The sequence below is a fragment of the Streptomyces phaeolivaceus genome (assembly GCF_009184865.1).
GTDB lineage: Bacteria > Actinomycetota > Actinomycetes > Streptomycetales > Streptomycetaceae > Streptomyces > Streptomyces phaeolivaceus.
This window is the reverse complement of sequence record NZ_CP045096.1, coordinates 4,870,659-5,096,604: the sequence shown is the minus strand read 5'-3', so window position 1 is coordinate 5,096,604 and position 225,946 is coordinate 4,870,659. Positions and strand designations below refer to the sequence as shown.

The 225,946-nt window shown below is 70.2% G+C and carries 220 protein-coding genes, 5 tRNA genes and 4 pseudogenes (2 of these 229 only partly in view); 122 read left to right on the top strand and 107 right to left on the bottom strand.

From position 1 onward, the window contains the following. Both F9278_RS24080 and F9278_RS24075 read left to right on the top strand, forming a co-directional pair. On the top strand, positions 1–536 hold the final stretch of the coding sequence (locus F9278_RS24080) for a molybdopterin molybdotransferase MoeA (protein ID WP_152170185.1). 820 nt of this gene lie to the left of the window's left edge; the window shows 536 of its 1,356 coding nt (coding positions 821–1,356); its start codon lies off the left edge, out of view; the stop codon is at positions 534–536. 64 nt (positions 537–600) lie between these two features. Beyond that, the gene (locus F9278_RS24075) at positions 601–1,692 is read left to right on the top strand and encodes a potassium channel family protein (protein WP_152170184.1); all 1,092 of its coding nucleotides are present in this window, start codon (positions 601–603) and stop codon (positions 1,690–1,692) included. A 59-nt stretch (positions 1,693–1,751) separates the two neighbouring features. Here F9278_RS24075 and F9278_RS24070 read toward each other — a convergent pair whose 3' ends face one another. Continuing rightward, positions 1,752–2,600: an ABC transporter permease gene (locus F9278_RS24070; RefSeq protein WP_152170183.1), complete on the bottom strand. Its 849-nt coding sequence runs from the start codon at positions 2,598–2,600 to the stop codon at positions 1,752–1,754. Beyond that, complete coding sequence (locus F9278_RS24065; RefSeq protein ID WP_152170182.1) at positions 2,597–3,631, bottom strand: ATP-binding cassette domain-containing protein; 1,035 nt, start codon at positions 3,629–3,631, stop codon at positions 2,597–2,599. The genes F9278_RS24070 and F9278_RS24065 overlap by 4 nt, the downstream gene beginning before the upstream one ends. Positions 3,632–3,931: 300 nt before the next feature. Here F9278_RS24065 and F9278_RS24060 point away from each other — a divergent pair, with 300 nt between their 5' ends. Next, entirely contained in the window at positions 3,932–4,912 is a 981-nt protein-coding gene (locus F9278_RS24060; protein WP_152170181.1) for an NAD(P)H-quinone oxidoreductase, read from the top strand. A 66-nt stretch (positions 4,913–4,978) separates the two neighbouring features. On the opposite strand, the gene F9278_RS24055 is transcribed toward F9278_RS24060, so the two are convergent. Next, complete coding sequence (locus F9278_RS24055) at positions 4,979–5,368, bottom strand: hypothetical protein (RefSeq protein ID WP_226966900.1); 390 nt, start codon at positions 5,366–5,368, stop codon at positions 4,979–4,981. 488 nt (positions 5,369–5,856) lie between these two features. Between F9278_RS24055 and F9278_RS24050 the strand changes: the two genes are divergently transcribed. Then, a complete protein-coding gene (locus F9278_RS24050) occupies positions 5,857–6,399 on the top strand; it encodes a bacterial proteasome activator family protein (RefSeq protein WP_152170179.1) in 543 nt (180 codons plus the stop codon). A 92-nt stretch (positions 6,400–6,491) separates the two neighbouring features. Here the strand turns inward: F9278_RS24050 and F9278_RS24045 are convergent, their stop codons facing one another. Continuing rightward, entirely contained in the window at positions 6,492–8,147 is a 1,656-nt protein-coding gene (locus F9278_RS24045) for a protein kinase domain-containing protein (RefSeq protein ID WP_152170178.1), read from the bottom strand. A gap of 390 nt (positions 8,148–8,537) precedes the next feature. Between F9278_RS24045 and F9278_RS24040 the strand changes: the two genes are divergently transcribed. Then, the gene (locus F9278_RS24040) at positions 8,538–10,106 is read left to right on the top strand and encodes a protein kinase domain-containing protein (RefSeq protein WP_152170177.1); all 1,569 of its coding nucleotides are present in this window, start codon (positions 8,538–8,540) and stop codon (positions 10,104–10,106) included. Positions 10,107–10,215: 109 nt separating this feature from the next. On the opposite strand, the gene F9278_RS24035 is transcribed toward F9278_RS24040, so the two are convergent. Further along, positions 10,216–11,319, bottom strand: a complete 1,104-nt coding sequence (locus F9278_RS24035; RefSeq protein WP_193241610.1) for a phosphotransferase — start codon at positions 11,317–11,319, stop codon at positions 10,216–10,218. A gap of 554 nt (positions 11,320–11,873) precedes the next feature. Here F9278_RS24035 and pdhA point away from each other — a divergent pair. The 3 genes from pdhA to F9278_RS24020 are packed head-to-tail and all read left to right on the top strand — an operon-like array spanning position 11,874 to position 15,588. Beyond that, on the top strand, positions 11,874–13,091 hold the full coding sequence (pdhA, locus tag F9278_RS24030) for a pyruvate dehydrogenase (acetyl-transferring) E1 component subunit alpha (RefSeq protein WP_152170175.1): 1,218 nt from the start codon (positions 11,874–11,876) through the stop codon (positions 13,089–13,091). A gap of 2 nt (positions 13,092–13,093) precedes the next feature. Further along, positions 13,094–14,110 carry an alpha-ketoacid dehydrogenase subunit beta gene (locus tag F9278_RS24025; protein WP_152170174.1) on the top strand — a complete coding sequence of 339 codons (1,017 nt, stop codon included), beginning with the start codon at positions 13,094–13,096 and terminating at the stop codon, positions 14,108–14,110. Between the two features lie 11 nt (positions 14,111–14,121). Next, on the top strand, positions 14,122–15,588 hold the full coding sequence (locus F9278_RS24020) for a dihydrolipoamide acetyltransferase family protein (RefSeq protein ID WP_152170173.1): 1,467 nt from the start codon (positions 14,122–14,124) through the stop codon (positions 15,586–15,588). 203 nt (positions 15,589–15,791) lie between these two features. Here F9278_RS24020 and F9278_RS24015 read toward each other — a convergent pair whose 3' ends face one another. The 6 genes from F9278_RS24015 to F9278_RS23990 all read right to left on the bottom strand — a co-directional run bounded on the left by F9278_RS24015 (position 15,792) and on the right by F9278_RS23990 (position 21,628). After that, positions 15,792–17,204 (bottom strand): zeta toxin family protein, encoded by a 1,413-nt coding sequence (locus F9278_RS24015; protein WP_152170172.1) that lies wholly within the window; start codon positions 17,202–17,204, stop codon positions 15,792–15,794. After that, positions 17,197–17,475: a hypothetical protein gene (locus tag F9278_RS24010; protein WP_152170171.1), complete on the bottom strand. Its 279-nt coding sequence runs from the start codon at positions 17,473–17,475 to the stop codon at positions 17,197–17,199. Before F9278_RS24010 ends, F9278_RS24015 begins: the two co-directional genes overlap by 8 nt. Before the next feature lie 98 nt (positions 17,476–17,573). Continuing rightward, positions 17,574–18,083 (bottom strand): hypothetical protein, encoded by a 510-nt coding sequence (locus F9278_RS24005; RefSeq protein WP_226966899.1) that lies wholly within the window; start codon positions 18,081–18,083, stop codon positions 17,574–17,576. After that, positions 18,076–19,806 carry a type IV secretory system conjugative DNA transfer family protein gene (locus F9278_RS24000; RefSeq protein ID WP_404818938.1) on the bottom strand — a complete coding sequence of 577 codons (1,731 nt, stop codon included), beginning with the start codon at positions 19,804–19,806 and terminating at the stop codon, positions 18,076–18,078. Before F9278_RS24000 ends, F9278_RS24005 begins: the two co-directional genes overlap by 8 nt. Positions 19,807–19,808: 2 nt before the next feature. Then, positions 19,809–21,356, bottom strand: coding sequence for a type VI secretion protein (locus tag F9278_RS23995; RefSeq protein ID WP_152170169.1), 1,548 nt, complete (start codon positions 21,354–21,356; stop codon positions 19,809–19,811). Beyond that, a complete protein-coding gene (locus tag F9278_RS23990; protein WP_226967403.1) occupies positions 21,356–21,628 on the bottom strand; it encodes an SCO6880 family protein in 273 nt (90 codons plus the stop codon). The genes F9278_RS23995 and F9278_RS23990 overlap by 1 nt, the downstream gene beginning before the upstream one ends. 52 nt (positions 21,629–21,680) lie before the next feature. Here F9278_RS23990 and F9278_RS23985 point away from each other — a divergent pair, with 52 nt between their 5' ends. Together F9278_RS23985 and F9278_RS23980 are read left to right on the top strand one after the other, a co-directional pair. Then, complete coding sequence (locus tag F9278_RS23985; RefSeq protein WP_193241609.1) at positions 21,681–21,929, top strand: Scr1 family TA system antitoxin-like transcriptional regulator; 249 nt, start codon at positions 21,681–21,683, stop codon at positions 21,927–21,929. Between the two features lie 6 nt (positions 21,930–21,935). Further along, positions 21,936–22,127 (top strand): DUF397 domain-containing protein, encoded by a 192-nt coding sequence (locus tag F9278_RS23980; RefSeq protein WP_152170168.1) that lies wholly within the window; start codon positions 21,936–21,938, stop codon positions 22,125–22,127. A 56-nt stretch (positions 22,128–22,183) separates the two neighbouring features. Here the strand turns inward: F9278_RS23980 and F9278_RS23975 are convergent, their stop codons facing one another. Continuing rightward, entirely contained in the window at positions 22,184–23,032 is an 849-nt protein-coding gene (locus F9278_RS23975; protein WP_152170167.1) for a D-alanyl-D-alanine carboxypeptidase family protein, read from the bottom strand. A 287-nt stretch (positions 23,033–23,319) separates the two neighbouring features. Between F9278_RS23975 and F9278_RS23970 the strand changes: the two genes are divergently transcribed. From F9278_RS23970 to F9278_RS23960, 3 genes are all read left to right on the top strand, one after another. After that, positions 23,320–23,991, top strand: coding sequence for a GntR family transcriptional regulator (locus F9278_RS23970; protein WP_152170166.1), 672 nt, complete (start codon positions 23,320–23,322; stop codon positions 23,989–23,991). Further along, positions 23,988–25,316, top strand: a complete 1,329-nt coding sequence (locus tag F9278_RS23965; RefSeq protein ID WP_152170165.1) for an MFS transporter — start codon at positions 23,988–23,990, stop codon at positions 25,314–25,316. Before F9278_RS23970 ends, F9278_RS23965 begins: the two co-directional genes overlap by 4 nt. 122 nt (positions 25,317–25,438) lie before the next feature. Beyond that, entirely contained in the window at positions 25,439–26,206 is a 768-nt protein-coding gene (locus F9278_RS23960) for a sulfite exporter TauE/SafE family protein (protein WP_152170164.1), read from the top strand. Between the two features lie 35 nt (positions 26,207–26,241). On the opposite strand, the gene F9278_RS23955 is transcribed toward F9278_RS23960, so the two are convergent. Beyond that, positions 26,242–27,066, bottom strand: coding sequence for a maleylpyruvate isomerase family mycothiol-dependent enzyme (locus F9278_RS23955; RefSeq protein ID WP_152170163.1), 825 nt, complete (start codon positions 27,064–27,066; stop codon positions 26,242–26,244). Positions 27,067–27,298: 232 nt separating this feature from the next. On the opposite strand from F9278_RS23955, the gene F9278_RS23950 reads away from it, so the two are divergent. Then, on the top strand, positions 27,299–28,093 hold the full coding sequence (locus tag F9278_RS23950; protein ID WP_152170162.1) for a carbon-nitrogen family hydrolase: 795 nt from the start codon (positions 27,299–27,301) through the stop codon (positions 28,091–28,093). Between the two features lie 32 nt (positions 28,094–28,125). Here the strand turns inward: F9278_RS23950 and F9278_RS23945 are convergent, their stop codons facing one another. Then, entirely contained in the window at positions 28,126–28,620 is a 495-nt protein-coding gene (locus F9278_RS23945) for an LURP-one-related/scramblase family protein (RefSeq protein ID WP_152170161.1), read from the bottom strand. Further along, positions 28,617–29,666, bottom strand: coding sequence for a GlxA family transcriptional regulator (locus tag F9278_RS23940; RefSeq protein ID WP_152170160.1), 1,050 nt, complete (start codon positions 29,664–29,666; stop codon positions 28,617–28,619). Before F9278_RS23940 ends, F9278_RS23945 begins: the two co-directional genes overlap by 4 nt. Before the next feature lie 51 nt (positions 29,667–29,717). Here F9278_RS23940 and F9278_RS23935 point away from each other — a divergent pair, with 51 nt between their 5' ends. The 7 genes from F9278_RS23935 to F9278_RS23905 all read left to right on the top strand — a co-directional run bounded on the left by F9278_RS23935 (position 29,718) and on the right by F9278_RS23905 (position 37,450). Then, positions 29,718–30,113, top strand: a complete 396-nt coding sequence (locus F9278_RS23935; protein ID WP_152170159.1) for a cupin domain-containing protein — start codon at positions 29,718–29,720, stop codon at positions 30,111–30,113. A gap of 199 nt (positions 30,114–30,312) precedes the next feature. Further along, complete coding sequence (locus tag F9278_RS23930; RefSeq protein WP_152170158.1) at positions 30,313–32,160, top strand: NHL domain-containing thioredoxin family protein; 1,848 nt, start codon at positions 30,313–30,315, stop codon at positions 32,158–32,160. Between the two features lie 131 nt (positions 32,161–32,291). Next, positions 32,292–33,956: an IS1182 family transposase gene (locus F9278_RS23925; RefSeq protein WP_193241490.1), complete on the top strand. Its 1,665-nt coding sequence runs from the start codon at positions 32,292–32,294 to the stop codon at positions 33,954–33,956. Next, positions 33,953–34,915, top strand: coding sequence for a hypothetical protein (locus tag F9278_RS23920; RefSeq protein ID WP_152170157.1), 963 nt, complete (start codon positions 33,953–33,955; stop codon positions 34,913–34,915). Before F9278_RS23925 ends, F9278_RS23920 begins: the two co-directional genes overlap by 4 nt. Before the next feature lie 84 nt (positions 34,916–34,999). After that, complete coding sequence (locus F9278_RS23915; RefSeq protein ID WP_152170156.1) at positions 35,000–36,295, top strand: ISAs1 family transposase; 1,296 nt, start codon at positions 35,000–35,002, stop codon at positions 36,293–36,295. A 64-nt stretch (positions 36,296–36,359) separates the two neighbouring features. Further along, complete coding sequence (locus tag F9278_RS23910) at positions 36,360–37,139, top strand: LysR family transcriptional regulator (RefSeq protein ID WP_193241607.1); 780 nt, start codon at positions 36,360–36,362, stop codon at positions 37,137–37,139. An 8-nt stretch (positions 37,140–37,147) separates the two neighbouring features. Further along, positions 37,148–37,450, top strand: coding sequence for a hypothetical protein (locus tag F9278_RS23905; protein WP_152174086.1), 303 nt, complete (start codon positions 37,148–37,150; stop codon positions 37,448–37,450). A gap of 50 nt (positions 37,451–37,500) precedes the next feature. Here F9278_RS23905 and F9278_RS23900 read toward each other — a convergent pair whose 3' ends face one another. Beyond that, the gene (locus F9278_RS23900; RefSeq protein WP_152170154.1) at positions 37,501–38,751 is read right to left on the bottom strand and encodes a hypothetical protein; all 1,251 of its coding nucleotides are present in this window, start codon (positions 38,749–38,751) and stop codon (positions 37,501–37,503) included. A gap of 110 nt (positions 38,752–38,861) precedes the next feature. On the opposite strand from F9278_RS23900, the gene F9278_RS23895 reads away from it, so the two are divergent. The 4 genes from F9278_RS23895 to F9278_RS23880 all read left to right on the top strand — a co-directional run bounded on the left by F9278_RS23895 (position 38,862) and on the right by F9278_RS23880 (position 41,706). Continuing rightward, positions 38,862–39,287, top strand: a complete 426-nt coding sequence (locus F9278_RS23895; protein WP_319023114.1) for a hypothetical protein — start codon at positions 38,862–38,864, stop codon at positions 39,285–39,287. Further along, positions 39,284–39,640, top strand: coding sequence for a hypothetical protein (locus tag F9278_RS23890; RefSeq protein ID WP_152170153.1), 357 nt, complete (start codon positions 39,284–39,286; stop codon positions 39,638–39,640). Before F9278_RS23895 ends, F9278_RS23890 begins: the two co-directional genes overlap by 4 nt. A gap of 104 nt (positions 39,641–39,744) precedes the next feature. Further along, entirely contained in the window at positions 39,745–40,140 is a 396-nt protein-coding gene (locus tag F9278_RS23885; RefSeq protein ID WP_152170152.1) for a hypothetical protein, read from the top strand. Positions 40,141–40,320: 180 nt separating this feature from the next. Beyond that, entirely contained in the window at positions 40,321–41,706 is a 1,386-nt protein-coding gene (locus F9278_RS23880) for a serine hydrolase domain-containing protein (protein ID WP_152170151.1), read from the top strand. 82 nt (positions 41,707–41,788) lie between these two features. On the opposite strand, the gene F9278_RS23875 is transcribed toward F9278_RS23880, so the two are convergent. Beyond that, positions 41,789–42,241 carry a GNAT family N-acetyltransferase gene (locus tag F9278_RS23875; RefSeq protein WP_152170150.1) on the bottom strand — a complete coding sequence of 151 codons (453 nt, stop codon included), beginning with the start codon at positions 42,239–42,241 and terminating at the stop codon, positions 41,789–41,791. A 9-nt stretch (positions 42,242–42,250) separates the two neighbouring features. Next, a complete protein-coding gene (locus F9278_RS23870; RefSeq protein WP_152170149.1) occupies positions 42,251–42,709 on the bottom strand; it encodes a MarR family winged helix-turn-helix transcriptional regulator in 459 nt (152 codons plus the stop codon). A 140-nt stretch (positions 42,710–42,849) separates the two neighbouring features. On the opposite strand from F9278_RS23870, the pseudogene F9278_RS23865 reads away from it, so the two are divergent. After that, a pseudogene (locus F9278_RS23865) lies at positions 42,850–44,006 on the top strand (MFS transporter). Positions 44,007–44,040: 34 nt separating this feature from the next. Here F9278_RS23865 and F9278_RS23860 read toward each other — a convergent pair. Next, the gene (locus tag F9278_RS23860; protein WP_152170148.1) at positions 44,041–44,907 is read right to left on the bottom strand and encodes a GNAT family N-acetyltransferase; all 867 of its coding nucleotides are present in this window, start codon (positions 44,905–44,907) and stop codon (positions 44,041–44,043) included. Between the two features lie 691 nt (positions 44,908–45,598). Between F9278_RS23860 and F9278_RS23855 the strand changes: the two genes are divergently transcribed. Then, positions 45,599–47,098: a globin domain-containing protein gene (locus F9278_RS23855; RefSeq protein ID WP_152170147.1), complete on the top strand. Its 1,500-nt coding sequence runs from the start codon at positions 45,599–45,601 to the stop codon at positions 47,096–47,098. 37 nt (positions 47,099–47,135) lie between these two features. Here the strand turns inward: F9278_RS23855 and F9278_RS23850 are convergent, their stop codons facing one another. From F9278_RS23850 to F9278_RS23830, 5 genes are all read right to left on the bottom strand, one after another. Then, a complete protein-coding gene (locus tag F9278_RS23850; RefSeq protein WP_033530680.1) occupies positions 47,136–47,618 on the bottom strand; it encodes an NUDIX domain-containing protein in 483 nt (160 codons plus the stop codon). Between the two features lie 123 nt (positions 47,619–47,741). Then, positions 47,742–48,647, bottom strand: a complete 906-nt coding sequence (locus tag F9278_RS23845; protein ID WP_152170146.1) for a LysR family transcriptional regulator — start codon at positions 48,645–48,647, stop codon at positions 47,742–47,744. 190 nt (positions 48,648–48,837) lie between these two features. Continuing rightward, positions 48,838–49,983, bottom strand: a complete 1,146-nt coding sequence (locus F9278_RS23840) for a cystathionine gamma-lyase (protein ID WP_152170145.1) — start codon at positions 49,981–49,983, stop codon at positions 48,838–48,840. Further along, entirely contained in the window at positions 49,980–50,471 is a 492-nt protein-coding gene (locus F9278_RS23835; RefSeq protein WP_152170144.1) for a low molecular weight protein-tyrosine-phosphatase, read from the bottom strand. Before F9278_RS23835 ends, F9278_RS23840 begins: the two co-directional genes overlap by 4 nt. A 9-nt stretch (positions 50,472–50,480) precedes the next feature. Then, positions 50,481–50,858: a phage holin family protein gene (locus F9278_RS23830; protein WP_152170143.1), complete on the bottom strand. Its 378-nt coding sequence runs from the start codon at positions 50,856–50,858 to the stop codon at positions 50,481–50,483. Positions 50,859–50,915: 57 nt separating this feature from the next. On the opposite strand from F9278_RS23830, the gene F9278_RS23825 reads away from it, so the two are divergent. From F9278_RS23825 to F9278_RS23810, 4 genes are all read left to right on the top strand, one after another. After that, positions 50,916–51,233, top strand: coding sequence for a cupin domain-containing protein (locus tag F9278_RS23825; protein ID WP_086752577.1), 318 nt, complete (start codon positions 50,916–50,918; stop codon positions 51,231–51,233). Positions 51,234–51,397: 164 nt separating this feature from the next. Beyond that, positions 51,398–51,610, top strand: a complete 213-nt coding sequence (locus F9278_RS23820) for a DUF5326 family protein (protein WP_152170142.1) — start codon at positions 51,398–51,400, stop codon at positions 51,608–51,610. Between the two features lie 708 nt (positions 51,611–52,318). Continuing rightward, entirely contained in the window at positions 52,319–53,056 is a 738-nt protein-coding gene (locus F9278_RS23815; RefSeq protein ID WP_404819022.1) for an IclR family transcriptional regulator, read from the top strand. A gap of 98 nt (positions 53,057–53,154) precedes the next feature. After that, on the top strand, positions 53,155–53,592 hold the full coding sequence (locus tag F9278_RS23810; protein WP_152170141.1) for an SsgA family sporulation/cell division regulator: 438 nt from the start codon (positions 53,155–53,157) through the stop codon (positions 53,590–53,592). 29 nt (positions 53,593–53,621) lie between these two features. Here F9278_RS23810 and F9278_RS23805 read toward each other — a convergent pair whose 3' ends face one another. After that, a complete protein-coding gene (locus F9278_RS23805) occupies positions 53,622–55,100 on the bottom strand; it encodes a YibE/F family protein (RefSeq protein ID WP_152170140.1) in 1,479 nt (492 codons plus the stop codon). Between the two features lie 220 nt (positions 55,101–55,320). On the opposite strand from F9278_RS23805, the gene thiC reads away from it, so the two are divergent. Then, on the top strand, positions 55,321–57,147 hold the full coding sequence (gene thiC, locus F9278_RS23800; RefSeq protein WP_152170139.1) for a phosphomethylpyrimidine synthase ThiC: 1,827 nt from the start codon (positions 55,321–55,323) through the stop codon (positions 57,145–57,147). A gap of 257 nt (positions 57,148–57,404) precedes the next feature. Here the strand turns inward: thiC and F9278_RS23795 are convergent, their stop codons facing one another. The 3 genes from F9278_RS23795 to F9278_RS23785 all read right to left on the bottom strand — a co-directional run bounded on the left by F9278_RS23795 (position 57,405) and on the right by F9278_RS23785 (position 60,873). Further along, positions 57,405–58,283: a hypothetical protein gene (locus tag F9278_RS23795; RefSeq protein ID WP_152170138.1), complete on the bottom strand. Its 879-nt coding sequence runs from the start codon at positions 58,281–58,283 to the stop codon at positions 57,405–57,407. Positions 58,284–58,466: 183 nt separating this feature from the next. Beyond that, the gene (locus F9278_RS23790; protein WP_152170137.1) at positions 58,467–59,546 is read right to left on the bottom strand and encodes a metallophosphoesterase family protein; all 1,080 of its coding nucleotides are present in this window, start codon (positions 59,544–59,546) and stop codon (positions 58,467–58,469) included. Between the two features lie 214 nt (positions 59,547–59,760). Next, a complete protein-coding gene (locus F9278_RS23785; protein ID WP_152170136.1) occupies positions 59,761–60,873 on the bottom strand; it encodes a LacI family DNA-binding transcriptional regulator in 1,113 nt (370 codons plus the stop codon). A 435-nt stretch (positions 60,874–61,308) separates the two neighbouring features. Between F9278_RS23785 and hisC the strand changes: the two genes are divergently transcribed. The 5 genes from hisC to F9278_RS23760 all read left to right on the top strand — a co-directional run bounded on the left by hisC (position 61,309) and on the right by F9278_RS23760 (position 70,053). After that, positions 61,309–62,388 (top strand): histidinol-phosphate transaminase, encoded by a 1,080-nt coding sequence (gene hisC, locus F9278_RS23780; RefSeq protein ID WP_152170135.1) that lies wholly within the window; start codon positions 61,309–61,311, stop codon positions 62,386–62,388. Positions 62,389–62,583: 195 nt separating this feature from the next. Continuing rightward, on the top strand, positions 62,584–64,092 hold the full coding sequence (locus F9278_RS23775) for a cytochrome ubiquinol oxidase subunit I (protein WP_152170134.1): 1,509 nt from the start codon (positions 62,584–62,586) through the stop codon (positions 64,090–64,092). Positions 64,093–64,119: 27 nt separating this feature from the next. After that, the gene (gene cydB / locus F9278_RS23770) at positions 64,120–65,124 is read left to right on the top strand and encodes a cytochrome d ubiquinol oxidase subunit II (protein ID WP_152170133.1); all 1,005 of its coding nucleotides are present in this window, start codon (positions 64,120–64,122) and stop codon (positions 65,122–65,124) included. A gap of 99 nt (positions 65,125–65,223) precedes the next feature. Further along, positions 65,224–68,727, top strand: a complete 3,504-nt coding sequence (cydD, locus tag F9278_RS23765; protein ID WP_152170132.1) for a thiol reductant ABC exporter subunit CydD — start codon at positions 65,224–65,226, stop codon at positions 68,725–68,727. A gap of 261 nt (positions 68,728–68,988) precedes the next feature. After that, positions 68,989–70,053: a M23 family metallopeptidase gene (locus tag F9278_RS23760; protein ID WP_152170131.1), complete on the top strand. Its 1,065-nt coding sequence runs from the start codon at positions 68,989–68,991 to the stop codon at positions 70,051–70,053. Positions 70,054–70,138: 85 nt separating this feature from the next. Here F9278_RS23760 and F9278_RS23755 read toward each other — a convergent pair whose 3' ends face one another. Together F9278_RS23755 and F9278_RS23750 are read right to left on the bottom strand one after the other, a co-directional pair. Further along, complete coding sequence (locus tag F9278_RS23755) at positions 70,139–71,008, bottom strand: HAD family hydrolase (protein WP_152170130.1); 870 nt, start codon at positions 71,006–71,008, stop codon at positions 70,139–70,141. A gap of 160 nt (positions 71,009–71,168) precedes the next feature. Beyond that, a pseudogene (locus F9278_RS23750) lies at positions 71,169–71,855 on the bottom strand (LLM class flavin-dependent oxidoreductase); the annotation flags it as partial. 23 nt (positions 71,856–71,878) lie between these two features. On the opposite strand from F9278_RS23750, the gene F9278_RS23745 reads away from it, so the two are divergent. The 7 genes from F9278_RS23745 (at position 71,879) to F9278_RS23715 (ending at position 80,167) form a co-directional block, all read left to right on the top strand. Next, the gene (locus F9278_RS23745; protein WP_152170129.1) at positions 71,879–73,312 is read left to right on the top strand and encodes a recombinase family protein; all 1,434 of its coding nucleotides are present in this window, start codon (positions 71,879–71,881) and stop codon (positions 73,310–73,312) included. Positions 73,313–73,567: 255 nt separating this feature from the next. After that, entirely contained in the window at positions 73,568–73,759 is a 192-nt protein-coding gene (locus tag F9278_RS23740) for a hypothetical protein (protein ID WP_152170128.1), read from the top strand. Positions 73,760–73,900: 141 nt separating this feature from the next. Further along, positions 73,901–75,427: a DnaB-like helicase N-terminal domain-containing protein gene (locus F9278_RS23735; RefSeq protein WP_226966896.1), complete on the top strand. Its 1,527-nt coding sequence runs from the start codon at positions 73,901–73,903 to the stop codon at positions 75,425–75,427. A gap of 266 nt (positions 75,428–75,693) precedes the next feature. Continuing rightward, positions 75,694–76,512, top strand: a complete 819-nt coding sequence (locus tag F9278_RS23730) for a DUF2637 domain-containing protein (protein WP_226966895.1) — start codon at positions 75,694–75,696, stop codon at positions 76,510–76,512. Between the two features lie 345 nt (positions 76,513–76,857). Continuing rightward, positions 76,858–77,316 (top strand): plasmid mobilization protein, encoded by a 459-nt coding sequence (locus F9278_RS23725; RefSeq protein ID WP_152170126.1) that lies wholly within the window; start codon positions 76,858–76,860, stop codon positions 77,314–77,316. Positions 77,317–77,320: 4 nt separating this feature from the next. Continuing rightward, positions 77,321–79,015 (top strand): relaxase/mobilization nuclease domain-containing protein, encoded by a 1,695-nt coding sequence (locus F9278_RS23720; RefSeq protein ID WP_152170125.1) that lies wholly within the window; start codon positions 77,321–77,323, stop codon positions 79,013–79,015. A gap of 138 nt (positions 79,016–79,153) precedes the next feature. Then, the gene (locus tag F9278_RS23715) at positions 79,154–80,167 is read left to right on the top strand and encodes an NAD-dependent epimerase/dehydratase family protein (RefSeq protein ID WP_152170124.1); all 1,014 of its coding nucleotides are present in this window, start codon (positions 79,154–79,156) and stop codon (positions 80,165–80,167) included. Positions 80,168–80,173: 6 nt separating this feature from the next. Here the strand turns inward: F9278_RS23715 and F9278_RS23710 are convergent, their stop codons facing one another. Further along, a complete protein-coding gene (locus F9278_RS23710; RefSeq protein ID WP_152170123.1) occupies positions 80,174–81,499 on the bottom strand; it encodes a tetratricopeptide repeat protein in 1,326 nt (441 codons plus the stop codon). A gap of 518 nt (positions 81,500–82,017) precedes the next feature. Here F9278_RS23710 and F9278_RS23705 point away from each other — a divergent pair. The 7 genes from F9278_RS23705 to F9278_RS23675 all read left to right on the top strand — a co-directional run bounded on the left by F9278_RS23705 (position 82,018) and on the right by F9278_RS23675 (position 90,088). Then, complete coding sequence (locus F9278_RS23705; RefSeq protein ID WP_152170122.1) at positions 82,018–82,488, top strand: ATP-binding protein; 471 nt, start codon at positions 82,018–82,020, stop codon at positions 82,486–82,488. 30 nt (positions 82,489–82,518) lie between these two features. Next, complete coding sequence (fxlM, locus tag F9278_RS23700; RefSeq protein WP_152170121.1) at positions 82,519–83,766, top strand: methyltransferase, FxLD system; 1,248 nt, start codon at positions 82,519–82,521, stop codon at positions 83,764–83,766. 67 nt (positions 83,767–83,833) lie between these two features. Beyond that, positions 83,834–84,025, top strand: a complete 192-nt coding sequence (locus F9278_RS23695) for an FxLD family lanthipeptide (RefSeq protein ID WP_152170120.1) — start codon at positions 83,834–83,836, stop codon at positions 84,023–84,025. Positions 84,026–84,108: 83 nt separating this feature from the next. Further along, on the top strand, positions 84,109–87,171 hold the full coding sequence (locus F9278_RS23690; RefSeq protein ID WP_226966893.1) for a lantibiotic dehydratase: 3,063 nt from the start codon (positions 84,109–84,111) through the stop codon (positions 87,169–87,171). After that, entirely contained in the window at positions 87,168–88,319 is a 1,152-nt protein-coding gene (locus F9278_RS23685; protein WP_226966892.1) for a lanthionine synthetase C family protein, read from the top strand. The genes F9278_RS23690 and F9278_RS23685 overlap by 4 nt, the downstream gene beginning before the upstream one ends. Positions 88,320–88,348: 29 nt before the next feature. Next, positions 88,349–89,326, top strand: coding sequence for a thiopeptide-type bacteriocin biosynthesis protein (locus F9278_RS23680; protein WP_152170118.1), 978 nt, complete (start codon positions 88,349–88,351; stop codon positions 89,324–89,326). A gap of 33 nt (positions 89,327–89,359) precedes the next feature. After that, positions 89,360–90,088, top strand: coding sequence for a hypothetical protein (locus F9278_RS23675; protein WP_152170117.1), 729 nt, complete (start codon positions 89,360–89,362; stop codon positions 90,086–90,088). Between the two features lie 3 nt (positions 90,089–90,091). Here F9278_RS23675 and F9278_RS23670 read toward each other — a convergent pair whose 3' ends face one another. The 3 genes from F9278_RS23670 to F9278_RS23660 form a co-directional block, all read right to left on the bottom strand. Next, entirely contained in the window at positions 90,092–90,562 is a 471-nt protein-coding gene (locus F9278_RS23670; protein ID WP_152170116.1) for a GNAT family N-acetyltransferase, read from the bottom strand. 342 nt (positions 90,563–90,904) lie between these two features. Further along, entirely contained in the window at positions 90,905–91,285 is a 381-nt protein-coding gene (locus F9278_RS23665) for an STAS domain-containing protein (RefSeq protein ID WP_152170115.1), read from the bottom strand. Between the two features lie 560 nt (positions 91,286–91,845). Next, positions 91,846–92,043: a hypothetical protein gene (locus F9278_RS23660; RefSeq protein ID WP_152170114.1), complete on the bottom strand. Its 198-nt coding sequence runs from the start codon at positions 92,041–92,043 to the stop codon at positions 91,846–91,848. A gap of 396 nt (positions 92,044–92,439) precedes the next feature. Here F9278_RS23660 and F9278_RS23650 point away from each other — a divergent pair, with 396 nt between their 5' ends. From F9278_RS23650 to F9278_RS23625, 7 genes are all read left to right on the top strand, one after another. After that, positions 92,440–92,751: an STAS domain-containing protein gene (locus F9278_RS23650; protein ID WP_152170112.1), complete on the top strand. Its 312-nt coding sequence runs from the start codon at positions 92,440–92,442 to the stop codon at positions 92,749–92,751. Beyond that, positions 92,748–93,110, top strand: coding sequence for an ArsR/SmtB family transcription factor (locus F9278_RS23645; RefSeq protein ID WP_152170111.1), 363 nt, complete (start codon positions 92,748–92,750; stop codon positions 93,108–93,110). The genes F9278_RS23650 and F9278_RS23645 overlap by 4 nt, the downstream gene beginning before the upstream one ends. Before the next feature lie 31 nt (positions 93,111–93,141). Then, complete coding sequence (locus F9278_RS23640; protein WP_152170110.1) at positions 93,142–93,561, top strand: CBS domain-containing protein; 420 nt, start codon at positions 93,142–93,144, stop codon at positions 93,559–93,561. A 138-nt stretch (positions 93,562–93,699) separates the two neighbouring features. After that, positions 93,700–94,224 carry a universal stress protein gene (locus F9278_RS23635; RefSeq protein WP_152170109.1) on the top strand — a complete coding sequence of 175 codons (525 nt, stop codon included), beginning with the start codon at positions 93,700–93,702 and terminating at the stop codon, positions 94,222–94,224. Between the two features lie 377 nt (positions 94,225–94,601). Next, positions 94,602–95,027 (top strand): ATP-binding protein, encoded by a 426-nt coding sequence (locus tag F9278_RS23630; protein WP_226966891.1) that lies wholly within the window; start codon positions 94,602–94,604, stop codon positions 95,025–95,027. A gap of 56 nt (positions 95,028–95,083) precedes the next feature. Next, complete coding sequence (locus F9278_RS46285; protein ID WP_193241605.1) at positions 95,084–95,248, top strand: DUF6126 family protein; 165 nt, start codon at positions 95,084–95,086, stop codon at positions 95,246–95,248. A 199-nt stretch (positions 95,249–95,447) separates the two neighbouring features. After that, the gene (locus F9278_RS23625) at positions 95,448–95,843 is read left to right on the top strand and encodes a pyridoxamine 5'-phosphate oxidase family protein (RefSeq protein ID WP_226966890.1); all 396 of its coding nucleotides are present in this window, start codon (positions 95,448–95,450) and stop codon (positions 95,841–95,843) included. Positions 95,844–95,855: 12 nt separating this feature from the next. On the opposite strand, the gene F9278_RS23620 is transcribed toward F9278_RS23625, so the two are convergent. The 7 genes from F9278_RS23620 to F9278_RS23590 form a co-directional block, all read right to left on the bottom strand. Further along, positions 95,856–97,334: a hydrogenase large subunit gene (locus F9278_RS23620; RefSeq protein WP_152170107.1), complete on the bottom strand. Its 1,479-nt coding sequence runs from the start codon at positions 97,332–97,334 to the stop codon at positions 95,856–95,858. A gap of 3 nt (positions 97,335–97,337) precedes the next feature. Then, a complete protein-coding gene (locus F9278_RS23615) occupies positions 97,338–98,993 on the bottom strand; it encodes a proton-conducting transporter transmembrane domain-containing protein (protein ID WP_226966889.1) in 1,656 nt (551 codons plus the stop codon). Next, positions 98,993–99,694 carry a hypothetical protein gene (locus F9278_RS23610; protein ID WP_152170106.1) on the bottom strand — a complete coding sequence of 234 codons (702 nt, stop codon included), beginning with the start codon at positions 99,692–99,694 and terminating at the stop codon, positions 98,993–98,995. The genes F9278_RS23615 and F9278_RS23610 overlap by 1 nt, the downstream gene beginning before the upstream one ends. Then, entirely contained in the window at positions 99,694–100,656 is a 963-nt protein-coding gene (locus F9278_RS23605; protein WP_152170105.1) for a respiratory chain complex I subunit 1 family protein, read from the bottom strand. The genes F9278_RS23610 and F9278_RS23605 overlap by 1 nt, the downstream gene beginning before the upstream one ends. Further along, the gene (locus tag F9278_RS23600; protein WP_152170104.1) at positions 100,653–102,689 is read right to left on the bottom strand and encodes a proton-conducting transporter transmembrane domain-containing protein; all 2,037 of its coding nucleotides are present in this window, start codon (positions 102,687–102,689) and stop codon (positions 100,653–100,655) included. Before F9278_RS23600 ends, F9278_RS23605 begins: the two co-directional genes overlap by 4 nt. Further along, positions 102,686–103,168 (bottom strand): NADH-quinone oxidoreductase subunit B family protein, encoded by a 483-nt coding sequence (locus F9278_RS23595; protein ID WP_152170103.1) that lies wholly within the window; start codon positions 103,166–103,168, stop codon positions 102,686–102,688. The genes F9278_RS23600 and F9278_RS23595 overlap by 4 nt, the downstream gene beginning before the upstream one ends. Positions 103,169–103,384: 216 nt before the next feature. Further along, the gene (locus F9278_RS23590) at positions 103,385–103,735 is read right to left on the bottom strand and encodes an ArsR/SmtB family transcription factor (RefSeq protein WP_152174079.1); all 351 of its coding nucleotides are present in this window, start codon (positions 103,733–103,735) and stop codon (positions 103,385–103,387) included. 215 nt (positions 103,736–103,950) lie between these two features. On the opposite strand from F9278_RS23590, the gene F9278_RS23585 reads away from it, so the two are divergent. Together F9278_RS23585 and F9278_RS23580 are read left to right on the top strand one after the other, a co-directional pair. Then, the gene (locus F9278_RS23585; protein ID WP_152170102.1) at positions 103,951–104,136 is read left to right on the top strand and encodes a hypothetical protein; all 186 of its coding nucleotides are present in this window, start codon (positions 103,951–103,953) and stop codon (positions 104,134–104,136) included. A 38-nt stretch (positions 104,137–104,174) separates the two neighbouring features. Continuing rightward, the gene (locus tag F9278_RS23580) at positions 104,175–104,969 is read left to right on the top strand and encodes a 2-phosphosulfolactate phosphatase (RefSeq protein WP_152170101.1); all 795 of its coding nucleotides are present in this window, start codon (positions 104,175–104,177) and stop codon (positions 104,967–104,969) included. Positions 104,970–104,980: 11 nt separating this feature from the next. On the opposite strand, the gene F9278_RS23575 is transcribed toward F9278_RS23580, so the two are convergent. From F9278_RS23575 to F9278_RS23545, 7 genes are all read right to left on the bottom strand, one after another. Then, a complete protein-coding gene (locus F9278_RS23575) occupies positions 104,981–105,394 on the bottom strand; it encodes an anti-sigma factor antagonist (protein ID WP_152170100.1) in 414 nt (137 codons plus the stop codon). Between the two features lie 36 nt (positions 105,395–105,430). Beyond that, positions 105,431–105,859 carry an ATP-binding protein gene (locus F9278_RS23570; RefSeq protein ID WP_152170099.1) on the bottom strand — a complete coding sequence of 143 codons (429 nt, stop codon included), beginning with the start codon at positions 105,857–105,859 and terminating at the stop codon, positions 105,431–105,433. Further along, on the bottom strand, positions 105,856–106,266 hold the full coding sequence (locus F9278_RS23565) for a pyridoxamine 5'-phosphate oxidase family protein (protein WP_152170098.1): 411 nt from the start codon (positions 106,264–106,266) through the stop codon (positions 105,856–105,858). The genes F9278_RS23570 and F9278_RS23565 overlap by 4 nt, the downstream gene beginning before the upstream one ends. Beyond that, positions 106,263–107,996, bottom strand: a complete 1,734-nt coding sequence (locus F9278_RS23560) for a SulP family inorganic anion transporter (protein WP_152170097.1) — start codon at positions 107,994–107,996, stop codon at positions 106,263–106,265. The genes F9278_RS23565 and F9278_RS23560 overlap by 4 nt, the downstream gene beginning before the upstream one ends. After that, on the bottom strand, positions 107,993–108,334 hold the full coding sequence (locus F9278_RS23555; RefSeq protein ID WP_152170096.1) for an ArsR/SmtB family transcription factor: 342 nt from the start codon (positions 108,332–108,334) through the stop codon (positions 107,993–107,995). The genes F9278_RS23560 and F9278_RS23555 overlap by 4 nt, the downstream gene beginning before the upstream one ends. 227 nt (positions 108,335–108,561) lie before the next feature. Then, on the bottom strand, positions 108,562–108,921 hold the full coding sequence (locus F9278_RS23550; protein ID WP_152170095.1) for a zinc ribbon domain-containing protein YjdM: 360 nt from the start codon (positions 108,919–108,921) through the stop codon (positions 108,562–108,564). 143 nt (positions 108,922–109,064) lie between these two features. Continuing rightward, complete coding sequence (locus tag F9278_RS23545) at positions 109,065–110,186, bottom strand: lipid II:glycine glycyltransferase FemX (protein WP_152170094.1); 1,122 nt, start codon at positions 110,184–110,186, stop codon at positions 109,065–109,067. Positions 110,187–110,353: 167 nt separating this feature from the next. Between F9278_RS23545 and F9278_RS23540 the strand changes: the two genes are divergently transcribed. Further along, positions 110,354–111,256, top strand: a complete 903-nt coding sequence (locus F9278_RS23540) for an LLM class flavin-dependent oxidoreductase (RefSeq protein WP_152170093.1) — start codon at positions 110,354–110,356, stop codon at positions 111,254–111,256. Positions 111,257–111,384: 128 nt separating this feature from the next. Here F9278_RS23540 and F9278_RS23535 read toward each other — a convergent pair. The 6 genes and pseudogenes from F9278_RS23535 to F9278_RS23510 form a co-directional block, all read right to left on the bottom strand. After that, positions 111,385–111,609: pseudogene (locus tag F9278_RS23535) on the bottom strand (LLM class flavin-dependent oxidoreductase); the annotation flags it as partial. Between the two features lie 36 nt (positions 111,610–111,645). After that, positions 111,646–112,194 carry an RNA 2'-phosphotransferase gene (locus tag F9278_RS23530; protein WP_152170092.1) on the bottom strand — a complete coding sequence of 183 codons (549 nt, stop codon included), beginning with the start codon at positions 112,192–112,194 and terminating at the stop codon, positions 111,646–111,648. Between the two features lie 123 nt (positions 112,195–112,317). After that, on the bottom strand, positions 112,318–113,265 hold the full coding sequence (locus F9278_RS23525) for a MerR family transcriptional regulator (RefSeq protein ID WP_152170091.1): 948 nt from the start codon (positions 113,263–113,265) through the stop codon (positions 112,318–112,320). 68 nt (positions 113,266–113,333) lie between these two features. Further along, entirely contained in the window at positions 113,334–114,254 is a 921-nt protein-coding gene (locus tag F9278_RS23520; protein ID WP_152170090.1) for a metal-dependent hydrolase, read from the bottom strand. Next, the gene (locus F9278_RS23515) at positions 114,251–116,035 is read right to left on the bottom strand and encodes an SDR family oxidoreductase (protein WP_152170089.1); all 1,785 of its coding nucleotides are present in this window, start codon (positions 116,033–116,035) and stop codon (positions 114,251–114,253) included. Before F9278_RS23515 ends, F9278_RS23520 begins: the two co-directional genes overlap by 4 nt. Further along, positions 116,032–116,880: a M24 family metallopeptidase gene (locus F9278_RS23510; protein WP_152170088.1), complete on the bottom strand. Its 849-nt coding sequence runs from the start codon at positions 116,878–116,880 to the stop codon at positions 116,032–116,034. Before F9278_RS23510 ends, F9278_RS23515 begins: the two co-directional genes overlap by 4 nt. 351 nt (positions 116,881–117,231) lie before the next feature. On the opposite strand from F9278_RS23510, the gene F9278_RS23505 reads away from it, so the two are divergent. The 6 genes from F9278_RS23505 (at position 117,232) to F9278_RS23480 (ending at position 121,584) form a co-directional block, all read left to right on the top strand. Continuing rightward, positions 117,232–118,221: an ABC transporter ATP-binding protein gene (locus tag F9278_RS23505; RefSeq protein WP_152174078.1), complete on the top strand. Its 990-nt coding sequence runs from the start codon at positions 117,232–117,234 to the stop codon at positions 118,219–118,221. Then, the gene (locus F9278_RS23500; RefSeq protein ID WP_152170087.1) at positions 118,211–119,146 is read left to right on the top strand and encodes an ABC transporter permease subunit; all 936 of its coding nucleotides are present in this window, start codon (positions 118,211–118,213) and stop codon (positions 119,144–119,146) included. Before F9278_RS23505 ends, F9278_RS23500 begins: the two co-directional genes overlap by 11 nt. Further along, positions 119,143–120,054 (top strand): ABC transporter ATP-binding protein, encoded by a 912-nt coding sequence (locus F9278_RS23495; RefSeq protein WP_086752611.1) that lies wholly within the window; start codon positions 119,143–119,145, stop codon positions 120,052–120,054. Before F9278_RS23500 ends, F9278_RS23495 begins: the two co-directional genes overlap by 4 nt. A gap of 10 nt (positions 120,055–120,064) precedes the next feature. Then, on the top strand, positions 120,065–120,784 hold the full coding sequence (locus F9278_RS23490; RefSeq protein WP_033530701.1) for an ABC transporter permease: 720 nt from the start codon (positions 120,065–120,067) through the stop codon (positions 120,782–120,784). Between the two features lie 178 nt (positions 120,785–120,962). Then, entirely contained in the window at positions 120,963–121,217 is a 255-nt protein-coding gene (locus F9278_RS23485) for an SGM_3592 family protein (protein ID WP_193241604.1), read from the top strand. Between the two features lie 283 nt (positions 121,218–121,500). Beyond that, positions 121,501–121,584: transfer RNA gene (locus F9278_RS23480), tRNA-Ser, on the top strand. 274 nt (positions 121,585–121,858) lie between these two features. Here the strand turns inward: F9278_RS23480 and F9278_RS23475 are convergent. The 9 genes from F9278_RS23475 to F9278_RS23435 form a co-directional block, all read right to left on the bottom strand. Then, positions 121,859–122,689, bottom strand: coding sequence for an HAD family hydrolase (locus F9278_RS23475; protein ID WP_152174076.1), 831 nt, complete (start codon positions 122,687–122,689; stop codon positions 121,859–121,861). A gap of 62 nt (positions 122,690–122,751) precedes the next feature. Continuing rightward, a complete protein-coding gene (serS, locus tag F9278_RS23470; protein ID WP_152170086.1) occupies positions 122,752–124,029 on the bottom strand; it encodes a serine--tRNA ligase in 1,278 nt (425 codons plus the stop codon). Between the two features lie 685 nt (positions 124,030–124,714). Next, a complete protein-coding gene (gene pheA, locus F9278_RS23465) occupies positions 124,715–125,650 on the bottom strand; it encodes a prephenate dehydratase (RefSeq protein ID WP_152170085.1) in 936 nt (311 codons plus the stop codon). 119 nt (positions 125,651–125,769) lie between these two features. Beyond that, a complete protein-coding gene (efeB, locus tag F9278_RS23460; RefSeq protein WP_152170084.1) occupies positions 125,770–127,197 on the bottom strand; it encodes an iron uptake transporter deferrochelatase/peroxidase subunit in 1,428 nt (475 codons plus the stop codon). Between the two features lie 8 nt (positions 127,198–127,205). After that, positions 127,206–129,326: a copper resistance CopC/CopD family protein gene (locus F9278_RS23455; protein ID WP_226966888.1), complete on the bottom strand. Its 2,121-nt coding sequence runs from the start codon at positions 129,324–129,326 to the stop codon at positions 127,206–127,208. A 68-nt stretch (positions 129,327–129,394) separates the two neighbouring features. Beyond that, a complete protein-coding gene (locus tag F9278_RS23450) occupies positions 129,395–129,877 on the bottom strand; it encodes a copper chaperone PCu(A)C (RefSeq protein ID WP_152170083.1) in 483 nt (160 codons plus the stop codon). Next, complete coding sequence (locus F9278_RS23445; RefSeq protein ID WP_193241603.1) at positions 129,874–130,569, bottom strand: SCO family protein; 696 nt, start codon at positions 130,567–130,569, stop codon at positions 129,874–129,876. Before F9278_RS23445 ends, F9278_RS23450 begins: the two co-directional genes overlap by 4 nt. 81 nt (positions 130,570–130,650) lie before the next feature. Then, positions 130,651–131,406, bottom strand: coding sequence for a YcnI family copper-binding membrane protein (locus F9278_RS23440; RefSeq protein WP_152170082.1), 756 nt, complete (start codon positions 131,404–131,406; stop codon positions 130,651–130,653). Between the two features lie 213 nt (positions 131,407–131,619). Then, on the bottom strand, positions 131,620–132,432 hold the full coding sequence (locus F9278_RS23435) for a hypothetical protein (protein WP_193241602.1): 813 nt from the start codon (positions 132,430–132,432) through the stop codon (positions 131,620–131,622). A 437-nt stretch (positions 132,433–132,869) separates the two neighbouring features. Between F9278_RS23435 and F9278_RS23430 the strand changes: the two genes are divergently transcribed. Together F9278_RS23430 and F9278_RS23425 are read left to right on the top strand one after the other, a co-directional pair. Further along, positions 132,870–133,316 carry an ATP-binding protein gene (locus F9278_RS23430; protein ID WP_152170081.1) on the top strand — a complete coding sequence of 149 codons (447 nt, stop codon included), beginning with the start codon at positions 132,870–132,872 and terminating at the stop codon, positions 133,314–133,316. Between the two features lie 552 nt (positions 133,317–133,868). Next, positions 133,869–134,732 (top strand): alpha/beta fold hydrolase, encoded by an 864-nt coding sequence (locus F9278_RS23425; protein WP_152170080.1) that lies wholly within the window; start codon positions 133,869–133,871, stop codon positions 134,730–134,732. Positions 134,733–134,770: 38 nt separating this feature from the next. Here F9278_RS23425 and fxsT read toward each other — a convergent pair whose 3' ends face one another. The 4 genes from fxsT to fxsA form a co-directional block, all read right to left on the bottom strand. Further along, on the bottom strand, positions 134,771–138,751 hold the full coding sequence (gene fxsT / locus F9278_RS23420; RefSeq protein ID WP_152170079.1) for an FxSxx-COOH system tetratricopeptide repeat protein: 3,981 nt from the start codon (positions 138,749–138,751) through the stop codon (positions 134,771–134,773). 101 nt (positions 138,752–138,852) lie between these two features. Next, a complete protein-coding gene (locus tag F9278_RS23415; protein WP_152170078.1) occupies positions 138,853–140,100 on the bottom strand; it encodes a TIR-like protein FxsC in 1,248 nt (415 codons plus the stop codon). A 122-nt stretch (positions 140,101–140,222) separates the two neighbouring features. Continuing rightward, entirely contained in the window at positions 140,223–142,625 is a 2,403-nt protein-coding gene (locus F9278_RS23410) for an FxsB family cyclophane-forming radical SAM/SPASM peptide maturase (protein ID WP_152170077.1), read from the bottom strand. A gap of 23 nt (positions 142,626–142,648) precedes the next feature. Continuing rightward, positions 142,649–142,846: an FxSxx-COOH cyclophane-containing RiPP peptide gene (gene fxsA, locus F9278_RS23405; RefSeq protein WP_152170076.1), complete on the bottom strand. Its 198-nt coding sequence runs from the start codon at positions 142,844–142,846 to the stop codon at positions 142,649–142,651. Between the two features lie 706 nt (positions 142,847–143,552). Here fxsA and F9278_RS23400 point away from each other — a divergent pair. Both F9278_RS23400 and F9278_RS23395 read left to right on the top strand, forming a co-directional pair. Then, the gene (locus F9278_RS23400) at positions 143,553–144,383 is read left to right on the top strand and encodes an intradiol ring-cleavage dioxygenase (protein ID WP_152170075.1); all 831 of its coding nucleotides are present in this window, start codon (positions 143,553–143,555) and stop codon (positions 144,381–144,383) included. 9 nt (positions 144,384–144,392) lie between these two features. Next, positions 144,393–145,226, top strand: a complete 834-nt coding sequence (locus F9278_RS23395) for a triphosphoribosyl-dephospho-CoA synthase (RefSeq protein ID WP_152170074.1) — start codon at positions 144,393–144,395, stop codon at positions 145,224–145,226. A gap of 202 nt (positions 145,227–145,428) precedes the next feature. Here the strand turns inward: F9278_RS23395 and F9278_RS23390 are convergent, their stop codons facing one another. Together F9278_RS23390 and F9278_RS23385 are read right to left on the bottom strand one after the other, a co-directional pair. Then, positions 145,429–146,916: an aminopeptidase P family protein gene (locus F9278_RS23390; RefSeq protein WP_404818937.1), complete on the bottom strand. Its 1,488-nt coding sequence runs from the start codon at positions 146,914–146,916 to the stop codon at positions 145,429–145,431. A gap of 143 nt (positions 146,917–147,059) precedes the next feature. Next, a complete protein-coding gene (locus F9278_RS23385; protein WP_152174072.1) occupies positions 147,060–148,583 on the bottom strand; it encodes a PP2C family protein-serine/threonine phosphatase in 1,524 nt (507 codons plus the stop codon). A 512-nt stretch (positions 148,584–149,095) separates the two neighbouring features. Between F9278_RS23385 and F9278_RS23380 the strand changes: the two genes are divergently transcribed. Then, the gene (locus F9278_RS23380) at positions 149,096–149,761 is read left to right on the top strand and encodes a bifunctional DNA primase/polymerase (RefSeq protein ID WP_152170072.1); all 666 of its coding nucleotides are present in this window, start codon (positions 149,096–149,098) and stop codon (positions 149,759–149,761) included. 55 nt (positions 149,762–149,816) lie between these two features. After that, positions 149,817–150,683: a hypothetical protein gene (locus F9278_RS23375; protein WP_404818936.1), complete on the top strand. Its 867-nt coding sequence runs from the start codon at positions 149,817–149,819 to the stop codon at positions 150,681–150,683. 274 nt (positions 150,684–150,957) lie between these two features. Here F9278_RS23375 and F9278_RS23370 read toward each other — a convergent pair whose 3' ends face one another. The 3 genes from F9278_RS23370 to F9278_RS23360 all read right to left on the bottom strand — a co-directional run bounded on the left by F9278_RS23370 (position 150,958) and on the right by F9278_RS23360 (position 153,870). Further along, entirely contained in the window at positions 150,958–151,947 is a 990-nt protein-coding gene (locus F9278_RS23370) for a DUF5926 family protein (protein WP_152170071.1), read from the bottom strand. A gap of 151 nt (positions 151,948–152,098) precedes the next feature. Then, positions 152,099–152,641 (bottom strand): ATP-binding protein, encoded by a 543-nt coding sequence (locus tag F9278_RS23365; RefSeq protein WP_226966887.1) that lies wholly within the window; start codon positions 152,639–152,641, stop codon positions 152,099–152,101. Positions 152,642–153,060: 419 nt separating this feature from the next. Next, a complete protein-coding gene (locus F9278_RS23360) occupies positions 153,061–153,870 on the bottom strand; it encodes a glycerophosphodiester phosphodiesterase (RefSeq protein ID WP_152170069.1) in 810 nt (269 codons plus the stop codon). Positions 153,871–154,124: 254 nt separating this feature from the next. Between F9278_RS23360 and F9278_RS23355 the strand changes: the two genes are divergently transcribed. From F9278_RS23355 to F9278_RS23340, 4 genes are all read left to right on the top strand, one after another. Continuing rightward, positions 154,125–155,858 (top strand): S1C family serine protease, encoded by a 1,734-nt coding sequence (locus F9278_RS23355; RefSeq protein WP_152170068.1) that lies wholly within the window; start codon positions 154,125–154,127, stop codon positions 155,856–155,858. Between the two features lie 82 nt (positions 155,859–155,940). Further along, positions 155,941–156,027 (top strand) — tRNA-Ser (locus F9278_RS23350). Between the two features lie 333 nt (positions 156,028–156,360). Next, on the top strand, positions 156,361–157,026 hold the full coding sequence (locus F9278_RS23345) for a hypothetical protein (RefSeq protein WP_152170067.1): 666 nt from the start codon (positions 156,361–156,363) through the stop codon (positions 157,024–157,026). 24 nt (positions 157,027–157,050) lie between these two features. Then, a complete protein-coding gene (locus tag F9278_RS23340) occupies positions 157,051–158,139 on the top strand; it encodes an XRE family transcriptional regulator (protein WP_152170066.1) in 1,089 nt (362 codons plus the stop codon). A gap of 434 nt (positions 158,140–158,573) precedes the next feature. Here F9278_RS23340 and F9278_RS23335 read toward each other — a convergent pair whose 3' ends face one another. From F9278_RS23335 to F9278_RS23325, 3 genes are read right to left on the bottom strand one after another with little or no spacing between them, the layout of a single operon-like run. Continuing rightward, the gene (locus F9278_RS23335; protein WP_152170065.1) at positions 158,574–158,966 is read right to left on the bottom strand and encodes a hypothetical protein; all 393 of its coding nucleotides are present in this window, start codon (positions 158,964–158,966) and stop codon (positions 158,574–158,576) included. Next, positions 158,960–159,388 (bottom strand): ATP-binding protein, encoded by a 429-nt coding sequence (locus tag F9278_RS23330; protein WP_152170064.1) that lies wholly within the window; start codon positions 159,386–159,388, stop codon positions 158,960–158,962. Before F9278_RS23330 ends, F9278_RS23335 begins: the two co-directional genes overlap by 7 nt. A 46-nt stretch (positions 159,389–159,434) precedes the next feature. Next, a complete protein-coding gene (locus F9278_RS23325) occupies positions 159,435–159,842 on the bottom strand; it encodes an NUDIX hydrolase (protein ID WP_152174070.1) in 408 nt (135 codons plus the stop codon). A gap of 107 nt (positions 159,843–159,949) precedes the next feature. On the opposite strand from F9278_RS23325, the gene F9278_RS23320 reads away from it, so the two are divergent. The 10 genes from F9278_RS23320 (at position 159,950) to F9278_RS23275 (ending at position 166,891) form a co-directional block, all read left to right on the top strand. After that, complete coding sequence (locus tag F9278_RS23320; protein ID WP_055536745.1) at positions 159,950–160,738, top strand: GntR family transcriptional regulator; 789 nt, start codon at positions 159,950–159,952, stop codon at positions 160,736–160,738. Positions 160,739–160,906: 168 nt separating this feature from the next. After that, a complete protein-coding gene (locus F9278_RS23315) occupies positions 160,907–161,263 on the top strand; it encodes an SCO3933 family regulatory protein (RefSeq protein ID WP_152170063.1) in 357 nt (118 codons plus the stop codon). Further along, entirely contained in the window at positions 161,263–162,639 is a 1,377-nt protein-coding gene (locus F9278_RS23310; RefSeq protein WP_152170062.1) for an FtsK/SpoIIIE domain-containing protein, read from the top strand. Before F9278_RS23315 ends, F9278_RS23310 begins: the two co-directional genes overlap by 1 nt. Before the next feature lie 87 nt (positions 162,640–162,726). After that, complete coding sequence (locus F9278_RS23305) at positions 162,727–163,377, top strand: DUF2637 domain-containing protein (protein WP_152170061.1); 651 nt, start codon at positions 162,727–162,729, stop codon at positions 163,375–163,377. An 11-nt stretch (positions 163,378–163,388) separates the two neighbouring features. Further along, entirely contained in the window at positions 163,389–163,580 is a 192-nt protein-coding gene (locus F9278_RS23300; protein WP_152170060.1) for a mobile element transfer protein, read from the top strand. A 23-nt stretch (positions 163,581–163,603) separates the two neighbouring features. Next, on the top strand, positions 163,604–163,798 hold the full coding sequence (locus tag F9278_RS23295) for a hypothetical protein (RefSeq protein ID WP_033531893.1): 195 nt from the start codon (positions 163,604–163,606) through the stop codon (positions 163,796–163,798). 25 nt (positions 163,799–163,823) lie between these two features. Continuing rightward, a complete protein-coding gene (locus F9278_RS23290) occupies positions 163,824–164,069 on the top strand; it encodes a SpdD protein (protein ID WP_152170059.1) in 246 nt (81 codons plus the stop codon). A 154-nt stretch (positions 164,070–164,223) separates the two neighbouring features. Beyond that, positions 164,224–165,504 (top strand): replication initiator, encoded by a 1,281-nt coding sequence (locus F9278_RS23285; RefSeq protein WP_152170058.1) that lies wholly within the window; start codon positions 164,224–164,226, stop codon positions 165,502–165,504. Then, on the top strand, positions 165,501–165,713 hold the full coding sequence (locus tag F9278_RS23280) for an excisionase family DNA-binding protein (protein ID WP_152170057.1): 213 nt from the start codon (positions 165,501–165,503) through the stop codon (positions 165,711–165,713). Before F9278_RS23285 ends, F9278_RS23280 begins: the two co-directional genes overlap by 4 nt. After that, on the top strand, positions 165,713–166,891 hold the full coding sequence (locus F9278_RS23275) for a tyrosine-type recombinase/integrase (protein WP_152170056.1): 1,179 nt from the start codon (positions 165,713–165,715) through the stop codon (positions 166,889–166,891). Before F9278_RS23280 ends, F9278_RS23275 begins: the two co-directional genes overlap by 1 nt. A gap of 440 nt (positions 166,892–167,331) precedes the next feature. Here F9278_RS23275 and F9278_RS23270 read toward each other — a convergent pair whose 3' ends face one another. Then, entirely contained in the window at positions 167,332–167,544 is a 213-nt protein-coding gene (locus F9278_RS23270; protein ID WP_152170055.1) for a hypothetical protein, read from the bottom strand. A 190-nt stretch (positions 167,545–167,734) separates the two neighbouring features. Between F9278_RS23270 and F9278_RS23265 the strand changes: the two genes are divergently transcribed. Further along, complete coding sequence (locus F9278_RS23265) at positions 167,735–167,944, top strand: antitoxin (protein WP_152170054.1); 210 nt, start codon at positions 167,735–167,737, stop codon at positions 167,942–167,944. Positions 167,945–168,089: 145 nt separating this feature from the next. On the opposite strand, the gene F9278_RS23260 is transcribed toward F9278_RS23265, so the two are convergent. Continuing rightward, positions 168,090–168,458 (bottom strand): hypothetical protein, encoded by a 369-nt coding sequence (locus F9278_RS23260; protein WP_152170053.1) that lies wholly within the window; start codon positions 168,456–168,458, stop codon positions 168,090–168,092. 263 nt (positions 168,459–168,721) lie between these two features. Next, entirely contained in the window at positions 168,722–169,636 is a 915-nt protein-coding gene (locus F9278_RS23255; RefSeq protein ID WP_152170052.1) for a bifunctional DNA primase/polymerase, read from the bottom strand. Between the two features lie 353 nt (positions 169,637–169,989). Between F9278_RS23255 and F9278_RS23250 the strand changes: the two genes are divergently transcribed. The 6 genes from F9278_RS23250 (at position 169,990) to F9278_RS23220 (ending at position 175,979) form a co-directional block, all read left to right on the top strand. Next, positions 169,990–170,295: a hypothetical protein gene (locus F9278_RS23250; RefSeq protein ID WP_152170051.1), complete on the top strand. Its 306-nt coding sequence runs from the start codon at positions 169,990–169,992 to the stop codon at positions 170,293–170,295. Positions 170,296–170,523: 228 nt separating this feature from the next. Next, positions 170,524–171,684, top strand: coding sequence for a bifunctional MaoC family dehydratase N-terminal/OB-fold nucleic acid binding domain-containing protein (locus F9278_RS23245; RefSeq protein ID WP_152170050.1), 1,161 nt, complete (start codon positions 170,524–170,526; stop codon positions 171,682–171,684). Further along, positions 171,681–172,112, top strand: a complete 432-nt coding sequence (locus F9278_RS23240) for a MaoC/PaaZ C-terminal domain-containing protein (protein ID WP_152170049.1) — start codon at positions 171,681–171,683, stop codon at positions 172,110–172,112. The genes F9278_RS23245 and F9278_RS23240 overlap by 4 nt, the downstream gene beginning before the upstream one ends. Further along, entirely contained in the window at positions 172,109–173,275 is a 1,167-nt protein-coding gene (locus tag F9278_RS23235) for a lipid-transfer protein (protein ID WP_152170048.1), read from the top strand. The genes F9278_RS23240 and F9278_RS23235 overlap by 4 nt, the downstream gene beginning before the upstream one ends. Positions 173,276–173,512: 237 nt before the next feature. Continuing rightward, the gene (locus tag F9278_RS23225) at positions 173,513–174,163 is read left to right on the top strand and encodes a SigE family RNA polymerase sigma factor (protein WP_193241601.1); all 651 of its coding nucleotides are present in this window, start codon (positions 173,513–173,515) and stop codon (positions 174,161–174,163) included. A gap of 157 nt (positions 174,164–174,320) precedes the next feature. Further along, positions 174,321–175,979, top strand: a complete 1,659-nt coding sequence (locus tag F9278_RS23220; RefSeq protein ID WP_193241600.1) for a long-chain fatty acid--CoA ligase — start codon at positions 174,321–174,323, stop codon at positions 175,977–175,979. Between the two features lie 118 nt (positions 175,980–176,097). Here F9278_RS23220 and F9278_RS23215 read toward each other — a convergent pair whose 3' ends face one another. Together F9278_RS23215 and F9278_RS23210 are read right to left on the bottom strand one after the other, a co-directional pair. Next, positions 176,098–181,161: a PAS domain-containing protein gene (locus F9278_RS23215; RefSeq protein ID WP_193241599.1), complete on the bottom strand. Its 5,064-nt coding sequence runs from the start codon at positions 181,159–181,161 to the stop codon at positions 176,098–176,100. A gap of 346 nt (positions 181,162–181,507) precedes the next feature. Then, a complete protein-coding gene (locus F9278_RS23210; protein WP_152170045.1) occupies positions 181,508–182,035 on the bottom strand; it encodes an SSI family serine proteinase inhibitor in 528 nt (175 codons plus the stop codon). 253 nt (positions 182,036–182,288) lie between these two features. Between F9278_RS23210 and F9278_RS23205 the strand changes: the two genes are divergently transcribed. Together F9278_RS23205 and F9278_RS23200 are read left to right on the top strand one after the other, a co-directional pair. Further along, positions 182,289–182,379: transfer RNA gene (locus tag F9278_RS23205), tRNA-Ser, on the top strand. A gap of 199 nt (positions 182,380–182,578) precedes the next feature. Then, positions 182,579–182,654 (top strand) — tRNA-Arg (locus F9278_RS23200). A gap of 90 nt (positions 182,655–182,744) precedes the next feature. Here the strand turns inward: F9278_RS23200 and F9278_RS23195 are convergent. Together F9278_RS23195 and F9278_RS23190 are read right to left on the bottom strand one after the other, a co-directional pair. Beyond that, positions 182,745–183,917 (bottom strand): tyrosine-type recombinase/integrase, encoded by a 1,173-nt coding sequence (locus tag F9278_RS23195; protein WP_152170044.1) that lies wholly within the window; start codon positions 183,915–183,917, stop codon positions 182,745–182,747. Beyond that, positions 183,907–184,434: a helix-turn-helix domain-containing protein gene (locus F9278_RS23190; protein WP_152170043.1), complete on the bottom strand. Its 528-nt coding sequence runs from the start codon at positions 184,432–184,434 to the stop codon at positions 183,907–183,909. The genes F9278_RS23195 and F9278_RS23190 overlap by 11 nt, the downstream gene beginning before the upstream one ends. A gap of 121 nt (positions 184,435–184,555) precedes the next feature. Here F9278_RS23190 and F9278_RS23185 point away from each other — a divergent pair, with 121 nt between their 5' ends. From F9278_RS23185 to F9278_RS23145, 9 genes are all read left to right on the top strand, one after another. Continuing rightward, positions 184,556–184,780 (top strand): helix-turn-helix domain-containing protein, encoded by a 225-nt coding sequence (locus F9278_RS23185; RefSeq protein ID WP_152170042.1) that lies wholly within the window; start codon positions 184,556–184,558, stop codon positions 184,778–184,780. Positions 184,781–184,920: 140 nt separating this feature from the next. Beyond that, on the top strand, positions 184,921–185,355 hold the full coding sequence (locus F9278_RS23180; RefSeq protein WP_264300176.1) for a DUF2742 domain-containing protein: 435 nt from the start codon (positions 184,921–184,923) through the stop codon (positions 185,353–185,355). Then, positions 185,345–186,484, top strand: a complete 1,140-nt coding sequence (locus F9278_RS23175) for an AAA family ATPase (RefSeq protein WP_193241598.1) — start codon at positions 185,345–185,347, stop codon at positions 186,482–186,484. Before F9278_RS23180 ends, F9278_RS23175 begins: the two co-directional genes overlap by 11 nt. 86 nt (positions 186,485–186,570) lie before the next feature. Then, a complete protein-coding gene (locus F9278_RS23170) occupies positions 186,571–186,789 on the top strand; it encodes a hypothetical protein (protein WP_152170040.1) in 219 nt (72 codons plus the stop codon). Positions 186,790–186,806: 17 nt separating this feature from the next. After that, positions 186,807–187,082 carry a hypothetical protein gene (locus F9278_RS23165; RefSeq protein WP_152170039.1) on the top strand — a complete coding sequence of 92 codons (276 nt, stop codon included), beginning with the start codon at positions 186,807–186,809 and terminating at the stop codon, positions 187,080–187,082. A gap of 3 nt (positions 187,083–187,085) precedes the next feature. Further along, positions 187,086–187,745, top strand: a complete 660-nt coding sequence (locus F9278_RS23160) for a hypothetical protein (protein ID WP_152170038.1) — start codon at positions 187,086–187,088, stop codon at positions 187,743–187,745. Positions 187,746–187,803: 58 nt separating this feature from the next. Continuing rightward, the gene (locus F9278_RS23155; RefSeq protein ID WP_152170037.1) at positions 187,804–187,995 is read left to right on the top strand and encodes a hypothetical protein; all 192 of its coding nucleotides are present in this window, start codon (positions 187,804–187,806) and stop codon (positions 187,993–187,995) included. Positions 187,996–188,127: 132 nt separating this feature from the next. After that, positions 188,128–188,526, top strand: a complete 399-nt coding sequence (locus tag F9278_RS23150; protein WP_226966885.1) for a phage terminase small subunit — start codon at positions 188,128–188,130, stop codon at positions 188,524–188,526. Then, complete coding sequence (locus tag F9278_RS23145) at positions 188,523–188,744, top strand: hypothetical protein (protein WP_152170036.1); 222 nt, start codon at positions 188,523–188,525, stop codon at positions 188,742–188,744. The genes F9278_RS23150 and F9278_RS23145 overlap by 4 nt, the downstream gene beginning before the upstream one ends. 95 nt (positions 188,745–188,839) lie before the next feature. On the opposite strand, the gene F9278_RS23140 is transcribed toward F9278_RS23145, so the two are convergent. Next, a complete protein-coding gene (locus F9278_RS23140; protein ID WP_152170035.1) occupies positions 188,840–189,607 on the bottom strand; it encodes a helix-turn-helix domain-containing protein in 768 nt (255 codons plus the stop codon). 187 nt (positions 189,608–189,794) lie between these two features. Here F9278_RS23140 and F9278_RS23135 point away from each other — a divergent pair, with 187 nt between their 5' ends. Continuing rightward, the gene (locus F9278_RS23135) at positions 189,795–190,388 is read left to right on the top strand and encodes a hypothetical protein (protein WP_152170034.1); all 594 of its coding nucleotides are present in this window, start codon (positions 189,795–189,797) and stop codon (positions 190,386–190,388) included. A gap of 192 nt (positions 190,389–190,580) precedes the next feature. Here F9278_RS23135 and F9278_RS23130 read toward each other — a convergent pair whose 3' ends face one another. Genes F9278_RS23130 through F9278_RS23115 form a run of 5 tightly spaced genes read right to left on the bottom strand, consistent with a single transcriptional unit; the run spans position 190,581 to position 191,902 of the window. Further along, entirely contained in the window at positions 190,581–190,832 is a 252-nt protein-coding gene (locus F9278_RS23130) for a hypothetical protein (protein WP_152170033.1), read from the bottom strand. After that, a complete protein-coding gene (locus F9278_RS23125; RefSeq protein WP_152170032.1) occupies positions 190,829–191,116 on the bottom strand; it encodes a hypothetical protein in 288 nt (95 codons plus the stop codon). Before F9278_RS23125 ends, F9278_RS23130 begins: the two co-directional genes overlap by 4 nt. Continuing rightward, a complete protein-coding gene (locus tag F9278_RS46280; RefSeq protein ID WP_193241597.1) occupies positions 191,113–191,286 on the bottom strand; it encodes a hypothetical protein in 174 nt (57 codons plus the stop codon). Before F9278_RS46280 ends, F9278_RS23125 begins: the two co-directional genes overlap by 4 nt. Continuing rightward, complete coding sequence (locus F9278_RS23120) at positions 191,283–191,537, bottom strand: hypothetical protein (RefSeq protein WP_152170031.1); 255 nt, start codon at positions 191,535–191,537, stop codon at positions 191,283–191,285. Before F9278_RS23120 ends, F9278_RS46280 begins: the two co-directional genes overlap by 4 nt. After that, positions 191,534–191,902 carry a hypothetical protein gene (locus F9278_RS23115; RefSeq protein WP_152170030.1) on the bottom strand — a complete coding sequence of 123 codons (369 nt, stop codon included), beginning with the start codon at positions 191,900–191,902 and terminating at the stop codon, positions 191,534–191,536. The genes F9278_RS23120 and F9278_RS23115 overlap by 4 nt, the downstream gene beginning before the upstream one ends. 417 nt (positions 191,903–192,319) lie before the next feature. Between F9278_RS23115 and F9278_RS23110 the strand changes: the two genes are divergently transcribed. The 9 genes from F9278_RS23110 to F9278_RS23070 all read left to right on the top strand — a co-directional run bounded on the left by F9278_RS23110 (position 192,320) and on the right by F9278_RS23070 (position 203,686). Further along, on the top strand, positions 192,320–193,012 hold the full coding sequence (locus F9278_RS23110; protein ID WP_152170029.1) for a hypothetical protein: 693 nt from the start codon (positions 192,320–192,322) through the stop codon (positions 193,010–193,012). A gap of 181 nt (positions 193,013–193,193) precedes the next feature. Further along, positions 193,194–193,415, top strand: a complete 222-nt coding sequence (locus tag F9278_RS23105) for a hypothetical protein (protein ID WP_086757517.1) — start codon at positions 193,194–193,196, stop codon at positions 193,413–193,415. Between the two features lie 139 nt (positions 193,416–193,554). Further along, complete coding sequence (locus F9278_RS23100; RefSeq protein ID WP_226966883.1) at positions 193,555–194,523, top strand: DUF2797 domain-containing protein; 969 nt, start codon at positions 193,555–193,557, stop codon at positions 194,521–194,523. Positions 194,524–194,791: 268 nt separating this feature from the next. Next, positions 194,792–195,532 carry a response regulator transcription factor gene (locus tag F9278_RS23095; RefSeq protein ID WP_193241596.1) on the top strand — a complete coding sequence of 247 codons (741 nt, stop codon included), beginning with the start codon at positions 194,792–194,794 and terminating at the stop codon, positions 195,530–195,532. Then, complete coding sequence (locus F9278_RS23090; protein ID WP_152170027.1) at positions 195,529–197,253, top strand: sensor histidine kinase; 1,725 nt, start codon at positions 195,529–195,531, stop codon at positions 197,251–197,253. Before F9278_RS23095 ends, F9278_RS23090 begins: the two co-directional genes overlap by 4 nt. 26 nt (positions 197,254–197,279) lie before the next feature. Continuing rightward, positions 197,280–198,887 (top strand): bifunctional glycosyltransferase family 2/GtrA family protein, encoded by a 1,608-nt coding sequence (locus tag F9278_RS23085; protein ID WP_152170026.1) that lies wholly within the window; start codon positions 197,280–197,282, stop codon positions 198,885–198,887. Next, positions 198,884–201,124: an ArnT family glycosyltransferase gene (locus F9278_RS23080; RefSeq protein ID WP_152170025.1), complete on the top strand. Its 2,241-nt coding sequence runs from the start codon at positions 198,884–198,886 to the stop codon at positions 201,122–201,124. Before F9278_RS23085 ends, F9278_RS23080 begins: the two co-directional genes overlap by 4 nt. Positions 201,125–201,259: 135 nt before the next feature. Continuing rightward, a complete protein-coding gene (locus tag F9278_RS23075; protein ID WP_152170024.1) occupies positions 201,260–202,744 on the top strand; it encodes an MFS transporter in 1,485 nt (494 codons plus the stop codon). 180 nt (positions 202,745–202,924) lie between these two features. Then, positions 202,925–203,686 (top strand): TetR/AcrR family transcriptional regulator, encoded by a 762-nt coding sequence (locus tag F9278_RS23070; protein ID WP_152170023.1) that lies wholly within the window; start codon positions 202,925–202,927, stop codon positions 203,684–203,686. An 18-nt stretch (positions 203,687–203,704) separates the two neighbouring features. Here F9278_RS23070 and F9278_RS23065 read toward each other — a convergent pair whose 3' ends face one another. The 4 genes from F9278_RS23065 to F9278_RS23050 all read right to left on the bottom strand — a co-directional run bounded on the left by F9278_RS23065 (position 203,705) and on the right by F9278_RS23050 (position 208,363). Beyond that, positions 203,705–204,175, bottom strand: coding sequence for a PPOX class F420-dependent oxidoreductase (locus F9278_RS23065; RefSeq protein ID WP_152170022.1), 471 nt, complete (start codon positions 204,173–204,175; stop codon positions 203,705–203,707). Positions 204,176–204,311: 136 nt separating this feature from the next. Next, positions 204,312–205,193 carry a YceI family protein gene (locus F9278_RS23060; protein ID WP_226966882.1) on the bottom strand — a complete coding sequence of 294 codons (882 nt, stop codon included), beginning with the start codon at positions 205,191–205,193 and terminating at the stop codon, positions 204,312–204,314. A 91-nt stretch (positions 205,194–205,284) separates the two neighbouring features. Next, a complete protein-coding gene (locus F9278_RS23055; protein WP_152170021.1) occupies positions 205,285–207,774 on the bottom strand; it encodes an MFS transporter in 2,490 nt (829 codons plus the stop codon). Positions 207,775–207,829: 55 nt separating this feature from the next. Continuing rightward, complete coding sequence (locus tag F9278_RS23050; RefSeq protein WP_226966880.1) at positions 207,830–208,363, bottom strand: MarR family winged helix-turn-helix transcriptional regulator; 534 nt, start codon at positions 208,361–208,363, stop codon at positions 207,830–207,832. 174 nt (positions 208,364–208,537) lie between these two features. Between F9278_RS23050 and F9278_RS23045 the strand changes: the two genes are divergently transcribed. Then, positions 208,538–208,741, top strand: a complete 204-nt coding sequence (locus F9278_RS23045; protein ID WP_152170020.1) for a hypothetical protein — start codon at positions 208,538–208,540, stop codon at positions 208,739–208,741. Positions 208,742–209,244: 503 nt separating this feature from the next. Here F9278_RS23045 and F9278_RS23040 read toward each other — a convergent pair. From F9278_RS23040 to F9278_RS23010, 8 genes are all read right to left on the bottom strand, one after another. Beyond that, positions 209,245–210,165 (bottom strand): RNA polymerase sigma factor SigF, encoded by a 921-nt coding sequence (locus F9278_RS23040; RefSeq protein WP_152170019.1) that lies wholly within the window; start codon positions 210,163–210,165, stop codon positions 209,245–209,247. Between the two features lie 518 nt (positions 210,166–210,683). Further along, on the bottom strand, positions 210,684–211,571 hold the full coding sequence (locus F9278_RS23035; RefSeq protein ID WP_152170018.1) for an RNA polymerase sigma factor SigF: 888 nt from the start codon (positions 211,569–211,571) through the stop codon (positions 210,684–210,686). A 138-nt stretch (positions 211,572–211,709) separates the two neighbouring features. Then, positions 211,710–212,003: a Dabb family protein gene (locus F9278_RS23030; protein WP_152170017.1), complete on the bottom strand. Its 294-nt coding sequence runs from the start codon at positions 212,001–212,003 to the stop codon at positions 211,710–211,712. Positions 212,004–212,044: 41 nt separating this feature from the next. Beyond that, entirely contained in the window at positions 212,045–212,221 is a 177-nt protein-coding gene (locus F9278_RS46275; RefSeq protein WP_193241595.1) for a hypothetical protein, read from the bottom strand. Positions 212,222–212,381: 160 nt separating this feature from the next. Then, positions 212,382–212,466: transfer RNA gene (locus F9278_RS23025), tRNA-Ser, on the bottom strand. Positions 212,467–212,521: 55 nt separating this feature from the next. Then, on the bottom strand, positions 212,522–212,953 hold the full coding sequence (tadA, locus tag F9278_RS23020; RefSeq protein ID WP_226967320.1) for a tRNA adenosine(34) deaminase TadA: 432 nt from the start codon (positions 212,951–212,953) through the stop codon (positions 212,522–212,524). Positions 212,954–213,206: 253 nt separating this feature from the next. Then, on the bottom strand, positions 213,207–213,734 hold the full coding sequence (locus F9278_RS23015; protein ID WP_152174064.1) for a tRNA adenosine deaminase-associated protein: 528 nt from the start codon (positions 213,732–213,734) through the stop codon (positions 213,207–213,209). Positions 213,735–214,133: 399 nt separating this feature from the next. Continuing rightward, positions 214,134–214,319, bottom strand: coding sequence for a hypothetical protein (locus F9278_RS23010; protein WP_152174063.1), 186 nt, complete (start codon positions 214,317–214,319; stop codon positions 214,134–214,136). 335 nt (positions 214,320–214,654) lie between these two features. Here F9278_RS23010 and upp point away from each other — a divergent pair, with 335 nt between their 5' ends. Beyond that, positions 214,655–215,290: a uracil phosphoribosyltransferase gene (gene upp, locus F9278_RS23005; protein ID WP_152170016.1), complete on the top strand. Its 636-nt coding sequence runs from the start codon at positions 214,655–214,657 to the stop codon at positions 215,288–215,290. A 24-nt stretch (positions 215,291–215,314) separates the two neighbouring features. On the opposite strand, the gene F9278_RS23000 is transcribed toward upp, so the two are convergent. Together F9278_RS23000 and F9278_RS22995 are read right to left on the bottom strand one after the other, a co-directional pair. After that, positions 215,315–215,947: a LytR C-terminal domain-containing protein gene (locus tag F9278_RS23000; RefSeq protein ID WP_152174062.1), complete on the bottom strand. Its 633-nt coding sequence runs from the start codon at positions 215,945–215,947 to the stop codon at positions 215,315–215,317. 171 nt (positions 215,948–216,118) lie between these two features. Then, entirely contained in the window at positions 216,119–216,415 is a 297-nt protein-coding gene (locus tag F9278_RS22995; protein WP_003999914.1) for a type II toxin-antitoxin system VapB family antitoxin, read from the bottom strand. A gap of 376 nt (positions 216,416–216,791) precedes the next feature. Between F9278_RS22995 and F9278_RS22990 the strand changes: the two are divergent. Then, positions 216,792–216,884: pseudogene (locus tag F9278_RS22990) on the top strand (helicase HerA-like domain-containing protein); the annotation flags it as partial. 153 nt (positions 216,885–217,037) lie between these two features. On the opposite strand, the gene F9278_RS46270 reads toward F9278_RS22990, so the two are convergent. The 4 genes from F9278_RS46270 to F9278_RS47290 form a co-directional block, all read right to left on the bottom strand. After that, positions 217,038–217,193 (bottom strand): hypothetical protein, encoded by a 156-nt coding sequence (locus F9278_RS46270; protein ID WP_193241594.1) that lies wholly within the window; start codon positions 217,191–217,193, stop codon positions 217,038–217,040. 83 nt (positions 217,194–217,276) lie between these two features. Beyond that, complete coding sequence (locus F9278_RS22985) at positions 217,277–217,684, bottom strand: hypothetical protein (protein ID WP_226966878.1); 408 nt, start codon at positions 217,682–217,684, stop codon at positions 217,277–217,279. Positions 217,685–217,796: 112 nt separating this feature from the next. Continuing rightward, complete coding sequence (locus tag F9278_RS22980) at positions 217,797–218,390, bottom strand: HhH-GPD-type base excision DNA repair protein (protein ID WP_152170015.1); 594 nt, start codon at positions 218,388–218,390, stop codon at positions 217,797–217,799. Positions 218,391–218,484: 94 nt separating this feature from the next. After that, on the bottom strand, positions 218,485–219,336 hold the full coding sequence (locus F9278_RS47290) for a siderophore-interacting protein (protein ID WP_226966877.1): 852 nt from the start codon (positions 219,334–219,336) through the stop codon (positions 218,485–218,487). 79 nt (positions 219,337–219,415) lie between these two features. On the opposite strand from F9278_RS47290, the gene F9278_RS22965 reads away from it, so the two are divergent. The 4 genes from F9278_RS22965 (at position 219,416) to F9278_RS22950 (ending at position 225,444) form a co-directional block, all read left to right on the top strand. Further along, positions 219,416–221,779 (top strand): penicillin acylase family protein, encoded by a 2,364-nt coding sequence (locus F9278_RS22965; protein ID WP_152170014.1) that lies wholly within the window; start codon positions 219,416–219,418, stop codon positions 221,777–221,779. Beyond that, positions 221,769–222,398 (top strand): GNAT family N-acetyltransferase, encoded by a 630-nt coding sequence (locus tag F9278_RS22960; protein WP_152170013.1) that lies wholly within the window; start codon positions 221,769–221,771, stop codon positions 222,396–222,398. Before F9278_RS22965 ends, F9278_RS22960 begins: the two co-directional genes overlap by 11 nt. A 64-nt stretch (positions 222,399–222,462) precedes the next feature. Then, a complete protein-coding gene (locus F9278_RS22955; protein WP_152170012.1) occupies positions 222,463–223,077 on the top strand; it encodes a cupin domain-containing protein in 615 nt (204 codons plus the stop codon). A gap of 381 nt (positions 223,078–223,458) precedes the next feature. Next, positions 223,459–225,444, top strand: coding sequence for a copper resistance CopC/CopD family protein (locus tag F9278_RS22950; protein ID WP_152174060.1), 1,986 nt, complete (start codon positions 223,459–223,461; stop codon positions 225,442–225,444). A 68-nt stretch (positions 225,445–225,512) separates the two neighbouring features. On the opposite strand, the gene F9278_RS22945 is transcribed toward F9278_RS22950, so the two are convergent. Then, a protein-coding gene (locus F9278_RS22945) for a TauD/TfdA dioxygenase family protein (RefSeq protein WP_226966876.1) crosses the window boundary here: on the bottom strand, positions 225,513–225,946 show its 3' portion. The gene runs 613 nt beyond the window's last position; 434 of the gene's 1,047 nt are visible here — the last part of the coding sequence; the start codon falls outside the window, past its right edge; its stop codon occupies positions 225,513–225,515.

The following is a 225,946-nucleotide window of genomic DNA, read 5'->3' as shown; positions in this document are numbered from 1 at the left end:
ACGCCGACGCCCTGTACCGGGCCGTGAAGAAGTCCACCGCCGACCTCATCGTGACCACGGGCGGTACGGCCGCCGGGCCCGTCGATCACGTCCACCCCATCTTGCGCCGCGTCGGGGCCGAACTCCTCGTCGACGGCGTCAAGGTGCGTCCGGGGCACCCCATGCTGCTGGCCCGCATCAGACAGGACCAACACCTCGTCGGGCTGCCCGGCAACCCGTTGGCCGCCGTGTCCGGGCTGTTCACGCTCGCAGAGCCCCTGCTGCGGATCCTCGCCGGACGGGCCGCGCCGGAGCCGTACACGATGCCTCTGCGGGAGGCGGTGCACGGGCACCCGTACGACACCCGGCTCGTTCCTGTCGGTCTGCGGGGTGATGACGCCGTGCCGTTGCACTACAACGGTCCCGCTATGCTCCGCGGCATCGCCACCGCCGATGCTCTGGCCGTCGTACCGCCCGGTGGTGCGCGCTCTGGGCAGGAGCTGGAACTGCTCGACCTTCCCTGGGCGACTGCGGGGATCCAGGTGTGTTTCACGTGAAACAGCGGGCGGCGGGGGGCGGAGTGCAGTCAGGGGATGTACGCGGAAACGGGGAGTGTTTCACGTGAAACTGCCGGGCCAGGACGCGATCGCCCGTAACGCGGACGAGCGTCACGTGACCCATCAGGTGAGACTGCCGAAGCGTGAGGTCGAGCGGCCGATCCGTCAGGTCGGCCAACGGCTGGCGATGGCGTTGTTCGTGCTGGTCGCGACGGCGTTCATCGTCTACGCCGACAGTGAGGGATACAACGACAACTCCGACGGTTCCGTGGACCTGCTCGACGCGTTCTACTACGCGACCGTCACCCTCTCGACCACCGGCTACGGCGACATCACTCCGGTCAGTGATGCTGCCCGATTCACCAATATCTTTGTGATCACGCCCTTGCGTGTGCTGTTCCTGATCATTCTGGTCGGGACCACGCTGGAAGTGCTCACGGAGCGCACGCGTGAGGAATGGCGACAGAACCGCTGGAGGGCGGCCTTGAGGGAGCACACCGTTGTGGTCGGCTGGGGGACGAAGGGACGGTCGGCGGTCCAGACCGTCTGCGCGACGGGCCTGAAGAAGGAACAGGTCGTCGTCGTGGACCCCAGCTCGAAGGCCATCGAGGCGGCGACGTCCGAGGGGTACACAGGGGTCATCGGGGACGCGACCCGCAGTGATGTGCTGCTGCGGGCCGAGCTTCAGAAGGCGCGGCAGATCATCATCTCGACCGCGCGGGACGACACGGCCGTACTGGTCACCCTGACCGCCCGCCAGCTCAATCGTGGGGCGAAGATCGTGGCCGCCGTGCGGGAAGAGGAGAACGCGCCGCTGCTGAAGCAGTCCGGGGCGGATGTCGTCATCACCAGTGCCAGCGCGGCCGGACGGCTCCTCGGGCTCTCCGTGCTCAGCCCGGCGGCCGGCATGGTGATGGAGGACCTCATCCAGCAGGGCAGTGGACTCGACATCGCCGAACGGCCGGTCATAAAGGCCGAGGTGGGGCGCGGGGTGCGGGAGACGGATGACCTGGTGGTCAGCGTGCTGCGCGGGCACCGTGTGCTCGGCTACGACGACCCGTCCATCGGGGAGCTCCAGTTGACGGACCGGCTCATCACCATCGTCCGCGCCACCCCGAGCACGAAGATCACCCCCGAGACCAAGCACCTGCCGTAGCGGGAACGGGAGAGGCCCCGGGGTTCCGTACCCCGGGGCCTCTCTCTTGGCGTGATCGGCTACTTGCGGTTGTACAGCCGCATCGTGATCGGTCCGAAGACCAGCACGAACAGGGCGGACCAGCCCAGCGACCAGGCGATCTCCGCCGTCGGCCACTCGCCCGCCATCAACTCGCGGACCGCCGAGGCCAGATGCGTGACCGGGCTGTTGTTGACGAAGGCCTGGAGCCAGCCCGGCATGGTGCTCGGGTCGACGAAGACGTTGGACAGGAAGGTCAGCGGGAAGATCACCATCATGCTGACGCCCATCACGGACTTCTCGGTGCGCAGCATCAGACCGAACATCGTCCAGATCCACGAGAACGCGAACGAGAAGACGATGAGCAGCGCGACTCCGGCGACCACGCCCACCACCCCGCCGTCCGGGCGGTAGCCGAGGATCATGCCGACGGTGAGCATCACCACGGACGCGATCGCGTAGCGCAGGGCGTCGCCCAGCAGATAGCCGACCATCGTCGACGGCCGCCAGATAGGCAGCGAGCGGAACCGGTCGAAGACACCCTTCTCGATGTCCGTGTTGACCGAGACTCCCGTGTACATCGTGATCATCACGACCGACATCACCAGGATGCCCGGCAGCAGGAACTGGATGTACTCCTCAGGGGAGCCGGCCAGCGCACCGCCGAAGAGGTACGTGTACATCAGCACCATCATGATCGGGAAGGCGGTGACGTCGAAGAGCTGTTCCGGCACATGCTTGATCTTGAGCATGGCCCGCCAGCCGAAGGTCAGGGACGCCGACAGGGCGCTGGGCCGCGGCGGTCGTTCCTTGGCGATGAGCAGCGCGGCGAGCGACTCGGCGCTGACGGGGGCGAGTTCCTTGTTCTCCGTGGTGGTCGCGGTGCTCATGCCGCCGCCTCGTCCTTCGTCTCGGTGGTCTCCTCGGCCTGCGCGGCGGCCGATGCCTTGGTGTCGTGTCCGGTGAGGGCGAGGAAGACCTCGTCCAGGCTGGGCTGCCCCAGCGAGAAGTTGTCGACGGTGATGCCGGTGCGGGCCAGCTCGGCGAGTGCTCGTGCGGCGGCCTCGGCAGCCCCCTGCCCGTTGGCGGAACCCGCGCCCACGCGGGCCGTCAGCGCCACCGGGTCCGGCTCGCGCTGCACATCGGCGTCGAGGGCGAGCCGCAGCACCTCCTCGGCCTGCGGGCGCTGGGCCGCGTCGCGCAGCCGCAGATGGACGGAACCGGCGCCGACGGACGCCTTCAGCTCGCCCTTCGTGCCCTCCGCGATCACCTTGCCCTGGTCGATGACCGCGATCCGGGACGCCAGCTGGTCGGCCTCGTCCAGATACTGCGTGGTCAGCAGCACGGTCGTGCCCTGGGCGACCACCGCGCGCACGATGTCCCACACCTGATTGCGGCTGCGGGGATCGAGGCCGGTCGTCGGCTCGTCCAGGAACAGCAGGTCGGGCGTGTTCAGGATGGAGGCGGCGATGTCGATACGGCGCCGCATGCCGCCCGAGTAGTGCTTGACCTGTTTTCCGGCGGCGTCGGTCAGTCCGAAGGCCTCCAGCAGTTGTCCGGCGCGCTGCCGTGCCGTCCGTTTGTCGTGGCCGAGGAGCCGGGCCAGCAGCACCAGGTTCTCGGTGCCGGTCAGGTCCTCGTCCACGGAGGCGTACTGCCCGGTCAGGCTGACCCGGCCGCGTACCTCGTCGGCCTCCCGGACGACGTCGTGGCCGAAGACGTGCGCCTGGCCGCCGTCGGGGCGCAGAAGGGTGGCGAGCATCTTCACCGTGGTCGTCTTGCCGGCGCCGTTCGGGCCGAGGACGCCGTAGACCGTGCCGGCCGGCACGGCCAGGTCGACGCCGTCGACGGCCCGGGTCTCGCCGAAGGTCTTCACCAGACCCGCGGTCTCGATCGCGAGGCCGGACGTCTGTGCGCTCATGTCTGGGATCCTTCCGCGTACGGGGCCCTGTCCGGGGCTACGCAAGGGGAGACCACCGGGGCCGCCGAAACTCATCGGTCGCCGCGCGGGGAGTCGGGACCGCTTCGACATCGGGGCGAGCGGGTCGTGAGGAGTCCGTGTGGCCATAGCGTCTCCACGGTCTCTCCGATGGGGACCGATTGCACCTCAATCAGGACCAAGGGCGCAAGAGATTAGTTACCGAGGCCGCAGGAGGGGGACCGGAGACGCAGGCCCGTCCTGCACCGGGCCCCTGCCCCGGCCGAGGAGTAGCGTCCCCTCATGCATGCGATCACGATTCCCGAGCCCGGCGGACCCGAGGCCCTGGTGTGGGACGAGGTCCCCGACCCGGTGCCCGGCGAGGGCGAAGTGCTCATCGAGGTGGCGGCGAGCGCCGTGAACCGCGCCGACCTGCTGCAGCGGCAGGGCTTCTACGACCCACCGCCCGGCGCCTCCCCCTACCCTGGCCTGGAGTGCTCCGGGCGGATCGCGGAGATCGGGCCCGGCGTGGCCGGCTGGAACGTCGGCGACGAGGTGTGCGCGCTGCTCTCGGGCGGCGGTTACGCGGAGAAGGTCGTCGCCCCGGCCGGACAGCTGCTGCCGGTGCCCTCCGGCCTCGACGTCAACCGGGCCGCCGCGCTGCCCGAGGTGGCCTGCACGGTCTGGTCGAACGTCTTCATGATCTCCCATCTGCGCCCCGGCGAGACGTTCCTCGTGCACGGCGGCTCCAGCGGCATCGGCACGATGGCCATCCAGCTCGCCAAGGCCGTCGGCGCGCGGGTCGCCGTCACGGCGGGAACCAAGAAGAAGCTCGAACAGTGCGCCGCCCTGGGCGCGGACATCCTGGTCGACTACCGCGAGCAGGACTTCGTGGAGGAGGTCCGGCGGGCCACGGACGGCAAGGGGGCCGATGTCGTCCTCGACAACATGGGCGCCAAGTATCTCGACCGCAACGTCCGGGTTCTCGCCGTCAACGGCCGCCTCGCGATCATCGGGATGCAGGGCGGGATCAAGGGCGAGCTGAACATCGGCGCCCTGCTCGCCAAGCGTGCCGCGATCAGCGCGACCTCGCTGCGCGCCCGCCCGCCGCAGGAGAAGGCGGCGATCGTCGCCGCCGTACGTGAGCATGTGTGGCCGCTGATCGACGGCGGTCATGTACGCCCGGTCGTCGACCGCGAGATCCCGATGAACGACGCGGCCACGGCCCACCGGGTGCTGGAGGAGAGCGGTCACGTCGGGAAGGTGCTCCTGGTGGTGCCGTAGGGCGCCGGAGCACCGTACGAGTTCTCCGCCGGGCGCCCGCTCGGCCGCCCCGGTGCGGGTGGGCGCTCAGTACCGTCGGATCCGCAGCCCCACGAAGGCGAGGCCGAGGCCCAGGCCCGTCAGCACGAGGCCGCTGCCGAGGGTCAGGAACTGCAGCACGGGTTCCTCGGCGGTCGCGGTGCCGGTGCCGGGCGGGGCCGCGGGGACGGGCCGGGACGGCTCGGGGGCGATGCCGGCGTCCGGGCCGTCGGGTCGTCCGAGGGTGGGCTCTCCCGGCGGCGGATACCCGTCGTCCTCCGGTTCCAGGGGCCCGGCGTCCTGTCGTCCCGGCCGTTCCCGCCCCTCGCCCGCGCGGCTGCCGGCCCAGGAGGTCGCGGGGTCGGGCTCGGCCGCGTACCCGGCCGGCACGGCCCCCAGGACCACGAGCATCCCCGCGACGAGAGCGAGTCCCGTCACGCGCACCGAACGAAGCCGAGATGCCACGCCCTCAGATTCACACGCCACCACCGCGCCGGCATCTCGACCCTCGCGAGCCGAAACCCAGCGGGGTCGGGGCCGGGAGACGACGGTGACGGGCCGCCTGGGTCTGTTCGAAGCCCCTCGAAGGCCGACCGGAGTGCCGCCGGGACCGGAACCGAGCACCGCCGGAGGCTGTCCAGGGCGAGCAGAGGGGCGTCCGTCCGCCCCGCCGACAGCACCCAGCCCTTGCCGTGGCCCCGACCGGCCACCTCCCGCGCGGCGAGCCCCCTCCCCGCCCGTCCCCCCTCCCGCCCCGACCGGGGTCGTCCCGCGGTCATGAGCCCGAGCCCGTCGGTGTCCGCCGGAGGCCCCAGGTCGCTCACCCCCCCCGGTCAGGACGCGAACGGGGGGGTACGTAAACGGTGGATCACCCTCCGTGGGGGGCACCAGGGTGGTGAGGTGTACGTGTGCGAGAGAATGGCGGCATGGAGATGCCGAGGAACGAACGGTCGCCCGAACAGCCCCAGATCCTGGTCGTGGGCCAGGACGGAATGGCGGTGGGCGGCGGAGGAGACGAGGACTCCCGCGAGGTCCCGGTGACGGAGATGGTGGAGCAGCCGGCCAAGGTCATGCGCATCGGCAGCATGATCAAACAGCTTCTCGAAGAGGTACGGGTCGCCCCCCTCGACGAGGCCAGCAGAGCCCGGCTGAAGGAGATCCACGCCAGCTCGGTCAAGGAACTCGAGGACGGCCTGGCGCCCGAACTGGTCGAGGAGTTGGAGCGGCTCTCCCTGCCCTTCACCGACGAGGTGATCCCGAGCGACGCGGAACTGCGGATCGCGCAGGCCCAGTTGGTCGGCTGGCTCGAAGGACTCTTCCACGGGATCCAGACGACGTTGTTCGCCCAGCAGATGGCTGCTCGGGCCCAGCTGGAGCAGATGCGCCGCGCGCTGCCGCCGGGCGTCGGCGGCCACGAGGGCGACGACGACCCGCGCACGGTCGGCCGCTCGGGGGGCCCGTACCTCTGAGCCCCGGGTCACACCCCCACCCCCGCCCCCGGATACGCAAAGGGCCCGGCACGTGAGTGCCGGGCCCTTCCTATGACAAGGGGAGCGACGCGTCAGGCCGGGTTGCCCGTCGAGACCTTGAGGATGATCGACGGCATGTCCTTCGGGTCGACGTCGTCGTCGGCCGCCGGGTACTGCTCCATGACCGTGCCCTCGCCGTACGTGTTCTCGTCGACCTTCTGGACGTCGTACTCCCAGCCGGCCGCCTGGAAGCACTTCTTCACCGAGTCGATGTTCTTGAAGGTGAAGTCCGGCAGCAGGATCTTGTCGGGGTCGTTGTAGGACTCCGTGGGCTCCGTGCACTCGGTCGAGTCGATGACCTTCGACGTGTCCGGGCCCTTGTGCCCCTCGACCACGGTCGGCGAGGCGGACACGTCCGTGCCGGTGTCGCCGCTCGCCTCGTCGCTGCCGGAGTTCAGGCTGATCGCCGTGATCAGACCGCCGATCGCGAGGACGGACACGACGATGGCGCCCACGATCACGCCCTTGTTGCTCTTCCCGCCCCCGGAGCCGCCCGCCGAGAGCGAGGACTGCTGCGGCGCGATGTTGTACGGCGGCGGGGTGGCCGCCCCCTGCTGCGGCGCGTATGCGGCGGTCTGCGGCGGCGTCCGGTAGCCGCCCTGCTGCGGGTAGCCGTAGGACGGGGCGGGCGTCGGCGCGGGTGCGGGCGTCGGCGGACCGTATCCGCCCGTGTTGTGCGGCTGGTACGGCGTCTGGACGCTGCCCGCCTGCGGTGTGCCGGTCTGGTCGATCGGCGGGAAGACGGCGGAGGAGACCCCGGCGCCGCTGGACGTCTGCGCGCCCGGCACGATGCTCGGCGCGACGGGCTGGAGCGACGCGGCCACCCGCAGGCACTCGTCCCGCATGGCCTCCGCGCTCGGGAACCGCTCGTTCGGGTTCTTCTTCAGCGCGCGGGCGATGATCGCGTCCACGGCCGGCGGCAGCGAACGGTTGATGGAGGAGGGAGCGACCGGCTCCTCCTGGACGTGCGCGTAGGCGATGGCCAGCGGCGAGTCCGCCTCGAAGGGCAGCCGCCCGGTGGTCAGTTGGAACAGCATGATGCCGACCGAGTACAGGTCGGAGCGTGCGTCGACGCCGCGGCCGAGGGCCTGCTCGGGCGAGAGGTACTGCGGGGTGCCGACGACCATGCCGGTCTGCGTCATCGAGGTGACGCCCGACTGCATGGCGCGGGCGATGCCGAAGTCCATCACCTTGACGACGTCGCGCTTGGTCATCATCACGTTGCCCGGCTTGATGTCCCGGTGGACCAGGCCCATCTCGTGGCTGATCTCCAGCGCCGCCAGCACATCCGCGGTGATCTTCAGCGCCTTGTCGGAGGGCATCGCGCCGAGCTGGGCGATGTCCGTGTCGAGCACCGAGCCGAGCGGGTTGCCCTCGATGTACTCCATGACGATGTACGGCGTCGTCATGCCGTCCATCTCGTCCTCGCCGGTGTCGAAGACCGAGACGATGTTCGTGTGGGTGAGCTTCGCCACGGCCTGTGCCTCGCGGCGGAAGCGCTCGCGAAATGCCTGTTCGCGGCCCAGCTCGGTGTGGAGTGTCTTGATCGCGACCTGCCGGTCGAGCACCGCGTCGTAGGCGAGGTGGACGGAGGCCATGCCGCCCTCGCCGAGCAGGTCCCGCAGTTGGTACCGGCCACCGGCTAGCGACCGCCCCGCGTACCGGCCCTGTGCGGCGTCCTGGCTCATCTTCCTGCGTCCCCCATCGGCGCGCGCGAAAGCAGCTGACGTGGCTCCCGCGATCGGTGATCCCTGATGATGCTGGTGATCCTTTGTGCTATTCCCGGCCAAGTCTGCCCCAGGGCACTGACACGTCAAGCGCGGTGCCCGATCCGTGACCGTACGCGAAAGAAGCGTCGCGGAAGCGTTACAGGGGGCGTACGCCCGGTACACAGAACTTGCACGAGTGAGCGCGCTGCGGGTTTCATGGCCGATCAACCTTTGAATCCACCTTGAATCCGTCGTGAACCCGTCGCGCATCCAACCCGGACCGGCCACTTGCGTGAAGGCTGTAGCGTGGCCGACGGAGACCGTAACAAGTACCGCGCGGACCGCGGGCAGAAACGACGGCGAGGACTGATGGCACAGCAGCAGCGCTCTCAGGGCCCGTCCGACCCCGAGGCGACTGGCGGCGGCATGTCGGACGCGCCGGAGTTGTGGGGCAACGGCGGGCTTGTCGGTGACGGTCGGTACCGGATGACCCACAGACTGGGCCGGGGCGGCATGGCCGAGGTGTTCGCGGCCGAGGACGTACGTCTCGGCCGGACGGTCGCGGTCAAACTGCTCCGTTCCGACCTGGCCGAGGACCCCATCTCCAAGGCCCGCTTCACACGTGAGGCCCAGGCCGTGGCCGGGCTCAACCACCACTCGATCGTGGCGGTCTACGACTCCGGCGAGGACGTGGTGAACGGCACCCCCGTGCCGTACATCGTCATGGAGCTGGTCGAGGGCCGCACCATCCGCGATCTGCTGATCAACGCGGAGGCACCCGGCCCCGAGCAGGCCCTGATCATCGTGTCCGGTGTGCTGGAGGCGCTCGCCTACTCCCACCAGCACGGCATCGTGCACCGCGACATCAAGCCGGCGAACGTCATCATCACCCACAACGGCGCCGTGAAGGTCATGGACTTCGGCATCGCGCGCGCCCTGCACGGGGCGTCGACGACGATGACGCAGACCGGCATGGTCATGGGCACGCCCCAGTACCTCTCTCCGGAGCAGGCGCTCGGCAAGGCCGTCGACCACCGCTCCGACCTGTACGCCACCGGCTGTCTGCTCTACGAACTCCTCGCGCTGAGGCCGCCGTTCATCGGCGAGACCCCGCTGTCGGTGGTCTACCAGCACGTCCAGGACATCCCGGTGCCGCCGTCCCAGGTCTCGGAGGGGGCGGCGCCGCCGGAGCTGGACGGCCTCGTCGTGCGCTCCCTCGCCAAGGAGCCGGACGACCGTTTCCAGACGGCCGAGGAGATGCGCGGCCTCGTCCAGTACGGCCTGCAGATGCTGTACGACCAGGGCGGCCACACCGGCACCTGGAACACCGGGCCCGTCACCGTGCACGAGGGCCGGCACACCCCGCCGGGCGGTATGTCCGGTACGACCGTCATGCCGCACCCCGGGGAGTCGGGCACCTCGCAGATCCCGCAGCCGATCCTGCCCGGTTACGGCGGCGGTGGCCGGGACGACGGCGGTTTCGAGGGGAACGGCAACCGGGGCAGTGGCCGCGGCAAGCTGTGGATCCTCGCCGTCCTCGCGGTGGTCGCCATCGCGGCGGGCGTCGCGCTGGCGCTGAACAGCAACGGTGGTGGCACCGGCGGCGACACCGGGACCACCAAGTCCCCGTCGGCCTCGACGTCCAGCAAGGACAAGGACACCAGCGAGTCGCCCAGCGACGAGCCGACCGAGGAGCAGACGGAGGAGAGCACCGGCTCGGGCAGCGACCCCGACTACACGCCGTCGTACACGCAGAGCCCGTCGTTCAGCCAGTCACCGACGGACGAGCCGACGGACGAGCCGACGACCGAGGAGCCGACGACGGAGGAGCCGACTCCCTCGGAGCCGGTGGAGAGTTCGCCGGTCGAGTCCCCTGACGACAGCGGCGGCGGGGACACCGCGGGCCTGCCCGGCGGTATCGGCGACGACGAGGAGTGACTCCTCGAACGTCGGGTGAGTGATGACGTAAGTGTCAGGCGGGCGGTCCGGTAAGGACCGCCCTCCTGGTCGTTCACCCCTTACACCCAGTCACTCCGTTCACACCCGGTCACTCCGTGAAGGCCTCGCACACCGCGTCGTACTCCCGCGTCCACCACACCACCAGCGCCGAGGCCGCCGGGAACTGCGGGTCGGCGCGGGTGTCGCCGCGCTCGTAGTGCCAGCGCAGCATCCAGAAGTCGTTGAGCCGCTCCCACCACACACGGTGCACGGCCGCCGCGAGTTCGGCCGGGTCGGCGCCCGCGGAACGGCGGTACGCGCGCGCGTAGGAGCGCACACGTGCCAGGTCCAGGGCGCCGACCGGACGCACGAAGAAGATCACCGCGGCCCGGACCGCCTCCTCCGCGCGCGGCTGCACACCGAGCCGGTCCCAGTCGAGGATCGCGGCGGGCACATCGGGGACGTCGTCCCGGTAGAGCACGTTGAACGGGTGGAAGTCCCCGTGCACCCACCCCACCGAGCCGCCCTGGGGCGGTCGCCGCCCCGCGTGCCGCTCCAGTAGTTCCCGTCGCTCCAGCAGCCGGTGCCGGGCGAGCGCGTCGAAGGCGTCGGCCGGCCGGTGTCGCCGTACGCGGTCGAGCAGTTCGTCGATGAGGGCGAAGGTGGCGGCCGGATCCGCGCTCTCGGTCCGGGCGTCCGCCACGGCCTCCGGGGTGTCCGTACGGCAAGAGGGCCGTGGCGGGGCAGCGGCCCTGCCCTGGGCCTGCCGTTGGGCGGGAATCAGCCGCCCGCGTACCGGCACGGCCGGCATCACCCGCTCCAGGGACGCGTGGACGACCCCCAGGAGCGCCCCCAGGCGGGCGCACTGCGCATCGGTCAGTTGACCGCCGTGTCGATGCCGTCCGTCGATCCACGGGTGCAGGGCGTAGGCGTGGCCGCCGACGACCGCGACCGTGCGCCCGTCGCGCGCGGCGAGCGGCGGGGCCACGGGAACGCCCAGGTCGGCGAGGCGCTGGGTGGCCCGGTGCTGGCGCGCGATCGCGGCCGGATCGGCGGTCTCGGGGTCGAAGTGGTGCTTGAGGAAGTACCGGCCTCGGGTGGTGGAGAGCCGGTAGCCGCGGTTGAGGAGCCCCTCGTCGACGGGGTCGCAGGTCAGTGCCGATCCGGCGGCGTACCGCTCCAGCAGGGGGCCCAGAGGGGGCGTGTGAAGCACAGGGGGTAGTACAGATGAGCGCGGCACGCGCCAGATGTTAGGGCACGCGCCACGCCGTTGACCTCACGTTTGTCACACACAGTCGTTACCGATCACGGAGTGCGCAGATCCGAACTGCGGCTCGTCGCGCAGGTATGCGAACCGGAATATGGCGGTTCCGTCGTCTTCACGGATGGAGCAACTTCCTCCACCGATCTCACGGCCGGCCTCCGGCGAACTCTTCCCGTGGCCGGGGTGGCCGGGATAACGTGCCGGTGTTCCGGCCCCCTGCCAGGCTGTAGCCAGTGCTGTGACCAGCAGCTGTTCCCGACGGACGCGACTTACTTGGACCCCCTAGTACCGAATTACTTGGAAATCCAAGGAAAATCGCAGGTCAGTAGGGGTTTCACAGGAATGTGGAGCACTGGGTAACGTGCCTCGTGCAGGGCGCTCGCCGGGGCACCTGTCACGTCTGTTCCCGGCCAAGGGCACCCACCCCGTGCACGGGCACCGGGATCAGGCGAGCCGCACTGGTCCTCGGCAATCCCGGGGGCCGGACCGACGGAGGAGCACACGTGACCGTGGAGAGCACTGCCGCGCGCAAGCCGCGACGCAGCGCCGCAGGCAAGACCGGCACCACCGGCAGCAAGGCGGCCGGCACCACCGGCACCAGGCGCGCCACTGCGAAGAAGCCGACCGACGCATCGCCCGAACTCGTTCAGCTGCTGACGCCCGAGGGCAAGCGCGTCAAGAACGCCGAGTACGACCCGTTCGTCGCCGACATCACCGTCGACGAGCTGCGGGGCCTGTACCGCGACATGGTGCTGACCCGTCGCTTCGACGCCGAGGCCACCTCCCTGCAGCGCCAGGGCGAGCTGGGCCTGTGGGCCTCGCTGCTCGGCCAGGAGGCGGCCCAGATCGGTTCCGGGCGGGCCACCCGCCCGGACGACTACGTCTTCCCGACCTACCGTGAACACGGCGTCGCCTGGTGCCGCGGCGTCGACCCGACCAATCTGCTCGGCATGTTCCGCGGCGTGAACAACGGCGGCTGGGACCCGAGCGGCAACAACTTCCACCTCTACACGATCGTCATCGGCTCCCAGACGCTGCACGCCACCGGCTACGCCATGGGCATCGCCAAGGACGGCGCCGACTCGGCGGTCATCGCCTACTTCGGCGACGGCGCCTCCAGCCAGGGCGACGTCGCGGAGGCCTTCACCTTCTCCGCGGTCTACAACGCGCCGGTCGTGTTCTTCTGCCAGAACAACCAGTGGGCGATCTCGGAGCCCACCGAGAAGCAGACCCGCGTCCCGCTGTACCAGCGCGCCCAGGGATTCGGCTTCCCGGGCGTCCGCGTCGACGGCAACGACGTACTGGCCTGCCTCGCGGTCACCAAGTGGGCGCTGGAGCGGGCCCGCCGGGGCGAGGGCCCCACCCTGGTCGAGGCGTACACCTACCGCATGGGCGCCCACACCACCTCCGACGACCCCACCCGGTACCGCCACGACGACGAGCGGGTGGCCTGGGAGGCCAAGGACCCGATCGCGCGCCTGCGCGGCCACCTGGAATCCGAAACGGACACGAACGAGGGATTCTTCGCGGAACTCGAAGCGGAGAGCGAGGCGTTGGGAAGGCGAGTGCGCGAAGCGGTGCGTGCCATGCCCGACCCGGACCACTTCGCCATCTTCGAGAACGCGTACGCGGACGGACACGCGCTCGTGGACGAGGAGCGCGCCCAGTTCGCCGCGTACCAGGCGTCGTTCGCCGATGTGGACGAAGAGGAGGGCAAGTAGCGATGACCACGCAGACAGCCACGCAGACGGCCGGGCAGCCGGGCGTGAAGAGCATGGCGATCGCCAAGGCGATCAACGAATCGCTGCGCAGGGCCCTCGAAGCCGACCCCAAGGTCCTCGTCATGGGCGAGGACGTAGGCAAGCTCGGCGGTGTGTTCCGGGTGACGGACGGCCTGCAGAAGGACTTCGGCGAGGACCGGGTGATCGACACCCCGCTCGCCGAGTCGGGCATCGTCGGCACCGCCATCGGCCTGGCCCTGCGGGGCTACCGGCCGGTGGTCGAGATCCAGTTCGACGGCTTCGTCTTCCCCGCGTACGACCAGATCGTCACCCAGCTCGCCAAGATGCACGCGCGCTCGCTGGGCAAGGTCAAGCTCCCCGTCGTCGTCCGGATCCCCTACGGCGGCGGCATCGGCGCGGTCGAGCACCACTCCGAGTCCCCGGAGGCGCTCTTCGCGCATGTGGCGGGCCTGAAGGTGGTCTCGCCGTCGAACGCGTCGGACGCCTACTGGATGATGCAGCAGGCCATCCAGAGCGACGACCCGGTGATCTTCTTCGAGCCCAAGCGGCGCTACTGGGACAAGGCCGAGGTCAACCCCGAGGCCATCCCCGGCCCGCTGCACAAGGCCCGTGTCGTCCGTGCGGGCACCGACCTCACGCTCGCCGCGTACGGCCCGATGGTGAAGCTCTGCCAGGAGGTCGCCGACGCGGCGGCCGAGGAGGGCCGGGCCCTGGAGGTCCTGGACCTGCGGTCGGTGTCCCCGCTGGACTTCGACTCGATCCAGGCGTCCGTGGAGCGGACGCGCCGGCTGATCGTGGTCCACGAGGCCCCGGTGTTCTTCGGTTCGGGCGCGGAGATCGCCGCCCGTATCACCGAGCGGTGCTTCTACCACCTGGAGGCCCCGATCCTCCGCGTCGGTGGATACCACGCCCCGTATCCGCCGGCCCGTCTGGAGGAGGAGTACCTGCCGAATCTGGACCGGGTGCTCGACGCCGTCGACCGCTCGCTGGCGTTCTGAGGGAGAGGTCCGTGACGACGATGACAGACACGTCTCCGCGCGAGTTCAAGATGCCCGACGTGGGCGAGGGACTCACCGAGGCCGAGATCCTCAAGTGGTACGTCCAGCCCGGTGACACCGTCACCGACGGCCAGGTCGTCTGCGAGGTCGAGACGGCCAAGGCCGCCGTCGAACTGCCCATCCCGTACGACGGCGTCGTACGCGCACTGCACTTCCCCGAGGGCACCACGGTCGACGTCGGTACGTCGATCATCGCGGTGGACGTCACGGGCGGGGCGGCGCCGGACACGGCCCCGGCGGCGGAGACCGCGTCCTCCGCGGCGCCCGCCGCGCCCGCGGCGAAGCCCGCGCCCGCCGCCGCGCCGACGGCCAAGAAGCCCGAGGGCCGCAAGCCGGTCCTCGTGGGCTACGGGGTCGCCGAGTCCTCCACCAAGCGCCGCCCCCGCAAGGGGGTCCCGGCGGCCTCGGCGCCCGCAGGGGACACGCTGTACGCGGCCACCGCGATCCAGGGTGTCCAGGGCGAGCTGAACGGACACGGTCACGGTCACGCCGTGGGCGGGCAGCGTCCGCTGGCGAAGCCGCCGGTCCGCAAGCTGGCCAAGGACCTCGGGGTGGACCTGGCGACGATCACCCCGTCCGGCCCGGACGGGGTCATCACCCGCGACGACATCCACGCGGCGGTGGCCCCGCAGGCCGCCCCCGAGTCCGTCGTGGCGGCGCCCGTACCCTCCGCCGCGCCCGTCGTCGCCCCGGCGCCGGTGGCGTCGTACGACGGCGCGCGCGAGACCCGTGTCCCGGTCAAGGGGGTCCGGAAGGCGACGGCGGCGGCGATGGTCGGCTCGGCGTTCACCGCGCCGCACGTCACCGAGTTCGTGACGGTCGACGTGACCCGCACGATGAAGCTGGTCGAGGAGCTGAAGCAGGACAAGGAGCTGGCGGGCCTGCGGGTCAATCCGCTCCTGCTGATCGCCAAGGCCCTGCTGGTCGCGATCCGGCGCAACCCGGACATCAACGCCTCCTGGGACGAGGCGGCCCAGGAGATCGTGGTCAAGCACTATGTGAACCTGGGGATCGCGGCGGCCACCCCGCGCGGCCTGATCGTCCCGAACATCAAGGACGCCCACGCCAAGACGCTGCCCCAACTGGCGCAGTCGCTGGGCGAGCTGGTCTCGACCGCCAAGGACGGCCGGACCTCCCCCACCGCCATGCAGGGCGGCACGGTCACCATCACCAACGTCGGTGTCTTCGGCATCGACACCGGCACGCCCATCCTGAACCCGGGCGAGTCCGCGATCCTCGCGGTCGGGGCGATCCGCCTCCAGCCATGGGTCCACAAGGGCAAGGTGAAGCCCCGCCAGGTCACCACCCTGGCACTCTCCTTCGACCACCGGCTGGTGGACGGGGAACTGGGCTCCAAGGTGCTGGCGGACGTGGCGGCGATCCTGGAACAGCCGAAGCGGTTGATCACCTGGGCGTGAGGTATTTCGCCGGGTAGGGAGAGCGTGAAGGGGCTGGTCGCAAGTGTCTTGCGACCAGCCCCTTCTTTTTCAGTACTTCGGGGGTGCGACTCATCGCTCGGCACCAGCACTGACCTGCGGGAACACTGAGACCGTAAGCTCCGGTTACGGTCTTGGGAATCTCTTGCCGAGACCGTGTTTTCCAGTCACCGGCTTCTGGTGCTTTACAGCGATTCGCTCTTACGCCGAACCGATTGGTGTCGTTTTTCTATCCGTTGCTGGACCGCAGCGGGCGCCTCCGGAAATTGCTTTGCGCGCACGGTCTCCAGCGCGGTGTTCAGACGGGTCCGCAGGGCGTCCTCCGCCTGACGTTCTACAGGGGAGAGATGGCTGCGGCGCTGTAGTTCCGAAGCCACCGCGGCACGCGACTCGCCCAACCTTTCTGCCTGATCTCGGACGCGGGCTGTTTGCAGATGGGCATACTGTTGATCTTCGCGAGCTGAGTTCCGTGCTCGCTCCACCACCTCTGGCGTGGCACCCAGCGCTTCCAGTCTCGCAGCGAGTTCCTCACCGCTTTCGATGGACGGCGGCGCGCTGTTACGGACCGAGGCTTCGGCCTGGCCAAGATGACGGGCGTACTCGTGGAGGCTCTGCTCAGTTTGCAGTCTCAGAGGAACAGGTGAGTTCGCCTGGAACGGCTCGTCTACCAAGGTCTGCAGCAGCGGCTTCATGGCCGAATGGGAACGGCGGGTATCTGGGTCCGCCATGGCGGCGATCAGCTCCGAATCGGGCCCGGTGACTTGCCGGAGCAGGTCCCGGGAGACATCGGTGACCTCTCCTGCCGCTGCGAACGCGATCAGGGTGTCGGCTTGTCGGGAGAGCCAGCCGCGGGCCTCCTGCGGGGTGAATGGCCGATTGCGTTCCGAGTCAACTGCCTGGGAGCCTTGAGCTGAAGCGACGAGATGCCCGTTCGTATCCCGACTGTTCACGTATAGGTCGGCGCCCGAGCGGTTCGTGACAGTCACACGCTGGACGTGAGGGCTGGCCTCGGCCGCCTCTACTGTGGCCGAAACCATGCGGTAGGACTGGTCATGGCGGTCGGCGAAGACCCATCGGCCTGGCTGGGCGTCGGCAGCGGGTAGGTAGCGGTACAACGCGTCGAGGCGGCTGCGCTCCTGCCGCACCGCGAGCGCTACCAGTTCGACGGAGAAGTCGGCCTTCGCGAATTTCTCCGCATCCAGGAGAGTTGCCGCCGGGTCTCGGAACGTGCCTTCCATCATGATGCTGTACTGATGCTCGGGGGCACGCGCGTACTCGAAGGCCATCTGCATCCATACTGATGTGGCCTGCGTGGTGGCATCCACCATCAGCAGCGGATCATCCTGCATCAGGTCGTCGTAGCGGGGGTGCAGGGGCCGCAAGTCATCTGCTGTCAGGGCGATGATGTCACCGGCGGCGTGCCGCTCCTGGGCGGCCTGCATGGCCATGGTTTTCCCGGCGCCGGGTTGGCCTCCAACCATGACCAGCACGGGCTGCTCGCTAGTACTGTGCCCACCGAAAATGAATTCCCGTACATGTTCCTCGAACCAGTCCCTGATCTGTGGCCTTGTGAGGTGGTAGGAACTGATGTCAGCCACGTCCCGCAGACCCCAACTCCTCAAGCTCCTTGGTCCACTTCTTGATATATGAGATGAGCTGCTCTCGGTCGTGGGCGGGAACACTGCGCCGGATGTTTCTCAGCCGCATAACCAAGGCCCACCAATGGTCACGTTCGACTTCTGTGTCGGCATGGTTGGAAAGGTGGACCAGTCGACCGGTCAGACGGTTCGCGGCCTCGGCAAAGAGGTCGAACACCGCGGCGGTCGGCACGTCCCGGTAAGGGTCCTCGGGAGGAGGGAAAATACTCAAGAGATCACCTTCGTTTTTTCCTTGATGCGTTGGGATTTCCCCGATTGTCGGTGGGCTTCTCCGGAAGGTGAAGTCCGAAAATCGATGTATAAATACACTCACGCTATCGGGTGGATCTTCGTGGTAATTCGCCGTGTCGCAGCCTCGGCCGGATGCCGAGCCGGATCAGTGGTGTCCGGCGAGGTCGCCAGATATAGCTCGAACGCGTCGTCGGCGCCTGGGTTCGAAAGAGGCGGCAGTGGCGGCTCCTGGTGGCCGCTGAGGCACGCGGGCAGCTTCAGGTACGGCTTGAACGCGTTCACCGTGCTGATCCAGTCGGCTTCGGTGAATGCGCGCCCAGCGGGCTTCTCGGCCTCGTACGCGCGTAGCCAGCCAAGGTACAGGGCGGTGAGCATCTCGCGGAGCCACCGGTGCTGGTACCAGCAAGGCGGGACCTCGTTATGCAGTTCGGCGGTGTGGCACAGCCACTCCACCCATGTGCGCAACTCGCTTAGCCGGGCCCGGCGTTCGGGCGGGGACATGGCTGCCCACACCCAGCGGCTTGACTCCGGAACAGCAGTCTGCGCGGCCGGCCACAGGGCGTCCGATGGTTCGAGTGAATCAGCCATGGCCGGTCTTCTCAGCAGCGGGCGCAGCGGTCTTGTCCGGACGCATGGGCCGGCCCGAGTCGGTCGCCCGCGGGCCTGCCAACAGTCGTTTGAGGTCGCGGTCGCGGAATGTCAGTCGCATCTTCACCTTGATCGGCGGTTGGTTGGAGTACTGGGCGATGGCGGTGAACTCTTTGAGCTGCTGCAGGGAGTGCACGGGGGCGAGGTCGGTCTCGGTGAGAGAGGTGTTGGTGGAAACCTCGCCGCGGGAGCGGCCATGTGAGGTGCGCAGGGTCTCGGTGCGGCCGTACAGGCCGGAGAAGTATCGGAGTGTCTCCAGGTCGCCGCACCCCGGCAATAGCATGCGCAGACCGGAGGCAGACAGTACGGTGTTGGCCTTCTGTGTACCGAGGCGATCGCGCAGTTGGGACAGGTCGTGCCACACGGTCAGCAATGTGATGCCCATGCCGCGGCCGGTTGTGAGGATGTTGGGCAGTCGGGGGTAACGCAGCATGTTGCCCGCTTCGTCGACCAGGACCCCGAGACCTGGATCGAGGGGCTTGCCCGTGGCGTTGTACGCGACTTCGGCGCCGTGGATGATCGAGGCGATGATCGAGGTCAGCAGAGGGGCGAAGCGTTCGGCGTCGGCCTCGGATGCGATCAGGCACACGGTACCGTTCTTGGCCAGTAGGTCCTCGACGGTGAAGTCGGTGCCCGCGCAGGTCTCCCGGACCTCTTCGTCGGCGTAGACGCGGGCAAGGACGTTGAGGCTGAACTGGATGGAGCCGATGCCGTCTTCGTGCAGCCGCAGCCAGGGGGAGGCGTAGTCGTCGGCGACTTCGGTGTAGCCATGCTGCTGGAGCACGGAACGGACGTGGTCCACGGCGTCTTTGCCCAAGGCGAGCCAGCGGCGCATGGCGCTGATGCCGCCGCCGGAGAGGTTCGCGGCCAGCAGCACGCCCTTGAGTACGCTCTTGGCCTGGTCGATCCAGGGGGCGGCGCGCTTGTCGTCGCTGGAGGAGGACGCCTCGGCCATCCACGACGCCATGCGGTCGGCGGCCTTGGCGTCGGTGCAGTACTCCACCGGCGACCACTTGTCGGTCTCCCGGCCCGGGACACCCGCCGGAGCGATCACCCAGACCGGACCGAGGGCGCGGCGCCGGGCATAGACGATGTCGAGGTCGGCCGCTTTGGTCGTGGTCACCACCAGGGGGCCCTGCCACTCTGCCGCGTTGGGCAGTACCAGCCCGGTGGTCTTGGAAGAGCCGGGTACGCCGAATACCGTGGCGCTGATGTTCGGCTGGGCGGCAACGATCTTGTTCGTGTGCATGCCGCGGCCGGCGGTGATGCGGTTGGCCCGTCGGGTGGGCTCCTGCGGGGCCTTGAGTCTGCGCTCGACCGGCGCGCCACCCCACTGCGCACCACCTGTGCGGGCACCGAAGTTCAACAGGCTGACGGCCTTGAGCATGACCAGGAAGAACCCGAGCAACAACACCACCACGAGCAGGTAGAACAACCAGCTGGGCGGGGCCGGGGCGAAGACGGAGCCGGGGCCGCTGACCATCGCGCGCAGCACTGTTTCGGGTATGCCGACGCTGGAATGCGCCCAGCCGTGCCCGGTGAGCAATGCGGCCAGTGGTCCGGCCAGAAGCACCGCACCGCCCAGGGCGACGGCGAGGCCCGCACAGTACGCGGCGAGCAGTGTGTTGTCGTCGAGGCCGCTGCCTGAGGACTTGTCGGCCACGGTCACACCACCATCCGCTCGTCCGTCTCGAACAGGGTCTTCTCGGTGTGGGACAGCATCAGCTGAACGGCGTGTGAGCCGCCGCTGCGGCCCACCTTCCACAGTGCGCGGCCACGTTGGCCGGCACCCCAGCTTCCGATCAGTTCGCACTCGGCGTCGGTCAGTCCGATCGCCTCGCGCGTGATCTGGAGCGGTTTGGTGTCCTGGGCCAACTGGATGCGGGTCTCGCAGCTCGCGATGAGATCCTTAGCGATGGCCACGGCCTCCGACCCTGCGGCGCCGACACTCTCGAAGTCGGACAGGCGGTGCGTGGCCAGGAGTTGGATCGTGCCGGTCGCGCGGGACAGTCGGAGATCGGCGTCGATCTTTCTCACCATCGCGGCGCCACCGCTTCGCATCTGCCGCCACAACTCGTCCCGGACCACGATCCACGGGCGTTCGCCCGGCCGGTCGATCGCGGACTGAGCCCAGGACGACACACACGTCAGCACCATCGCCACGGTCTCGTCCCCGTATTGCTCCAAGGCCGAAATGTCCACGCTCTGGATCGGGGCGTCCCAGTCGAGGCCGATCGAGGTCTTCTCGTCGAAGAGACCGCCGAGGTGACCGGTGATCATCCCGCCGAGCGCACTGCGCAGGGACGCCATGTGTTCACGGGCGAGTTGGATGTCGTCGTCCCGCACCCGCAGCTCGCGCGCCATGGCCTCGCTCGGGTCACGCAGCTTCGCATAGACCAGGGGGAGCGTCGGCACATCCAAGTGGCTCTGCCCGTAGAGTTCGCCGGTGACCTCGCGGACCGCGACGTCGAGGCATTCCTCTTCCTCCGGTCGAAGGTTCCGCTTGAGCTGAAGCTCCAGCAGGGCTTTCAGCAAGGTCAACCGCCTGCGGTGGATCTCCTTGACCCGGGCCTGGAAGACCGCTTTGTCCTTGATGTTTTCAAGTTCATGGCCCAGCGGCCCCGCGTCCAAGGGGTTCAGCCGCCCCTGAAGCCCGGGACCGAGACGGACCGGCTTGACACCCAGGTGCTCACACAACGCTTTGTACTCGCCCTTGACGTCACCAGCGATCAAGGTCCGGTGCCCCAGGGCCATCAGGCGGAAGCAGAGCGCCTTGATGTGCGCACTCTTACCGCTGCCTGGGATGCCGGTCACCATCACGTTGGGGTTCGTACACAGCCCCTCGCGGACCCAGGCGGCCGGATGGGCCGAGAACGCCTGCATGGTCAGGGTGTTCCACCCGATGTACACGCCGATCGGCGGGAGGCTCGCCGCATGCAGGAAGGGGTAGATTCCGCTGGCGCGCACGGTGTCGGCCCGGAAGACCTCTGCCTTCGCGATGGAGGCGATCCGTCCGGCGAACGGCTGGGGCCAGCCCTTGCGCGGTGCGATCCGCATGGCCGCTTCGGGACTCTCCAGGAGTCGGGAACGACGTCGCTCCTTCGCAGAGAGCTGCTTGGGGACTGGCCTGTCTTCCACCTCGTCGAGGAAATCTCCCAGTCGGGATGCCGTGAGTTTCGTGTCGTCGATGTCACCGCGGCGGAAGAACGGCATCAGAGACCCACCCGCCGGTCGGGCAGGCCCAGGCCGAGAGGCAGAGCCGCGACGGAGAACGCGTCGTCCTGGGCTCCCCACACACGGCGGATCTCCAGGCCCGCTGACGAGGCGTCCGCCTGGAGCTCGGCGCACGCGGTTTCCAACTGCTCCAGGTCGGTGACCGTGACCGCGATCAGCGCGGTGAGCCGCAGGACACCCTGGCCGCTTGCACGAGCGACGTCCTGGGCCCGCGCGGTCATGGCCTCGCGGCGCTCGTCCTCGCAGGTCACGTGCCATATCTGGGCTCTAGGCATAGCGAATTACGCGGAACGCAGGCCCAACGTGAGGGTGCAGGTCGTCCCGTTCTTCGCGGGTGCCCACCCGGGGTTGACCAGTGCCTTCACCGTGGTTTCCTTCGCCGAGCCGGGTGCCCTGGACCTCGTACAAGCGGACACGGTCTCGACGAAGGTCTGGTTGGAGAGCGAGGCTGATGCCGCGCGTCACAACGCGATCTTCGATCGCCTCACCCGGCTGGGGATGGCGCGGCACGAATCCCTCAGCTTCATCGACAACATCCGCAAGGAGATGTAAGCCGACATGTCCGGATTCGAGTTCAGGAGGTCTACGTACAGCAGCGGCGATGCGCACGGCGAGTGCGTCGAAGTCGCTCGCAACACACCTGGCACCGTCGCCGTCCGGGACTCCAAGGACCCGGACGGGCGGATACTCCGGCTCACGCCACGGGCGTGGGCATCGTTCGCGGAGCATGTGGGGCGGACTCGGGGCTGAACCGCGAAGGGGGCCGTCGCTGTCGAGCGGCGGCCCCCTTCCTCGCGCTGGTGTGGTTACAGCGTGGCGAAGCCGTAGTTCATCAGCTTCTTCACGTCCGCCGTGCGGTTGGCCGCGGAGGAGGAGGTGAGGACGGTGCCCACGATCGTCTTGCCGTTGCGGGTGGCGGCGAAGATGAGGCAGTACTTGGCCTCGGTGCCGGAACCGGTCTTGACGCCGATGGTGCCCTTCCAGCCCAGCAGGTCGTTGGTGTTGTTCCACGCCGCCATGGTGCGGGTGCTGCCGGTCTTGGTGATGGTCTTCGCCGTGTACGACTTCGTCGCCACGATCTTCTTGAACGTCGCGTTCTTCATGACGTTCTGCGCGAGCTTGCTCAGGTCGCGCGGGGTCGAGGCGTTCGCGCCCTTGCTGATGCCGTCGAACGAGTCGAACTTCGTGTTCGTCATGCCGAGGCTCTTGGCGGTGGAGTTCATCTTGGCGATGAAGTTCTTGGTGCGGGCCGCGATCGTCGAGCCGGAACCGAACTTGTCGGCCAGCGCCATGGCGGCCTCGCAGCCCGACTTCAGCATCATCCCGTAGAGCAGCTGACGGACAGTGACCTTGTCACCGACGATCAGGTTGGCCGACGAGGCACCGTTCTTGACGATGTAGTCGCTGTACTCCTTCTTGATCGTCACCTTCGCGTCGAGGTTCAGGTTCGACTGCGACAGCACGACCTTGGCGGTCATGGCCTTCGTGGTGGAGGCGGTGAGCCTCTTGGTGTCAGCGGCCTTGGTGAAGAGGACCTTGCCATTGGCGCTGTTCATCACGAACGCGCCCTTGGCGGTGATCGTGGGCTTCGCGACGGCGGCCTGCGCGGGAGCGGAGCCGACGACTCCGGTCGCGATCATCGCACCGGTGGTCACGACGACTGCAGCGGCTCTGCGGACACGCGCGCCCTTTATGGCGGTAATCAAGTCAAGTACCCCGATTGCGTCAAATGTCTGTGGAGCGCGGCCACTTGGGCTCCGGTTGCGGGCAAGCAGGGCCGCTTCTCGTGTGACAAGTGAGTAGCACAAAAGGTTGTGCGCTGGGTGAGCCGGGGGTCAATTCAAGTCCATCTCACAGTCTTCTGACGGGTTCAGGGTGGGGTCCCCGTCCCGGATCGTGGACGGGAGCGGCGATGCGTACGTGTTGTATCTATGCTGTGGCCATGCCCTCCGCCCCGGCCCCCGCCCCCGCCGTCGTGAAGCAGCCCCCCGCCGCCGACCGTGTCTACGCCCACGTCAAACAGGGCGTCCTGGAGCGCCGTTACGAGGGCGGCACGCTGCTCACCGAGGGCGAACTGGCCGAGGCGGTCGGCGTGTCCCGGACGCCGGTGCGGGAGGCCCTGCTGCGGCTGGAGGTCGAGGGGCTGATCAAGCTCTACCCGAAGAAGGGCGCCCTGGTGCTGCCCGTCTCCGCGCAGGAGATCGCGGACGTCGTCGAGACCCGTCAGCTGGTCGAGGAGCACGCGGTCCGCAAGACGGTCCCGGCCTCCCCGCGGCTGATCGAACGGCTGGAAGAGCTGCTCGAACAACAGAAGGCACAGGCCGCCGCGGGGGACCTCGCGGGCGCCGCGGTGACCGACCGGTGTTTCCACGCCGAGATCGTCCGCAGCGCGGGCAACGAGATCCTCTCCCGCCTCTACGACCAACTGCGCGACCGGCAGCTGCGGATGGGCGTCGCCGTGATGCACGCCCACCCCGACCGCATCACCAAGACGCTCATCGAGCACGAGCAGATCCTTCGGGCGCTGCGCGCGGGCGACGCGGAGGCGGCCGTGGAGATCGTGCACCGGCACGTCAACTGGTTCTCCAACCTGGCGCGGGGGGAGGTCCGTTGAGCCGCCCCGCCATATCCTCGTCCGCCGGGTCCCTGCCCGGGGACCCGCCCGGCGGCCGTCGCGCCCTCGCCGTCTGGGGCGTGGGTGTCTCCGTCTACTTCGTCGCCGTCATCTTCCGTACGTCTCTGGGCGTGGCCGGTCTCGACGCCGCCGACCGCTTCCACGTGGGCGCCTCCGCCCTGTCGACCTTCTCGATACTCCAGCTGCTGGTCTACGCGGGCATGCAGATACCCGTCGGCCTGCTGGTCGACCGGCTCGGCACCAAGAAGGTGCTGACCCTGGGCATCCTGCTGTTCACCGCCGGCCAGATCGGCTTCGCGCTGTCGCCGTCGTACGGCACGGCGCTTGCGTCGCGGGCGCTGCTGGGCTGCGGTGACGCGATGACCTTCATCAGCGTGCTGCGGCTGGGCAGCCGCTGGTTCCCGGCCCGGCGCGGTCCGCTTGTCGCACAGATGGCCGGCCTGGTCGGTATGGCGGGCAACCTGGTCTCGACGCTGCTGCTGGCCCGGCTGCTGCACGGGGTGGGCTGGACGGCGGCCTTCGCGGGCAGTTCGGTCGCCGGTCTCGTCGTCCTCGTCCTGACCCTGCTGTTTCTCAAGGACCACCCCGAGGGGCACGAGCCGGAGCCCTTCCCGCACCACGGGGCGGCGTACGTCCGGCGGCAGATCGCGGCGTCCTGGCGGGAGCCCGGCACCCGGCTCGGGATGTGGGTGCACTTCACCACGCAGTTCCCGGCGATGGTGTTCCTGCTGCTGTGGGGGCTGCCGTTCCTGGTCCAGGCGCAGGGGCTCAGCCGTGGCACCGCCGGTGAACTGCTCACCCTCGTCGTCCTGTCCAACATGGTCGTCGGACTGGTGTACGGCCAGATCGTCGCCCGGCACCACGCGGCGCGGCTGCCGCTGGCGCTCGGCACGGTCCTCGCGACGGCGGCGGTGTGGGCGACCACGATCCTGTACCCGGTGCTGTCCTCCGGCGAGCACGCGCCGATGTGGCTGCTGATCGTCCTCTGTACGGTCCTCGGCGCCTGCGGCCCGGCCTCGATGCTCGGCTTCGACTTCGCCCGCCCGGCGAATCCGCCGGAGCGTCAGGGCACCGCCTCCGGAATCACCAACATGGGCGGTTTCGTCGCCTCCATGACGACCCTCTTCGCGGTCGGCGTCCTTCTGGACCTGACCGACGACGACTACGGCATCGCCTTCTCCGCCGTCTTCGTCCTCCAGGCGCTGGGTCTGAGCCAGATCTTCCGGCTGCGCGGCCGTGCGGCCCGCCGTGAACGGGAACGGCTGGTGGCCAGCCGGGTGGAGACGGTGCACGTACCGGCGTAAGGGGCTTTCCCGTCTTACGCTGCTGTCCGGAATCGTCAGGTGCGCTGGCGCTTTTCAACCCTTACATCGGGGTGATCCGTCCCGTAGCTTGATCAAGCTCTGTGGGCTACGGGGGGATCGCCATGGATGTCTTCGACGTGCTCGGACTGCTGCTCGCCGCGACGGCGGCCGGGTGGGTGGACGCGGTGGTGGGCGGGGGCGGCCTGCTGCTCATCCCCGTGCTGCTGCTGACGTTCCCGCACCACGCGCCCGCGACGGCGCTGGGCACCAACAAGGTCGCCGCGGTCATGGGGACCGCGACCGCCGCGTATCTGTACCAGCGGCGCGCCCGGCTCGACCGCTCGATACTTCTGCCGGCCGCGGCGCTCGCCGTGCCGTCCAGTGCCCTGGGCGCGCTGTGCGCGGCGAACGTCCCGACCGGGTACTTCCGCCCCGTCGTCATGGCGCTGCTCGTCGGCGTGGCGCTCCTGGTGGCCGTCAAGCCGTCGTTCGGCGTGCGGCACATCGAGGCGGCGGTGACCCGGCGGCGCCGGATCGCGGCCGTCCTGCTCGCGGGCGTCGGGATCGGCTTCTACGACGGGGTGTTCGGCCCCGGTGTCGGCACTTTTCTGATCATCACCTTCACCTCGCTGCTGGCCACCCAGTTCCTGGAGAGCGCGGCCATGGCGAAGGTCGTCAACGCCTCCTCCAACCTGGGCGCGCTCTCGGTGTTCGCCTGGCAGGGCAATGTGCTCTGGGCCCTGGGCATGGGCATGGCCGTCGGCAATATCGCCGGAGCCGTGCTCGGTTCACGGACCGCGCTCAAGAGGGGCTCGGGCTTCGTCCGTGTGGTGCTGGTGGTCGTGGTGGTGGGCATGGTGACGAAGCTGGCCTTCGACCAGTTCGCCTGATCGCGCCCCGGGCCGGGCGCGGGCACCCGCGAGAGCTACACGGTCACCGCGAAGGCCCGCAGGATCGCCGCGATCAGATGGGGGTCGCCCTCGGCCTTGATGCGGTCGGCGACGAGATCGGCGGTGACACGGCCACAGGCCAGACGGACGTAGGTCTCCCAGTCGAGGGTGAGGGTGGCGGCGGGGCCGAGTGCCGGGGAGGTCTCCAGGGTGCCGCGCCCCTGGATGTCGACGCGGACCGTGCGGATGAACTCCACCGGCCCGTGGACGTCGAAGACGACGGCCGAACTGCGCGGCGCCTGCGCGTCCTCGGCGACGACCTTCGGCAGCACGGACAGCAGCTCGTCACGGACGACGAGCGCGCCCGGCGAGTCCAGGTTCCCGGGCATGCCCAGCGCGGCGCGCAGATCCTGCTCATGGACCCACACATCGAACGCGCGGTTCCGCATGGCCTGTTCGAGGGTCAGTTCGGTGCCGAGCGGGCCACGGATCTTGTGCCCCGGGGCCCGCGACTCGTTCCGCAGCTGACGGTTGCGCCGGATGATCGTGTACTCCAGCTCGGAGGTCATCTCGGGCGCGGTGTGGTGACGGCGGGCGTCGACCTGCATCTCCATGTACCGCTGGTGCTCGGTCCGTACGTGGTACAGGTCGCGCGGCAGGGTGTGGATCGGCCGCGGGTCGCCGAGCATCTCGCAGTCCAGGCCGATGACATGGGAGACCACGTCGCGCACCGACCATCCCGGGCATGGCGTCCGCCGGTTCCACTCGCCCTCCACGAGCGGCGACACCAGCTCGGATATCGCGTCCACGGAGTGGGTCCAGGCGTCGGCGTAGGGCTGAAGAGTGGGATGCAGACTCACGGAACGGGACCCCTCGGGCGGTCGGTACCTGTCAGTACGGTCGGTGCGTATGGGTATGTGGGCGACGGTTTTCAGTTGGGGCGTCGGCGTTGACGGCGGTGAGTAGGTCGTCGGCGGCTGTCAGTGGGTGCTGTGGAACGTTAAGTTACGCTGCTGTGAGGCACCCCGGCAGTGCTTTCGTGTGACGATCGTAGGCCGGTGTGGACGGCTCGAATGCCAGGACGGTGGTAGTGTGCGCGCCTCGCTCATCCAGATCCGCGTAGACGAGGACGAATCGGTCGATTCGCGCAGGCGGCGGGTGGCGTCCCTGGTGCGGGAGCAGGCCGGTGCCGATCTTGTCGTCCTACCGGAGCTGTGGACCACCGGCGCATTCGCGTTCGAGTCCTTCGCCACGGCGGCCGAACCGTTGGAGGGGCCGACGCACGAGGCGATGGCCAAGGCGGCGAGCGACGCGGGTGTCTGGCTGCACGCGGGCTCGATCCCCGAGCGCGCACCTGACGGATCTCTCTACAACACCTCCCTCGTCTTCTCACCGTCCGGCGACCTCGCCGCCGCCTACCGCAAGATCCACCGCTTCGGCTTCGACAAGGGCGAGGCCGTGCTGATGGGCGCGGGCTCGGAACTGGTCACCCTCGGTCTGCCCGACACGACCGTCGGCATCGCCACCTGCTACGACCTCCGCTTCCCCGAGCTGTTCCGCGGTCTCGTCGACGCGGGCGCCGAGACCTTCGTCCTCTGCGCCGGCTGGCCGGAGCGCCGCCGCGCCCACTGGACCCTGCTGGCACGGGCGCGCGCCGTCGAGAACCAGGCCTATGTCCTCGCCTGCGGAACGGCCGGTACCCACGCGGGAGTTCCCCAGGCCGGCCACTCGATCGTGGTCGACCCCTGGGGCGAGGTGCTGGCGGAGGCGGGCCCCGACGAGGAGGTCCTCACGGTCGAGTTCGACCCGACGAGGGTCGCGACCACCCGGGAACAGTTCCCGGCCCTCAAGGACAGACTGCTGGGACTGGAGACACCGCGCCGCTGAGCGCTCCGGGGCCCGCCCCCTTCCCGCCGCCGTCAGCGGTCCTCCCGCTCCCGCTCCGACAGGTTGATCACGCACACCGTGACGGCGATCAGCAGCGCCGGGTCCGCGTCGTCGCGTACGACGTCCAGGCCGTAGGTCTCGCGGACGCGCAGCCATCTGCGGGAGATGCGCGCGAGGAGTTCGCCGTCGTACTCGATGACGAACTCACGGTCGAGGATCTTGCCGCTGACATCGAGCTCCGTGCCGTCGGCCAGGGCGACCCGGTAGTGGTTGCGCAGCAGGGACAGCCGCTTGCGGCGGACGGTGGCGAGGGGCTCGCCGGCCCGTTCGACGACCATGGTGTCGCGCAGGGCGAACATCTTGCGGCGGATGTCGATCAGTACCTGCCCCCGGGTGTCCTTCAACTCGAAGGTGTCCCGCAGCCGCATGGCCTTCCCGTCGACGAGGAAGGCCTTTCTGCCGTGTTCGTCCTCGATCCAGTAGTCGTCACCGATACCGAGGAGCCGGTCGCGCACGAGGAATCTCATGCCTTCAGGCGTTCCCCGGGGGCCGCTCCGAAACGTCGTCTGTAGGCCGAAGGGCTCAGGCCGGTCTCCTGGCGCAGCCGGGCGCGCAGATTCGCGGCGGTCCCGAGACCGCTGCGCTCGGCGACGACATCGAGCCGGTGCTCGCCGCGCTCGATGAGCCGCCGGGCCAGGGTCACGCGTTCCCCGATGAGCCAGGCCAGCGGTGTCGTACCGAGCTGGGCGCGGAAGCGGCGGTGCAGGGTGGCCGGTGACACGGCCGCGCGACCGGCGAGGTCGGCGACCGTGAGCGGGGTGTCGAGCCGCTCCTGCGCCCAGGCCAGCACGGGGCCCAGGGACTCGTCCCGCACATGCGGAACGGGTCGCTCCACGAACTGCCGCTGCCCTCCGTCGCGATGGGAGGCGAAGACCAGCCGCCGGCTCACCGCGTTGGCGATCTCCGCGCCATGGTCCCGGCGCCACAGATGCAGCCCCAGGTCGAGCGAGGCCGCGCTGCCGGCGGAACTCAGCAGATCGCCCTCGTCGACATAGAGCACGTCCGGTTCCAGCCGGACCTTCGGATGCAGCTCCCGGAACGCCTCGGCCCAGCGCCAGTGGGTGGTGGCCCGGCGTCCGTCGAGCACGCCGGCCTCCGCCAGCGCGAAGGTGCCGGTGCAGAAGCTCACGACCCGCGCCCCGCGCGCGTGGGCGCGCCGGACGGCGTCGAGCACGGCGGCCCCGCGCGGTACGACGTTGTCGGGGTGGCCCGGCACGATCAGGGTGTCGGCGTCGTCGACGGCGTCGAGGTCCGCGGCCCCGGTCAGGGTGAAGAACCCGTGGTTCATCCGGACCTCCGGCCCGGGGGTGCACAGCGTCACCTCGTACAGCGGCGCGGGCAGCCCCAACTCGGGCCGAGGCAGCCCGAACAACTCGGTCGCCACACCCACCTCGAACGGGTTGGTGGCCTCGTCGACGATCACCGCGACGCGATGGGGAGAGGGCGGAGGAGGAGGCGGGGACGGGCACGGGGACGGGATCGGGCCCCGGCGTTGCGAGGATCCTTGCGGCATATGCGATTCCTAGCACTCGTACGGTGCCGTGAGCAGGCCGACGATGAGGTCATGGAACCCAAGGCACCCGTTTCCCTGACCGAGGCGCTCGCCTCCTTCGACGCGCTGTGGAGCCCCCGCATCGTCACCACCGTCAACGACTACGACATCCGCGTGGCCAAGGTCGAGGGCGAGCATCTCTGGCACGTCCACGACAGCACGGACGAGTTCTTCCTGGTCGTCGAGGGGGAACTGCACATCGGCCTGCGGGAGGCGGCCGGCGAACGCACGGTCGTCCTGCCGCGGGGCTCCGTCTTCACCGTGCCGCGAGGCGTCGAGCACAAGCCGTACGCCCCGGTCCCCGCCGCGATCCTCGTCATCGAGCCGACGGGCACCAGCACGGTCGGCGACCGCCACGACGAGGTTCCGGACCATGTGGACGAGACCACGGGGCACGCGCTGAGCTGACCGCCGGACCCGCCCGCCCGACCTGCCCGTCCGACCTGCCCGTCAGAACCGGCCACCCGGCTTCCGAACCGGCAGTCCGGCTTCCGAACCGGCCGTCCGGCGCAGCCGCTCAGCGGCGCCGGAGAGTTTTCCACAGGGCTGTGCGCGAGGTTTTCCACAGGCTTGCGAGCGGGACGTCGACACGTGGCACGCTTGATCCATGAGCGATTCCACGACCGAGCACCCGGCACCCCGCCGTGTCCGTGTCCGCGCCCCCGAGCTGATCGGGCAGGGCGGCTGGCTGAACACGGGCGGGAAGCAGTACACCCTCGCCGACCTGCGGGGAAAGATAGTGGTGCTGGATTTCTGGACGTTCTGCTGCATCAACTGTCTGCATGTCCTCGACGAGCTGCGGGAGCTGGAGGGGAAGCACCGGGACACGGTGGTGATCATCGGCGTGCACTCGCCGAAGTTCGCGCACGAGGCCGAGCACGGGGCGGTGGTGGACGCCGTCGAGCGGTACGGCGTGGAGCACCCGGTGCTGGACGATCCGGAGCTCGCCACCTGGCAGCAGTTCGCGGTACGGGCCTGGCCGACGCTGGTCGTGATCGACCCGGAGGGGTACGTGGTCGCCCAGCACGCAGGCGAGGGGCATGCGCACGCCATCGAGCGGCTGGTCGCCGAGCTGGAGGCCGAGCACGGCGCCAAGGGCACGCTGCGGCGCGGCGACGGACCGTATGTGGCGCCGGAGCCCGAGCCGACCGTGCTGCGCTTCCCCGGCAAGGCGCTGCTTCTGCCGGACGGCGACTTCCTCGTCAGCGACACCACCCGGCACCGGCTGGTCCGGCTGGCACCGGACGGCGAGACCGTCGTACGGCACTACGGCTCGGGCGAGCGCGGATTCGTGGACGGCAGCGCGGAGCACGCCCGCTTCAGCGAGCCGCAGGGACTGGCGCTGCTGGACGGCGGCGCCGTGGTCGTCGCCGACACCGTGAACCACACCTTGCGCCGGCTCGACCCGGACACCGGCAATGTCACGACGCTCGCGGGCACCGGCCGCCAGTGGTGGCAGGGCTCACCCACCTCGGGGCCCGCCTGGGAGGTCGACCTGTCCTCGCCGTGGGACGTGGCGGTGTTCGGCGGCAAGGTGTGGATCGCGATGGCCGGGGTCCACCAGCTGTGGACGTACGACCCGGTGGACTGCACGGTCGCCGTCGCCGCCGGGACGACGAACGAGGGGCTGGTGGACGGGCCGGGCGACGAGGCCTGGTTCGCGCAGCCCTCGGGGCTGGCCGCCGGCGCCGACCGGCTCTGGCTCGCCGACTCCGAGACGTCCGCGCTGCGCTGGGTCGACCTCGGCGGGGCGGTCCACACGGCGGTCGGGACGGGCCTCTTCGACTTCGGGCACCGGGACGGCGCCGCCGAACAGGCGCTGCTCCAGCATCCGTTGGGTGTCACCGTCCTGCCCGACGGCTCGGTGGCGATCAGCGACACCTACAACCACGCGCTGCGCCGCTACGACCCGGCGACGGCCGAGGTCACCACACTGGCCACGGACCTGAGAGAGCCGAGCGACGCCGTGCTCGTCGGGGACGACCTCGTGGTGGTCGAGTCCGCTCGGCACCGGCTGACCCGGCTGCGGCTGCCGGAGGAGACGGTGAAGGTCAAGGCCGTGGCCCATCGCACACGGCGCGCGGCCACCGAAGTCGCCCCCGGCGGCGTGCGGTTGGACATCGTTTTCCAGGCCCCGGCGGGTCAGAAGCTGGACGAGCGGTACGGACCCTCGACCCGGCTCCTGGTCTCCGCCACTCCTCCCGAACTGCTGCTCGGGGGTGAGGGCGCGGACACCGCCCTGTCCCGCGCCCTCGAACTGAACCCGTCCATATCCGAGGGCGTCCTCCACGTCTCGGCGATGGCGGCGTCCTGCGACGACGACCCGGCGAACGCGTACCCGGCCTGCCATGTCCACCAGCAGGACTGGGGCGTGCCGGTCCGGCTCACGGAGGGCGGGACGGACAGGCTGCCGCTGGTGCTGGCGGGAATGGACGAGGGGGACGAGGGCCGCTAGGACCGCCCACTGCCCACTGCCCACTGCCCACTGAGCGACTCTGTCGGGAATCTTGAGGATGGGCAGTTAACGATCGTGACGTTGCGTCAGGCTCGTTGGAACGTTCCGCCCTCGTTCCCCAGGAGCCCGATGTGTCCCTCCAGCCTCACTCCGGAGCCGAGATCCCGCCGCTGACCGCCCGGGTTGCCCGCGCGGCCAACCCCAAAGGCACCACCGCGATGTGGATCCGCGACCGCCTCGACGGCCTCTGGAGCGACGAGGACTTCACCGCCTGGTACCCGCGTGACGGCCGACCTGGGCTCTCACCCGCCCAACTCGCCACCGTCTGCGTGCTGCAGTACGCGATGAACCTCTCCGACCGCCAGGCCGCCGAGGCAGTGCGCTGCCGAATCGACTTCAAGTACGCCCTCGGCCTGGACCTGGACGATCCCGGCTTCCACCACAGCGTCCTGTCCGACTTCCGCGACCGGCTCGCCGAAGGCGACCGCGCCGACCGGCTACTGGGCCTCGCACTCACCCGGATCCGACGGGCCGGCCTGCTCAAAGGGCGGGTCACGCAGCGCACCGACTCCACCCACGTCCTGTCCGCCGCACGGGAGCTGACCCGCCTGGAGCTGGCGTGCGAGGCGGTCCGCGCCGTGCTGGAAGAGGCGGCCCGCGACGCGCCAGAGGTGCTGGACGAGCTGGTCACCGCCGAATGGGCCCAACGCTACGGCCGGCCGGTTCGCCTGTGCTCCCAGCCCAGCCACCCCGTCGCCCGCCTGGAGCAGGTGGGCAACGACGCCCGCGAACTGCTGTACCGTCTCGACGCCCGGTTCCCCGGCGGCGCTCCGGCGCAGGCGAACGTGCTCCGAACGATCCTGGTGCAGCACTTCTTGGTGGATGCCAAGGGGCGGTTCAGGCCGCGCACGAAACGCGACGGCCAGCCGCCCTCCCGAGTCCGAATCGAATCCCCGTACGAGACCGAGGCCCGCTGCACCATGCGCGGTGACACACGCTGGACCGGCTACCTCGTGCACCTGACCGAGACCTGCGACGACAAGCGGGTCAACATCATCACCGACGTGGCCACGGCCGTCTCCAGCGCGGACAGCCAGGCGCTGCCCGGCATCCACGCCCGCCTCAGGCGACGGCGTCTACTGCCGAATCGGCACTTGGTCGACGGCGGCTACACCTCCGTGGCCGGCATGGACGAAGCCGCCCGCCTGCACCGCGTCACCCTGATCGGGCCGCTTCCGCCCAGCACCACCCCGCAGCACCGGGCAGGGGACGGCTTCGGCCGGGAGAACTTCATCATCGACTTCGACCAGCGCGAGGTGACCTGCCCCAACGGGCAGGTCAGCGGCAACTGGCAGGACCTGCCGACAGTCGAGCCGACCAAGGTCACAGTCCGGTTCGACGCCCGCCAGTGCGGCCGCTGCCCCGAGCGGGCCAAGTGCACTCCGGGCCGGTTTCGCAGCCTGTACTTCCCGACACGGCGCCTGTACGAACTCCAGGTCAAGAACCGGGCCGATCAGCAGGATGCGGACTGGCGCCGGCTCTACAGGCGGCGCTCGGGGGCCGAGGGCACCATCGAGGAGTTCGCGGACGGCCACCGCGGACGCCGGTGCCGCTACCGCGGCCTGGCCAAGACGCACGTCCAGCACGTCCTGACCGCACTCGCGATCAACATCGAGCGGCTGAGCCTTCAAGAACCCGCCGACAGCTCGTACCGGCCCCGCCCTCCCACAGCATTCCAGCAGTACCTCGACGCACGCGACTTACCCCGGCCGCTGTGGTGGCGCCAAGGGAAGTGACGCCCGTCCTCAAGATCCCCGACAGAGTCGCTCACTGGGGAAAGGACTCCAGCCCCTTCCTGCACGCCGTCCATCTCGCGGCTCTCGGCCCGTCCATGCGGCCCAGCCACCAACTCCGATACCGCACGATCACTGAGTTCCCTGCCCGGCCCGCATCGGGCAGCCAGCTCACGGCACGGCGGCTGAACAAAGTGCCCACCATGTTCTGGCCGGCTTGGACCATCCGCCTCACCCCCGCCTCCGGCGTCAGCCACACCGCCCTGCAGCCGACTCTGTCGAGTGCTCTCCTCATGATCGGCAGCAGATCAGAACGGGATGACGCCGCTGGCCAACTCGGCTCGGCCACCGACAAGGTGAACATCTCCCGGATCCTGCAAGTCCTGAGGGACGATCGCTGCTGGCCCGACATCCACAGAGCACTCGACCGCTTGGCCGGCTACTTGGACGACCACAACACACCGATCGACTACGAACGCCGTCGCAACCTCGACTACCGGAATCTCCTGCCGCACGAGCAATGGCTTGACATCCGCCAACGGTTGAAGATCGCCACTGGTGGTGAACGGCAATGGCGCATCGCGCGCTGCGTCCTCTTCCAGCGGATCAGCTCCCTGCCGGTGGAAGCCGACACTCCCATCGCGCCCGGTGACACCCACTTCCGCGTCGAGCTCGGGAGCTTCCCTGCCCGTCAGACCCCCGAGATCGCAGAGGAACTCAAGGACGTCGCCCGCAGGTTCCTCGCCGGACACGGCATCGCTGACGAGCCGATCTCATGGCAGCCACCCCTTGAACTCCTCGAAGGACTGGATCTGCCGGGGCTTGACCCACAAGAGGTGGATGTCAGGCGGCTTCACCAGCTGGTCCGCTCCGGAAGAACCTCACTCGAACGAGTGGTCATGACGCTCGGCAGCACCCAGGGCCCCGGCGAGTGCCTGGATCGTCCCGGCCTGGGGTGTTGATCTCGGTAGTGGGCCCCGGAAGCAGGTGAACACGGCACCTGTGGATCATGGAGTTCTCTACGCTGCAAGATCCACGAAGGTGCCGTGTTCGTTCCTCCATCATCTCCTGTCGCTGTCCCCGTGCCTCATGCGCCCTGCCTGGAAGCTCTCGGCGAGGGTGCTGCCAAGGAGCAAGTCCGCTGCCTGGTCGCCGAGTTCGAGTCGGTCACCGATCCGCGAGGGGCTAGCGGAGTGCGGTACCGGCTCTCCTCGCTGCTGGCCCTGGTGGTCTGCGCGATGACCCCGTCCGGCCACGACTCGATCACCGCGGCGGCGGAGTGGTGCCGGCGTGCGACGCCGGAGGAACTGGCCGCCTTCGGCCTTCCCTACCACCCACTCCTCGGCCGCTACCGGGTGCCGAGCGAGAAGACTCTGCGCAGCGTCCTGGGCCGGCTCGATCCCGGTGAGATCGGCGCGGCCGGTTACGACTACCTTCGGCCCCTGCTGTCCGCACAGCCCCGCCGGCCGGAGCCGGTGATGCCCGACGGTGGCACCGAGCGTGAACAGCGCCGGGCCCACCGGGCGGCCGCCCGTGCCGAACCGGTACGGCTGCGGCGGCGGGCGATCGCGGTGGACGGCAAGTGTCTGCGCGGCGCGAAGCGACCGGACGGCAGCCGGGTCTTCGTCCTGTCCGCCGTCCGGCACGGCGACGGTGTCACGCTCGCCTCCCGCGAGATCGGCGCGAAGACCAACGAAATCCCCGAGTTCGCACCACTCCTCGACCAGATCGACGACACGGATCTCGCGGGAGCGGTCGTTACCGCCGACGCCCTCCACGCCCAACGCGACCACGCCACCTACCTGCGTGAACGCGGCGCTCACTACCTGCTGACCATCAAGAACAACCAGCGCGGCCAGGCCCGTCAACTCCACGCCCTGCCCTGGAAGGACATCCCCGTGATCCACCGCGACGACGGCCGTGGCCACGGCCGTCACGAGCAACGGATCGTCCAGGTCGTCACCGTCGCGGGCCTGCTGTTCCCGCACGCGGCCCAGGTCCTGCGGATCCAGCGCCGTCGCCGTCTCTACGGCGCGAAAAAATGGTCCAGCGAGACCGTCTACGCCATCACCGACCTGCCCGCCGAGGAAGCGAACGCAGCCGAGATCGCGTCCTGGGCTCGCGGGCACTGGACCGTGGAAAATACCGTCCACTGGTGTCGAGATGTCACCTTCAACGAGGACAAATCCCAGGTCAGGACCCACAACGCGCCCGCCGTACTCGCTGCTCTCCGTGACCTGATCCGCAGCGCGCTCAAGCTCGCCGGCTATGTCAACACCGCCGCCGGACGACGAGCTCACACCGAGCGACCCCGCGTCCTCGCCCTCTACGGCATCACATGATCAAACCGGACTATCCAGGCACTCGCCGGGGCCCTGCGGCAGCACCTACGACGCCGTTCGTCACGTGCTGGAAGAGAACCCCGCACCTCAGACGCGGATCGCGGCCCCCTCCAAACACGCTGCCCGGCAAGTGCTGTCCGCGGGAGAGTTCAGCCGCCTCTATCGGCAAAAACGCCTGTCGCTCCAGGAGATTTCGGAGCTGACGGGGTTCAGCCGGGGCACGCTCACTGCTCTCGCGTTGGAGTACGGCATCGCTCTCCGTCCCGCTGGCGGCCGGCCACGTCACGAGATGGTCGAGCGCGACTGGCTGTTGGAGGAGTACGTCATTCAACGTCGGCCCTTGTCCGAACTCGCCCAGGAACGAGGCGTCAGCAAGGCCACGATGTGCACCTGGGCCCGTCTCCACCGCATCCCCATGCGCTCCTCCGGAGGGGCAAGCCACGGGGTCGCGCTTCGCACAGCCCGCCTTGCAGAAGCGGCCCCCGCTTTCCTCAGGCCCGCCATGACCAGCGCCTACTCCTGCGAACGGCTCCTCCGTTTCGCTCAAGCGGTCGAACACCGGACTCTGCGCTCCGCCGCGAACCAGATCGGGTGCGGCGAGGACACGTTGGCCATTCAGATCCGTCGCCTGGAACATGACCTTGGAGGGCCCCTACTGGACCCCTTCGAAAACGGGCGCCCGCTGCAGCCGACTGGCCTTGGGAAGCAGGTCTTGAAAGCCCTCGAACGACTCAACGCCGAAGAACTCGACGACCTGGTGAAGCACAGGCCAGGCGGAAGGCCAGAACAGAGCCCGACACCGCCGACAGAGTGCCGCACGGGAGGCCCCATCATGGACTCGTGACAACGTGGATGCGCTGCTACTGGGACGAGGAAGACGTCTGGTTCTACTTCGAGGTGAACGCCCAAGGCTGGGTGACCCGGCAGATCGAACTCCAGGGCCCTGAACTGACGCCGATCGCAGCGGCCTCCCTCGACGAATGGCAGCAGGCCCAGGACGCGGGCCTCCTCGACGAGTACGACAACAGGTTCGGCATCACAGCTGAGCTACCCGTCTCAGAGTGGCAAGGGCATGATCCGGAGCAGCTCACCTCCGAGGAGTTCGAGGAGGTCTGGGACACGGCCCGCCGACAGATCTCAGCTCGGCCGGCCTGACTCCTGACCAGCTGATCAGAACCTCCCGCACGCCGGGGAAACGCACACATTCACTCGTTGGGGGACTCCGTTGCCAGCGGGATACCGCACCGCCAGCAGTCGTTCGAGTGGTCGTCCTGGCAGACGTAGCGGATGGCGCCATCCACGCACCATTCGGCGGCCTCCTCGGACAGCAGGTCGGGCCCGGCAAGGAGCAGCCGACGAAATTCCGTGGTGTCCGCAATGTCGGCCGGCCGGTTGGTGAACCACTCGTCGAACCAAGGCTTGTCCCGGTGTATGCGCCAGTGCGCATTCTCCCGGTCGTCGACAGCCGTAAGGAACCGATCGACGATGCGCCCCCAACTCGGTGCTCCGAACCAGCCGTTGTCGGACGCGCAGAAGGATTCGATCAGGGTTCGCAGGCCGAACTCCTTCTCGCTAAGGCAGTACCTTCGCCCCCATGAGATCGCGACCTGTGCCATCCCCGCGAGTTCTACGCGCGGATCAACCTCGTGTGCCGGGTCGTCAGGGTTGTGGCAGGCCAGCCCGAGCTCGAGAACAGACTGCCCGGTCGGTAGAACCCGGGACGGGTTGACGATCGCGAGACCGAGACCGATCCAGTCGACATGGTCGAACGACAGCATCGAGCGCACGAGTCGGGTGGTTGCCGTGTTGATCCGCATCATTGTGCCGTCGTGGAGCGGACTCTTCCCGGCATGCCAGTTCTCGACGGGTGTGTTGCGCCACACGGCGAGCGTGATGCGGGTGGCAGCGAGCCACAGCAGGGCGTCGTCGTCGAGGTGCCCGAACCGCTTGGCGCACTCCTGGGCGCCGTAGGTGATCAACTCTTCCGGTTTCGGCCACCTGTGGCTGTCGGGCCCTTCAGGCCCTTCAGGCGCGTACTCGTAGTCGTCGGCGTACTCGTCGAGGATCGCGCTCAACTCGGCTGCGCTGTAAGCCTCGCTGTACTCGGAGCTGTCCGGCTCCTCGACGGTGTACGTGTCGTGGTCCCAGGAGACGTACACGTCGCCCCAGAGCACGACGTCATCGCACTCGTTGGCGTTGCCCGTCTCAACCGGCCTGATGGTGATCGGGGCAGTACGCCCGTCGGTTCGCTCGCCGTCCTTCTCGGCGGCCCATGCGGTGATGACCCCGAGCGGCTTCGGAAGGAGAGGACCGACCTCGGTGATGCTGAACGGCTCGTCGTCGTCATAGGTGTCGAACCGGCTGTTGACGAACGCGACCGCCTCGGAGGGCGTGCTGACGATGGACTGGCTACCACTCTCGTTGTCAACTACACGCCACAACGTCCTGTTCTTCACGGTGCTCTCCGATCGCGGTGAGTGCACCCGGGGCGGGTGCGATGCGCCGGGTCGCTCGGCACTGACACCAAATTATGGGCTGATCAACCCATCCGTAGTCCCGAAGGTGCTTGTCGGCGATAACGTTCGGTACGTTCGCGTGCAACCTGCTTCGCGCGTCCGCGGCGACACATCAGAGTCCAACGGCGCAGGAGGCGAAGACGGCGCTGAACAAGAAGGGTTCCCGGCGCATAACCGTTGACGGGATCGAGTACCGCTGGCGGATCCGCAGGAAGCCCTCCTACATGCAGGGACTCTGCTGGACACCACTGACCTATGCGGTTGAAGCAGCCAGCGGCAGCCAGCCGGGCACGACCTTGATCGTCACCAGCGGCCAGGCCCATCCCAGCAACTGGGTGGGTGCCGAGGCAGTGCCCATCCGCCCAGCCCACGTTGCTGCCAGCATCCGAGAAGCACGGGACCGAGGCTGGGAACCAACCAAGGCCGGATCTCCTTTCCAGCTCGACCGATCCGCAGGGTTCATCGCCCAGCAATGAGACAAAGCGAAGAAAAGCAGCCTATCTCGTTCGAACTGCCGCAGAGGCTCCAGGCCTGGTTCGCCGAGCATGAGGAACGCCTGCAATCCTGCGGAATCACGGGTGCGGTCCAGCAGTCGCCCGAGGACGGCCGAACCAAGAACAGCACCTGGATGACGCTCGAAAACGATGACTTCGTCGCCGTGCTCATCGTCTGGAGCAGCGGGGAAGCCGAGCTTGAGTACGGGGACATGGCGACAGGCCAGGTCCGACAACAGCACCGGGATCTCTGCACCTTCCAGGACCTCCTCGACGCCATCGAGACCATCCACGAATGGATCCGCATAAAGGGCGAGCCGTCCGTGGAAGGGTGACCTCCGGCGAGTTTCGAGAAAGCCTGGGCCGAGTTCCTTGACAGATTGCAACCCGACCCCGCCGACCTCTCGGTGTTCCGAGGGCTTCTTGGCATCATCGCGACATGACCCCGACCCTTCCCCGCACCATCCGAGCCGTCGACACCGCTCAGCTCCTGGACCTGGCCCAGGAGGCCGCCATGCATGGCTTCAGCCAGCGGCTCCCGGTCGACTGGCTACGAGAGCACCTCGCCGCAGAAGCGACGCAGTACCTGTTCCCGACACTCGTGCAGCGGCTCACGCACCGTCCCGAGGTGCCGCTGCAGTGGAGGTGCCAGCAACTGCTGACCGTCAGCACCGGCGAGCAGATCTGGGGTCTCCTCGACATCCTTCCCGACACCTTCGACAAGATCCCGGAGACCTTGGACACGGCGTCCAAGAAGGACATCGTCAACCGCATCGAGCAAGCAGTGAAGGTGCGGGAGTGGATGGAACGGACGGCCGCCGATGCAGGCTCATGAGGTCCGGCGCAGCCGGGTGGACAGTCTGAGGAAATGACACCGATCTGAGACAGCCGCCTGCCGACACGTCGTGAGACTGGAGGGGAACGTCCAGGTCATAGCGTCGGCGCATGACACCGAAAGTGAGAACCTACAGGAAATGCGCTCGACGCGCGGTGCCGGGCCCGATGGACTGGGTCCATGACAACGCCTCAGGAAGAGTTGCTCCCCGCCACGCGCCGGGCACTGCTGCACCGAATCGCCGTCGCTCAGGCCGCGGGGAGGACGCCGTCTCTGGTTGCTGCGGTGGTCCGGGGCGGGAGGACGGTGTGGGACGGGGCGCGGACCTCGGTGGAGGGGCACGCGCCGGACGCGGACGTGCAGTACCGGATCGGTTCGATCACCAAGACCTTCACCGCTGTTCTGATCCTGCGGTTGAGGGACGAGGGTGTGCTCGACCTCGGCGACCCATTGGAAAAGCATCTGCCGGGCACCGGCGCGGGGGAGGCGACCATCGCCGAACTTCTCGCGCACACGGGCGGATTGGCGGCCGAGTCGCCTTCGCCCTGGTGGGAGCGGACCCCGGGTTCCCTGCGCCCGGAGCTCGCCGATGTGCTCGGTGACCAGCCCCACCGCCATCCCGTGGGGCGCCGTTTCCACTACTCCAATACCGGCTTCACCCTGCTCGGCGCGCTTGTCGAACACTTGCGGGGCGCTCCTTGGGAGGACGTCCTGCGGCGCGAGGTGCTCGAACCGCTCGGTTTGCGCCGTACGACCTGGCACCCGGAGGCACCGCACGCGGGTGGCTGGGCCGTGCACCCGTGGGCGGATGTGATGCTGCCGGAGCGGGTCGAGGACCTGGGCCGCATGGGCCCTGCCGGTCAACTCTGGTCCACGACAGCCGACTTGGCTCGTTTCGCGGTCTTCCTGGCCCGAGGCGACGACCGGGTGCTCGGAGCGGAGTCCGTCCTGGAGATGCGGACGCCGGCCGCGCCGGGGGAGGCCGCGGATGTGTCGGCCGGGTCGGCGTACGGGCTCGGGATGCAGCTTCAGCACCGGGACGGCCGGTTTCTCGTCGGGCACAGCGGTTCGGTCCCCGGATTCCTCGCTCAGCTCACCATCTCCGTCGAGGACGATGTGGCGGCCGTCGTACTGACCAACTGCACCTCCGGGCCCGTGGTGTCGGAGGTGGCCGCCGACCTCGTACGCATCGTGGCGGAGGCCGAACCGCGGATCCCCGAGCCCTGGCGGCCCCTGCCTGACGTGGACCGCTCGGTGCTTGAGTTGGCCGGCCCCTGGTACTGGGGGACCTACAGCTTCGCCTTGCGGCTCGTCGCCGACGGTGGTCTCTCGCTGGACCCGCTTGCCGCCACGCTGCGCGGCGCTCGATTCCGGCCCAACGACGACGGCACTTGGACCGGGCTCAACGGTTACTTCGCCGGAGAACTCCTGCGGGCCGTACGGGAGCCCGACGGGACCGTCAGCCACCTGGACCTCGGATCGTTCGTGTTCACCCGTCAGCCGTACGACGAGGGGGCGCCAGTGCCGGGTGGAGTGGATCCCGAGGGGTGGCGCGGACTCTCGTAGGCGCGGTTCTGAGGTTCTGGCTCGCGATGTTTCACGTGAAACATCGCGAGCCAGAACCTGACGGGCATCCCGGGAGCGGTTGTCAGAGCGGCAGCTTGAAGCCCACGTGGGTGGCCTCGAAGCCGAGACGCTCATAGAAGCGGTGGGCGTCGGTGCGTGTCGTATCGGACGTCAGCTGTACCAACTGGCAGCCCTCGCGCCGGGATGAGGCGACCGCCCACTCGATGAGCCGGGTACCGAGACCGCTGCCGCGCTCGTCGGCGTGGACGCGTACGCCTTCGATGACCGAGCGGGTGGAACCGCGCCGGGACAGGCCGGGAATGATCGTCAGCTGGAGGGTGCCCACGACTCTGCTGTCACGTGTGGCGACCACCACGTGCTGGTGGGGATCGCCGCTGAGGCGCTCCAGCGCGGTGAAGTAGGGGGTCAGGTCGTCCGGTGACTCGCGCTGTGCGCCGAGCGGGTCGTCCGCCAGCATCGCGACGATCTCCGGGATGTCGCCCTTGGTCGCCGGGCGAATTTCAAGATCTCCCATGCCTGCACCCTACGCGGGCAGGTTCAGCGACTCCACGACGCTTACCAGGGGGGCCAGTTCGGGGTTCCTGGCTGCCTCGTCGAGGGCTTCGCGCAGGGCGGCGTCGTTGGTGGGGCGGGCTGCCGCGAGGAGACGCAGACCTTCTTCGGAGACGTCGGTGTAGATGCCCCGACGGTCGGTCGGGCACAGGTAGCGGGCGAGCAGCCCCCGGTCCTCGAGCCGGGTGACCAGACGGGTGGTGGCGCTCTGGCTGAGGACGACCGCGTCGGCGACCTGCTTCATCTGGAGGTGGCCGCCCTCACCGCTGTGCTGGCGGCTCAACACGTCGAGCAGGGAGTACTCGCGCACGCTGAGGCCGTGCCCGGACTGCAATGCGCGCTCGATGTGGGCCTCGATCCGCCCGTGCAACAAGGAGAGGGCGCACCAGCCCTGGGCGAGGGCGGTGAGTGCGGGGTCCGTCGCTGTCATCGGTGTGCCTCCGTCCCAGAGCTGCTCGGCCCAGGATATGCCACCATCGCAATTGCCGGCCATCGCAGATATAGCGCGTCTGCAATTATTGTGTACGCTTGAAAAGCGCATCTGCAATCTTCTGGGAGGTGTACGTACTCATGCCTCTCGCGCTTCTGGCTCTCGCGATCGGGGCCTTCGGTATCGGCACGACCGAGTTCGTGATCATGGGAGTGTCGTGACGGGCTACGCACTCGGTGTCGTCGTCGGAGCGCCGATCATGACCGCCCTGGGTACGAGGGTGTCCCGCAAGCGGATGCTCATGCTTCTGATGGGCCTGTTCATCGCGGGCAATCTGCTCTCCGCCCTCGCCCCCGCCTACTCCGTGATGCTGCTCGGCCGTGTGGTCGCCTCGCTGGCGCACGGCGCCTTCTTCGGTATCGGCTCGGTGGTCGCGGCCGAACTCGTCGCCCCGGACCGGAAGGCCGGCGCCCTCGCGATGATGTTCAGCGGTCTGACCGTCGCGAACGTAGTCGGAGTGCCCCTGGGCACCCTGATCGGACAGTCCGTCAGCTGGCGGGTCACCTTCGCCGGGGTCGCCGCGTTGGGCGTCGTCGGGCTGCTGGGCATCGCCCGGCTGGTCCCCGAGATGCCCAGGCCGGAGGATGTTCACCTCCGCCATGAACTGGCTGCCTTCAAGAACGTCCAGGTGCTGCTGGCCATGGCGATGACGGTGCTGGGCTTCGGCGGTGTCTTCGCGGCCATCACCTACATCGCCCCGATGATGACGCACGTCGCCGGCTTCGCCGACTCCTCCGTCACCTGGCTCCTCGTTCTCTTCGGCCTCGGCATGGTCGGCGGCAACCTCGTGGGCGGCAAGTACGCCGACCGCGCGCTGATGCCCATGCTGTACGTCTCACTGGGCGCCCTGTCCGTCGTCCTCGCGCTGTTCACGTTCACCGCCCACGACAAGATCGCTGCGGCCGTGACCATCGCGCTGGTCGGTGCCCTGGGCTTCGCGACCGTGCCGCCGCTGCAGAAGCGAGTCCTCGATCAGGCACACGGCGCGCCCACACTGGCCTCGGCCGTGAACATCGGTGCCTTCAACCTCGGCAACGCGCTCTCCGCGTGGCTCGGCGGTCTCGTCATCGACGCCGGCCTCGGCTACACGGCACCCAACTGGGTCGGAGCGGCCCTCGCCACGAGCGCACTCGTTCTGGCCCTCGTCGCGGCGACACTGGAGCGCAGGGGGAGCACCACCGGTGCTGTCGTCGCGGGCACCGGAGCGACCGCCGAGCGGACGGTCGTCCACCACTGACAGCCGATGGGTCCAGTCGGCTGGATCCGGTGCTTCAGGCCGCTGCCACGGTCAGCGGTGCGTAGCGCCGGGTCCAGTCACCCGGTAGTTCGGGGAGTCCGTACGTCATCACCGAGTTGCAGGCGATCGACGCCAGGCCGCGTTCCTTCACCCACGCCAGCAGGTCCTCGTGGCGTACGTCGATGTCGGTGCGCAGGGGGCGGTCGGTCCGGGCGGCCAAGGAGGCGATGAGCGCCTTCGCCGTCTCTGTGTCACGCGCGATCAGCGGGCCGACGACATGGTCGTCCATATTGGGCCAGGCGGCCGTGTAGCCGATGATCCGGCCGTTCTCCTCGGCCACGCGCAACTGATCGGCGAAGGCGGGGAGGCGGGTGAGGATGTGGGTGCGATCCGTGCCGAAGACCTCTTCGTCGAGTCGGAGGATCGCGGTGAGGTCCTCCGCCGTGGCCGGGCGGGTGAGGACGGCTGGACCGGGTGCCCCCGGTGTGAAGCGTCCGCGAACCATCTCGGCCCGTCCGGTGACCTTGAAGCCCAGCTCCTCATAGAGCGGACGCCCGTACGGCGTCGCGTGCAGGGTCAGCGGAGTGGTGCCCATCTCCGACACGACATGGCGCATCAGACGGCGGCCGATTCCCTGGCGGGCGTGCCGTTCGGCGACCAGGACCATGCCGATCGCACCCAGATCCGGGCGGCCCGCCGGCCCGTACTCCGTCACCACGCAGGCGGTGACAAGGCCCCCAGCGGGATCATCGATGCCGTACCCGGTTCCGGCCGCCAGAAGAAGCCCCCACTTGTGCTCCTCCCGAGGCCAGCCACGGTCCTCGGAAAGATCGGCGCAGGCGGCGAGATCGCGAGGCGTCAGACGGCGGATGGGCAGAGTGGCGTGGGAAGGTGTCGACACGCAGGTCAGGCTGGCCGACACGAGCCCTTGGCGTCCACTGGTTTGCGGTCGGACGTACGCCGTTCCGGCCATCTTGGACACAAGGGCACAGTGTTGGGGACGGATGTTTCACGTGAAACATCTACCTCCGGGCAAACCTGTGCAGGCAGGTTCTCTCCGACGCGGAACTCTTCGGTACTGTGCCGATCTCGGTCGCCGCGAAAGCCGACCGGTATCTCATGGGTCGGCCATGTAGTCGCACATGGTGCAGGATCTGCGGGATGCCTAGGAATTGGTGTGCCGCGCCCGGTAATTGAAGGAATTACTGATTCGCCCCCATTGAATTCCCGGTGCGGCAAGGGGGGACTTGTGTGTGGCGGCCCTACCGGTAGGGTCGAGTCCGGTTCGTGTCCGAAGCGAGATGCAGTCGTCTCATGACGGGGGTGCGAACGCAGCTCAATGCAGCCTAACCGGACAGGGAGATCGGGAACCTGCGTTTACCGTTACGAGGTGGTGGCGTTCGTGTGCCGTGGAACGCTGCGGGTGAGTGCTGCGGCTCGCGTCACACTCTCACCTACTTGTCCGTACGGAGCGGGAACCCGGGTTGAATGTGGCCGCATTGGTCGGCGGGGAACGAACGGGGAAAAGCAAGGCCGTCCGCGGGGGAAAGCGTGCGACTTCCGACTGGGGGCGTGCGCAGATCGACCGAAAGATGCTCGAGGCGAGGCAGACCATGGACGCTCCGACCACCACGTCGGCCGGTAACGGCACTTCGGGGGACAGCGACGGAAGCGGTTGGTTCACGCCGCGCACGTCGCCGTCGTCCCCCGGCGGAGACCAGGAGCCCGAGGGCAATCGCCTCGCCGCCCTGCGGCCCGTGGGGCGTTCCCAGGAGTCCCCGAGCCGCCCCCAGCAGAACCAGGGAGGCGCCGCACGGGAGCGAATACAGACCGCTGCGGACCTTCCTACCGCTGCCCCGCCACGCCCCCAGCCCGCCCCGGCCGTCGCGGAGCACGGTTCCGAACGTTCCGTCTTCGACGCACCCGTGTCCGACCGGCGCCCCGACCACCCGGCAACGGCCGCTGCCACAGCCCCCGCCTCCCCCGACGCCGTTCTCGTCCGGCGGACCATGGCCGAGATCGGGCCCGTCGCCGACAAGGTCACCTCGTACTTCTACGCGCTGCTCTTCGTCCAGCACCCGGAGCTGCGGTCGATGTTCCCTCCGGCGATGGACGCCCAGCGCGATCGCCTGCTCAAGGCGTTGCTGACCGCGGCCGAGCACATCGACAACACCCCGGTCCTCGTCGACTATCTGCAGAACCTCGGTCGCGGCCACCGCAAGTACGGCACGCAGGCCGATCACTATCCGGCCGTCGGCGAGTGCCTCATCGGCGCCCTGAGCCGCTACGCCAAGGCGAGCTGGAACGAGGAGACCGAGGCGGCCTGGGTCCGGACGTACACGACGATCTCCCAGGTGATGATCGACGCGGCGGCGGCGGACGAACTGCGCTCCCCGCCCTGGTGGCTGGCCGAGGTCGTCTCGCACGATCTGAGAACCGCGGACACGGCGGTCATCACCGTCCGTCCGAACCAGCCGTACCCCTTCCTCGCCGGGCAGTACACCAGCCTGGAGACCCCCTGGTGGCCGAGGATCTGGCGGCACTACTCGTTCGCCTCGGCGCCCCGCTCCGACGGACTGCTGGCGTTCCATGTGAAGGCGATCTCCGCCGGCTGGGTCTCCAACTCGCTCGTGCACCGCGCCCGGCCCGGTGACGTGCTGCGCCTGGGGCCGCCGGCCGGCGCGATGACCGTCGACCACAGCAGCGACAGCGGACTGCTCTGCCTGGGCGGCGGCACCGGTATCGCGCCCATCAAGGCCATCGTCGAGGATGTCGCCGAGCACGGGAGGCACCGCCCGGTCGAGGTCTTCTACGGAGCCCGCACCGGCCAGGACCTCTACGACCTCGACACGCTGCTCCGGCTGCAGCAGAGCAATTCCTGGCTGGAGGTCCGCCCGGTCGTGGACCGGCACGGGCTGCTCCAACTGCCCGACGCCATACGGGACCACGGACCCTGGAACGGGTACGACGCGTACCTCTCGGGCCCGCCCGGCATGATCCGCAGCGGTGTGGACGCGCTGAAGGACGCCGGCATCCCCGCGGAGCGGATACGCCATGACTCGGTGGAGGATCTGGTGGCCTCCGGAGACTGACCGCCGTGCTCTGCGCCGCGAGCGGTCGGCGGCCGGATCAGCCAAGGTCGGGCGCGTGCATCGCCCGTACACCCTCGATGTTGCCGTCCAGGTAGTGCCGCAGGGACAACGGGACTAGGTGCACGGAGGCGATGCCGACCCGGGTGAAAGGGATGCGCACGATCTCGTACTCGCCCAGGGGCTCGTCCACCTCGGGGCCGTGCCGCTTCGAGGGGTCCATGGACTCCAGGCGGCAGACGAAGAAGTGCTGGACCTTCACGCCGGTGGCGCCGCCGTCCTCGCCGATGTGCTCGACGGTGTCCACGAAGCAGGGCACCACATCGGTGATCTTGGCGCCGAGTTCCTCGTGCACTTCGCGGTGGAGCGCGTCGACGACGGTGGTGTCCTCCGGCTCGACACCGCCGCCCGGCGTGAGCCAGTAGGGATCCATGCCCGGCTTGGTCCGCTTGATCAGGATCAAGTCGTCGCCGTCGAGCAGAACGGCGCGGGCGGTGCGCTTGACCACGGGTCGTACGGTCATGGGAGAAATGTGGCCCTGCATGTTCCACGTGAAACATCGCGGGGGCGAGGAAGAGACGCAGCCCGGCGGCGACACGCGAGCCACCACCGCTGCTCGCCGCCGGCGAGGGGCTCCGGGGCCGCCTCAGGTCCAGGTCGCCGCGGCCTCCAACAGCCACTCGTGCGCCCGTGCGATGTGCGGCATGGCCAGGGTGCCGGTGCGCACGACCAGGAAGTAGGTGCGCAGCGGGGGAACCGCAGGGTCGAGCAGGGCGACGATGTCGCCGCGATCCAGGGCGGCGGCGCACAGATAGCGGGGCAGCACTGCCAGTCCGGCGCCCGAGATCGCACAGGCCAGGACTGCGCGCAGGTCCGGGACGACGACCGTGCCGGACGCGGCGGGCCGGGCGTCGAAGACCGAGGCCCAGTAGCGCGTGATGAAGGGCAGTGACTCGTGTACCTCGACGACGGGGAGGGCCTCCAGCGTGTGCGCCTCCTTGCGGCGCAGTCTGCCGGGGTCCGTCTCGTCCGCCCAGCGCGGGGCGGCGACCAGGACGTGTTCCTCGTCGCAGAGGGGAGTCGCGGTGAGCAGGGCACCGCGCGGCTGGGCGGTGGTGATGGCCAGGTCGTTGTGCCCGGCGGCGAGGCCGTCCAGCACCTCGTCGGAGTTGCCGAAGGAGACCCGCAGTGCGAAGCCCTGGCCGTCGTCCCCGGTCAGCTCGGTGAGGGCGGGCAGGGCGCGTTCGGCGGTGAACTCCGGTGGGCCGGCGAGGTGCAGGGTCCGTAAGGAGGAGTCGTCGTCGAGGCCGGTCTCGGCGATCTCCACCAGCGCGTCGAGATGCGGCGCCGCCTTGTGGGCGAGTTCGTCGCCGATGGTCGTCGGGGTCACGCCCCGGGCCTGGCGCAGGAAGAGCGGGCGGCCCAACTGGCGTTCCAGCGTGCGTATCTGTGAGGTGACGGCCGGCTGCGAGAGACCGAGCAGAGCGGCGGCGCGGGTGAAGGAACCGGCCCGGTGCACGGTCACGAACGTTCGCAGTAAGGCCAGATCCATGGCCGCTCCTCCCTTCGCCGCGCTCGGAGCGCCCAACTATAAATAAGTCGATAGGTCTCTGTCGCTACTGTGATTGGACACTGACACAGAGTCAACTAGCCTTGTTTGCGCGGTTCTTCGCGCGCGGAACCGGGGACGGTCCGAGCCACGAGGGGGGAGGCTCGGACCGTCCGTTGTGCGTAGCGGAGTACTAATCGGTAGCCACCGCGAGCGCACGCAGCACATCCGCCACGAGATCGTCGGTGTCCTCCGCACCGGCGGAGAAGCGGATGAAGCCTTCCGGAACCGCGTCGCCTCCCCACCGGCCGCGCCGCTCGGCGGTGGAGCGCACCCCGCCGAAGCTCGTGGCGTCGTCCACGAGGCGGAGCGCGTCGAGGAATCGGTCGGCACGCGCGCGCGTGGGCAACGTGAACGAGACCACGCACCCGAAGCGCCGCATCTGCTGCGAGGCGATCTTGTGCGAGGGATCGTCGGGCAGCCCCGGATAGCGCACCCCGCTGACCTCGGGCCGGCCCTTGAGCGCCTCGGCCACCGCCAGGGCGTTCACGTTCTGCCGGTCGGCCCGCAGTTGGAGCGTGGCGAGCGAACGGTGCGCGAGCCAGGCCTCCATCGGGCCCGGGATCGCCCCGACGATCTTGCGCCACCGTCGTACCGCGGTCATCAGTGAGGCATCCAGCCCGGAGACGTACCCGAGGAGGATGTCCCCGTGCCCGGTCAGCTGCTTGGTTCCGCTGGCTACGGCGAAGTCGGCGCCCAGATCCAGCGGCCGCTGCCCGAGAGGGGTGGCCAGGGTGTTGTCGACGGCCACGAGACAGCCACGCGCGTGTGCCGCTTCGCTCAGCCGCCGGATGTCGCACACGTCCAGCCCCGGATTCGACGGCGTCTCGATCCACAGCAGCGTGGCGCCGTCGAGAGCGTCGAGCTGGGCGTCCCCGCCCGTCGGGGCGCTGCGCACCTCGACGCCGTACGCGCGCAGCTGCTCACCGGCCAGCGGCAGCACGTTATAGCCGTCGCTCGGCAGGACGAGCACATCGCCCGTACGCAACTGAGAGAAGAGGACGGCCGAGATCGCGGCCATCCCGGAGGCGAAGACGGCCGTCTCCACGTCTTCCCGGCCGGGTGCCTCCAGTTCGCCGACGGCGCGCTCCAGAAGCGTCCAGGTGGGGTTCTGGTCGCGCCCGTAGGCGTACGGGCCGGTCGGCTCGCCCGGCAGGTGGTAGTGGGCGGCGAAGACCGGCCCGGGGAGGGTCGGTTCGTGCTTGACGGGCTCGGGCAGCCCGGCCCGCACCGCGCGGGTGCCGTCTCCGGGACCCGCGGCGGGGTTCTCCGTGCTCATACGACCCGTCCCTCCACCTTCTCGCGTACGGCGGCCAGCAGACCGGGGCTCGCCGCCTCCACGAGCTCCAGACACTCCTCGAAGCCGTCCATGCCCCCGTAATAGGGGTCCGGAACGTCGAGGTCGTCCCCCGCGGCCGGGTCGTAGGAGCGCAGTAGCCGGATCTTGTCCGCGTCCGCCGAGGTCGGCGCCAGGCGGCGCAGGGCCTTGAGGTGGCCCTCGTCGAGGGCGATGACGAGGTCGAGGCGGGCGAACCAGGAGGTCTGGAACTGCCGGGCCGCGTGGTGGCCGGGGTAGCCGTTCGCCTCCAGGACGGAGACGGTGCGCGGATCGGCGGGGTCGCCCTCGTGCCAGCCTCCGGTGCCCGCGCTGTCGACCTCGACCAGGCCGTCGAGTCCGGTCTCCTCGACGCGTGCGCGGAACACGGACTCGGCCATCGGGGAGCGGCAGATGTTGCCGGTGCAGACGAAACAGACGCGGTAGGTCATGCCGGACCCTCAGTCCCCGTCGGGCAGAACGAGAGAGAGTGCCCAGGAGACGATCGAGATGATCAGGCCGCCGAGCACGGCGGTCCAGAAGCCCTCCACATGGAAACTCAGGTCGAACACATCAGCGAGCCACGAGGTGAGCAGCAGCATCAGGGCGTTCACGATCAGCGTGAACAGCCCGAGCGTCACTATGAACAGCGGGAGGGTCAGCAGCTTCACGAGCGGCTTGACGAACGCGTTGACCAGGCCGAAGACAAGAGCGACCAGCAGCAGTGTGCCGACCTTCTTGCCCGTGCTGTCCCCGGTGAGTGTGATCTTGTCGAGCAACCAGACGGCTACTGCGAGGGCGCCGGCGTTGGCGATCGTCTTGACTAGGAAATTCATCATGTGTCTGATCGTGGCAGAAGCGATCGGTACGAGCACTGGGCAGGGGCGACTAAGTCGATGAAGGCATTCCGGTTGGATGAACTGGAGGCGGAGCGCGCCGCCAATGACGGTGCCTACCTGCAGTTTCTGCGCGAGCGGAACATGTCGGTCGGCCTGTACGCACTCGATGCCGGCGAACTCGACCCACAGAAACCCCACAGCCAGGACGAGGTGTACCTGGTGGTGAGCGGAAGAGCCGCGCTCACGGTCGGCTTCGAGACCACCCAGGTCGCGCGCGGCAGTGTCGTGTACGTGCCCGCCGGGGTCGCCCACAAGTTCCACCACATCACCGAGGACTTGAGGGTCGTGGTGGTGTTCTCTCCGCCGGAGGGCTGACGTCCGCTTCGGTGTTCCCTAGGGGGACGATCAGGGACGGACAAGGGGTGCGAAGCCCCCGTACGGCCCCCTCGCGGCCCTAGCATCAATGACAGGACGGCAGAAGGCCCGGAATCAGTGCCCCGGTGGCGGGGCGACGGGTGGAGACACAAGGAGCAAGGGCGATGCGGGAGATCTTCGCGGGGATGCCGTGGTGGGTGAAGTGGATCGCGGTGCCGGTCATCGCCCTGCTGGTGTTCGGAGGGCTGATAATCAGCGTCGTCCAGGTCGTGGTGGGCCTGCTCTTCAAGGTGCTGGTCTTCGTGGCACTGGTCGGCGGACTGATCTACGTCGTGAGGAAGTTCACGGCGGGTTCCTCCTCGCGCGGCGACTGGTGAGGCGTCAGCCCCACGCAACAGCTGAGGCGTGAGTGGGTGAGGCCCGGTCAGGGCGCGGCGGTAACAGGAACGTGAGGTTCCCTCGCCCGAGGGAAGTTTCCCCGCAGGGCCGTCGGTGAGCGGTGACGGGCGGCTAGAGTCCGGGAACTCGTCGCGGGCTCGACCCCCGCGGGCGGCCCATCTCCCTCCCGTGTCCCCGCACGGGCGGCCCTCCTCGCGCTTCGGGAGTGACCCTTGGCCACGGCTGACACCGCACCCGCGGAACCGCTCTCCCCCTCCGCCCGGCAGCGCTCCCGGACGGCACAGAGCGCCGTTCCGCCCACACAGCCGGGTCCTCGATCCACGCCGACAGCCGCCGTCGAGCAGCCGTGCGTCCGGGCCGTGGAGACCCATGTCCCGCCACCGCTACCGCCGCCACCGCCGCGTACGACGCCCTCGAAGGCCCCAGCTCCCCCCGTGCAGCCACGTACGTCGCCCGGCGAGGAGAACGTGCGACGTCCCGAGCCTCCCTCCACACCGCCGCGACGGGGGCGGACGCTCTCGTCGGCGCCCTCGACGCAGGCAGAACCCCTGACACCGTCGGCCCGGATCCAGCCGCACGCGGCGGGGCCCACCGGCCCCGTGGCACCGCGCGGACGCGGTCCGGGAAGGGGGGCCCGTATCCCGTCACCGGCGTCGCCGACCGTGTCGGAGGCGAACTCCGGCACCCTGATCGGCTCCGTGCAGCGGGCGATGCGGCTGCTGGAGGCCGTCGCCGAGCGAGAACACGGGGCGCCCGCCAAACAGTTGGCGAGGGACGCCGGGCTCGCGCTGCCCACGGCCTACCACCTGCTCCGCACACTGGTCCACGAGGGCTATCTGCGCCGGGAGAAGGGACTGTTCTTCCTCGGTGAGGCGGCCGAGCGGCTGAGCAGCAGCGGAGCGCAGCAGAAACGTCGCAGCACGGTGGGCGAGGCGATGGCGCACTGGCGGGACGCCCTGGGCGTGCCCGTGTACTTCGCGATCTACCGGGACGGCGAGATCGAGGTCATGTGCGTCGCCGACAGCCCCAACACCCCTGCGGTCGAGGAGTGGGCCGACTTCCGTGAGTCGGGTCACGCGCACGCGATCGGACAGTGCCTGCTGTCCCAGCTGGGCGACGAGGCCCGTCGCGATCACCTGGACCGTCATCCGGTGCAGTCGCTCACCCCGTACACGGTCCGTGACGACGAGGCGTTGCTGAGGCGCCTGGACCGGATCGGGCGGATGGAACCGGTCGTCGAGCGGCAGGAGTACGCCCTCGGGACGGTCTGCGCCGCGATTCCCATCACCGTGGGGACGACCGCCGGGACCCTCGCCGTCTCGCTGCCCTCGCACCAGGCGGACCGGCTGCTGCCCGTCGCCCACCAGTTGCAGACCGAGATCGGAAAGCTACTAGGGACACTCGCGATCTCTATCAGCATCTGAAAAATCACTCCTTGTGATCTCCCGTGTACTTTCAGCAAACTTTCAGGAGTGTCAGGCAGATGATTCCTGGCCAGTCGACGAACACGGCGGGGTAGGCGATGCGCGAGTCGGTACAGGCAGAGGTCATGATGAGCTTCCTCGTCTCGGAGGAGCTCTCCTTCCGCATCCCGGTGGAGCTGCGTTACGAGACCTGTGATCCCTATGCCGTGCGGCTGACCTTCCACCTGCCCGGCGATGCCCCGGTGACCTGGGCCTTCGGGCGGGAGCTGCTCATCGACGGGGTGGGGCGGCCGTGCGGGGACGGGGACGTCCATATCGCGCCCGCCGACCCGGAATCGTTCGGCGAGGTGCTGATCCGGCTCCAAGTGGGCACCGACCAGGCGATGTTCCGGGTCGGCACGGCGCCGCTGGTGGCCTTCCTGGACCGTACGGACAAGCTCGTGCCGCTCGGGCAGGAGCGTTCCCTCGCCGACTTCGACACACTGCTCGACGAGGCTCTGGACCGCATCCTGGCGGAGGAGCAGAGCGCGGGCTGAACGTTACGGCGGCGGGGTGCCGTAACGCTTCAGCGCTTGCGGCGTCGGCCCCTTCCCCCACGCGCCGGAGCGGGCACGGTCGCCGCTTCCGGGGTACCCGGGCGGTCGGCGGAGACGACCAGGGCGGCCAGCGCGGTGGTCAACGGCACCGAGGCCACCAGGCCGATCGAGCCGACGAGCGTGCGCACGATCTCCTCGGCGACGAGCTCGCTGTTGGCGACCGTACCGACACTGCTCTGCGCGATCGAGAAGAGCAGCAGCAGGGGCAGCGCGGCACCGGCGTAGGCGAGCACGAGCGTGTTGACCACCGACGCGATGTGATCCCGGCCGATGCGGATGCCCGCGCGGTACAGATCCCGTCGGCCCATCGCCGGATTGGCCTCGTGCAACTCCCAGACCGCCGACGTCTGGGTGACCGTCACATCGTCGAGCACACCGAGCGAGCCGATGATGACGCCCGCGAGCAGCAGACCGCTCATGTCGATCGTCGGGTACAGCCCATGGATCAGACCGGTGTTGTCGTCCGTGTTGCCCGTCAGATAGGCCCAGCCGATGAACCCCGATCCCAGCAGGCCGATCAGCAGCAGCGAGATCAGGGTGCCGAGCACCGCCACGGAGGTCCGGGCCGAGAGCCCGTGGCACATGTAGAGGGCGATCAGCATGATGGCGCTGGCCCCGACCACCGCCACGACCAGGGGATTCGAGCCCTGAAGGATGGCCGGCAGGATAAAGAGGGTCAGCACCAGGAAGCTGATGGCCAGTGCCACCAGGGCCATGACACCGCGCATCCGGCCCACCACCACGACGGCGAGCGCGAAGATCCCGGCGAGCAGAGCCATCGGGAACTTCCGGTTCACATCGGTGACCGAGTACTGCAGGTCCTTGGGCGCGGCGGGTTCGTACGCGACGACGACCTCCTGCCCCTCCTCCAACTGCCGTGACTGGTCCGGCTGAACGATCTCCGTGAACGTACGGCCCTTGTCGTCGCCGGTGTCGACCCGGACAGTGGCCTTCTTGCAGGCGCCGTTGGCCTGTTGCTGGGCGGACGAGCCCTCGGCGGTGGACGTGTCGCCGGTCGGGGTGTCGCCCGAGGCGTTCACCGACGAGCAGTCGACCTCGTCGACCTTGGTGACGGTGGCCTGCTGGGTCTGCCGGTCGAAGCCCACACCGGTGCGCTCATGGGCCGGGGCGCCGCCGGGCCAGAGCACGACGAGACCCACGACGACCGCGGTCGCGAAGGGGATCAGCACCGCCGCGATGACCTTGCGCAGGTGCAGGGAGACGGGCGCGGCGGGCCCATGGCTGTGGCTGTGGGAATGGCCGTGGCCGCCGCCGGAGGACGGGTCGGAGCCATGTCCGTCACCGGAGCCATGCCCGCTTCCGGAGCCGTGGCCGCCCCCGGAACCGTAGCCATGGCCACCGTCGGAGCCATGCCCGTGGCCGTTTCCGGGGCCATGGCCGTGAGGCGGCTCGGGGGGCGGAGGCGGGGGCTGCTGCGTCGTCGTCACCGACCGATCATCGCAAGAACGAGCGATGCCCACTGTTCACCGCGCCACATCTGCCGCTAGCGTGGAGGCACCTTTGCACACGCGGGAGCTCGGAGCACCGGGCTGAGAGGGCGCTGACCTCCGCAGACGCGATGTTTCACGTGGAACATCGTCGGGCGGAAATCGCTGCGTCGACCGCTGAACCTGTTACCGGGTAATGCCGGCGTAGGGAGTAGGTCTCATGACCATCGAGGACACACGCACGCCTGCCTCCAGCCAGACGGACGGGTCTTCCGCCGCGTCCGAGGGCGAAGCGAACCAGGGAGAACAGCCCCTGGAGGCCGGGAAGTCCATCGGCTGGCACAAGGCGTACATCGAGGGCTCGCGCCCCGATCTGCGGGTGCCGGTCCGCCAGGTGCACCTCACCAATGGACAGTCCGTCACCCTGTACGACACCTCCGGTCCGTACACCGATCCGAGCGCGGAGACCGACGTCAGGCGGGGGCTGCTCCCCCTGCGAGAGAATTGGATTATCGCTCGGGGAGACACCGAGGAGTACGCGGGCCGTCCTGTCCGCCCCGAGGACGACGGGATCAAGCACACCTCGCCGCGCGGCGGGCTGCGCAACCTCGACGCCGTGTTCCCGGGAAGGCCGCGCCAGCCGCGCCGGAGCCGGGACGGCCGGGCGGTGACCCAGCTCGCGTACGCACGACGCGGGGAGATCACCCCCGAGATGGAGTACGTGGCCGTACGGGAGAACGTCTCGCCGGAGGTGGTTCGTGAGGAGATCGCAGCGGGCAGGGCCGTGCTGCCCGCGAACGTGAACCACCCGGAGATCGAGCCGATGATCATCGGCAAGCGGTTCCTGGTGAAGGTCAACGCCAACATCGGCAACTCCGCAGTCACCTCCTCCATCGAGGAGGAGGTCGAGAAGATGACCTGGGCGACCCGGTGGGGCGCCGACACGGTCATGGACCTGTCCACCGGCCGGAACATCCACACCACCCGTGAATGGGTGCTGCGCAACTCCCCCGTCCCTATCGGCACGGTGCCGCTCTACCAGGCGCTGGAGAAGGTCGACGGCAAGGCCGAGGAACTGACCTGGGAGATCTACAAGGACACGGTCGTCGAGCAGGCCGAGCAGGGCGTGGACTACATGACGGTGCACGCGGGCGTGCGCCTCTCGTATGTGCCGCTCACCGCGAACCGCAAGACCGGCATCGTCTCGCGCGGCGGATCGATCATGGCGGCCTGGTGTCTGGCGCACCACAAGGAGTCGTTCCTCTACGACAACTTCGAGGAACTGTGCGAGATCCTCGCCGCCTACGACGTCACGTACTCCCTCGGCGACGGTCTTCGGCCGGGCTCCATCGCGGACGCCAACGACGAGGCGCAGTTCGCGGAGTTGCGCACGCTGGGGGAACTCAACCGGATCGCGAAGCGTTTGAACGTACAGACCATGATCGAGGGCCCGGGACATGTCCCGATGCACAAGATCAAGGAGAACATCGACCTTCAGCAGGAGATCTGCGATGAGGCTCCGTTCTATACGCTCGGCCCGCTGACCACGGACGTCGCGCCGGCGTACGACCACATCACCTCAGGCATCGGTGCCGCGATGATCGCGTGGTGGGGCACCGCGATGCTCTGCTACGTCACGCCCAAGGAGCACTTGGGACTGCCCAATCGTGACGACGTGAAGACCGGCGTCATCACCTACAAGATCGCGGCCCATGCGGCGGACATCGCCAAGGGACATCCGGGCGCACAGGAGTGGGACGACGCGTTGTCGGACGCCCGCTTCGAGTTCCGCTGGGAGGACCAGTTCAATCTGGCCCTCGACCCCGACACGGCCCGTGAGTTCCACGACGAGACCCTCCCGGCCGAGCCGGCCAAGACGGCTCACTTCTGCTCCATGTGCGGGCCGAAGTTCTGCTCGATGAAGATCTCCCAGGACATCCGTCGTGAACACGGCGGTTCGCGGGCGGAGATCGAGGCGGGTATGGCTCAGAAGTCCAAGGAGTTCGCGGACGCGGGGAACCGGGTCTATCTGCCGATGGCGGACTGAGCGGCGTCGGAGGCTCGTGGCGGGCGCCTCACGGCACGCGGGGACGGCGGACGTGGTTAGTGCCCGCTGCCGCTGCCGCTGCCGCTGCCGCTGCCGCTGCCGTGCGACGAGCGGTGCTCTTCCGGGCTGTTGCCGGGAGAGCCCGCCGCCGCGGATGGCGGTGCCGTGCGGCCGGGCCGGTCCCGGCCGGGACCGGGGGCGTGCCGGGTGGCCGCCGAAGCCCGGTGGCTCCCGGGGCGACGGCCGGGGCCCGGGGGCTACTCGGGCTGGTGCTCCGGTCCGCCGAAGTCCGGGCTGGAGAAGTCCGGGCTGCTGTAGCCGGCGCGGGAGCCCGCGCTGCTGCTGTCCGGGCTGCTGCTGAAGCTCGGGCGGTTGTAGCCGAGGTTCGGCATGCGGCTGGGCGGGGTCGGGCGGTCCGGCTCGCTCAGCAGCGCCGGGCCTGGGTTCGCGAGGGCGTCGCGGAGGAACGGCAGGATGCCGCGCTCCAGGAGGGTTTCGCGCCAGGCCTCCCTGGCGCGGGTCACCTCCTCGTTGAGCTCGCTGCGGGCGCCGTCGTTGAGGAGGGCGGTGGCGTTGTTCCGCAGGGCGGTGAGCAGAAGGCCGATGGCGGCCACCAGGATCGCCGCCGCGGTGACCGCACCGAAGACCCAGCCGGTGGTGAGCAGGGTCTCGGCGATCGCCCGCTCGGGGTCGAGCACCTTCATGACGTACCCGACGAGCAGGAACAGCACCGCGGCGGTTCCGGCGAGGACGGGAGCGAGCACCGCGGCGATGGCACCGGCGCCCGCGCCGGCCGCCTCGGTGACCTCGCCCATGGTGGTCGCGAGTCCCACGGCGCTGCCGTCCGGCTCGCTGGAACCGGACGAGGTTCCCTCCCGGGCCGGTGCGGTGGCCGACGACGGGCTGCGGAACTCGTCGCGGACCTTGACGTAGTACTGGTATTCGGCCGCCGCCGCGGCCGTGATGATCGCCGTGGCGTTGAGTGCCATGGTGCGCAGTTGTTCGGGGTTGAGTCGCTGGAGTCCGGCGGCGAATTCCGGGCGGTGTGGTGCGGAGCGCAGCGCCTCTCCGAGGATCCGCTCGTACTCCTGGCGGTCCTCACTGAGCAGGTGCTGCGGAACGCTGTTCATGTGCATCCCCCGATGCTCCGTAGGGCTTGTGGCTCGGCATGCTGACGAGCCGTCGGGCAGAAACGGAGGGGAGCCTGCTACGGATAAGCCGATGGTAGAGCGGTGACGGCAGGCGGTGACAGGGGGTTTGAAGAAATTGGACCCTGACCGGCGAAGTCTTCCGACAGGAGACGCCTGCCCGTTGACGGCTCAGGTACGCAGTGGGAGTTCCTGGACCAGCAGCTTTCCGGCCATGGTCACGCCGCCGTCCATGGCGACGGCCAAGCCTTCCGCATAGGTGTACGGTCCGTCGACCGAAGGCCCCGTGCCGTCCTCGCCGTCCTCCGAGCCGACCTCGCCGAGGAGATACGGGATGGGGCTGTGGCCATGGACGATGCGGTTGCCGCCGTAGGTCTCCAGCAGCGAGCGCACGGCATCGGCGCCGCCCTCGTCGCGGAAGGAGAAGCGCCGGGTGAACTTGCGGAAGAGGTCCCAGACCTCGTCCGGGTCGTTGCGCGTGATCGTCTCGCGGACGGTGTCGTTGACCGCCTCGATGGAGTCGCCGTAGTCGCGGTAGGCGGTCGTGTCGGAGTGCACCAGGAGGTGGCCGTCGACCTCCTCCATGGCGTCCAGACGGGCCATCCACTGGAGGTGGTGGTCCTGGAGGCGGTCCATGTCGGTCTTCTGGCCGCCGTTGAGAAGCCAGGCGGCCTGGAAGGTGGCGGTGCCCGCCCCGGAGTTGACGGGAGTGTCGCCGAACCGCTTGGCGCCGAGCAGCAGCAGCTCGTGGTTGCCCATGAGGGCCTTGCAGTAGCCGCCGGCGGCGGCGGCCTCGGCGGACAGTCGCATCACGAGGTCGATGACGCCGATGCCGTCCGGGCCCCGGTCGGTGAAGTCGCCGAGGAACCAGAGCCGGGCGGTGCCCGCCGACCAGTTGCCCGCGGCGTCGACGAGGCCCTTCTCGCGGAGTGCGGCGAGGAGCTCGTCGAGATAGCCGTGGACGTCCCCGACGACGAACAGGGGACTCGGCCGGGAGGACTGCTCGGCCGCGGTGGCCTCCGGGTCGATCACGACCTGAAGCGTGTCACCCCGGTTGATCACCGGGAGGTCCCGCTGGGTCGGGGTGTACCCCTCGGGGTAGCCCTCGGCCTCCTCGGTGGCGGGCCGGGAGGCCTCGCCCGGGTCCGTGGTGTGTCCGTACGGACCGGCCTCGTGGACGTACGCGGGCACGCGGAAATCGCGCACCGTCGGCGTCCGCACCTCGGGTCCCTGACCGGCCCCCTGAGTCATCGACCCCTCCACCACCATCGCCCGCGTCTGCACCGCATCGGACCGCCTGGTCGCAGCGGCCCGCAGTGTGTGCGCCCATCATAGGAATGCGGATCGCGCCATGTGATGACCCAGGGGTGGTGAAATGGCGCAGGGCCCCAGTTCACCGCGGTTTTCTCCCGAATTGGGCGGGGCTCTCCCCGCCCAATTCCCATTCGGATCCTCAAGCGGGGCGTCAACCCTCTTCGGGTGATCGTGGCGGGCTGACCGTCCTGCGCGGTGGACGCCGCTGGGAAGAGGTCCGCACGATCAGCTCCGTCGGTATCACCTGCTCGACCGGTTGGTCCGATTCGACCCCCTCGATGGCGTCGATGAGGAGCTGGACCACAGCCGTGCCGATCCGGCGCGGCTTGAGTGAGAGCGTGGTGATCGGCGGTTCGGTGGTCGCGTACACGGTGGACTCGCTGCAGCAGACGAGCAGCAGGTCGTCGGGGACGCGCAGGCCGTACCGCCGGGCGGCGGCCAGCAGATCGGTGCCGTTCGGGTCGAAGAGGCCGTAGACCGCGTCCGGGCGGTCCGGACGGGCCAGCAGCCGGTCGGCGGCGACGGCTCCGGCGCACGGATCGTGCGCCGGATAGGCCTCGTACACCGGATCCTGGCCCACACGCTCGCACCACCGCAGGTATGCGCTGGTGGAGAGATGGGTGTAGGTGTCCGTCGTCGTGCCCGTGAGGAGTCCGATCCGGCGGGCTCCCGCGTCGGCGAGGTGGTCGAGGATGCCGAGGACGGCGGCCTCGTGGTCGTTGTCGACCCACGCGGTGACCGGCAGCGTGCCGGCCGGACGGCCGTCGGAGACCACCGGTAAGCCCTGGCGGACCAGTTCGCTGACGACCGGGTCGTGGTCGGAGGGGTCGATGACCACGGTGCCGTCCAGGGCCACGTTCGACCACACGTCGTGGCGCGAGGTCGCGGGGAGGATGACCAGGGCGTAGCCCCGGGCCAGCGCGGCCGAGGTGGCGGCCCGCGCCATTTCCGCGAAGTACGCGAACTCGGTGAAGGTGAAAGGTTCATCCCCGTACGTGGTCACGGTCAGGCCGATGAGGCCGGACTTGCCGGTTCTGAGGGTTCGGGCTGCCGCCGAGGGGCGGTAGCCAAGTCGGTCGGCGACCTCGCGTACATGGCGTCGGGTGGCGTCCGGGAGCCGGCCCTTGCCGTTGAGGGCGTCGGAAACGGTCGTGATGGAGACTCCGGCGGCGGCGGCTACGTCCCGGATGCCCGCCCGGCCCGACCGGCTGCCTCGGCGGGGAGTTTCCGCGCGGCTCACCTGGTGCTTCCCTGCTGCTGTCATGGCGAGCCGATAGTAGGGCTCATGCGGTGGGGTAGTGCGGACGCATATGCACTCGTTGACAGGCACGTTTCTGCAAGGTCGGAAGGGGGCAATTTCCTTGCATTGCAAGGGAGTTGAACGATCCAATGCCAGTACGTGACTTGTCGACGCGCATGGGCCTGCCAAGTAGCTGATGTTTCGAAGAGGTCTCAACTCACCTGCACGGGTGATGCGCGCCACGGCGTGAGCCACCGGCGCGTACGCCCGCGAACGGCGCGCCCCCTGTTTCGTACACCTTCGTGCGCTGATGCCCGTGGGGCGGATGGGGCGGTTGTGGCGTGGATGAGGAGCAGCGGATGCGCGCCGAGAGGGGCGGACGCGGTTGTCCACAGGCCATTCGCAGGGGCGCCGAATCCTCATAAGGTGAGAAGCATTACGTCGACGAGGAGGACTGCGGTGAGCGAGACGAGCCCCAAGCTGCGAGCCGAGCTGGAAGGGATCCCCACGTACAAGCCCGGCAAGCCGGCCGCGGCGGGCGGCCCGGTGGCGTACAAGCTGTCCTCCAACGAGAACCCCTATCCGCCGCTGCCCGGCGTGCTGGAGAGCGTGACCGGGTCGGCGGCGGCCTTCAACCGGTACCCGGACATGGCGTGCACGGGGCTGATGAACGAGCTGGCGGACCGTTTCGGGGTGCCGGTCACCCACCTGGCCACGGGCACCGGCTCGGTCGGTGTCGCCCAGCAGCTGCTGCAGGCGACCTCGGGGCCCGGCGACGAGGTGATCTACGCCTGGCGGTCGTTCGAGGCGTACCCGATCATCACCCAGATCAGCGGGGCCACGTCCGTCCAGGTGCCGTTGACGCCGGGCGATGTGCACGACCTGGACGCGATGGCGGACGCGATCACCGACCGGACCCGTCTGATTTTCGTCTGCAACCCGAACAACCCGACGGGGACGGCGGTCCGCCGGGCGGAGCTGGAGCGCTTCCTCGACCGGGTGCCCGGCGATGTGCTGGTGGTGCTGGACGAGGCGTACCGCGAGTTCGTGCGGGATGTCGAGGTGCCGGACGGCGTCGAGTTCTACCGCGAGCGGTCGAACGTCTGTGTGCTGCGCACCTTCTCCAAGGCGTACGGTCTCGCCGGACTCCGGGTGGGATTCGCGATTGCTCATGAGCCGGTGGCGGCGGCCCTGCGCAAGACCGCTGTGCCGTTCGGTGTGAGCCAACTCGCACAGGACGCCGCGGTCGCCTCGCTGCGCGCGGAGGACGAGCTCCTCGGACGGGTCGGCTCGCTGGTCTGCGAGCGGAACCGGGTCGTCGAGGCGCTGCGCGGTCAAGGCTGGACGGTGCCGGAGACACAGGCGAACTTCGTGTGGCTGCGGCTGGGGGAGCGCACGGTCGAGTTCGCCGGGGTGTGTGAGCAGGCCGGGGTCGTGGTGCGGCCGTTCCCGGGCGAGGGTGTGCGGGTGACGATCGGCGAGACCGAGGCGAACGACATCTTCCTCAAGGTGACGGAGACCTTCCGCAAGGAGCTCTAGGAGGCTCTGACCAGGGGGTTCGGGGATTTTCCTCCGGGCCCCTTGCTTTTTTGGACCCCACGCTCACACCTCGAACGGGCATGCGTCATAATTGCTTGTGAATGTGAACGCGTTCACAAGCTCGTCCCGTTTGTCTGAGATGTACGTGCCAGGCGGGACAAACTGCCGCAGTGCCACGGCATGTAAGGAGAAGACGTGGACCTCGCTCTGGCGCCGGAGACTCTGGCGCGATGGCAGTTCGGCATCACGACCGTCTACCACTTCCTCTTCGTCCCCCTCACGATCTCGCTCGCCGCGCTCACGGCAGGCCTGCAGACCGCGTGGGTGCGCTCGGGGAAGGAGAAGTACCTCAAGGCCACCAAGTTCTGGGGCAAGCTCTTCCTGATCAACATCGCGATGGGTGTCGTCACCGGCATCGTGCAGGAGTTCCAGTTCGGCATGAACTGGTCCGACTACTCGCGCTTCGTCGGTGATGTCTTCGGGGCCCCGCTCGCTTTCGAGGCACTGATCGCCTTCTTCTTCGAGTCGACCTTCATCGGCCTGTGGATCTTCGGCTGGGACAAGCTCCCGCAGAAGATCCATCTGGCCTGCATCTGGATGGTCTCCATCGGCACGATCCTGTCGGCGTACTTCATCCTCGCGGCCAACTCCTGGATGCAGCACCCCGTCGGCTACCGGATCAACGAGGCCAAGGGCCGGGCCGAACTCACCGACTTCTGGCTCGTCCTGACCCAGAACACCGCGCTCACCCAGGTCTTCCACACCCTCTCGGCGGCCTTCCTCGCCGGCGGCGCCTTCATGGTCGGCATCGCCGCCTTCCATCTGGCCCGCAAGAAGCACATCCCGGTGATGAAGACCTCACTGCGCCTCGGTCTGGTCACCGTGCTGGTCGCCGGCATGCTCACCGCGATCAGCGGCGACCTGCTCGGCAAGGTCATGTTCAAGCAGCAGCCCATGAAGATGGCCGCCGCCGAGGCCCTGTGGGACGGCGAGGCGCCCGCGCCCTTCTCCGTCTTCGCCTACGGCGACGTCGACAAGGGCCACAACACGGTCGCCATCGAGATCCCCGGCCTGCTGTCCTTCCTCGCCAACGACGACTTCGAGTCGTACGTCCCCGGCATCAACGACGTCAACAAGGCCGAGCAGGAGAAGTTCGGGCCCGGTGACTACCGGCCCAACATCCCCGTCGCCTACTGGGGCTTCCGCTGGATGATCGGCTTCGGAATGGCGTCCGTCGCCATCGGTACGGTCGGACTCTGGCTCACCCGCAAGAAGTTCCTGCTGCCGCAGCACCTCCGGGTCGGCGAGGACGAGGTGCCGCATCTCGTGCTGCTGCCGAAGAAGGCTCTCGGCCCGACCCTCACCAAGTGGTACTGGCGCATCGCGGTCCTGACCCTGGGCTTCCCGCTGATCGCCAGCTCCTGGGGCTGGATCTTCACCGAGATGGGCCGCCAGCCGTGGGTGGTCTACGGCGTGCTGCGCACCGAGGACGCGGTCTCCCCCGGTGTCTCCCAGGGCGAGATCCTCACCTCGATGATCGTCTTCACCACGCTGTACGCCATCCTCGCCGTCGTCGAGGTCAAGCTGCTCGCGAAGTACGTCAAGGCGGGGCCGCCCGAGCTGACGGAGGCCGACCTCAACCCGCCCACGAAGATCGGCGGCGACTCCCGTGACGCCGACAAGCCGATGGCCTTCTCGTACTAGGCCGCACCGGGCCAAGGGAGCACAGTCATGGAACTTCACGACGTCTGGTTCGTCCTCATCGCCGTCCTGTGGATCGGCTACTTCTTCCTGGAGGGCTTCGACTTCGGGGTCGGTGTCCTCACCAAACTGCTGGCCCGGAACCGTCCGGAGAAGCGGGTCCTCATCAACACCATCGGACCCGTCTGGGACGGCAACGAGGTGTGGCTGCTCTCGGCGGGCGGCGCGACCTTCGCCGCCTTCCCCGAGTGGTACGCCACCCTCTTCTCCGGCTTCTACCTGCCGCTGCTGCTCATCCTGGTCTGCCTGATCGTCCGGGGTGTCGCCTTCGAGTACCGCGTGAAGCGGCCCGAGGAGAGGTGGCAGCGCAACTGGGAGACGGCGATCTTCTGGACCTCGCTGCTCCCCGCGTTCCTCTGGGGCGTGGCCTTCGCCAACATCGTGCGCGGAGTCAAGATCGACCGCGACTTCGAGTACGTGGGCAACCTCGCCGATCTGCTCAACCCGTACGCGCTGCTGGGCGGCCTGGTCACGCTGACGCTCTTCACCTTCCACGGCACGGTGTTCGTCGGTCTCAAGACCGTCGGGGACATCCGGGAGCGGGCGCGGAAGCTGGCGCTGCGCGTCGGTGCCGCGACCGCCGGGCTGGCGCTGATCTTCCTGCTCTGGACCCAGATCGAGAAAGGTGACGGCGTCTCGCTGGTCGCCCTGGTGGTGGCCGTCGCGGCGCTTGTGACGGCGCTGGTGGCGGTTCGAGCGGGGCGCGAGGGCTGGGCGTTCGCCCTGTCGGGGGTCACCATCGTGGCCGCCGTCGCGATGCTCTTCCTGACACTCTTCCCGAATGTGATGCCGTCCTCGCTGAACGCGGACTGGAGCCTCACGGTCACCAACGCCTCGTCCAGTCCGTACACCTTGAAGATCATGACGTGGTGTGCGGCGATCGCCACGCCGGTGGTGATGCTCTACCAGGGGTGGACGTACTGGGTGTTCCGCAAGCGGATCGGCACCCAGCACATCGCCGAGTCGGCGCACTGAGTCCCCCTGAGGTGGCGTGTTTGGCAATGTTTCACGTGAAACACACCATCTCAGGCCGAAGGGGCATGTTTCACGTGAAACATGCCCGCTGAGAAGAGGGTGTTTCACGTGAAACCGATCGACCCGCGACTGCTGCGGTACGCCCGTGCCACCCGGCTGTTCCTGGTAGTCGTCGTCGGCCTGGGTGTTGTCGGGGCGGCGCTGGTCATCGCGCAGGCCATGCTCATCGCCGAAGTGGTGGTCGGCGCCTTCCAGCACGAGATGCCGGTCGCCGAACTCCGCACCCCTCTGCTGCTCCTGGTGGCGGTCGCGCTGGGGCGGGCCCTGGTCTCCTGGCTCACCGAACTGGCTGCCCATCGCGCGAGCGCGGCGGTGAAGTCGGAGTTGAGGGGACGGCTGCTGGAGCGGGCCACCGCGCTGGGGCCCGGCTGGCTGAGCGGGCAGCGCACCGGCTCGCTGGTCGCCCTCGCCACTCGCGGGGTGGACGCACTGGACGACTACTTCTCGCGCTATCTGCCGCAGTTGGGCCTCGCGGTCGTCGTGCCCGTCGCGGTGCTCGCGCGGATCGTCACCGAGGACTGGGTGTCGGCGGCGATCATCGTCGGCACGCTGCCGCTGATCCCGGTCTTCATGGTGCTCATCGGCTGGGCCACCCGCTCGCAGATGGACCGTCAGTGGCGTCTGCTGTCACAGCTGTCGGGGCACTTTCTGGATGTCGTCGCCGGGCTCCCGACGCTGAAGGTGTTCGGCCGGGCCAAGGCACAGGCCGAGTCGATCAAGCGGATCACCGGCGAGTACCGCCAGGCGACCATGCGGACACTGCGGATCGCCTTCCTCTCGTCCTTCGCGCTGGAGCTGCTCGCGACGATCTCGGTCGCGCTGGTCGCGGTCACCATCGGCATGCGGCTCGTGCACGGTGAGATGGACCTGTACATCGGGCTGGTCATCCTCGTGCTGGCCCCCGAGGCGTATCTGCCGGTCCGGCAGGTGGGCGCCCAGTTCCACGCTGCCGCAGAGGGACTCGCGGCGGCGGAGGAGATCTTCGAGGTCCTGGAGACACCGGTGCCGGAGCCCGGTGCCGGTGTCGTGCCGTCCGCCGGTGACATCCACTTCGACGGGGTGACCGTCCGCCACCCCGGTCGGACACACGACGCCGTCTCGGGCGTTTCCCTCACCGTGGCCCCCGGCGAGACGGTGGCCCTCGTCGGGCCGAGCGGGGTGGGCAAGTCGACGCTGCTGAACGTCCTGCTGGGGTTCACCCGGGCGACAACGGGCACTGTCCGGGTCGGGGGAGCCGATCTCGCCTCGCTCGACCTGGCCGAGTGGCGTTCACACGTGGCCTGGGTGCCGCAGCGGCCTCATCTGTACGCCGGGTCGATCGCCGAGAACGTACGGCTGGCCCGGCCTGACGCGGACGACATGGCGGTACGGCGGGCGCTGGGCGACGCGGGGGCGCTGGAGTTCGTGGACGCGCTGCCCGCCGGGGCCGAGACGGTCCTCGGTGAGGACGGCGCCGGTCTCTCCGCCGGACAGCGGCAACGACTCGCCCTCGCCCGCGCGTTCCTCGCCGACCGGTCCGTGCTGCTCCTCGACGAGCCGACGGCCTCGCTGGACGGGGAGACCGAGGCGGAGGTCGTGGAGGCGGTACGACGGCTGGCGGTGGGCCGGACGGTACTGCTGGTGGTCCATCGGCCGGCGCTGCTGGAGGTGGCTGACCGGGTGGTGCGGCTGGAGGAGATCCCGGGGCGCGGAGCGGCATCGGCCGTCGGGCGCGACGGGGCCGCCGTGCCGCGTCTGCCGGAACGACAGGAGGCCCTGGCATCGGCACCCGGCGAGGATCTGCCGCTGGAACAGGGTGGACGTGTACTGACCCGCGTGCGCCGGATGGCCGGGCCGCGCCGGGGCCGGCTCGCCCTCGCCCTGCTGCTCGGCAGTCTCGCGCTGGGCAGCGCCGTCGGGCTGATGGCGACCTCCGGGTGGCTGATCTCGCGGTCCTCGGAGCAGCCTCCGGTGCTGTATCTGATGGTCGCGGTGACCGCGACGCGTGCCTTCGGGATCGGGCGGGCGGTGTTCCGCTACGCGGAGCGGCTCGTGTCGCACGACACGGTGCTGCGGATGCTGGCCGACACAAGGGTGGCCGTCTATCGGAGACTGGAGCGGCTGGCGCCCGCCGGGCTGCGGACGACCCGGCGCGGCGACCTGCTCTCGAGGCTGGTCGCCGATGTGGACGCCTTGCAGGACTACTGGGTGCGCTGGCTGCTGCCCGCCGGGGCCGCGGTGGCCGTCTCCGCCGCCTCCGTCGGGTTCACCGCCTGGCTGCTGCCCGAGGCCGGTGCCGTACTCGCCGTCGGGCTGCTCGTGGCCGGGGCCGGGGTGCCGCTCGTGACCGGAGCCGTGGCCCGGCGGGCGGAGCACCGGCTGGCGCCCGCCCGTGGAGTGCTGGCCACCCGCGTGGCCGATCTGCTCACCGGCACCGCCGAGTTGACGGTCGCGGGCGCCCTGCCCCTCCGTACCGCCGAGGCGCGCCGCGCGGACCGGGCGCTCACCCGGATCGCCTCTCGTGCCGCCACCGCCACCGCGCTCGGCGACGGGTTCACCGCGCTCGTCTCCGGGCTCACCGTCGCCGCCACCGCGCTCTTCGGCGCACAGGCCGTCGTCGACGGGCGGCTGAGCGGTGTGGCCATGGCCGTCGTCGTGCTCACCCCGCTGGCCGCGTTCGAGGCGGTGTTGGGGATGCCCCTGGCCGTCCAGTTCCGCCAGCGGGTACGCAGGAGCGCGGAGCGCGTGTACGAGGTGCTGGACGCCCCCGACCCCGTACGCGAACCGGAGACGCCTGCCGAAGCACCGGTCTCGCCCTTTCCGCTGCGGCTCACAGGCCTCGGCGCGCGGTACGCCGGGCAGGACCGAGACGCGCTGGTCGGGCTGGACGTCACCCTCGAACAGGGGCGCAGGATCGCCGTGGTGGGCGTCTCGGGAGCGGGCAAGACGACGCTCGCGCAGGTCCTGCTGCGCTTCCTGGACGCACGGGAAGGGACGTACACGCTGGGCGGCGTGGACGCCTACGCGCTCGACGGGGACGCCGTACGGGGACTCGTGGGGCTGTGCGCCCAGGACGCGCACCTCTTCGACAGCTCGGTGCGGGAGAACCTGCTGCTCGCCAGGAAGCACGCGGGCGAGGCGGAACTGCGGGACGCGCTCGCGCGGGCACGGCTGCTCGACTGGGCCGACGAACTGCCCGACGGGCTGGACACCTTGATCGGCGAGCACGGGGCCCGGCTGTCCGGCGGCCAGCGTCAGCGGCTCGCCCTCGCCCGCGCGCTGCTGGCCGACTTCCCGGTCCTCGTCCTCGACGAGCCCGCCGAACACCTGGACCTGCCGACGGCCGACGCGCTCACCGCGGATCTGCTGGCCGCCACCGAGGGCCGTACGACCCTGCTGATCACCCACCGGCTGGCCGGCCTCGACGCCGTGGACGAGGTCGTCGTGCTCGCGGAGGGACACGTCGTGCAGCGCGGCACATACGCGGAACTGGTCCTGATGGACGGGCCCTTGCGGGCGATGGTGGAGCGGGAGGCGGCGGGCGAACTGCTGGCCGCGGTCTGAGCCGAGCGCCGCGTGGCCGCGCCGAGGAGAGTCCGAGGGGCGGGGCCGCGGCTGGGGCCAGCCGGGTGTCCGGCCGGCCCCAGCGGCTCTTCCGGCCGGGGCTGTCTCGCGGAAGTTGGTCTCTCACGCAAGTCTCCGCGCCGAACACCGTGTGTCTTGGCCCCTGTTCGGCCCAGGCCCTTGGCCCGTCCGGGGCACCGCGTCCCCCAGCCGTACGACTCGAACAGGACTGCGGCGGCGGGGCGGGCCACGATCGCTGTTATGCGCTTCTCTCGCCGACACCCGCTGTTCGTCGCCGTGGTGCTCTGTGCCTCGGTGATCGTCGTGGCCCGGCCGACAGTGGCCGAAGGCGATGGCGGTGGGGTGCCGGGTACGCACAGCGAGGAAGGCGTCAGCGCGCGGGTGGCGAGGCTGTTCGAGGAAGCGGCGGTGGCGACGCGGCGGTACGAGGCGGGGCGGCAGGCGGCGGAGGCGCAGAAGACGAAGGCGCGGCGGCTGGAGAAGCTGCTCGCGCGGGAGCGGAAGCAGATCGCGGTGCTGAACGCCGACCTCGGCCGGATCGCGCGCGCCCAGTACCGCGAGGGCGGCGGGGTGCCGTACACCGCGCAGATGCTGTTCGCGGAGAATCCCGAGGAGCTGATGCGTGGTCGGCGAGCCGCCTGGCAGGCCGATCTGGCGGTCAACAACGCCGTGTCGAAGAGTCGTCGCGCGGAGACGAGGCTCGCCGCGGACGAGGCGAAGGCCGCGAGGGCCTGGCGGGCGCTGGAGGAGTGGAAGACCGGGCTCTCCGGGGTCAAGCAGACGATCCAGCAGAAGCTCGAAGAGGCGCAGTGGACGCTCCAGGGCCAGGCCGACGCGGCGGTCGCGGCCGGCGCCTGCCGGGGAGCCGTCCGGCTCGACCAGCCGGACGACGGGCGATCGAGGGCATGGGTGGCGCCGGTGGCCACGTACGAACTCTCCGCGGGCTACGGCAGCGGTGGTGAGCGCTGGGTCAGTCGGCACACCGGGCAGGACTTCGCGGTGCCGATCGGCGCGCCGGTGCGGGCGGTCGGGGAGGGGCGGGTGGTGAAGGTGTCGTGCGGGGGCGCCTTCGGCATGGAGATCGTCGTCGAGCACGCGGACGGTTACTACACGCAGTACGCGCACCTCGCCGCCGTCACCGTCGACCAGGGCGACCGGGTGACGGCGGGGCAGTGGATCGGCCAGGCGGGCACCACCGGCAACTCCACCGGGCCGCATCTGCACTTCGAGGTACGCGTCACCCCGGAGCTGGGGTCGGGCGTGGACCCCGTGCCGTGGCTGCGGAAGCACGGGGTGGAGTTGTAGCCGGAGTCGGAGTCGGGGCTGTGGTTGGGGCCGGAGCTGTGGCCGGTGCTCGGTGTTTCGGTGCCGGGGTGGCTGTGGTCGCTGGTTACAGCCGTTCCGCCAGCAGGCGTTCGATCACGACCGCCACTCCGTCCTCGTTGTTGGCCACGGTCCGGCCGGAGGCAGCCGCGAGGACGTCGGGGTGGGCGTTGCCCATGGCGTACGACTGGCCCGCCCAGGTGAGCATCTCGACGTCGTTCGGCATGTCACCGAAGGCGACGACCTCCTCGTGGGAGATGCCGCGCTCGGCGCAGCACAGGGCGAGGGTGCTGGCCTTGGAGACGCCCGGTCCGCTGATCTCCAGCAGGGCGCTGGGGCTGGAGCGGGTGATGGTGGCGCGGTCGCCGACGGCGATCCGGGCGGTGGCGAGGAAGTCGTCGGGGTCGATCGACGGGTGGTACGCGAGGATCTTCAGCACCGGCTCGTCGTCGGCCACACCCCCCGGGGCCAGCAGCTTCTCGGCCGGTGCGAGGGCGTCGGGGATCTCCATGTGGAGCTTCGGATACTCGGGCTCCTGGTTGAAGCCGTACGTCTGCTCGACCGCGTACACCGTGCCCGGAGCGGCCTCGCGCAGCAGCCGTACGGCGTCCAGCGCGTTCTCCCGGGCCAGCTCGCGGACCTTGACGAAGCGATGGGCACCGGGGCCGCCGTGCAGGTCGACCACGGCGGCGCCGTTTCCGCAGATGGCGAGGCCATGGCCGTGGACGTGCCGGCTGACGACATCCATCCAGCGGGCGGGGCGGCCGGTGACGAAGAACACCTCGACACCGGCCTCCTCGGCGGCCGCGAGGGCGGCGACGGTGCGAGGGGAGACCGACTTGTCGTCGTGGAGCAGGGTGCCGTCGAGGTCCGTGGCTATCAGCCGGAGCGGGACGGTCGGGGCCGGGGTCTCGGGCTGTCGCGTCGCTGAGGTCACGGAGCCCATTGTCGCGCATATGCGCGCACGGTCGTGCGGGCGCCCGCACAGGTGAGTGACCACCGTCCTGGCCGGGTTCGTCACCCGCGTTGTTCGACCGGCCACCCTCGTGCTCTGGCGGGCGGTCGGCACCCGTGCCCGTGACCGCTCCGGAGCGCCCTCAGGCCAGCTGGGCCGGTGCCTCCATGGCGATCCGCTCGAACACCTTCTCGTCCGCGGCGAAGTCGGAGTCCGGGATCGGCCAGTGGATCACGAGGTCGGTGAAGCCCAGCTCGGCGTGGCGGCCGGCGAAGTCCACGAACGCGTCCAGCGACTCCAGTGGCCGGCCGCGGTCCGGGGTGAATCCCGTGAGGAGGATCCTGTCGAGTCCAGTCGTGTCCCGGCCGAGCGTGGCGGCCGTGTCGGCCAGCCTCTCGACCTGTCCCCGGATGGCCTGAACCGACTGCTCGGGGGTGCCCGACTCGAACAGCTTGGGGTCCCCGGTCGTCACCCACGCCTGCCCGTACCGCGCGGCCAGCCGCATCCCGCGCGGCCCGGTGGCGGCCACCGCGAAGGGGAGCCGGGGGCGCTGTGCGCAGCCGGGGATGTTGCGTGCCTCGTGGGCGGAGTAGTAGTCGCCCTCGTACGAGACGGAGTCCTCGGTGAGCAGTCGGTCGAGCAGGGGGACGAACTCGGCGAGCCGGTCGGCGCGCTCACGCGGAGTCCAGGGTTCCTGGCCGAGCGCGGTGGCGTCGAAGCCCGTGCCGCCCGCGCCGACGCCGAGGGTGATCCGGCCGCCGGAGATGTCGTCGAGGGAGATCAGTTCCTTGGCGAGGGTCACCGGGTGCCGGAAGTTCGGTGAGCCCACTGCATGCTCATACCATCGGTCCTATGCGACGACCCAGGCCCCACGAGCCGACCATAACCCCAGGTGAGCCTGCGGCTCTCTACTGCCGGATATCCCAGGCCGACGACGACGACCAGACCGGCGTCGATCGGCAGGAACGTATCTGCAGAGAGATCGCCGAGCGTCGGGGACTCACGATCGACCCCGCCCACGTCTTCGTGGACAACAGCAGGTCGGCGTGGAGCCGTGGCCGCAAGCGGCCGGGCTGGGACCAGCTTCTCGAACGCGCCCAGCGGCACGAGTTCCGGCACGTCATCGCGTACCACCCGGACCGGCTGATGCGGCAGCCGAGGGACCTGGAGGAACTGCTCCAGGTCTCCGACGAGCACCGGATCACGCTGCACGGCGAGGCGAACCGGCGGGACCTGTCGGACCCCGACGACCGGTTCATCCTGCGCATCGAGGTAGCCCATGCCTGCCGGTCGTCCGACGACACCTCCCGGCGGCTCAAGTCGGCGCTGAAGGAACGCGCCGAGAACGGTCTGCCGCACTCGGGCAAGCGCCGTTTCGGGTACGAGACGGACGGCGTGACCATCAAGAAGGACGAGGCTGAGATCGTCCGAGAGGTCTTCGACCGGTACCTCAAGGGCCAGAGCCCGAGCGCGATCGCCCTCGTCTTCCACAAGCGCGGCATCAAGACCGTGTACGGCAAGGAATGGTCACAGGGCACGGTCCGCGCGCTCCTCGACTCCCGTCACGTCGCCGGCATCCGTATGCACCAGGGTGAAGAGGTCGGGCCGGGCAAGTGGCCCGCGATCATCGACCGGGGTACCTGGGATGAGACCCGGGCCCGGCGCGAGTACCGCTCCGCGGTCCACCAGACCAACCTGGAACTGCGCCGCTTCTATCTCCTGCGTGGACTGGTCATGTGCTCGCGCTGCGGCACGCTCATGTCCGGCACGAAGGTCGGCGCGGTGCCGTCCTACCTGTGTACGCGCAAGAGCCGCAACGGCGACAAGAAGTGCGTGCGGCGCATCGTCGCGGTGAAACTGGAGAAATTCGTCACGGAGGCCGCCATCGACCTGCTCGGCAGGCTCACAGTCTCCGGGAAACTCGCCTCGACCTCCCTGCCGGACGCCGCGACGGAGTCCGTCGAGGCCGATCAGCGGCAGCTCGTCGAGCTGAACGGGATGTGGACCGCGAAGGAGATCTCCACGGCGGAGTACCGCAAGATGCGCAAGGAGATCACCGACCGCATCGCCAAGGCCCAGCGTCGTCTGGTCGTACGGCCGATGAAGCTGCTGGACGGGCTGACGGGCCCCGGAGCGAAAGCTGCCTGGCACGCCGAGGAGATGACCGACGAGCGGCGCAACGCGGTGCTGCGATTCCTGTTCTCCGGGGTAGTCATTGACGCGTCCGGCAAACCGAGCGGGGTCTTCGACTGGGACCGGATCGCCATCGAGCAGAACCCGCTGTAGGCCATGAAGGTCACGGTCTCTGAGCTCTGTGCCCGTCAAGGGAGCCGCGGAGTATAACCACGGATCGCCGGTTACCCCAACCGGCGAATCTCCGGAAACTAAGAGCTCAGTCGCGGAGGACCTGCCAGTCCTTCGTAGGCGACACGCACGGCCCCAGGTGTTGGAGCACCTCGGGACCGAGCGCACGACCGACCGCCCATCGAACGACGGCGGTGCGGGGCCTGCCAGCCCCGCACCGTCAGCAAGGACCTGCCCATGCCACTGCTGCCGGAGCGCCAGGACACCGCAGTCTCCGTACGACCGTCCGGCCGCCGAGAGGCCCAGGAAGCGGCCCGCGCCCAAGCCCTGGAACGTGTCTGCGCGGGATTCAGGACGACGATCAGCCCGCACAGCGCGGCGCGACTGGCCGACCTGATGACGACCACCACGTACGCGAAGGCCGCGTAGACGCAGCAGCAGCCGCAGATATGGGAGCGGCCCCCGGCGTTGGAGCGCCGAAGGCCGAAACGACTCCCAGACGACCGCCCATAAACGATCTGTCCCGGTGCCGGGCCTGCCAGCCCATACGGCACCGAGTGAGGAAGTTCTGTGCCCCAGGGTACGTTCTCGCCCGCCCGCAACGCATCCCCTCAGACCAACACCCGCTTCGACGAGGTCGACGGTCTCGGTCTGTCCGTACCGCCGCACAACCTGGAGGCGGAGCAAGCCGTGCTCGGCGCCTGCATGTACAGCGCGGCGGCTGTCGATGCCGCCCGGCCGATTCTGCAGGCCATCGACTTCTACCGACCCGCGCACAGCGACATCTGGCGGACCCTGCTCTCCCTGCGCGACGAGGGATCGCCCACCGATCCCATCGCGCTCGGCGAGGAACTCGGACGGGTCGGCGCCCTCACCCGCGTCGGCGGATCCCCCTACCTCCACACTCTCGCCGGCGCGACCCCCGGGCCGGCCAACTGCGACTACTACGCCGAGATCGTGCGGGAGAAGGCGGAGCTGCGCCGCCTTCAGGCAGCGGCGGTGCACACCCTGCAGCAGAGCGGTGCAGAAGGCGCCGACCCTGCCCAGATACGCGTGCTGCTGCAGAGCGCCCTCGACAGCACCGACTGGCGCGGATCGAGTGGTGGCGGCAGGCTCAGCCGGTTCGCCGTCGACGGCTGGGACTTCGTCAACAGCCTCGGCACCGAGGTCCCGCCGGTATGGGGCACGCCCGAGCAGACGGGATGGGCGAGCGGCGAGAGCCTGATGCTGGTCGGCCCGCCGGGGGTCGGCAAGAGCACCATCGCCCACCAGCTCGTCATGGCTCGGCTCGGCTTCCAGGCGCTGGTGCTCGGGATGCCCGTCACCGAGGGCAGGCGCGTGCTCTACCTCGCCATGGACCGGCCGCCGCAGATCGCCCGTGCCCTGCGACGCCTGGTACGCCCGATCGACGAGGAGACCCTCCGCGACCGGCTCGTCGTCTGGGGAGGACCGCTTCCGGCCACGCTCGACCGCGAGCCGAACCTGCTCGCCGAACTCGCCGCCCACCACGACGCCGACACCGTGGTCATCGACAGTGTCAAGGACATCGTCGGCAAGCTCACCGACGACGAGGCCGTCGGTGCCTACAACCGCGCCCGCCAGCAGCTGCTGCGGTCCGGCGCCGAACTGCTGGAACTGCACCACCAGCGCAAGTCCGCAGCGGACGCCAAGCCCGGCGGACGCCCGACGCTGGACAAGGTGTACGGCACCACCTGGTTCACGGCGGGTGCGGGCAGCGTCATGTTTCTGAGCGGGGGAGCGGGCGACGCGACGGTCAAGCTCCACCACGCCAAGACGGTGACCGGTGAGATCGGCCCCCTCACGGTCGTCCACGACCACCGGCGCGGCACCTCGCGCGTCGACGTACCCCTCGACCCGTACACCCTGCTGCGCGATGCACCGGGCGGCCTCACCAGCAGGGAACTCGCGGCCCTGATGACCGGAGAGGCGGACCCGAGCGCCAAGGAGCAGGAGAGGGCCCGGCGCACGCTGAAGGCCCTCCACGAGGTCGGGCAGGCCACCAAGGAACAGGAGCCGGGCGGCAGCCGCCAGGTCCGCTACCGGGCCACGGCACGACACATGGCCGTCGTCTCCTGACGGAAATGGGTTCCGGTGCCGGGGAGGCGTCCGGCGCCGGAACGGCGACTCACGCTGGCGCTCACGGCCCAGGTCCCGGCGACGGACTCACAGGCCCCTCACGCGGGGCTACCCAGCCGGTAAAAGACCAGGTCAGAAGCTCACGCGAACCCACACACACCTCACACCACCGGTTACTCACGCGCGGCCCCCTCCTTGTAGAGGGGTCCGCGTGGGAGTGCACCTCTCCTCAAGCCCCAGTGCCCTGCGTTCCCGGAGCGATTGCCTTGCCTTCCCCTGCACCGACAGCCCCGGCCGCCGTCCGCGGCAGCCTCACCATCCGCGTCGGCATCGTCCTGCTCGCCACCATCGGCTTCGCACTCTCCTACGACGCGCTGCGGCAGATGGCCGTCGCCAGCCATGTGCGCGGGCTGCTCACCTACCTCTTCCCCCTCGTGATCGACGGGTTCATCGCCATCGGCATCGTTGCTCTGCTCATCCTGCGCGGGGCCCCGCTGCGCTCCCGCCTGTACGTGTGGGCGCTCGTCGGCGTTGCCACCCTCACCAGCATCTGGGCCAACGTCGTACACGCCGTCGGCCTCAACGAAGGGACCCGACTACGCCTCAACAACGCGACTGTCGGCGCTCTGTCCGGCATCGCTCCACTCGCACTCGCCGGCGCCGTCCACCTCTACCTCGTGATGAACCGCCACCTCGGCGGCGACGGCGCCATGGCGGACGCGACCCTCGGCACGCCGCCCGCCGAATCCGCCATGCCAAGGCAGGACCGCCAGATCCGCCACGAGGAGACGGACGACGCCAACACCGGGGTGCCCGCCAAGGCGAACGACGTGCCCATGCCCGAGGCGAAGCCCGCCAGCGCCATGACGGTGCCCAGGACGGACCGGCGCAAACGCACCGTACCCGACGAGGAGCTGCTGACCATGGCCCGCGCCATAGGGGCCGATACCGGCCAAGTCCCCCGCCCTGCCTTGGAGAAGGCGGTCCGGGCCAAGGGCTACTCGATCAGCAAGGACGGCGCCCAGAAGGCCGCCGACATCGTCAGGGCGGAACTGAATGCCGCCAAGGACGCCGTCGCCACATGAGCGCTACGGCAGAACGCAGGGCGTTGGCGGATCACGTTCCGCCAACGCCAGGCACAGCCTCCTGAGCGTCGCTGCCAGCCCGCGCCCCAGCACTTCAGCTCTTCACCTGCACCACGCCGACTCCCAAGCCCCGCCCTGTGACTGCCCCTCGCGGTCCTCGGGTCCACGCCCGCGCTTACGGTCCGCATCCCGCACGACTCCATGGAGAAGAAACCAATGTCCGGTGAGCACCACCAACTCCCCACACCCCAGCAGGAGACGACCACCACCCCTGCCCCAGACGGAGCAAGCTGTAGCACTGGACCGTCCCATGGCCGGTCCAGTGCGCTTGCCTCCGCCTCGGGGGTGGCGGAGGAGGCCCGTCACCAGGGGGCGCCGGGTCAGGGGTTCGTGGCCGAGGGCGGCCACGAACAGCGGCAGGAGCCGTCGGCCAAGGCCGGGCGGGGAGGACGTCGCCGCTCCCGGCAGCCCAAGCAGCGCTCCGAGCGCCAGACCTTCCGCGCCAGCACCGCCGAGGCCACCGAGATCCAGGAGGCCGCCGACGCCAAGGGCATCTCCAAGGCCCGCTTCATCGCCCAGGCCGTCCACGCCGAAATCCACGGGCGCCCTCGCCTGGACCACGACGAGGCCCTCGACGTCCTCGAAGCCGCCCGCATCCAGCTGGTGCGCGCCGGCACCAACCTCAACCAGATAGCCAAGGTCCTCAACTCCGGTGGCGACGCACCCCACATCGCCCGCGCCGCCGACGCCGTCGCGGGTGCCGCCACCGAGATCCGCACCGCCGCACGGAAGCTGGTGAGCTGAGACCTTGGTCCCCGACGTCTCCCGCGGCTCCCGCACCATCGGGCTGATCCACTACCTCTACCGCACCAGCGACATCGAGGCCCACGTCGACCCCCACCTCGTCGCCGCCTACGACCCCCACCTGCCCGACCCCGGCCGCGATGCGCACGCCACCTTCAGCGACCTGGCCGCCGACCTCGACCTGTGGGTCGACGCCCTCGGCGACAACGCGCCGAAGAAGCATGTGTGGCACTGCCCCGTCCGTACAGCCCCCGGCGACCGGATCCTGTCCGACGAGGAATGGGCGATCGTCGCCCGCCGGGTCCTGAATGCCACCGGCATCGTCCCCGACGGCGACGACCAAGCCTGCCGCTGGATCGCTGTGCGCCACGCTCCCGACCACATCCACATCGTCGCCACCCTCGTCCGCGCCGACCGCACCCGACCCCGCCACCACAAGGACGGCACCCGCGCCCAGGCCGAATGCCGCAAGATCGAGAAGGAGTTCGGGCTCCGCCGCCTCAAGGAAGGCGACGGCACCGCCGCCAAGCGCCCCACCAGCGCCGAGCGCCACAAGGCCGAACGCCTCGGTCAGGAAGCCGCCTCCCGTGAGCTGTTGCACGAGCACGTCCGCCGCGCCCTGGCCGGCGCCGCCGACGAGGCGGAGTTCTTCGACCGGCTCGCCGCGGAAGGCGTACGCATAAAGAAGCGCACCGCACCCTCCGGTGATGCGCTCGGCTACAAGGTCGCCATGGTCGGCGACCGCAACGACACCCAGGAGCCCATCTGGTTCGCCGGATCCACCCTCGCCCCCGACCTCTCCCTGCCCCGCATCCGGAAACGGTTCACCATCCCCACGGACACGGCCGCGCAGGCCACGGCCCTGGAGCCGAGCGGCGCCTCGGCACCAGCCCGCGCCCGCTACGTCGCTGTCCAGGCCGCCGACTCCGCCCTCGCGTCGATGACGTCCGCGGACGACAACACAGCGGCGGCCCAGCTGATCGGCATCGGCGAGGTCCTCGACGCTCTCGCCCAGACCTCACCCCGATCCAGCCGCACCGAACTGCAAGCAGCCGCACGGCATTTCGAGCGTGCCAGTCGCTCCCACATCCGCGCCAAGAACGAGGAGATGTACGCCCTGCGCCGTGCAGTCGGCCAGATCGTCCACTCCGGCACAGCCCTCGGCCGCGGCCCGGACGGCGCCGCCACCGCCCTGATCCTCGATGTCGTGATCCTGGCCGTTGTCGCTGCCGCCCGCTGGCACGCCGCCCGCGGCCACGCCCAGCAGGCCGAGGCCGCACAGCTCACCGCCCGCCACCTGCGTACCGCCTACCAGGCCACCGCTGCCGGCCCACTGGCCACACTGCGCGCCCACGGCGAACACCTGCCCGCCCCGAACCGACGACGCCACACCGCCACGGTCCACGCCGCCCTACCCCACCTCGCCGACCGCCTCCAGGCCGAGCCCGGCTGGGACGGACTGACAGCCGTCCTCGACCAGGCCGAACATGCTGGCCACAACACGGCCGCCCTGCTTGCCAAAGCAGCCGCCCAACGCGAACTCGACAGCGCCGACTCGGCCAGCGACGTCCTCGTCTGGCGGCTGCACCACCTCGGATACGTCACCGCGCCGCCACGCCGCCCAAAGCCGAACCCCGCTCCGACGCCCGTCGCGGCAGCCATCCCCCAGCAGGAAGCGGCGCGACCACGCCGACGGTGACCGTCACCGTGGCCCTGCCCGCGACCACGGTGATCAGCTGGCGCGGGCCACGCTGACGCCCTTGAAACAAGGCTCTGTTCCCCACCGCTGGGCTGGGGTCTCTTCTCCTGGGTCCTCGGGAAGGGCAGGATTCTGGGCATGAGGATTCTGGTCTTGGGCGGTACGTGGTTCCTGGGCAGGAGCATCGTGGACGAGGCGCTACGCCGCGGTTGGGACGTGACGACGTTCAACCGCGGTCTGTCCGGGCGGGATGTGCCCGAGGTGCGCGCGGTCCACGGCGACCGTACCGAAGTAGCGGACCTCAACCGGCTTGCTTCCCAGGGTCCTTGGGATGCCGTGATCGACACGTCGAGTTCCGAGCTGCCGCCGCGTGACGTGCGGCTGGCCGCACAGGCGCTGCGTGATACGGCGTCCCGGTGGGTGCACGTCTCCACCGTGTCGGTGTATTCGGGGTGGCCGCACAAGACCCTGACCGAGTCGTCCGAGGTGCTGGACTGCCCGTCCGACGCGGACGAGTCCTTCGGCCACACGGGCTCGGACGGTTCGCCCACCAAGTACGGGTTTCAGAAGGCCGGCGGGGAGCGGGCGTTCGGTGAGCGGGCGGTGTTTCTGCGGCCCGGGGTCATTCTTGGGCCGGGTGAGTACGTGGGTCGGCTGCCGTGGTGGCTGAACCGGGCCGGCCGGGGCGGACCTGTGCTGGCGCCGGCTCCGGCCGACCGGCTCATCCAGCCGGTCGACGTGCGCGATGTCGCGGCCTTCGCCGTGGACCAGGCAGCTGCGACCACCGGCGGTGCCTTCAACGTGGCCCACCCTGAGGGGATGGGCTTCGGGGACTTCCTGCTCGCGTGCCTCGCCATCACCGAGACGGACGGCCACCTGGTCTGGGTGGAGCCGGAGTTGCTCGCCGAGCACGGAGTGCGGCAGTGGACCGAACTGCCCCTGTGGCGTACTCACACAGGGGTGTGGTCGGTGGATGCCGGCCGTGCGGTGGAGGCCGGTCTGCGGTGCCGTCCGCTCACCGAGACGATCACGGACACCTGGGCGTGGCTGCGGGCGGACGGTCGCCCTGTGGATCACCCCCGCTGGGCGGAGCACGGGCTCGCCCCCGAGAAGGAGGCCAGGATCCTCGCTGCCCTGGCCTCCGCTTCCTGAGTTCCCTCATCCCTCCAGGGCGGCCACCGCTCCGGCGCCCGCACCAAGCTGGTGCTGGGCGGCGAGTCGGCTGAAGTGCTCCAGGCGATCACCGATCTCGTCGGCGAGGGGCGTTCGGCGGAAGCATTCGTCGGTCAGGGCCCGGCGGATGCGCGCAATGCGGGTCAGCAGGCCGGTGGCGCGTTGCTCACCTGGCACGGTCCAGACTGGTTCGAGGGCTTCGGCGGCTCCATCGAGATCGCTGCTCAGCAGCCGCGCGGCGGCCAGGTCCGCGGCGGCGCCGCCCACGACGTGTGCGGAGCGCAGTGCCTCGGGCTTGCTGGTTACCAGCTCCAGGGCGGTGCGGGCTGCGGCCTCGGCCTGTTCGCCGTCACCGAGGAGCAGGCAGGTCGAGGCGTTGGACATGGCCAACCGCTCGCCGGGGAAGCCGAATTCGCCGGCCACGCCTTCGTGCAGGTCGTCGGTCTCACCGCGTCCCTCCCGATGGGAGACGTCAATGGCCTGCTGGGCGGAGGCGGCGTCGCCTCGGTGGCCGTGCGCGCGTGCCTCGATGGCTGCCAGGCGGCGGTGCGCGACGTCGCCGAGGCCGGTGAGCATCTGCGCGCGTTGCGCGATCTGGGCTGCCTCGGCGGGGCGGCCGGAGAAGTAGGCGATGTAGGCGAGAGCGCCTCCGGCAAAGGCCCGTAGCGGCGTGAAGCGGGCGGTCTCCCCGTACAGGGCGGAGGCGCGGGCAAGGCGGGTGGCGCCGTCGAGGGAACCGAGGTCGAAGGCCGCCGCGGACAGCAGTGCGCAGGCTTGGCCCGCGATGATCAGCAGGTGCTGTTGCTGGGCAGGCACCTGGGTGCGGTCGCGGTGCTGTTCGGCTTCCTCCCTCAGCCTGCGCGCGGTCTGGAGGACCTCGAACGCCGAGAAGGAGTGGTAGCGGCGGGCGAGTTCGGCGACGTCGTCTCGCAACTGGTCGAGAGTGGTGTCGGAGATGGACGCGGAGGCGGCGGCGCCGGCCTCGCTGGATGCGTCGCGTGCGGTCATGTCGATCTCGTCTTTCAGGCTGAATACGGGTGCGGGTGACTCGGGCGAGGGCGGCCCCTGGAACAGGGCGGCGGCACTGACGCCGAACATCTCCTCCAGCACCCGGCACGCGTCCGGGCTCGGCAGGGTCCGGATGGCTCCCGCGGTCCATCGGCGGAACTGCGCCTCGAAGATCGTCGGGTTCGCGGTGCCCTTCTTGACGACCTTCTCGGCGATGCGCGTGAAGTGGGCCAAGAAGTCGCTGTAACGCCAGTGGCGTTGGGCCACCAGAGCCTTGAGCAGCGTCCTGGGACGTTCATCCATCGTCGGCCCCTCTCGGCCAAGAAGACCACTGACCATCCGCCGTCGGCCCTGGGCCTGCGGCTCCCTCGCAAGCAGGGGATCCCGTCACCTGCTCCGAATGCAACGCCCTTGGCTCAGACGACACTTCGACGCTACCCGCGCGCGACGTTTGTCACCCGGAAGAGCGCCGGACGCTATCTGCTGGGCCATGCCGGTGAGATCCACATCAGGCCCACTCTGGTCGCCGTCACCGAGTGCGAGGAGCTATCACCGGCAACGTACACGGTGGTTGAGATCCCGCTCGGTCTTGTCCGTCCCTTCCAAAGGAGCCTCGCCGCGATGCAGGAAAGCCCTCCACTGGCCCTCCAGGACAGACGGCCGCTTCCCCTACGTCCGGGTGGCCGGGCCTGTCCCACCACTCTGGCCGTGCAGCCGTGGGCGACTCCGGCCGGTGAGGGCGCCGATTGCGCCTCGGTCAGCCGTTTCAGCAACAGCACGAGGGTCGTACGGCGAGTCCAGGACGCATTGCGCAGGTGGGAATGATGACGGCCACCGGATCGCGGCCGTCGGTCGGCCGCATCCTGCGCGCGGTCGCGACGCCTCTGGAGCCCAGTCCGGAATCCGTGTCCAGGGCGCGCAGGACCGTGCACGACACGCTGGCCGCATGGGGCCTGGACAACCTGGCGGACGACATGGTGCTCGTCGCGTCAGAACTCGTGACCAATGCCCTGCAGCACACCTCAGGGCCGATCGTGATGGTGTTGCAGCAGCGCGACGAGACGGTCCTCATCGAGGTCGCCGATGTCTCTTCCGCTCTTCCGGTGCAACGCCGCGAGTCGGCCGACGACGAGTCCGGCCGCGGGTTAGCGCTGGTGGAGGCGTTCTCGGACGACTGGGGATACCGCAGGCGGGGGAACCGTCGCGGTAAGTGGGTGTGGTGCAGCTGGTCACTGAGTCCCATGGCCACCGAGCACGTCGACCAGCCCATCCCCCTGGAGGCTGCGTCGTGACAACCTCCACCGCCGAGAAAGAGAGAGCCCGTGAACAACGTCCCCGACATGATCACCCCTGACGACGGAGTCCCGACATCCGACCAGCAGTTGCGCGACGAGATGGTCCGGGAACTGATCGCGCTCGATGCAGCCCGGAGCCCGCACGTAGTGGCCGCGTTCCGCAAGGTCCCTCGTCATCTGGCCACCCCCGACGATGACATGGCGGCGGTGTACCAGGCGGAGAATGCCGCGATCACGAAGAAGGACGCCGACGGCGTGGCCATCAGCTCGGTGTCCGCCGCCCGCATCCAGGCCATGCAGATCGAACAGGCCGACATCCGGCCCGGCATGCGGGTCCTGGAGATCGGCTCCGGCGGTGTCAACGCCGCCTACCTCGCCGAGATCGTCGGCCCCGAGGGCCTTGTCATCACCGTGGACATCGAACCCGACGTCACCGCACGCGCCGAGAAGTTCCTCGCCGACACCGGCTACGACCAGCAGGTGCGCGTCATCACCGCCGACGGCGAGTACGGCATGGCCGAGCATGCCCCGTACGACCGCGTCATCGTCACCGTCCAGACCGCCGACATCCCGCCGGCCTGGACCGAACAACTCGTCGACGGCGGCCGTGTCGTCGTGCCCCTGCGGATGCGCGGTATGACCCGCACCGTCGCTCTCGTCCGCCACGGCGACCGGCTGGTGAGCGACAGCGTCGAGCTGTGCGGTTTCGTGCCCATGCAGGGCGTCGGCGAGAACCGGGTCCGCCTGGTCCTCCTGCACGACACCGAGGGCGAAGAGGTCGGGCTGCGGCTGGACGGCCACCCCGAGCCCCATGCCGACGGGCTGCGAGCCGCCCTGCGCAGCCCTCGTGTCGAAGCCTGGTCCGGGGTGACGCTCGCCGGTGACGAGTCCAGCGAGCACCTGGACCTGTGGCTGACAACCGCGCTGGACAACCTGCCGCTCCTGGCCGCGACACCGGCTGCCCGCAAACGCGGCCTGGTCGCCTCCGCCTCGCCGCTCGGCGTGCCCACACTCGTCGACGCGGACAGCTTCGCCTACCGCACCGTGCGTCGTACCGACAACCCGGACCGATTCGAGCTCGGCGCCATCGGCCACGGCTCGCAGGGCCAGAAGGCCGCCGAGCGACTGGTGGAGGAGATCCGGGTCTGGGACCGCGAGCACCGCCGCGACCGGGCACAGATCGAGGTCTACCCGGCGTCCACGCCGGACGGGCAGCTCCCCGAGGGCCGGGTCGTCGACCGGCCCCACACGCGGGTCCTGATCACCTGGCCGTAGCGCCGACAGCGCCCACCGGCCAGGCCAGCAAGGCACATCCCACCCAGCCCTACAGGAGGAATTCGAGATGGCACAGCAGGGCACCACCGCGCTCAAGGCCGCCACGGACTTCACGGCCGCCGCCGACACGGACTTCGACCTCAACATCGAGACCATCGCGTCCGCCCCGGTCGTGCCGGGTCTTCTGAACGACACCGGCGACGGCTGCGGGGCCACCTGCCAGTCCGCCTGCTCCAACAGCACCTGCATCGGAGGCTGACCAACCGGTGCGGGGCCGGGCCGAGGACTTCGGCCCGGCCCCGCACCGCCCAGGACGACGGACGAAGGAGCCACAGGGATGGGATGGGGATGTACAAGGCCGTTGACGCGATTCTGATCAGAGCAGCCGCCCGGCCTCTGGCGGCCCAGGTGCCTCCCTGGCCTGACCTGGACGGCAGCGCCTCCGGCGATGTGGAGCGCTGGCGGGAGTGGGTCGGCAAGGTCTGGACGGACGATGCCACGGCGGCTGCCATCGAGGTCGCCAGCCCTCTTCTGGTCGAGGCCGTGCACGGGGTGCTCAACGGCCGTAACCAGCGGCCCCGAACCGTCCAGCGCACGGTCATCTCCCTGGTGCGCTACCTGCTGCGGATGCAGCACCGTGCCACCCCCTTCGGCCTGTTCGCCGGCCCCGCGCCCGTACGCCTCGGGAACCAGGTGCAGGTCCAATGGGGCGCCGGACACCGGGCTTCCGCCCGAGCGGACGCCGAGTGGCTCACCGAGATCGTCACCGCCCTGGAGCAGAACCGCGATCTGCTGCGACGCCTGCCCGTGATCGCCGATCCCACCTGCATCGTCCGGGGCACCCGGATCGCCGTACCGCATCAGCCGGGCAAGGACGGCCCGGCCGAGGTCACCCTGCGCCGCACGCCCGCTGCCGAGGCAGTCCTTGAACTGGCCCGTTCGCCGATCACGGTCGACGACATCGTCGCCAAACTGCACGCCGGCTATCCCGACACGCCCACGTCGGTGATCGAGGACATGGTGCGTGGCCTCGTCGCACACCAGATCCTCATCACCAGCCTGCGGGCGCCCATGACCCATGACGACGCCCTCGGGCACCTGGTGGCCGAACTGGCAGACCTGGCCGAACTGGTAGCCGTCAGCACCGAGCCCCAGGCAGCAACGGCTGGGCACCTCCGGCAGATCCATCAGCTTCTGATCCGGCACGACCATTCCCCGGCCGACGAACAGCGGGCGCTGCGCACCGAGGCCACCCGGCGCATGACAGCCCTGACCGGCGTCACCGAGCGGACCCTGGTGGTGAATCTGCTGCCCGACTGCGAAGTCGTCCTGCCCGCCGAGGTCGCCCGAGAAGCAGAACAGGCCCTTCACGTCATGGCCCGTATCTCGCCGTTCCCGGCTGGGCCCCCGGCCTGGCAGGACTACCGCGCCCGTTTCCTGGAGCGCTACAGCATGGGCGCCCTCGTTCCGGTCCGCGACCTCACGGATCCTGACATCGGCCTCGGTTTTCCGGCGGGTTACCGCGGCTCCGTCCTCAAGCGACCCGTCCAGGGCTCAACCCGCCGGGACGAACACCTCCTGTCCCTCGCCCAACACGCGGCGGCGAACCAGGTACGCGAGGTGGTCCTGACGGAAGAGGACCTTGCCGCGCTCGCCGTCGACGAAGCCACTCAGGTCCCTGCCCATGTCGAGCTGTGCTTCTCCGTGCTCGCCACCTCCCTGGACGCCTTGCAACAGGGGCAGTTCACGCTGAGCATCGCGGGCCTGTCTCAGGCGGCGGGCACGACGACAGGACGGTTCCTGGCCATGCTGGATTCAGCCGACCGCCACCGCATGACGGCCGCGTACGCGGCCCTGCCCACGCTCACCGCCGACGCGGAGCGAGCGCAGGTCTCCAGCCCGCCGCTGCGCCGCCGTACCCAGAACGTCAGCCGCGCCCTCGCCGTCACGCCACACCTGCTGTCGCTGGGCGAACACAACCCCGCCGCCACGCTCGACCTGGACGACCTCGCGGTGACCGCGGACTCGAAGCGCTTCTACCTGGCTTCGCTGTCCACCGGCAAACTCATCGAGCCGTCGGTGATGAACGCCGTCGAACTCACCAACGCCACCCATCCGTTGGTCCGCTTCGTCACCGAGGTGCACCGCTCTCACACAGCAGTGCTGACCCCCTTCGCCTGGGGAGCCGCCGCCCGACTGCCCTTCCTGCCCGAAGTCCGCACCAGCCGCACCATCCTCTCGCCCGCCTGCTGGCGCCTGCGACTGAGCGACCTCGGCCACAACGACAATCCCGGCCGGCTACGCCGCCTCACCAACTGGCGCTGCCGCTACGGCGTAACCCGCACCGTCTTCCTCGGCTCCGACGACCAGCGCCTCCGCCTCGACCTCGACCACCCCACCCACCAACACCTCCTGCGCATGGAGCTGGAGCGCACCGGCACCGCGACACTGCACGAAGCCCCCGAGGACGAGGCATACGGCTGGCTCGGCCACACCCACGAAATCACCATGCCGTTCGCCTCCAGCCTCCCACCCGCAGTCCACCACCCCCGAGCGATTGCGGTCGTACGGCGCGACAGCGGGCGCCTGCCGGGCACCTCTCCATGGGCGTACCTGAAGATCTACTGCCACCCCGAACGCGTCCCGGAGATCCTGACCACGCACCTGCCCGGTCTGTTCCAGGACTGGGCAGGCGGCGAGCCGTTGTGGTGGTACACGCGCTACAGCGATCCGGACACCCACCTGCGTCTACGCCTCCGACTGCCGGCCCCCGATGCCTTCGGCACCGCCGCGCAGCACGTCGGAGCCTGGGCGGCGGAACTCCGCAACACCGGACTGATCCGCAGCATTCAGTGGGACACCGACGAACCTGAGACCGGCCGCTACGGCACCGGCGACACCCTGGCCGCCGCCGAGCACGCCTTCGCCACCGACTCCGCCGCCACCATCGCCCAACAAACGCTCGGCCTACTTCCCCACCTGCAGCCGGCCGTCACCGCCGCCAGCTTCACGGACATCGCCGCCACGTTCACCGGCAGCCCGGCGGCCGGGCGCCGCTGGCTGATCGAGTACCTGCTCAAGGGGCAAGGCGAGATGCCTTCGCGTGATCTCCAAGCACTGGCCATACAACTGACCGCCCCGGACAGCGACTTCGCCGCGCTACGAGCCCTGCCAGGCGGCGAACGCGTCGTCACCGCCTGGGCCAATCGCCGCGCCGCACTGGAGACGTACCGCACAGCCCTCGCCGACCACGGCGCCGAACCCACCGACGTACTGCCGTCTCTGCTTCACATGCACCACAACCGGGCAGCCGGCATCGATCCCGACAACGAGACCATCTGCCGCCGCCTGGCCCGCACCGCCGCCCTGTCCTGGAGCGCCCGCACCGAAGGAGCACCACGGTGACCACCGGCGCCAGACCCGTCCCCGAGCAGGACACCGCCTTCCGGCAGTCCCTCGCCCACGGCCCCCTCGGCATCGCCATGCTCCACATCGAACACGCCCGCCAAAGCCGTGGATCGTGGCAGGCCGTCCACCGTCGACTCGCCGCCGTCGGCCCACTGATCGACGGCGACCAAGCGGGCCTCTTCCTCGGCGCACCCGCAATGGCATACGTCCTGCACCTGACCGCCGCCGACAGCAACCAATACGCCGGCGCCCTCAACGCCCTCGACCGCATCGTGACCACGCACACCCGAAGCCGCCTGGACGCCGCCCACACCCGTATCGATCAGGGCCGACCCACCAGCTTCGCCGAGTACGACCTACTGCGCGGCCTCACCGGCCTCGGAGCCCTCCTCCTGCGCCGCACCCCCGACGGCCCAGAACTCAAAAGCGTCCTGGAATACCTCGTGCGCCTGACCGAGCCGCTCCCCGGCCCCGACGGACGCCCACGACCCGGCTGGTGGGCAGGGCACAGCCCCGTCAACCTCGGCACACCCACCCCCGACGGCCACGCCAATGCCGGCCTGGCCCACGGCATCACCGGGCCCCTGGCCCTCCTCGCACTCGCCCACCTGCGCGGCACCACTGTGCACGGCCACCAGGAGGCGATGCTGCGCATCTGCCGCTGGCTGGACGAGATACGCGTCGACGACCACCGAGGCACCCGATGGCCGCGCTGGACCACCGACACCACATCGAGCCCCATGCACCCGGCCGCACCATCCTGGTGCTACGGCACTCCCGGCCTCACCCGCGCCCAGCAACTCGCCGCCCTCGCCCTCGGCGACACCGACCGCAAACGCATGGCCGAACGAGCGCTCCTGGACTGCCTGGCCGACCCTCTCCAACTCGACCAACTCACCGGTCGGGGCCTGTGCCACGGCATCGGCGGCCTCATACGGGTAGTTCAGCGCATCGCCCAGGACGCCGACGAGCCCGCCGCTTTCACCAGCTTCCTGCCGCATCTCACCGAACGCTTCCTCGCCGCCGAGACACCGACGGAAGCCGGGTTCCTCGAAGGCACGTCCGGAGCCGCACTCGCCTTCCAGAGCATCGAAACCGACGAGGCACCGGCCAGAGACTGGGATGCCTGCCTGCTCCTCGCTTGACATGACAGAGGCCCCGAAAGGAGGAAGACGTGGACCTGCACGACACCAGAACAGCAGAACGAGCCGTCCACGCCGTCTTGGCCGGCACACCGATCGACGCGGTCGCCGCCCGGCTGCACTCCTCACCGGAACACCTGGCCGAAGCCGGCAAGCTGTACTGCGCCGCTGGACGGACAGCACTCGACGCACGATCGTCCGCCACCGACTGGCGGCAGGTGAACATCGAGTTCACCGACTACCCGACCGCCCAACACGCCTTCCTCGCCTACCTGCTGCCGCCTCTACGAGAAGCCTGCGACGTCGGGGCCATCGGCGCCTGGTGGTTCGTCCGCAAGTTCCCCTGCTGGCGACTCCGCGTCGCTCCCGGCCCGCAGCCGATGGGCGAGTGCGCATCGAAGCCCATCCATGCGGCTCTCGACAGCGCAGTCTCGTGGGGCGTGGTGAAACGCTGGTGGCCGTCGCAGTACGAGTCCGAGACGGTGGCCTTCGGCGGCACTGACGGGATGAGGATCGCCCACGCCTTGTTCCATGCGGACAGCGTGGGAGTTCTCGACCACCTGCATGGTCCGGCAGCAGAAGACAGCTTCCCGCTCGACGCCAAGGCCACCTCGCTGATCATCACCACCCTGTTCCTGCGCGCCGCCGGACAGGAATGGAGCGAGCAGGGCGACGTATGGGCACGCGTTGAAGCCAAGCGCCCTCTCCCCGACGATGTTCCGCCGGAGCGGGTGACCGCCATGACCGGCACGGTGCGCAAGCTCCTGACGGCCGACACCGCGCCTGCCCTCACCGGAGGCAACCCCCTGGACCGCCTCGCCGAGTGGGCCGACTCGATCGAGCGCGGCGGCCAGGCCCTCGGGAACGCGGGCCGCGAAGGAGGGCTCGGCCTCGGCACCCGCGGCATCCTCGCCCGCCACATCCTGTTCCACTTCAACCGCATGGGCTTCACCACGCGTCAGCAGGCCATCTGGTCACGAGCGGCACGAGAGACCATCCTCGGAAGCTAGCCCGTCACGACGAGACCTCCTCAAGGACCGACCGTGGTGTATGAACTGATCGCCATCTGCGACGCGTGCAAGCAAGCAGTAGCCGACGGCGAAGGCAGCTTCTCGGTGGACATGGCGGAAGTCGACCGGTGCTCCACCAACACCCGTGCGTGGGAGATCCTCGAAACCGCTCATGAGGCACCGGGAGTTCAGTCCTTCGACGCGGCGAGCCTGATGTCGTACCCCGAGGCTGCCTGCTGGCATATAGACCACGCCGCGTGCGACCCGTCGCCCAATGTGAACGCGTACGCCATCGAGGTGCACCGATGCCGAACCTGGGCGGACCTCGTCCTGTGGACCGCCTATCTATGGAGAGGGACCTCGTTCGTCGTGGTGTCGTTACGGGTGCGTCGGTTCGTCTGCGCAGCGGACTCCTGTCCGCGCAAGACCTTCGTCGAGCAGGTGCCCGGGCTCACCCGTCGGTTCGGTCGGCGGATCGAGCGGCTGCGCTCGACTTTGGTCCCGGTCGGTCTTGCGCTTGCGGGCCGGGCTGGCGCCCGGATGACGGACTCCTTCGGAGCGCCGGTCAGCCGGAACACCCTGCTGAGGCTGATCACCTCGCTGCCCGACTCGCCCACCGCGACACCCGGTGTGGTTGGCGTGGACGAGTACGCCCAGCGCAAGGGACAGGGCAGCATGATCCACCGCTACACCATCTGGCGAAACCGCCACGCCGACGACCGGCGCCTACGCGCCGTCGTCGACAGAGCGAACGTTGCCTGAACCTCAGCCGAGTTTCTTGAGCATCTTGACCGAGGTCGTCTCGTAGCCAAGCGACTCGTAAAGGCCGCGCGCACCCGTGTTGAAGCCAAAGACGCTGAGACCAAGGGTATGAGCGCCTTGTGCCCGGGCGTATTCCTCACCGAGGGTCATGGTCCTTCGCCCGAAGCCCCGACCGCGCTTGTCGGCGTCGATCATGATGTCCCAGATCCACCAGGCGCCGGCGTCGTCGCTGGTGTCTGGTCCAATCCAGAGGTAACCGACGGTTTCCCCGGCGTCATCGACTACGTCGAAGACCACGTGCCCCGAGCCCGGTGTGCCGGAGGGAAAAGAGCGGGCCATGCTTTCGTCCGCATTCCGGTGGGCATCCTCGGGCGTTTGCCCCGCAGTGACGAGATCATTGGCGTACTCGGCTCGACTGCGCTCAAGCCAGGCAGGGAAGAGTCGGGCATCCAAGTGGCGGAGGGTTACAGGCATCGAATCAGCCTCCCACACCGCCGACGTCGGAGCGGTATCACCCCCGCCCAACCGCTACGGCTCGCGCAGCCGCCGGCCGCACCACCCTCGATCCGTTCCGTCCGGCAGCGGGAGCGGACCAACGGGTCCGGCGACGGAGCGTTGACCACCAGCCGGCACACGCTCAGCGGTCCGGCTGGACCGTGGAGAGCCAGCAGTACGCCGTCCTCGTCTGGATCCCATTGGATCCATGCCCGGCCCAACGACGCGCACCAGGCGCAGAAACGCTCCTGTCAGCCCGATGTACGCGCGGCTGCTCGGTCGACGCAGCGACGGTGTGGGTCGCTGACGACCCGGGTGTGATCATCTGCCGGGGCCCACGCCGTCCGCATCCTCAGCTTTCCGCCGTCCGGCCACGGCCTCACCGACGGTGGCATGCACGTCCAGAACCGCGTCCGTACCAGTCAGCGACAACAGGCCCCGCATCATGCCGGGCACGTTCGCCAGCGCCAGCGAACCGCCCCCCTCGGCAGCCCGGCGGTTCAGCGCCAGGAGTTCGTTGAGGCCCGCGGAGTCGAAGAAGTCCACCCCCGACAGGTCCAGCACCAACCGCCGGTCGCCGTCGAGCAACGCGTGGACGCGGGGCCAGAAGGTGGACACGCTCACGTAGTCCATGTCACCAGTAACCAGGGCGACGACACAGTCCTGCACGTCGTTGTCCATGCTCAGTTCGATCTCGGCCACGTCTGCTCCCTATCCACGGTCCGTGCCGACTACGCCCGATCACAGGACGAGACGTCGACACCACTGCACCGACCTGAACGGGCATCTCCGCCCGTTGAAACCGCTTCTCCTCGCGCCCGCTCCTGAACTTCCGGCCCACCCGCGGCGCCCCGCCCCACCTCGGCCCGTACGGTGGGCATCCTCGCGACGAACTACGGGAAACCGCCAGATCACGAACACGAAATGCACTCATGCCACGCCCACGCGGCGGGGAACGACCGAAATACTGCCGCTGCCGGCGCGACAACGGGGACTACGGAGCGGACTGCGTCACACGCCACGGCGCCCAAGAACTGATCATCGCTCATGCAAGGGCGAGAAATGCCCGAACACGGAGATGGATACGGCGCCGACCCGGTTCGGGGACGTCAATGGAGATCATGGTCATCCGGACCTTGATGCGGTTGACGGCGCCTTCCGTACCTCCGGAGCTCCCGCGCAGGTTGAGTCCGGCGCCGCCAAGTCCTTCGCCTGCGCGCCCATGCAGGACGGGGACAGGGACCCCGGCCGCGATCGGCTCATCAACCTCGCACCGCACCGGCCTGGTCCGCCCCGCCCGTCAGGTCCACGCCCAGCTCACGCCCCACGCGCTCGACCTCCTCAAGATCCACAGTGTGCACGGCGGCCGACCACGCGTCCCCCCGCCCTTCCGCCTCGACACGCGCCTGCCGCAGCTCCGCCGCCAGCCGACGCAACGCGGACTCGCGTCCTTCACTCATTCATCGCCTCCCGTGCCTGCCGACGCACCCGACCCACGCGACGGCGAAGTCATCTGAAGTCGCGCTTCTCCACCGGTACTTCAGGCGCATAAGTGGCTGCCCCGCGCCGACCCGGAAGGGGCAGCCACTAGCTGCGTACGTTATCAGTTGCTAAGATTGGCAATTGATGGATTACCTAGGAGGCGCGATGCGCGTCACACCGATTCGCGGCACGAGTGCTCCCGTCCTGCTCTGCTCGGCGTGCGGACTGCTGTGCCGGCCCTCCGCGCTGGACGGCCAGGGACGGTGTTCACGGTGCGGGAGTTCCCGCCTCGTTCAGTCCGTGTCCGGCGCCCGCCGTAAGCCGGCGCGGACCGGCCCGCTGCGCTTCTGGCAGCGACTGGGGCGGTGGTGAGCATGCGCTGGGACTCCACGGAGCATGACGGCGTGGGCGTGCTGCACCTGTTCGGCTTCCTGGGCCGTCAGGACACGCACCGCTTCGACGGGGCTGTGGACTGGGTCCGTTCCCGCTCGAACGGCATGCTCGTGCTCGATATGTCCGGCCTGCTCGGCTGGAGCGAGGAGGGTGAGGCCGCCGTGGTGCGCGCCGCGCAGAGCCCGCTGGCCGTGTGCGGACTGCGCGACCGCCCCGCTCCGCTGCTGAGCGGCGACACGACCGGGCTCATCCGGATCTACCCCGACCTTCGCTCCGCCCTGGCCACGGCGTGAGCACACCACCGCTGTACCAGCTCAAGGCCGAGTTCTTGAAAACCCTCGGTCACCCGGTGCGCATCCGCGTGCTGGAACTGCTCAGCTCGCGCGAGTACGCCGTGGCCGAGATACTCCCCGAGGTCGGCGTCGAAGCCGCCCACCTGTCGCAGCAGCTGGCCATCCTGCGCCGCGCGAATCTGGTGGCCACGCGCAGGGAAGGCTCCACCGTCCACTACCGCCTCACCACCCCCGAGGCGACCAACCTGCTGACCGCGGCCCGCAGCATCCTCAGTGGTGTCCTGGCGGGCCAGGCCGACCTCCTCGCAGATCTCCAGGCGGCGCCGGCCGCTCTCCCCTCTCGTTCTCGCCCGGCCTGACGCTGCGGCCCTCCTGTCCCCGGAGCCGACGATGCCCTCCTCTACGCACCCCACCGCCGCCGATGCGATGCTCGCGCCGGAACTCCAGGTCAGTGACCACACCAGTATCGACAGGGCCCTCGACGTACTCCGGGGGTCGCACACCGAATTCGTCCTCATCCGGGACGACACCGGGCGATGCGCCGGCATCGTCACCCGCGATCAGCTCACTGCCCACGGAGCGAAGCCCTGGTACGCCGAGAACACCCGCGTCCGTGACATCGCGCACGACCACAGCCCGTTCGCGCGCCCCGGCATGCCGGCCGCGGACGTGGCCGCCGACCTGCGCGAGCGTTCGCTGGCGGCCCTGCCCGTCGTCGACGACGACGGCTTCGCCCTGGGCATCGTCACCGAGACCCGGTTGCAGACGGTTCTCGCGGCATCGGCAGGCGGCACGGCCGAGCAGCCCTGACTGAGTCCTGGCCACCGATTCGCCACCGCCCGCCCCGACCGGCTGCTGAGATTCGTCCCTTCCCTACGGTCCGCGCGATCGTCCGAGACGTCCTGCCAGCCACCGAGAGTTCCCGCCTCCTACACCAGGAATGACCCCATGAGCCAGTGGCTACCGCGCAGACGCCACAGCGGCGAGCGTTGTCCGCGCCTGCCCGGTGCGGCACCCGCTCCCGGGGCGGCGCTTCCGCTCCGGCACGATCCCTTCCGGCACGCCATCGTCGTGGGATACAGCGGATCTCCCTCCGACGAGCGCACTCTGGCCTACGCCAGCGGTATGGCGTACCGAGCCGGCCGGGGTCTGGTGGTCGTCCACGTCACCCACCGGCTGCCCAGCTCCAGTTGGTGGGAGGGCGGTGAGCCGATGGCGCTCCTCGACCTCCTCGAGGGCAGCAGCGAGAGTCTGGCCGACGCCCTGGCCCGTACCGGGCAGCTCACGCAGGTGCCCTGGGTCGCCGTCCACACCCGCGGCGACATCTGCCACGAACTCGAAGAGATCAGCAGGTGGTACGCGGCCGACGCCATCGTCGTCGGCGCCAGCCGCAGCATCACCGCCAAGCTCTTCGGCCGCGTCGGCAGCCGCCTCGCCCGGCAACCGCGGCACCCCGTGATCGTCATCCCGTAGCGACAGACACGTCAGTCCGCCTCCGGCAGACGGTGGCGCCGCTTAGGGCGAGCGGGCCCCACCGGGAGCTTCACCAGGCATACAATTGCAGAGTTCTTCAATTAGGCAGTTGCCGAATTTTCTAGCACCGAGGGAGTACAGGGCCATGGGGGCGAGGTCACGGACCCGCTCGCGCTCGCAGGGCGAGCCGGTCAACGCTGAGCGACTGCGCAGCGGTCGGTGGCTGGGCATCGGGGCGGGCGAGGAGTGAGCAGGATGCCGACTGCGCTGTCCGTTCTCCTGCTGGGACGGCAGGACCTGCTGGGCGAGTTGCGCGCGGCGGAGCGGGCGCGGTGAGGGGCCGCGACCGGTTCCGGCCGTGCCGAAGGGGCTGGCCCGTGGCGGCTGTCAGCCCCGTTCCGCCGTCGGTGGCCCGGTACTGCGTGTCTGTCGAGATGGCGCCGGAGGCGGTGACACGGGCCCGTGAGGCAGTGGCCGAGGGCCTGGCCGAGGTCGGCGTCGTGGCGGGTTCCGCGTTCGCCGACGCGGTGCTGCTCGTGGTCAGCGAACTGGTCGCGAACGTGTTGCGGCATGCGCCGCGCTGTCCGGTCGCCGACGTGGAGCTCACGGTCGGAGCGGGACAGCTCATCGTCGGCGTCGCGGACGCCGAACCCCGGCTTCCCCTCCTGGGGCCCGGTGAGATGGGTGCGGGGCTGCGGTTGGTGGCCGAGCTGGCCGCCGAGTACGAGGGCGGCATCGGCGCGAAACTGACCGTCAACCGTGACGGCAAGGTCGTCCTGGTCCGGTTCCGTATGCCGTCGTAGCCATCGGTTCCGTCGAAGGAAGTCCGTGGAGATCGCAGGATGAAGGGAGACGGAACGTGAATGACGAGACGGCCGAGCAGCCGAAGGGCAAGAAGAAGGCCAAGGACCGAGACAGTTGGATCGAGCGCGGGGTCATGATCCGGGCGGGCTTCTACATCTTCGGTACACACATCGTCGCCGGATGGGTGATGCTGCTCTTCTACCTCGGCCAGCACAAGTAGCCGAGGAACCGACCGCCACGAGAGCCGGTCGTCCAGCTACGGAGGGCCGGATGGCCCTTGCGTTCCTCCGTATGGATGTGGCCATGTTGTCAACGGGGAACGGTGACATGGCGCTGTGGCGTGAGGGCATCGGGCCCGTGGCCCTGTGCGGAGAGGAACCATGGCGGCTGTTGAACCATCGCGGAGCCGCCTTGTCCCGATGGACCGGGTAGAGGCGCTGGCCCTGTTGGCCAAGGCGCCGTTCGGCCGCGTGGTCTTCTCCCACCAGGCGTTGCCCGCGATTCGCCCCGTCAACCACCTCGTTGAAGCAAGCGGCGACATCGTCATCCGTACCCACACCGGGATGGCGCTGCTCGGCCGTGCCGCGCTGTCGGAGGTCGTGGCGTACGAGGCGGACGACCTCGACCCCGTCACGCGGACCGGCTGGAGTGTGGTGGTCACCGGCACCGCGTCCCCGGTCTCCGATCCCGCCGAACTGGCCCGCTACCAGGCCGCGCTCACGTCCTGGGTGGAGGCGGACATGGAGCATGTGGTGCGGATCAGGGCCGACCTCGTGACCGGCTACCGGCTGGTGCGCGGCGGCACAGGCTCCTGAACGGTCCCATGGTCACAGGTCGTTGCCCGCGTAGGAGAGATTGAAGCTTTTGTTGGTCAGCGGGAAGTCCGGGACGATCGTGTCCTTCAGGGCGACCGGCAGGGCGGGCCAGTTGAAGAAGGACGGGTCGACGGGCTTGACCCGCTTGAGTGTGCCGTCGGCGGCGAGTTCGACGCGGGTGGCGATGGTGCCGCGCCAGCCTTCGACGAGGGCGACGCCGCTGCGGGGGCCCTCCCCGGGGTCAGCTGGGGGCCCGTGGACGGCGCCGGTGGCGACACAGTCGGTGAGCTCCCCAATCAGCGTGAGTGAGGTGTCGATCTCCTCGGCGCGGACGAGGAAGCGGGCCAGGACGTCGCCGCTGGTGTGCACGGGGACTTTGGCCGGTTGCCCGTGCGGGGCGAAGGGGTGGGCGATGCGGGCGTCCAGGGCGAGGCCGCTGGCGCGGGCGACGTAGCCCAGGCAGCCGATGTCGCGGGCGGCCTGGGTAGGCAGGATCGCGGTGCCGGTGAAGCGGTCGTGGACGGTGGAGTGGCCGAGCGCCAGCCGGACGATCTCGTGGATGTCGGCGCCGATGGCGTCCATCTGGTTGCGGCCGGGCAGGTGGTGCAGGGCGCTGCCGCCGGGGACGACGCCGCCGCGCAGCAGCCGGTGCCCGGTCACCGTGTGGTTGAGGCGCAGGAGGTGTTCGCGCACCCGCTGGGCGTGGGCGTTGAGGATGCCGTACCCGACGTCGTTGCAGAGCATGCCGAGGTCGGCGACGTGGTTGTGGAGGCGTTCGAGTTCCAGGAGCAGGGCGCGGGCGCACTGGGCCTGTTCGGGCACCGTCGTGCCGGTGGCCTCCTCGACGGCGAGGCAGTAGGCGAGGGCGTGGCCGACGGCGGTGTCGCCGCTGATGCGCTCGGCCAGCGGCAGCCCGGCCACGATACTGCGGCCCTGGAAGAGCTTCTCGATGCCCTTGTGCACGAACCAGAGGCGGGCCTTGAGTTTGAGGATGGTCTCGCCGACGACGGAGAACCGGAAGTGGCCGGGCTCGATGATCCCGGCGTGCACCGGGCCGACGGGGATCTCGTAGACGCCGTCGCCCGTGACCTCAAGGAAGGGGTAGGGCCCTTCCTGTTCGCCGAAGGCGGGCGGGTTGCCGGCGTCGGGGTGCATCGGGTACCAGCCCTTGGGCCAGTGGAAGTGGCGTACCAGGCGGCGGGGTTGGGGGTGGTCGAGGGGGACGATGCCGTGCAGGTCGTGCATCTCGCGTTCGAACCGGCCGGCGGGGAAGGAGAGATGGGCCAGGCTGGGCACCTCGGGCCGGGCAGGGTCGAGGCGCACGTGGAGTTCGATGCGGGTGTCGGGCGGCCCGGAGACGAAGAGGTAGACGAGGCGTACGGCGTCAGCGTCGTGGTGGGCGGCGAGCAGGGCGAGACGGTGTCCGTCGCGCAGCAGCACCTCGGCCCGCTTGGGCAGTTCGGCGGCGGGGACGTCCTGCACGGTGCGCATCGGTCAGGGCCTTTCGAGGACGGCGGCGGCCTGGGTGAGCAGGTCGCCCAGCGGGCCGGTGGCGATGCCGAGGGCGGCGCAGGCCATGAGGCCGAGAACCAGCGGCCACAGGGCGGAGGGGCTTTCCCCGGATGGCTCCCCGGGGCCGAGCAGCATCCGGGCGGTGCGGGTGGCCAGCGCCGCGAAGGCGATCAGGACCAGCAGGAGGGCGGCGGCCGTGACCCAGCTCAGCCCGGCTCCGGCGGCGAATCCGGCGCGGGCGATGCCCAGTTCGGAGGCGAAGAGGCTGAACGGCGGGAAACCCAGCAGCGCCACCACTGCCAGCCCGAACAGCGCGCCCAGCCAGGGTGACTGGGCGAGCAGCCCGCGGACGCGTCCGATCTTCGACGTGCCCCGTAGCTGCAGGATCCGGCCCGAGGCGCAGAACGCGGTGGCCTTGGCCAACCCGTGCCCGGCGATGTGCAGCAGCGCGGCGGACAGGGCGAGCGGGCTGCCGATCGCTGCGGCCAGGGCGATCAGGCTCATGTGCTCCATGCTGGAGTAGGCCAGCATCCGCTTGTAGTCGCGCTGGGCCAACAGCAGGCCGGCGGCGAGGGTGAGGGTGAGCAGCGCGATGCCGGCCAGCAGGACGCGGGTGAAGTCCGGGCCGAGGGCCGCGTCGGCGATGACGCGGTAGCGCAGGATCGCGGCGAAGGCCACGGCCAGCAGCACCCCGGACATCAGCGCCGAGACCGGGGCCGGGGCCTGGCTGTGCGCGTCGGGCAGCCAGGCGTGCAGCGGCACCAGGCCCGCCTTGGCGCCGTATCCGAGGATCACCAGGCTGATGCCGAGCCGGGTGACCGCCGGGTCGAGGCGGTCCGCACGGGCCACCAGAGTGGGCCAGTCCAGCGCCCACGCCTCGGAGATGCCTGCCTGCCGGGCCGCATAGTAGAGGAGCACGGTGCCCAGGAAGGCGAGCGCGATGCCGGCCGAGCAGAGCACCACGTACTTCCAGGCGGCCTCGACGGAGGTGCGGGTGCGGCGGTGGCCGACGAGGAACGCCGTGACGACGGTGGTCGCCTCGATCGCCACCCACAGCACGCCGAGGTTGCCGGTGACCACGGCCAGGCACATCGCGCCGAGGAACGTCTGGACCAGCATGTGGTAGCGCCACACGGTCCACGCCGTCGCGCTCCCGGCGGCCCGCTCCGCCGCCAGATGGGCGGGCGCCGAGGCACAGGCGATGAAGGCGACGGCGCCGACGACCAGCAGCATCCAGGCCGTCAGCGCGTCGGCACGCAACAGCCCGGAGTACGCGGACACGGACCCGCTGTCGACGCGATCCGCGGCCAGCAGTGCCGCGCAGGTGAGGATCACCGTCGGGGAGGCCAGTGCGGCCCAGTCAGACGGGTGGCGTGCCCGCGCCGAGGAGGCAACGGCCGACTTCCCGGGTGGGGAGGCGTCTGCCACTTCTCCCCTGGGCGAGACGCTCGTAGCGCCTTGGGCAGTGACCACAGCGGCTTTCTCCGCACGCTGTGGACGGCGGTCCTGCGCCCGCCGGACCGTCGGCAACCCGCGGGGCAGCTCATGCCTGACGGACCCGGTGAGCGCGTACCCGGCGGCCACGGCCAGCGGTACGGCGGCGGGCGCGGTGAGGAACAGCGCGGTGGCGGCGGTCATCAGTCGTGCAGCTCCCGCAGGTCGTCGATGTCGGTGGTGCCGAACGCCTCCCGCACCCGCACGGTGAGTACCTGCAGGACCAGGACGGCGAGCAGCACGTCGAAGGAGACGCCGAGTTCGACGATCAGCGGCACCCCGGAGGCGGCCAGGAAGGCGGTCGCGGTGATGCCGTTGTCCAGCAGCAGGAAGCCGACCACCTGAGCCAGCGCGCGGCGCCGGGTGACCAGGACGAAGAAGCCGATCAGCACGACGGCCAGGCCGACCGGCAATGCGCGGGTCGCCGGGGTCGGATCCAGCTCGACCAGGGGGCGGGCGACGGCGTAGGCGAGGAGGGTCAGCGCGGCGGCGGTCAGCAGTGAGGCGGCGACGTTGACCAGCGGCTGGGTCTCGCGCGCCTCCTCGCTCCCGCCGTGTCCGCCGAGCCCGCCGTCCCGCTCGGCGACGAACGCTTTGAGGGCGCGGCGGATCAGGTACGGCAGCAGGCCGGCCCGCAGCGCGCCGATTCCCACCGCCACCACGATCAGGCCCCACCGGTTCTCGTGCAGTCCCAGCAGCAGGGCGATCGCCGCGAGTGCGACGCCCTGGAGGGCGAAGAGCCGGACGATCGCGGCGAGTTCGCGCCGCCACAGCACGACCACCGCGGCCAGCAGGAACGCCCCGCAGGCCAGATTCAGCAGTTGTGTGAACAGGCCCTCGCTCATCACTGTCCCCCTTCTCCGCCCAGGAAGTACGAGGCCGTCACCGCGAGCAGCGCCAGCAGGAAGGAACCGGCGAGGAGTTCGGGCACGCGGAACAGCCGTAGCTTGGCCCAGAACACCTCGGCAGCCGCCAGCGCCATCCCCAGGACCATCACCTTGAGCACGACGAGCAGCAGGGCGAGCAGCACGGCCGCGAGCGAGGCGCTGGTGGCGATGCCCCATGGGGCGAACAGCGAGGCCAGCAGGCCCAGCAGCACGGTGAGCCGCAGGTGGGACCCGAACTCGACCAGGGCGAGATCGGGGCCGGCGTATTCGAGGACCATGGCCTCGTGGACCATGGTCAGTTCCAGATGGGTGGAGGGGTTGTCTACCGGCAGCCGCCCTGTCTCGGCCAGCACCGCCACCGCGAGCGCGGCGATCGCCAGCAGTCCGGCCGGGGAGGTGAGGCGGGCCGGCTGGTCGGCGGCGCCGGCGACGATGACGGGCAGGTTGGTCGACCCGGCCGGTATCGACAGCGCGAACACCGCCATCAGGATGGTCGGCTCGACCAGTGCGGCGATGGTCATTTCCCGGGAGGCGCCCATGCCGCCGAAGGCGGTGCCGGTGTCCAGGCCCGCGAGCGCCAGCGCCATCGTGCCCAGCGCCAGCAGCGCCACCACCACGATCAGGTCCGCCCGCGCCCGCACTGGCGTGTTGGTGGAGATCAGCGGCACCAGTACGGCCAGCACCAGCGAGGTGGCCACCAGCACCAGTGGCGCCCATCGGAAGGCGGGCCCGGTGCCGACCGGGGTGATCGGTTCCTTGCGCAGCAGTTTGCGCACGTCACGCCACGGCTGCAGCACCCCGGGCCCGGCCCGGCCTTCCAGACGGGCCCGGGTCTGCCGCATCAGCCCCGTCAGCAGCGGTGCCCCGACCGCCACCGCGCCCACCTGGAGGGCGATCGCCACGTATCCGACCGTGTTCACCAGCCCACCACCAACACCACGAGCAGAGTGACCAGCCCGAAGAAGCCGTAGCCGAGGTAGACGTGCACGCTGCCGCCCGCCAGCCGGCGCGCCGACTGCCCGGCGGCGGCCAGCAGATCGAGGACCGGCCGGTACAGGCGGTGTTCGATCCTGTCGGGCACCCGGTTGCGGAAGGCCACCCGCTCCACGAGATACGCCGACTCGCGCACCGGCGTGACGTCCACGTCCTGCTCCGGGGCGAGCACGTCGTCGAAGACCCGCTGCAACGGTTCGGCGAACGAGGTGGCCGTGTAGGCCATGCGCGGCGTCGGCGCCCCGCCCCCGCAGTCCCACAACCTCGCCTGCGTACGTCGCTGCCGGCGCCGCGCCGCCCAGCTCACCGTCGCCATGACCGCGCCCAGCGCCACCACCAGCGCCGCGAGGATCCACAGAGGGGAGAGCACGGCGGACACCTCCTCCAGGCGCACCCGCAGCCCGCCGCCCGTGACCGGCCGTGTCCCGGTGTGCCCGGCCGCCTCCACCGCGCGGTCCAGGCCGTCGGCCAGCAGCCCCGGCACCAGGGCCAGGGCCGCGCACAAGGCGGCGAGCAGGCCCATCCCGGCCAGCATGAGCAGCGGCGACTCCTCGGCCGCCGCAGCCTGTTCGCCGCGCGGCCGGGCGAAGAAGCCCACGCCGAGCGCCTTGACGAACACCGCCGCCGCCAGCCCCGCCGACAACGCGATCACCGCCACCGCCAGCGGCAGCACGATCGCCGTGGTCACCCCGGGCACCGCCAGCCCGTGGATCATCGACTGCAGCAGCAGCCACTCGCTGATGAACCCGTTCCCGGGCGGCAGCGCCACCGCGCCCAGCGCACCGACCGCGAACAGCCCCGCCGTGACCGGCATCCGCGCCCGCAGCCCGCCTAAAAGGTCCAGGTTCCGTACTCCGGTCGCGCGCAGCACCGAACCCGCCGCCGTGAACAGCAGGGCCTTGAACGCCGCGTGGTTGACCACGTGCAGCAGCGCGGCGGCCAGCGCCAGACCGGCCAGTGCGTCGTTCCCGGCGTGGGCGAACAGCCCGGCCGCACCCACACCGAGCACGACGAGACCCATGTTCTCGCTGGTCGAGTAGGCCAGCAGCTGCTTGAGATCCGAGGCCATCGCGGCCTGCAGGATCCCGTACACCGCCGACAGCCCGCCCATGGCCATCACCAGCAGCCACCACCAGGCCGGTCCCCCGCCCAGCAGACCGAACCCGACGCGGACGAGGCCGTAGACGCCGAGGTTGACCATGGCCGCACTCATCAACGCCGAGACGGCGCTGGGCGCTTCGGGATGCGCGCGGGGCAGCCAGGCGTGCAACGGCACCAGGCCCGCCTTCGACGTGAACGCCACCGCCGTCAGCACGAAGACCAGCCCGCGCACGGTCGGCGACATCCCCGCCGTGCCGGTGCGCAGGGCGGCGAAAGTCTCGCCCCCGGCCTCAGCCGCGTACACGGACAGGCCCGCGAGGAGCAGGACGAGCCCCAGGTGGGTCATCACCGCGTACCAGAGTGCCGCTTCCCGTACGGCGGGCCGGGCGCGGTGCTCGGCCAGGACGAGCAGCAGCGAGGTGAGCGCCATCAGCTCCCACAGCAGCAGGAACGTCGACACCGAGGCCGCTGTCGGAACCATCAGCAGGGTCAGTGCGAACAGCGGCAGGGCCGCCTGCGCGCCCCGCGAGCCGAGGCCGTGCGGGCCGTGCCCGGCCACATAGCCGATGCCGTAGACGGCCACCGCCGCCACCACGGCTCCGGCGACCGCCATGAACAGTCCGGACAGGGCGTCCACCTCGAAGTGCGCCCCGGCCAGCGGGAGCAGCCCGGATACCTCGGCCGACCAGCGGCTTCCGCCCAGTGCAGCCACACCCGCCGTGCCACCGGCCACCCCCACACCCGCCGTCAACATCCCCGTCACCCCGCCGCGCACCCGCTGCGGCAGGACCAGCCCGGCCGCCCCACCCGCCACGCCCAGTCCGGTGGCCGTCGCGAGGGCGGCCGGGATCGAGCTCACCGGCCGGTCACCCTCCGCAGCGCCGCCACGATCTCGTCCGGCCGAGGCGGACATCCGGGCACCGCCAGATCCACCGGGACGACATCGCAGACGGCGCCCTCGACGCCGTAACCGCCCGCGAACTCACCGCAGTTGATCGCGCAGTCGCCGACCGCGACCACCAGTCGCGGCTCGGGCATCGCGGCGACCGTGCGCCGCAGCGGCTCGGCCATGTTCCGCGTCACCGGTCCGGTCACCAGCGCCACGTCGGCGTGCCGGGGCGAGGCCACCAGCCGGGCCCCGTAGCGTTCGGCGTCGTAGACCGGGTTGAAGGCGCCCGCGATCTCGATCTCGCAGCCGTTGCAGGAGCCCGCGTCCACGCAGCGCACCTGCACCGAGCCGCCGAACTCCTTGGCTGCGGGCGGCTGTTCGCCCTCCGGCCTGGGCGGGGCGGGCTCGGCCACCCGCCCGGTGTCGCGGATCTTGCGCAGCAGACTCATGACCGCCCCTCTCCCGTCGTCGGTGAGGACTTGCTTCCGCCGGTGGCTAACGGGTTCTCCCGAAGCCGGAGTTACGCTACTTTTCCCATGTTTTGCTAAGTTCGCGTCGTCTTGTCAATGCTCGACGGGCCGGGATCCGCGGGGTGAAGGCGGCCGCCTCCCGCACCATAGAGCGCTGTCAACTCGCGGGAGACGGCCACCGCTTGAGGGCCGTCGCTAGGACGGCGGTTTCGCCTCCGTCCGCGCGGCCTGAAGATCGGCCAGCAGTTCGGCCTGCCCGGCCAGTACCCCGGACAGGATGGTGCGGGCGACCCTGAGCAGCTCGGCGATGTGCGGGCTGGTCAGCGAGTAGTACACGGTCGAGCCCTCCTTGCGGGTCACCACCAAATTCGCCCGGCGCAGCACCGCGAGCTGCTGCGACAGGTGCGCCGGCTCGATGCCCACCTCGGGCAGCATCTCCGCGACCGCGTGCTCGCGCTCGCTCAGCAGCTCCAGCACCCGGATGCGGGCCGGGTGGCCGATCGTCTTGAAGAACTCGGCCTTCAGTTGGTACAGCGGCGTACTCATCGTGCCGTCGCCTCCCCGGGACAGCAGTCCGGCCGCACCGGCCGGTCCTCGACCCATCGCATCCACCTACTCGTCAACAACATGGGCCCCATCCTCACGTGCGGCGACGGCCACACCGAATCCGCGCACGAGAACAGAGCCGCCCGAAACCAGCGGTGACGACCTCAACAATTGCTAAGATTAGCAAGTCCATACGTGATGTGAGGGAGGCTTGCGTGAGAATCATCCCGCTGCGCGGCCCCGGGATCGCCTGGTACAAGTGCCCCGCATGCCGCCTCAAGTGCCGGCCCACCGCCGTCAGTCCGGATGGCTCCTGCCCCCGGTGCGGGTACTCCCACATGATGCGGCTGTCCTTCGGCGGCCGGTCCAACGCGTCCGCGCCGGACGGCGACCGGAGCTGACCCGCGCACGGCACACGGATCCGCGAAGGGGGTGGGGCATGGGTGACTGGGCCGTCCAGTCCGGCAGCGGGATCCGCTTCGAGTGGGGGCCTGCCGGAGCGGGCCGCCTCGCCGGGAACGCCGCCTGTCTGGTCGTCGTCGACGTACTGTCCTTCACCACAGCGGTGAGCGTCGCCGTCGCGCAGGGCATCCGGGTGCTCCCGTTCTGGCTGCCGGAGGGCCCCACCGCCCCGACCGCGCGGGCCGCGGCACAGAAGGCCGCCGGCGTCTACGCGCGCCAGTCCGGTGCGCGGCTGGCCGTCGCACGCCGCGCCGTCACGCCCGATAGTCCCTGGTCCCTGTCTCCGGCCCATCTGCGTGCCGCCCCGTTCGTCGCGCGCCTGGTGCTGCCGTCTGCGAACGGTGCGGCCATCGCGGCGGCCGCACCGCCGGGGGTGCGGGTGGTCGCCGCCTGTCTGCGCAACATCACCGCGGTCGGCAGCTGGCTCACCGCCCGCGGCTACGGCACCCCCCAGCGTCCGGTGGCCGTGATCGCCGCGGGCGAGCGATGGCCGGACGGCACCCTGCGCCCCGCGCTGGAGGACCTGCTGGGCGCCGGCGCCCTCATCTCCGATCTGCACGCCCAGGGCGCGGGACCGCTGTCCGCCGAGGCAGCCGCCGCGAAAGCGGCCTACGAGGGCACCGCCGACCTCACGCACACGGTCGCCGCCGGCGCCTCCGGCCGTCAGCTGGCCTCCACCGGCTTCGCCACGGACGTGGCCATCGCCACCGAGGAGGACAGCTGCACCGTCGTACCCGTACGGGACGGTGACGGCGCCTTCGCCTCCGGCTGAGATCGGCGAGGTCACTCTCCGGCGTCGTCTGCGGTCGGCCACCCTGTCGCCCGCCACTCGTGGCGGCCCTCCGCCGGCTCGCCGTGCCGCATGCTGTGGGCCGCGAGCGCACCGGCCAGATCGCTGTGTACGGGGATGGACGGGCAGTCCGCGTCAGGCACGAGGGAGCCGTCCGCGGGGATCGCGGCCAGCTCCAGACTGCGGCCCGCCGCAGCGAGACGACGCGCGGCATCGATGATCGCCAACTGCCCCTCGGCCGACCAGCTGCCCAGCTCGGCCAGGTCGACGATGACCGGACCACTCCCACGTCCCACCACCCAGCCGATGGCACCGGCAAAACGATGGACGGCGTCCGGGCCCAGGAATCCGGAGACGGACAGGACACCGAGATCCTGCTCGGCGGTGTAGCGCCACTCGATGGTCATGGTCGTCAACTTCCTTGCGCGGTCAGCCTGTGTGCTTCAGAGGGGGAGGGTGATCCAGATGCTCTTGCCCTGGCCGTCCGCGTCCCCGCGTACGACGGCCGTGCCGCCCAGGCCGAGGGTGAGTTCCATGACCGTGGCCAGTCCTCCGCTCCCGGTGTCGTTCACCGGCGTGTGCAGCGGCGGTTGGTAGGGGTGGCGGTCGTGGACGGCGAAGGCCAGGCAGTCCGCGCCAGCCGCGTAGATCACGGTCACCTCCGGCGAGAGCAGGGCGGCGTGCCGCACGCTGTTGGTGACCAGCTCGCCGAGTATCAGCAGGGCCGGGTCGACTGCGGGGTGACGCAGGCTGATCCCCCACTCGGTCAGCGCCCGCTCGGCGGTCTGCCGGGACAGCCGGACGGCGGACGGCGCGGTGGGCAGGGTGAGGACATGCCGGTGGGGCAGGGCTTCGAGCCGTGTAGAACTCAACGCTCCGTCCCCCGGGCCAGCCGGAAGCCGGAGACGGTCTGGGGATGGATCCGCACGATCGTGTCGTGTGGGCCGTACGTCCAGCCGGTGAGCGTACGGCGATAGTGGGCGGCCTCGTTCGGATCGGTGATCACCTCGGCGGGCCCGGCCACCGTCACCGTCCAGCCCGTGCCGGTCGCGGCACGCACCTCGTCCACCTGGTACGTCGCCGTCAGCGGGACCGCCGCCGCCTGCACCGGAGCGCGCACCACCAGGCGGCCGTACTCCCACGTGTGCCGGCCGGGCCGAATGACGGTCAGGTCCCGCTGCGTGTACACCAGCCGCCCCAGCGCGCTGCCCTCCAGCAGCCACAGGGCCTCCGCGCCGGAGACCTCAACCATTCGCAACGATGCAGGCGGTGTGCTCATCCGACGGTTTCCTCTGTTTCCTCACTGACGGGCCGGGACCTCTGGGCGGGCAGCGGCGGCATCACACCGGCGCACTCCAGATACGTGCGCGCGCCCTGGATCGCCTCCGGCGTGGTGGCGTACTCGCGCCCCTCCCGACACAGGAGCTCCAGCGCGCCGACGGAGTCCAGGACCTGACGCTGGCCCGCGCGTATCCCCGAGGTCATCACGACGATGCCGCGCCGGTTCAGCTTCTCCACCACGTCCTTGAGGACCAGGGCGCCGGTGGCGTCGATGGTGGTCACCCGGGACATGCGCAGGATGATCACGCGGACGTCGGCGACCTCGGCCAGCTCCAGCAGGAAGCGGTGGGCGGCGGCGAAGAACAGCGGCCCGTCGATCCGGTAGGCCACGATGTGCTCGGCCAACAGGGCGTGTTCCTCGGCGCTGTGGTCACCGCGGTCGAGGGGAACCTCTTCGAGGCGGGCCTGCTTGGCGACCGCGCGCAGGGCGAGGGCTCCCGCGACCATCAGACCGATGATCACGGCGTAGACGAGGTCGAGGGCGAGCGTCGCGGCGGCGGTGAGGACGAGGATCAGTGCGTCGGAGCGGGTGGCCTTGGCCATCGCCTTGAGCGAGCCGACCTCGACCATGCGGATGGCGGTGGCCAGCAGCACACCGGCGAGCGCGGCGAGCGGGATCCTGGAGACGAGGGGTGCCGCCGCGAAGACGATCACCGCGAGGACCGCGGTGTGGACGAGGGAGGCGAGCCGGGAACTCGCGCCGGTGCGGACGTTGACCGCGGTGCGGGCGATCGCGCCGGTCGCCGGAACACCGCCGAACAGCGGGGCGGCGATGTTGGCCAGCCCCTGGCCGAACAATTCCCGGTCGGGGTCGTGCTTCTGACCAACTGTCATGCCGTCGGCCACGGAGGCCGACAGCAGCGACTCCAGCGCGGCCAGCGCAGCCACCGCGACCGCCGGGGCGAGCAGAGTGCCGAGCGAGCCGAGGTCGAGGAAGGAGAGGGAGGGCGCAGGCAGGCCGGACGGCAGGTCACCGATCGGCTTGGCCGCATCCAGGCCGGCGAGCTGCGCCACGATCGTCGCCGCGATCACCGCGAGGATGGAGAAGGGGATCGTAGGCCGCCAGCGGGCCCCGATCAGCATGACGGCGGCGACCGCCACGGCGAAGGCCGAGGCAGTCCAGTTCGGGTGCTGCGCGAACTCCTGAAGCGCGTGCCAGGTCACCACCAGGACGCGGTCGCCCGCGGGCTTGGGTACGCCCAGGGCGTTCGGGATCTGCTGCAGTCCGATCACGCAGGCGATGCCGAGGGTGAAGCCCTCGACGACGGGGGCGGGCACGTACCGCATGTACTTGCCGGCCTTCAGCACCGCCAGCGTGACGAGCATGACGCCGGCCATCAGCCCGACGGTCAGCACCCCGCCCGGCCCGTACTCGGCGACGATCGGCACCAGCACCACCGTCATCGCACCGGTCGGCCCGGACACCTGCAGATTCGATCCGCCGAAGATCGCGGCGAGCGCACCGGCGATGACCGCGGTCGCCAGCCCGGCCTCGGCGCCGAGGCCGGAGGAGACGCCGAAGCCGAGCGCGAGCGGCAGCGCGACGACCGCCACGGTGAGACCGGCCAGCAGGTCCCGGCGCGGGTTCCGGCGCATCTCCGCCAGATCGGCACGGCCGGGCAGCAGCGAAGTGAACCGGGCCCCGGCCCGGCCGAAGGAGCTCCTCATCGCGCGACGGCCTCGGCGTCCCGCAGCTCGGCCAGCAGCTCGTTCTGCCCGGTGAGCATCTCGGTCAGAATCCGGCGCGCGGCCCCCATCAGGTCCGCGACGTCCCCGCTCGCCAGCGCGTACACCACCGTCGATCCCTCGCGCTTCGAGCTGACGATGCCCGAGCGGCGCAGCACCGCAAGCTGCTGCGACAGGCTGGAGGGCTCCACCTCGATCGCGGCCAGCAATTCCCGTACCGGCGTCGGCCCGTCCTGCAACAGCTCCAGCACCCGTATGCGTACGGGATGCCCCAGCATCCGGAAGAACTCGGCCTTGGCCTGATACAGCGGAACGGACACGGATTCCTCGACTTCCCGACAGCGCCCCACCCGGAGCAGACCTAAAGGCTGCGCCCGCGGCCTCCGGCGACGGACACAGCCGACACAGCATCTAATGAATTGCGAAATTTTGCAATTCAGCATCCTGTTGCAGCCTGGGTGATTGTCCTATGGGCACGACGGCAGGCCGGGCAGCGGGGGCGGCTGCCGGCCGACGAGTGGGGCCGGTCGCCCACACCAGTCGCGGATCAGGCTTTCTTGACCACGCTGGACTTGAGCTGCATCGCCCCGAAACCGTCGATCTTGCAGTCGATGTCGTGGCCGTCGACACCGTCGACCAGCCGGATGCCGCGCACCTTGGTGCCGGCCTTGATGCCCGAGGGGCTGCCCTTGACCTTGAGCGCCTTGACGACGACCACGGTGTCGCCGTCCTGGAGCACATTGCCGACGGAGTCCTTGATGACCTGCTCCCCGGCGCCGCCCTCACCCGCCGCACCGCTCTCGGCGGGAACCCATTCGTGGCCGCACTCCGGGCACACCACAAGGGCGTTCATCTCGTAGGTGTACTCACACGAGCACTTCGGGCAGGGAGGAAGATTCTCGAGCATCCCGTCAGGGTATCCGGCCCGAGCGTCTGTCCCGACGGACGAGAAAGGCCCCCGGTGGCATCCCTTCGAAGAGGGAACCGGAACCGCCGGATAGCGCCTCCAGGGCCGTTCCCCCCGATCACGATCGGCCGCCTGCCGCAGGCTCAGCGTCGGGACATGTAGAGATCGAGGGCCTTGTGCAGCGCCTTGTTGAGCGGAAAGTCCCACTCGCCGAGGTATTCGACGGCCTCGCCGCCGGTGCCGGACTTGAACCGCAGCAGTCCCAGCAGGTGGTTGCTCTCCTCCAGGGTGTCGGTGATGCCGCGGAAGTCGTAGACACCGGCGCCGAGCGCGTGGGCATCGGTCATCATCCGCCACTGGATGGCGTTGTTCGGCTGGACCTCGCGCTTGCGGCTGGTGGAGGCGCCGTAGGAGTACCAGACGTGCTCGCCGACGGTCAGCATCGTGGCCGCCGCAAGCACCTCGCCCTCATGGTGGGCGAGGTAGAGGCGCATGCGGCCGGGGTCCTCAACTGTCAGCGCGGTCCACATGCGCTGGAAGTAGGCCAGCGGGCGGGGCATGAACCGGTCGCGCTCGGCGGTCTCCACGTAGATGTCGTAGAAGGCGGGCAGGTCTTCGTATTCGCCTTGGACGACCTTGACGCCGGCCTTCTCCGCTTTCTTGATGTTGCGGCGCCATTGCTGGTTGAGGCCCCGCTGGATCTCGTCCAGGGACCGCCCGGCGAAGGGCACTTGGAAGACGTAGCGCGGCTGGCCCGCGGCGAAGCCGTCCTCGCCTCCGGGCTCGGTCTGCTGCCAGCCCATCCGGCGCAGCCGGTCGGCGATGTCGAAGGCCCGTGGCTCGTGCACGGTCGCCTCCACGTCCCGCAGCCGCCCCGACTGCGGGTCGGCGATCGCCACCTTGACCGCCTCGGCACTCCAGCGGCGGGCCACCACGGGCGGCCCCATCTTCACCGAGAACGCCCCCTGCTCCTTCAAGTACGCGAGCATCGGCTCAAGCCACCGCTGAAGATCCGGCGCAGCCCAGTCGATGACCGGCCCCTCGGGCAGGTAGGCGAGGTACCGCTTCAGCTTCGGCAACGGCCGCAGCAGTACCAGTCCCACGCCGACGAGACGGTTGCTCTCGTCGAACCAGCCCAGGCTCTCCGCCCGCCAGTCCGGCTTCACATCGCCCCACGAGGGAACCTGCATGTGGCTCACCGAGGGCCGGGCCCGGACGAAGGCCAGATGTTCCTCACGTGTGATCGCCTTCAGGTGAAAGCTCATGCGCAGCACTCCTTTGGTCGACGCACAAGCCTACTGAGGCGTACGGCACGTCCAGGTCCTTCGTGCACACGCTGTCGTCGTGCAAACATCCGTTGGACAGATAGGCAGAGGTCGGCGCTGCCTCCGGTGGCCCGCGGTTCAGCGAGCACCACCGTAGGCTCCGAGGTATGAGTCTGCGCCTGAGCACCGTGATCCTTCCATACCGCCGCTGGCACGAGGGCGGGCGTTCGGCCTGGTCACGGGCCGAGCAGCTCGGCTTCCACGCGGCGTACACCTACGACCACCTGTCCTGGCGCAGCTTCCGCGACGGCCCGTGGTTCGGTGCGATCCCGACGCTGACCGCCGCCGCGGCCGTCACCGAGCGGCTGTGCTTGGGAACCCTCGTCACATCGCCTAATTTCCGTCACCCGGTGACTCTCGCCAAGGAGTTGATCTCTCTGGACGACATCTCCGGCGGTCGGGTAGCGCTCGGCATCGGCGCGGGCGGCGTCGGCTTCGACGCCACCGCGCTGGGCCAGGACCCGTGGACACCCCGGGAGCGGGCCGACCGGTTCGCCGAGTTCGTCCAGCTCCTCGACCGGCTGCTGAGTGAGGACTCAGTGTCGTACGAGGGCGACTTCTACTCGGCGCACCAGGCGCGCAACATCCCGGGTTGTGTGCAGCGCCCCCGGCTGCCCTTCGCGGTCGCCGCGACCGGGCCGCGCGGACTGCGCCTCGCGGCGCGGTACGGGCAGGCATGGGTGACCACGGGCGACCCCAAGCTGTACGAGAACGGCACCTCCGAGCAGTCGGTCGAGGCTATCCGCGGTCAGGTCGAGAAGCTGGCCGACGCGTGCGCCGAGATCGGCCGGGACATGGACGGGCTCGACAAAATCCTGCTCACCGGGTTCACCCCGGACCGCGGCCGGCCGCTGGAGTCTCTCGACGCGTTCGTGGACTTCGCGGGCAGGCACCGGGAACTGGGTTTCACAGAGATCGTGATCCACTGGCCCATCCCCGATTCGGACTTCGCTGCGGACCAGAAGGTCTTTGAGCAGATCGCCATGGAGACGCCAGCACAGCTGGGCTGAGTGTCACCCGTAGGGGCCGAGATGGGATTTTGCCCCTCAGGCTTGGCGGTGGTCAGCTCTGTGCACGGGTCCCCCCATCGTGGCTGTGTTTTCGCAGGTCACAAGGTGATGTGCGAAAAAGGCTTGACTGAGGTCACGAGGGTGCCGAGGCGAAGCCGGTCGGTGACGGCGGCGGCCGCGGTCAGGGTCGGCACGGCGCCGAACCACGGCCCGTCCCGGAAGGTCCGCCACGACAGGTGGTCGTACGTGAACGCGGTGTGGAAACCGAGCTGCTCGGCCCGCTGCCACATGTCACGGCCGCCCTCGTGCCAGCGGAGGTACGGCAGGATCACGGTGCTCAGACGCAGACTCATACATCGAGCGTAAGGGCAGTGGTCGGGTGGTCCCGCTCAGCGCGACTCCGGGAACCGCAGGTACTCGGGCGGGACCGACTCGGTCAGCCACACCCCGTTGGCGCTGACGCGGAAGACATGGCCGTCCCGGTGCATGGCGCCCGCGTCCACGGAGAGCACGACGGGGCGGCCCCGGCGGGCGCCGACGCGGGTGGCCGTGTCGCGATCGGGTGAGAGGTGCACATCGTGGCGGTTCATGGCACGCAGGCCCTCGGCGCGGATCGCGCCCAGGTAGGCAGCCACGGTGCCGTGGTAGAGGTACTGCGGAGGGGTCGTCGGGGGCAGGCCGAGGTCGACCTCGACGGTGTGGCCCTGGCTGGCGCGGATCCGGTCGCCCTCGACGGCGAAGCGCCGCTTGTCGTTGGCCTCGACCACATGGTCGAGCTCCGCCCTGGTGAAGGGGAAGCCGTGGGCGGTCGCCGCCGCGATGAGCGTGTCGATCCCGACCCAGCCGCCCTCGTCGAGGGTGAGCCCGATCCGCTCCGGCTGGTGCCGGAGGTGTTTCGAGAGGTACTTCGACACTCTCACGGTACGTCGTTCGTTCATCCCGCCAGCGTGCCTGGCGAGACCCGCGTCACGCACTTGATTTTGATCCGGATGTTTGATCCACAGCCAAGTCGAGTTATCCACAGGCTAATTGGAGATTCTGTGGACAACCGGCCGACCAATTCAGGGTGATTGGTCAACTTTGTCACTATCGCGCGCATTTGCTGTGAGCCTGTCCAAGGTCCGCGACTTCACCTCTCGTTCGGCCGCCGCCGCGATGAACTCGGATGCGTGTTCCGGACCAACCAGCTTCTCCACGGCCCGCATTGTGGAGACCGGGAGCCTTACGGCACACGACTCCTCCGGGGGTTCGGGGGGTGTGTCGGAGTCGAGGTGACGGCGCAGCTGTCTCGTGGCGAACAGTCGCATCGCACGGGCGAGTTCGGCGTCCACCGTCTGCTGGGCCAGAGGGCGCAGACGTCGTACGAGTGTTGCCGCCTCGACCGCGTCGGCCTCGGTCGGTGGCTGGTGCCGCCCGATATAGCGGGCGAACACATGCTCGGTGGTGAACTCCAGGAAACGGGTGGCGATGTGCTCGACCTGGCCTCTCAACTCCCGTAGATGACCGGCGATCGCGGACAGCGGTACCCCGGCCTCGTGCAACTCGGCTGCCACGGCCAGCTCCTGGGGGCTCGGCACGAGGAACAGGTCCTCCTCGCCCGGCACCTGCTCCAGCACGCCCAGCTCGACGGCGTCCGCCACCGCCGCCGCGTCGGGAGCACCGCCGAACCGCTCGACCAGTTCGGCCCGCGAGATGCGTACGCCCTCCTCGTCGGTCCATGGTCCGTCGACCTCCGCGGCCAGGCCGAGCACCCCGCCGAGGCCGCGGCCGGTGTCCCAGGCCTCCAGCAACTCCTTGATGGAGGCCAGGGTGTAGCCGCGGTCGAGGAGGTCGGCGATCTGGCGCAGCCTGGTCAGATGCGTGTCCGCGTACACGTTCGCCCGCCCGCGCCGCACGGGGCGGGGGAGCAGCCCGCGGTCCTGGTAGGCGCGGATCGTCCGGACCGTGGCGCCGCTGCGGTGCGCCAGATCCTCGATGCGGTACACGGCTCCGGCCGGTTCGTCGTTCACGGTCCTTGATCCTCCCTCTGCCGCCGCGCTGCCACGTTGCCGTGCTGTCTGTCCGTCGGTGCCTATGCCTATGCCGCTCGTCCGTCCCGGTCCGTCGAGGCGCGTGCGGCGGGCGAACGCGCCAGATAGTCGACCGCCCTGCGCAGTGATCCCTCCTGCGACGGGTGGTAGGAGCGGCGCAGATAGCGGGGAACGGCCGCGCCGAGCTCCTTCCACGGGGGCAACAGGCCCTTGCGCACCGCCCGGTTGTGCGCGCCGAGCGAGTAACGCAGGCGTCCGGCGAGCTTCGGATCACGACGTATGAGGTACGCGGCACCCCAGGCCCACAGGTAGAGCATCATCGGCGCCGTGACCGCCATCCCTGTGACCCGGTGGGCGTAGCGGGCGCGGCCCCGGCCGCCGCAGTGCTGGAACATGTCGAAGGCCACCGCGCGGTGTTCGACCTCCTCGGCGCCGTGCCAGCGCAGCAGATCGAGCATGACCTCGTCGGACCCGGCCCGGTCGAGCCCCTCGGCGGTCAGCACCCAGTCGCCGAGCACCGCCGTGAACTGCTCGATCGCCGCGATCACCGACAGCCGGAAGCGCAGCCACTCCTGAGGCGGAACGGGCGCTCGCAGGGGAGGCGCCTCGCCGAGAAGCTTCTCGAAGAGGAAGTCGACGTGTCTGGTGAAGTCCGCGGTGGCGAGTCGCTGCGCCGCGAGGTGGTTCAGCACATACGCGTGCTGCACGCTGTGGGTCGCCTCCTGACCCATGAACCCCTTGACGTCCTTCAGCAGTTCGGGGTCTCCGACCAGGGGCAGTCCCTCCTTGAAGACCTTCACGAACCACCGCTCCCCCGCCGGCAGCAGCAGATGCAGCACATTGATGACATGGGTGGCGGTGGGCTCGTCGGGGATCCAGTGCAGCGGCGTCCTCTCCCAGTCGAAGGAGACTCTGCGCGGGGTGATCACGTGGTGCCCCTTCTCGTCCGGCTCGTCCTGGGGGCTCACAGGGGCGGCTCCAGTCGGGCGAGCGCGCGCAGCGCTCGCGGGGTGAACCGGGACATGAAGCGGCCGCCGTGGGCCTCCGGGGTGACGGGGACGACCGCCTGGTTCCGGACGACCGCGCGCAGGACGGCGTCCGCGACCTTCTCCGGCGGGTAGTTCCGCAGCCCGTACAGCTTCGAGGCCTTCCGCTGCCGGCGTTTCTCCTCCTCGGCGTCGACGCCGGCGAAGCGCGCGGTCGAGGTGATGTTGGTCTTGACGATGCCGGGGCAGATCGCCGTCACCCCGATGCCCTGACCGGCCAGCTCCGCGCGCAGGCACTCGCTCAGCATCAGGACGGCCGCCTTGGAGGTGCTGTACGCGGGCAGTGACCTGGAGGGCAGATACGCGGCGGCCGAGGCGGTGTTGACGATGTGGCCGCCCTGCCCGCGCTCGGCCATCTGCCTGCCGAACAGCCGACAGCCGTGGATCACGCCCCACAGGTTGACGTCGAGGACCTTCCGCCAGTCCTCGGGGGTGGTGTCGAGGAAGGACCCCGACAGCCCGATGCCCGCGTTGTTCACCAGCACGTCGACCACGCCGTATGTCGTGGCGACCTTCTCGGCGAGCTTCTCCATGGCCTGCTCGTCCGAGACGTCCACCGCCTCGGCCCAGGCCTCGGGCGCGCCTATCAGCTGGGACAACTCCGCGGTGCGGGCCGCTCCTTCGGCGTCCAGATCGACGGCGACGACGCGGGCGCCGGCCTCGGCGAAGGCGAAGGCCGTGGCCCGGCCGATGCCGCCGGCCGCGCCGGTGACCAGCACCAACTGCCCGCCGAACCGGTCGGTGTACTTCCCGGTGGCCACCGGTGCGGGCCGACCGCCCTCGGTCGCCGTGACGAACTCGGTGATCCAGGCCGTCAGCTGATCGGGACGCGTGCGCGGGATCCAGTGCTTGGCGGGCAGGGTGCGCCGGGTGAGCTGCGGTGCCCACGACTCCAGATCGTCGTAGAGCCGCTCGGAGAGGAACTGGTCCCCCAGGGGCGTGATGAGCTGCACGGGCGCGTGGGCGTACGCGTCGTCACGGGGGCGGGACAGACGAGCCCGGATGTTGTCCCGGTACAGCCACGCCCCGTGGGCGGCGTCCGTGGGCAGCGACGGGCTGGGGTAGTCGCCCCGGGGCAGCTTCTCGGCCCGTCGCACCAGAGCCGGCCACTGCTTGCCGAGAGGGCCGCGCCAGGCGAATTCGGGCAGGACGGGCGTGTGCAGCGCGTAGATGTACCAGGACTTGGCGCCCTGGCCGAGGAGTTGACCGATCCGGCGCGGGGTCGGGCGCTTCACCCGCCGTTTGATCCAGTGCCCCATGTGGTCGAGCGAAGGACCGGACATCGAGGTGAAGGACGCGATGCGGCCCTCGGTGCGCTCGACGGTCGCGAACTCCCAGCCCTGCACGGAACCCCAGTCGTGCCCCACCAGGTGGACGGGCCGGTCGGGGCTGACCGCGTCCACGACCGCGAGGAAGTCGTCCGTCAGCTTCTCCAGCGTGAATCCGCCGCGCAACGGCTTCGGCGCGGTCGACCCGCCGTGGCCGCGCACGTCGTACAGCACCACGTGGAAGCGCTCCGCGAGCCGTACGGCGACCTCGGACCAGACCTCCTTGGTGTCGGGGTAGCCGTGCACGAGCAGCACCGTCGGCTGTCCGGGGTCGCCCAGCTCGGCGACGCACAACTCGACCCCGTCCGCGCGCACCCGGCGCTCCCGTGCGCCCTTGAGCGTCACCGCATCCGTCACGTCTGTCCTTTCGGTCATCGGTACTTCTCCTCCGTCCAGCGCCGGACGTGCGGCAGATCGTCGTCCAGCCAGAACGCGCTCTCCTCGGTGTCCTTGGAGTCGGTGACGACCAAGATCTCCTCGAACTTCACGCCGGTGCCCCGGGATCCGAGGTGCGGCTCGACGGCCCACAGCCCCGGTCGCGGCGGGTGGTCGGAGAACCGGTGCGGCGACCACAGGGGCGACCAGCCGTCCCGGTGGCCCCGCAGAGCGTCGCCGGCCAAGCCCTTCAACGCCTGCGTACCGAACCCGAACACATGGGGTGACCAGCGGCGTTCATTCACCCGGTCCACCTTGTGGGCGATGACGCCGAAGGGGTAGGCGCGATGCCGGTTGGCGTATCCCTGGCGGACCATGAGCCGGTCCACGTCCTGGTAGATCTCGCGCAGTGATCTGTGCTCGCGCACCTCGCGCAGGATCAGCTCGCGGTGCGCCCGGAGGTCCGTCATCAGCCTGTCGTGCAGTGGGCTCGGCCCGAGGCAGCCCGAGTAACCGATGTCCGCCGTATGTCCCTTGTATATGGGGGCCATGTCGAGGATGAACGGCATACCCGCTTCGAGGCGGCGGTCGGTGGGGAAGAACTGCAGCGGCACACGGAAGTTCACGAACGCCGTGCGGTCGCCGAACCAGGCGAACGGCAGGTGGAACCAGTCCCGCACGCCGCGCTCGCGCAGCCAGTGGCGCTGCATCCGCGCCGCGTCGCGCTCGGTCACGCCCGGCCTCAGCTGGGCCGCGACCGCTTCCGCGCACTCGTACGCGAGGGTCTGGACCTGCCTGAACCCCCGCAGTTCCGCGGTGAGTCCCACTGTCGGTGCCGAGGTCATGTCACTGCCCCACCTGTCTCCATCGGCTACGGTCCGTGTTCGCAATGTGACATCAATGAATGTGACAGTGATTGGCGGCTGCGTCAATGGGGGTGCGTGCGGGCTGTGGAAAACCGCTGGGCCCCAAGACAGCCGTGAACACGGGCACGAAACGGCGGCGCCGGTCGTTCCCCCCACGACGGCCGCCGCCGCGCGGCCCGGCTGCGTCGGATCGTTCGACCTCAGGGTGACCCCTAGGGGGACCGGCGGTGGAGACCCCCTACGGGCCCGTACGACTCGAGAGTGACGCCGAGACAGCTCTGCGGGGTGACGACCACGGCGGTCCGCGCCCCTAATGTCTAAATCGTGACTGTGATCGCGACCGAAAGCCTGAGCAAGCGGTTCCCGAGGGTGACCGCTCTTGACCGGCTCTCCGTGGACATCGGACCCGGTGTGACGGGACTCGTCGGTGCCAATGGCGCCGGCAAGTCCACACTGATCAAAATCCTGCTGGGTCTGTCCCCCGCCTCGGAGGGCCGGGCCGAGGTGCTCGGCCTGGACGTCGCCACCAAGGGCGGCACCATTCGCGAGCGCGTGGGGTACATGCCGGAGCACGACTGCCTGCCACCCGACGTCTCGGCCACCGAGTTCGTCGTGCACATGGCGCGCATGTCCGGGCTCCCGCCGACCGCCGCGCGCGAGCGCACCGCGGACACCCTGCGCCACGTCGGCCTGTACGAGGAGCGGTACCGCCCGATAGGCGGCTACTCCACGGGCATGAAACAGCGGGTGAAGCTCGCCCAGGCCCTGGTGCACGACCCGCAGCTGGTCTTCCTGGACGAGCCGACCAACGGCCTGGACCCGGTCGGCCGGGACGAGATGCTCGGCCTGATCCGCCGCATCCACACCGACTTCGGCATCTCGGTCCTGGTCACCTCCCATCTGCTCGGTGAGTTGGAGCGCACTTGCGACCACGTCGTCGTGGTCGACGGCGGCAAGCTTCTGCGGTCCAGCTCCACCCGGGACTTCACCCAGAACACGGCGACCCTCGCCATCGAGGTCACCGACAGCGACGAGCACCCCGACGGCACCGGCGCGCTGCGCGCGGCGCTCCACGCGCGCGGAGTGACCGTCGCCGACGGCAGCGGCCTCCCGGGCGCCGGACACATCCTGCTGCTCACCGCCCAGGGTGAGGAGACCTACGACCTGGTCCGCGACGTCGTCGCCGACCTGGGACTCGGCCTGGTCCGCATGGAGCAGCGCAGGCACCAGATCGCCGAGGTCTTCCAGGACAACGACGAGCAGGCGGGCACGCGGAGCGCCCAGGACGCAGGAAAGGAGGCGGTCGGCCATGGCGGTTGAGCAGCACGGCGCCCAGGCACCGGCCCTCGCCGGACAGCCCGCTCGCACGGGCGAGCAGAGCCGCATCCACAACATCGGATACCGCTCGTACGACGGCCCCCGCCTCGGCCGCGCCTACGCCCGTCGCTCGCTGTACTCGCAGTCCCTGCGTGGCGCCTACGGACTGGGCCGCTCGGCCAAGTCCAAGGTGCTGCCCATGCTGCTGTTCGCGGTGATGTGCGTACCGGCGGCGATCATGGTGGCGGTCGCGGTCGCCACCCAGGCCAACGACCTGCCCATCAAGTACACCGACTACGCGGTCATCATGCAGGCCGTGATCGGCCTGTACGTCGCCTCCCAGGCACCGCAGTCCGTCTCGCGCGACCTGCGTTTCAAGACCGTCCCGCTGTACTTCTCCCGCCCGATCGAGACCGCCGACTACGTTCGCGCGAAGTTCGCGGCACTGACCTCGGCGCTCTTCATCCTGACCGCGGTGCCCCTGCTCGTGCTCTATGTGGGCGCGCTGCTGGCCAAGCTCGACTTCACCGACCAGACCAAGGGATTGGCACAGGGACTGGTGTCCGTGGCACTGCTGTCGCTCCTGTTCGCCGGCATCGGGCTGGTGATCTCGGCGGTCACCCCGCGCCGCGGCTTCGGCATCGCGGCCGTCATCGCCGTACTGACCATCTCCTACGGGGCGGTGTCCGTCGTCCAGGCCATCGCCAATGAACAGAGCAGCTCGGACGCGGTGCCGTGGCTCGGCTTCTTCTCGCCCATCACCCTGATAGACGGTGTACAGACCGCCTTCCTGGGCGCTGCCTCCGCCTTCCCCGGCGGCCACGGGCCCTCCAGCGGTCAGGGAGTGCTCTACCTCCTCGTCGTCCTGGGTCTCATCGCCGGCTGCTACGGCCTGCTGATGCGCCGCTACCGAAAGGTCGGGCTGTGACCACCCTCAACATCGACCACGTCTCACGCTGGTTCGGCAACGTGGTGGCGGTCAACGACGTCACCATGACCATCGGCCCCGGTGTGACCGGACTGCTCGGCCCGAACGGCGCCGGCAAGTCCACCCTCATCAACATGATGGGCGGCTTCCTCGCCCCCTCGACGGGCTCCGTCACCCTCGACGGCACGCCGGTGTGGCGCAACGAGCAGATCTACAAGCACATCGGCATCGTCCCCGAGCGCGAGGCGATGTACGACTTCCTCACGGGCCGCGAATTCGTCGTCGCCAATGCCGAGTTGCACGGCCTGGGAGCCAAGGCCGCTCAGCGGGCGCTCGCCACGGTGGAGATGGAGTACGCGCAGGACCGCAAGATCTCGACGTACTCCAAGGGCATGCGCCAGCGCGTGAAGATGGCGTCCGCCCTGGTCCACGAACCGTCCCTGCTCCTGCTGGACGAGCCGTTCAACGGCATGGACCCGCGTCAGCGCATGCAGCTCATGGACCTGCTGCGGCGCATGGGCGACGAGGGTCGCACGGTGCTGTTCTCGTCCCACATCCTCGAAGAGGTCGAGCAGTTGGCGGCGCATATCGAGGTGATCGTCGCCGGACGGCACGCGGCGAGCGGTGACTTCCGGCGCATCCGCCGTCTGATGACCGACCGCCCGCACCGCTATCTGGTGCGTTCCAGCGACGACCGGGCACTGGCCGCCGCGCTGATCGCCGATCCGTCGACCGCGGGGATCGAAGTGGATCTGGCCGAGGGCGCGTTGCGTATCCAGGCCGTCGACTTCGGCCGGTTCACGGCCCTGTTGCCGAGGGTGGCCCGGGACCACGGCATCCGACTGCTCACGGTCTCGCCGTCGGACGAGTCCCTCGAGTCCGTCTTCTCGTATCTCGTCGCGGCGTAGGAGGCCGAAGATGTACGACCCCACAGTCGCCCGGCTCACCTATCGGGCCCTGCTAGGCCGCCGTCGGGCCCTCATACTGAGTGCCCTGCCCGCCCTGCTGATCGTGCTCTCCGTGGCAGTGCGCGCCCTGAGTGGCGCCGACGATCAGGTGGCCGCGGATCTCCTCGGGGGGTTCGCGCTCGCCACGATGGTGCCGATCATCGGCGTCATCGCGGGAACGGGTGCGATCGGGCCGGAGATCGACGACGGTTCCGTGGTGTATCTGCTGGCCAAGCCGGTGAAACGGCCGACGATCATCTTCACCAAGCTGATCGTGGCGATCGCGGTGACCATGGCGTTCTCGGCCGTACCGACACTGATCGCCGGCCTCATCCTGAACGGCAACGGACAGCAGATCGCCGTCGCCTACACGGTGGCGGCCCTGGTCGCCTCGATCGCGTACGCGGCGATGTTCCTGCTCCTCGGGACGGTCACCCGCCACGCGGTCGTCTTCGGGCTCGTCTACGCACTCGTCTGGGAGACCCTCTTCGGGTCCCTGGTGGACGGGGCACGCACACTCAGCGTCCAGCAGTGGGCGCTCGCCGTCGCCCAGAAGGTCACCGACGGCGGGCTGGTGACCTCCGACGTGGGGCTGCCGACCGCGGTGGTGCTGCTGACGGTGGTCACGGCAGGCGCGACCTGGTACGCGGGACAGAAGCTGCGCACGCTGAAGCTGGCCGGCGAGGAGTGACGGAGCCCTCCGGGGTGCCGAGCCCCGGAGGGCGGAGGGTCCCCGTCCTTTGATCGGACGGGTGATCTTGACGGGGGCTTCACCTGCGTCCCGGCAGACTGGACGGAGGGGAGACGAGGGGCAAACGCGGCCAGGAGGGCTGCCAGAGGAAGGCGGCCGGGAGGCAGGAGGCACGGGGATGGCAGCGGAGGGTTCGTCCGACGGCGGTGAGGCGCGGGGCGCGGGGCCCGACGGCGAGGGTGTCTGGGACGACATCGTTCTGGACGAGGACTTCATACGGTCCGCCGGGACGGCCGAACCGTCGGCGCGGGCCCGGATGCTCGCGGCACGCTGGCGGCGGCAGGCCCCCGAGCCCGAGCCCTGGCGCTCGGAGGAGCCGCCCGCCGGGTGGTTCTTCAGCAAGGCGCGACGCCGCAGGCGGCGCCGCCGGTGACCGCCCCGCGCGGCGAGCCTCGCGGACGGATATTCGGTGGCGGGCAACTCGGCTGCCGGGCACAGTGGTTGATGTCCAGGTCGCCGGATCGAGTCGGCGCCACGTTCTGGGAGAGGAGCCCGGCGATGCCGTCCTTCAGGCGCGGTACGTCGAGTTCCCGGCAGGGCAGCCCACGGCGGGCTCCGGAGTAGTTACCCCTCCGTCGAGTCCGTCGCCCCCATCGGGGAGCTGTCCGGGGCGGCCGCTTCGAGCACGCGAATCGCTTCGCGTGGGCCGCCCACCCGGAGGATTGGCCGAGTGGTAAGGCACCGGCTTGCTAAGCCGTGGTCGGGTTTTGCCCGCGCACGTTCGATTCGTGCATCCTCCGCCGGTTCGCTGTCGCTGTGACTTGGCCGGGTTGTGGCCAAGGGAGTGGAGAGAGGCTCTCGGGGTGGGGTGCACCTCGGGGTCGGAATTCAGGTGCCCGGCGGTTGGGTCGGGCGAGGTTCGTTTCGCTTGCCGGCGCTTGCCGGGTGCCGTCTGCGCCCACCCGTGCCGCCCCAGCGGCACGACTGCCCGCAGAGGGGACAGGGACAACAGGGACACGGACGGGGGCCGGGACACGTACAGGCCCAGAGATGGAGCGGGGGCGCCCGGGGTGTCTAGCCCAGTAGGCGTTCAAGTACCTCGGCGATGCCGTCGGTCTCGTTGGAGGAGGTCACCTCGTCGGCGATGGCTTTGAGGTCGAGGTGGGCGTTGGCCATGGCTACGCCGTGGGTGGCCCAGTTGAACATGGGGATGTCGTTGGGCATGTCGCCGAAGGCGATGGTGTCGGTGCGCTTGGCGCCGAGGCGGCGGGCGGCGAGAGAGAGGCCGGTGGCCTTGGTGAGGCCGAGAGGCAGGAGTTCGACGATGCCCTCGCCGGCCATGGCGACCGTGACGAAGCCGCCGGCGGCCTGACGGGAGGCTTCGGTGAGCTCGTCGGAGGTCAGCGTGGGGTGCTGTATGTAGATCTTGTTGAGCGGGGCCGCCCAGAGGTCGGACACGTCCGTGAGCGGGGTGCTCGGGAGCGCGCCGTGCAGGGCGTAGCCGGCACCGACGAGCACCTCGCCCTCCAGGCCCGCGCGGCTGGCGGCCAGATGCAGCGGGCCGACCTCCGCCTCGATCTTGGCCAGGGCCACGGCGGCGAGCTGGCGGTCCAGGGTGACGGCCGTGAGCAGACGGTTCTCCCCGGCGTCGTAGACCTGCGCGCCCTGACCGCAGACGGCCAGTCCCCGGTAGCCGAGGTCGTCGAGGATGGGGCGGGTCCAGGGGACGGCCCGGCCGGTGACGACGATATGGGCCGCGCCCGCCGCGGTGGCCGCGGCGAGCGCCTCACGGGTGCGCCGGGAGACCGAGTCGTCGGAACGCAGGAGCGTGCCGTCGAGGTCGGTCGCGATCAGCTTGTACGGGAAGCCCGACGGCGACCCCGGGTCTGAGCCCGAGTTGGTCACGGACGCGTCGGGGACCGTCGTCTTCCCGGAGTCCACGGGACCCCCGGTGGCAGCCGCTTCGCTCACTTGGCTACCGGCTCCAGCACCTCGCGGCCACCCAGGTACGGGCGCAGGACCTCAGGGACACGGACGGAGCCGTCGGCCTGCTGGTGGTTCTCCAGGATCGCCACGATCGTGCGCGGGACGGCGCAGAGCGTGCCGTTCAGCGTGGCCAGCGGCTTGACCTGCTTGCCGTCACGCACGCGGATCTGCAGACGGCGCGACTGGTACTCCGTGCAGTCCGACGTCGAGGTCAGCTCGCGGTACTTGCCCTGGGTCGGGATCCACGCCTCGCAGTCGAACTTGCGCGAGGCCGAGGAGCCGAGGTCGGCGGAGGCCACGTCGATGACCCGGAAGGGCAGTTCGAGCGAGGTCAGCCACTGCTTCTCCCAGTCCAGCAGGCGCTGGTGCTCCGCCTGCGAGTCCTCCGGGGCGACGTACGAGAACATCTCGACCTTGTCGAACTGGTGGACGCGGAAGATGCCCCGGGTGTCCTTGCCGTGCGAACCGGCCTCGCGGCGGAAGCAGGGGGAGAAGCCCGCGTAGCGCAGGGGGAGACGGTCGGCGTCGATGATCTCGTCCATGTGGTACGCCGCCAGCGCGACCTCGGACGTGCCGACCAGGTACAGGTCGTCCTTGTCGAGGTGGTAGACGTCCTGCGCGGCCTGGCCGAGGAAGCCGGTGCCGGCCATCGACTGCGGGCGGACCAGCGCCGGGGTCAGCATCGGCGTGAAGCCGGCCGCGGTGGCCTGGGCGATCGCGGCGTTGACCAGGGCGAGTTCGAGGAGGGCGCCGATGCCCGTCAGGAAGTAGAAGCGCGAACCGGAGACCTTGGCGCCGCGCTCGGTGTCGATGGCACCGAGGATCGTGCCGAGCTCCAGGTGGTCCTTCGGCTCGAAGCCCTCGGCGGTGAAGTCGCGGATCTCGCCGTGCGTCTCCAGCGTGACGAAGTCCTCCTCGCCGCCGACGGGGACGTCGGGGTGGACGAGGTTGCCGAGCTGGAGGAGGAGTTCCTGGGTCTCGGTGTCGGCCGCGTCGCGCTCGGCGTCGGCGACCTTGACGTCGGCCGAGAGCTGGCTCGCCCTCTTCAGCAGCTCGGCCTTCTCGTCGGCCGAGGCCTTGGGGATGAGCTTGCCGAGCGACTTCTGCTCGGCACGCAGCTCGTCGAAGCGGACGCCGGAGGACCTGCGCCGCTCGTCGGCGGACAGGAGGGAGTCGACGAGCGCGACGTCCTCTCCACGGGCGCGCTGGGACGCGCGCACACGGTCGGGGTCCTCACGGAGCAGGCGAAGGTCAATCACCCCACAAGGCTACCGGTGCGTGGTTCCGGCCCACGACTTGAATTCACCCAGTGCCTCTTCTGTGTTGATTTGCCCTGAATGTCTCTAACGGTGGCGGAGCGTGACGAGTGGATCCGTGTGGTGAACATGCCCTGGTGAAAGTCAATGAATTGCGGGTCGAACCCCTGAAAGGGGGTGTGGATGTGGCGCCTGGTTGACTCGACTCCCTTGTTGCGTACGGGACTTGGGGGTCGGTCGTCCACAGGGATCCATGGTGCCGAAAAGTTATCCACAGGCTGTGTGAAAGATCTGTGGACTACGGGGAAGATCATTCGGAAAGTCGGGCGCCGAGTTGAGGATTCCCGAGTCAAACCGCCTTCACGCCCACTTTCGAGTGGATTCGCGGGTAAATGGGTCGCTCTAAAGGATTGACGGCAGGAAACACATGGACGAAGGGTGACCCACGGGGTTGTGGACACAGCGGGGGTCGCGAAGGGGATTTGTCGACTGAGCGGCCCTGTGGTGTCGACTTGTCCCCAGGTCGAGAAGCCGCCCTGTGGATAACTTCTGTGGACAAAGAAAATAAGCAGGTAGGACTGGCGGCGGGTCGGTCGGCCGACAGGCCGACAGGCACGCCGGCCAACCAGAGCCAGAGATGCCAGGGCGGCCCGTCCTGGAACCGGCCGCCCCAGAGCTGATGACCGCCCTAGAACCGACCGTCCTGGCAGCGGGCCACCCAGTCCGCCGCGGCGACGAACTCCGTGTCGGAGGTGCCCGGCAGCGTGGGCCGGACCTTCGCGGTGGCGGCGTCCGCACGCGGGTACGAACCGAGGTAGCGGACCTGGAGGCAGATCCTCTTGAGGCCCATCAGCGCCTCGGCCACCCGGCGGTCGGAGATATGGCCCTCCGCGTCGATCGCGAAGCAGTAGTTGCCGATGCCCTCACCGGTCGGGCGGGACTGCAGCAGCATGAGGTTGACGCCGCGGACGGCGAACTCGCCGAGCAGATCGCGCAGTCCACCGGGGTGGTCGTCGCGCTGCCAGATGACGACGGAGGTCTTGTCGGAGCCGGTCGGGGCGGCGGGCCGGGCCGGGCGGCCGACCAGGACGAACCTGGTCTGGGCGTTCTCCGCGTCGTGGATCTCGGTCTGCAGCGGCTCCAGGCCGTACCGCGAGGCCGCGAACTCACCGGCGAAGGCGGCGTCGTAGCGGCCCTCCTGCACTAGGCGTGCGCCGTCGGCGTTCGAGGCGGCGGACTCCCAGACGACGTCGGACGGGAGGTTGGCCTTCATCCAGTTGCGGACCTGCGGCTGGGCTGCCGGGTGCGCGGTGACCGTCTTGATGTCCGAGAGCTTGGTGCCCGGCCGTACCAGCAGCGCGAAGGTGATCGAGAGGAGCACCTCGCGGTAGATCATCAGTGGGGCGCCGGCGACCAGCTCGTCGAGCGTGGTCGTGATGCCGCCCTCCACGGAGTTCTCGATCGGGACGAACGCGGCCTCGGCCTCGCCGTTGCGGACGGCGTCGAGTGCGGCGGGCACGGACACCATCGGGACGAGCTCGCGGGTCGCGGACTCCGGCAGCGTGCGCAGGGCGACCTCGGTGAAGGTGCCCTCGGGGCCGAGGTACACGTAGCTGGCTGGCATGGCCTCACCCTAATGGGCCCAGGGCGGCCTGGCGCACGCGTCTCGCCCACACCACCCCTGAGGGCGATGCACGGCCCTGGGGGCGCCCTCACGCCTCCTCCAGGCCGGGAGACCGGCGGTCAGCCCTCCAGCAGCCCCTGCCCCACATACTCCCCCTCTCCCGCGCCCCCCGGCACCGCGAACAGGCCGCTCGACTCGTGGCGGATGAACTTCGACAGGGCGTCACCGCGGTCCAGCTTGCGCTGGACGGTGACGAAGCCGCGGAGGGGATCGGCCTGCCAGCAGACGAAGAGGAGACCGGCGTCGGGCACCCCCTTCGCGTCGATGCCGTCGTGGAAGGAGAACGGGCGGCGGAGCATCGCCGCGCCCCCGTTCTGGTCGGGGCGGGTGATCCGGGCGTGCGCGTTGATCGGGACGAGGAGATTGCCCTGGGCGTCGGTCTTCTCCAGGTCCATCGCGGTCGTCTCGATCGCCTTCGCGCCCCCGCTCAGCGGCGCGCCGTCGGACTTCCGGCGCCCGATGACGTCCTCCTGCGCCTTGACCGAGAGCTGCTCCCAGTCGTCGAGGAGCATACGGATGCGGCGTACGACGGCGTAGGAGCCGTTCGCCATCCACGCCGGGTCGCCGGAGGTGTCCGGTGAGGCGTTCGCCGGTACGAAGATCCGCTCGTCGAAGTCGGACTCGGCCGGCTTCGGGTTGCGGGTGCCGTCGATCTGGCCCATCAGATTGCGTGCCGTCATGGGGTGGGCCGTGGCGCCCGGTGAACGGTTGAAGCCGTTCATCTGCCATCGCACCCGGGCCGCACCGCCCGCGTCCTTCTGGACCGCGCGCAGGGCGTGGAAGGCGACGAGCGCGTCGTCCGCCCCGATCTGCACCCACAGATCGCCGTTGCTGCGCGTCTTGTCGAGCTGGTCCGAGGAGAAGTCGGGCAGCGGGTCCAGGGATTCGGGGCGCTGTTTCTCCAGGCCGGTACGGGCGAAGAAGCTGTGCCCGAAGCCGAAGGTGACGGTCAGCGACGACGGTCCCGCGTCACGGGCGATGTCCGTGTCGTCCTGACCCGCCGCCTCGCCCGCCATCAGCCGCCGGGCCGTCTCCGACCAGCGGCGCAGCAGAGCGACGGCCTCCTTGCGCCCCGAACCGGCGGCCAGGTCGAACGCGACGAGGTGGCCACGGGCCTGGAGCGGCGTGGTGATCCCCGGCTGATGTTTCACGTGAAACATCACCTCCCCCGCACCCAGGGAGGACAGCGGGGTGACCTTCTCGGCCGAGGAGGACGAGGAGGCGGACCCGGCCGCGTAGCCCGCCCCACCGCCCGCCGCGCCCAGGGCGAGGCCGGTGGCCCCGGCGGTCCCCAGCAGACGGCGCCGGGAGATCGGGCCTTCCCCGGGGTTCCCGGGTGAGGTGTCGCGCTCTCGCCCCAGCCCGGAACCGCCGGACGGTGACCGCGATCCCTTTGTGGTCGTCCGCGCGGGAGCCGTACGGTCGGCACCGCCCCGCCCCCCTTTAGGAGCGGCGGGGCCGTCTTCGACGAGGTTCTGGTCAGCCATGGTGTGTTTCAGCCGATCTTCGCGTTCTTGCTGACGGTCACCTGGTCGATCTCAGATGTCCGTACGGTGATCTCGATCTTCCAGTCGCCCGCCATGGGGATCTGCACGCCGCCGGCCGTCCAGTGACCGGTGGTGACGCGGTCGGGGACCACGGGCAGCGGGCCGATCTTCTTGGTCTCCAGGGTGAAGGCGACCTTCACCTCGGGGACGTCGAAGGGCTTGCCGTCGGAGCTCTGGACATAGACGTGCATCTCGTTGGCGCCGACGCGCGCGGGGTCGATCTGCAGCCGGGCCACGCCCTGGCCGTTCTTGCCCCCGGTGTCGAACGACATGTCCAGCGCCAGCGCCCCCGACGTCTCGTCCTCCTGAGTCGCGGCGGCCTTGGCCGCGTTGGCCTCCTCCACCGTGCGCCCCGGTTCGGTGGCCGTCAGCACCGTCGTGACGGCGAGCAGTACGACGGCGACGCCGGCCTCCGCCAGCACCGACCGGCGCAGCCCCGTACGGCCCGGATCGGCGTTCCGTATCCGCTTCTCCCGCGCGCTCGCCATGGCAGCCCGCTGCCGTGCGAGCTGAGCGGCACGCTCGGAACCGCCATCGGCCGCGCGTCCGGAGCCTCCGGCGCTCGCGTGTGCGGCCGCAGGCTCCTTCTCCTCCGCCGCTTCCGGTTCCGGCTCCGTCGCGGCCGGCGCTTCCGCCAGCTGCAAGGTCCAGCGGCGCGAGATCCACGCGATCCCGACGAGCACCGCGACCAGGCCGATCTTCACGAGGAGCAACTGCCCGTACGCCGTGCCGGTCAGCGCGGACCAGGTGCCGACCTGGCGCCAGGACTGGTAGATCCCGGTCGCGGTCAGGACGAGCACGCTGCCGAACGCGACCCGGGAGAACCGTCGTACGGCCGCGGCTTCGATCGGCGCGTCGGCGGGCGCCCGGAACAGCGCCACGAGCAGGGTCGCCAGGCCGCCCAGCCAGGTGGCGACCGCCAGCAGATGCAGGACGTCGAGCGGCATCGAGATGCCCGTCTGGATGCCGGTCGAGGCGTGCTCGGCCATCGCCCAGCTCGCGGCGAGACCGGCGGAGACCACGCCCCCGCCGATGGCCAGCCCGAAGGTGAGGTCCCGGTGGTGGGAGTCCTCGTCGGCCCCGTCGTCCTCGGCGTCCTCGTCGTCCCGGTCGGAGCCCGTGCCCGAGCCCGTGCCCGCGTCGGACCGTGTGCCGGAGCCCTTCCCGGCGTGCTCGGACGTGCCCGCACGACCCCGAGTCCGAGAAGTCTCCTCGGCTCCATCGGCTCCATCGGCACCCTCGCCGGTCGAGCCGCCGGCCTCCTCGGCGCTCTCCTCCTCGCCGTCGCTCTCGTCCTCGTCCTCGTCCTCGATCTCGTCCCGTCGCGTGTACGCACCGAAGAGCACCGCGATGAAGAGCGCGGCAGCGGCGAGGAGCAGCAGGCGGGAGACGAGGGCGGCGCCCGTCTTCGTCTGGAGGACCTGGCTGAGGAGACCGAGGTCGAAGATGTCGCCGAGCTTGCCGGAGCCGGCGTACGAGCCGCGCATGAGCAGCATCGCGAGGGTGGCGGTGGCCAGCGCGAGCCAGCCGGAGACCACCAGCCGCTGCACGGGCCGTACCCCGGCACCGCGCTGCCAGCAGGCCAGCACGAAGGCCGCGCCACCGACCAGCAGGATGAACCCGGCGTACGACAGGTAGCGCGCGAACCCGTAGAGACCGCCGACGATCCCGCCGCCGGCCTCGTTCTCGGGTACCGCGACCGTCGTCTTGGAGGGAGCCCCCACGGAGAAGGTGAAGGCCCCGGAGACGGGGTGGCTGTCCGCCGAGACGACCTGGTAGGTGACGGTGAACGTGCCGTCGGGCAGGCCGGAGTGCAGCCCGACCGCGTAGCTGTTGCCGCCCAGGTCGGTGACCTCGCCGGTGTCGGCCTCCTTGCCCTTGGGGTCGTACACCCGCACCGAGCCGTCGGACATCGCGACGTTCTCGGAGAAGGTGAGCGACACCTGGTCCGGTGCCTCCTTGACCACCGACCCCTGCTGAGGGTCGCTGCCGGTCAGCGCGGCGTGCGCGGAGACGGGCACGGCACCGGCGAGCAGCGCTCCGACGGTGGCGAGCAACAGCAACAGCAACGGCCTCAGGAATGGCCTCAGCGCGGGCCTCAACGACGGCCTCAACCGGCTCAAGGGTGCTACCTCCCTCAGCGCCCGCTGGTCGGCTGGTACGTCGCCGACTTCACGGGCATCTCGACCGTGATGGCCTTGGACTTGGTGAAGTTCAACCGCAGGGACACCGTCTCGCCTTCCTTCGGCTTGCGCTTCAGGTTCTCGAACATCAGGTGGTTTCCGCCGCTCTTGAGCACGAGTTCGCCGTCGGCGGGGACCTTCAGGCCCGTGACCTCCTGCATCGACTGCCCGGTCGTCTCGTGGACGGTGACGTCCTGGGCGATGTCGCTGGTGACGGAGGTCAGTTCGTCCGCCGTACCGCCGTCGTTCTCGATGACGAGGAAACCGGCGGCCAGGGAGTCCGTGACGGGCTGCGGCATATAGGCGGACTTCACCAGCAGCTTCGCGGCGGAGGAGCCGTTGGAGGAGGAAGAGGAGCCGGAGGAACCGCAGGCGGTCAGGACGAGCGCGGCGGCGGTGATCAGGACGGGTCCGGCGGGTCCGGCGAGTGCTCTCACGGCTTCTCGCCCTTGAGCAGCTTCGGCAGGTCCTTCTCGTAGTCCTGCACGGTGGCGTCCTCGCCGTACAGCACATAGCCCCCGTCGGTCTTCGGCGAGAAGGCGATGACCTGGGTGCCGTGCTCCGAGACGGTCTTGCCGTTCTTGTCCTTGGTGGGCGGGTTGATGGAGATACCGAGGGTGCGGGCGCCGGCCTGGATCTTGTCGAAGTCGCCGGTCAGACCGACGATCTCGGAGTCGATCCCCTTGAGCCACTTGCCCAGCTCGGCCGGGGTGTCCCGCTCCGGGTCGGTCGTGACGAAGACCAGCCGGAGGTTCGCCAGCTCCGACTTCGACACCTTCTTCGCCACCTCCTTCTTCGCGACCGCGAGGTTGTTCATGGTCAGCGGGCAGACGTCGGGGCAGTTGGTGTAGCCGAAGTAGATCAGCGTCGGCTTGCCCTCGGTCTCCTTGCGGAGGTCGTACGTCTTGCCGTTCGTGTCGGTGAGGACCAGGTCCGGCTTGGTGAACGGCTGGTCGAGGACCGTGGCGGCCTGCTGCGGGCCGGTGTCGGAGACCTCGGCGACCGAGGTCGTGGAGTCGTCACCCGTGCCGCAGGCCGAGAGCGTGAGGACGGCCGCGACCAGCAGGGCGCCGGCCGCGAACGTCTTCTTCTTCGTCTTCGTCTTCGTGAACTTCATGTTCGTCCGCATGGAGAGTTGTCCCAGTTGTTCGAGCCCCGGCGCGCACGGGGCCGCGTGCGCGCCGAGGGGAAAGGGCCGAGAAGCTGAGGCTCAGGCGTTCGTGCGCCGACGGCCGGCCAGGACGCCGTACGCCACGCCCGCGGCGCCGATGACGATGCCGACGACGCCGAGGACACGGGCGGTGGTGTCGCTGCTGTCGGCGGGAGCGGCGGCGGTCTCGTTCGACGCGGCCTCGGCGCTCTTGGCGTCGTCCTTGGCGTCCTCCGACTCGTCGGAGGCGGTGGAGGCGGCCGAGCCGTGGTGATCGTCGGTGGCGGCGGACAGCGCGAGCACGGGCGCCGGGTTCTCGGGCTCCTCCTCGCCGTCCTTGGGCACCTCGATCCAGCGGACGACCTCCTTGTTGGAGTACGTCTGGATCGCCTTGAAGACCAGTTCGTCGGTGTTCTCGGGGAGCTGACCGATGGAGACCGGGAACTTCTGGAAGAAGCCCGCCTCGATGCCGTCGCCGTCGGCGGTCCAGGTGATCTTCGAGACGGCCTCGTCGATCTGCTCGCCGTGCAGCTCGACCGGCTTGGCGAGCTTGGCCTTGGTGACCTTGATCTTCCAGCCGGGGATGGCCTCCGGCTGCGCCGAGGCGAGCGGGTGGTCGGTCGGGAAGTTGACCTCGAGCTTGGTGGTCGTGGCGTCGTCGCGCTCGTTGGGGACCTTGAAGTCGACGGTCGCGTATCCGCCCTTGGCGGCCGTGCCCTCCGCCGCGACGCTGACGTGCGCGAACGCGGGGCCGGACAGGAGGAGGACGGCCGAACCGGCGAGGGCGCCGACGGCGGCGATACGAGAAGCCTTCATGACTGGTGACACTCCACAGTGAGTGAGGGAGAGAACGAGGAAGAAGAACGTGGGAAACGTGGGAGAGGGACAGCGCGCGCCGTCAACCGGCGGTCGGGGCGGCCGGAGACACAGGGCCGAGGCCGGAGCCGGGAGCGGAGCGGATGCGCGCGCCTCGACGCCGTACGACGGACTCCTCACCCAGGTGCGGAGTGAGCGTGGGTGCCGTGTCGGTCAGGCGGCGAGGGTGAGGGCGGGAGCGGCGGTCGGCGGGCCGCGCCGGACGAGAGTGTGCTGGAGGGCGGTCGTGCACGGGGCCGCGGGCGCCGCGTACACGGCGTGCCGGGCGCCCGAGATGGTCTCCGGCGCGCTCGGGAGGCCCGACAGCAGGGCCCGCGCCAGCGCGAACGCTCCGCGCAGGGACCGTACGAGCGGCTCCTGGGCCGCCAGCCGGGCCAGCCGCAGCAGCGCGAGGTCGCCGTGGCGGAGCATCCACCCGGCGGCGACGGCCGCGAGCACATGGCCGAGCATCATGGGCAGCGACGGCAGCAGGGCGGAGGCGTCCGCCGCGGTCGCCATGGTGTCCGCCGGGCCGTGGGCGGCATGCGTGCCGCCGACGCCCGCGTCGATGAGGATCCGCTCGGCCTGCGCGGGGCTCAGGGCCGCCGCGGTCGTGCCGCACACGAAGCGGGCGGCGCGCTCGACGAGCAGCGCGTCCATCGCCTCCGTGGTCCGCGACGCGGCCGTCGCCCCGTGCTGGCCCAGCCCGAACAGCATGTGCAGCAGGGTCTGACCCACCGCCAGCGTCGCCGCGATGCCCGGCAGTGAACGTTCCCGTCCGGCCAGCGCGGCGGCGACGGCGAAGACACCGGTGAAACCGACACCCAGGGACCACAGCGGGATGGCCGCGCACGAGGCGAGCGCGTGTCCGGCCCCGGCCAGCACGACGCAGACCGCGGCGAACACCGCGGCCCGTAGAACCCGGAGATCACCTCCGGCGCGGGTGCGGCGCGGGGTGGTCGGCCGGTGTGGGTGGGGGGCAGTCATGGCGGGCTCATCATCGCACCGGGGCGCTCCGCTGGGTTGGGCGGGTACATGGGTTCAGGTACGGGGAGGAGGGGGCCGGTGTTCAGGCGGGGGCTTGCCGCGCGGTTCCCCGCGCCCCTTGAAGGCTTGAACGCCTGCGGTGGCCTATGAAGGCTTGCGGTGGCCTTGAAAGGTACGGGGGTGGCGTGTCCCGGCATGGACGCGCAGCCGTACTCGCCCGCCCGGAGCGTCACCGACCACATCCGTCGGAGGGGCGAAAGCGGTGGGTGACGTGGTGGCCGATGTGGTGGGTGATTCGGAAGGGTTCGGTCCGCATACACCGATTGTGAGGGTGACGCATCCGCCGTATGGGCGGAGAGACGGCCTCGGGGCGATTGCGGGGGGCCCTCGGCGGCAATACGTAACGGTATGTCGAGCCGCGGCCAGGAGGCTGGAGCATGAGCATCTGGTGGTCACTCCATTTGCGGCGTGAGGCTGCGAGCGTGCCGCTCGCCCGGCGGCTGCTGATCGGCACGATGGAGACCGCGGGCGTCGACCCCGACGTCTCCTACGACCTCTCCATCGCCCTCAGCGAGGCCTGCGCCAACGCGGTCGAGCACGGCGGCGCGGTCGCGTCCGGTGCCACCACCGAGGCGTACCGGGTCACCGCCTATCTCGACGGGGAGAAGTGCCGGATCGAGGTCGCCGACTCCGGCCCCGGCTTCCCGCACCGCCATCCGGTCCGCCCGGCCCACACCGACGCCGAGAACGGCCGCGGGCTCTGTCTCATCCGCGAACTCGCCGACCATGTCCACATCGGCAACAAACCGGGCCTCGGCGGCGCGATCGTCAGCTTCGACAAGATCCTGAAGTGGCGCGAGGACGCACCACTGGTGGCGGTGTAGCCCGCCCCGCCCCGATCGCCCCCGCCCCACCCCGACCCGCTTCCGGTCGTGCGGTGTTGGCGTGTTCCCGGTGAAGACCTGGCGCTCACGAGGCCCGGTGCCTCACGCGGTCTGGGCCGCGTGGCCGTCCGGCTGCATACTGGCCGGATGGGGGAGTTGGCGACCAGCACGGGCATCCGCCGGTGAGGGGGATCGAGCCGACGGCCGACGGAAAGTCACGGAAGACCTCCGTCATGGCCTGTGCGATTCCACCGCGCGCGCTCCGGCAGCGCGCGATTCCAGCGCGCGCTCCGTCGTGCGTGAATCCACGTCAGACGACCACGTCATGCCGTACGCGAAGGTCGTGCGGTGCCTTCGCACGGTGTCGTACGTCCATGGCATTTCGCACGACCCATGCGTGCCGCACCGCGATCTGGTGCCGCTCCCTGGCCCCCGCCGAGTCACTGTCGACACGGACGCGGTTCGAAGCCCGTGCCTGTCGCGGTGGTTGATGGAGAACGCGGGCGGGGATCGGCGGGGCACACGGGCGGGACGGGACGACAGGGGATGACGATGCAGGGAACAGTGCGTACGTCGGACGGGCGTCGGCTGGCGGTCCAGGACAGCGGGCCTCAGACCGGTCGGCCGGTGTTTCTGCTGCACGGTACTCCCGGCAGCAGATTCGGCCCCGCGCCGCGTGAGCGGGTGCTCTACCACCTGGGCGTCCGGCTGATCGCCTTCGACCGGCCGGGCTACGGGGACTCCGACCGGTTGCCGGGCCGCACGGTGAGCGACGTGGTCGCCGATGTGGCGCGCATCGCGGACGCGCTCGGCATCGGCCGCTTCGCCGTGGTCGGCCGCTCGGGCGGTGCCCCGCACGCGCTGGCCTGTGCGGCACTGCTGCCGGAACGAACGACACGGGTGGCCGCGCTGGTCAGCCTCGCCCCCCGGGACGCGCCGGGGCTCGACTGGTTCGAGGGCATGACCGAGTCGAACGTGCGCGAGTACGTCAACGCGTCGATCGGCCGCAACCGGGTGACGGCGACGCTCGGGCTCCGCTCGCTGTCGATCCTCGCCGATCCGGCCGGTTCGGTCGCCGAGATGACCAGCCAACTGCCCGAGTCCGACCGGTGGATCGTCGCGGACGCCGGTATCCAGGACATGCTGGAGCGCAACTTCGCCGAGGGGCTGCGCAGTTCGGCGGACGGTTGGGTGGACGACGTCATGGCGTTCAGCACGGGCTGGAGCTTCGATCTGGGGAAGATCTCCACGCCGGTGCTGCTCTGGCACGGTGAGGACGACATCTTCGCCCCCGTGGAGCACACCCGCTGGCTGGGCCGGAACATCCCCGGTGCCCGGGTCGAGGTCGAACCGGGTGCCGCGCACTTCGGGGCGTTACGGGTGATGACGCGTGTGTTGAGCTGGCTCGTCAGGTAGCCGTGGTCGCCAGATGAGAGACCACGGCCGGCCGAGTGTCAGAGCTGCTGTGGTTCCAGATCCCTGCCCACGCGCCGCCACACGCGCACCGACTCGGTGACGGGGTGCCCGTCGCCCAGGATCTGGGACAGTCGTGCCTCCGCCTCCTCCTGGAGCCGTATGGCCTCCTCCTGGCGTCCGAGCTGCCGGAGCGTGTTCGCGAGATTCCCGGTGCTGACCAGCACATCGGGGTGGTCCGGGCCGAACCGTCGGCGCAGGCCCTCCAGCGCCTGTCGCTCCGCCCGCTCGGCCCGGTCGTTCAGGCCCAGATCGCTCTGGGCGTTGGCGAGGTTCAGCCCGGCGCACAGGACGGCCGGGTGATCCTCCCCGAGGTCCGCCGTGAGCGCGCCGAGGGCCTGTTCGCTGAATTCCGCCGCTTTCTCCGGCTCCCCCAGAACCCGGTGGTAGATGGACAGATTGTTGATGCAGTACATGACGAACGGGTGTTCGAGTCCGAAGGAGTTCTTGTAGCCCTCCACGATCTCGTTGACCAGGATCACCGCCCGCCCGGGGCCGTTCACGGGATCCGTCGCGAAGTAGTCCGCGGCGAGGTTGAGCCCGCAGGCCAGGGCCTCGGGGATGGTGCTGCCGTAGCGGTCGCGATAGCGGGCGTACGTCTGCCAGGCCTCCTCGGTGAGCCGCAGCGCCTCGGGGAGGTGGCCCGCCTTGCGTAGGGAGACCGCGAGACTCTTGTCGACGCGCAGCACCTCCGGCACATCGGGGTTGAGTACCTGTTTGTAGCTCTCGCGCACCTCGCGCAGGATCTCGATCGAGCCGGTGTAGTCGCCCAGTTCGCGCAGGTCGCGGGCGTGGTGCCCCTTGGTGATCAGGGTGTAGGGGTGCAGTGGGCCGAGCAGGGCGGCCCGGCGGCGGACGGTGTCCTCGTCGAGTCGGCGGGCGGCTTCGCTGTTGCCGCCGAGCCGGTAGTCGATGGCGAGGTTGTTGGCGGCGGACAGTGTTCGGGGGTGGTCCTCGCCGAAGATCTCGCGGAAGCCTCGGTAGATGCGCTCGTCCAGCTTCAGGGCCTCCTTGAAGCGGCCCAGTGCCCTGAGGTCGGCGGCGAGGCTGCCGGAGGTGATCAGGATGCTGGGGTGGCCCTCGCCGAGCAGTTGCCGCTGGCTGGCGAGAGTCTTCTCGTCCAGGTCGCGGGCGGACTGGTGCTGCCCCTGAGAGCGGAGCACGTTGGCCAGTTCGAAGCGGAGATTGAGGACCTGCTCGTCGTTGGCGTCCGGGAACTCGGTGGTCCAGAACTCGTCGAGCTGGGCGGCCAGGGTGCGAGCGGCGTGCAGCTCACCACGCTTCCACAGGTAGCGGATGCGGTCGACCATGAGCTGTCGTGGCTGCTCCTCCGAGCACTCCCGGATGTTCGAGGGGGTCAGATGGGGCCAGATCACCTCGTACCCGGCCCACTGGGCGGGGTCGTCCACGGCGCCCTCGGGCGGCCGGGCCGAGGCGAGGATGCGGTGCACCTCGTGGATCGTGTCCTCGTGTTTCTGCGCGCCCATGCTGTCGCGGACCGCCGCCTGCACCAGGCGGTGCACCTGGATCGAGTTGTCGGTGGAGTCGACCTTCGCCAGCGCGAAACGGTTCAGGGCCTGGGTGACACGGCCGAGCATGTAGCGGGCGCGGAGGTCCCTGTCGTACGGCAGAAGCGCGTTGATCATCGCGTCGCTGCCGATCAGACCCATCGAGATGGGCTCGGCCGCGAAGAAACTGCACAGTTCGAGCAGACGGGCCGCCGCCGGGGACTCCTCGCGCAGCCGCCGGATCGAGATGTTCCAGGTGGCGCCGACGGAGGAGGGGTACTCCACGGCCTGCACCGCTTCCTTCACGGACAGCACCTGGGTGGACTGCTCGCGCAGTTGCTGGATGTAGTCCTCGACGGGGGTCGCCGTCGCCTCCAGCCAGGCTGCCGCCACCTCGATGGCCAGCGGCAGGTCGCCCACGGCGTCGGCGACACGGTCCGCGTCCGCCGTGTCCTCCTCGCTGAGTCCGGGCACGCGACGGCACAGGTGCTCGACGCTCTCCTCGCGGGTGAAGACCTCCACCTCCAGCGGCTGTACCCGCGTGGAGGTCGGCCGGGCACGGGTGGTGACCAGGAGGTGGCCGTAGACGTTGTCGGCGACGGGCGAGGTCTGCTCCGGGAACAGTTCCAGCGCCTTGTCCAGATCTTCGACGTTGTCGAAGATCAACAGCCAACGGTCGTACTGCTCCCCGCTCCTGAGCGCCTGGATGGCCGCCTCGGCCGCCTCACCGACGTCGTCGCCACCTCCGACGCCGAGTTGCTGGGCCAGCGCGGCCAGCTTCGGCGGCACCAGCTCCGGCTGCTCGGCGTCCACCCACCACACCACGTCGTAATCGGCCATGAACCGGTGCGCGTACTCGCGGGCGAGCTGTGTCTTGCCCACCCCGCCGAGGCCGTGCAGCACCTGGGCCAGTCGTTGTCCCGGGCGGGCGCTGGCCAGTTGGTCACGCAACCGGTCCAGAATCGTGGAGCGGCCGGTGAACCACCGGTATCGGGCCGGGACGTTCGAGATCCGCCTGCCGATGCTGGGAAAGCGCAGCCCGCGTGTGCTCGGGGAAACGGTCGAGACCGCGTCCGCGCGGTCGAGTCCGGTCAACAGCGCGCTGTACGCCTGCGACTCGTCGAGCCCCTTCAGATCGATGACGCCCCGGCTGGCGTACGGCAGGCTGAGCTGCACGTCGTCGACACGGATCGCCACCGGCTGCTGCCGCTTCTCCGAGCCGCCGGAGTGCACCGCGGCCTCCCAGGCCGCACGCGCCCGGCGGGAGTCGACGAAGCTCGGCGAGAGCACGGCGAGGACGCGGTGTGCCTGGCCGGGCACCGCCTCGGCGCCGATCTCCGCCGTCTGCATCGACTGCACGTTCCTGGGCACCACCTCGAAGCCGGTGCCGCGCAGCACCGACTCCAGCCAGTCCACCCACATCCGGTCCTCGGACACGTAGTAGAGCGTCAGCTGGGACAGCGGCACCGGACGCTGCCGGGTGTACGCGCTCTTGAACTGGGCGCGTTTCGCCTCGCTGATCGGCGGCAGTTTGGTCACCCGCTCCTCGGTGATGACCGAGGTGAGCCGCTCGCAGGCGCTCAGCATGGAGTTGGCCGACTTCGGCGGGTCGCCGAACGCCGCGAGGATCTCCTCGTAGGCGTAATAGGGCTGGTAGAGGATCTCCGTCGAGGCCCAGTAGTCGGCGAGCTGGTCGGAGCTCAGGCCGGCCGGGAGACCGGAGAAACGTTCCTTGGCGCGGGCGCGACCGGCGTCGAGCTTGTCCTTCTCCCCGAGGTCGATCCGCATGGCGACGGGCAGGATGCGGATGCCCTTGTCGCCGTGGAGTTCCTTGATGTCCTGGGCGACGGAGGCGGCGCCCTCGATGCTCTGCTCGCTGAGGGTGTAGCAGACGACCAGGGTGTTGGGCATCTGCACGGTGCAGATGTCCGCCAGGTCGCTGAGGCCGGTGCGGCTGTCGATCAGGGTGAAGTCGTAGTAGCGCTGCATGTCGGCGCGCATCGCGTCGAAGAACTGGCCGCCGCCGTAACTGGCGTAGAAGCGGTCCCAGTCCATGTTGCCGACGATGGGGTAGTCGCGGTGGCGCTTGCCGGCGGACAGGAAGTCCAGGCTGCCGCCGTCGGGGAAGGCCCAGTCGAGGGAGAGCGCGTGCGGCCGGACCCGTGCGTAGCTGCGGTGCCAGTCGGCCGCCCGGTCGGGCAGGTTGCGCAGTGCCTCCCGCCGGTACTCGTCGATCAGGTTGATCAACCCGGGCGTGCCCCGCAGTAACTGGGCGTCCAGGAAGGGGTGGAAGAACTTGTGGAGGCCCGGTGCCTCCAGGTCCCAGTCCACGGCCAGCACACGATGGCCGTTCGCGGCCAGGATCCACGCCACATTGGCGAGTGCCATGGTCCGTCCGGTACCGCCCTTGTACGAGTAGAACGTGATCACGGTGCCGTTGCGGCTTTGCGCCATGTTTCTGCCTTCCGCCCAGTCGGCCTCTTTCGGCCTCGCTCGTCGCGCGCCTTTCGGTGGTCGTGCCAGGTGGTGCTGCCGGGGCCTCGACCCGGGTCGTGCTAGCCCAGGTCGGGCCCCTTCAGCCGTGGAGGCTTGATGGGTGGTCCCTCCGGTGGATAGGTCTCGATGTGCTCCCAGTAGTAGAAGACGGCCGAGGCGACCGCCCGCTGCAACTCGCTGCCGAAGGCGTCCAGATCGCGGATGCTGCCGTTGGCCGCGCAGTGTCCCGCGCCGTCCGCCAGCCTGGGGACCAGCGTCCGGTACGTGATCTCCTCCAGGTGCTGCTCCTTCTCCGCGGGCACGATGTCGTTGCGGTGCCGCGGGATCATGACGCTGACCCAGGGGCGCTGTTCCTCGCACAACTTGCCCATGAGGTCCTTGCCCTTGGTGGATTCGAGCGCCCACCGGTCGAGCAGCATCAGCCCCGGCGCCTTGGGCTTCTCCTGGCGGAGCATGCGGGAGTTGTCGTCGAGGGCGCCGACGTTCACCTTGTAGTCCATCGTGCGCACCAGATCGGCCGCGTGGTCGCCGAGCGGCAGCGTCGACTCCGGGTGGTAAGGGTTCCAGTCGTGCGGCCGGTCGCCGTAGTAGTCCGGCTTGCGGCCCTGCGGCAGGTCGGAACGGGTGCAGGCGAGCACCGAGATGTCGAACTCCGGCGGGTGTTCGGCCGATCCGAACGCGGCCGGCAGCGACTCGTAGTCCTTGGAGAACTTGCCCTCGTCCAGCGCCGCGTCGTTGGCCACCCGGACGATCTGCTTGGCCAGGCGGTAGACGGCCCGCTCGTACTCGTCACGGAGGTAGCGCAGTTTGGTCAGTCCGTAGAAGCCCTCGTCCGCGTAGTCCTGTCCGAACGTGGCATGGTTGAACTGTAAGTCCCTCGCGACCTGGGGCATTTGAGCCGGTTCCACCGGCACCCATAACGCCGGGATGATCGCGCTCTCCCGGGCGATGCCGCCGCGCGCCCGGTGGTTGACCTGCCGCTGGGAGAAGGCCCACCACTCCCGGCCGCACTGCTCGCTGATGAAGTAGCGCGGTGAGTACAGGGGGACGAACACCTTGCAGCGCGCCAGGTTCACCGACAACTCGTCGGTCCACTTGGTACCGACCGCCATGCCCTGGTCCAGGAACCCGACCTTGGCACCCCTCGGCAGGTCGGTCAGTTCCATGATGTGCTCGCACAAGCCGTCGTACAGTTTCTTCACCCACACATTGGGGTCCGCGCCACCCGAGTCGTGATTCGGTGTGTGCGCGTAGCTGAGGAAGAAGTAGGGGCTACTTCCCCCTCTGCCCAGAGCAGCTCCTTGCACGTATGCCCCCCGACGCTCCGTGACTGGGCCCCTAGTGTAGGAAGCCACAAGTCCTGTTCGGAACAGGGCGAACGGATGCGGCTCGATGTTGTGTCCGCCCTGTGGGGACGCGGCCCCGTCGGTCAGCGTGCCTGCCAGGCCAGCCGGTGCTCCTCGGCCGCTCGTCTGGCCTCGCCGAGGACATCCGCGCCCACCTGGGCCGTCATCATCGCCCGCACGGTCTCCCGCATTCCCGCCACGAACCGCTGCCCGCTCGGTGTCAGCGCGCCGGACTCGGCCAGCGTCGCCACCGCCTCGGCCGTCTGGTCGCGCCAGCGGGAGAACTGGACCTCGGCGGTGCGGGCGTCGTCACCGACGGCGGACCGCCGACGGGCGAACCAGAACTCGATGACGGCGAGATGGGCATACGTGCCCTGCAGCAGACCTTCGAGCGGGCGCGGGTCGGGGCGCCATGGCGCATAGAACAGCTGCTCGCAGGACGGGTCGTAGAGGTCCGTCAGATCGAGTACGGCACCGAGCTTGACGTGCTGGAACTCGTGCACGAGCAGCAGCGCGAGGGCCTCGGGAGTGGCCGGCCGGGCGATGGCGACGGCCCCGAAGGCGTCGCGGGCGGCGGAGCTGATGTCGGACCCGTCGGCCGAGGGGAGGAGGGGCGTGACCACGCGCAGCCCGGCGGCGATTCCGGCCGCGTACTGGGGCAGTTCGCGGCGGATCCACGCCCACGCGGCGGTCAGGTCGGCCCGCCACGCCTCTGCCTCGACCTCGGTGAGCCGGGGGTGTGCCGGATGCCCGTGGCAGTCGCGCCAGGGGTCGGTGTCCTCCAGCGCGACCGCCCAGCCGTCCAGCTCGAATCGCCGACTCCCCTGCCATGCCGGGACTTTGGGCTCCTTCCAGGGCACCTCGTACGTCTGGCCACCCGCTCGGACCGTGAAGCCGTCGGCGTCCGCGCGTACCTCGGCCTGCTCAGCGGTGTCGCCCACTGCGAGCACCCCGAGCGTCGGCAGCCGCAGCATCCCGTCGTGCACGGGGACGACAACCGTCTCCGTCAGCCCGGCGCGCAGTGCGGCGGCCGCGGCGATCTCCGCCACCCCGCGCATGGCCGTCTCGGCGGCCTCCGCGTCGCCGCGCAGGGACCGCAGGGCCCATGGGCGTACATAGGGGTGGGACAGGACCCGGTCCACCGACTCCGGTGCGGTGCTGTCGAGAACGGTCAGTGTCTTCCAGGCGGACTCACCCAGACGGGTGTGCGGTGTCTCGTGCCAGACGAGTCCCAGCAGTTCGCGTCCCAGGGCGAGCTGATGGTGGTCCAGCAGACTCGTCGTGGCGCCGGCTCCGAGACCGGTGGCCAGTTCGTCGAGGTGGTGGTCGGCGAGGGCGGGCTGGACGGACTGGTCGGCCATGTGACGGTCCCGGATGTCGGTGATGAGACGCAGCAGGTCGGAGCAGTACACGGACGGGTTCCTGAACTCGCTGCCGGTTCTGTACCGGTGGGCGTAGAGCCCGCCGCCGCAGGAGCGCACGACCGGGCAGCCGCGGCACTCCTCGGCCAGTCCGTCCAGTCCCTGCTGCCGGGCGACGAGCCCGGGATGCGCGGCCACCTCGTCGAGCGTGTTGTTCCGTACGTCCATACCGGTGACGGGCGCCCCGTCGAACGCGGTCTTCAGCGAGTCGGCCTGCTCGAACGTGCCGTCGGTCTCGATCACGGCGAGGTCGGCCGGGGCCAGCCCCAGCGACTCGGTCAGACTGCTGTCGCCGCGCAGGGTCCGCAGGATCGAGTCGAAGACACGTACGTCCATGGGGCGGCCGTCCGCGGTCCAGCGGTCGTGCACCGCCAGCAGCCAGCGGGCGTAGGCCGTGCCGTCGGTGTCGTCGGCGGGGCGCGGCGGCGGTTCGTCCCAGGTGGCGTGCGGGAGGAGGAAGTCGACGCGCGGCGGGGCGAGTTCGGCGAGCGCGTCGTAGACGGCGACCGGGTCGTTGCGTACGTCGATGGTGCAGAGGATGCCCGCGAACAGGTGGCGGTACTGGGGCCGACTGAGCAGGGCGATGCCTCGGAGGACCCGGTCGTGGCTGCTGCGTCCGTTGGCGTAGCGGCGGTGCAGGTCGTTGGCGGCCTTGTCGCCGTCCAGGGAGACGCCGACCTTGATGTCGAACTCGTCGAACAGTTCCAGGAAGCGTTCGTCGAGCGTGACGGCGTTCGTGTGGATGCGCAGGTCCAGGGCGCATACGCCGTCGAGGGCCGCGTTGAGTTCCTCGGCCGCCCTGCGCAGCCGGATCCGGCCGGCCAGGAGCGGCTCACCGCCGTGGAGCACCACATGGACGGTGTCCAGGGCGTGGGTTCTCGCGTGTTCGGCGATACGTTCCGCCGTGTCCCGGAGCACGTCGTTCGACGTCACGATGGGCCGACCTTGCCAACTTTGGTCCGCGTGTTCGAACACGTAGCAGTGATCGCATGCCAGATCGCAGCGGCTGTGCATTTTGAGCACGAATTGGCGCAAGGGGTGGGGCGGTCGGCCCATAGGTGTCATGAGGGTGCTGATCGGTCCTTGGATCAGACGGAGGAGTTGAAGGCCGCGACAGCGACCCTGCCCGGTCCCCGCCGCTCGACGCCGTTGGACACGGCACGAGTAAGCACGGGCGACAACGCACCGTTACTCTGCGCAGCCAGGCGCACCAGGGAAACCCGCTCAGGGCCGACAGCGGTCGGCTTTCCCGGCTCTTCGGCCGCGGCGTCGAGGGATGCGTTCATTCGGACCTCATTTATCTTCGACCTTCTGCGCCTGTCGGTCACGGAAGGTGGATTGGACCTGGGAGTTCACTCCACCACGGGTCGTCCGGGACTTCCTGCCGAGGAGCCTGCTGAGGCCGTGAAAACGCTGAAGTGGCCGACAAGGCATGACGACATTCGGCCCAGTCGAGCCACTGATGTGCGAGCAGACCTTAGCGCCTCATCGAATACTTTCCGTCGCTAAACGTGAGGCGCATCACGCCGGCGTGTGGGTGCCCGGTGCCCAACGCGCTGGTCAAGGTCGAGGTCACCCTGCGGGGCCTCGGTCGACCTCACCCTTGATGGGTATCGGAAGCACTTCGGCGGGTCCGCAGATTTTTACTCGAATTTTGCCGGAATCTGATCCGATGCCTCGTCAGCTCCTACTGTAAATGGCGTAGTTGAGCTTCCCGAAGAGCGTGAGGGCTGAACGGAATCGAGGATCGCGCGCCGCGGTGGAGTCCTGCTCGGCCGGGACTGGACGGCCGGGCTCGGCATCCCGCCTTTGGTCACTCTCCGTCATGGTCGAGCTGTTCGTCCTCCTCGCGGGAATCCGACTTCAGCCTTCTCGGCACTCTCAGCCCCCTCACAGCCACACCTCAGCCCCCTGACGGACTGCGTCCCTAACTTCCTTGGCGTGACGGGAATCCACAAAAGCAAAACGATCACTCGGCGCCGTGCTCTCGCGGTGACCGGAGGGACGGTCGCCGCCGGTGGGCTGGCGGTGGCCGGGTACCAGTCGGCGTTCGCGGACGAGGCGACCGGCACCGTCGAGGCGACGGCCACGGCGGAGGCCACGAGCACCGGTGGCGAGTGCATGACGCTGATGTCGAGCGTCACCGAGGGCCCGTACTGCCTGGACGGCGCCCTGGTCCGGAAGAACATCACCGAAGGCGAGAGCGGTGTTCCGCTGACCCTGCGCCTCACGGTCGTGGACGCCACCGACTGCTGCACCCCGGTCCCCGGCGCGGCAGTGGAGATCTGGCACTGCGACGCCTGGGGCCACTACTCCGGCTGCACCACCGCGATTCCCGGCGGTTCGGCGCCCGCCGAGAGCGAGGACGACTCGACCGCCGACGACGCCACCTGTCTCCGCGGTTACCAGATCGCGAACGCGAACGGGGTGGTCAAGTTCGAGACCGTATTCCCCGGTTGGTACACCCCGCGCACCTGCCACATCCATGTGAAGGTGCACACCGGTGGCGAGAAGGAGGACGGCACCTACGAGGGCGGCAAGGTCAACTACACCGGCCAGTTCTTCTTCGACGACGACATGGTCTACGGCGGCGGCGCCTCCAGCGGTCTGCTCACCCTGAAGGCCGTGAAGAAGGCCAACCCGGCGCGCGGTTGCAAGGGTTTCCTCACCCTCGGCATCGACCCCGACGCCGAGAACAGCGGCGCCGGCGGTGGCGGCGAGGGCGGCACTCCCCCGTCCGGCGAGCCCCCGGCGGATGCCCCGACCGACAGCGCGACCAGCGGTGCCACCGACAGCGCCTCCGACTCCGCGTCGGCCTCGTAGGGTTCGCCCATGAGCAGCCGCGAGGACGAGACGCTGGCGCGGGCCGCGGTGGCCGCGCTCACCTGGCAGTTGGAACTGACGCCCAAGCCCGGCCTGCCCGACCCGCGCGACCTCGGCGCTCGCGCGACGCGACAGGACCACCGCGCCCTGCGCTGGTCGGCGAAGTCACTGGTGCCCGGCCTCGCGGCGATGGCGGCCTGCGCTCGCCGCAACGGTACGGCGACGCCCGAACTCCGCGCGGAACTAGGCGCGATCGGGCGCTGCACCGAACACTCCATGCAACTCGCCGGGGGCGGACACCGGGGCGCCACCTGGGTGCTGGGCCTCCTGGTCGCCGCGGCGGCCATGGACCCCGGCGCGCGCGGGCGTGAACTCGCCGCCACCGCAAAGAAGATCGCCGCGTATCCCGACCGGCGCGCGCCCCGGCGCCCTTCCCGGGGCTCCTCGGTCTCCGCCAAGTACGGGGCGGCCGGCGCCCGGGGCGAGGCCCGCGCCGGATTGCCCCATGTACGGCGGGCGTTGGACGTCCTCGCCAAGGCCCGCACGGCGGGGACACCGGAGCCGTACGCCCGCCTCGACGCCCTGCTGACGGTCATGTCGACGCTCCAGGACACCGAGTTGCTCTACACCGCGGGCCCGCACGGGCTGCGGCATGTGCAGGCCGGGGCGCGGGCCGTGATCGACGCGGGCGGTACGACGACGGATGCGGGGCGGGAGGCGCTGACCGCGCTCGACACGGATGTCCAGGAGCGGGGGTGGAGTCCCCGGGGGAGCGGATCACTGCTGGCGGGCGCGCTGTTCGTGGACGCGCTGCCGGGTGCTTCGCGGGGGCCGGGCGCCTAGTGGCTCGGGGGTGCGGGTGCGTCGGCGACTGCGGGTGCGTGGGGCTTCTCGCGCAGTTCCCCGCGCCCTGAAAGGGCCGCAGACCCTGACGGGCCTGCGGCCCTTTCGGGCCGAAAAGCCAAGGGGCGCAGCCCCTGCTTTTCAGGGGCGCGGGGAACTGCGCGAGCAACCCCCACTCACCCGCGGCCGAACACGGCCCGCCTCAACCCCGCGCACCCCGCAGTGAACCCATCCACACCTCGACCTCCCCGGACCGCCGAGGCAGCGCGGCGCTCAGGTTGCGGTTCCCCTCCTCCGTCACCAGGATGTCGTCCTCGATCCGCACCCCGATGCCCCGGTACTCCTCGGGCACGGTGAGATCGTCGGCCTGGAAGTAGAGACCGGGCTCCACGGTCAGCACCATCCCCGGCTCCAACGTCCCGTCGACATACGACTCCACGCGCGCGGCGGCGCAGTCGTGGACGTCCATGCCGAGCATGTGACCCGTGCCGTGGAGGGTCCAGCGCCGCTGGAGGCCCAGCTCCAGGACACGCTCCACGGGGCCCTCGACGAGCCCCCACTCGACCAGCCGCTCGGCCAGCACGTGCTGCGCGGCGTCGTGGAAGTCGCGGTACTTGCCGCCGGGCCGCACGGCGGCGATCCCGGCCTCCTGGGCGTCGTACACCGCGTCGTAGATCTTCTTCTGGATCTCGGTGAACGTGCCGTCGATCGGCAGGGTGCGGGTGACGTCGGCCGTGTAGTACGTGTGCGTCTCGACGCCCGCGTCCAGCAGGAGCAGGTCGCCGGAGCGGACGGGGCCGTCGTTGCGGACCCAGTGCAGCGTGGTGGCGTGCGGGCCGGCGGCGCAGATGGAGCCGTAGCCGACATCGTTGCCCTCGACGCGGGCGCGCAGGAAGAACGTGCCCTCGATGTAGCGCTCCGACGTCGCCTCGGCCTTGTCCAGCACACGTACGACGTCCTCGAAGCCGCGCACGGTCGAGTCGACCGCCTTCTGCAGCTCGCCGATCTCGAACGTGTCCTTGACCAGCCGTGCCTCGGAGAGGAAGACCCGCAGCTCGTCGTCGCGCTCGGCGGTGACCTTGTCGTTGAGGGCGGCCTCGACGCCGGCGTCGTGACCGCGTACGACCCGCACCGGGCCGGTGGCCTCGCGCAGCTTGTCGGCGAGTTCGCGGACGTCGGCGGCGGGGATGCCGTACAGCTCCGCCGACTCGGTGAGCGAGTGGCGGCGGCCGACCCACAGCTCGCCCTGGCCGGAGAGCCAGAACTCGCCGTTCTCCCGGTCGGAGCGCGGCAGCAGGTAGATCGTCGCCCGGTGGCCCTCGGCGCCGGTCGGCTCCAGGACCAGGACGCCGTCCTCCGTCTGGTTGCCGGTGAGGTACGCGTACTCGACCGATGCCCGGAAGGGGTACTCGGTGTCGTTCGAGCGGGTCTTCAGGTTGCCCGAGGGGATCACCAGGCGGTCGCCCGGGAAGCGCGCGGAGAGCGCGGCGCGGCGGGCGGCGGTCTCGGCGGCCTGGGCGATCGGCTCCAGGCCGTGCAGCTCGGTGTCGGCCCAGCCCGACTTCATGCTCTCGGCCAGCTCGTCGGACACGCCCGGGTACAGGCCGTTCTTGCGCTGCTTGATCGGCTCCTCGGCTTCGGTCGCCTCGGTCTCCGGGATCGCCGGCTCGAGCTCGTCCGCCACGGTCATCCTCCTAGATACGGCACTGGACCTCGTCCATCGTACGGTCGTACCGAAGGAGACCCCGGAGCCCCGAAGCACCTCTTACGACGGGTCACCGAACCCTTACGGGAAGCAGCCACACGGCCCTCGGCCCAGCCCCCACCCCACCCCTACTCGAACCGCGCCGCCAGCAGCACCACGTCCTCCGTGTCGTCGGCCTCGTCGAGGCGGTTCGGGAGGACGGTGCGGAGGATGTGGTCGGCGAGGGCGCCCGGGTCGGTGCGCAGGGCCCGGGGGACGCCGGCGGCGGCGGCGTGGAGGCGGGCGAAGGCGCGGTCGACGGGGTCGCCCGTGCGCTGGAGGAGGCCGTCGGTGTAGAGCAGGACGGTTTCTCCTGGTGCGGCGGTCAGCTCCACGCTCGGTGCCTCCCAGCAGGCGAGCATGCCGAGCGGCGCCGACAGGGACGTCTCCACGAACTCCGTCCGCCGCTCGCCGATGACCAGCGGCGGACTGTGCCCGGCCCCGGCCAGCGTGATCTTGCGCAGCGCGGGCTCGACGTAGGCGAAGAGCGCGGTGGCGGAGCGGGCGGGCTCGGTGAGCCGCAGGAGCAGTTCGAGGTCGGAGAGGACGGCGACGGGGTCCTCGCCCTCCATCACGGCGTACGCCCGCAGCGAGGCCCGCAGCCGTCCCATCGCGGCGATCGCGCTGGGCCCCGACCCGGTGACCGAGCCGACCGCGAGGCCGAGCGCGGCGTCCGGCAGCGGCAGCGCGTCGTACCAGTCACCACCGCCGCGCGGCCCGGTGCGGTGCCGGGCGGCGAGCTGGACACCGGCGACCCGGGGCAGCCGGGACGGGAGCAGTTCCTCGGCGATGGTCGCCATGCACGCGCGCGTGCGCTCGACCTCGACCAGCCGCGCCAGATGCTCGGCGGCGTACCGCGCGTACAGCCCGACGAGATGCCGCTGCCGCTCGACCGGCTCCGCGGGCTCGTCGTACAGCCAGACCGCGGCGCCGAGCCGGCCGGCTCCCTCGGGGGACAGGGGGAGCGCGTAGCTCGCCGCGTATCCGAGCCGGGCGGCGACCTCGCGATGGCGGGGGTCGAGGCCGTCCTCGGCGAACAGGTCGGGCTGGGCGATCTCGCCGTCGCCGCCCGGCAGCCCGTCGAGGATGCGGCCGTACGGCAGGGAGCTGCGCGGCACGGTCTCGATGTGCCCGAGGTCGGCGCGGCCGAGGCCGAGTCCGATGGTGGTGTCCGGGCCGAGTCCGTCGCCCGGTTCGAGGACGAGGAGGCCGCGGCGGGCGCCGACGAGGGCGGCTCCGGCGTGCAGGGTCTCCTTCAGGGCGCTGTCGAGTGAGTCCGTGCGGGCCAGACGTTCGGTGAGTTCGTGCAGCGTCGTGAGGTCCGAGACCCAGCCCGCGAGTCTGTCCTGCAGAACGGCCCCGGGAGCGGTGCCCGGTCCTGTGGCGGAAGGGGCTGTTGGGGCATCCGGGGCGGCGGGCGCGGGCGCGACAGTGTGTGCGGGGGAGGGAACCGTTGAATCGATTCCAGCCACTTTCGGAGGGTGAGGGGCGTTCATGGTGTCCGGCTTTCCGACCGGTGCGTATTGCTCAAAAGCATCGCAAACCCCCATGTCATTCTGCGCCGCTAGCAGTCTCTCCACATGTACACGCACTCGTGAGGGGATGTCCAGCATTGTCCTGCTGGGATATCTGGTGTCCGTGTGGCCCTGTTGGACATCTGTCAACTTCTTGTCCACTCCTTTGGATAAAGCAAAGTTGGCCAAAAAGTGTTGTGGTGAACGGTGTATTGAGGTCGACTGGCCTTGTTCAACAGAGCGTCACAGCGGTCGTGATGGGTACGTACTCGGTGAAGGCCAGGAGTGGCGGAGGCCACGGAACCTGGCGACGGAACCGGGCGTCCTATCCACCGACGACCGAGCCCCATCCTCCCGTGGCGGAGGCGGCGAGCACACGCGGGACAGTAAAACGCCAGGCGTCGCCACCCCTACGCCATGCCCATGCTTTTGACAGACGCAAGTCGACGCAAGCGATGGACGCGGACGTAACCGAAGCTCGGCCCGCAGGGGTTCCCCTTGTCCGCGACAGGGGTGTGATGCGCCAGCAGGTACGCACAGTGCAGTGAACGACACATGTTGTGATGTGACCCACGGTGTTGCCATGCGTGCAACGGAAAGGACGAGCGCTCATGCGCGAGATCCCCGGAAAGCGACGCAGGCTCCTGTCCAAGCGCAACGGCGGGAGGCCCGAGCTTCTTGAGCAGGCCCTGACGTTCGCGACGGAATGGCAGTGGCCCGTACTCCCGGGGGTGGCGCCGGACCCGCAGGGGCGTGCCCGCTGCGGATGCCCGGACCCGGAGTGCGTGGTGCCCGGCGCTCACCCCTTCGACCCGCCGCTGCTCGCCGCCACCACGGACGAGCGCATGGTCCGCTGGTGGTGGACCAACCGGCCGACGGCACCGATCGTCCTGGCCACCGGCGCCGCCGCCCCCTGCGCGGTGAGCCTGCCCGCCCTGGCCGCCTCCCGTGCCCTCGCCGCGCTGGACCGCACCGGTATGCGCCTCGGGCCCGTGGTCGCGGCCCCGCACCGCTGGGCGATCCTCGTCGCGCCGTACTCCATGGAGCAGTTGGGCGAGCTGCTCTACGCCAAGGACTTCGTCCCCGGCTCGCTCCGCTTCCACAGCGAGGGCGGATATCTGGCCCTGCCCCCCTCCGAGACCGGTCACGGCCAGATCCGCTGGGAGCGGGCACCGCTGCCCGGCTCGGCCGCGCCCTGGGTGCCCGATGTCGAGGCGGTCGTGGACGCGGTCGTCGACGCCCTCACTCGTACGGGTGTGAGCGCACCCGAGTTCTGAGCCCGCCCGGCGCGCGCGGGGCCGGGCGCCCCCGGTCGGTCGTTATGTTCCGCACATGCAGCGTCTTCCCGGGGGCCGCGGGGCCCCGTCGCGCGGCCGTCACAGCGCTCCCCCACCCCGGAGCCGTCGAGCGCCCGATCCGGCGCGCGGCGGGCCGGATCCACGCCGGCTCCGCCTCGCGGGGCTGACCGTCGCGGTCGCCGTAGCGCTGGGCCTGCCCCTCGCCGCGTCCGCCGGCCCGCTCGGCGACGTACCCACGTCCGAACGTGCCCTCACCTCCGAACTCGACCGCGCCGCCGGGCGAGTCGGCGACGCCACCGGCCTCGGCGCCGTCGGCGGCGGTGACGCCACCGGAAGCCCGGACGGGTCCGGCGGCGACGTCGAGAAATCCGCCGGCCCCTCCGCCGGCTCCTCCGATTCCTCCGGACGCACCGATCCGAAGGCGGGCGGGCGGGACGAGAAGACGGCGGACGGCACCGACCGCACGGGCGGCACCGCGGACGACACCGCAGACGGCACCGCGGGTGGCACCGACGCGGTCGGCGAAGCCGACGGCTCGTCGCGGCTGCTCGGCCTCGGGCTCGCCACCGCCGCCCGCTGCGGCCCCGAACTCACCTCCCCCGACGGCATCGAGGCGCAGACATGTGTCCTCACCCAGGGCGAGCAGACCTGGGCCCGCACCTACTACCGCAACGCCACCGGGCGGGAGTTGAGTTCGGTCCTCAGCATGATGGCGCCCGGCGGGCACACCGTACGGATGCACTGTGCCGTGGGCGCGCACGACGAGCCCGGGGTGTGTGAGACGCCAAGGGGGCGTACGCGGGGCGCAGTGGGGGCGTACACGGCTGTGGCGGAGTTCGCGGCTCCGGACGGCGGTGGGCCGCTGTTGCTGCGCTCAGGGAGCAACTCAGGCCGTTCGTAAGGGCGTTGACGCCCATCGGGGATCCGTACAACGAAGCCGTTCCGGATCCGGGCATGAAAAGACCCGGTTGCTGGCGACGGGGGATGCACCAGCAACCGGGCTAATGGAACCGTAACAAGAGATCGGCGCTTCGCAAATTCGGTCTTGGCTATTCGGACACGAATTTGCCTGTCACGTAGGGGAGTTGTGACAGGAGTCACCACACTTCGCACGCAAGCGACCGGTCGGCGACCGGTCGGCGACCGGTCGCCGACCGGTCGCGAGGGCGCGTGGGTCAGCTCAGCGTGACCTGCCGGTTGGTGAGGCCGCCGCGGGCCCGGCGCTCGTCCGGGGTCAGCGGGGACTCGTCGGCCAGCGCGGCGGCGAGCCGCTCGGCGAACTCGGCGGCCGGCTTCTCGATGTCGTCCGCGCCGATCCCGCTGGGGAGGTCCCAGACCGGCACGGTGAGGCCGTGAGCACGGAAGGAGCCCACCAGGCGGGTGCCCTCGCCGAGGCTGGAGCGCCCCGCCGCGTGCAGCCGCGCGAGAGCGTCCAGAAGCCGCTCCTCGGCATACGGCATGACCCATCGCAAATGGTTCTTGTCGGGGGTCTCGCACCAGTACGCCGCGTCGACGCCCGCGAGCTTCACGGTCGGGATCGCCGCGGAGTTGGCGCGCTCCAGGGAGGCGGTGACCTCCGGAGTCGTGTTCTCCGTGTCCGGGACCCAGAACTCGAAGCCCGTGTGCACAACTGGCTCGAACTCACCTTCGGGGTCGAGCAGGTCCTGCAGCCGCGGACCCTCGGCCGGGGCGCGCCGGCCCTGAACCGGAGTGCCCGGCTCGGCCACCAGGGCGCGTCGGAGGGTGTCGGCGAGGTCGCGGCTGATGTCGCCGGACGCCGTGTCGTTCTGCAGGCCGAGGAGGACCGAGCCGTCGTCGCGGCGCAGCGCGGGCCACGCCATGGGCAGCACGGTGGCGAGCGTCACCGACGGCACGCCCTCGGGGAGCGCGTCCTTCAACTTCAGCTCGACGGTGGCGGCGGGCACCAGTTCGCGCAGCGCGATCCAGTCGCCCTCACCGGGCAGGCCCTCGAACGGGCGCTGCACCAGCTCGGTCACGGCCTGGGCGGCGGCCCGGCCGTGGCAGGCCTTGTAACGCCGGCCGCTGCCGCAGGGGCATTGCTCGCGCGCGCCGACAACCGGAACCTGCCCATCGGCGCTTGCGGCGCCGGCTCCGCCGGTGCCCTGCGGGCGCTTGGCCTTGGTGTGGGGTCGCTTCTTGGCCATCGTGGGTGTCTCCCGATCACGGCTCGTCTCGTACTCGCGCGAGCCTAGCCGCTCGTACGACGCCCGACGGGACCCTGTGGACAACGCACCGAGTCGTCCCGGAACCGGTGGTTCGGGCCGGGTTGTGCACGCCTGGCCCCGCCCGGTCGGATCAGTCCATGTCCTCGAACGCGTCCACGAAATCCAGATCGGGAACGGTGGAGACCGCGGGGGCGACCACGCGGGTGGCGAAGTCCTCCCGGCGGTGGGCGTGCGGGATGTCGTCCTGGACGACGACCCACACCGTGACCTCGCCCCGGGCGTCGTCGCGCACGCCCCAGTCGTCGGACAGTGCCGTCACGATGTTCAGCCCACGACCGCCGTGTGCGGTGACCGAGGGCGTGGACGGAACCGGGCGGGTCGGACCACCGCCGTCCGTCACCTCGACGGTGAGCCGCCCCGAGGGGTCCATGCGCCAGGAGCAGCGCACATCGCCGTCACCGGCCAGCGCCTCGCCGAGCGGCCTGCCGTGTTTGCAGGCATTGCTGAGTAGTTCGGAAAGGATCAGTAGGGCGTCGTCGATGACCGATTCCGCCACACCACCGTCGCGCAACTGATCGCGCATCCGGTGCCTCGCTTCCCCCACGCCCGCAGGGCCATGGGGTACGGCCATGCTCGACGACGTGGGCACCTCCTGTGCCACCACCAACGCCACCCCCGAGACCTCCTTCGCCCCACGCCACGGTGTGAATGCCCCATTGGACTGGACTGGAAACCGGCCGGAACACGTGCTCTGACGCACTCACAACGATCGAATACGGATCGAACGCGCCGGTGCACTCCCCGTAGCCGACTGGCTGAATTTCGTCCCTGATATGCCGACTTGTCCCCGGGCGCGGACCGGCCGCCTTGGCGGAATTCTTACCTCCGTCAAGGCGCGCGCGACGGCGTGGGCGGGGGTCGGCGGGGTGGTCGCAGGTGTGAACACAGGCGTGTTCGGAGCTGTCCCGGGGCCGGCCCGGGGAGACGTGTTCGAAGCTGTCGGAATCGGGGTGTCGGAGGTGGGAAATTGTCGGACGGCGTGCGCTCGGTGGTCCCGAGCGCCGGGCGCACGGTGGTGACCGAGGGGGCGCGTCAGCGGCCGAGTTGACCGAGGACCGCGCGGGGGCGGTTGGTGATGATGGCGTCGACGCCCAACTCGACGCAGAGGTCGACGTCCTCGGGCTCGTTCACGGTCCACACGTGCACCTGGTGACCCGCGTTCTTCAGGCGCTCGATGTACGCGGGGTGGCTGCGCACGATCCGGATCGAGGGGCCCGCGATCCCGACTCCGCTCGGCAGCCGCCCGTCGCGCAGCCGGGGCGAGACGAACTGCATCAGATAGACCGTCGGCAGTGTCGGGGACGCGGTACGCACGCGGTGCAGCGAGCGCGCCGAGAAGCTCATGATCCGTACCGGCGAATCGGCGGCCCGCTCCGGGGCGTCCAGGCCGAACCGCTTCAGCAGGACCAGCAGCCGCTCCTCGACCTGGCCCGCCCAGCGTGTGGGGTGCTTGGTCTCGATGGCCAGCTCCACCCGGCGTCCGGCGTCGGCCACGAGTTCGAGCAGTCGTTCAAGGGTGAGGACGGAGGTGTCCGCCCGGTCCTCGGGGGTGACCTCCCAGTCGGGTGCCTCGTCGCCGTTCTTCCAGGAGCCGAAGTCCAGGGCGGCCAGATCGGCCAGCTCCAGGGCGGAGACCGCGCCCCGGCCGTTCGACGTACGGTTGACGCGTCGGTCGTGGACACAGACGAGGTGGCCGTCGGCCGTCAGCCGGACATCGCATTCGAGCGCGTCCGCGCCGTCCTCGATCGCCTTCTTGTACGCGGCCAGGGTGTGCTCGGGGGCCGCCTCGGAGGCCCCTCGGTGGGCGACGACCTGAATCGGGAGCTGTCGTGCGTGGGTCACCGCGTCATGGTGCCACCGAGAAGGGGTAGGCGTGGGGCCGGTGACCGTGGACGACCGGGTTCGTACGCACGGTACGCGCCCTTGGTCCGATAGATCCTATATAAAGGATGGTCCCGGACGCACAGTCACCGCTTATGGTGCCCTGACGGCTCGTGGGAAAAGCTGACCACACACAAAACTCGCGCACAGCCTGATGTGCGACCAAGAACAGTCGACCGCCGACAAGGTGAAGCCGTGGATCGAGGAGAAAAGCTGTGAGCACCGAGAACGAGGGCACCGCGGTACCCCCGGCCCCGTCCGCACCTCCTGTGCCGGTGGAAACTCCCGCTGCCTCCGCGCCGGCCCCGGCGCACGAGCCGAGCGCGGCACCGGCGGAGCCCACCGCCCCGGCGACCCCGGCCGGAACCACCGCCGACAACGCGCCGACGACCCAGCTCCCGCCGGTCCCACCGACGGCCCCGCAGCCGGACGCGACGGCGGTGCAGCCGAGGGTGCCGCAGGCGGAGCCGCCGACGGCACAGCAGCCGCCCGTCCACCAGCCGACGGCCCAACAGCCGCATCCGGAGCTGGTGTCCGCCGGTGCGCCCGGGTACGCGGCGGCCCCGGGCCAGGGCCAGGGGTACGGCGGTGCCTATGGACAGGCGCCCGGTCAGGCACCCGGGGGGGCCGGATCCTCCGCGCCCGACGCCGCCTGGCCGCCCCCGGCACCGGCACCGCCCGCCGTCCCGTCGTACGCCGACAGCGGCGCCGTGTACGCCGATGCGGGCGCGGGCGCGGCCGGTGCGGCCGGTGGCACCGGCGGTTCCGGTGACGGCGGCTGGGGCTCCTCGTGGCAGCAGACCCAGCAGCCCGCCCCCAAGCCGGCCGGCAACAAGCGCGGCGGTCTGATCGCCGCGATCCTGGTGGCCGCGCTCGTCGCGGGCGGGGTCGGCGGCGGCATCGGCTACACGCTGGCCGACCGCAACGACAGCTCCAGCGGTTCCACGACCGTGTCGGCCTCCCAGAACGGCGGAGACGTCAAGCGCGCGGCCGGTACGGTCGCCGCCGTGGCCTCCTCCGCGCTGCCGAGCACGGTCACCATCGAGGCGTCCGGCAGCGACGGCGAGGGCGGCACGGGCACCGGCTTCGTGTTCGACAAGGAAGGCCACATCGTCACCAACAACCACGTGGTGGCGGAGGCCGTCGACGGCGGCAAGGTGTCGGCCACCTTCCCGGACGGCAAGAAGTACGACGCCGAGGTCGTCGGCCACGCGCAGGGCTACGACGTCGCGGTCATCAAGCTGAAGAACGCCCCGTCGAACCTCCAGCCCCTGACGCTCGGCGACTCCGACAAGGTCGCGGTGGGCGACTCGACGATCGCGATCGGCGCGCCCTTCGGTCTCTCCAACACGGTCACGACGGGCATCATCAGCGCCAAGAACCGCCCGGTGGCCTCCAGCGACGGTTCCTCCGGCAGCAAGGCCTCCTACATGAGCGCCCTGCAGACCGACGCGTCGATCAACCCGGGCAACTCCGGTGGCCCGCTCCTCGACGCCCGGGGCAATGTCATCGGCATCAACTCGGCCATCCAGTCCGCCAGCAACGGCAGCTTCGGCTCCGGCCAGGCTGGCTCCATCGGCCTCGGCTTCGCCATCCCGATCAACCAGGCCAAGAACGTGGCCCAGCAGCTGATCAAGACGGGCAAGCCGGTGTACCCGGTGATCGGTGCCTCGGTCTCCCTGGAGGAGGGCACGGGCGGAGCGAAGATCACGAACTCGGGCGAGGGCGGCGCGGACTCCATCACCTCGGGCGGCCCCGCCGACAAGGCCGGCCTCAAGCCGGGTGACGTCATCACCAAGCTCGACGACCACGTCATCGACAGCGGGCCCACCCTCATCGGCGAGATCTGGACCCACCTCCCCGGCGACAAGGTCACCCTCACATACACCCGCGACGGCAAGACCCGGACGTCGGACGTCACCCTCGGCGAACGCGAGGGCGACAGCTGACCCCGCCCCGCCATCCGCCCCACGCCCGCCCCCGCCGACCGGCTAGTCTTGTCCCCGCGCGACCACGGACGTGATCGCGCGGGGTGGGTTGCCCGAGCGGCCTAAGGGAACGGTCTTGAAAACCGTCGTGGCAGCGATGTCACCGTGGGTTCAAATCCCACACCCACCGCAAGTGAACGGCCCCTGACCAGGCAACTCGGTCAGGGGTCGTTCTCATGCGCGCCGTCCGTCAACCACCGTGACGCCCCGCCAGTTACCGCTGAATCGGGCACGAGAGGGGCACGGAGGAGCGCGCAGGCGTCCTCTGATCGGTAGAGCTCTAGACAGAAGAGTCAGCATCGGTTGCCACCGGCTATCGGGCTTGCCGCACGAGCCTGCGGCACGGATCGAGACGCGGCAGTTGACTATCCCAGATCATGCGAACTAACGTTCGATACATGCTGGGTTCCAAAAAACAGCCCTCGCGTGAGGTAGGATTTTTGGAACCTACTCGGGAGGCTCCATGGAACCGGTATGCCACGTCGGCTTCAGTGCCGTGCAGCGGCTCGCGGAACTTGACCTGACGCCGACAGCCCTCCATAAGGGCCTGGCCGGCGGTTCCGCCGAGGCCCGCCTGTGCACTGAGATGGACGCACCGGGCATGGCTGGCTACGCCTTCTGGTCGCGATCTAATCGCGCGCTTCGCGAGCATTTGGCCCGCGAAGGCTGGACTTTCTCTAATTCACAGTCGATCCTCCGATGCATCCATCCTTCCGGTGCCTTCGCGATCACGGCCGTGAGCGGCTCGGGTAGGGTTGGGGACGAGGACGCCGACTTCTCGGGATCCGTGCGGACCAAGAACCCTAAGGGTCCGGCCATGGCGAAGCTGGTCCAGCGGAACCATGAGCAACTGCCCTTGTTCGTACTTGCGGCTAGCCGCGAGCAAGAGGAGCCGGAAGTCAATGATTTGCCGACATGGTTCCTGCTTTACAAATCGAGCAAGGATGGTCTCGCATTTGAGCTCTCCTTGCCCGTGGAAATGCACGGAAAGAACGTTGACACATGGCGCGAGCGGATCATCCTTTCGGAAAATCCGTTTATTGGTGCAGAATTCGACATCAAGCGCTTGGATGAGGTGCCCAACGTCGCTCCCGTTGAGGTTCCTGTGAAATTCAAGGGAGCCTTGTAAAACCAACCAGTACAGGAGAAAGTCATGCTCACCGCTTCGCGACTGGTGCTAGCGCGAAAGAGAAGGCGCATGACCCTATCTAGTCTGTCCAAGGAGTCGGGAGTTTCGGTAAGGAGTCTTACGGCTTTCGAGAACGGCCATAAGGCTCCTTCGCCTGAAACGATCGACGCCCTTTCTGAGGCTCTAAAACTTCCTGTCGATTTCCTCACCGCGCCTGACTTGGATGAAATCTCAACTGACGCGGTAAGTTTTCGTGCCCTCTCGAAGATGAGTGCCCTGGACAGGGACGCTGCTCGTGGTGCTGGTCGGATCGTAGTAGAGATCAACGACTGGATTGAGGAGCGATTCGGTCTCCCTGCACCTGACGTGCCAACGTTGCCGCACTTGTCACCTGAAGAAGCTGCCGAGCGCGTACGCGCCCTGTGGGGTCTTGGGGAAGCGCCTATCCCAAACATGATTCATCTGCTTGAGTCGCATGGGGTTCGGGTCTTCTCCCTAGCATCCGATTGCTCTTCGGTAGACGCCTTTTCCTTCCGGTGGGAGCGAACTCGTCCCTTCATTGTTCTGAACTTGCAAAAAAGCGGCGAGCGCGGCCGCTTCGATGCGGCTCACGAACTGGGTCACTTGGTCATGCATTCTGAGCATAGAATTCCGCATGGAGTCGAAGCGGAGCAAGAGGCGCAGCAGTTTGCATCCGCCTTCCTTATGCCGAAGGCTGGCCTGTTGGCACAAAAACTTTATGGTGCCGACGCTCGGCGCATTTTGAGTGCGAAGGTTAAATGGCAGGTTGCAGCCGTGGCGCTGGCCTATAGGATTCACGATCTCGATCTGCTAAGTGACTGGAATTATCGAACGACGGTTAAGCTGCTCTCGCAGATGGGGTATCGAAGCGGGGAGCCTGGTGGAATTGCCCGAGAAAGCTCTCAGCTCCTAGGTAAGGTATTCTCGACTCTTAGAGCTGAAAGCATTCCAGTCTCGGTGATGGCGAAAGATATCAATCTAACTCTTGAAGAGCTCAATCTTCATGTATTTGGGCTGGTGCCGACTGTGTTTGAGGGGGGCTATCGTTCCTCACCTCCCGTGCGTCCCGACTTGCGTGTGGTCGGTCCCTAGAACGACAGCCGTCTCGTCATCGACCGTCACCACTACTCACCCCAGCTCCCATCCCGTCTGCCGTCGACCCACACACCGTGGAGCGGGCGTGGTTCCTGGCGTCCAGGTGGAGCGCGCCACTGTACGAACGACCTGGACGCCAGGGGCCGCGTCTGCTCGGCTCTGCCTGGGGCGACGGCAGACGGGATGGGAGCCCCCGCGCTCACCACCAACTGGCCGGCACTCGCGAACGGCGCCCCCGCCATCTCGGAGCCTGAGCGCCCCCGCCGGAGGCATTTCTTTGGCCCGCGGGTCCCTTCCGCGCTTCTGCCCGCTGTGCGTAGCGCGCCGCCGGGCGCGGCCAGCCGGGGCGCAGACAGGAGGCAGGCCGCGCCGCAGAGGCGGCGCGCGCCCGCGCCGTGCGCGGGCCTTGAACCAGTAGAGAAAGTTGTAACTCAGTCGGTCCGCTGGGGCGGTCGGGGCTTGAAGTCGTATGCGCAGGCTGGCAGTTCTGTGTCTTGGCGGTGTGCGAGCGGCAGGAAGATCACTGGGCGGATCGTCCATGTGATGCGGGTGGTGAAGAAGGTGACGGACACGGTGCAGGGCTCGCAGCGCAGGAGGGCTCGTCGTGTCTCTATGCGGCCGTCGTACAGCCACTCCCACGCCTGGGCGGATGCGTCCGGGTCGAATGCCGGTGAGATGGTGCGGAGCGCGACGGCAACCCATCGGTCGGCCTGGGGTGCTGTGTAGGCGTCGAAGGATGCTCGGAGTATCAACGGGCCCTCGTCGGTGAGGTCTTCGGTCCAGCACTCGCACCAGTAGCCTCGGCGGGCTTCGTCCTTCAGCACAGGTGGTCTCCCGGTCGGATGCCGGTGAACAGTTCCGCGGTGACCGTGTAGCCGCCCTCGCTGCCGTGGACCACGACTCGGTGGGCGAGTGCGGTGACCATGCCGAGGCCCCGGCCGTGTTCGGCCTCGTCGTCCTGGTGCTCGGCCTTGGGGGCCGTTCCGGTTCCTCCGCCGTCCGTCACCGACAGGGCGATCACCTGCCGGGTCACCGCGAGGGCCAGGTGGAAGCTGCCGGACTCCATGCCGCTGGCCGTGTGGAGGATCGCGTTCGCACTCAGCTCGCTCACGATCAACTCGGCGTCCTCGGCCATGGGGGATCCGCGCAGGATGTCACGGGTCCAGCGGCGGGCCCGGCTCACCTCCTCGGGAAAACCTGGGCAAGTGAGTCCCCAGACCCGGGCGGTGCTCGTATACTCGTGCATACAAGTTCCTTCGTGCTGGTAGGCCGCCATGTGCAGCGGGTTCGGGCTAGACGAGTTTCACGCCGTCGTGGGCGCGGATGGCCGGCGGGGATGCCGCGTCCAATGCGTCCAGGACGCGGATCGCGTATGCCTCGTCGGCAAGCTCGGTGACTTCTTCACGGGTGGCCCAGCGCAGTGCGCGGGTCTCGTCGCCGGTGGTGGGCGCGCCGTCGGCCGCCTCGCAGCGGAAGACCAGCGAGACGATCAGGCCCTTCATGTTCTTGTAGACCCCGGTCAGGGTCGCCGGAAGTGCGATCTTGATGCCGGTCTCTTCGAGGACTTCGCGCTGGAGGGCTTCGGGGAGGGTTTCCTCGCGTTCGAGGACTCCGCCCGGGGGTTCCCACTTGCCGTTGTCACGGCGTTTGATCAAGAGGGCCCGGCCCTGGTCGTCGACGATGACTCCGGCGACGCTCACGGAGTGCGGACGTTCGGTGCTCACGTTCCTCGGCCCTCTCGGCTGGCTAGGCTCTCCACCGTAGCAACAACAATCGCCCACTCGTCTAGATATCTAAAGGAGTACACGTGCCCTCTCTTCCTTCAGGCTTCCTCGGTGATCTCGATCCCACGAGTGATCGTGCGGTCTTTCGGCAGATCGCCGACCAGTTGCGCGAGGCCATCGACCGTGGGCGGTTCAAGGAGGGTGAAAAACTGCCCTCGGAAGCTGAGCTTGTTGACCACTACGGGGTATCCCGGATGACAGTCCGCAACTCCTTCTCCGTCCTCCAGGGCGAAGGGCTCGTGCATGCCGAGCACGGCAAAGGCGTCTTCGTCCGGCCCCGGCCGCCCGTGCGGCGACTCGCCTCCGACCGGTTCGCCCGGCGCCACCGGGAACAGGGCAAGGCGGCCTTCATCGTCGAAGCCAACGCCGCCGGCAGTCACCCCCAGGTCGACAGTCTTGAGGTCAAGGAAGAAAAGGCCAGTCAGGACGTCTCGACACGGCTCGGGTCCGTGCGGCGGGTGCTGGCTCGTCGGCGCCGGTATCTGCTCGACGGGCGTCCGGTCGAGTTCGCCACCTCGTATCTGCCGCTCGACATCGCGCGCGGTACGCCGATCGCCGAGCCGAACCCCGGGCCCGGCGGCATCTACGCCCGACTTGAGGAACTGGGCCACCGCCTCGACCACTTCGAGGAGGAGATTCGCGCCCGTATGCCTTCGCCGGCCGAGGTGAAGACGCTTCGACTGGCCTCCGGCGTGCCCGTCATCCACCTGATCCGGACCGCCTTCGACACTGAGGGGCGGGCCGTTGAGGTCTGCGACACGGTCATGGCGGCGGACGCGTACGTGCTGTCGTACCAGCTTCCGGCAACGTGATGAGGTGATTTGCGGTGGTGCGCGGGGGACACTTCTCCGACTCGTACACCCCAACAGGCATACTCGTATAGACGAGTGGGCAAGTGGTGTGGCAGGGTGGTCCACATGAGCCCGAAGATCGGGTTCTCAGACCGCATCATGTATAGACGAGTAGATGGGTGAACTGTCTTGCGCACCATTCGTGTTGAGACCTCGGCCGCGACGATCCTGCTGACGGAGGCTCCTGAGCCCAAGGTCCGGGACCGGCAGACGGGCGAGATCGCCAAGGACGCGATCAGCGGGGAAGCGCTGATGACGATCGGCGTCGTCTACATCGAGGACGGCGAGTCGTCGCTGTTCAAGGTCACCGTGCCGGAGGGCGGTGTGGCTGAGGGTCTGACGCTGGGGGCGCCGGTCTCGCTGCCTGGGCTGGTGGCACGGCCGTGGGAGTCGGTGTTCAACGGGCAGCAGCGGCACGGCATCGCCTTCCGCGCCGCCGCAGTGACTCCGGCCGCCTTCCCTGCCGCCATGGGGGCCAGCGCCTGATGTCCGATCTGGTGACACTTCTGGAGGTGGGTGGTCCTGTCGCCGCACTCGGTGGCGGGGCCGCCTACACCCGGGCCAAGCACCCCCGCGTGTACTGGCCCACGGTCGGCCTGCCGATATCGACCGCCCGGCTCCTCGGCTCCTACGGCTCGGTCATGGAGGCGTGCGGGCTGACCGTGGCGCCGTCCCGGCTGCGGGTCCTCGCCGTCAAGGCCACCACTCGGCGGGAGGTCCGGCCGGTACCGCCTCGGCGGGGCATCATCCGGCCCACCTCGACCGGGCTGCGGCTCCGCCTCCGGCTCGCTCCGGGCCAGGAACCGGCGGACGTCGCCGCCTCGGCCGAACGGCTGCGGCACGCCTGGGGCGTCCACGCCGTGTACGTGACGACGGTCAAGCCGGGCGTGGTCGAACTGAGGCTCGTCGGCTTCGACGTCCTGCGGGACGTGCGGATGCCCCGCAAAACCACCGCCGAACTCCTCAAGGTGCCCGTGGCGCTGCGGGAGGACGCGACTCCCTTCGTACGCGACTACCGGACCATTCCTCATCAACTCACCCTCGGCGCCACGCTGTCGGGCAAGTCCATGTACCTGCGGCACCTGATCACCGGACTTGCCCGGCAGTCCGTCGCTCTGGTCGGTATCGACTGCAAGCGCGGTGTGGAGCTGGCGCCGTTCGCCTCCCGGCTCTCCGCCCTCGCCACCGACCCCGACGAAGCTGCCGAGCTGCTGCCTGTACTCATCAAGGAAATGGAGGACCGCTACGACCTGATCAAGGCCCGGCAGGGCATCGCCCCCGGCACCCCCGACGAGGAGATCACCTCTGACATCTGGGGCCTGCCCGACAGCGAACGCCCGGTGCCGATCGTGCTGTTCGTCGACGAGGTGGCCGAACTCTTCCTCGTCGCCACCAAGAAGGACGAGGAACGCCGGGACGAGATGGTCACTCAACTCATCCGCCTCGCCCAGCTCGGCCGCGCCGCCGGTATCTACCTGGAGGTCTGCGGACAGCGCTTCGGCGCCGAGCTGGGCAAGGGCGCCACCATGCTCCGGGCCCAGCTGACCGGCCGGGTCTGCCACCGCGTCAACGACGAAGCCTCCGCGAAGATGGCGCTCGGCGACATCGCCCCCGAAGCGGTCTTCGCCGCCTGTGCCATCGCTCCCGAGCTGCCCGGCCTGGCCGTGGCCGGTGACACCTCCGGCGGCTGGTCCCGCATCCGCACGCCGTACCTCTCCCTCGGCGCCGCCGCCGAGATCTGCCGGGAATCGGCGCATCTGGTGCCCGACCTGCCCGCGCTCAAGCCCTTCCGGCCCGACACCCCCGTACGGCCCATGGAGTCCTCGACCCCGGCAGTGCAGCCGCACCCGGTGACCGACTGACCTTCGCCCACCCCTCACCCGGTCGGCGTGACCGCCTCGCGCCAACTCCCTACCCCTGCCATGCCTGAACCCGGAAGGAGCCGCATCATGCGCGCCCAACTGGCCCGTGTCGACGCGGTGCTCGTCCAGGCGCTCATCGCCGCCGCGCTGTCCTTCGCCCACCTGCACGACATCGCCTCGGCGGCCGGTCAGGATGGGTGGAAGGCGTGGGCCTACCCAGTCTCGGTCGACCTGTTGCTCGTCGCCGCCTGGCGCCGACTGCGGACCGGTGAGGCGAAAGCGGCCGGGTGGTGCTGGTTCGTCATCGCCCTCACCGCCTCCCTCGGAGCGAACGTCGCCACCGCCGGCCTACTCGACCTCAACAACGTCCCGGCCTGGCTGCGCATCCTCGTCGCGGGCTGGCCCGCCGTCGCCTTCCTCGGCGGAACCCTCCTCGCCCACACCACCCCCGCGACAACCGGAGAAGACCACAAGGGCCCCGAGGGCACGGACGACACCGTGGGCCAGGAGCACGTGCCAGAACTGGTCCCCGAGGAAACGCCGCCGACACCACCGGCCATCGAGCCACCGCCGTCCGAGCGGCCCGCCGTGCCCGTCCCGGCCGCCCTCGTCGAACACGCCCGCAAGGTCGCCGCCGAACACCACACCCGCACGGGAGCACCGATCGACGCCCCGACGCTCCGCGCTCGCCTCGGCGTCCCCGCGCCAATGGCCGAAGCCATCTTCGCCCGCCTCTGAGAGGAGATCCCGTGTCCGCCAACCGCCGCTTCCGCAACGTCACCCGCATCGGCCCGGTCCAGGTCGCCACGTCGTACGACGGCCGGGGCCGTGAGAAGCACACCGCCGCCTGCACGGCTCCGCGTTGCGGCTTCTCCGCCGACTACGACAGCCGCGCCGCCGCCGAGCTGGCCTCCCGCACCCACCGCTGCCCCGTCCGCTGATTCTCCGAAGGGACCCGCACACCGTGACCGTCAGCCTGCCGCTCGTCGTCGTCCTCGGCTTCTTCGCCTGGGGAGCGGTCAAGTTCCTCGGCGTCCGCACCTGGGTCGTCGTACTGATCGCTCTCTTCGGCTTCTACCTCTCGCAGACCTTCCTGGCCCCCGCCATCGAATCCGGTACGCGCTCCGGTGTGGACGTCATAAACGGCTCACACGCCTAGACGAGTAGATGAGGAGAGTCAGACCGTGTTCCTGCCCAAGTACCCCGACAGCCCCACCCCGCCGCCCGCACACACCCACACCCCGGCTGATCCGGCGCCCGTCCGGCGCTCGCTCCCGGCAGTCTCCATCACTCCCGGAGTCGTGGTGGCCGTGGTCGTCGGCGGTGTCGTCCTCACCGCGCTCCTGGCCGCCGTCGCCGTCTCGGCCGTCTCCGTCGCCATCGCGGCCGTGGTCCTGCGCTCCCTGATCCGCGAGCAGAACCGGCGCTGAACGCGCCCGACACCCGGGGCGGCGCACACGACCAAGCATCCGCCGCCCCGGGGCCATCACTCCTACCGAGCCAGTCAGAAGGAGAATCGCCATCTTCACCCGCACCACACCGCCCCCACTCCCGGAACTCGCGAAGCTCGCGGAGCACGGCACCCTGCCCGGTATCCTCCGCCAACTCTCCGGACTCGGCGGCTGCACCCACCCGATCCGTCTCGACGGCCACCGCACCGAGCACGACGTCGACACCACGACCGGTGAGATCGGCCGCGTTCTCCACCACCTCGACTCCACCGACCTCCCGGCCGGCCAACTCCTCGTCCGCTGCAACAACCGCCGCACGACTCGCTGTGCGGCCTGCTCCGAGGTCTACCGCCGCGACACCTTCCACCTGATCACCTCCGGCCTGCGCGGCGGCAAGGGCGTCCCCGAACACGTCGCCACCCACCCGCGCGTCTTCGCCACCTTCACCGCCCCGAGCTTCGGCCCGGTCCACAACCGTCCCTCCAGCGGGCGCCCCTGCCGCTGCGGCACCCGCCACGACCAGGACGACGCCGTCCTTGGTACCGCGCTCGACCCGGACACCTACGACTACGAAGCGGCCGTTCTCTGGAACGCCCACGCCGGTCCGCTCTGGCGACGCTTCTCCACCTACCTGCGCCGAGAGGTCGCCAAGCGCGCGGGTTTGTCTCAACGCCGGTTCCGCGATCACGCCCGCGTCTCCTTCGCCAAGGTCGCCGAGTACCAGAAGCGCGGCGCCGTCCACTTCCACGCCGTCATCCGCATCGACGGCCCCATCGGCGGCGACACCCCGCCCCCGGCCTGGGCAACCGCCGAACTCCTCACGGACGCCATCGAGACAGCGGCAGCCAAGGTCCGCGTGGACGGCCCGGTCATCGACGGACGCACCCACACCTTCACCTTCGGCCGCCAACTCGACGTCCGCACCATCCGCTCCGCCGACTTCAACGACGGCCAGGAGCTGACCGAGCGCGCGGTCGCCGCGTACATCGCCAAGTACGCCACCAAGGGCGCCGAGACAGCCACGGGAGCTCTCGACCGGCCGCTCAAGTTCGCCGCCGAACTCGCCCAACTCGACATCAGCGACCACGCCCGCCGCCTCATCCGAACCGCCTGGTTCCTCGGCGCACGCAAGGATCTCGAACACCTCCGCCTACGCGCCTGGGCCCACATGCTCGGCTTCCGCGGCCACTTCTCCACCAAGTCCCGCCGCTACTCCACCACCCTCGGCGCACTCCGCGACGCCCGCGCCGAATGGCGCCGCGCACAAGCCGCAACGGCCAACGGACCCGCGCCCGACACGACGTACGTCCTCGCGCACTGGGTCTTTGCCGGAACCGGCCTGTCCGACACCGAAGCCTGGCTTGCCGCATCCCTCGAACCCGCCCCCGGAACGGAAGGAGAGCCGACCGCATGAACGACCGCTACATGTCCATGGACCAGGTCGCCGAGCTGCTGGGCACGACCATTCGCTTTCCACGGCGCTTGGTCGAAGAGCGGCGCATCCGGTTCGTGAAGGTCGGTCGCCACGTCCGCATCCCGGAGAGCGCCGTACGGGAGTTCATCGATGCCAACACCGTGGAACCGATCGTTCTGCGGCCAATGGGCCTCCGGAGGGCTGCCTGATGGCTGGCAAGCGCAAGTCCCGCCGGAACTTCGGCCGTGTCCGTAAGCTCCCCTCGGGCCGCTTCCAAGCCCGGTATCCGGGGCCTGACGGCGTGCTGCGGCCTGCGGATCGTACGTTCGCCACGTCCACGGACGCTGACCGGTGGCTGGCCAAGAAGCGCATCGAGATCGAAGACGGGCGTTGGCTCGATCCTGCTGAGGGGCAGACGACCGTGCGCGACTGGGCGGCTCGCTGGCTCGCTGCCGTCTCGCCTCAACTCAAGCACAAGACCCAAGCGTCGTACCGGTCGTTGATCAACTCGTTGATCAATCCGGCACTCGGCGATCGTGAGCTGTCGAGCCTCCGGCCGATCACGGTCACTGAGTGGGTGGCCAGCATGAACACGCGGGGGCTCAGCGCCTCGCGCATACGGCAGGCGTATCGGGTCCTGTCGCAGATCATGCGGGCCGCTGTCGACAACGACATGACTGCGCAGACGCCGTGCAGGGGCGTGAAGCTGCCGCGCATGCCGCAGACCGAGCCGCACATCTTGACCCCGCTCGAAGCCTCCCGGATCGTGAGGAGTGCCGCCAAGCCGCATGACGTACTGATCGCGCTCCTCGCCTACGCGGGCCTGCGGGTGGGGGAGGCGTTCGCCCTCCGGCGCGTTGACATCGACGTGTTCGGCGGCTTCGTCCTGGTCGACGAGAACCTTGCCGAAGCCAACGGGGCCTTGGTCTTCGACACACCGAAGTCCCACCAGAAGCGGCTTCTTCGCATCGGCCCGTCGCTCGCGAAGCGGCTCGGCCGGCACTTGGAGACTCTGTCCGGCGGGGATGACGCACTCCTGTTCACAACACCCGGCGGCAAGCCGCTGCGCTACAACCAGTGGCGCAAGGCGTACTTCGACCCCGCCGTCTCGGCGGCCGGGCTCACCGACGTGACCCCGCACGACCTTCGGGCCTCACATGGGACGTGGGTCGCCGACCGCTACGGTGTCATGACCGCCGCTCACCGGCTTGGCCACTCGAATGCGAGCGTCACGACTCGGCACTACGCCCGGCCGGTCGCCGGTCGTGATGATCAGGTCGCCGAAGCGGCGGACTCCTGGCTCAGCGGGCACGAACCGGCCCCTGGGGCACGTAGCGGGCACGGCGAAGACGAGGACGGCTCCGCCGGGGCGCTCGTACCCGTCTGACCTGCGGCGGAGGGGCAGGCGTCCATGATCGCCAAAAGGTCTTGAAAACCGTCGTGGCGCGAGTCACCGTGGGTTCAAATCCCACACCCACCGCACTGTGGAACGGCCCCTGACCAGGCATCCAGGTCAGGGGCCGTGCTGTTGTCCGGTCCCCGCCAACGACTGCCTTTCCCGTGGCGCTGGGCAGAACGGCCCGCAGCGGAAGGCCAGTTGGCCGGACCGACTTCCTGCCAGGATGAGGGCATGCAGCCCGTCCGCACGCTGGAGCCGGGCGGACAAGCTTGTGGCCCGGTGGTCGTTGTCGGTCGGTCATCGGCCGCTGGTGAGCGTCCTCGGACGGCCCAGGGGCGGCCGGCGGAAGCCCGCCGCGATGGCGCGTCAGTCGACTGACCGGGCGGGCGTATGCCTCGTTCGGTCTCTATGACCCCGGTGGCTGGCGGTCATGTTTGGTTGTGGCGCCGATGCCCGGAGAGCCGGCGCCAAGCCACCAAGAGGTTGATCACGAGTATCGCCGCTCCCGCCAGGGGCCAACCCACAGATCCACCGTCACGGTAGGTCTGGATGCCCACTGCCAGCAGTATGACGCCGATCGCGGGACCCATCAGGTCCATGACGGCGTCCAGACGGTCCGCGATCTTCGACAGGTTGGCCACGGCTTGATCGTGACAGGTCAACGCCGCATCTGCACGGAGCTGCCGCTGTCCGGTGTTCGTCCGCACTGTGAAACGACCCCTGACCAGGTAAGACCGTCAGGGGTCGTGGTGTGGGCGGGGGCACGAGATGCGGTTCGGGGGTGGGGCGCGGATTCTGGTGGGGACGGTGTCGACGGCGGAAGGAGCCGTTATGTCGATGATGGACAAGCTCAAGCAGATGCTGAAGGGCCACGAGGAGCAGGCCGGCCAGGGTGTCGACAAGGCCGGTGACTACGTCGACGGCCGGACGCGGGGCAAGTACAGCGGTCAGGTCGACTCGGCGCAGGAGCGGCTCAGGCAGCAGATGGGCTCGGAGCAGACAGGGCAGAACGACACCGGCCGCGAGGACCCGCCCCGGTAACGGTGCCATGGCGTCGCGGTGACGGCGCGGCCGGCGGGGCCGTCGGTTCAGGTCGTCCTCGTCGGCCTCGGTTCGGTCGGCCTCGGTTCGGTCGTCCTCGTCGGTCTCGGTTCGGTCGGCCTCGGTTCGGTCGTCCTCGTCGGTCTCAGCCCAGGTCGTCCTCGTCGGCCCCGGCCGACTCCCGTGCCGCGATGATCGCCGTCTCGTACTGGTCGATCACCTGCTCCGCCGTGCGGCCGGTGACCTTCGCGACCTCGTCGAGGGCGGCCACCGCCCAGTTCGCCAACGAGAGCGCGAAGGCCAGGAGTTGGTCGTCCCCGTAGGCGCGTTTGACGGTCAGGAGATACGTCAGGTTCAGATAGGGCACGAGATCGGGTTCCGCCACCTGGCCCGTGCTCGTCCGCATCAGTTCGATCGTGGTCTCGGTCGCCTCCGCGCGCAGCGGCAGCAATCGGTCCCGTTCCAGATGGACCTCGGCGAGCCACTCCTGCCGCTGTTCCTTGTCCCAGTCCAACTCGCCCCTCCAGAGCCGTTGTTCCGCACGGACGGTCTCGAAGGTCGGCCCACGGACCGTCTGTTGCCCGTCTGCCGCTCATCCGCCGCCCGTCCACCACCAGTTCAGTTCTTCCAACGACCGGCGCCCGGAAACGCGGGCATCGGTCGTCCGTGCGACGGGGTGGGGAGAGGAGTGGGGAGAGGAGTGGGGAGAGGAGTGGGGAGTGGGGGTGGGGAGTGGGGCGCGTGCTCCCCACTCCCCACCCCCACTCTCGCTCCGGCTCAACGTCCCTGCCCGTGCCCGCGCCCCCGTCCCGACATCCGGGCCGCCGAGGCGATCGTCGATCTTGCCTCCCGTTCGGTGAGGCCCGTGCGTACGGCGGCCTCGATCAGCGCGTTCGTGAGGTCGGGGGCGAGGCCGTTCTCGTAGGCGCGGCAAGCGGCCCAGAAGAGGCGGGTGTTGCGTTGGCCCTCCTGGGCGGTGAGGACGAAGTGGATCAGTCCGTGGCCCTGGCCTTGGCTGTGGCTTGCGCCTTGGTCGGCGCCGGTCGGGTCGGAGGGGTTGGGGCGTGGCGGTGGCAGGAGGAGGCGGAGCAGGGCGGGTGGGCAGGGCGCCGGGGGGAGGTGGGCCGTACCGGGGGCCGTGCCGTAGACGCCGTGGTCGGTGCGGGAGCCGGGGCCGACGAGGTAGCCGCCGGCGCCGCGGATGTCGATGCCGGGGGCGAGGCGGCTCGCGGAGTTGGGGACGACGACGTCGGGCGGCCCGGTGAGCCAGAGGTGGCGTCCGCCGCTGGGGGTCAGCACGACGACCGTCTCGGGGATCGTGAACAGGTGGCGCAGGGCCAGTTCGCGGAGGGCCGCCGAGGAGTCCGTACCGGATTTCGTGTCGAGGTCGACGCCGATGAGGTGGTGGGGGTGGAGGCCGCAGGCGATGCCGTAGCCGGTGGCCCAGGGGGCGGCGGCGAAGAGTTCGCGGACGCGGTGGGGGTCGGCGGAGGCGTCGTACACACCGTGGCCGAGGTGGCCGCATTCGCCGTGGCAGGGGGACGGGGGGGACGGGGTCGGGTCGTCGCGGTGGGGGGAGCGGAGGGCCGGGAGCTTCGAGCGGGACAGGGGGATCACCGCCAGTCCGCGTTCGGCGGCGGAGAGGGCGTGTGCCAGGGCCAGGGTGCCGGCCTGCCGGTCAGTGGTGGCCATGGATCCATGCTCGTACTCATGTTCGATAAAAGGAAGAGGGTTCGGGGTGTGCTTTCGGCCGTCGAGGGCCTGTTCGCAGGTTGGCCGGAAATCTGCCGGAACGCTTCGCCCCTTGTCCCACCTGATCTTGCTGTCGCTCCTCGGGTCCATTGGGGCTGAGCTGGGAGTTCCTTGATCCAAGAGGGTTTATCGACTTGTCATCACGCTTCAGGGGGAATGGGGCCTTCCGGGGTGGTTCGCCGGGGATTCGGTGGGCAACTCTTGATTCGCGACGTCGAAGACCCGCACCGAGGCGGTCGGCCAACTGCCCCGGAGCAACCCGTACTTGTGTGAAATTCCTGGAGGAAATGCACATGGCAAGCATCCGTACCGCCCGCGTTCTCGCCGCCGTCTCGGCCCTCCCGCTCGCCGCCGCCCTCTTCACCGGTGTGGCGACCGCCGACAACGGCTCCTTCGCGGACGACGGATCGAACGCCGGCGTGGCGAACATCGTCGGCAGCGGTGTCGGCAACGACAACAACGGCAACTCGTCGACCTCGCAGCAGCAGGCGAACGGCTCGGGCGCCTCGAACCAGAACAACACCGCCCAGGTCAACGGCTCCGGCTACACGGCCATCGACCAGAAGAACGCCGTCGTCAACTTCACCAACCTCTGGTAGCCGCCGGAGGGCGGGTCGTGGGCCGGGGGCGTGTGGATGAGGTCGCCCCGGCCCTGAAGGTCCGGCCCTCGGACACGGGACGTGTGGGACACGTCTGTGGGGTGTGACACGCCTGTGCGGCGGTGCTTCGGCACCGCCGCACAGGCGTGTCCGGCGACCTTGACAGTTCCGGCGACAGTTCCTTCAATCTGACGGACAGTCAGATTCGTTCGAGGGGGCTGCGGCACGATGGTCGAGGACCTGTCCGTACGGCTCAAGGCCTATGAGGGGCGCGCGGCCGTCCGCGGCGGCCGTGGCAAGGATCCCGTCAACTCGCCCATGATCAGGCACTGGTGCGAGGCACTGGGGGACACCAACCCGGCGTACACCGGGGCGGACGCCGTCGCCCCGGCCACCATGCTCCAGGTGTGGACGATGGGCGGACTGAGCGGGCACGAGACCCGCGCGCCGGCGTACGACGAACTCCTCGCGCTGCTCGACGGCGCCGGGTACACCTCCGTCGTCGCCACCGACTGCGAGCAGGAGTATCTGCGGGCGCTGCGGCCGGGGGACGAGATCGTGTTCGACTCGGTCGTCGAGTCGGTGTCGGAGCGGAAGACCACCCGGCTCGGGACCGGGCACTTCGTCACGACCCGGATGGATGTGTGGGTGGGCGACGAACTCGTCGGCACCCATCGCTTCCGGATCCTCAAGTACGCGCCGGCGGACCGACCGACGAGCGCGGCGGGCGGACCACCGTCCCGGCAACCGGCTGAACGGCCTGAACGGTCCGAGCGGCCTGAACGGTCCGAGCGGCCTGAACGGTCCGAGCGGCCTGAACGGTCCGAGCGGCCTGAACGGTCCGAGCGGCCTGAACGGCCTGAACGGCCTGAACGGTCCGAACGGTCCGAACGGTCCGAACAGCCCGAACAGCCCGAACAGCCCGAACAGCCCGAACAGCCCGAGCGGTCCGGGCGGCCCGAGCGGTCCGAACCGCCGCGCCGCCCCCGTCCCGTCGTCAATCGCGACAACTCCGGCTTCTGGGAAGGCGTCTCGCGCCATCGGCTCCTCATCCAGCGCTGCGTCGGCTGCGCCACCCTCCGCCTCCCCTGGCTGCCGGGCTGCAACGCCTGCGGTCGCGCCGAGTGGGACACGGTCGAGGCGTGCGGCGAGGGGACCGTGTACTCGTACGTCGTCATGCACCACCCGCCCTTCCCGGCCTTCGATCCGCCGTACGCCGTCGGGCTGATCGAGCTGGCGGAGGGGGTGCGGATGGTCGGCGACGTGATCGGGGTGCCGTACGACAAGGTGCGGATCGGGATGCCCGTACGGCTCGTGTTCGTGCGCTGTGACGCGGAGTTGGAGCTTCCGATGTTCCGCGCGGTGGCGGAGGGGGTGGTGTCCGAGTGAGGGTCGAGGCCGGGCAGACGCTGCCTTCGCTGGAGATCGAGATCACCCGCACGCTCGTCGTCGCGGGGGCGATCGCCTCGCGCGACTACCAGGACGTGCACCACGATCCGGAGCTGGCGCGGCGGCGCGGGTCGCCGGACGTCTTCATGAACATCCTGACGACGAACGGGCTGGTGGGGCGGTACATCACGGACCACTTCGGGCCGGCCGCCGTCCTGCGGAAGGTGGCGATCCGGCTGGGCGCGCCCAACTACCCGGGCGACACGATGGTGTTGACGGGCACAGTCGAGTCGGTGGAGTCGGTGGAGTCGGTCGAGTCGATGGAGGCGGTCGGCGGCCGTACGGCCACGGTCAGGATCGTCGGCGAGAACGGCATCGGACGACATGTCACCGGCACGGTGACCGTGAGCCTGGGGGAGACGGAGTGAGCGTACGGACCAGGGACCGGCTCGGCGGGCGCGCGGCGATCGTCGGCATCGGCGCGACCGACTTCTCCAAGGACTCGGGCCGCAGTGAGCTGCGGCTGGCCGTGGAAGCGGTGCGGGCGGCGCTCGACGACGCGGGGCTGGTGCCCGCGGACGTGGACGGGATGGTGACGTTCACGATGGACACCAGCCCGGAGATCACGGTCGCGCAGGCGGCCGGCATCGGTGAGCTGTCCTTCTTCTCGCGCGTCCACTACGGCGGCGGCGCCGCGTGCGCGACCGTGCAGCAGGCGGCGCTGGCGGTCGCGACGGGCGTTGCGGAGGTCGTGGTCTGCTACCGCGCGTTCAACGAGCGCTCGGGGCGGCGGTTCGGCTCCGGCGTACGCCACCGGGAGCCGTCGGCGGAGGGCGTGGCGCTGGGTTGGACGCTGCCGTTCGGGCTGCTCACCCCCGCCTCCTGGGTGGCGATGGCGGCCCAGCGCTATCTGTACGCGTACGGGCTGACCCCCGAGGCGTTCGGGCACGTGGCCGTGGTGGACCGCAAGTACGCGGCGACGAATCCGGCGGCCTACTTCCACGGCCGCCCGATCACCCTCGACGAGCACGCGGCCTCGCGTTGGATCGTCGAACCGCTGCGGCTGCTGGACTGCTGCCAGGAGACGGACGGCGGCCAGGCGCTCGTGGTGACCTCGGTGGAGCGGGCGCGGGATCTGCCGAGGCCGCCCGCCGTGGTCGTGGCCGCCGCCCAGGGCGCGGGCCGGGCGCAGCAGCAGATGACCGGCTTCTACGACAGCGATCTCACGGGGCTGCCGGAGATGGGCGTCGTCGCCCGCCAGCTCCGGCGCACCTCGGGGCTCGGCCCGGACGACATCGACGTGGGCATCCTCTACGACCACTTCACACCGTTCGTGCTGATGCAGCTGGAGGAGTTCGGGTTCTGCGGCCCGGGTGAGGCGGCCGACTTCGTCGCGGAGGAGCGGCTGCCGCTCAACACCCACGGCGGGCAGCTCGGCGAGGCGTATCTGCACGGGATGAACGGCGTCGCGGAGGCGGTACGGCAGCTGCGGGGCACCTCCGTGAACCAGGTGCCCGGCGCCGGGCGGGTGCTGGTGACGGCGGGGACGGGGGTGCCGACCTCGGGGTTGGTGCTGGGGACGGACGGGTGAGCGGTCCGGGTGTGGCGGGCGGGCGGGACTTCGGGCACCCCGGGGGACCGGCGGGGCCGGTGTGATCCGTGCCGTACAACCCTGGCAGGTGTTTCTCAGGGGTACACCCTCAGTACCCGGGGGCTGTTCATCCACCTTCAGTAGGTGAGGTCTGCCCCACTCCTACAACCTGAGGGGGATTCGTCTTCGGGACCTGCGGCCGATCCGCAGGGCGGGGCCCGCTCCTAGCGTGGAGCCATGACCACACCCGTCTGCACCAGCGCTTCGAAGGCCGCTGCACCAGTGCCGCGGACCCTGACGACCTCGGCCCGGCCGACCGCGTCCAGCGTGTCGAGTCTGGCGAACCTGTCGCACCCGTCGTACCCGTCGCACCCGTCGTACCCGTCGTACCCGTCGTACCCGTCGTTCTCGGCGTATGTGAAGGCCCGCCAGCCGGTGCTGCTGCGGACCGCACGGTCGCTGACCGCGAACCCGTGCGACGCCGAGGACCTGCTGCAGACGGCGCTGGCCAAGACGTATGTCGCGTGGGAGCGCATCGAGGACCACCGGGCCCTCGACGGCTATGTGCGCCGGGCGCTGCTGAACACCCGGACGTCCCAGTGGCGCAAGCGCAAGGTGGACGAGTTCGCGTGCGACGAACTGCCGGAGCCCGAGGGCGTCCAGGCCGCCGACCCGGCCGAGCAGCAGGCGCTGCACGACGCGATGTGGCGGGCGATCATGAAGCTGCCGGCGCGGCAGCGGGCGATGGTCGTCCTCAGGTACTACGAGGACCTCAGCGAGGTGCAGACGGCCGAGATGCTCGGTGTCTCGGTCGGCACGGTGAAGTCGGCGGTGTCGCGCGCGCTGGGAAAGCTGCGCGAGGACCCCGAGCTGGAACCCGTGCGGTAGCCCGTTCGTTGCCCGGCTGTGAGGCTCCCGGATTTCGGCTCGCGGGAGGCTCTCTCTGATCGATCATCTTGTCCCCTAGTGACATACCGTTCGGTATGTGAGCAGAATCAACGCAACCGTTACCACCGCGTAGGCAAAGCCGCCCCGGGAGGACGCCGTGCTGAGCACCATGCAGGACGTACCGCTGTTGATCTCCAGGATCCTGACCCACGGGTCGAGCATCCACGGGACGTCGCAGGTGATCACTTGGACCGGCGAGGGCGAGCCCGAACGCCGCTCCTACGCCGAGATCGGCGCCCGCGCCGCGCAGTTGGCCCACGCCCTGCGCGAGGACCTCGGGGTCGACGGCGACGAGCGCGTCGCCACCCTCATGTGGAACAACTCGGAGCACGTGGAGGCGTACTTCGCGATTCCCTCCATGGGAGCCGTCCTCCACACCCTCAATCTGCGGCTGCCCCCCGAGCAGCTCGCCTGGATCGTCAACCACGCCGCCGACCGCGTGATCATCGCCAACGGTTCGCTGCTGCCCCTCCTCGCGCCGCTCCTCCCGCACCTCAAGCCGGTGGAGCATGTCGTCGTCGCCGGGCCCGGCGACCGGTCGCTGCTCGCCGGAGCGAGCGTCCAGGTGCACGAGTACGAGGACCTGATCGCCGGCAAGCCGACCACGTACGACTGGCCCGAGATGGACGAACGCTCCGCCGCGGCCATGTGTTACACCTCCGGCACCACCGGCGACCCCAAGGGCGTCGTCTACTCCCACCGCTCGATCTATCTGCACTCCATGCAGGTCAACATGGCCCAGTCCATGGGCCTGACGGACGTGGACCTCTCGCTGGTCGTCGTCCCGCAGTTCCATGTCAACGCCTGGGGCCTGCCGCACGCGACCTTCATGACCGGCGTCAACATGCTGATGCCGGACCGGTTCCTGCAGCCCGGCCCGCTCGCCGAGATGATCGAGACGCTGAAGCCGTCGCACGCCGCCGCCGTGCCCACCATCTGGCAGGGCCTGCTCGCGGAGCTGTCCGCCCGTCCGCGCGAAGTCGCCTCGCTCACCCAGGTCACCATCGGTGGCTCGGCCTGCCCGCCGGCCCTGATGCAGGCCTTCGACAAGCTCGGGATGCGTGTCTGCCATGCCTGGGGCATGACGGAGACCTCCCCGCTCGGCACGATCGCCCGGCCGCCGGCCGGTGTGGAGCCGGGCTCGGAGGAGGAGCTTGCCTACCGCCTCACTCAGGGCCGCTTCCCCGCCTCCGTCGAGGCCCGTCTCACCGGCCCCGGCGGCGAGCGCATCCTCTGGGACGGCGAGTCCGCCGGTGAGCTGGAGGTCCGCGGCCCCTGGATCGCGGGCGCGTACTTCGGTGGCCAGGGCGCCGAACCCGTCCGTCCCGACGACAAGTTCAGCGAGGACGGCTGGCTGAAGACGGGCGACGTCGGCACGATCAGCCCCGACGGCTTCCTCACCCTCACCGACCGCGCCAAGGACGTCATCAAGTCCGGCGGCGAGTGGATCTCCTCGGTCGAGCTGGAGAACGCCCTCATGGCCCACCCGGACGTCGCCGAGGCCGCCGTCGTCGCCGTACCGGACGAGAAGTGGGGCGAACGCCCCCTCGCCACGGTCGTGCTGAAGGAGGGCTCCACCACCGACTTCACCGCCCTCCGCTCCTTCCTCGCCGAGGAGGGCGGCATCGCCAAGTGGCAGCTCCCCGAGCGCTGGACGATCATCGAGTCCGTGCCGAAGACGAGCGTGGGCAAGTTCGACAAGAAGGTGCTGCGACGGCAGTACGCGGAGGGCACGTTGGACGTGACGCAGATCTAGGGCGCGTACGTACGGCAGTCGGGACGGCAGTCGGGGCGGCAGTCGGGGCGGCAGTCGGGGCGGCAGTCGGGGCGGTGTTTCACGTGAAACACCGCCCCGACTGCCGTGCGTTGTGGGCTCAGTTCGTGCCGACTCGTGCCAACAGGTCCACGATCCGGGTCTGCACCTCGGTGCTCGTGGAGCGTTCCGCGAGGAAGAGGACCGTCTCCCCCGAGGCCAGACGCGGGAGTTCGGACTGGTCGACGGCGGCGGTGTAGACGACGAGCGGGGTGCGGTTCAACTGGCCGTTCGTGCGCAGCCAGTCGATGATTCCGGCCTGGCGGCGGTGCACCTGGAGCAGATCCATCACCACGAGGTTGGGCCGCATCTGCGCGGCCAGCGTGACGGCGTCCGCGTCCGACGCGGCCCGCGCGACCTGCATGCCACGCCGTTCCAGCGTCGCGGTCAGGGCGAGCGCGATCTCCGCGTGCTCCTCGATGAGCAGGACGCGCGGCGGGTGCTGCTCGGAGTCGCGCGGCGCGAGCGCCTTCAGCAGGATCGCCGGGTCGGCACCGTACGCCGCCTCGCGCGTCGCCTGGCCGAGTCCCGCCGTGACGAGGACGGGAACCTCGGCGGCCACGGCGGCCTGGCGCAGCGACTGGAGTGCCGTGCGGGTGATGGGCCCGGTCAACGGGTCGACGAACAGGGCGGCCGGGTAGGCGGCGATCTGGGCGTCCACGTCCTCGCGGGAGTTCACGATGACGGGACGGTAGCCGCGGTCGCTCAGCGCCTGGTGGGTCGTCGCGTCCGGCGCGGGCCACACCAGCAGCCGGCGCGGGTTGTCCAGCGGCTCCGGCGGCAACTCGTCGTCCATCGGCTGCGGATGGGGCCGGTCGGGGACCTCCACCGCGCCGCCGGGACCGTCGAGCGGCTCGGGACCTTCGTCCGCGTTCTCGTCGGGCGCCCCTATGGCGTACGACCGCCCGGCACCCTCCGTACGGCCCGTCAGCCGGGACTGCCCCGCGAGGGACGGCTGCGGCGGGAGCGGCACCTGCCCGGCGAGCGAGGGCTGCGCGGGCAGTGGGGCCTGGCCGCCCGCCGAGGCCTGCGACACCTGCTGGGGCTGGGCCGCCTGGGCGGGGGGCGGGGTCTGCCCGGTGCCGAGGCGAAGGCCGGTGCCGTTGGTCGGCGTGGACTGCGGGTGGGGGCGCGCGGCCGACTCGGGGCGATCGCCGGTCGGCTGGGGAGGCGTCCCCAGCTTGCGGCGCCGACCGGAACCACCGGGCTGGTTCGGCGCGGGCGTGGCGCCGCTCTGGGGATGGACGCCTGCCTGCGCCTGCGCCTGCGCCTGCGCTTGTGCCTGGGCCTGCGCCTGGGGGCTGCCCTGGCGGGAGAAGGGGACGCCCTGACCGAGCGTCCGGACGCTGATCGCCCGTCCGTGGGTGGAGTTGGGGTCGACGGGAGCGGGGGCGGGTACCGCGTTCTTCGGCCTGGCCTGCGTCTGCGTCTGCGCCTGCGCCTGTGCTTGGGCCGGGGTCTGGGCCTGTGTCGGGGCCGCGGCTTCGGCGGGCAACGGCTGTGCGGCGCGCGGCTGCTGCTGTACGGCGACCTCCGGCGGCAGTGGGGTGCCCGAGGAGGGGGTGGACTGCGGGGGCAGCGGCGCCTGCGGAGCAGTTACGGGGATGCCCACGCCGGAGGTCTCGTGACGGGGGTCGGGCCAGGACTGGGGCTGCTGCGGGGGTGTGCCGGGGGCCTCGGCCTGAGCGGGTGCAGGGGTCGGCTGAGTGGGGCCGGGCTGCTGGACGCCGGGTGCGCCCTGGGCGGGCACGGGCTGAGCGGCGCCTTGAACCGGTTGGGCGCCCGGTACGACGACGGAGTGGCCGAGGAGGCCGCCCTGCTGGGGCACCTGCTGCTGACCGCCGGGGACACCCTGCGGCGGGACGGCACCCTGAGCGGCGGCGACGGGCTGTCCGACGGCGGGCTGTCCGGGAGCCGCCTGCCCGGGGAGGGCCTGCACGGCGGCGGCCTGTGCGGCGGCGACCCCGGCCGGGACGGGTTGACCGGGAGCGGCGGCGACGGCCGGCGTGGGCACCGGCTGTCCGGGTCCGCCCTGCGGAGGGATCCCCTGAGCGGGAGCGCCCTGGGCCGACATCTCCTGCGCGGGCGCGATCGTGGCGACGCCCTCGCCCTGCTGGGGAGTGGCCTGCCGTACCGCCCGGCGGCGACCCGTGGGAGTGGGCACCGGGTGCGGCTGCGGCGGTGTGTGGTCGTCGGACGGGTCGTGCGCCGCGGAGTCATGGCGCCCGTCGTCGACACCACCGGCCGGAACACCCGAGACCTGGCCCGGGACGCCCGAGACCTGGCCCGGAACACCTGAGACCTGGCCCGGAACACCTGAGACCTGGCCCGGAACACCTGAGACCTGGCCCGGAACACCTGAGACCTGGCCCGGAACACCTGAGACCTGGCCCGGAACACCCGACACCTGACCCGGGGCGACGACTTGGCCCGGTCCCGGGGCTTGACCGGCACCGGGGATCTGAACCTGAGCGGCGCCGGGCATCTGCCCCGCAGCCACGCCAGGACCCTGCCCCGCACCGGCCCCACCCGGGCCGCCCTCACCGTCGTACCCCTCCCCACCCCGCACGGGTGCGGTGGGCTCGTTGGTTCCAGCGGGCAGCGGGAGCGGCATGGGTGCGCCGGGCGCGCCCGGTCCCGGGGGCAGCGGTACCGGTCCGAGCCCGGCGGCCTGCGCGTACTCGGGCCCCCGGTCGGCCTCGGCCGGAGGCAGGGCGAAGACGGCTCGCGCACCCGGCTCGGGCGCGGCGGGGCGCTCCTCCGCACTGTCGAGGGCACGACGACGGCGCCCGGTGGGCTGCTGCGCGCCGGACGCCTCACCGGAGCCGGAGCCGGAGCCGGAGCCGGAGCCCGATTCCGAGCCGGAGCCGGGTTCGGCATCGGCGGCGTTCACCCCGGTGACCGGGCTCGGCCCCGCGGGCAGCGCCGGCGGCAACGCGTTCTGTGCGGCGGGCTCCCGGCGCGCGCGGCGCCCGCTGGGCGCGGGCACGCCCTGCGGCGGCACCGTCCCACCCAGTCCGTTGGCGACGGCGGCGGCACCCGCCGCGTGCTCGGCGGCCGTGACGACCGCGCCCTCGGCGGCCACCGACTCACCGGCGGCCTCGGCCGAGGCGACCCGCCCACGGCGCCGCCCGGTCCCTCCGGAGCCCTCGGCCTCGGCGTCCTGCGCGGGACCCTCACCGGCACCGGCCGGCTGAGCCCCGTTCGCGGCGACCATCGCGACCGCCGCGTCCTCGGCCCTGCGCCGGCGCCGCCCGGTCGGGGCGGCAGGGGCCTCGGCCTCGCGGCCCTCGGGGGCGTCCTCGCTCTCCAGGAACGCGTCCACGGACGACCGCCGTGCCCGCCGTCGGCCGCCCCCACCGGGGGCCTGCTCGGGAAGGGCGACCTCGGCACCGGTGGCCACGGTCCCGGAGTCGACGTCGGCGCCCACCACGGCGGGCAGCGCGGCGGCGGGCACGGCCCCGGCACCGCCGCCCAGCGGCACCTCCAGCACATACGCGCTGCCGCTCATCCCGGGCACCTCGACGGTCTGGAGCACCCCGCCGTGCGCCCGCACGATCCCCTGGACGATCGGCTGATGCACCGGGTCTCCCCCGGCGTACGGCCCGCGCACCTCGATCCGGACGACCTCACCGCGCTGCGCGGCGGCCACGACGACGGTGTTGTCCATGTAGCCGCCGGTGGACATGGGCGCGTTGCCCGTCGCGTCGACACCGGCGACATCCGCGATGAGATGGGCGAGCGCGGTCGCGAGCCGCACCTGGTCCACCTCGGCCTCGATGGGCGGCGCGTGCACGGCGAACTGCACCCGCCCCGGCCCGACCAGTTCCACGGCCCCGTCGACACCGGCAGCCACGACCGCGTCGAGCATGACGGCCGTCCGTACGAGGTCGTCCTCGCCCGCGTCGATCCGCTGATAGCCGAGGACGTTGTCGATGAGCGTCGTGATCCGCGAGTACCCGGCGGTCAGATGATGCAGCACCTGGTTGGCCTCGGGCCACAGCTGCCCGGCGTCGTCGGCGGCGAGGGTGCCCAGTTCGCCGCGGAGTTGGTCGAGGGGGCCGCGCAGCGAGGTGCCAAGCACCGCGAGCAGCTGCTCGTGCCGTGCGGCCAGCGCCTCGTACCGGTCCTTCTCGCGCTCCCCGAGCGCCGCGTACCGCTCGTCTCCGGCGGCCAGTTCCTCGGCGTGCTGCTCGCTCAGCTCGGCCAGCTCGGCGGTGTGCTCCTCGCGCACACCGGCGATCTCCTCCGTGTGCTCCTTGGCGAGCCGCTCCAGCTCCTCCGCGTGCGTCTCGGCCTCGGCGTCCTTCTCCTCGGCGAGCTTGTCGTACGGCCGCCGGTCGGTGAACGTCATCACGGCGCCGACGAGCTGATCCCCGTCACGCACCGGCGCGGTCGTCAGATCGACCGACACCTTCTCGCCGTTCTTCGACCACAGCACCTGCCCGCGCACCCGGTGCTTGCGCCCGGACCGCAGGGTGTCCGCGAGCGGCGACTCGCCGTACGGGAAGGGGGCGCCGTCCTCGCGGGAGTGCAGCACGAGCGTGTGCAGCTCACGTCCGCCGAGGTCACTGGCCCGATAACCCAGTATTTGGGCGGCGGCCGGATTGACAAGGACGATCCGCCCGTCCGTGTCCGTCCCGACCACGCCCTCGGACGCGGCCCGCAGGATCATCTCGGTCTGCCGTTGCGAACGCGCGAGTTCGGCCTCGGTGTCGACGGTGCCCGAAAGATCCCGTACGACCAGCATGAGCAGCTCGTCATTGGCGTAGCCGTAACCGTCGTACGCCTGCTGCCCGTTCTCCAGATTCGCGCTTGTGACCTCGACCGGGAACTCGCTGCCGTCGGTCCGGCGGGCGGTCATCCGGGTCGGCTTGGTCCGCCCGGTCGGGTCCATGGTGTCGGGCCGCCGCATGGAGCCCGGGATGAGCCGCGAGTCGAACTCGGGCAACAGGTCCAGCAACCCGCGTCCGACCAACGCGGTCCCGGGGGTCTCGAAGGCCTCCAGGGCGATCGTGTTCGCGTTGACGACGGTCCCGTTGGCGTTGACCAGCACCAACGCGTCGGGCAGCGCGTCCAGTATGGCTGCGAGGCGAGCAGCGCCTCGGGATGGCCTGCTGCTCACGAGACGCTTCCTCCCTGTTACCGCACCTTGCCGACCGCTGGGCCTTCGGCCATCTTGCCAACCGGCCCGCAACGTGTCACGCGAGGGAGTCTACGGGCAGAGGTTGCGCTCGCGACGCCGGATGAGAGGGAGGTCGCACACCGAACGTACGGAGATGCCGTGACCGCGCGAACGCGGATGCCGTGACCGTGCGTTTTGCCGGAGGACCCGGTCTGCGGCACATATGTACGGGCTGTGCGCACCTGTCGAAGGCCCGCCCCACCCCACCGCGCCGGTGGCCGATTTCCCCTGCTCTTCTCCCTACTTCACTTCTCCTCTCCCTCTCTCCCTCTTTTCTTCCTGTCTCCTACGCGTGGGGGTTCGGCAGTACGGGCACCAGCGCGTCCCAGCGGGCGATCTCGCAGCCGTTGCCGCGGTCGAAGCGGGCGTCGACGGGGCGTCCGGCCCAGGTCCCGGTGACATGCGCGGTGGCCGGGCCGCCGTACTGCATCGTGCACATGGTGCCGGGCCGGACCGGCGCGAACGGGTCGGTCCCCCACGTGGTGCGCCGGTCGAGCCGACCGCACGCCTCCCGCACGGCCGGGTGGCTGCCGCCCTCGGGATGGCAGCGCAGCTCGAAGGTCCCGTCCGCCCCGCCCCCCATTCCGCGCACCGTGACGGACAGCCGGTCGCCGGGGCCGGAGTCGGGCATCGGCAGCGAGACCGGCGACAGCGTTTCGGCGGCGTACGCCTCCGGCGCCACCGGAGTGAGCGTGCCGGCGGTGGCCGCGGCGAGGGAGGCGGCGGCGCCGAGGAGCAGCCGGCTCAGGGCGGTGGGACGGTCGGGGAGCGCCGAGGGGCGATGCGGGCGCGGGGCGGAAGGGATCTGCAGCATGACCTGACTAACGTCAGGCCCGCCCCGCGGTTGCGGCGTCACCCCGTTCCGGGCCCGCCCCACCCGCGACCTCTCCCGACCTCTCCCGGCTCCCCCTGACCTCTCCCGAACTGCGGCCGAACCGCTCCCGACGTGCCATACGGCTTTGCCCTGCGGCCTCTCCGCCTAGTACCGTGGGAGGCGATTGGTGACAGCACACTCGGCTGTGTCATCATCTGCACGCACCACTCGCGCTCGCGCGGGAGGTTGTGCTGGAGGCGTCGCCTAGTCCGGTCTATGGCGCCGCACTGCTAATGCGGTTTGGGACTTCAATCCCATCGAGGGTTCAAATCCCTCCGCCTCCGCGCTTGATCACCGAAGCCCCGGTCCACGCGACCGGGGCTTCGTCGTCGGCCCCCTCGCCTCGATAGCGCCCCAGAAGGTGTTTCCGCAGGTCACAAGGGCTATGGCAAACGGATTTCACATGGCGACGGCAGTCATGTAATGTTCTTCCTGTCGCCGCGAGCGGGCCGAAAGGACCAGGACCGGCAGAAAACAAAACAAGCACTCGTAGCTTAACGGATAGAGCATCTGACTACGGATCAGAAGGTTGCAGGTTCGAATCCTGCCGAGTGCACCAGAAGTACCAGGTCAATGGCTCCGAATCGCTCCGGCGGATCGGGGCCTTTGTCGTGTCGTCTCACGGTCTCTCACATCCCCTTCGGGGAGGTCAGCCGAGCAGATCGGCGAGCCGGTCCGAACCCGCCTTCAGCGACTGCGGGTCGGGGTGCACGTACGTGCGCTTCGTGAAGCCGAGGTCGGCGTGTCCGGCCCACGCGCTCACTACCGTGTCGGGGACGCCGTTGTTCGCCATCCACGACAGGCAGGCGTGCCGCGCGTCGTACAGTCGGACCCGCCGCACCTCGGCCTCTTCCATCAGCTTGTACGCCTGGCGCCTGAGCCAGTCCGTTTTCACGGCCGCGCCGAGCTCGTCGACGACGACCCGCCCGGAGGCGTCGTAACCCTCGCCCCCGGCGAGCCGTTCGGCAGTCTGCCGCCGGCGGAACACCTTCAGTGCGGCGAGGACCGGAGCCGGGAGGGGGAGGCCGCGTTCCCCGGCGGTCGACTTGGTGTCCTTCTCGATGACGACGCCGGCGACGAGCGTGCGCGTCCACTCCACCGACAGCGTGCCCGCGTCAAGGTCGACGTCGACCCACCGCAGTCCGCACACCTCCGCCGGTCTCAAGCCGATCAGCGAGAGCAGCATCACCGCGTACAGACGCCCCCCGGCGCAGTGCGCCAGGAACACCTTCACCTCGTCCTCGGTCCACGGCCGCCGCGCCCGCCGCCGCGCCCGGTCGTCCTTCCGGGCCTGGCGCGGCACCTTCGCGTACTCCGCCACGTTCCGCACCACCAGGCGGTCACGGACCGCCATGTTCAGCGCGGCCCGCAGACGGCCCAACGTCAGATCAACCGTGCGCACTGACAGGCCCGTACCCGGCTTGCCGCCGATCCGCCGCGCGCTGGTGAGCATCCACTCGACCAGGTCCTGAACGTCCGCGGTCGCCAGCTCCTGGACGCGCTTCTCGCCGAGCCGTGTCCGTACGTACCGCATCGCGTCCTCGTACGACCGCTTCGTTGCCGCTTCCACGTCCACGGTGGCCTCGCGCAGCCACATGTCGATGAGCTGAGCAACGGTCGTCTTCGCCGGCACCACCAGCGTCCCTGCCGCCCGCTCGTGACGGATCCGCGCGTACTCGTCCTTCGCTTCCGTCTTCGTGTCGAAGGTGCGCGTCACCTGCTGCCGCTCGCCCGTCTCCGGGTGCCGGCCGACGTCGACCACGAACCGGTACCGCACCTTGCCGCTCGCCAGCGTGACCTTCTTGATCGGGTCAGCCGCCACTATCGCCCCCGCTCACTTCGGTGCCCCACGCACCCTCCTTCAACGCCTGAATCAGGGCGCGCTGCCCTTCCTCGGTCGTCATGTCGAAGCCCCGCCCGCCCGGCGTAGACGCCATGAGCCACATGGCGAGGAAGCGCGCACGCGACTCCTCGTCGTCCGCCTCGTCCGGGTAGCGCAGCGGCTCCCTGCCCTGGCTCCACCTCAAGACCCGCCGAGCATTTACGGCCCCGGCACCGGTGATCTCTACGTCACCGCGAAGGCTGGCAGGCAGAAGAAGGGTCACCGGCGGCACGTCGAGGGCGACGGCCAGGGCCATCAGATCTCCGACGTCCACGCGACGTTCACAACGCTCGAGCCGTCCTACAGCTGCAGGCGTCATGGGGCGACCTAGGTCATTCAGGCGCCGGGACAGCTCGTAGGTAGAGAACCCCTGCCGCTCACGGTGCCGACGGATGTTGGCGGCCACGGTGAGGCTGGTCGGGTCGCTGATCTGGGGTGCGCGCTTCTGCTCGGGCATGAGCGTCAGCCTAAGACTCATCTAGTCCATCCCGTCCATTCAGGCTACCGCCGTCCGCAGACGACGTGATATATACGTACCACTGACGCGGAAGTAGCGTCAACTGACGACAGGAGTGAACATGGAGCACTCGCAGAGGCCCACGCTCGCGGATGTTGAGCAGTGGCCGGCCACGGTGCGCGTGCCTCAGGCAGCACTCGCTCTTGGCTGCAGCCGGTCGGAGTTGTACGAGCAGATCAAGCGCGGCAAGGCGCCTGTGCGCACGCTCGAGTTCGGCCGCCGCCGCGTCGTGATCACGGCCGACCTGGTGCGACTGCTGTCGGGGGAAGGGCAGCCGGCGGCATGACCCGGAACGCACAGACGCCCCGGGTGATGGCCGGGGCGTCTGCGGAAGTCCTCGCGGCGAGCGGTGGGACTGCGAGGGCCAGCGTAGCGCCGCCGGGGGTGTCACCGGGCGAGGTTGCCGCTTTGTGGGCGTCGGCCCAAGTGACCAGCTTGCTCAAGGCCGTCGAGGACCTCCCCCCGGCGTACGGCTCGCTCGCGTGGCTACGGCTGACACCCGGGGACCCGCGGAAAGTCGCAGCGATCATCACGGCCGCCGAGCAGCACCGGCGGCACGCCGACGAGGAGGCCCGGTTGGACAGGCTCGCCGAGGAGGACCCCGAGGCGTACCGCCGCGAGATCTATGCCGACGCCAACGCGTACGCGGCGAGCCTCGCGCGGGACGTCGCCCGGCGGCCGACCGCCGAGGAGATCCGCCGCCGCGCCGTACTCGGTCCCGCGCGTGACGTGCTGGCGACCGCCGGATGGCCGCCGGTCGCCATTCCCGGCCGCCCCAGCTGGTACCGGCACCTCGTCGACGGCCGCCAGGTCGACCTTCCCACCAACGCACCGCAGGACGGACCCGCCCGTGACCACTGACCCAACCGTCCACGGCCTGGCGAACGGACTGCCCGAACTGCCCGCCCCGCGCCGTATCAAGCTCACCCCGGCCGCGGCGATCGAGCCTGAGCCGGTCATCTGGGCATGGGAGCCGGAGCCCGGCGCCGGGCGCGTCCCTGCCGGCGCACTCACCCTCGCCGCAGGGCGCGAGGGCACCGGCAAGTCGTCGTTCGGCATCTGGCTTGCCGCCCGTCTCTCCCGGGGGCAACTTCCCGGCACCTTCCACGGCCGCCCCCGGAACGTCTTCTACGCGGCCGTCGAGGACTCGTGGTCGCGCACCCTCGTACCGCGCCTGATCGCAGCAGACGCCGACCTCGAGCGCGTCTACCGCGTCGACGTCGAGACGACCCGCTTCGAGGACGGACGGTTGATCACCGGAGAGACGATGATCTGCCTGCCCGCCGACATCGAACCGCTCGCCCTCGCCATCGATGAGTACGACGTCGCCGCGCTCATCGTCGACCCGCTCATGTCGACGCTCGGCAGCCGCGTCGACGCCCACCGGTCCCAGGACGTGCGCCAGGCCCTCGAGCCCCTCGTACGGATGGCGGAGCGGACCAAGGCCCTCACGCTCGGGATCGCCCACTTCAACAAGGGCAGCAGCACCGACGCTTCGCAGCTCATCACCGGCTCCGGCGCCTTCAAGGATCTCGCCCGCGCGGTCCTGGCGTTCGCACGCGACGGCGAGACGGACGAGCAGGTGATGACGCAGACGAAGAACAGTCTCGGCCGTCTCGACCTGCCGTCCCTCGCGTACCGGATCGAGGGCTACGACGTGCCCACCCGCAAGGGCATGGCCAACGTCGGCCGCCTCACCTTCACCGGGGTCTCCCAGCGCACCGTAGAGGACACCCTCGCCGCGCCCGTCGACCGCGAAGAGGTCAGCGAGCGGGACGAGGCCGCCGAGTGGCTACGCGGCTACCTCACCGACGCCGGCGGCGAGGCAGCAGCGGGCGACGTCCTCAAGGCAGCGGAGCGAGACGGCTTCGCCAAGCGCACAGTCCAGCGAGCGCGCCACAGGGTGGGCGTGAAGTCCCAGAGAGCCGGATTCGGCAAGGAATGGGTCTGGGCACTCACCGTGACCACCGAACCCGTAGATGCCACGTAGGCGCCATAGGCGCCAACCCCAGAGTGCTGGCGCCTATGGCATCTACGGCACCTATGCGCACGCAGCGTAACGACAGGAGGAGTCAGATGACCGATGACGAGATCCCCACCGACCCGCCGGGCCCGCCCCGCTTCCAGGGCCATGCCGACAGCGGCTCGTACGGCCGCGACACGGGCCGTGTGGGGCAGCTCAGCGAGAACGACCTCAAGGGCATGAGCCCCGACGAGATCGTTGCCGCCGAGGACGCCGGGCAGCTCGATGAGCTGCTCAACCGTGGCGCCTACAACCACCGCTACCGCGACTGATCAGGAGAAACCCAAGCATGAGCAAGGCTCCACGCTTCCGCCGCACCCCGCCCGTCACGCAGTACGGGTCAGCGGACCTCAAGAACATGACCGCTGAGGAGATCAGCGCGGCGGCCGAGGCCGGCCACTTCCACGAGCTGGAGGACGGCCGCGACCCCGACGCCAGCGTCGACCACAAGGCTGGCTGCTCGAAGCCGCCCGTCGAACGCGTCATGGTCGACAACCGCAGCGTCCGCCAGTCCGACCCCGTCCGCTTCCGGTGCCCCGAGTGCATCGTCACCAAGGAGATCTGACCCGTGGCCGAACACCGACCGCCCAGGGCCAGCGCCCACGTTTACGCCAGCTTCCCGGCCAAGGGGAAGATCCCCGAGGAGGCACGCCCCGCCGTGCTCGCCTTCCTCGTCCTGCGCCGCCGCGTCAGCGAGGCACATCAGGCACACCGCGACGCCGTCGCTCAGCTCCCGGCCGCCACCGGCGAGGACCGCGCGGCCCTCGCCGATCTCGTCCTCAGCGGGGGAAGCTCCGCCACCTTCGACTACCCGGCCACCACCGCCGCGAAGCGGAAGATCGAGCACACCAAGGCGGACTTTGACGTCCTGCAGAACCTGATCGGCCAGGCCTACATCGACGCCGTGAACGCTGCGCAGCGCGCCGCCGAGGATGGAATGGCCATAGCCGAGCAGGACACCGTGACCGCCACGATCGGCTACCAGCAGGCCATCACCGCAGTCGAGGAGGCGCGGCGCGCCTACCTCGATGCGCTCGGCCTCCGCTTCTTCTGGGCACACCTCACCGAGCAGGGCCAAGCCATGGCCGGCGCGGGCGCGGGAGACCAACTGATCCTCAAGCGTGGGCCCATCACCCGCATCGACGATCACACGTTCAAGGCCATGCGCAGCGACGCCCAGGCCCACACCCGCATCGACGGCACCGGCGAGGCACTGACCACCTGGTAACCACAGGCCGGGGCCGCGGCGGACTCCTGTTCACCGCGGCCCCACCCGGGAGGCCCCCATGTCCAAGGGCACCGTGACGCTCGTCGTCACCGAAGGTTCCTGCTTCGGCTACAACGGCCGCACCTACACCGAAGGAGACAGCATCGACATCCCCGCCGAACACGTCGGGGCGTGGCTCGAACGCGCCCTGGTCGAGCGGCCCGAGAGAGACAACGACGAGGGCCAGACCCCTGGCACTGAGCAGGCGTAACGGAGCGTGCCTCTCCCCACCCCCCGGGGGTGGGGGTGGACCCCCAATGGCCTGGGGTTCCAGAACGCCGGGGAGGGCTCTGCGGGATCGGTCGACCAATCAACCCCAACAGCAGCAACGGAGAGTGATCACATGCCCAAGGCCCGTAACCCAGCGAAGCCCTACAGTCGAGCCCATCGAGGGCCGGCCCGCGCGGCGGCCGTCGTCGACCTTCCCGCCGACGGGTGCACGCTGCCCGTGCCCGATCTCCCGCCGGGCCGGGACTGGACGGACGCCGAACGCATCCGGTGGGAGGAACTGTGGCAGTCCCCGCAGGCGACGCAGTGGGACGACGCCGCGCGCGGCACGGTCGCCGTCCTGGTCGTCTACGAGTCCGCCATCCTCAGGGGTGAGGCGTCCGCGTGGATGGCGCAGGAAGCCCGGTACGCGGGCGAGGCGCTCGGCCTCACACCGCGCGCGATGGCCGCGCTCGGGTGGCGCATCGTTGAGGAAGCCGAGCCGGAGCCCGCGCAGCACGTGGCAGGGTGGTGACGACCCCGCGCCGGGCCGCGCGGGCCGCCAAGGCGAAGGCGGAAGCGCCTCCGCGGTTCGACTGGCGTGACCCCAAGTACGGCATCCCCAAGTGGCCGCCGGGGCCGGACAACCCCGTCACCGGCGCCGTCCTCGAAGAGGCGCGTCGACGGGCCCACGCGGATCGGAAGGCGTGGGAGCGCGAGCACCGGCCCACGCCTCAGGACGACGACGCGTAGGCGCCGGCGTTCTTGAGGAATCGCCCCACCGCGCGGCTGACGAACGGCCCCCGAAGTTCCGGGGGCCGTCGTGCGTCTTGTGGCCTACCGGCTGCTCACTCCGGGGGCCGGTTGTACGCCTCAAGCGTCGCCTTGCTCGTTGACGCGTCCATGAGCCGCAGTTCCCACGGGCCGGTGTTGACGTCGAACTCCTTGCCGAAGCCGACCCACTTACCGGCCATGCGCCGCCCCGTGGGCTCCGCGAGCAGCTGCAGGGCGCCGAAGTACCGTGCGCCCCGGTAGTAGCCGTCAGCCGCCGTCTGCTCGGTCCAGGTGCCCGTTACGGCGGCGCCGTCCACCTCGAGGTCCAGCGTCAGCGGGCTGTTCGGGTTCAGCGAGGCATTCGGCAGGCTCCGGCCGGTGAGCCGGGACCCGTGCTGCAGGAGCACCACGTAGTGCTTGCCGATGAACACCTGGTTCTCGCGCCCGCTGGACACGTACTCGTACGTGCTCAGCCAGACGCCCGAGTAGTTCCCGCGCCCCGGGGCAGGCTGCGCCACGGGCGCGCCGCCGGCCTCCGCGACGCCGACGTGCGAGCCCTCGAGGTCGTGACCGCCCCGGCCGTCGTCGGAGACGCGCGCGAGCACGGGCATGGCAAAGCCGAGCGTCTCGATGGGCAGGCCTGTGACCGACTCGAGGGCGCGCGCGTAGAGCGGCTGGGGCGCCGCCGTGGTGCCTGCCTCCCAGCGCTGCACAAGGCGCTTGGAGGCGTTGTTGGGCTGCCCCGCGCGCACCCCGGCATCGCGCAGCGCACGGGCGAGGTCGTCCTGACTCATGAGCAGCCCCATGCGGACCGCCCGAAGGGTGCTGTTCGGTGTCGTCATGCGATCACGGTAGCCCTGTAGCGCCGCGAATGACACCGGAATGTCGCCCCGTACGTCGCCGGTATGACGCCCCCACTGTCATCGCGCACCGTGTCGTGATCCGGCAACGGTGGGTGACTACGACAAAACCCCGGCGAGGTGGTGGCCTCCCGGGGCGTGGCCAACGCTGCGAAGGAGCGTCAACACCATGCAACCTACCGCCCGACCGGAGACTGTGGCACTACCGCCCGTCGAGCCGGAACCCGCAGTGCTGGTGCACAGCAGCGCCGACCGGAGACTGGCCACCGAGCACTGGCTGTTGGCCACTCACCCGACCCCCGAGCAGGCGCGTCGGGAGTGGTCGGAGCCCGGAAAGGTGGCCTTGCTGCCCCTGGGCACTCTGTTCTCTGCCGTACGCCTGCCCGGCCGCCTGGTGCTCGCGGTGGCCGGCGGCAAGGCGCCCTCGAGGGACGTGGACGCACTCCTTGACGAGGTCCTCGAGGGCGGCCCAGTCATCTGCGATGTACAGGGGCCTCGGTACTACGCGCTGGTGCCCGGCAGCACCCCCGAGAAGTTCCGCCAGGCGCTCGAGGAGTGGAGGCCGCTCGGGGTGGACTGCCTGGGCCGTGGAACCTACCTGGGTGTCCCGAGGGTGGACGCCGTGGAGTTCGACCCGCAGGCCTGTGCCTCGTACTGGTCGGTGCCGATGTCGTCGGCCGCCACGCTGTGCACCCCGCTCAACGTGGCCCGGCTGATCGCGGCCGGGAAGCGCGTGCTCGAAGAGGCTGCCGATGAGTCGTGAGCGTTGCGCCCTGATCGGGTATCTCGTCGTCCTGGGCGTCCTCGGGGCCGCGCTCGTGTGGGGCATCGCGAACTGCGGCTCGTAGCCGCCTCAGACGGCTACGGCCACCTGTCCTTGCTGCCAGGCGGATGGTGGCCGTAGCCTCAATCGCCCGTCCTGGCCGGCGCCCCCGGCCAGGACGGGCTTCTTGCGTCATACGCGCCGGTCAGGCCCGTCATACGTGGTCGGCCGACCGTAGAGCCCGCGGGTGCGGATGGTCAGGAATCGAGGCCTGCGCCGACCCCCGTCGACGGCCAGGCGCTCGGCCATCTGCTGCCCCTGGGCGACGACCCGGACCGCGTGGCGTACGGCGTCGGACGCCGTCATACCGCCGCGCCGCAACACCTCGAGGTCGGCCGCCAGGTCGTCCGTCATCCGCACCGACAGCGGGCGCCTGCCGCTCAACGACCCTCCCCGACACGCGCGCGACGAAGGCCCTCGTCGAGGTCGCGGCCGGACACGCTCCCCGCGCCGGGGACGAGACTCAGCCGGGGCCGGCCTTCCCGGGGCGGCTCCGCCTCCCTGATCACGCCGAGCGCGCGGGCCACCGCCTCCGTGTCGGCCGCCGCCGGGGCGTCCCGGTGCAGGAGCACGCCGACGAGGACGTTGAGCTTGGCCACCTGCACGCGGAGCTGACTCAGCTCCTGCTCGGCCGCCGCCAGGCGCTGTTCGGTCTCGGCCTGCATCATCGGTCTGCCCCCGCCCTCTGCACGTCCGTCAGGCACCCCTCGAAGAGGAGCACGAACTGGTGGGCCGCGGCGACCGGATCGGCGGACGTCATCAGCTCGGTCACGACGTCGTCGACGAGCTGCTGCAGCTCCGGCGGAAGCTGCACGTGGGCACCCGTGACGCTGGTCATCGGCCCTCACCCGCCACGCGCTGCATGAGCGCGTACGACTCGGCATCGGCCCGGTCCGTGATGACGACGAGCTTCGAGGTGTGCAGCTGCCGCGCGTCGACGTGCTCCTGCAACTGCACGCGGACGCCGTCGAGGCCGGCGCGCAGTGCCGCGCCCTGCCGCTCGCTCAGCTGCACGCGTCGCCACAGCTTCACCAACCCGGCGGCGAGGACGACGACCAGGACGACGAGGACGAAGAGGAGAACGGTCATCGGTCTTCACCTTCTACTCTGGCGCGCTCGTCGGCGAGGAACCGGGCAACGGTCGGGAACTGCTCATCGACGGACCGGCGGACGCGCTCGTCGTCCTGGCCCTCGTCGGCGCCCCAAGCGCGGTAGCCGGTGGTCGGCTTCTCGGCGAGACGGGCCCGCAGGTAGTCCGCGGACCAACCCGGGTCGTCGCCCTGGTGGAGGACACCCCGAACGGCGATCACGGTGTCCATGGCGCGGTGGGCGAGGATCTCGCGGTGGGTTTCGCCGTCGCCCACGGTCGCGGGGCTCGGGATGTCGAGCGCTTCGAGGACGACCGCCAGGAGCTGACGCAGCTCTCCGGCGGAAGGTTCGGTACGGTCGGTCATGGGTCTGGACTCCTTGCTCTGGAAGGGGTTCCGGGCAAGGCGCCGTCCGGTGTTGCGAGCATCGGGCGGCGCCGTCGCGTCTCACGCGCGTCTCACACACGGTGTGGAGGGCGCGGCGCGGGGAGCCTGTGACCTGGACTTGAGGCGCACCGTCCCGGACGGCATGGACGCCAGGGACGGGGTTCGGATCACTACGGATCAGAAGGTTGCAGGTTCGAATCCTGCCGAGTGCACAGTGACCGAAGGCCCCGGAGAGATCCGGGGCCTTCGGTGTTCTCGGACCGTACGGCAACGGGACCGCAGCGCCGTCCGCGTCACCCCAGTGCGCTCCAGGCCCAGGAGTCCACGCCCCCTGTCTCGCTCTGAGATCGTTCCCTAAAGTTTGATCAACTGGACAGAGACCCATTGGGGCGGGGCATGGAGACGACGCAGCATGTGATCCACCGGAACGGGCTCTTCTCAAGGTTTCTACTGATCCTCGTCGGGTTCGCGGTGCTGCTCCTCGGCTACACCCTGATCCGAGAGAACCTCCCGCAGCGACTCACCCATGACTGGCCGTGGAAGCTCCGGCTGCTGGACATCCAGAGCGCTACGGCGGCAGTCCTTGCCACAGGCGGGGCATCCCTGGCGCGCGCCCAGTACGCGCGTACTGTCCGGCCCGCCATCGGCTACTTCGGTCGTGTCATGGACGGCATGGCTCCGGACGGGCGATTGGCCTGGGTGTGCCACTTGTTCAATGGTGGCCAGGACGTCGCCGTCACGACGCACCTGAGCTACTGGGTCACCTTCACCTCCGCCGCCAAGGCTCAGGGCGGGGTTGCCGACTCCTCGGACTGGATGACCCATCAGGCGGCGGTGGACCTCATGGAAAGCCGAGCACTCCGGTACAGGCGGGACTTCGCCATCGATCTCATAGGGGCCGGTCGGCCCGTTCCGGGGGAGCAGTTGATGTTCCTGGGCTGGTTCACGGAGGAGGCCATGAGCGAGCTGGAGAACGTCTTCGTCAAGGTGCGGGTGATCGATCGGGTCGGGGACACGCATGAGCGGATCATCAGCCTGCTGAAGGGTGCCAACCGCTCGCCTCGTCATCCGGACCCGCCCCCCTTCTGACGGGGACAGGGGGAGCGTTTCGGTGAGGCCGGAAGGTTGCAGGTTGGCATCCTGCCGAGGGGGCACGACCGGTGTCGGTGCTGGTTGTGAGGGTCGTGGGGGTGGGATGAGGTGGTCGTGGGCGGGGTCGGACTCGGATCGCGGCGGACCGGTGGATACCTGGGGGCGCATACTGGTCGCAATGACAAAGCCAGGTGCACCGAAGCGCTATTTGCCCACCAGTCCCTTCAAGGCCCCGGTCGCCCCGCCTCCCAAGCACTTCGCGGTGGGCGACCAGGTCACGCATGACATGTACGGCCTCGGCCGGGTGATCGGTATCGAGGACGGGATCGCGGCACTCGTCGATTTCGGGTCGGTCCGCCAGCGGATCCTGAGTCCCTACACCAAGATGAGCAAGCTCTAGGACACGGGGCGGTACGGGGCGAGCCCAGAGCGTCGGCCCCGGCCCGGCCCGTGTCGGGCTGTCTCCTCCCGAGTCGGCAGGACAGTACGTCTTCGCTGGTCGGAGGCGCTGTCAGTGGTGCCCACTAATGTCGTGGGGGATGGCACGCGTGTGGAGATGTACGGGTCTGCGGTGGAGCGCGGACGGGCCGCTGCTCGGCTGGGTGGGCGGGCGCCGGAGCCCGTTGCCACGGGGGAAGGTGGTGGCTTTCGGGGTCGCGAGCGAGGGGCTGAGGACCTGTGTCGGGGCTCGGCGGAATCCCTGTCCGCTGAGGGCGGAGGTGTCGGGACGGAGCACCGGGGCCCGGTGTGAGGAGTGTGCGCGGCTCGACCGGGCGCATTCCGTGGCCGCCGACACGATCGCCGACGATCCGCGGCCGTATCACGTGTACCTCGCGTGGTTCGGGCCCGGAATGGTGAAGGTCGGGATCACCGCGGTCGAGCGGGGGTCGGCGCGGCTGTTGGAACAGGGCGCGGTCTCGTTCGGGTGGCTCGGGCGGGGGCCGCTGATGGCCGCGCGGCGGGCGGAGGAAACGCTGCGGGCGGCGCTCGGGGTGCCGGACCGGATTCCGTACGCCGAGAAGCGGGCCGTACGGGCGGGCCTGCCGGCCGTCGAGGAGCGCTGCGGAGAGCTGGCGGAGCTGCACGGGCGGGCCCAGGGGCTCGCGGGGTGGCCGGAGTCGTTGGAGCCGCTCCCCTTCCAAGCCGTCGATCATTTCGGGGTGTTCGGGCTCGACGGGTTGCCGGCCGCGGACGGTGTGGTGGGTGAGCTGGTCGCGGGTGGGGCCGTGGGCGGAGAGATCCTCGCCGTCGCCGGGCCCGATCTTCATCTCGCCACCGGGCAGGGGGTCGTGGTTCTCGATACGCGGCTCATGACGGGGTGGGAGCTGACCGCCCCCGTCGGTGAGGCGGCGGAGACGGCGGAGGGGGCTGAGGGGACTGAGCGCACGTACGGCGTTCTCACCCTTCCCGTAAGGGAGTTGAAGAGGGCCAAGAGGTCGAAGAACTCGAAGAACTCGAAGGGCTTGGCTGGCCTGGGGGACGGGAGCGTGCAGGACGGGCTGTTCTGAGGGGGCGAATCATGACGGCGCTTGCATAAAGGTGGGGTCAGGGCCGGGGTGTACGGGGTCCGACCCGGTGGTCCCGAAGCTGTGGGTCGGCGGTGAGGCGGCCTGGGGAATGCCGTGGGGAAGATCAGAAAGGTGCTGGTCGGCGGGGGTCGTGTCCGGGAAGTCGGAGATCTACCCAAGGGTTGCCTGAGAGGCTCCTGTGCGTTTCTCAGAAAAATCACAGGTTCCGGAAAGGGTGTTCTCAGGGGGCCCCGACATGGTGTCCAGCATGACCACGACCTCGCCCCAGGGGCGCACCGAACTGCTGAGGCCGGATGGGAGCCCCGTCCGAGTGCTTGTGGTGGACGACGAGCTGTCGATCACCGAACTGCTGTCCATGGCCCTGCGCTATGAGGGCTGGCAGATCCGGAGTGCGGGAGATGGCACGGGTGCCATCCAGACCGCCCGGGACTTCCGGCCCGACGCCGTCGTCCTCGACATGATGCTGCCCGACATGGACGGACTGACCGTCCTCGGCCGGCTGCGGCGCGAGCTGCCGGACGTGCCGGTGCTCTTCCTCACCGCGAAGGACGCGGTCGAGGACCGGATCGCCGGGCTCACCGCCGGTGGCGACGACTACGTCACCAAGCCGTTCAGCCTCGAAGAGGTCGTGGCGCGACTGCGCGGGCTGATCCGGCGCTCCGGTGCCGCCGACCGCCGCTCCGACTCCGTGCTCGTCGTCGGCGACCTCATGCTCGACGAGGACAGCCACGAGGTGTCGCGCGGCGGGGCGAACATCCACCTCACCGCCACCGAGTTCGAACTGCTGCGGTTCCTGATGCGGAACCCGCGGCGGGTGCTCAGCAAGGCGCAGATCCTCGACCGTGTGTGGTCGTACGACTTCGGTGGCCAGGCCAACGTGGTCGAGCTGTACATCTCGTATCTGCGGCGGAAGATCGACGCCGGGCGCGAGCCGATGATCCACACCCGGCGTGGGGCCGGTTATCTGATCAAGCCCGCCTCGTCATGAGCGGGCGACGACGGACGCGTGCGCAGCCGCAGCTCAGGCTGCGGCGAGGGCGGGGACAGCAGCCACGCACGCTGCGTACGCGGCTCGTCGTCTCCGCGGTGGCGTTGATCGCGGTGGTGTGCGCCGTCATCGGGACGGTGACCACGGTCGCGCTGCGCTCGCATCTGTATGAGCAGCTGGCGACCAACGTCGAGGACATCGCCAAGCGCACCGACGGGCCCAAGGGGCCGGAAGGCGGGCGGGAAGGGGCGCCGGGCGGTATCGGTGCCACCACCCTGACGACGGACGACAAACTGGAGTTCGTCACCAAGGGCGGTTCGCCGGAGTACACGATCGGCGCCGTCCTGGAGAACGGGACCATCGCCAAGGGCGTCGTCGGCCAGGTGGAGACCTCCGACACCGGGCAGCGGGAGATGACGGCCGTCACCCTGACCGAGGCGGACCTCGCCGCGCTCGCCACGGTCCCGAAGGACCAGCAGGCGCACAAGGTCACCCTTCCCGACCAGGGCGACTACCTGGTCCGGTACGAGACCAACCGTGACAACGACACCTTCTACGTGGGCCTGCCCACCCAGTCCGTCGACAACACCCTCAGCACCCTCATAGCCGTAGAACTCAGCGTCACCGGCGCCGGTCTCGTCGCCGCCGGTATCGCCGGTTCCGTGCTCGTCGGCGTGGCCCTCCGCCCCCTGCGCAGGGTGGCCTCCACCGCGACCCGCGTCTCCGAACTCCCCCTGCACACCGGCGAAGTGACCCTGAACGAGCGCGTGCCCGCCTCCGAGACCGATCCGCACACCGAGGTCGGGCAGGTCGGCGCCGCGCTCAACAGGATGCTGGACCACATCCACGGCGCCCTGCACTCGCGGCAGGAGAGCGAGACGCGCGTACGGCAGTTCGTCGCGGACGCCAGCCATGAGCTGCGGACGCCGCTCGCGTCCATTCGCGGGTACGCCGAGCTGACCAGACGCGGCAGGGAGGAGATCGGGCCCGACACCCGGCACGCGCTGGGGCGGATCGAGTCCGAGTCCGGGCGGATGACCATGCTGGTCGAGGATCTGCTGCTGCTCGCGCGGCTCGACGCCGGACGTCCGCTGCAGTTCGAGCGGACCGACCTCATCCCCCTCGTCGTGGACACCGTCAGCGACGCGCGGGTCGCCGGGCGGAGCCACAGCTGGCGGCTCGACCTGCCCGACATACCCGCGCTCGTCTCGGCCGACGCGGCACGCTTGCAGCAGGTGCTCGTCAACCTGCTGGCGAACGCCCGTACGCACACGCCCCCCGGCACCACCGTCACCGCACGTGTCGCGCGGCGCGGGCCGTGGATGTGCGTCGACGTCGAGGACGACGGACAGGGCATCCCGGAGGAGCTGCTGCCGCATGTGTTCGAGCGGTTCGCGCGCGGTGACTCGTCGCGGTCCCGGGCGTCCGGCTCGACCGGGCTCGGCCTCGCCATCGTGCAGGCCGTGGCCGACGCGCACGGCGGTGCCGTGACCGTCGACAGCGTGCCCGGCAGGACCGTGTTCACCGTGCATCTGCCGGCCCTCGGCCGGGACGTACCGCTGTACGACGACGCCGCCAACTGGCAGCTCGACGACGAGCGGTACGACGGGGAGTTCGTCGGCGAGTTCGACGGCGAGTTCGACGGAAACGACCTGGTGACCGGCGCAACACGCCGGCAATCGGACTCACAGGCACAGCACAGTGTGAGCACACGGGCATAACAGAGCGGCTCGCGAAGGTAGTTGGCATGCGAACCGACTCTTCTCCCGGCACCCTGCCGGCGCGGGAGCACCTCCCGGCCGGAAACGCCGGTACGCCTGTCCTGGACGTAGTGATCCCCGTCTACAACGAGGAGAAGGACCTCCAGCCGTGCGTGCTCAGACTGCACGAGCACCTCGCGCGCACGTTCCCGTACGCGTTCCGCATCACGATCGCGGACAACGCGTCCACGGACACCACCCCGCAGGTGGCCGCGCGGCTGGAGGCCGACCTCCCCGAGGTCAGGTCCTTCCGGCTGGAGCAGAAGGGGCGCGGGCGGGCCCTGCGGACCGTGTGGTCCGCGTCCGACGCGCCGGTCCTCGCCTACATGGACGTGGACCTGTCGACCGACCTCAACGCGCTGCTCCCGCTCGTCGCCCCGCTGATCTCCGGTCACTCGGACCTCGCGATCGGCTCCCGGCTCGCCCGCTCCTCGCGGGTGGTGCGCGGCACCAAGCGGGAGTTCATCAGCCGCGCGTACAACCTGATCCTGCGCGGCTCGCTGCAGGCCCGGTTCTCGGACGCGCAGTGCGGGTTCAAGGCGATACGCCGGGATGTCGCCCAGGTGCTGCTGCCGCTCGTCGAGGACACCGGGTGGTTCTTCGACACCGAGATGCTGGTGCTGGCGGAGCGCGCCGGACTGCGGATCCACGAAGTGCCCGTCGACTGGGTCGACGATCCGAACTCGACCGTCCACATCGTGAAGACGGCGACGGACGACCTCAAGGGTGTGTGGCGGGTCGGCAAGGCCCTCGCCACCGGATCGCTCGCGCTGGACCGGCTCGCCCGGCCGTTCGGGGACGACCCCCGCGACCGCGAGATCCAGGACGTACCGCGCGGCCTCGCCCGCCAGCTCCTCGGCTTCTGCGTGGTCGGCGGCCTCTCCACCCTCTTCTATCTGCTGCTCTACAGCGGCTTCCGGACCTTCTCCGGGTCGCAGATCGCCAACGCGCTCGCCCTGCTGGTCTCGGCGGTCGCCAACACGGCCGCCAACCGGCGCCTGACCTTCGGCGTCCGGGGCCGCGGCGGTGTCATCAAGCACCAGGCGCAGGGCCTGGTGGTGTTCGGTATCGGCCTCGCCCTCACCAGCGGCTCGCTGGCCGCCCTGAACGCGGCCACCTCCGACCCCGCGCACTCCACGGAACTGGCGGTGCTCATCGCCGCCAACCTCGCGGCGACGGTGCTGCGGTTCCTGCTCTTCCGGGCGTGGGTGTTCCCGGAGCGGCGCGACGGCCTTCCCGCCGAGGGCTCGACGGTCGTCGCCTCGTACCACCCGGACCCGTACCACCCGGACCCTTACCACCCCGGTTCGCACCACCCCGCCCCTTACCACCCCGGTTCGCACCACCCCGCCCCTTACCACCCCGGTTCGCACCACCCCGCCCCGCCCGTCCACGCGACCGCCGGGACGGTACGCCCGGGGCAGCCGGGACCGTACGGCCATCAGGACCGGTTCCAGCCCACGTACACCGCGACCGGCACGACCACCACGACCCCGTTCCGCGCCGGTGAGGCCGCGGACCGCACCTGGGGGGACGCGACCATGCGGATGCGGCCGGTGCGCCCGCACGATCAGGATTCGAGGAACGCACGATGACCACGCAGTTCGAGACGACGACGAACCGGCCGGGGGGTCCCGGGCCCGACCGGGAGCCACCGGCGACGGCGCACCAGGAACCGGTGGCTCCCGAGGTGCCCGCCGAGCCGACCGCCCCCGACGCGGGTGAGCCCGAGCAGCCCTTCGCCAAGCGGCTGTGGAGAGGCAGGCCCGAGGACAACCGCTGGATCCGCCCCGGTCTCCTCCTCACCCTCCTCCTCATCGGCGGCCTCTACACCTGGAACCTCACGGCCTCCGGCTACGCCAACTCCTTCTACTCGGCGGCCGTGCAGGCGGGCAGTCAGTCCTGGAAGGCCCTCTTCTTCGGGTCGCTGGACTCCGCCAACGCCATCACCGTCGACAAGCCCCCGGCCTCGCTCTGGCCGATGGCGCTCTCGGTGCGGCTCTTCGGCCTCAACTCCTTCGCGATCCTGTTCCCGCAGGTCCTGATGGCCGTCGCCACCGCCGGGGTGCTGTGGGCGGCCGTACGCCGTCGCTTCAACGCCACGGCCGGCTTCATCACCATGGCGGTCTTCGCGCTCACGCCCGTCGCCGCGCTGATGTTCCGCTTCAACAACCCGGACGCGGCCCTCGCGCTGCTGATGGCCGCCGCGCTCTACTGCACCCAGCGCGCCATGGAGAAGGCCCAGACGAAGTGGCTGGTCTGGGCGGGCGTCGCCATCGGCCTCGCCTTCCTGGTCAAGACGCTCCAGGCGTTCCTGATCCTGCCGGTCCTCGCACTCGTGTACGTCGTCTTCGCGCCGGCCCCGGTGAAGAAGAAGGTCAGCCAGGTGCTGCTCGCGGGGCTGGCGATGGTCGTCGCCGGTGGCTGGTGGGTCGCGATCGTGGAGCTGTGGCCCGCGTCCTCCCGCCCGTACATCGGCGGCTCGCAGAACAACTCCTTCCTCGAACTGACCTTCGGCTACAACGGTCTCGGCCGCCTCAACGGCGAGGAGACCGGCAGCGTCGGCGGTGGTGGCGGTGGCGGCGGTGGCGGCAACTGGGGCGAGACCGGCTGGGACCGGATGTTCAGCTCCTCCATCGGCGGCCAGATCTCCTGGCTGATCCCGGCCGCGCTGATCCTGTTCGGCGCCGCGATCTGGGCGACCCGGAAGCTGAAGCGCACGGACACCTCCCGCGCGGCCTTCCTCCTCTGGGGCGGCTCGCTGCTGATCACCATGGTGGTCTTCAGCTTCATGCAGGGCATCTTCCACGAGTACTACACCGTGGCCCTCGCCCCCTACATCGCACCCCTGATCGGCATGGGCGCGGCCCTGCTCTGGGACCAGCGCGCCAAGTTCTGGGCGTCGATCACGATGGCCGCCGCGATGACGGCCACGGCGGTCTGGGGCTATGTCCTCCTCAACCGCTCCTCCGACTACCTTCCCTGGCTCAAGTGGGTCGTCCTCGTCGGCGGTCTGGTCGCCGCGCTCGGGCTGGTCTTCGTGGCCAGGCTGGGGCGGCAACTGGCCCTGGCGGTCGTCGGCCTGAGCTTCGTCACGGCACTCGCGGGCCCGACGGCGTACACGCTGACCACCCTCAACGAGGGCCACACCGGCTCGATCGTCACGGCCGGCCCGTCCGTCCAGGGCGGCATGGGCGGCGGTCCCGGTGGCGGTGGCGGCATGGGCGGCGGCCCCGGTGGCGGCGGTGGCGGTATGCCGGGCCAGAACCAGCAGGGCAACGGTCAGAACCAGCAGGGCAACGGACAGATGGGCCAGCCACCGACCGGCGGCTTCGGCGGCCAGAACGGCCAGCAGGGCCAGCAGGGCCGGCAGAACGGCAACGGTTCCACCCAGAACCAGCAGCAGGGCCAAGGCAACGGCCAGACCCAGAACGGAGACGGCGGTCGCATGGGTGGCGGCATGGGCGGCCTGATCAACGGCACCTCTGTCAGCGACGAGGCCAAGGAACTGCTGGAGAAGAACGCGAGTGACTACACCTGGGCCGCCGCCGCCATCGGCGCCCAGAACGCGGCGAGCTACCAGCTCTCCACCGGCGACCCGGTCATGGCGATCGGTGGCTTCAACGGCACCGACCCGTCCCCGACCCTCGCGGAGTTCAAGGAGTACGTGGCGGACGGCAAGATCCACTACTTCATCTCCAGCGGCTCCGGCGGCGGCATGGGCGGCAGCAGCGACGGCACCTCCTCGCAGATCACCTCCTGGGTCCAGGAGAACTTCGAGTCGGTGACGGTCGACGGCACGACGTTCTACGACCTGACACAGGCGAAGTAGCGCGCGAGCGCGACATGAACGGGGCGGTGGCCCGGGGTTCGTCCGCACCCCGGGCCACCGCCCTTCTCGTACGCCGGTGACACCAGTGACATCGGATGCTGTACGCCGTATAAGAACTGTTCTACGGTGTACAGCATGTCGACCCCCGCCGCCCCCGCCGCCCCCTCCACCCAGGGGCACCCCCAGCGCTGGCTGATCCTGGGCGTCATCTGTCTCGCGCAGCTCACCGTGTTGCTGGACAACACCGTGCTGAACGTGGCGATCCCCTCCCTCACCGAGGAGTTGGGGGCGGCCACGTCCGACATCCAGTGGATGATCAACGCGTACTCGCTGGTGCAGTCGGGCCTGCTGCTCACCGCGGGCAGCGCGGCCGACCGGTACGGCCGTAAGAAGATGCTGCTCGCGGGCCTGGTGCTGTTCGGCATCGGCTCGCTGGTGGCCGGACTCGCCGAGTCGACCGGGCAGTTGATCGCCGCGCGGGCCGGGATGGGCGTCGGCGGCGCGCTGCTGCTCACCACGACCCTCGCCGTCGCCATGCAGATCTTCGCGCCCGAGGAGCAGTCGAAGGCGATCGGCATCTGGGCGGCGGTCAACGCGCTCGGCTTCGCGGCCGGCCCCCTCCTCGGCGGCTTCATGCTCGGCCACTTCTGGTGGGGCGCCATCTTCCTGATCAACCTGCCGGTCGTGGCGCTGGGCCTAGTCGCCGTGATCGCCCTGGTCCCCGAGTCGAAGAACCCGCGGGGGGACCGGCCCGACCTGCTGGGCGCGCTGCTGTCGACGGTCGGTATGACGGCCCTGGTCTACGCGATCATCTCGGGCCCCGAGCACGGCTGGACCTCCGGCGTGGTGCTCGCCACGGCCGCCGTCGCCGTGGTCGTCCTCGGGGCCTTCGCCCGCTGGGAGAGCCGCATCCCGTATCCGATGCTCGACCTGAACTTCTTCCGCGACCGGCGCTTCACCGGCGCGGTCGCCGGGGCCGTCCTCATCACCTTCGGCATGGGCGGCGCGCTGTTCCTCCTCACCCAGCACCTTCAATTCGTCCTCGGCTACGACGCGTTGGAGGCGGGTCTGCGGATCGCCCCGCTGGCGCTGACCGTGGTCGTGCTCAACTTCTCCGGGCTGTCGGCGAAGTGGACGGCGAAGCTGGGGATGCCGGTGTCGATCGCGCTGGGCATGGTGCTGATGTCCGGCGGGCTGGTGTCCATCGCGACGATGGCCTCCGGCGGTTACGCCGGGACACTGCTCGGGCTGGTGCTCATCGGGGTGGGCTGCGCGATCGCCAACCCCGCGATGGCGCACGCGATCATGAGCTCGATCCCGCCGGCGAAGGCGGGGGTGGGCGCCGGGATCAACGGCACGCTCGCGGAGTTCGGCACGGGGTTGGGCGTGGCCGTGCTGGGGGCGGTGCTCAACTCCCGGTTCGCGGCGGTGTCCCTGCCGGGGGCGTTGGGGGCGGCGGAGACGGCCGGGGAGCGGGCCGAGGTGATGTTCGCGTTCTCCTCCGGGCTGGAGGCGAGTCTGTTGGTGGGGGCGGGGGCTGTGCTGCTCGGGGGGTTGGTGGCGGCGGGGCTGCTGCGCAGGGCGGAGCGGGGTGGCGCGGAGTTGGTGGGCGCGTCATAGCTCGGAGGCGCGGGTTCGTTGGCGGGCGCGGGTGCGTCGTGGTTGTTCGCGCCCACGCGGCGGAGCCGCATGTCGACACAGCCCCGCGCCCCTGGAAGGGCCCGCTGCGCGCGGCCCTTCCATCGCCGTCGCCGCCTAGCATCGTCACCGGTGCAGGAACGTCGTCTCGGAAGGTGCGTCATGGTGAAGGGAGCCGGTCGGGCCGAAGGGTCCGCGCGGGCCAGTGTCTGGCTGGAAGGCGGGGCGGGGAAGGCGCGGGGCGGGCAGCCGTCGGGGCTGGACCGGGAGCGGATCACCGGGACGGCGGTGCGGCTGCTGGACGCGGAGGGGCTGGCCAAGTTCTCCATGCGCAGGCTGGCGGCCGAGCTGAAGGTGACGGCGATGTCGGTCTACTGGTACGTGGACACCAAGGACGACCTGCTCGAACTCGCCCTCGACCAGGCGTTCGACGAGATGCGGCTGCCCCCGGCCGACTCCGACGAGGACTGGCGGGACCAACTGCGCACCCTGGCCCGGGAGTACCGCGCGGTCCTGGTCCGCCACCCCTGGGTGTCACCCCTCGCCGGTACCTTCCTCAACATCGGCCCGCACGCGCTGGACTTCTCCCTCGCCGTGCAGCGCGTGATCCGCCGCACCGGTCTGCCCGCGCGCGGCCAGACCGGTGCCATCGCGGCGGTCTCCCAGTTCGTGTACGGATTCGGCACCATCGAGGGCCACTTCGTGCAGCGCTGCGCCGCCGCCGGTATGTCCCAGGAGGAGTACTTCCGGCACGCGATGAGCGCGGTGTCCGACGCCCCCGAACCCCACGAGGTCATCCGGCACTCCACGGACCTCATGGCGGCCCGTGGCGGCGACACCGTCGAGGAGATGCGCGAACGGGACTTCGCCTACGCCCTGGAGACCCTCGTCGCCGGCATCGAGGTCATGGCCGAGCGCGGCTGACCCTTCCGCCCGCTTGTCCTACTCCCCGTCCACCAGCCGCGCCGGGAACCCGCCGGTGGCCACCGGACCCCACTTCACGGGCGTGATCCGGATGATCGACTTGCCCTGCTCGACCATGGCCTCGCGGTACTCGTCCCAGTCCGGGTGCTCACCGGAGATGTTCCGGAAGTACTCCACCAGGGGCTCGACCGAGTCGGGCGAGTCGAGGACCTCCGCCGTGCCGTCGATCTGGACCCAGGGGCCGTCCCAGTCGTCGCTCAGGACGACGACGCTGACGCGCTCGTCCCGCTTGGCGTTACGGGTCTTGGCGCGCTCGGGGTACGTGGAGACCACGATCCGGCCCGAGTCGTCGACACCGCAGGTCAGCGGGGAGGCCTGAGGGCTGCCGTCCGCCCTCCGGGTGAGCAGGAGGGCCCGGTGCCGGGGGCGTACGAAGTCGAGCAGTTCTTCGCGGGAGACCGAGGTGTTGGTCGCGATGTTCCGTGCCATGGCGCCCAGCGTAGGGGCAGGGGCGCCTAGTAGCTCGGGGGGTTCTGCGCGTGGGCGGGTGCGGGCGCGTCGTGGCTGGTCGCGCCCGCGCGGCGGAGCCGCATGTCGACACAGCCCCGCGCCCCTGGCGGGAGCGCTACGCGCCCCGCCCCTCCATCCCCTCCATCCCCTGTATCCCCTGTATCCCCTCCATCCCCTCCATCCCCTGTATCCCCTGTATCGCCTGCACGTCCAGCTCCACCTTCAGCGTCGTGCCGATCGCCGCGATGCCCGCCTGTACCACCTGGTTGTAGTTCATCGCGAAGTCCTCGCGGTGGAGTTCGGTGGTGGCGCGGAACGCGGCACGGGTGCCGCCCCAGGGGTCCGCGCCGGTGCCCAGGTAGGCGAGGTCCAGGTCGACCGGCCGTACGACCCCGCGCATGCCCAGCTCGCCGTGGACGGTCCAGCGGTCGGGGCCGACGGGGGTGAGGCCCGTCGAGACATAGGTGATCTCGGGGTGCCGTTCGACGTCCAGGAAGTCCGGCGAGCGCAGATGCCGGTCGCGCGTCGCGTTCCCGGTGTCGATCGAGGCGGCCCGGATCACCGCCTCCACACGGGACTTGGTCCCCTCGTCCGGGGCCGGGGCGATCTCGATCGACGCCGAGAAGTCGGTGAACCGGCCGTGGACGCTGGAGATCCCGAGATGCCGGGCCAGGGCCGCGACGGAGGAGTGCGCGGGGTCGACGGTCCACACGCCGGGCGGCGGCAGTTCCGTACCGCCGATCCGCGCCAGCGTGACCGCGCCGACCTCCGCCCGCCGGCTCGCTGTCACCAGCGCGCCCGCGGCGAACGGCGCGTAGCCGACCGCCGTGACGATCACCGTGTACGCGCCGGGCGCGAGCGGTGTCGGGTCGTGCACGCCCCCTTCGGCGTCCGCCTCGGCCCGCAGCACCTGCGTACCGGTCATGTCGGTCACCGTGACGACCGCGTGCGCCACGGCCCATCCGTCCCGGGTCCGGACCCTCGCGGTCAGTCCCATGTCCGTCAACTCCTCAGCATGCGACCGGCCGGTGGAGCGGGGGGTGGCTCCACCGGCCGGTGGTTCGACAACTGCTCGACAACTGCTCGAACTACTCGCCGGGGTGGGCGAGTCCGATGTCGTGGCCGTCGACGCCGGGTCCGGCGACCGTCAGGGCCGTGGCCACGGGCGGGTAGCCGGTCGCGATGACCGTGTACTCGCCGCCGTCCAGATCGGTGAAGGCGTACGTCCCGTCCGCACCGGTGGTGGCCGTGCCGACCACGTTGCCCGCCGCGTCGACGAGGGTCACCCGGGCGTCGGCCAGCGCCCCACCGGGCGCCCGTACGACTCCCTGGAGCCGGGCCCCGGCCGCGAGGTCGATCTCGATCCGGGTGACCCCGGTGCCGCCGACCTCGACGGGCAGCGCACGCGGGCGGAACCCGGCGGCGTTCACCGCGACGGTCACCCCGCCCGGCACCAGCTCGCCGAAGCCGAACTCGCCCTGCTCACCGGTGACCCCACTGGCCAGCACATCGCCGCGCACATCGGTCACCACGACCATGGCGTCCGGCACGGCCCGCCCGTCCCCGGCGGCCCGCACCACACCGCTCAGCCCGCTCGTCCCGCTCAGCAGGACGTCGTACGCGACCGGCTCGCCGTTCACGACCACCGTGGACGCCTGCGGCTGGAACCCGTCGGCGGCGGCGATCAGGACGTACGACCCGGCGGCGGGCGCGTCCACCGCGTAGGCCCCGTCGACGCCCGCGACCGAACGGCCGAGCTGCCGCCCGCCGAGCGAGATCAGGGTGACGGCGGCCCGGGGCACGGGCGCGTTCTCGACGCCTCGGACGTGACCCCGGACGGAGATCCCGCTCCCACCGGCCGATGCCGGGGCGGTGGCCGCGGCGGCGGGGACCGGAGCCAGGGCCTCCGTGGAGACCGCCGCCGGCGAGGCCACGGCCGTCGCGGGCGCAGGCGCCGCCTCCGCCACCTCCGGCGCGTCCGCCGCCTGGGCGAGCGCCCCGGTGGTCCGCAGCGGGACCTCCTTGATGAAGAAGGAGAAGACGAGCGCGAGGACGGCGAAGGGGGCGGCGTAGAGGAAGACGTCTCCGATGCCGTGGCCGTACGCGCTCTCGATGACCGTGCGAATCGGCGTGGGCAGCGCGTCCAGGTCGGGGATCTCGCCGTGGCCGGTGGAGGAGCCGGAGACACCGAGCTTGGCGAGGCCCTCCTCGGCGTAGTGCGTGATCCGGTGGCTCAGGACCGCGCCCAGCGCGGAGACGCCGATCGCGCCGCCGAGGGAGCGGAAGAAGGTGACGACCGAGCTGGCGGCGCCGAGGTCGCCCGGGGCGACCTGGTTCTGGGTGCACAGCACCAGGTTCTGCATCATCATGCCGACGCCGAGCCCGAGCAGCGCCATGAAGATCGCCACGTGCCAGTACGGGGTGTCGTACCGCAGAGTGCCCAGCAGGCCGAGACCCGAGGTCACCAGCACACCACCGGCCAGCAGCCAGGCCTTCCAGCGGCCGGTACGGGTGATGACCTGCCCGGAGACGGTCGACGAGACGAACAGACCGGCGATCATCGGGATCGTCAGCACACCGGACATGGTCGGCGACTTGTCGCGGGCCAGCTGGAAGTACTGGCTGAAGAAGATCGTGCCCGCGAACATCGCGACACCGACGAAGAGCGAGGCCAGCGAGGCCAGCGCGATCGTCCGGTTGCGGAACAGCCGCAGCGGCATGATCGGCTCGCTCGCCTTCGACTCCACGAGCAGGAACACCGCGAGCAGCGCGACCGTGCCGCCGACCATCGCGTACGTCTGCCACGACACCCAGTCGTACTTGTCACCGGCGAAGGTCACCCAGACCAGCAGCAGGCAGACGGCGGCGGTGATGAGGAACGCGCCCGCCCAGTCGACCTTGACCTTGCGCTTGACGACCGGCAGGTGCAGGGTCCGCTGGAGCACGATCAGGGCGATGACCGCGAAGGGCACGCCGACGTAGAAGCACCAGCGCCAGCCCAGCCAGCTGGTGTCGGTGATGACACCGCCGACCAGCGGGCCGCCGACCATGGCGGTCGCGAAGGTCGCGCCGAGGTAGCCGTTGTACCGGCCGCGCTCACGCGGGGAGATCATCGCCGCGAGGATGATCTGGGCCAGCGCGGAGAGCCCGCCCATGCCGATGCCCTGGACCGCGCGGAACCCGATGAGCATCCCGGCGTTCTGGGAGAGTCCGGCGGCGGCCGACCCGAGCACGAAGATCACGAGGGCCAGCTGGATCAGCAGCTTCTTGGAGAACAGGTCGGCGAGCTTGCCCCACAGCGGGGTGGACGCGGTCATCGCGAGCAGCGAAGCCGTCACCACCCAGGTGTAGGCGCTCTGTCCGCCGCCCAGGTCCTTGATGATGTCCGGCAGAGCGTTCGACACGATCGTCGACGACAGGATCGCCACGAACATGCCGAGCAGCAGCCCGGTCAGCGCTTCCATGATCTGGCGGTGTGTCATCGGGGCGTGGTCGCCACCGCTGTGGGGGGCACCCTTGGCGGGTCCACCTCCGTGCTTGGCGTGAGCCCGCACACCGGCTGGTGTGGTCGTTGCCATGGGGCTTCCTTCTCCTGTGTGCTCTTTGCGGGTGTACGGGTTGTGGTGGTGACCGCTACGCGGGCGTTCCGGTCGGTTCTCCGGGCGTACGCAGCGCCTCCACGTCGGTACGCGTCGCCTCTGCGGCGTTACGCGTCGGCTCCGTGGGCGTGCGGGGCGGGGCGGTGGCGTCGAAGCTCTCGCGCAGCCGGCCGAGCAGCCGGGCCAGCTCGCCGACCTCGTCGTCGGACCAGTCGCTGAGCCGGTCGGCCATCAGCCGGCTGCTGCGCCGGTCCAGCTCGGCGATCACGGCCCGGCCCTCGGGGGTCAGGCGCAGGATGCGTGAGCGTTTGTCCACCGGGTCGGGGAGGCGTTCGATCCAGCCCCGCTCGGCGACGTGCGCGACATGGCGGCTGGTCACCGACATGTCCACCGCGAGCAGCTCGGCGAGCCTGCTCGTCCGCATCTCGCCGTGCCGGCCGAGCAGGGTCAGGACGCCGGCCGATCCGCCGGGGCACTCGTGCGGCAGCATCCTGGTGAGTTCCCGCTTCACGGCTCCGATGGCGCTGAGCTGGCGGACCAGCTCCTCGTAGTGCGCTTGCCCGGCCATGGAGCCCCTCCCGGTGTTTGTTGCTTAGGGCAACCATAGGAGTGGATGGTTGCTGCAGGCAAATGAAATGGGGGTGTCCGCAGCTCAAGTCTTGGCAAAGGAGAACGTTCGGGTGGTCGTGGGCGGACAACCCCGCTTGGGCGCGTCCTCACCCATTCGCTAAGGTCTCGGGCCATGGCCGACAACCAGAACCCCCAGGGCAACTACGACCCCGCGGGCAGCACGCAGATGTTCCGCGCCTTCGTCGACGAGACGCCTTCGGGGGGCCGCCAGGCCGCGCCCGCGGCCGTGTCCTCCGGGCCGCGGGTGGGTGTGATCGTCGGTGTGATCGCGGCGGTGGCCGTGGTGGCCGCGGTGGTGTGGCTCGCGCTGTCGTAGGTGATCGTCCGGTGGGGGCGCCTACTCGACTGCCGGGTTCGGTGATGGGGCGGCTGCGGGTGCGTGGGGCTTCTCGCGCAGTTCCCCGCGCCCCTGAAAAGCAGGGGCTGCGCCCCACGCTTTCCAGGCCCGCGGGGCCGTGGTCTTCCAGGCCCGCGGGGTCGTGGTTCAGGCCCGCGGGGCCGTGGTCTTTCAGGCCCGCAGGGGCCTGAATCCTTTAGGGGCGCGGGGAACTGCGCGAGAAGCCCCACGCACCCGCAGCCGCCCACGCACAGGCACCCCCCACCCCATAAGGCACCCCCCCCCACGCACCCGCAGCCGCCCACGCACAGGCACCCCCCACCCCATAAGGCACCCCCCCCCACGCACCCGCAGCCGCCCACGCACAGGCACCCCCCACCCCATAAGGCACCCCCCACGCACACAACCGCCGAGCCGCCCCCGAAGAAGGCGCACCCGGCGGTCACGTGTCAACGCGTGGCCCGACTCGGCCGGAGATCAGGTCAGTCGGAGATCAGCCCCTCACGCAGCTGGGCCAGCGTGCGGGTGAGCAGCCGGGAGACGTGCATCTGGGAGATGCCGACCTCCTCACCGATCTGCGACTGCGTCATGTTCGCGAAGAACCGCAGCATGATGATCCGGCGCTCCCGAGGCGGCAGCTTGGCCAGCAGCGGCTTCAGCGACTCCCGGTACTCCACGCCCTCCAGCGCCGTGTCCTCGTAGCCGAGGCGGTCCGCGAGGGAACCCTCGCCGCCGTCGTCCTCGGGCGCCGGGGAGTCCAGCGACGACGCCGTGTACGCGTTGCCCACGGCGAGGCCGTCGACGACGTCCTCCTCGGACACGCCCAGCACGGCGGCGAGTTCGGTGACCGTCGGGGAGCGGTCGAGCTTCTGGGACAGCTCGTCGCTGGCCTTGGTGAGGGCCAGCCGCAGCTCCTGGAGCCGGCGCGGAACCCGGACCGACCACGAGGTGTCGCGGAAGAACCGCTTGATCTCGCCCACGACCGTCGGCATCGCGAACGTCGGGAACTCCACGCCCCGTTCGCAGTCGAAGCGGTCGATCGCCTTGATCAGGCCGATCGTTCCGACCTGGACGATGTCCTCCATGGGCTCGTTGCGCGACCGGAAACGTGCGGCGGCGTAACGCACCAGCGGGAGGTTGAGCTCGATGAGGGTGTCCCGGACATAGGCACGCTCGGGGCTGTTCTCGTCGAGTGCGGCCAGCCGCAGGAACAGGGAGCGGGACAGGGTGCGGGTGTCGATGTTCGCCGAGGCGGACGAGGCCGGGAAGTCAGACGCCGGCGGAGCCTGGGGACCGGGAAGGTCCTCAAGCGCCTGAAGGTCCTGAGGGGCCTGGATAGCGTCGGGCGCGGTCTCGCTCTTGGCGAGTGTGAGCACCTTCGAGCTGCCCTGGTCTGCGGACATGCCACCCCCTTTGGGTCGCGGACGGTCGCGGCGGACGCTCCGTCGTAAGGAACGCAGCCTCCACCTGAATACCGGCGGCGAGGCCACGGCAAACGCGCTGGGGAGAGAATGTCACACGTCGGCAACACGATGTAGTGACATGTCGACATGGAGAGGGTGAATAGGCCCTGGAAACAGGTGTTCTGATGGGATTTCAGATCTGTTCGACCTGAAAAAGCGTCAACGGGCGATTCGCTCTCCCCGGTGACATCTCGACAGCGCATTCGGTCACGCCCATGGCCTGCGCACGCGCACCGCTGGCCGATTCTGTGCGCCCCGCCTGCCATCGTGCGCCCCGCATGCCCCATGGTCCATCGGCGGTGCGACGGGGGTCGTCGCTTACCGACGGTTACCCATCTGAGGAGGGGGCTCCGCCCCTGAAGTCGCGCGGGGAACCGCGCGAGAAGCCCCACGCACCCGCACTCGCGAACCCGTGGAAACCCGGCAGACGAACAGGCGCCCGGCGGCCGGACGGAGCGCTACACCTCGATCCGGTTGGCCGACCGCAGCCGCGCGAAGCTCCGCGCCAGCAGCCGCGAGACATGCATCTGGGAGACCCCCAGCTCCGCGCTGATCTGCGACTGCGTGAGGTTGCTGTAGTAGCGCAGGAGCAGGATCCGCTGTTCGCGCTCGGGGAGTTGGACGAGGAGATGCCGTACGAGGTCGCGGTGTTCGACGCCGTCCAGCTCGGGGTCCTCGTAGCCGAGCCGGTCGAGCAGCCCCGGCATCCCGTCGCCCTCCTGGGCGGCCTCCAGGGATGTCGCGTGGTACGAGCGGCCGGCCTCGATGCAGGACAGGACCTCCTCCTCGGTGATGCGCAGCCGCTCGGCGATCTCGGCGGTGGAGGGGGTGCGTCCGAAGGCGGTGGTGAGGTCCTCGGTCGCGCTGTTCACCTGGACCCACAACTCGTGCAGCCGGCGCGGGACGTGGACCGTGCGCACGTTGTCGCGGAAGTACCGCTTGATCTCGCCGATGACGGTCGGCATCGCGAAGGTCGGGAACTGCACGCCCCGGTCCGGGTCGAACCGGTCGATGGCGTTGATCAGCCCGATGGTCCCGACCTGGACCACGTCCTCCATGGGCTCGTTGCGGGAGCGGAAACGGGCGGCGGCGTAGCGCACGAGCGGGAGGTTCGCCTCGATGAGCGCCCCGCGCACGCGGTTGTGCTCCGGCGTGCCCGGCGCCAGATGCTTCAGCTCCCCGAACAGCACCTGGGTGAGCGCCCGGGTGTCGGCGCCGCGACGTTTCTCCGGAGGGGGCGCGGTGGCCTGGGCCGTGACCTGGGCCGACGCGGGGTCGGGAGCCGGGACGTCTTCCTGGGGAGGGGCAGTACTGGCCGACACGGTCAACGCCACCTCTTCATCCATCAACTCAACCGTCAAAAGCGGTCATAGCATCACAAGACATGTGCACTGTGATCAAGCACCGCATACAGCCGTGTTGAGAAAAAACGCCCCGCACTCCGGGAGTGCGGGGCGGAAAGAGCGGAAAGCGAGGGCCGTGGCTCAGAACTCGTAGTCGGCGATGACCCAGGTGGCGAACTCCCGCCACAGCGCGACGCCGGCCTGGTGGTCCGGGTGCTCGACGTACGTACGCAGCGCGTCCGCGTCGTCGAACGCGGAGTTGATCGCGAAGTCGTGGGCGATGGGGCGGTCGCTGAGGTTCCAGCCCAGTTCCCAGAAGCGGATCTCGCCGATCGTCCCGTCGAGCGCGCGGAAGGCGTCCACGCCCTTCACGACCCGCGGGTCGTCGCGCTCGACACCCTCGTTGAGCTTGAAGAGGACCAGGTGGCGGATCATGGGCGCTCCGGAGTGGTCGTACGAGGTGCTGGGTGCGGGGGCTACTGCGCCCCGTCGGCGAGCCATGTGAAGAAGTCGCCGATGGCCTGGGCGGCGTTGGAGATGCCCTCGAACCCTATCTGGACGTAGTCGGCGGCGTTCTCCGGGTCTGTGATGATCACGTAGGCCACGAAGACCACGAGCACGTACAGTGCGATCTTCTTCCCCTGTACCGCCACCGCGGCCTCCCCCGCCTCTTGCGCCCCGTGGGCCCGTTGGGTCCTCTTGGTCGGCGGCGAGTGTAACCCGATCATGCGTTCGCAGGAGAGGCGGCGGAGCCCGGAGAACGCACCGGAAGACGCAGGAAGGGCCCCGCCTGACGACGGGGCCCTTCTTCAGCGGTAGCGGAGGGATTTGAACCCTCGGTGACTTGCGCCACACTCGCTTTCGAGGCGAGCTCCTTCGGCCGCTCGGACACGCTACCGAGAGAGACCTTACAACAAGGTGGGGCGTGCTTTGAAATCGGTATCGCCGGGTCCTCAGCGGGTGCGGAAGAACTCGGTGAGAAGCCGGGCGCAGTCGTCGGCGAGGACGCCCCCGACGACCTCGGGACGGTGGTTGAGGCGCCGGTCGCGTACGACGTCCCAGAGGGAGCCGGTGGCGCCGGCCTTCTCGTCGCGCGCGCCGTAGACGACCCGGTCGACCCGGGACTGCACGAGTGCGCCCGCGCACATCGTGCAGGGTTCGAGGGTGACGACCAGGGTGCAGCCGGTCAGTCGCCAGGCGCCGAGCACGGCGGCGGCGCGGCGGACGGCGAGCACCTCCGCGTGCGCGGTCGGGTCGCCGGTCGCCTCGCGCTCGTTGTGCCCGGTGGCCAGTACGGTCGTGCCGTCCGGGGACAGGACGACCGCACCGACCGGGACGTCCCCGCCCTCGGCGGCCCGCCCGGCCTCGGCCAGGGCGAGCTGCATCGCGCCCCGCCAGGGGGCGCGCACGGGATCGGGGACGGGACCGGGATCGCGTACGGGTCCGGGGTCGGGTCCGCCCGGTGCCGCCTCGTCGGCCGCGCCGCTCGCGCCGGTCACCGGCGCAACCCACCCGACGGACCGAACGGCCTGGACGGACCGAACGGCCTGGACGGACCGAACGGACCGAACGGACCGGACGGACTCAGCGGACTGGACGGACTGGACGGACTGGACGGACTGGACGGACTGGACGGACTCAGCGGACCGTCTCCAGGACCTCCGACGCCCCGAGGGCCTCGGCGATCGAGCTGAGGGCGTCGTCGGCGTCGAGGGCGCGCAGCTCCTTCTCACCCACCCCCAGGTCGTCGAGGATCTCGGTGTCGCCGACCGGGCTGTGCGGCACGGCCTCGGCGGACGTGTCGTCATCGTCGTCGGAGTCGGACTCACCGTCCTCGGTGCCGTCGAGGTCGAGGGCGTCCAGGTCGGGGTCGTCGTCGCCGGGCTCCCTTCCGAGCAGTTCGTCGGTGAGCAGGATCTCGCCGTAGCTGCTGCGGGCAGCGGCGGCGGCGTCCGACACGTAGATACGAGGGTCGTCCTCGCCATCGATGCGGACGACGCCGAACCAGGCGTCCTCCTGCTCGATGAGCACCAGCACCGTGTCGTCGCCGGGCGAGGCTTCACGGGCCAGGTCGGCCAGATCCGACAGGGTTTCCACATCGTCGAGCTCTGTGTCGCTCGCTTCCCACCCGTCTTCGGTGCGCGCGAGCAGTGCGGCGAAGTACACCGTGACTCTCCCACTGGTCATAGGTGTGCCGGTTGGGGGTCCCCCCGGCGGAGGCTGTGGGTGGGGAGGCTTGCGGTCCGAGCCCCACCCACTCGGAATCGTGGCAGAAACAGAGCGCCCAGGGGACGTCTTCGGCTCCCTGTGTCCGGCTCTTTTGATCGCCGGTGGGTCCGCTGTTCACCTGCGCACCTGTTGCCGCCACCAGCGGATCGTACGCGGAGTTCCTGGCCGCATATGCACGACCACCCCGTGAACGCTCCACACATACCCCGCGAACACGTCACACGGGCCCCATCGGGGGTGCGGGGAAGGGCGGGTTGAGGAGCAGGGGAGGGGAGCGGAGCGGAGAGAGGGGAGGGGAGGGGGAGGCATCGGGCGGCGGGGTTCGGTGCGCCCGGGTCACCAGCGGAAGGTGCGCATGCGCATGGCGTGGCGGAGGCGTGCGGCCTTGGCGCGGCGCGGCTGGACCCGGTCGCGCAGCTCCCGCGCCTCCGTCAACTCCCGCAGGAACTGCGCCCGCCGCCGCCGTCGAGCGGCCTCGTTCTCCCGTCCGGTTCCCTGCGTCTCGTCGCCCACGCCCACCACCTCTTCGACTCCCTGCCGCCCCGTCACCGGCGGGCCCCGCCCCGCCGTCGGCTCCCTGCCGCGCCCCGCCCATGCGACCCCGCTGTCAGCCCCGGGTGCGCCGCCGCTCGACGCGGGCTCACGGCCGGGTGTCGGGTCGTTCCGTCTCGTTCCGTCTCGTTCCGTCTTGTTCCGTCGACGGTCCGTCCGTTCATCCCACTTTCCCTCCGGCGGGGGGTTTGATGCCATCGGGAGGGCGGGGCGGGGCGAGTGGCCGGGCGGGGGCGGGTGGCCGGTGGGCGTGGGGCGGGGCACTCGTGGTGGTCGTCTCCGTGGCCCCGGTTACTGTTGTGGACATGCGTCTCCATGTCGTCGACCACCCCCTGGTCGCTCACAAGCTCACCACGCTGCGCGACCGGCGCACGGACTCCCCGACCTTCCGCCGCCTCGCCGACGAACTGGTCACCCTGCTCGCCTACGAGGCCACGCGGGACGTGCGCACGGAGCTGGTCGACATCACGACGCCGGTCGCCACGACCACGGGCGTCAAGCTCTCCCACCCGCGCCCCCTCGTCGTGCCGATCCTCCGGGCCGGCCTCGGCATGCTCGACGGCATGGTCCGGCTGCTGCCGACCGCCGAGGTGGGCTTCCTGGGCATGATCCGCAACGAGGAGACGCTGGAGGCCTCCACGTACGCCACGCGCATGCCCGAGGACCTCTCCGGGCGTCAGGTGTACGTCCTCGACCCGATGCTCGCGACCGGCGGCACCCTCGTCGCCGCGATCCGTGAGCTGATCGCGCGTGGCGCCGACGACGTGACCGCCGTGGTGCTCCTCGCCGCCCCCGAGGGCGTCGAGGTCATGGAGCGCGAGCTGGCGGGCGCCCCGGTGACGGTCGTGACCGCCGCCGTGGACGAGCGCCTGAACGAGCACGGCTACATCGTGCCGGGCCTGGGTGACGCGGGCGACCGGCTGTACGGCGCCGCCGAGTAGCCCGCGAGGGGGTTCGGCAGAGGTTCAGCAGGTCTTCGACGCGGTGGGCGTCGGCTCGGGGCTGGTCAGGGCGGCCAGTGCCTTGTCGGCGTCCTTCCGCGTGCTGAGGGCCTTGAAGCCGGTACCGATGACGAGGTCGACCTCGGTGGCCTTCTTCCGGCCGTCGGTCTTCGACTGCGCGCCGGTGAGCTGGGTGTTGAGGACGGCCAGGGCCGTGTCCTCGGCGGCCTTCGCGCCGAGCAGCATCGCGGTGCCCTTGACCTTCTTGTCGTACTCCTCGGTCGCGTTGCCCACGTTCCCGATGCGGAAGCCGCGCTGCTTCAGCTCGTCGGCGGTGTCCTTGGCGAGGCCCGCGCGGGGCGTGGCGTTGAGGACGTTGACGGTGATCCTGCCGGGTGCCGGCAAGTCCTTCGCGGCTGATCCGCTCGCCTTCGGGGACGGGGACGAGGTCACCCGGGTCGCGCAGTCGGCCTTGGGGCCCGCCGCGGCGGCCTGGTCCTCGTCGCCGGTGAAGACGTCGATGAGCTGCAGGGTCCCCCAGCCGACGAGGCCCAGCGCGGTCACGGACGCGACGATCGTGAGGACGAGCCTGCGACGCCTCTTGGGCCGACGCAGCCTCGGGTACTTGTCCCCCGTGATCCGGTACTGGCCGCCCATGCCAGGAGGAGTCAGCATGCTCATGGGCGCAGCGTAGTGCCGTTGGACGGCGATGCCTACTAGATGATCATTCACCGCGCTGCGGTCCAACCCGAAAGGGCCAACCGGCGACCGCCGGTGTGTGGGTGAAGGCCGCCCGCGGCGGCTGTCCCGGCGCCCGCCGCCCGAGGGCTAGTCCAGTTCGAGGACGCGCGCGTGCAGCACCTGGCGCTGCTGGAGGGCCGCGCGGACCGCGCGGTGGAGGCCGTCCTCCAGGTACAGATCGCCCTGCCACTTCACCACGTGCGCGAAGAGGTCGCCGTAGAAGGTGGAGTCCTCGGCGAGGAGGGTCTCCAGGTCCAGCTGCCCCTTGGTCGTCACGAGCTGATCGAGGCGGACCGGGCGCGGCGCGACGTCCGCCCACTGCCGGGTGCTTTCCCGGCCGTGGTCGGGGTACGGCCGGCCGTTTCCGATGCGCTTGAAGATCACACGGAAAGCCTACCGGCCAAGACGTTCCGGGCGCAGCCATGGCGACGGAGTGCGACCCTGGAAAAGGTGCCACCAAACGGGTTAAATCGGTAATTCTGTGAGGGTCCCGTGGCGGTCATGGGTGCTCGGTGGGGGCGTTTCGGGGGCGCGCGGAGTCCGCCGCGAGGAGTCGGCCATGAGGAATCCGCCCCGACCGAGGTGAGTGACGATGAGTGACACCCGGCCCGCGTCGACCTCCGCGTCCGCGACCGGGGCCCTGCCCCGGGAGGCGTTGGAGATCGCCTCCGGGTACGCCGCCCGCAGGATCACCCCGGCCGTGGTGGCCGCCGACAGGCCGGAGGGTGGCGCCGACGCTGGGGGTGGCGCGCTGGGTCTGGTGTCGGTGCTGAGCGAGAAGGGCGCGCCGACACCGGTGGCCGCGACGCGGCTTCGGGCGCCCGAGTCGTTGATGGGGCCGGTGGAGTACGGGGTGGCGCCGGAGGGGCGGGCGCGGGAGGCGGGGGTGGTAGGCGGTAGGAGGGGGCGGTAGGGGAACGCCCTGGGGCCGGTGGGCTCCAGGGCGTTCCAGGGCGTTCGTCGTCGGGCTTCGGGCTTCGGGCTTCCGGTGGTGGGGGGAGGGGGGTCAGTTGCGGTCCGGGCGCCTCGGGGGGTGTTCGTCCGTGGTCGGCGGGGTGCGGTGGTCTTCGGGGGCCGTCCGTTCGGGGGTCGGCTTGGGGGTGCTGCGCAGGGCCTCCGCGTGGAGGAGTGCGCGCAGGACCGTATAGGGGTCTGCGGGCATGGAGGTGTCCGTCCTGTCCTGTCACGTGCGGGCTGTGGATGGTGGTTCTGCGGTGCTGGGGAGGGGAGGGAGCCGGGGCTCGCTCAGCAGCGCAGGACCACGGAGCGCAGGGCGTGCAGGGCGTACGGCGGGTGCGACGGCCTCGGGCGGGGCGCGGCGCGGAGGCGGTGGCGCCGGTGCGAGGGCGCCGGTGGGGTGTGGGGGGACGCGGCGACGGTAGGGCGGGGTGGCGCGGCCGGGCGCGGGGTGTGGCGGGTCGGGGGGCGCGGGGCCGTCTCCAGCAGGTCGTACTCGGCGGTCGGGGGTTCGCCGGAGAGCGCGGGCGGGAGGGCGTGGGCGCCGTGCGTGGTGGTGTGGGTGAGGGGGGCGAGCAGGGCGAGGAGGGCGACGGTCAGGGTGAGCACCCTCAGCCAGGCTCCGCGCCGGGCTGTCCGCCGCGCTCGGGCACGGAGGGACTCCGTGGCGACGGCGGGGCGGGGGGCGGGGTGCACGGGGGATGGTTTCCCGTGGGGTGGGGGTGTGCACCGGGTGGGGTGGGGATCCGCTCGCTCGGCGTAGGCGTAGGCGTGGGCCGGGGAGAAGAGGGAGAGGCCGGGGCGGTGGTTACTTGCCGGAGGCCTTCGCCGCCTTGGCGGCTGCCTTCATCTCCTGTTTGTGGGCGCGGACCTTGGCCAGGGAGTCGGGGCCCTTGATGTCGGCCACGGAGCGGAAGGAGTCGGCGTCCCCGTAGGAGCCGGCGGCCTCGCGCCAGCCGGTGGGGTGGACGCCGAGCTGCTTGCCGAGGAGGGCCAGGAAGATCTGGGCCTTCTGGTGGCCGAAGCCGGGGAGGGCTTCGAGGCGGGAGAGGAGTTCCGCGCCGGTCGCCGCGTCCTGCCAGACCGCGCTCGCGTCACCGTCGTAGTGGTCCACGAGGTACTGGCACAGCTGCTGGATCCGCTTCGCCATGGAGCCCGGGTAACGGTGCACCGCCGGCTTGTCGGAGAGCAGCGCGGCGAAGGACTCCGGGTCCTTCGCCGCGATCTCGTGGGCGTCGAGGTCGTCCGCGCCGAGCCGCTGGGCGAGGGTCCAGGGGCCCTTGAACGCCCACTCCATCGGCACTTGCTGGTCCAGCAGCATGCCGACCAGCGCGGCGAGCGGACTGCGCCCGAGAAGCTCGTCCGCCTCGGGGTCCTGGGCGAGGTGAAGGGTGACGTTCATGCCCCGATGATCGCGCGCCGGGCGGCTCTGCGCAGCCCGGCCCCGGCCGACCCGGCCGATGCGCCGGGGGCGGGCCGTGCGGCGGCGCGGGTGGTCATGGGCGCCAGTAGCCCAGCGCGTGCATGCGCTGCTTCGGCAGGCCCAGTTCCTTGCGGAAGTACGCCGTCAGGGAGCGGGTCGTCGCGGTGTCGCAGGCGATCCAGACGTAAGGGTCGGGCGTGTCCGCGAGGAGGGCGGGGACATCGGTCTTCACCTGGCTGAGCAGGCGCGCGCCGGCGTTCTCCCGGGGCACCGGGCGGAAGTCGTGACGGGCCGGGTCGAGGCGGAGCGGGAGACCACCGGTCTCGCCACCGGTGTCGCCACCGGTCGCGCCACCGGTCGCGCCGCCGGTGTCGCCGCCGGTGTCGCTCGCGGTACCGCGCGTGGTTTTGCCCGTGGTTTTGCCTTCGGTCTCGTCCTCGGCTTCCGGTGCGGCCGATGTCTCGAACCAGATCGTCGCCGGGGCCGAGGGGAGGGCGGTGAGGAGGGAGTTGATGGCGGGGAGGTAGGCCGGGTCGCCCATGGCGAGGATGTGGGAGGGGGCCGGGTCCGGGTCGGTGAAGGCGGTGCCGTGGACCGTGGCCTCGATGGTGTCGCCGGGCCGCGCGGCGCGGGCCCAGTCGCTGGCGTGGCCGTCGTGGAGGGCGAACTCCAGGCTGAACGCGCCCGCGGCCGGGTCGGGGTCGACGAGGGTGTACGCCCGCTGATGCGGTTTGCCGGCGGCGTCGAACCAGAGCCGTACCCACATCGTCGGGTGGACCCCGGTCACCCCGAGCATGCCGCCGTCGGTGAGATGGATCCGGCGGTAGTGCTCGGTGACCTGTTCCGCACCGGTCACCGTGAAGACGAAGTCCTTCCCGCGGAGCAGTTTGAGGACCGCTCCCTCCCAGCCGTGCCCCTGCCCCATGGCTTCTGCACCCTTCACGTACGCTTCGATCACGGATTGTTTAGGTGAGGCTAACCTAATTTAGGGACGGGATGCTGGGATGCGGGACAACGGTGCGCGGGCGCGGGCGCGGGTGCCGGGCCGGGCTCGGGCCGACGGTGTGAGCCACGGGGGACACGGGACGTATCGCGACGCCTGGGGCATCCCGCACCTCCGTGCCGCCGACGCCCGCGCGCTCGCCCACGCCCAGGGCCGGGTCACGGCCGTCGACCGTGCCTGGCAACTGGAGGTCGAACGCCATCGCGTCCAGGGCACCTCGGCCGCCTTCCTCGGCGCCGACTCCCTCGGCTGGGACCGGTTCGCGAGACAGGCCCGTCTCGCCGACACGGCCCGAAGATGCTTCGCCCGGCTGGAGAGAACGGACCCGGAGACCGCCGACTGGGTCCGGGCGTACGTCGAGGGCGTGAACGACGGGCTGGGTGAGGGGAGCCGGCGCGCGCCCGAGTTCGAGCGCGCCGGGGTCGCCCCCGGGCGCTGGGAGCCCTGGCATCCGCTCGGCGTCTGGCTCGCCACGCACATCCTGTTCGCCGGGTTCCCCGCCAAGCTCTGGCGCGAGGAGGCCGTACGGCATCTCGGCGCCGACGCGGTCGGGCTCTTCGCCACCGACGGGCCCGCCGGCTCCGGCAGCAACGGATGGCTCGTCGACGGGACCCGGACGACCACCGGGCAGGCCGTCATCGCCGGTGATCCGCACCGGTTCATCGAGGAACCCGGCGTCTACCAGCAGATCCACCTCTCCTGCCCCGAGTTCGACGTCGTCGGCCTCGCCGTCCCGGGCGTGCCCGGCATCGCCCACTTCGGCCACACCGGAGACGTGGCCTGGGCCATCACCAACGCGATGGCCGACTACCAGGACCTCTACCGGGAGCGGCTCCGCCACGGCGACGGCCACGGCGAGGAGAGCGAGGGTGGCAGAGGTGACGGGGGTGACGGGGGTGACGGGGGTGACGGAAGCGTCGTCGAGGCGCTCGATCCGGATGGTGTGTGGCGGGCCGTGCACCGGCATGTGGAGGTCGTCGAGGTCGCGGGCGGGGAGCCCGTGGAGGTGGAGGTGATCGAGACCGCGCGGGGCCCGGTCGTCATCGGCGGCCCGGACCCTCGCTCCCAACCGGACCCTGCGGCCCCCGAACCGGTCGGCCCCCTCAGCCTCCGCTATCCGCCGCGCGTCACCGAGGACCTCGGCTTCGGCGCGCTGCTCCCCCTCCTCCGGGCGCGGGAAGTCGCCGATGTGGACCGGGCGTTCGACCGGTGGGCCGAGCCGGTGAACGTCGTCCAGGCCGCGGACACGCGGGGCGGGGTGCTGCACCGGGTGGCGGGCCGGGTGCCGGTGCGGAGCCTGGCCAACCGGACGCGGGTGGTCGCCGCCTGGGAGCCGGGGCACGCGTGGGAGGGGTGGCACGAGACGCCGTACGGCACGGTCGAGGACGGTGTCGCGGTGATGGCCAACCAGCGTGGTCCGGCGACCCCGTTGGGCGTGGAGTTCGCCCCGCCGCACCGCGCAGAGCGCATCCGCGCGATGCTGGACGAGAAGGACGTATGGTCCGCCCCGGACATGCCCACCCTCCACATGGACACCCAACTGGCCTCCGCCGGGCCCCTGTTGGACCACCTGACCGCCCTCGCCGATGTCACCCGCACGCCCCCGGGCGGCCCCGGCGAGCCCGTGACGCTCACCCCGGCCGCCGCCGCGCTCCGCGACCGGCTCCTGCGCTGGGACCGGCGGATGGAGGCCGACAGCGCCGAGGCGGCGTCGTACGCGGCGCTGCGCGGGGCGGTCGTACGGCGGCTCGCGGTGGAGCCCGCCTTCGCGGGGCTGGCGGTGCCGCCGACGTACCCCGAGGTCTTCCGGCCGTGGCTCTCGCTCACCGTACGGATCGGGTTCGCGCTCGAACACCTGCTCAGGGCCGAGGAGTTGTACGGCATCGACCGCGCGACGCTCGTACGGGAGGCGCTGGAGGAGGTCGCCGGCGCGGAGTCCGGGCGGCGCTGGGGTGACAGCCACCGGCTCGTGCCGTGGCGCGCGCTCCCCGCGGACGACGGGAGCGCCCCGCGCGAGCCGGGGCTCGGCGGTGACCACGACTGTGTGCTCTGCACCTCCGCCGTCCCCGGCATCACCGACCTCAGCGCGCGCGGGCCCGCCGCCCGCTACGTCTGGGACCTGGCCCGGCGTGAGGACAGCCTCTGGGTGGTGCCGTTCGGCGCGTCCGGCGCGGGCGGCTCGGCCCACCACCGCGATCAGCTTCCCCTGTGGCTCAGGGGAGACCTCGTCCCGGTCGTCACCGACTGGGACCGCCTCACCAGGGACGAGGGCGAGGGCGGGGACAGGGACGGGGACAGCAGAGACGGGGACGGGGGCGGCGAGAGCAACCGTGACAGCAGCGAGGAGAAGCGCCATGACCACTGACACCGACGGGACCGTCGAGTCGTACGGCGATCGCGTGGCCGTTCATGAGCAGGTGGTCGACGGGTTCGGGACCGTGCGGATCCTGCCCCTGGACGCGAAGGCCGATGCCGAGGTGGTCCATGGCTGGGTGAGCGAGCCGAGGGCCGAGTTCTGGGGCATGAACGGGCTCACGGAAGAACAGGTGCGGGAGGTGTACGAGGGCCTGGAGGCCTTCGACACCCACCACGCCTATCTCGCGGTGCACGACGGCGAGCCCGTCGGGCTGCTGCAGACGTACGAGCCGGAGGCCGACCGGGTCGGCGAGTGCTACGAGGTCGAGCCCGGCGACATCGGCGTCCATGTGCTGCTGGCGCCCGCCGGGGACGGCGGAGGGCGGCCGGGGTGGTCGTCCGCGGTGCTGGCGGCCTTCACCTCGTATGTGCTGATCGGGCTGGACCGGCCGCGGGTCGTCGTCGATCCGGACGAGCGGAACGAGCGGGCGATCGCGCGGTTCGCACGGCAGGGGTTCGAGCGCGGACCGGTCGTCGTACTGCCGGAGATCGACCTGCCGGAGGTGTATCTGCCCGAGAAGCGGGCCCGGTTGGCGTTCCTGAGGAGGGAGACCGTGTTCGGTCGGTAGTTCGGATGTCGGGCGTAGCCTCTGGCGGATGACTCCCCTGACTCCCGCATCTCCTGTGGCCCCTGTGACTGCCGAAGACCTCATAGCGCACTACGAGTTGGAGCCCATACCGCGTGAAGGGGGTCGTTTCCGGCAGACGTGGGCGGGGCCCGAGCGGGGCGACGGGCGGCCGGAGGGGACCGCGATCGTCGCCCTGCTCACCACCGAACCCGGCGACCGCTCCGCGCTGCACCGGCTGCCCGGCGACGAGATCTGGCACTTCCACCTCGGCGATCCGCTCCGGATGCTGCTCCTCGCCCCCGACGGCTCCTCACGGGTCGTCGTCCTCGGGCCGGACGTGCTCAACGGGCAGCATGTGCAGTACGTCGTGCCCGCCGGGACCTGGATGGGGGCGTCGGTCCAGGACGATGGCGACTCCGACTCCGACTCCGATGCCGACGCCGACTCCGACGCCGACTCCGACGCCGACGCCGATGCCGATGGCGATGGCGATGCCGATGGCGATGGCGATGCCGATGGCGATGGCGATGGCGATCGCGGACGTGCGGGCTGGACGTTGTTCGGGTGCACGATGGCGCCGGGGTTCACCTTCGAGGGGTACGAGCACGGGGACGCCGTGGAGTTGGTGCGGCGGTATCCGGACCGGGCTGCCGAGATAGGGCGGCTGGGGCGGGCGTAGGGCCCCGGGGTGTCCGGAAGATCCGGAAGATCCGGAAGATCCGGAGGAGGTGTGGGGGGTGGGTCGGTGCGGATCGCGTTGAACGCGGCGTTCGTGGCGTGCGTACCTGTTCGAGGAGTCCGAGAGCCGGCGACCGTGGATCCGGAGCACTACGTGGACCGAGGCAGGTACAGCGACCCAGTCGAGGACGAGGACAGGGACGAGGGCAGGCACGAGGGCGCGACCCGAGTCGGGGCCGCGAGGAACAGCGGCGGAGACAGAGGCGCGAGGCGAGACGGCGGAACCGGCGGGGCCACAGGCCGAGACGGCGGCCGTGACGGAGCCCGTGCCGGAGGCCAAGGCCGTCTCGGCGGCGGCCGGGGGCGAGGTCTTCAGCGCGTGGTGCTGCTGGGCACCGTGCTGGTCCTGTTCCTCCTCGGCGGGGCGGGTACCGCGTCCGCGCACGCCGCACTGAAGGGAAGCGACCCCGTCGACGGAAGCGTCCTCGACACCGCCCCCCGGGACATCACCCTCCGCTTCACCGAGTCGGTAAGCCTCCTGGAGGACTCCCTCCGCGTCGTCGACCCGGAGAACCGGGCCGTCGACACCGGCAAGCCGGGACGCGCGGGCGGCCGGGCCGACACGGCACGTGTCACCCTCCCCGCCGGCCTCGACGACGGCACGTACACGATCGCCTGGCGGGTGGTCTCCGCCGACAGCCACCCCATCTCGGGTGCCCTGATCTTCTCCATCGGCGAACCGTCCGCGACGGCCGCGGTCCTCCCCGCCGACCTCACCGAGGACCCGTTCACCTCCTCCCTCTACGACATCACCCGCTACTTCGCGTACGGCGCCCTCGCCCTGCTCATCGGCGTGACGTTCTTCCTCGCGATCGTGCTCGGACGCCCGAGCGAGGCGCTGCGCAAGCTGCTGATGTCGGGCTGGCTGGCCCTGCTGCTGGCCTCGGCGGTACTGCTGCTGCTCCGCGGTCCGTACGAGCGGGGCAGCGGCGTCGGGACCGTCCTCGACCTCACCGTCCTGCGCGAGACGCTGGTCAGCCGGCCGGGACTCGCCCTGCTGGCCCGGCTCGCGCTGCTCGCGCTGGCCGCCCTCCTGCTCGTACGCGTACGCCGGCGGGGCGAGCAGGGTGCGGCGGGGGAGCGCGAGGAGGCGTGGGGCAGGGGCGCGCTCGTGTGCGGGGCGCTGATCTCCGTCGGCCTCGCCGGGACCTGGGCCGCCGCCGAGCATGCCTCGGCCGGGATCCAGGTGCCGGTCGCGATGACGTCCTCCGTGCTGCATCTGCTCGCCATGGCCGTCTGGCTGGGCGGGCTGACCGCGCTGCTCACCGTGTTGTACCGGGCGCCGCAGACCCTGTCGGCCGCCGTGGTCAACCGTTTCTCCCGGCTCTCCTTCCTCTCGGTGATCGTCCTCGTCGTCACCGGCGTCTACCAGTCCTGGCGCGGCCTCGGCTCCTGGTCCGCCCTCACCTCCACGGCGTACGGGGAGGTCCTCGTCGCCAAGCTGGTCGCGGTACTGCTCCTGCTGGTGGCGGCGGCGTTCTCACGGCGCTGGACGGGCCGCTTGGGGACGGCGACCTCGGCGACGGCCTCGGCCGGTGAAGAGACCGAGGCCGGTGAACAGGCCGAGGCCGACGAGCGGGTGACCGCGGCGGTGGCGGTGGCGGTGGCGGTGGCGGCGCGGGTGCCCGAGCGGGTGGGTGCCGTCGAGAGCGAGGTGCCGTCGGACTCGACGACGGGGGACTCGACGACGACGGACTCATCGGCCGGGGACAAACCGAACGACGACTCATCGAACGAGGTCCCGTCCAACAAGGTCTCGTCCAACAAGGTCTCATCGGATGAGACCTTGTTGGACGAGGACCCGACGTGGGCCGATCCGCCCCGCCAGGCCCTTCGGCGTTCCGTGCTCGCGGAGTTCACGGTCGCGGTGATCGTCCTGGTGATCACCACCGTGCTGACGGGAACCCTGCCGGGTCGCGCGGCGGCGGAGATCGCCAAGGAGAGCGCGGGCGCGGCGGCCGGTGGGGTCACGGCCTCCTCGTCGACGGTTCCGTTCGACGTCGGTACCCCGAACGGCCACGGCAAGGTGCAGATCGACCTCGGCCCGGGGCGCGTGGGCAAGAACTCCGTCCAGGCCGTGGTCTTCGGCCCCGACGACGGCATCGCGACCGTCCCCGAGCTGCGTCTCACCTTCACCCTGAAGTCCCAGAAGATCGGCCCGATCGACGCGAAGCTCACCGACCGCGGCGGCTACTGGGCCACCGACACCCTCCAACTCCCGCTCCCCGGCAAGTGGACGATGAAGCTCACGGTCCGCACGACGGAGATCGACCAGGTCACGGTGGAGAAGTCGGTACGGGTGAGCTAGCCGGCTCCCTGGCCGGCCGGGTCGGCTGAGGTGATCGGGCCGGCCGACCGTACGCTTCCCCCCGGCGGCTACCCCGCCCGCTCATGCAGCGGCGCGCCGCACAGTGACTTCGACGGGGTGCCGTCCACGCCGACCGGCGGGTCCCCCGCGACCATGACGCGGTGCATGATGCGCGGGAAGTCCAGGTGGGCCGTGTCGCTCGGGGCCAGGTGGACGGTGGCGCGATTGTCCCAGAGGGCCACCGACCCCGGCTCCCAGCGGAAGCGGACCGTGTACTCGGGCCGCGTGATCTGTTCGACGAACATCTCAAGGAGGAGCCGGCTCTCCGCCCTGGTCACGTCCACTATGTTCTCGACGTAGTACGGATTGACGTACAGGATCCGCTCCCCGCTCTCGGGATGGACGCGCACGACCGGGTGGACGGACGCGACCTGGTGGTCCTGGAGATGGCGGAGATACGGGTCGGGGCCGGACCGGGCGAGATAGCCGACGCCGAGCCGGT

Excerpts from the sequence above, each read along its gene's own strand:
- F9278_RS24070 (WP_152170183.1), bottom strand. The coding sequence starts at position 2,600 with ATGAGCACCGCGACCACCACGGAGAACAAGGAACTCGCCCCCGTCAGC.
- F9278_RS24065 (WP_152170182.1), bottom strand. The coding sequence starts at position 3,631 with ATGAGCGCACAGACGTCCGGCCTCGCGATCGAGACCGCGGGTCTGGTG.
- F9278_RS24060 (WP_152170181.1), top strand. The coding sequence starts at position 3,932 with ATGCATGCGATCACGATTCCCGAGCCCGGCGGACCCGAGGCCCTGGTG.
- F9278_RS24050 (WP_152170179.1), top strand. The coding sequence starts at position 5,857 with ATGGAGATGCCGAGGAACGAACGGTCGCCCGAACAGCCCCAGATCCTG.
- F9278_RS24045 (WP_152170178.1), bottom strand. The coding sequence starts at position 8,147 with ATGAGCCAGGACGCCGCACAGGGCCGGTACGCGGGGCGGTCGCTAGCC.
- F9278_RS24040 (WP_152170177.1), top strand. The coding sequence starts at position 8,538 with ATGGCACAGCAGCAGCGCTCTCAGGGCCCGTCCGACCCCGAGGCGACT.
- F9278_RS24025 (WP_152170174.1), top strand. The coding sequence starts at position 13,094 with ATGACCACGCAGACAGCCACGCAGACGGCCGGGCAGCCGGGCGTGAAG.
- F9278_RS24005 (WP_226966899.1), bottom strand. The coding sequence starts at position 18,083 with ATGGCTGATTCACTCGAACCATCGGACGCCCTGTGGCCGGCCGCGCAG.
- F9278_RS23995 (WP_152170169.1), bottom strand. The coding sequence starts at position 21,356 with ATGCCGTTCTTCCGCCGCGGTGACATCGACGACACGAAACTCACGGCA.
- F9278_RS23980 (WP_152170168.1), top strand. The coding sequence starts at position 21,936 with ATGTCCGGATTCGAGTTCAGGAGGTCTACGTACAGCAGCGGCGATGCG.
- F9278_RS23970 (WP_152170166.1), top strand. The coding sequence starts at position 23,320 with ATGCCCTCCGCCCCGGCCCCCGCCCCCGCCGTCGTGAAGCAGCCCCCC.
- F9278_RS23960 (WP_152170164.1), top strand. The coding sequence starts at position 25,439 with ATGGATGTCTTCGACGTGCTCGGACTGCTGCTCGCCGCGACGGCGGCC.
- F9278_RS23945 (WP_152170161.1), bottom strand. The coding sequence starts at position 28,620 with ATGAGATTCCTCGTGCGCGACCGGCTCCTCGGTATCGGTGACGACTAC.
- F9278_RS23940 (WP_152170160.1), bottom strand. The coding sequence starts at position 29,666 with ATGCCGCAAGGATCCTCGCAACGCCGGGGCCCGATCCCGTCCCCGTGC.
- F9278_RS23935 (WP_152170159.1), top strand. The coding sequence starts at position 29,718 with ATGGAACCCAAGGCACCCGTTTCCCTGACCGAGGCGCTCGCCTCCTTC.
- F9278_RS23930 (WP_152170158.1), top strand. The coding sequence starts at position 30,313 with ATGAGCGATTCCACGACCGAGCACCCGGCACCCCGCCGTGTCCGTGTC.
- F9278_RS23905 (WP_152174086.1), top strand. The coding sequence starts at position 37,148 with ATGCGCTGCTACTGGGACGAGGAAGACGTCTGGTTCTACTTCGAGGTG.
- F9278_RS23890 (WP_152170153.1), top strand. The coding sequence starts at position 39,284 with ATGAGACAAAGCGAAGAAAAGCAGCCTATCTCGTTCGAACTGCCGCAG.
- F9278_RS23885 (WP_152170152.1), top strand. The coding sequence starts at position 39,745 with ATGACCCCGACCCTTCCCCGCACCATCCGAGCCGTCGACACCGCTCAG.
- F9278_RS23880 (WP_152170151.1), top strand. The coding sequence starts at position 40,321 with ATGACAACGCCTCAGGAAGAGTTGCTCCCCGCCACGCGCCGGGCACTG.
- F9278_RS23875 (WP_152170150.1), bottom strand. The coding sequence starts at position 42,241 with ATGGGAGATCTTGAAATTCGCCCGGCGACCAAGGGCGACATCCCGGAG.
- F9278_RS23870 (WP_152170149.1), bottom strand. The coding sequence starts at position 42,709 with ATGACAGCGACGGACCCCGCACTCACCGCCCTCGCCCAGGGCTGGTGC.
- F9278_RS23855 (WP_152170147.1), top strand. The coding sequence starts at position 45,599 with ATGCTCGAGGCGAGGCAGACCATGGACGCTCCGACCACCACGTCGGCC.
- F9278_RS23850 (WP_033530680.1), bottom strand. The coding sequence starts at position 47,618 with ATGACCGTACGACCCGTGGTCAAGCGCACCGCCCGCGCCGTTCTGCTC.
- F9278_RS23845 (WP_152170146.1), bottom strand. The coding sequence starts at position 48,647 with ATGGATCTGGCCTTACTGCGAACGTTCGTGACCGTGCACCGGGCCGGT.
- F9278_RS23840 (WP_152170145.1), bottom strand. The coding sequence starts at position 49,983 with ATGAGCACGGAGAACCCCGCCGCGGGTCCCGGAGACGGCACCCGCGCG.
- F9278_RS23835 (WP_152170144.1), bottom strand. The coding sequence starts at position 50,471 with ATGACCTACCGCGTCTGTTTCGTCTGCACCGGCAACATCTGCCGCTCC.
- F9278_RS23830 (WP_152170143.1), bottom strand. The coding sequence starts at position 50,858 with ATGATGAATTTCCTAGTCAAGACGATCGCCAACGCCGGCGCCCTCGCA.
- F9278_RS23825 (WP_086752577.1), top strand. The coding sequence starts at position 50,916 with ATGAAGGCATTCCGGTTGGATGAACTGGAGGCGGAGCGCGCCGCCAAT.
- F9278_RS23820 (WP_152170142.1), top strand. The coding sequence starts at position 51,398 with ATGCGGGAGATCTTCGCGGGGATGCCGTGGTGGGTGAAGTGGATCGCG.
- F9278_RS23810 (WP_152170141.1), top strand. The coding sequence starts at position 53,155 with ATGCGCGAGTCGGTACAGGCAGAGGTCATGATGAGCTTCCTCGTCTCG.
- thiC (WP_152170139.1), top strand. The coding sequence starts at position 55,321 with ATGACCATCGAGGACACACGCACGCCTGCCTCCAGCCAGACGGACGGG.
- F9278_RS23795 (WP_152170138.1), bottom strand. The coding sequence starts at position 58,283 with ATGCACATGAACAGCGTTCCGCAGCACCTGCTCAGTGAGGACCGCCAG.
- F9278_RS23790 (WP_152170137.1), bottom strand. The coding sequence starts at position 59,546 with ATGACTCAGGGGGCCGGTCAGGGACCCGAGGTGCGGACGCCGACGGTG.
- F9278_RS23785 (WP_152170136.1), bottom strand. The coding sequence starts at position 60,873 with ATGACAGCAGCAGGGAAGCACCAGGTGAGCCGCGCGGAAACTCCCCGC.
- cydB (WP_152170133.1), top strand. The coding sequence starts at position 64,120 with ATGGAACTTCACGACGTCTGGTTCGTCCTCATCGCCGTCCTGTGGATC.
- F9278_RS23760 (WP_152170131.1), top strand. The coding sequence starts at position 68,989 with ATGCGCTTCTCTCGCCGACACCCGCTGTTCGTCGCCGTGGTGCTCTGT.
- F9278_RS23745 (WP_152170129.1), top strand. The coding sequence starts at position 71,879 with ATGCGACGACCCAGGCCCCACGAGCCGACCATAACCCCAGGTGAGCCT.
- F9278_RS23740 (WP_152170128.1), top strand. The coding sequence starts at position 73,568 with ATGCCACTGCTGCCGGAGCGCCAGGACACCGCAGTCTCCGTACGACCG.
- F9278_RS23715 (WP_152170124.1), top strand. The coding sequence starts at position 79,154 with ATGAGGATTCTGGTCTTGGGCGGTACGTGGTTCCTGGGCAGGAGCATC.
- F9278_RS23710 (WP_152170123.1), bottom strand. The coding sequence starts at position 81,499 with ATGGATGAACGTCCCAGGACGCTGCTCAAGGCTCTGGTGGCCCAACGC.
- F9278_RS23705 (WP_152170122.1), top strand. The coding sequence starts at position 82,018 with ATGATGACGGCCACCGGATCGCGGCCGTCGGTCGGCCGCATCCTGCGC.
- F9278_RS23695 (WP_152170120.1), top strand. The coding sequence starts at position 83,834 with ATGGCACAGCAGGGCACCACCGCGCTCAAGGCCGCCACGGACTTCACG.
- F9278_RS23690 (WP_226966893.1), top strand. The coding sequence starts at position 84,109 with ATGGGGATGTACAAGGCCGTTGACGCGATTCTGATCAGAGCAGCCGCC.
- F9278_RS23670 (WP_152170116.1), bottom strand. The coding sequence starts at position 90,562 with ATGCCTGTAACCCTCCGCCACTTGGATGCCCGACTCTTCCCTGCCTGG.
- F9278_RS23660 (WP_152170114.1), bottom strand. The coding sequence starts at position 92,043 with ATGAGTGAAGGACGCGAGTCCGCGTTGCGTCGGCTGGCGGCGGAGCTG.
- F9278_RS23650 (WP_152170112.1), top strand. The coding sequence starts at position 92,440 with ATGCGCTGGGACTCCACGGAGCATGACGGCGTGGGCGTGCTGCACCTG.
- F9278_RS23640 (WP_152170110.1), top strand. The coding sequence starts at position 93,142 with ATGCCCTCCTCTACGCACCCCACCGCCGCCGATGCGATGCTCGCGCCG.
- F9278_RS23635 (WP_152170109.1), top strand. The coding sequence starts at position 93,700 with ATGAGCCAGTGGCTACCGCGCAGACGCCACAGCGGCGAGCGTTGTCCG.
- F9278_RS23625 (WP_226966890.1), top strand. The coding sequence starts at position 95,448 with ATGGACCGGGTAGAGGCGCTGGCCCTGTTGGCCAAGGCGCCGTTCGGC.
- F9278_RS23620 (WP_152170107.1), bottom strand. The coding sequence starts at position 97,334 with ATGCGCACCGTGCAGGACGTCCCCGCCGCCGAACTGCCCAAGCGGGCC.
- F9278_RS23615 (WP_226966889.1), bottom strand. The coding sequence starts at position 98,993 with ATGACCGCCGCCACCGCGCTGTTCCTCACCGCGCCCGCCGCCGTACCG.
- F9278_RS23610 (WP_152170106.1), bottom strand. The coding sequence starts at position 99,694 with ATGAGCGAGGGCCTGTTCACACAACTGCTGAATCTGGCCTGCGGGGCG.
- F9278_RS23595 (WP_152170103.1), bottom strand. The coding sequence starts at position 103,168 with ATGAGTCTGCTGCGCAAGATCCGCGACACCGGGCGGGTGGCCGAGCCC.
- F9278_RS23590 (WP_152174079.1), bottom strand. The coding sequence starts at position 103,735 with ATGAGTACGCCGCTGTACCAACTGAAGGCCGAGTTCTTCAAGACGATC.
- F9278_RS23580 (WP_152170101.1), top strand. The coding sequence starts at position 104,175 with ATGGGTGACTGGGCCGTCCAGTCCGGCAGCGGGATCCGCTTCGAGTGG.
- F9278_RS23575 (WP_152170100.1), bottom strand. The coding sequence starts at position 105,394 with ATGACCATCGAGTGGCGCTACACCGCCGAGCAGGATCTCGGTGTCCTG.
- F9278_RS23565 (WP_152170098.1), bottom strand. The coding sequence starts at position 106,266 with ATGAGCACACCGCCTGCATCGTTGCGAATGGTTGAGGTCTCCGGCGCG.
- F9278_RS23560 (WP_152170097.1), bottom strand. The coding sequence starts at position 107,996 with ATGAGGAGCTCCTTCGGCCGGGCCGGGGCCCGGTTCACTTCGCTGCTG.
- F9278_RS23550 (WP_152170095.1), bottom strand. The coding sequence starts at position 108,921 with ATGCTCGAGAATCTTCCTCCCTGCCCGAAGTGCTCGTGTGAGTACACC.
- F9278_RS23545 (WP_152170094.1), bottom strand. The coding sequence starts at position 110,186 with ATGAGCTTTCACCTGAAGGCGATCACACGTGAGGAACATCTGGCCTTC.
- F9278_RS23540 (WP_152170093.1), top strand. The coding sequence starts at position 110,354 with ATGAGTCTGCGCCTGAGCACCGTGATCCTTCCATACCGCCGCTGGCAC.
- F9278_RS23530 (WP_152170092.1), bottom strand. The coding sequence starts at position 112,194 with ATGAACGAACGACGTACCGTGAGAGTGTCGAAGTACCTCTCGAAACAC.
- F9278_RS23515 (WP_152170089.1), bottom strand. The coding sequence starts at position 116,035 with ATGACCGAAAGGACAGACGTGACGGATGCGGTGACGCTCAAGGGCGCA.
- F9278_RS23510 (WP_152170088.1), bottom strand. The coding sequence starts at position 116,880 with ATGACCTCGGCACCGACAGTGGGACTCACCGCGGAACTGCGGGGGTTC.
- F9278_RS23500 (WP_152170087.1), top strand. The coding sequence starts at position 118,211 with ATGGCGGTTGAGCAGCACGGCGCCCAGGCACCGGCCCTCGCCGGACAG.
- F9278_RS23490 (WP_033530701.1), top strand. The coding sequence starts at position 120,065 with ATGTACGACCCCACAGTCGCCCGGCTCACCTATCGGGCCCTGCTAGGC.
- F9278_RS23485 (WP_193241604.1), top strand. The coding sequence starts at position 120,963 with ATGGCAGCGGAGGGTTCGTCCGACGGCGGTGAGGCGCGGGGCGCGGGG.
- pheA (WP_152170085.1), bottom strand. The coding sequence starts at position 125,650 with ATGCCAGCCAGCTACGTGTACCTCGGCCCCGAGGGCACCTTCACCGAG.
- efeB (WP_152170084.1), bottom strand. The coding sequence starts at position 127,197 with ATGGCTGACCAGAACCTCGTCGAAGACGGCCCCGCCGCTCCTAAAGGG.
- F9278_RS23445 (WP_193241603.1), bottom strand. The coding sequence starts at position 130,569 with ATGCGGACGAACATGAAGTTCACGAAGACGAAGACGAAGAAGAAGACG.
- F9278_RS23440 (WP_152170082.1), bottom strand. The coding sequence starts at position 131,406 with ATGAAGGCTTCTCGTATCGCCGCCGTCGGCGCCCTCGCCGGTTCGGCC.
- F9278_RS23435 (WP_193241602.1), bottom strand. The coding sequence starts at position 132,432 with ATGACTGCCCCCCACCCACACCGGCCGACCACCCCGCGCCGCACCCGC.
- F9278_RS23430 (WP_152170081.1), top strand. The coding sequence starts at position 132,870 with ATGAGCATCTGGTGGTCACTCCATTTGCGGCGTGAGGCTGCGAGCGTG.
- F9278_RS23425 (WP_152170080.1), top strand. The coding sequence starts at position 133,869 with ATGCAGGGAACAGTGCGTACGTCGGACGGGCGTCGGCTGGCGGTCCAG.
- fxsT (WP_152170079.1), bottom strand. The coding sequence starts at position 138,751 with ATGGCGCAAAGCCGCAACGGCACCGTGATCACGTTCTACTCGTACAAG.
- F9278_RS23410 (WP_152170077.1), bottom strand. The coding sequence starts at position 142,625 with ATGACACCTATGGGCCGACCGCCCCACCCCTTGCGCCAATTCGTGCTC.
- fxsA (WP_152170076.1), bottom strand. The coding sequence starts at position 142,846 with ATGAACGCATCCCTCGACGCCGCGGCCGAAGAGCCGGGAAAGCCGACC.
- F9278_RS23395 (WP_152170074.1), top strand. The coding sequence starts at position 144,393 with ATGAGCAGCCGCGAGGACGAGACGCTGGCGCGGGCCGCGGTGGCCGCG.
- F9278_RS23390 (WP_404818937.1), bottom strand. The coding sequence starts at position 146,916 with ATGACCGTGGCGGACGAGCTCGAGCCGGCGATCCCGGAGACCGAGGCG.
- F9278_RS23385 (WP_152174072.1), bottom strand. The coding sequence starts at position 148,583 with ATGCTGGACATCCCCTCACGAGTGCGTGTACATGTGGAGAGACTGCTA.
- F9278_RS23380 (WP_152170072.1), top strand. The coding sequence starts at position 149,096 with ATGCGCGAGATCCCCGGAAAGCGACGCAGGCTCCTGTCCAAGCGCAAC.
- F9278_RS23375 (WP_404818936.1), top strand. The coding sequence starts at position 149,817 with ATGCAGCGTCTTCCCGGGGGCCGCGGGGCCCCGTCGCGCGGCCGTCAC.
- F9278_RS23370 (WP_152170071.1), bottom strand. The coding sequence starts at position 151,947 with ATGGCCAAGAAGCGACCCCACACCAAGGCCAAGCGCCCGCAGGGCACC.
- F9278_RS23345 (WP_152170067.1), top strand. The coding sequence starts at position 156,361 with ATGGAACCGGTATGCCACGTCGGCTTCAGTGCCGTGCAGCGGCTCGCG.
- F9278_RS23340 (WP_152170066.1), top strand. The coding sequence starts at position 157,051 with ATGCTCACCGCTTCGCGACTGGTGCTAGCGCGAAAGAGAAGGCGCATG.
- F9278_RS23330 (WP_152170064.1), bottom strand. The coding sequence starts at position 159,388 with ATGCACGAGTATACGAGCACCGCCCGGGTCTGGGGACTCACTTGCCCA.
- F9278_RS23310 (WP_152170062.1), top strand. The coding sequence starts at position 161,263 with ATGTCCGATCTGGTGACACTTCTGGAGGTGGGTGGTCCTGTCGCCGCA.
- F9278_RS23305 (WP_152170061.1), top strand. The coding sequence starts at position 162,727 with ATGCGCGCCCAACTGGCCCGTGTCGACGCGGTGCTCGTCCAGGCGCTC.
- F9278_RS23280 (WP_152170057.1), top strand. The coding sequence starts at position 165,501 with ATGAACGACCGCTACATGTCCATGGACCAGGTCGCCGAGCTGCTGGGC.
- F9278_RS23275 (WP_152170056.1), top strand. The coding sequence starts at position 165,713 with ATGGCTGGCAAGCGCAAGTCCCGCCGGAACTTCGGCCGTGTCCGTAAG.
- F9278_RS23265 (WP_152170054.1), top strand. The coding sequence starts at position 167,735 with ATGTCGATGATGGACAAGCTCAAGCAGATGCTGAAGGGCCACGAGGAG.
- F9278_RS23255 (WP_152170052.1), bottom strand. The coding sequence starts at position 169,636 with ATGGCCACCACTGACCGGCAGGCCGGCACCCTGGCCCTGGCACACGCC.
- F9278_RS23250 (WP_152170051.1), top strand. The coding sequence starts at position 169,990 with ATGGCAAGCATCCGTACCGCCCGCGTTCTCGCCGCCGTCTCGGCCCTC.
- F9278_RS23245 (WP_152170050.1), top strand. The coding sequence starts at position 170,524 with ATGGTCGAGGACCTGTCCGTACGGCTCAAGGCCTATGAGGGGCGCGCG.
- F9278_RS23225 (WP_193241601.1), top strand. The coding sequence starts at position 173,513 with ATGACCACACCCGTCTGCACCAGCGCTTCGAAGGCCGCTGCACCAGTG.
- F9278_RS23210 (WP_152170045.1), bottom strand. The coding sequence starts at position 182,035 with ATGCTGCAGATCCCTTCCGCCCCGCGCCCGCATCGCCCCTCGGCGCTC.
- F9278_RS23190 (WP_152170043.1), bottom strand. The coding sequence starts at position 184,434 with ATGCCCGAGCAGAAGCGCGCACCCCAGATCAGCGACCCGACCAGCCTC.
- F9278_RS23185 (WP_152170042.1), top strand. The coding sequence starts at position 184,556 with ATGGAGCACTCGCAGAGGCCCACGCTCGCGGATGTTGAGCAGTGGCCG.
- F9278_RS23170 (WP_152170040.1), top strand. The coding sequence starts at position 186,571 with ATGACCGATGACGAGATCCCCACCGACCCGCCGGGCCCGCCCCGCTTC.
- F9278_RS23165 (WP_152170039.1), top strand. The coding sequence starts at position 186,807 with ATGAGCAAGGCTCCACGCTTCCGCCGCACCCCGCCCGTCACGCAGTAC.
- F9278_RS23155 (WP_152170037.1), top strand. The coding sequence starts at position 187,804 with ATGTCCAAGGGCACCGTGACGCTCGTCGTCACCGAAGGTTCCTGCTTC.
- F9278_RS23150 (WP_226966885.1), top strand. The coding sequence starts at position 188,128 with ATGCCCAAGGCCCGTAACCCAGCGAAGCCCTACAGTCGAGCCCATCGA.
- F9278_RS23140 (WP_152170035.1), bottom strand. The coding sequence starts at position 189,607 with ATGACGACACCGAACAGCACCCTTCGGGCGGTCCGCATGGGGCTGCTC.
- F9278_RS23135 (WP_152170034.1), top strand. The coding sequence starts at position 189,795 with ATGCAACCTACCGCCCGACCGGAGACTGTGGCACTACCGCCCGTCGAG.
- F9278_RS23125 (WP_152170032.1), bottom strand. The coding sequence starts at position 191,116 with ATGATGCAGGCCGAGACCGAACAGCGCCTGGCGGCGGCCGAGCAGGAG.
- F9278_RS46280 (WP_193241597.1), bottom strand. The coding sequence starts at position 191,286 with ATGACCAGCGTCACGGGTGCCCACGTGCAGCTTCCGCCGGAGCTGCAG.
- F9278_RS23120 (WP_152170031.1), bottom strand. The coding sequence starts at position 191,537 with ATGACCGTTCTCCTCTTCGTCCTCGTCGTCCTGGTCGTCGTCCTCGCC.
- F9278_RS23115 (WP_152170030.1), bottom strand. The coding sequence starts at position 191,902 with ATGACCGACCGTACCGAACCTTCCGCCGGAGAGCTGCGTCAGCTCCTG.
- F9278_RS23110 (WP_152170029.1), top strand. The coding sequence starts at position 192,320 with ATGGAGACGACGCAGCATGTGATCCACCGGAACGGGCTCTTCTCAAGG.
- F9278_RS23105 (WP_086757517.1), top strand. The coding sequence starts at position 193,194 with ATGACAAAGCCAGGTGCACCGAAGCGCTATTTGCCCACCAGTCCCTTC.
- F9278_RS23100 (WP_226966883.1), top strand. The coding sequence starts at position 193,555 with ATGGCACGCGTGTGGAGATGTACGGGTCTGCGGTGGAGCGCGGACGGG.
- F9278_RS23095 (WP_193241596.1), top strand. The coding sequence starts at position 194,792 with ATGACCACGACCTCGCCCCAGGGGCGCACCGAACTGCTGAGGCCGGAT.
- F9278_RS23090 (WP_152170027.1), top strand. The coding sequence starts at position 195,529 with ATGAGCGGGCGACGACGGACGCGTGCGCAGCCGCAGCTCAGGCTGCGG.
- F9278_RS23085 (WP_152170026.1), top strand. The coding sequence starts at position 197,280 with ATGCGAACCGACTCTTCTCCCGGCACCCTGCCGGCGCGGGAGCACCTC.
- F9278_RS23080 (WP_152170025.1), top strand. The coding sequence starts at position 198,884 with ATGACCACGCAGTTCGAGACGACGACGAACCGGCCGGGGGGTCCCGGG.
- F9278_RS23075 (WP_152170024.1), top strand. The coding sequence starts at position 201,260 with ATGTCGACCCCCGCCGCCCCCGCCGCCCCCTCCACCCAGGGGCACCCC.
- F9278_RS23070 (WP_152170023.1), top strand. The coding sequence starts at position 202,925 with ATGGTGAAGGGAGCCGGTCGGGCCGAAGGGTCCGCGCGGGCCAGTGTC.
- F9278_RS23065 (WP_152170022.1), bottom strand. The coding sequence starts at position 204,175 with ATGGCACGGAACATCGCGACCAACACCTCGGTCTCCCGCGAAGAACTG.
- F9278_RS23060 (WP_226966882.1), bottom strand. The coding sequence starts at position 205,193 with ATGGGACTGACCGCGAGGGTCCGGACCCGGGACGGATGGGCCGTGGCG.
- F9278_RS23055 (WP_152170021.1), bottom strand. The coding sequence starts at position 207,774 with ATGGCAACGACCACACCAGCCGGTGTGCGGGCTCACGCCAAGCACGGA.
- F9278_RS23050 (WP_226966880.1), bottom strand. The coding sequence starts at position 208,363 with ATGGCCGGGCAAGCGCACTACGAGGAGCTGGTCCGCCAGCTCAGCGCC.
- F9278_RS23045 (WP_152170020.1), top strand. The coding sequence starts at position 208,538 with ATGGCCGACAACCAGAACCCCCAGGGCAACTACGACCCCGCGGGCAGC.
- F9278_RS23040 (WP_152170019.1), bottom strand. The coding sequence starts at position 210,165 with ATGTCCGCAGACCAGGGCAGCTCGAAGGTGCTCACACTCGCCAAGAGC.
- F9278_RS23035 (WP_152170018.1), bottom strand. The coding sequence starts at position 211,571 with ATGGATGAAGAGGTGGCGTTGACCGTGTCGGCCAGTACTGCCCCTCCC.
- F9278_RS23030 (WP_152170017.1), bottom strand. The coding sequence starts at position 212,003 with ATGATCCGCCACCTGGTCCTCTTCAAGCTCAACGAGGGTGTCGAGCGC.
- tadA (WP_226967320.1), bottom strand. The coding sequence starts at position 212,953 with ATGCAGCTCGCCCTGGCCGAGGCCGGGCGGGCCGCCGAGGGCGGGGAC.
- upp (WP_152170016.1), top strand. The coding sequence starts at position 214,655 with ATGCGTCTCCATGTCGTCGACCACCCCCTGGTCGCTCACAAGCTCACC.
- F9278_RS23000 (WP_152174062.1), bottom strand. The coding sequence starts at position 215,947 with ATGGGCGGCCAGTACCGGATCACGGGGGACAAGTACCCGAGGCTGCGT.
- F9278_RS46270 (WP_193241594.1), bottom strand. The coding sequence starts at position 217,193 with ATGCCCGCAGACCCCTATACGGTCCTGCGCGCACTCCTCCACGCGGAG.
- F9278_RS22980 (WP_152170015.1), bottom strand. The coding sequence starts at position 218,390 with ATGAACGTCACCCTTCACCTCGCCCAGGACCCCGAGGCGGACGAGCTT.
- F9278_RS47290 (WP_226966877.1), bottom strand. The coding sequence starts at position 219,336 with ATGGGGCAGGGGCACGGCTGGGAGGGAGCGGTCCTCAAACTGCTCCGC.
- F9278_RS22965 (WP_152170014.1), top strand. The coding sequence starts at position 219,416 with ATGCGGGACAACGGTGCGCGGGCGCGGGCGCGGGTGCCGGGCCGGGCT.
- F9278_RS22960 (WP_152170013.1), top strand. The coding sequence starts at position 221,769 with ATGACCACTGACACCGACGGGACCGTCGAGTCGTACGGCGATCGCGTG.